The sequence below is a fragment of the Paenibacillus sp. Y5S-9 genome, from assembly GCF_036894235.1.
In the GTDB taxonomy this organism is placed as follows: Bacteria; Bacillota; Bacilli; order Paenibacillales; family Paenibacillaceae; genus Paenibacillus.
In genome coordinates, this window is record NZ_CP145887.1 from 3344944 (window position 1) to 3575629 (window position 230686).

Here is a 230686-nt window from a genome sequence, read left to right on the forward strand (position 1 = left end):
GTGCTTGGCATGAGCGACCGAATCGCGGTTGTGCATGAAGGACACATCAGTGGCGAGGTTGCAAGGGAAGTAGCCACACAAGAACACATTATGACATTGGCCACAGGGGGACAGTGATATGACAACAATGCAGGAAAACAAAACGGCTAAAAGCGGCTTCCGTTTCTCAAGTGTGATACAAAAATTAGGACCGCTGCTCGGCTTAATCATTCTTATTCTCATCGTATCGGTGTTGAATCCAAGTTTCTTGGAACCGCTTAATATCTTGAATTTATTGCGTCAAGTCTCGATTAATGCGCTGATTGCTTTCGGTATGACATTTGTTATCCTGACGGGTGGAATTGATCTGTCGGTCGGCTCAATCTTGGCTTTATCCAGTGCTTTTGTAGCAAACATGATGTTGTCCGGCCTGGACCCGATCTTGTCCATCATTATCGGTGTAGCACTCGGTGGTGTCATGGGTATGGTGAACGGACTGATGATTACCAAAGGCAGAATGGCTCCGTTTATCGCTACATTGGCAACGATGACGATATTTAGAGGACTGACGTTGGTGTACACGAATGGTAATCCAATTACAGGACTCGGGGATAATCTGTTGTTCCAACTGTTCGGCCGTGGTTACCTGCTGGGCATTCCGGTGCCTGCAATCACGATGCTGATTACCTTCATGATTCTATGGATTGTTTTGCATAAAACAGCTTTTGGCCGCAAAACGTACGCCATCGGCGGTAATGAGAAAGCTTCTATTATCTCAGGTATCAAAGTTAATCGCGTGAAGATTATGATCTACTCCCTGACAGGTATGCTCGCTGCTTTGGCAGGTGCAATTTTGACATCACGCTTGAATTCAGCGCAACCAACAGCAGGTACATCCTATGAGCTGGATGCAATCGCAGCGGTTGTACTGGGTGGTACAAGTCTTGCTGGAGGACGTGGACGCATCGTCGGTACACTGATCGGTGTTTTGATTATCGGCGTGTTGAATAATGGATTGAACTTGCTTGAAGTAAACTCATTTTACCAAATGGTTGTGAAAGGTATCGTCATTGCCATTGCCGTCCTGCTGGACCGCAAGAAAACAGCATAAGGAGAGAATATATATGAAAAAGTGGACTTTAACACTCGTAAGTATGCTGATGATCATCGTTCTGGCCGGGTGCTCTCTGGAGCCACCGGAATGGGCCAAACCTGACCCTTCCAAAAGTAACGGACAAAAGAAAATAGGTTTGTCGATATCTACCCTAAATAATCCATTCTTTGTATCACTGAAGGATGGAGTCATGGCTGAAGCCAAAAAACAGGGAGTACAGGTCATCGTGGTTGATGCGCAGAACGATTCGGCCAAACAAACCAATGATGTGGATGATCTTATTCAGCAAGGCGTTAGTGCACTGTTGATCAACCCCGCGGACTCTGCAGCGATTTCCACAGCGGTTCAATCCGCTAATAGTGTTGGCATTCCCGTGATCACGCTGGATCGCTCCGCAGATAAAGGCGAAGTGGCGGCACTAGTGGCATCTGATAACGTTAAAGGCGGACGCATGGCAGCTGAATATTTTGTGGAACAACTGGGTGAGGGCGCAAAAGTCATTGAACTTGAGGGTGTACCTGGCGCTTCCGCAACAAGAGAACGGGGTAAAGGTTTCCATGAAGTGGCTGACAAGCAACTTGATGTGGTTTCCAAACAATCTGCTGATTTCGATCGGTCCAAAGGATTAAATGTCATGGAGAATCTGCTTCAGGGTAATCCTGACGTGCAGGCGGTATTTGCCCATAATGATGAGATGGCACTTGGTGCGATTGAAGCGATTCAAAGCTCAGGTAAAGACATTCCGGTCATCGGATTCGATGGTAATGATGATGCAATCAAATCCATTAAGGATGGGAAATTGACGGCAACAGTCGCTCAGCAGCCTGTGCTGATTGGCCAACTGGCGCTGCAAGCAGCTCTGGATGTGCTCAGTGGCAAGCAGGTGGAGTCATCCATTCCCGCTGAATTGAAGCTGGTAACCAAGGAAAATGTGAATGAGTAAATCATCATAAAACATGTATCTTCGTTTTGGACATGAACATAGGACTAAACCAAGCCGCTAAATTAGCGGCTTTTTTTCATTTCAGAAGAAGCGTGCGGGCATCACATCAATCAGATTATTGACTTTTAAAAGCATATTAAAGGTGCCCCAATTGAATTAATGTCCACTTTGTCGTTTTGGACTGCTCAAAAGGAGCGTTTTTGGATATGTATATCCAATCCATGCGTTGCTATACTAGCATGACGTTCCACACATTCTTCACAATACATAAGGAGGAGCTAATCTCATTGATTTATTCCTGTTTGGAATAGAAAGAAGGTGGCTGACATGAAACACCTAGTAGAAGAAAATCTTCAAGCTGTAAGACAGCAAATGGCATTGGCCTGCCAGGCTTCAGGTCGCAACATAGAGGACATCCAATTGTTGCTCGCGACCAAAACGGTACCGCTAGAGAAATTACAAATAGCTATCCAAGCAGGTGAGCTCCTGTTTGGAGAAAACAAAGCTCAGGAACTCCGAGACAAATTCCCACTCATGGAACAAAGCAAGCAGGTGGAATGGCATTTTATCGGACATCTGCAAACAAATAAAGTAAAGGACGTTGTTAAATATGTTACGCTCATCCATTCCGTAGATCGTCTGAAACTGGGTCAAGCGTTACATAACCAGCTTCTCAAAGAGAATAAGACCTTAGACATTCTTGTGCAAATTAATACGTCCTACGAAGAAAGTAAATTTGGTGCTTCTCCAGAAACAGCCGTCGAGCTTGTAGAACAGTTGTCTCAATTCGAGACATTAAATGTGAAAGGTTTAATGACCATTGGAAAACTGAATGCAACGAACGAAGAAACAAGGCATTGTTTTCGTTTGTTAAACCGTATTCGCACTCAAATTAAAGAGAAAAACATCCCGCGTGTAGCAATGGATATTCTATCGATGGGTATGTCTGGTGACTTCCAAGTCGCCATTGAAGAAGGAGCTACAATGATACGCGTAGGGACAAGTGTATTTGGACCACGGTATTTACCAGACGAATATTACTGGAATGAAAACACACGCATCGATGATTAAGTGAGAGGTAGTGTTAAATATGAAGACAGCATCCCCTTCGTTACGTGGCCGTGATTTGATATCGCCGGTAATCGCCGCTTTGATATCCGTAATTGTTAATTACGGGGGTACGTTTATCCTTGTTTTTCAAGCTGCAAAAGTGGCTGGTTTAAGCCCGGAAATGACCGCTTCCTGGATATGGTCCATCTCGATTGGGGTAGGAGTAACGGGGATTTGGCTCAGTTATCGATATAAGGAGCCGATTATTACAGCCTGGTCTACACCGGGTGTGGCATTTCTCGTTTCAGCATTAGTGGTAACCCCTTATCCAGAAGCAATTGGCGCTTACATGATTTCAGCAGTTGGATTTATTATTTTAGGTTGGTCAGGCATGTTTGAACGTTTCGTTCGACTTATTCCCCCAGGCATCGCTTCCGGATTGTTAGCTGGTATTTTACTACAGTTTGGAATATCGGCCTTTGGAGGGGCGAAGGTAGATCCTTTGCTTGTGATTGTACTGTTTACAGGCTATATCGTGCTAAGAAGGTTTACTTCCCGTTACGCCATTGTTGGCATATTGGCGATCGGTTCGATTTATTTGATATGCATGGGAAAAACAGACTTCAGTACGATCCAATTGGCTGTAGCATCGCCTGTATTTGTTGTTCCAGCATTTTCGTTAAATGCTTTACTTGGCGTTGCGCTACCGCTGTTCATTATTACCTTGACAGGGCAGTATATGCCCGGAATGCTTGTTCTGCGTAATGATGGATTCAAGACAAGTGCCAATCCTATTTTGGCCGTAACAGGTTTGGGTTCGCTTCTTGCAGCCCCATTCGGATCACATGCTTTTAATGTGGCAGCTATTACAGCAGCGATTTGTACAGGAAAGGATGCACATGAGGATTCAACCAAACGTTATATTGCAGGTATTGCTTGTGGTGTTTTTTATATTTTTGTCGGCATTTTTGGCGTAACATTGGCTGCTCTATTTTTGATTCTTCCTGCTACCTTTATTGCAACATTAGCGGGATTGGCCTTACTAGGAACGATCGGTGGCAGTCTTGCCAATGCATTAACGGACCCTAAGGGACGTGAAACTGCATTGATTACGTTTTTGGCGACAGCAGCGAATGTGACTTTGCTTGGTGTGGGTGGTGCATTTTGGGGACTGTTTGCAGGAATGATGGCACATCTACTGATGAATAGTAAATTTCCCAAAAAACAGTTTGGAACGAATAAATAACCGTAATATTGAGAGGAAGATGTTCATGAAACATTTGGAGAAGCAAGATAAAGTAATAGGAATGGCTGTCCAGCAAGAGCTTGGAAGGCAGCGGGATACGATAGAACTGATTGCATCAGAGAATTTTGTAAGTCAAGCTGTGATGGAAGCAACAGGTTCGGTATTGACCAATAAATATGCGGAGGGGTATCCGGGCAGAAGATATTATGGCGGGTGTGAGCATGTCGATACAGTCGAAGAGATAGCGAACCGCCGCCTTAAAGAACTTTTTGGCGCTGAACATGCGAATGTGCAGCCTCACTCCGGTTCTCAGGCCAACATGGCAGTATATTTTGCCTCGGTTGAGATTGGGGACACAATACTTGGCATGAATCTATCCCAGGGTGGTCATCTAACACACGGAAGTACTGTTAATTTTTCAGGTAGGTTTTACAATTTTGTTCCATATGGTGTCGATGCACAGACGGGCCGTATTGACTTTGACGAAGTACGTAAACTTGCTTATAAGTATCGTCCACGCATGATTGTTGCAGGTGGAAGTGCATACCCGCGGACCATTGAGTTTGAATTATTTGCCCAGATTGCCGCCGAAGTGGGAGCTCTTTTCTTTGTAGATATGGCGCATATAGCAGGAATTGTTGCGGCAGGTTTACATCCTAACCCGGTACCACATGCCCATTTTGTTTCAACCACCACACACAAGACCTTACGAGGACCACGAGGTGGAGCCATTTTGTGCCGGGACTCCTGGGCACAGGCGATCGACAAAGCTGTATTCCCGGGAACCCAGGGTGGGCCATTCATGCACGTTATCGCGGGGAAAGCGGTGGCATTAGGTGAGGCATTGCAATCCGATTTCACAACATATATTGAAGGTGTTCTGAATAACGCCAACGTATTGGCAGAAACTTTAATGAATGAAGGGCTCACCCTTGTATCGGGAGGAACAGATAATCATATCGTGTTGGTTGACTTACGAACTATGGGGCTTACAGGCAAAGAAGCCGAAGCTTTACTGGATAAAGTAGGGATTACCGCGAATAAAAATGCAATCCCTCACGATGCGGCAAGTCCTTTGGTTACAAGCGGTATTCGTTTTGGGACGCCGGCTATGACGTCCAGAGGACTTGGAGCCAGGGAAATGAAAGAAATTGCTCAGCTGATAGGGCTTGCTTTTAAAAATCCAAAGAACTCGGATGTAAAAAATCAAATATTAGGTAGTGTGCGTGAAATCACTTCGCAATTTCCTCTATATAAAGACCTAAAATAGTTTAACAACAGACACAGATAGAGCCTGCAATTGTTACCACTGGATAACAATTGCAGGCTCTTATTTTGCTTGCTCATATTAAAACTTACTTTTTTGAACAGAAGAGATATACCGTAAATGAGATTTAAGACACGCCCTAGTAGGCTATACCTACACGAGACTGTACATACTCATCAGACATTAATTGCTGATAAGCAAACTCCGCAGTATCGATTACAGATATAGAAGTTCCGCCGTCAGGCAAATAGTCACGCTCAACCCGGTATTTACCGAGAGATTCTCCATCAAATAAGTAGGTAGGACACACGATGGTCCATTCTAACTTTGAAGCTTTGAGAATGTTGTACATCTCCAGATGTTCTTCAGCTGCCCGCGTGGACTTGCGTCTGGACTCGGGCGATTGAAAACGAAGCAAGCCAGGATCCGTTCGACTTTGCAATATTCCTGCTGTACCAATGGTAATGATTCTTTTGATACGCTCCTGAGCCATAGCCTTAACAATCAATCCCATGGATTGTGATAATGTAGTTGTTCCATCAGTACTTAAGGAACTAACAACGAGATCCACACCCTGTATGGCTTGATAAATATCTTCTTTGACTAAAGCATTCCCTTGATGCAGAACGAAATTGTCATCCCTGATTTGTACCTTTTCCGGGCTTCTAACCAGTGCAGTTGCATGATGATTGGAACGTAGGGCATTAGAGACGAAATGACTCCCAACCCGTCCGGTGGCTCCTAATACTAAAATTTTCATCACAAAAAACATCCTTTCGAATCCGATTGGAGAGCATGTTCTCCATCATAATACAATCTTTGCAAGCCGATGAATGCCTTCCTCAATCTGATCCTCATCCACTTTTGCAAAACCTAATATCCATCCTTTACGATGACTTTCCAGGCAATATTTGCTAAGTGGATACACGCGTACACTTTGATCAAGGGCAGCATTCGTCAGCGCTTCTTCGTCAAATGACGTTTCAGATTCTAGAAGCATATGTAATCCCGTTTCCACACCACTTAATGTAAATCGTGAGCCTAGCCCAGAAGCAACAATGGCTTTGGTCATGACTTCGTGTCTGCGTCGATATATGTTCCGAACTCTTCTCATATGGCGCATGAAATGACCACGTTCAATAAAATGAGTTAGCGTTAATTGTTCCATAATCGGCAGATGACGATAGGTTAATTCATGAACTTGAGTAAGGTGATCGATAGCTATTTTGGGGCCAATGATAGCGGATAGTCGAATGCCTGGTGCAACCATTTTGGAAAAACTCATCATATAAAGCGTATTCTGAGGTTGCTGACTGAATATAGTCGGAAGCGGATCTCCACGGTACCTAAATTCGCTATCGTAGTCATCCTCAACAATCCAATATCGATGATGAGCTGCCAAGTGCATCAATTGTTGCCTGCGTGGCTCCGACATAATAACACCAACGGCGCATTGATGAGAAGGTGTGACAAATACGAGTTTTGTCTGTGGGTGAATATGATCTACACATAATCCATATTCATCGACTGGAACGGGATCGACTTGCATCCGGCGGTATTTCATCGCCATCCAAGCGGCTGGGAAGCCGGGATCTTCTACCGAAACTCTGTCTCCCTCACTTAAGAGTGCCTGGGCAATTAAATCAATACTATGTTGTGCACCTGAGGTTAACAAGATTTGATCAACATCGATATGAATGCCTCGTTCAAGTGACAAATAACGCTGAATCTGTTCTCTTAACGCCAGTAACCCTCTGGCATCACCATAAGCCCAAAGATCCAGATTAGGTTCAGTGGAAGCTTGTAAAAAGGATTGCCTCCAGGCTTTTGTGAAACTTTCATCCAGATAAGGCTCGTGGGGATTAAAATCAATTTCTATTTTGCGATTGTCTCTATTGCCAAACCAACTATGCAGATGACCAATCGATTCGTTTAGTGTAGGCAGTTCGGGCGGAATAGGCCCTTGCATCGTGATGCCTTCTGTTGACCGAGGTGCATATGTCCAATCACTAACCCTTGTCCCAGCCCGACGGGAAGTTACCGTATACCCTCGGCTGAATAATTCTTCGTACACAATCTGTATGGTTGACCGTGAAACACCAATTAATTGAGCAAGTTCACGTGATGGAAGCAGCAATTCGCCTGGTTGCCATTTCCCGGTTGTGATATTATGAATCGCTTGATCCAAAAGTTGCTGCCAGATCGGGCGTTGGTCATTCCGATTAACTTTTAGCATTGCTTCAACTCCATTACTCATGCTGCATTATGGACTGCATTTATTTATGTACTTAGCCATGTTATTGGCACTCCATTGATTGATATACCATTATAGCAAAAGTTTAATTTGCAAACAAAACAAAGCTGGACTAAAGCGATTTTTACCGTGTGTCCAACCTATTTGGGTTGGTCCTGCTTGGTTCATACTCGATTCATATTCAAGCCACAGACAGTTCATCTTCTTCGGTTACACTACTGGAGTACTAACACAGAGATTCCTAATCCATAGACTAGACAGGAGAAGATGAGATTGACACGAAAGAAACGAACGTCTATCGCCGCCATAACTTTGGTGTTTGCAATGATGTCCCCAATGTCGGCCATGGCCACACCCGCTACCAGTAACGATAGTAACCCTACGTATGATCTAATTAAAAAGGCAGTAAGCGCGAAGGCAAAGGTACTTACTGAATCTTACGCTACGACAAGTGTGCAGTACGCACTGATGGATGAGGGCGAGATTGTGATCTCCGGTCAGGCAGGCAAAAATGATCTGAAAAACAACATCCCGCTTTCTTCAAATACCATGTATGGCATTGGTTCAACCAGCAAAATGATGCTCACAACCGCCGTAATGAAGCTCGTTGACGAGGACAAGATCGATCTTGATGAGCCTGTCGTGAAGTATATTCCAGACTTTAAAATGAAAGACAAGCGTTACCAACAGATTACACCACGCATGTTACTGAATCATTCATCCGGACTTCTCGGAACGTCAAGTAACAGTGCAATACTGTTTGGAGATAATGATACCTATGCACATGATACGTTACTGGAACAATTGGCGACGCAACATTTGAAGGCCGATCCTGGCGCATACTCGGTGTATAGTAATGACGGTTTTACATTAGCTGAAATTCTGGTTGAGCGGGTTAGCGGCATGAGCTTCACAACTTTCATGCACCGGTACATAACCGAACCTCTTGGTATGGAGAATACCAAAACACCACAGGATATTGTGGACTTTAGCCAGATGGCAGCAACATATTCCCCTTCGCATGAGGAGCAACTCCCATTAGAGACTACAAATATGATTGCCTCGGGAGGCATCTATTCCACCGCTGAAGATCTGGTTCAGTTCTCGAAAATCTTTACAAGTGAGGTTGAAGGTGTTCTTTCGGAGGAATCCGTAGAGGCCATGGAGCAAGAAGAATACAAGAGAGGCATGTGGCCAGAAGAAGGCGATTCTTCTATTGGTTACGGCCTGGGCTGGGACAGCGTGAACCTGTTTCCTTTTAATGATTACGGCATCCAAGCAGTAAGCAAAGGCGGCAATACAATAACCTATCATTCCTCATTGATTGTACTTCCGGAGTATAATATGGCTGCTGCGGTAACCTCTTCGGGTGGTCATAGCTCAACGGATCAATTGCTGGCAACTGAGCTGTTGCTTGGCGCGCTTGAGGAGAAGAATATCATTCCAGAGCGTAAGCCGGAGAAGTCTTATGATGCACCGGTGAAAACAACCATGTCGAAGGAACTTACACAGCACACTGGCATATACGCGGGTGGGGCAAACATGTTAATGAAGATGGACGTAAAAGATGATGGGCAATTAACGCTATCTAATCTGTCCTCTCCTAACAGTCCTGATCAGACCTATACGTACACCAATGATGGCTCATTTGTTAATGATGCGGCTACGGAAAAGCTGAAGTTCGTTCAGGAAGTCAACGGGAACACATACTTGTGGTCTCGCTCGTATCAGTCCGTTCCTGGGCTTGGGCAAGTTGCTTCCTCGGAATATAAAGCAGAAAAGCTTGAAACCAATGAATTGTCTGCAGAAGTAAAGGCCGCATGGCAGAAACGGGAAGGCAAAGCCTACGTGTTGGTCAATGAAAAATACACATCAACACTGTACAACGCAGCGATGCCGATGATTCCCATTCATACTTTTAATGAGCTGCCTGGTTATATCTACACCAATAAAATTGTTGGAGCTAACCAAGCCGTGAACCAATTGCAAATTCCTGGATTAGCGGGCCGTGACACGATGGAGTTTAATTTCTATGAGGAAAATGGCGTGGAATATGTTACAGCTGGAGGCAACGTTTATGCTGCTCAAGACATCATCAAACCGATCTATGCGGGAAAACAATCGAAGACTACGATTCAGGCGAATGGTCATGCCACATGGTACTCGATTCCAACATCAGCTGCAGGTAAAGAAATGACCGTCAAGATGTCTGCAAACAGCGCATTTGCTGTATACAACCAAGCGGGTGTAGGCATTAATCATACAGTGGTCAGTGGACAAAACGAAATTGTATTGCCTGAGAACGGAACCATTGTGTTCGCGGGTGAAGCTGGTTCGAAGTTCGAGATTGTATTGACAACCAGATCAAATTAATGGATGATAAAAAACTGTACAATAAAAAGTCGCGGAAATCGCGGCTTTTTTTGAGTTTTAAATTTTAAATAATACGTTTTAAAGTAAATGTACCTTTTTTCAGATTCACAATGTAATATTGGGTTTCGCAAAGCTTACCTAAAGGGTAAGTATTAAGAGGACTTTTACTGGTTGGAAAAAAATGATGGAGGAAAATGTTGCAAGTGGAAAGGCAAAGCATTGATTGTTAATATACAGTAAATAATAACAATCAAATGGGCAGAAGAACGACAAAAAGCATAACAGTAATACCGATTCCAAAGAAAATAATGATTATTCGGACAACACCGAGACGGGGAGGACACATGAAAACAACGAAGATCTCATTTTTTATACTTTCACTGATGCTGCTCCTGGTGAGCGGTCTATCAGGATGGGTAGGGAACGCTGCAGCAGCGTCCGATTCCGGTAAAACCTATGTTATCGGAACTGATGTCACATTTGCTCCATTCGAATATGAAGATGAGAATGGTGATTTTGTTGGTATCGACATGGATTTGCTGGATGCCATCGCCAAAGATCAAAATTTCAAGTATCAAATCAAATCCCTGGGATTTAACGCAGCTGTACAGGCACTTGAGGCGAATCAAGTCGATGGTGTGATCGCAGGGATGAGTATTACGGATGAGCGAAAAGCAAAATTTGATTTTTCTGATACTTATTTTGAATCAGGTGTCGTTATGGGTGTTAGTGCCAACAATGACACAATTAAGAGTTATGAAGACCTTCGTGGGCAGAAGGTAGCCGTGAAAACCGGAACAGAAGGGTTTAGTTTTGCAGAGTCCATTGCTTCAGAGTATGGATTTACGATCGTTCCGTTTGATGAGTCATACCAAATGTATGAGGATGTAAAAACTGGTAATTCCGTAGCCTGTTTTGAAGATTATCCTGTACTGGCCTATGGGGTTAATCAGAACAACGGTTTGAAAATTGTTACCGACAAAGAAGATGGCGCTCCTTATGGTTTTGCAGTAAGCAAGGGGAAAAACCAGGAGCTTTTGGAGATGTTTAATACAGGTCTCGCCAATATCAAAGCTAACGGTGAGTATAAACGCATTACCGAGACATATCTTGGTGAGAACGCTCCGACTGTTGCTAATCAAGGTCGCTGGGAGCTAATCCAGAAATCTCTTCCTGCACTTTTTAAAGGTCTGGGAAACACACTTTTATACACGATTGTGTCCCTGTTCTTTGCGTTTATCATCGGTCTGATTTTCGGATTTATGAAGGTGGGACAGAACAAATTCCTTCGTGGTGTTGCCACTGTATTTGTAGATATCTTCCGAGGCATTCCGCTGATTGTCCTGGCATTCTTTATTTATTTCGGGATTCCACAGGCGATGGGCTTCACGATGCCATTGTTCTTGGCAGCGATTCTGACACTTAGTCTGAATGCAGGAGCGTACGTAACCGAGATTATCCGAGGCGGGATTCAATCGATTGATCGTGGTCAGATGGAAGCTGCCCGTTCATTGGGTCTTCCTTATCGCAAAGCGATGATAAAGATTGTCATTCCGCAGGCAGTGCGGGTTATGATTCCGTCCTTCATTAACCAGATGGTTATCACGTTGAAGGATACGTCAATCTTGTCCGTTATCGGTCTCGTAGAGTTGACACAATCGGGTAAAATTGTTATTGCAAGAACGTTCTCCTCTTTTGACATTTGGTTAACGGTTGCGGTTATGTATCTGATTGTCATCATCACATTGACCAAAGTTGCTGATTATCTGGAGGTGAAGGTTCGTCGTGGCTAAAATAAAAGTTGAAGGTTTGAAGAAAAGTTTCGGCACGAATCAGGTTCTCAAGGGAATTGATGTGGCGGTCAACGAAGGAGAAGTCGTCTGTGTCATCGGGCCTTCCGGTTCGGGAAAAAGTACCTTCTTGCGCTGCATCAACCAATTAGATGCCATTACGGCAGGCCGGGTTATCGTGGATGATCAGGATCTGAATGATCCTAAAACCAACCTGAACAAAGCTCGTGAAAATATTGGCATGGTATTTCAACATTTTAACTTGTTCCCTCATTTTAGTGTACTTAAAAACATCATGTTTGCGCCCAGAGAACTCGGGATATTAAATTCACAGCAGGCGCGCGATACAGCACTCAAATTACTTGAACGTGTGGGTCTGTCTGATAAAGCAGATAGCTTCCCAACACAACTGTCAGGTGGACAAAAACAACGTGTAGCGATCGCTCGTGCGCTTGCCATGAATCCGGACGTTATGTTATTTGATGAACCAACTTCGGCGCTCGACCCTGAGATGGTAGGAGAAGTGCTTGGTGTTATGAAAGACCTCGCGAGCGAAGGCATGACGATGATGATCGTTACCCATGAGATGGGTTTTGCCCGTGAAGTAGCCGATCGTGTGATCTTCATGGACGGTGGTTATATCGTCGAGCAGGGCACTCCGGAAGAGATATTTGGAAATCCGAAGAATGAACGGACGATCAGCTTTTTGGAGAAGGTACTCTAGAACTGAATCAAGCATTAACCCATTAAAAGTCGCTATTTTAAGCGGCTTTTTTTGTTATATTTATGAGGTGATTTAATAGCGTTCCTTTCTTGAAAGACCAACCAAATAAGGGAAGAAAGCGAGGTCTGTACTCCATGGAAAATGTGTCACAAGAAGTTCAACTGGAATTCATTAAAGCCTTTCAATCTACCATCCGCAAATCGGAAAATGCTCTAGCAAATATGATCCAGAAAAGTTCAAATACTACCTTATTACAAAAACGCCTCAAAGCTCTGCATATCGGCGCAGCGTTATTGGAAAATGTCTGGAATCAAAAAGCTCATTCATACACCAAGGAAGATATAGCACAAGCCCGTCTTGTCTTGATTGGATTGTTTCCATCCCTTGAAAGCATGTATGCCAAGTCCAAGGAAGGTAGCCCGCAAAAGACTCTTCTGGAAAGAAGGATTAAAGCATTTCATCTGGCCGTTCAAGTCATGGATACATACTGATGAAATGAGAGAGAGGTCTGTCTAATGAACGACAGACCTCTCTTTTTCTTTTGCAAACTTAGGAAAACCGATAGAGACGCACGCCGTGCGCAGGTACAGTAGTAACTAAGGAGTTCTCTGTAAATTCAGCTGCTTCTCGGCTCCACAATTCGGTACCTTCGGTAATACCGGACAGTCCGACCTCATCAATGGACAGATTCACAGGTAGAGCATTCTCACCGATGTTAAACACGGCGACGTAAGAGGAACCATCCGTATGCTGGGCAGTCCACACAATAAGATCTTCTTTACGTAAGGCTTCTTTGGCTCCATAACTCTCGCGATGCATTCGCAGAACCTCTCGATTGGTTAGCAGGGAGAGTGTCCAATCATCATTATCTCGCAGTTCACCACCAAAAATGAGCGGGGAGCGGAAGATACTCCACAGTGACATCATCGTCAATTGCTCATCAGGCGTGAACCGAGTCCAACGATCTGCTCCACCACCGTCTACAGAACGGATACCGATATGACCCAAAGGCAACATATCACAGTCTGGCCAGCAACCTGCTTGGGGAACGCCCTGCCACGTCCGGCAGCGGTCGAACATATCCAATAACAGCGGCCAAAGGTCCCAGAAATCGTCGGTGACACGCCACATGTTGGCATGATCAGCCAAGAATTCTGAGTATTCCACCGGGGCAGGGCCAGGAGAGAGACTTAGTACCATGGGCCGACCGGAGCGCTCAATCGCTTTGGATATCATTTCGATCTCAGGCTGATGGGTGTCATAGAGCCTTGAAGCAGCAATATCGTCCACCTTCACCAAGTCAACGCCCCATTGTGCATACAGTTCAAAAAGCGAATCGTAGTAGGCTTGTGCGCCTTCTTTTGAGCTATCAACACCATACATATCTGTGTTCCACGGACAGATGGAGTTCGGATGAGCAATATCACGCGCGGTGGCGGTTGTACCCAGAATCGGAGTAGCCGCATGTGCAGCTTGACGTGGAATACCACGCATGATGTGAATGCCGAATTGCAGCCCAAGACTATGAACGTAGTCGGCTAATGGCTTGAATCCCTGTCCACCTGCAGCGGAGGGAAAGCGATTCTCGGCAGGCATAAGCCGCGAATATTGATCCATGATGAGTGGGACGAACGGACGATATTGCGAAGAATTGGCCAAAGGCTCGTACCATTGAATATCGACCGTAATATAACTCCAGCCGAAGTCTTTCAGATGTTCTGCCATGTACTCGGCGTTGCCACGAATTTCGTCTTCCGTAACGGCCGCGCCGTAACAATCCCAGCTGTTCCAGCCAAGCGGTGGAGTTGATGCTGCAAGCGTATGATTCATGGGAATGCTCCTTTATGGATTAATTATTGCTCTCGCTCAATTCATCATAATAAAGGATTTTATTAATATCTACAGTAATGTTGAGTGTTGAATAGCAAAATATTGCGCTTAGTCGAAGAACAATTTACGGTACACAAGGCTTTCTCCGCCACTGCGAAATTCACCTGGCGTAACCCCGGTTATGCTGCGAAAGGCTTTGATAAAATAACTTCCGCTGGAATACCCGACTTGCTCGGCGATGACTTCAATGCTAAGAGAAGTTCCGCGCAGCAGTTCCATTGCTTTCTCGGTACGTACACGGGTCAGATAAGCACCAGGCGTCAAGCCTGTACTTGCGGAAAAGCGACGTATAAAGTGATATTTGGAAAGGGAAACATGCTCCGCAAGGTGATCGATACTGATCATCTTGGAGTAGTTGTTTTCTATGTATTCAACGGCTATTTGAATGTTCTCAGACCAATTCTCCCTGTTGCCCATTGTTGTTTTCTGTAATCGAGTCAGTTCTGTCATGAACTGATATACGCTGGATGATGCGATCAGAGGATCAGTGATTCTGCCTGCCGCCGCATCAGTCACGATCATCCGCAACAGTCGGATGGGTGTGCAATCAGTGGGAAGATAGGGAACCTCTCCAGCTTCCCGAAGGAATTTTCGCCAATGGGGCAGAATAAGAGTGGGCCTGAACAGCAGGAACAGAAACTCCCAAGGTTCTTTTGATGCTGAATGGTAGTAATAGCGATGAGTTCCCGGAATTTCGGCCAAAAAAGCTTGTCCTGCGGTAACATGATAAATGCGATTATTCGACTCAAATACACCTTCACCCGAGAGTGTATATTGGAATAACAGGAGAGGCCCGTCCGAACGTTCGAGTCCATCCCAATGATAAGAAGGATCGGTTATTGAATCACATCCTGCCGCATACAGTACACACAATTGAAGTTCCTTGTCTTCGGCGAATCGAAACCCATAGGTTCCTCTAGGGATATTCATGTCAGCTCTCCTTGTTGCCCTGAATTTTTACTGCGCTCCGCGAATGAAAATATCTACTAGCTTCTGGCCTAGTGAAAAGTTGGAACCATATTTATGCAGGTTATCTTCCCGATTACCCATTAACATCAATGTCGAGAAGGTCTCTGCCAGGAAAAACGGATCGTCCGTCCGCAATCTGTTTTCATCCATTGCCCGTTGGAAATGAGAGGCTAACACTTCGTGAATCTGATGCTCCGCGTTGCGTATATCCTGAATTTGAGCTGGTTCAAGAAAAGGCTCAGCTTCTTTGAGCATGGTTTCAATCTCCGCATGTGGATTGCCCAGTCTGGCCTCTGCCAATCGCACAAGCCCCGACTCCAAATTCTCGGCTTGATCAAGCATATGCGAGGTTAACCGGCTCACATTCTGTAGCATTGTTGTAAAAGCAACCTTAAAAAGCTCTGGTTTGCTGGTGAAATGATAATAAATGGTTGGTTTTGATACGCTACATGTTTTGCCAATTTGCTGAAGCGTGACTGTTTCGTAGCCATACTCCATGAATAACTGTGAAGCAGTTTGAATAATGGTTTGCTGAATTGAGATATCGTCGTTGCCATGTTTGGGTCTTCCAGGCAATCGTTTGTGTGTTTTTTCTGTCATTGGACTTCCCTCCATGAATATTTTATGACAAATAACGATAGTAAGCAAAATCAGCTTGTAATTATACTTACCGGTAAGTATAATTATGGAGAGTTGAAAAGACATATCATTATCCTCAATAACAAGGTGGTTTTAAGGTTGAAAACAGCACAACGTACAAACAAATGGAAAAAGATAATCATGTGGACGATCCTGTCCATCGTTATCATCGTGGCCGGCGTTTTCGTATATCTCAATTCGGTTACGTATAGTCCTTCTGAACGAGCGGAAACGGCGATGACAAGTGATGCTCAGGTTAATGTCACCAAGATTAAGGACGGTTACCGATTTGAACCCGTGGGTAGAGAGATAACCAAACCGAATATTATTTTTTATCCAGGCGGACTGGTTGAACCTGAAAGTTATTCTCCACTTGCCAGAGAAATCGCAGAACAGGGTCACCGCGTATATATCGCAAACATGCCAATAAACTTGGCGATTTTCGGTCAAAACAAGGCTGATTCCTTTATCGAGGAACATCCTAACGAAGCGTTTGTTATTGGCGGACATTCATTGGGAGGGTCATTCGCATCACGGTATGCTGCGGAGCACAATGAGAAATTGGAAGGCGTCTTTTTCTTGGCTTCCTATGCAGATAAAGGGGGGAGCTTGAAGAATACGGACTTGTCTATCTTACAGATTACAGGCTCGGATGACGGAGTGCTTAACAGGGAAGATTGGGAGAACTCCAAAGCAAATCTTCCGGAAGACACGACATATGTGAGTATCGAGGGTGGAAATCACGGTCAATTTGGCTCATATGGCATGCAAAAAGGAGATAATCAGCCTGCTATTACGGAAGAAGAGCAGTTGGAAGAGGTTGTAGCAGCATTAGGGAACTGGATAGATAATTTAAAATAATGTATTAAATTTATGTGTTGAATGGTAATGATCCGTGGTACGATTAAAGTCGCTTTTTTAGCGGCTTTTTTTGTTGAAGGATACGAGTATGCCTCAATGGAGCAGGGTTAACTGCTTTTATTGATTGAATTTCATTTCAATGATGGGCCTACGGAATTGATTTAATTACCACAAGTCGTTAACATTAAAGGCATTGTCATCGAAGTAGCAGTAAAATGGAAGACAACAAGAGCAAGAACATCAAAAGGAGAAAAGATTATGTTTTTCAGAAAATTTGCTTACACGTTAGTGATCATCCTCGCTGCATTATTGTTCTCGGGTTGTACATCAGAGTCTGTACTTGATATTGGATCGCCTCAAGTTTCGGAGGATATGGGATTTGATGAGGTTGCCAATTATATCTCGGAGCATAATGAGCTCCCGCCAAATTACATTACCAAGAAAGAGGCCAGAGAACTGGGCTGGGAACCAAGTGAAGGAAATTTACATGAAGTCGCTCCAGGCAAAAGCATTGGCGGCGACGTGTTCGGAAACCGGGAAGGACTACTTCCCAAGAAAAAAGGCCGCATATGGTATGAAGCCGATATAAATTACTCAGGAGGACGGCGCGGAAGCGACCGAATTCTATACTCAAATGACGGTTTAATCTACCAGACGACAGATCATTACAAGTCATTTGAACAGTTAAAATAAACGGAGGAAATGATATGAGCATCATTCAGATTAACGGAAACGACTTTAACAGTAAGGAAGAGCTTCATCAAATTTTGCAGAACCAGCTTGAGTTAGACGAGAGCTATGGAGGCAATTTGGACGCACTATGGGATGTCTTGACTGGGGCTTTAAGCATGCCGCTTACTGTTCAATGGATTGGTTTTGAGAAAAGCAAAGAGATTCTTGGAGATTACGCTGACCAACTCATGGAATTGTTGCGGGATGTGGAAGGTGAGATCCAAGGATTTACGTTGGAATTATATTATTGAAATGCAGGTTTGGCTTTATGAGGCGATGGGCAACCATCGCTTTTTTGGTCTTCACATTTTTACTGAGACTTATGTCTAGATCATGCTATTTTCATGGCTTAATAATCAAGGTTGGGGTTATTAGACTTCCTTATACTTTAAACATGGAATAGGGTAGGCAGGATTGTAATCGTTTATTAACGGTTGAATATGTAAGCGTATACTATTTCAAAGTGAACCATCGTAAGGTCTAGATTGGTTATTACGACTAACACCATTTAGGGGGCAGAAAAATAATGAGAGCCATTTCAAAAATGCTAGGAGCATGTCTCGTAACAAGTGTTGTGCTAGTTTCCGCCGGTTGCGGAAACGCTGGAGAGAATTCCGAATCAAATACGAGTGACCCCAACAGCCCGATCACATTTACATTCTTCGGCGCAGATGCAAGTCCGAACTGGAACAAAATGCAGGATGCTGTAGGGAAGAAAATTACGGAAGAAACCGGTGTAAGCATTGATGCAGAATTCGATATTTCGAGCGGAGGTGGAAACGACCGCATTTCCCTGATGGCTGCCAGCGGCGATTATCCGGATTTGATCTTCCCAAAAGGTAACTTGACCAGACTCGTTGATGCCGGGGCAATGATTGATTTGACGGATCTGATCGAAGAACACGCCCCCAATTTGAAAAAGATCTACGGTGAGCACTTCAATCGGTTGAAATACAGCAATGACGATCCTTCAATCTATTGGATTCCAACGAATGGTGCAATCGATCAGGTCAGCTTCGATGCGACGAATGGTACTGCCATTCAACATCGTGTAGTCAAGGAACTCGGGTATCCTGAGATCAAAACCTTAAACGATTTCGAAAATGTGCTACGTGAATATTACGAGAAACATCCGACCACAGATGATGGCCAACCCACAATTCCGCTGACGCTTAGTGCAGATGGATGGCGGCGAATGATCACTGTTACTGATCCCGCTGTCATGTCTACTGGAGGACCTGGAGATGGTGAGTATTTCATCAATCCTGACACCTACGAAGCCGTTCTACATTACAAACGTCCTGAGGAGAAGGAATATTTCCGGTGGTTGAACAAGATGTACAATGAAGGTTTGCTGGACAAGGACAGTTTTGTTCAGAAGGATGACCAGTATAAGTCCAAAATCGCCAGTGGTCGCGTGTTATCCTTGCTTGATCCAAGCTGGGGATTCAGTGATGCGGAAAATGCGTTGAAAAGCGCAGGGAAAGACGATATGACCTACGGATTCTATCCGGTAACGTTAGATGACAGTTTTCAACGTAAAGATTTCCAGAATATCGGCTTTGATGGTTATGGTATTGGCATAACAGTCGATTGTGAAGATCCTGTCCGTGCCATCAAATTTTTGGATTGGATGTCTTCTGAAGAAGGGCAAGTATTGAGAAACTGGGGCGTTGAAGGCGAGCAATATAACGTGGAAGAGGGTGTTCGCACCATCCCGGCCGATGTACAGGAACGTAAAAACAAAGACAATAACACATTCACCAAAGAAACCGGAGTAGGCTTGTATTACATTTTCGGTGCTCACTACGGGGATGGTGTCAAAGATTCAACGGATAACTACTATACAACGAATTATCCTGAACAGATTCAGCAAAGTTATTCTGATGAGGAGAAAGAAGCGTTGAAAGGTTATGGCATAACTACATGGAAGGACTTATTCCCTTCCGAAGAAGAGTTTCCGGTGAAAGAATGGGGCGCGGCTTACAATATGCCGATACCTTCGGATAGCGGGGATTATAACGTTGTGTATCAGAAAACGCAGGATATTATTCAGAAACGGATCGCCGAAGCGATTACATCCTCTCCAAGTGCCTTTGAAGGCATATACGACAATATGATTACCGAACTTGATAATGCAGGTGCAGTAGGCATGGAACAGCAGTATACGGAGTGGATTAAAGATCGCGTTCGATTGTGGACAGGTAAAGAGATCAATTAACTTGCGGATATAATCACAGTAATGAATTGTTTGCAGATCCGAAGTATATCAAGAACTAAAAAACATCGAGCCATGCAGGATGGCTTGATGTTTTTTAGTTTAAATTGAATGAGCTTGTCATTATTGTGGCAAAGCTTCCATCGCATCACGTCTTTGTTTGATATATCTACCGGGGGAGATGCCGACCATTTTGGTGAAACTGCGAATAAAATTGGCATAGTCACTAAAGCCCGATTGAAAGCATGCATCCGTAATACTCATTCCTTCAGACAGGTGGAATTTGGCCCGTTCAATACGTCGACCCAAAATGTAGGAACGGATTGTCAATCCAGTATGCTTTTTGAACTGGCGGCTGATATAAGTACTATTCATGTAGAACACTTCGGCAAGTTTGCGAAGCGTAATGTCTTGATTTAGATGTGTTTCAATATAATCCATGGTTTCACGAACCAGTTCAGGCATAATGTCATTGGGAACAAAGGAATTGTTATGGAACCAGACGTTAATCATGACCAACAATTGGGCTACGGCTGCATTTATTTTGATATCGGTGCCATAAGCATCGGAAGCAAGCAATCCTTCCAGTTCGTTCGTACATTGCAGCATCTGCTTCATGTTATAGTCGTCTAAATGTACGATGTTGCCTGTTCCTTTGGGGCGATGATCAAAACATGACGATAGATTGGTTGATGGTGTGGAAAGCTGAAACAGATATGTTTTTTTGAGATTGATTGTAATTCGCTCATACTCAGATTCATCCAGAATAAAGGCTCGGTGCATCTCCTCGGGTGACATCACAAGCAAATCGCCAGGCTGTACATGGTAACATCGATTTTCTACATAAAAGTGAACGTTGCCACGAAGAAACAGGTAGATCTCGTATGCATTATGGCGATGATAGATCGTTTCCAGCTTATACGTCGTTACACTGTGTAGATATAAGAGCTCAGGCTGGATGGGATCATAAAAACACTCAGAGGATCCACTCATGAAGTACCTCCCGTCATTTCACGCAATAAATAGAGCGGTTAACGCAATGAAATTGTACTCAGCTTACCTTAAAATGTAATCATCCTATCATGATACCTTTTGTATTGCAAACGCTTTCTTGTAGAAGGCACAACTAAAACGATTTTAGGGGGATTCTTTCGATGAATCATCAATCAACACCACATGCTGGTGAGCAAAAGCAAGACCAAGCTGCCAATCTGGAGCGTATTGCAGGGGAGATTGGAAAACTTCGTCCCAACGGTAATCCTCTGGTGGCCCACAAATTTGGAGCCGACCCCTATGCTTTGGTATTTAACAATCGAGTTTACTTATATATGACTAGTGATAAGCTGGAATATGATCAGGACGGTCTTCCTCAGAAAAACAGTTACAGTTCAATCAACCGGATTACGGTCATTTCTTCGGATGATTTAATCAACTGGACCGATCACGGGGAGATCAGAGTTGCTGGACCTCAAGGCGCAGCAACATGGGCTTCGCAATCATGGGCGCCGGCAGCTGCTCATCGAAACGTGGATGGCAAGGACTGTTTCTTTCTTTATTTCGCTAACAATGCCAGTGGAATTGGTGTATTGTCTGCACCAACACCTGTAGGTCCATGGATAGATCCTATAGGAAAGGCACTTATTACAAGAGAAACTCCGGGAGTGGAGGAAGTAACCTGGTTATTCGATCCGGCTGTCATTGTTGATGATGATCATCAGGCCTACATATACTTCGGTGGTGGTATTCCGCAGGGGAAAGCAGAAAGACCTGATACGGCAAGAGTGATGCGATTGGGAGACGATATGATCAGCGTGGTTGGCATCGCGAAGGTTATTCAGGCGCCTTATATGTTTGAGAGTTCAGGGATACATAAATATAATAATAGTTACTACTATACGTATTGTTCCAATTTTGTCGAAGGTGATCGGCCAGAGGGCAGCCCACCACCCGGTGAAATTGCATATATGACCAGTGTTCAGCCAATGGGACCATGGACATATCAGGGAACGCTACTCCAGAATCCTGGACACTTTTTTGATATTGGCGGCAACAACCACCATGCTATATTTCAACTAGCGGATCAATGGTACATCGCCTATCATGCCCAGACATTATGCCAAGCCATGAATATTCCCGAAGGTTACCGTTCAACACATCTGAATCGAGTCGAGCATGATGAGGCTACTGGCAAGATCAAGAAGGTGCATGCAGATTATCAGGGCGTAGATCAAATCAAGTGCTTCGACCCCTATGGACGGGTAAGCGGTTCCACGATTGGATGGAGTAGCGGAGTATCAACAGAGCAATATCTTGACTCTGGTGAGTTGTCTGCATCGGATTCGAATACGATGTCCGCTAAGCTGCAAAATGACAGCTGGATAGCTATAGCCAAGGTCGACTTTGAAAGTGAAGGACCAGCAACCTTCTCAGCCACTATCGGGAATCAAGGAGCAGAAGGTACGTTGGAACTTCGACTTGATCGTGCAGACGGCCCGTTAATTGGAGAAATCCTTGTTCCGCCCGCGACCGGATCTCTTCAATGGGTGGAACTAACAACAAAAGTTACGGGTGCAAAAGGTGTACAAAACTTGTATATTAAGCTTAGAAATTCAACAGACAGCTCAAGCATCCTTCTAAGAGAATGGAAGTTTAACAGAAAAAATGAGGTGTAATTGAAGCATGTATCCGAATCCGATTATTTGGGCCGATTACCCGGATCTTGACGTTATTCGTGTAGAGGACACATATTATATGGTTAGTACAACCATGCATATGATGCCGGGATGTGTCATCCTGCGTTCATATGACCTGATCCATTGGGAAGTTGCCACATATGTATACGACACATTAGATGATACACCTGCCCAACGGCTGGTGGATGGTCAGCATATTTATAGCAAAGGCATGTGGGCTGCATCACTCCGCTATCATCAAGGGATGTTCTATGTGATCTTTGTTGCAAATGATACTCGTAAGACATACTTGTATACGTCCCCCACCATCTCGGGAGTTTGGAAGAAACAAGTAGTCGAAGGGTTTTACCATGACTGCTCCTTATTTTTCGACGATGATGAACGAGCCTATCTCGTGTACGGTAATACCGAGATTTATCTGACCGAATTAAGCTCTGATTTGTCCGGGCCCAAACATGGTGGAGTGCATCGTATGATCGTAAAAGACGAGCAGCCTCATCACCTTGGTTATGAAGGGGCACATTTCTACAAGATCAACGGGAAATATATTGTATTCCTGATTCATATAACGAAAGCTTCCGGACGGAGAACACAGGCGTTTTATATGGCCGACTCTCTGGAAGATGTCTTCACTGGTGGTGAAGTGTTCAATGACGATATGGATTATTTCAATTCAGGTGTTGCTCAGGGCGGTATCGTGGATACACCGGATGGAGACTGGTATGCAATGCTGTTTCAGGATCATGGGGCTGTTGGCCGGGTTCCTGTTTTGGTTCCGCTCCATTTTGATCAAGGTATACCGGTTTTTGCAAGCAAAGCGCCTAAGCAGATAGAGATCCCTAGCACGAGACCAGAGCACCGTTATAACCCGTTAGTAGGTAGCGACAGTTTCAATTATGAACCCGAAAAAGATGGAAGCGTCCGCCTCCGTGATTTTTGGCAATGGAATCATACACCTAACAATGAACTCTGGTCCGTCACAGAGAAATCGGGGGTGTATCGTGTTCGAACGGGACAGATCAGCCCAAATCTGACGTTTGCGGTAAACACACTAACCCAGCGTTCAATGGGGCCCGCTTGCGAAGCCATAGTTACGCTTGATGGCAGTCGTCTGAATGATGGGGATTATGCCGGATTGTGCTTTCTGATCGGTTCGTACGGTATGATCGCTCTTACGAAGCAGGATAGCAAGTTTTACTTGGTCATGCATGCCAGAGATAGTGAGGATTCCACCATATTTGGCAATCTGATCGACCAGAAGCCAGCCACTGAACATGAACGTATCCCGGTATCAGATCCAGTAGTTAAACTAAAAGCATTCGGAAATTTTGAGAACAATCTGGATGAGTGCTCTTTTGCTTATTTCGATGGGGTTAAATGGAGAGATATAGGGATTATCCACAAAATGATATATAAACTGGATCATTTTATGGGTTGCCGAACGGGGTTGTTTGTATATTCAACTGAAATGGTTGGAGGAACAGCTGACTTTTCGAATTTTGAATATCGCGTGATTAATCCTAATGAGAAACAATGAAAATACGTAAAAGCCGCCCAACGGCGGCTTTTCGTATTCAATGAGTACAAGTTGTTGTACAATGATATGGATTCAAAGTTGACAGAGAGAAGAGAGTTGTTCAAACCGAACTGGGGGCATGTCGTCATGTATAAGAGATGTCTGGACATAACAAGATGGACCTTCATTCTGTTCCTTGCTGTGTCCATACCAGCAGGTCATACCGAAGGTAATACCAAACAACATCATCCGCAGCAAGATGGGCAACAGATTCAACTTCCCGCTACGTTTGAGAGGTATTCTCCTCCCATAGCGGTCTCTTTTGTCAGGGAAACTGGAGATGACCTTGAGCGCATGATTAGTCAGTTACCTGGTGAGACGATGCTGGATAATCGCTGGACTCGTTTGTACGAGAAAGAGCTAGGTATACAAATTCACTATGACTGGATTGCTAATGGAGATGTATACAATCAGAAGCTGGGTGTATCCCTTGCCGCAGGACGTTTCCCAGATGTGGTAAAAGTAAACCCATATCAACTTAGACAACTGAGCAACGCTGGAATGATCGAAGATTTAACCCATGTGTACCAAGAACATGCTTCACCACTTACGAAGAGTATATTAGAGGCAGAGGGAAGAGGAGCATTTGATGCGGCAACCATTGACGGCAAACTCATGGCTATTCCCGAATCATCTTCCTCGATTGAGACTGCGCAGTACCTGTGGATTAGAACCGATTGGTTGAAGCATTTGGGGCTACGGCCGCCTGAAACGATGGAAGAACTTCTCCAGGTTTCGAAAGCGTTTACAGAAGAAGATCCCGACGGGAACGGAGAGCAGGATACGTACGGACTTGCGCTAACGAACCATCTTTGGGATCCAGTTATGGGAGCTGCAGGCTTGATGTCAGGCTACGGTGCCTACCCTAATATATGGGTTAAAGATGCAGAAGGAAACCTCAGTTATGGAGGCATACAGCCTGAAGTTCGGGAGGCACTGAAAGCACTGCAAACGTTGTATCGTGAAGGCCAACTTGATCCGGATTTTGGCTATAAAAGCGGAAGCAAGGCGTTTCGTCTGGTTCAGGATGGGAAAATAGGGATGCTCTACGGTGAACAGTGGACATCCTTTATGCTCCAGACCACCCGTGATACAGATGTAGATGCAGAGTGGCAGGCATATCCTATTGTTGCAAACTCGGACCGAAATCTGTTTGTACCGCTACGTTCCAACACAGGGCAATACTTTGCCGTAAAAAAGGGCTTTTCTAATCCGGAGGTCGTTGTAAAGCTTATGAATCTGCATCTCGACATCAACTGGGGGGATCAGGCGCAGTATGAAACATACTACAACGACGACTCCCGAGCTGTGTGGATGCTTTCACCGGTAACTCCTTTTCCCGGTAATAAAAATATAGATGCATACAAACAAATTCGTGATGCCAGAAGTACAGGAGATTTCTCGGCTCTGCAGAATGAAGCTCTCGCCATTCACAAACGCATTGTGGCCTATGAAACGGAAGATGTAGAGAGCGGCTGGGGCTGGAAACAAACCTATGGGCCTTCGGGTGCTTTTAGCATTGCAGATTCATACGAGAAGAACGGCCAACTTCTCTATGATCAATTCACGGGCGGAATTACGGACACGATGGTTGATCGACAAATTATTCTTCGAGATCTTCAGCTTGAAGCCTATATGAACATTATTCTAGGCAGGTCGATAGATGAGTTTGATCAATTCGTTGAGAACTGGCGCAAGCTGGGGGGAGATCAGATCACATCGGAGGTTAACGCGTGGTTTCGCACCAGCAAGCCAAAGGAGCGCTAATGTTCACTTTATTCTTACAAGGAACCCACTCAGCCCTTGGCATTGGAGGTGAATGCATTGATCAAGATCCCTGCTAAATCATGGTTTAACAGTATATTTGCGCGATTAATAATCACCTATCTGGTATTTGTGCTCCCTCTTATTCTTCTTGGCGTGTATCTGTATCATTGGAGTTATGACAATGCAAGCCAGGAAATATCGTTGTCAACGGAAAGACGGTTGAACCAATATGTGGTGGAATTGAACAGAGAGATAGAATGGATGGAATTACAGCAGTTTGATATCGTTGAGGATCGAAAACTCAATCGTCTGGCCATTCTCTGGGACATGATGGATCAGGTTGAGCGGCGTGATACATTAAATTACCTGACTGAACGACTCGCTTCATTCAAGAATAGCACTGCTTATATCAAAAACGTTCATGTACATATCCCTTCTGTTGGCAAGAGTATATCCGCGATCCAAGGCATCGATGATTTCGATAAAAGTTCATATCTATATTTCAGTTCGGGCATGCAAGGAAAAGGTACACGTTTCACGGTGAAAGAGGACGCCTTGAACTTAAGTGCCGTCAGGCTGACAGGCACGAGAGGAGAACCACCGCTGTTTGTCATTCAAGTGGAGCTGGATACATACCATTTTCAGAATGAACTCACACGGCTTAATTTGTACCCGGAGAGTTCAACCTTTCTGATTGAGGACAAAACGGGGCATGCCATCACAGATAAACATCAAGCTAGTGTTATTCTCGCGAATTACCGTGAGCACAGTGTAGAGGGTACACTTGATGGCTTTCGGATGAAGGTGGGGGACACCATGTACCATGTTAGTCAGTTACATATGGACTCCCTGGGCTTATCCGTAGCTACATATCTACCTGAGGCAATTGTTACCAAGCCACTTAGCAAGTTCTATCATTGGGCTTGGCTGTTTGCAATTACATCATTTGTTGCCATCACGGCGTATCTCTATTCAAGTTACAAGTTGATTCATATCCCGTTACTGTTGTTGGTGAAAAGATTCAAAAAAATGGAGGGAGGCATGCTTGATGTCCCCATTGCGCACAACCGAAAGGATGAATTTGGCTTCCTCTACACCCGTTTCAATCTAATGATTGAAAATCTTCAATCCCTGATCGATCGAGATTTCAAGAAAACACTGATGATGCAGCGGGCCGAGTTGAAACAGCTCCAATCGCAGATTAATCCTCATTTTCTGTACAATAGTTTCTTTATTCTGAATTCACTGGCAAGGACAGGAGAAACCGAACGTATTGAGCAATTCACGAACATGCTTGGAGAGTATTTCAGGTTCATTACCCGGAATGAAACCGATCATGTGAAGTTGAAAGTGGAAGTTGAGCATTCACGAATCTATACAGAGATTCAACAATTACGATTCTCCAGACGAATCAAAGTTGATTTTGGGTCACTACCTGTTGAGATGGAACATATTAAAGTTCCCAGACTCATTATTCAACCCATTATTGAGAACGCCTACGAACACAGCCTTGAAAAGAATACGGACTCCGGTCTTCTCATTATTGGGTTTAATATGGAAGGTTCATATGCCGAGATCACCGTAGAGGATAATGGGAATGAGTTGGAAGAGCAACACATTCAAACTCTTCAACAACGCTTGCATAAGGACGGAGGTACAGACGAAATGACCGCGTTAATAAATATTCATCGACGTCTGATCCTGACGTATGGAGAAGGAAGTGGCCTTTTTCTATCCAGAAGTAAACTGCAAGGGTTAAAAGTCACAATTCGAATCCAGTGGAAAGAGGGGGAAAACGAATGTATCGACTTTTGATTGTAGATGACGAGGAGATTATTACGGATAGTCTCTATGAAACGTTCGCCAGACATATACCCGACCAGCTTGATGTATGTAAGGCCTACTCTGCAACAGAAGCATTGTCCTGGATGCAACGTTCGAGAATTGACATTGTTCTAACGGACATCCGCATGCCGGGCATGAGTGGCTTGGAACTGACAGAGCGGATTCAAGCCAGTTGGCCGAATTGTCGCGTCATTTTTCTGACAGGACATAGCGATTTTGATTATGCCTATCAAGCTTTTCAGATGTCTAATGTGCGTTACTTGCTCAAAACGGAGGGCTATGACAAGGTGATGTCGGTTGTAGAAGATGTGATGGAAGAGATCCGGCGAAGTCACAGCATGGTTGAGTTGTTGGAACATTCTCATAAAGTCAAGTCGCAGCTTGCACTGATTCAGCAAAAAGAGTATTTACGGAAACTACTTCAAGATTGTACAGCGGTTCTAGATTCTACTACGGACGTGCAGGACGAATTATCCAAACGAGATATAAGATTACAGATCAACTCGCCTGTTTATCTCATACTGGGGCGGTTCAATAATCCGCCAGAAAAGGGTTCGGACCTCACACAAGTTCAGGAATCTGTTCGCATTATCGGCTCTTCTCTGATGAATGAGCGTACAGTGTGCGCAAGTGTAACGGACCATTATGGGGATACGATCTGGCTGCTTCAGCCGAAGCAGGAGGAAGAGATGACAAATGATAAACTTGTGCGATTTCTAGAAGGTACACTAGAACTGGTACAGGAAGCGTGCATGGTATCACTCGGCGTATCCATTGCTTTTTCATTAAGTAGTCGAAGCTGCAATTGGTCCGAGTTAACCAAACAATATGAACGTCTGAGATTACTCCAGTGGATGAAAATTGGGGATGGTGTATCCATGGTACTCACGGATCATCGTAATGATCTCTCATCTGATGTACCCAAAGAATCCATGCGGATCTCAAACCGGATCGAGATTATGTCAGGATATTTGGAAACGGGACGAATTCAGCCATTTTACGATATATTTGAGGAGCTTGCAGGCGAACTGCTGCAGCAGGATATTACGATGGAACGTGCCATGGAGACATACTACAATCTGGCCTTATTATTGCATTCAACGATCAATCGTTGGGGTCTTCAACAGAAGATCCCGGATCAACGAAGCTTGCTGCACTTAGGGGAGTATACGTGCATGAAGGATGCAGTACAATTTTTATATCGTGCTGCCGATGAATTAGTACGCTACAAAAGGTCAAATGAACAGGAACGCGCTAACGTTGTCATTCATTCCTTATGCAGTTACGTCAAGGAGAATCTGGAGAAAGATCTCTCTCTGGTGAGATTGGCAGAACTTCATCATTTTAATCCATCCTATCTGTCGCGATTCTTTAAGCAGGAAATGGGGATAAACGTGTCAGAGTTCATTGACGACTGCCGAATACGGAAAGCCAAAGAATTGCTTCAGAACACAAATCTTATGGTACGTGAGGTCGCACTTCAAGTGGGGTACGAGGCTGCACATTCGTTTACCCGACTTTTCAAGAAAATAACGGGAATGACTCCCCAAGAATACCGGGAATCCCTTTTGGTACGTTAATGGTGAATCCTTTGGAATTGACCAAACCCAAATAACCACAAAAAAAAGCAGGATGTATTCTTCAGCCTGCTTTTTTTTGTGGTTATTATCTACTTGATAAACAAAGCGATTCGGCGTTTCACCTTAGGCCGTGTTGATTTTTTGTCTTCTATATGCATTGGGACTCGATCCGGCATACGCTTTGAACTTTTTATAGAACCAATCAATATCCTTATAGCCTACCTCAATAGCAATCTCATATATTCGCAGATTTGTGGAAGACAACAACTGCTGGGCCTTTTCCATACGTTGCTGGAGCATATAATCATTGAAAGACATCTTCTCTTCCAGCTTGAACTTCTGTCCAAGGTACGCACAGTTAAAATGAAGCATGTCAGAGATCTTCTTCAGCGTGATTTCATCACTCAGATGATCCCGTACATAGGCCTTGACAATACGAATGACATGACTGGAGTGCATGGGTTTACCATTCATTTGAACGGGTGTTTTGAAGAACGACGACGTTTTGTGTGCCGGGTCGGTTTCAAGGTGGGATCTAAGTCCATGCAGACTGTTAAGTAAAGTAGAGGGACTAACAGGATACGGGAGATAATCATTTACCTGATACGTCAGGGCTTTGCGTACAAACCTGAAGTGATCTCTTCCACCCATCAGGAGGATGGGTATCTGACTTTTCTTTCGAATGTTGTTGCATAACCAGAGCCCCGCGGTATCAAACCTCTCTGTATGTACCATAACAAGGGAAAAGTCTCGTTCTGACAATGCGGTCAAAGCCTCGGCCGATGAGAACACACAATTTGCGATAGTATATTGAGCTTTGCTCCGTAGCAACATCTGTTGCAACTCTCCGCACAAACGACGGCTGAAATCCACAAGTAAAATATCATACATGAAGCAATACCTCACCTTCTGCTGAATTGTAATGCGCTAGATTAACTGAAATTTGACTTAATTTCATTATGGTAATAAAAGAAAGCGCATACAATGTGCATATTTTTGTAGACAGTGCATTTCTTTACCAATTAAAACCTATAATGCACTTTGCTCGTGCAAAATTACGCAAATCTATATTCAGCCCGGGTAAACATCTGTATTTCGGCAGGTTGTTTGCGCTTTCATTGTGACGATACACTGTGATAGCAAACGACAATCAGGGGGGAAGACGATGAGAAAAAACAAGTTCATGCTACTGAGCCTGGTATTTGCGGTCTTGTTGGTGATTGCTGCATGCAGTTCTGCACCTACCGCTCAACCCGAGCCGGAAAAGACAACACCACAGGAGGAACAAAAACCCGCGGAAACCGAGCCCAAGAATGAAAACTCCACGCCAGAAATGGACTTTGACATGGGTGGCAGAACCATCAAGGTTGTTGCTTGGTGGGACATGGAAATACAGGGGAACAACCCGGACAATATTCAACGCCTTGAGAATCTCGAAGCGCTGAAGAAAAAACACAACTTTAATATTGAATACGTTTCCATCGATTTCGGTGAATATCAGGAAAAAGTAGTTGCTTCCCTGATGGCCGGTGAACCGCTTGGCGATCTGGTGAGATTGGGCAAAAACTATGCCATTCCGGCATTGACCAAACAGGATCTGTTATGGCCGGTGGATGATTATATTAAAAACGACAAGGTATTCAACCAGAAAACAACCAAGGAATACATGCAGTATGAAGGCAAAGGTTACGGCTTTACTGAGGACCAGTCCTCGTTTATCAACGGAATTTTCTATAATCGCACACTCATGCAAGAGCTCGGCTTGAAGCCACTTCAGGAGTATGTGGATGCCGATGAATGGAACTGGGATACATTCATCAGTGTTGCCAAGCAAGCGAACAAGGATCGAAACAATGATGGCAAGCTGGATACTTGGGGACTCGCTCAAACGGGCTTGCTGGAACCGATTCTGTATTCCAACGAGGCTTCTCTGACCAAAGAGGATAAGCAGAACCTGGAAGATCCAAAAACGAAAGAAGCGTTGAACTTCCTGTCCAAACTGGCTACCGAGAAGGTCGGCAGAGCTTCTGAGGGCGGCGATTGGACAGAGCCATCCACGTTCTTCCGTCAAGGCAACACCTTGATGTATTCAGGTGCCATGTACGAAGTCGAAGGTATTATGACGGATATGCAGGACTACGATATTGGTTTTGTACCGTTTCCAAAAGGTCCAAGTGCAACAGCGTATCACTCCGGTGAGTCACGTTACCAAGCTATAACAATTCCAAAAGCGGTAGAGAATCCGGAACAACTGATGTACATCTGGGAGAAAATTAACGAGATCGATTCGATCTATGAGTATCCGGGACAATCCACACTGGAGACACATCTGACCGATGAAGCAGATATCAACAACGCCAGAGAAGTAGCGGAAGGTATGTTGGTTCTCGACCATAACACATTCCCGTCCTTGCCGTTCTGGGACTTTGATGGGGAACTCAAAGAAGGGGTGTCCGTATCTACGCTGATCGAGAAATACAAGGCTCCTTTCCAGGCTGCGATTGATGAGGTTTACAAATAAGTATCACGTTACACGGGCAGAACGCACCAGTGAAGGTGCGGTCTGTCCGGGTTAGTCAATCGTCCAGTTCTCTCAACGCTTACAGGAAAGGGGATACATTCAAACATGCGGTCACGTAAGAAAAAGGGACTAATCCTGGTGCTTGTCCTGGCCTTGGTGCTCTCCATATGGACACTATATCCATCGCGGGATCGTAATCCGGGAACGGTACATGCGCTTGAGGACTTTGAGGCGGTATCGGGAACCGAGGATTCATTCAGTTATGAGCATTATCTGACTACTCATGACAATACGGCCAAACCGGATGAAATTGTACGCATCGAAGGCGAATCTTATGTTCAGGCAGAGGATGGGGAATTTGAGGTTGTGCAAGGGTACGCCGGATTAGACGGAAGTGCCGTGATTACGCCGGAAACTGGAACCATTCGCTGGGATGTTCCCGTTCAAGTGAGCGGTTTGTACAACATTCGCATTCACTATTATCCCGTAGAAGGCAAAAGCTCCGGGATCGAACGTAGGTTTGAACTTAATGGTAAGGTCCCGTTCAGAGGGGCCGATATTCTTCTGTTTGACAGGGTATGGGGGAATCGCGAGGATAACGTCCGGCAGGACGATCGTGGCAACGAGCTTAGACCAAGACAAGTGGAACAGCCCGAATGGCAACTGACTTCCTTCAAGGACAGCGCAGGGTACTTCGAGGAACCGTTTCAGTTTTATTTTGAAAAAGGCAATCAACAGTTCTCGCTCACTTCATTAAGAGAAAGTATGGCGATCGATTATATCGAGCTTTACCAGGAAAATGAAGTCCCGTCCTATACAGAGCTGGAGAAGACCTATGCCTCACTCGGCTTGAAACAAGCGGCTCCTGTCATGCTGAAAGTACAGGGGGAGGAAGCTGTCAGCAAGTCATCCCCTACACTGGCACCAATCTCGGACCGATCAAGCCCTTCACTCGAGCCTTATAATGTATCGAAAATTCGGATGAACGCCATTGGGGGCATTAACTGGAAACTGCCGGGCGAATGGATTGAGTGGGAAATTGACGTGCCTGAAGACGGATTGTATCAAATCGCGCTTAAGGTGAAGCAGGATCAATTGCGTGGCATCTATGCCACCCGCAGCCTGACGATTAACGGCGAAGTTCCGTTTAAGGAAATGAAACGAATTCGATTTAACTACAGCCCGGCCTGGCAAACTCAGGTGTTGGGATCGGGAGAAGATCAGCCATATCAGTTTCATCTGGAAAAAGGGAAACACCGAATCCGAATGACGGTTACACTTGGCGACATCGCTCCGTTGCTGCGGACCGTGGAATCCAGTGTGCTGGAACTGAATGAGATGTATCGCAAAATATTAATGATCACCTCCAACAGTCCAGACCCACTGCGGGATTACCAGCTGGAACGGCGTATTCCGGAGATGACGGAGGTGTTTGAACGACAAGCTGACACCTTGCGCTCCGTTGCAGATTACCTGGAAAAGGCCACGGGTGAGCAAAGTGACAAAGTGGCCGTCCTGCACGCCATGGTATTGCAGCTTGAAGATATGGCGGCCAGACCAGAGACGGTTCCCAAACGGCTGGATACGTTCAAAATTAACGTAGGTGGTCTTGGCACATGGATTCTATCGGTACGTGAACAGCCGATTACATTGGATTACCTTGTCGTATCTCCGCCGGGTGAATCACTGCCAAAAGCGGAAGCGAGCACCGTCCAGCAGGTGAAGCACGAACTGGGCGCATATGTTGCCTCGTATACCGAAGATTACGACAGCATTGGCAACGTGGAACAAAAGAAGGATGCCATCACCGTATGGATCACGACCGGACGAGATCAGGCCCAAGTACTGAAAGGCATGATCGACGATTCGTTTACCCCGGATACGGATGTGTCCGTGCAGTTACGTCTCGTTCCGCCTAATATTTTGCTGCCCGCAACACTCTCTGGGGAAGGACCGGATGTAGCCATGCAGATGGGCGAAGACATTCCGGTGAACTATGCGATGAGGAATGCAACAGCGGATCTGAGTCAGTTTCCCGATTTCGAGGAAATTTCGGGCAGGTTCCGTGAAAGCGGATTGACACCTTACCGCTACAACGACGGGGTATATGCCCTTCCGGAGCAGCAGCATTTTCCAATGCTTTTTTACCGCAAAGATATTCTGAATGAACTGGGCCTCGAACCGCCGAAAACGTGGCAGGACGTATATAACGCCATCGCCGTGCTGCAGAAGCATAACATGGAGTTTTATCTGCCGATAGAGGATACGCTGAACAATGCCAACCTGGTTCCGAATTCAACCTTTGCGATGTTGTTATATCAGAATGACGGAACGTTTTACACCGAAGACCAGAAGAAAAGTGCACTGGATTCGGAGATTTCAATGGACGCGTTCAAACGCTGGACGCAATTTTATACCAATTACAAGTTTCCGCTCAAAGCCGACTTTCCGAACCGCTTCCGTACCGGGGAAATGCCGATCGGGATTGCTGATTACACCACGTATAACATGCTGACGGTTATGGCTCCGGAAATCCGCAATCTCTGGGACTTTACGATTGTTCCGGGTACACAGCTTCCGGATGGGTCCATACGGCATGAAGTGGCCAGCGCTACGAGTGCGGTGATGATGCTCGAAAATGCCGACAACAAGGAAGCGGCGTGGAAGTTCATGAAGTGGTGGACTGATGATCAGACCCAGATTGAATACGGGAGAGAAATGGAAGGTCTTATGGGAGCGGCTGCCCGTTACCCTACGGCCAATATCGAAGCCTTGAAGCAATTGCCTTGGCCTGTGAAGGATTATCAAAATCTCGAGAAACAATGGGAATGGGTACAGGGAATCCCGCAGCTTCCTGGAGGTTACTTCACGGGACGACATCTGGATAACGCCTTCCGCAAGGTGGTCAATGCTAATGAAAATCCACGTGAAGCCTTATCGGACTATGTGTTGTACATTGATGATGAAATTGAATTGAAACGCAAGGAATTTAATCTGAAATAGAGGAAAGGGAGGGTAACGGTTGCAAGCTAAAACTACCAAGACAGCCGCCGCTCCTGCCGTCCATACCCGCCAGGTCGGCTGGTGGTCCCTATTGAAGCGGGATCTGTATCTCAGCAGGCATTATTATGTATTGATGGCACCGTTTATGCTGATTTTTTTCATGTTTACGGTCATTCCGGTCGGCATTTCACTCGGGCTCAGCTTTTTTCACTTCAATATGCTGGAGCTGCCGCGATTTGTCGGCTGGCAGAACTATTCCCGGCTTTTTCTGAACGATGACGTATTTCTGATCGCGCTCAAAAACACGCTGCTTTTTGCCGTGATTACAGGCCCTGTCAGTTATATTGCCTGCTTTTTGTTTGCGTGGATCATTAATGAGCTGTCTCCTAAAATTCGGGCGGTCATGACGCTGGTTTTCTATGCCCCATCCATATCGGGCAACGTCTTTTTCATCTGGCTGATCATCTTCTCTGGTGACAGCTACGGGTATATGAACGGCTTCCTGATGCGCCTTGGCGTCGTACTGGAACCGATCCAATGGCTCGCAGATGAGAAGTATGTACTGGCAATCGTCATTATTGTACAGCTGTGGCTGAGCCTGGGAACCAGCTTCCTGGCCTTTATTGCAGGACTGCAAACCATTGATCGTTCTCTGGTTGAAGCAGGAACCGTAGACGGGATCAAAAACCGCTGGCAGGAGCTCTGGTACATCACCTTGCCTTCGATGAGACCGCAGCTGATGTTTGGTGCGGTAATGCAGATTACTGCTTCCTTCGCCGTAGCTGAGATCTCCATCGCACTGGCAGGTTTCCCGAGCGTAAACTATGCGGCACACACAGTTGTCACGCATCTGATGGATTTCGGAACCATTCGTTTCGAGATGGGGTATGCCTCGGCCATTGCAACGGTCCTGTTTGCCCTGATGCTGGGTACAAACGTTCTCACGCAAAAAATGCTTAGAAAGATAGGTGAATGACGATGACCAGCAAAGTACGTGCCGTGTTTGGCATGCCAAAAAGGCTTAATCGGTCATTTACCGTCAGCCTGATGTTATTTGCATTGCTGGGCGTGTTCGGCTCCTTTATGGTGCTTCCGCTCATCTATGCTGTCAACAATGCATTCAAGCCGCTGGATGAGCTGTTTATTTTCCCGCCGCGCTTCTGGGTGAACAATCCGACAACGGAGAATTTTGCCGATCTGATCAACCTCATGGGCAATTCTTGGGTGCCGTTATCCCGCTATATTGCCAACACATTGCTCATTACGATACTTGGCACAGCGGGGCATATCCTTCTTGCATCTGCAGCAGCTTATCCGCTGGCGAAATATCGTTTTCCGGGTTCCAAAGTGTTGTTCACCATTGTCATTCTGTCCCTGATGTTCTCGCCGCATGTTACGGCGATTCCGAACTACATGGTCATGTCCTGGCTCGGCTGGATTAACACTCATGCGTCCATTATTGTGCCATCACTTGCGTTCTCGCTGGGACTTTTCCTGATGAAACAGTTCATGGAGCAGATTCCTGATGCTTTGCTGGAGGCAGCCAAAATCGACGGGGCCAATGAATACCGGATATTCTGGAGCATCGTGATGCCTAATGTAAAACCGGCATGGCTCACACTCATGATCCTGCAGTTTCCAGCTTTATGGGGAACGGATGGCGGGAGCTTCATTTACAGTGAAAATCTCAAAACGCTGCATTATGCGCTCAGTCAGATTGTGCAGGGAGGGATTGCAAGAGCCGGTGTAGGTGCGGCTGTTGCCTTGCTGCTGATGATTGTACCGATCACCCTGTTTATCATCTCTCAGAGCAGTGTTATGCAGACGATGGCCACTTCGGGCATGAAAGAGTAGAAAGGAGGCAGCGAGGTGCGGAGAAGCACATGGAAAAAACGTAAATCGATCATCATGGGCATGATCTGCCTCCTGTTGTTCGTTCAAGAGGCGCCCTATGTGAGTGCAGACGGTAAAACGGATGCGTATCATTATTCATTCTGGGGTGACGCAGTTCCGGCACCGGCGGCATATGAGGCAACAACCATTATCACCGGCAAGAAGCTGAACACAACTCCGATGAAAGAGCCAAGTGACATGCATGTTACCGCCAATCAGCACGTCTTTGTGCTCGACTCGGGCAATGGCCGCATCATTGAGATGGATCGCAACTTCAAGCTGGTACGGACGATTGATTCATTTGAGCAGGAAGGCAAGGAAGATCATTTTAAGAATCCACAGGGATTGTACGTCACGGAAAAGGGCCATCTGCTGGTCGCTGATTCGGATAATCACCGGGTCGTGCATCTGGATGAACAGGGGAAGCTGGTCAAGATCGTGTCTGAACCAAAATCGGATCTGTTAAAAGCAGACTTCCAGTTTAAACCGATGCGGATTGTTATGGACAAAGGGGAGCGTATCTACGTCATGGCCGAAGGCGTATTTGATGGATTCATGGAGTTCAGCGCCGATGGTACGTTCTCTTCCTTCATTGGAGCGAACAGAGTTCAGGTGGACCCGGTGGAGTATCTATGGAAACGGTTTGCAACACGGGAGCAGCGCAGTCAGATGGTGATGTTCACTCCAACGGAATTTACCAATCTGGATATGGATGAAGAGGGCTTTATCTACGCCACTAGCGGGGATCGCGGCAAAGATCCGGTCAAGAAGCTGAATGCCCAGGGTACAGACATTTTGCGTAGAGAAGGCTATCAGACTCCGCAGGGTGATTTGCTGTATACCCAGGAAGCAGGGCCATCCCGTCTGATTGATGTGGATGTGGGTGACAGTGACATGTATTCCGTACTGGATTCCAGCAAGGGCCGAATCTTCACCTACAATGGAGACGGATATCTGCTCCATATATATGGCGGCATCGGGAACCGGCTGGGCCAGTTTAATACACCTGTTGCCCTGGAACGTGCGGGAGACCGGATGTTAGTTCTGGATAAAGCGCTGGGAGAAATCACCGTCTTTCAAACAACGGAATACGGACGTACACTCCACGAAGCGGTGCGCAGCTACTATAACGGTGATGAAGATCAATCTTCGGTGCTGTTTGCCCAAGCTGCTGAAATGAACGCTAACTTGGAATACGCGTATGCGGGAATTGGCAAAGCATTGCTTCGTCAGAAGGAATATGCCGAGTCTGCGAAATATTTCAAGCGCAGCATGGAGCCCAAAGGGTATTCCAAAGCTTTTCTTTTGTACCGCAAAGAGCTGATGCGTGAGCATTTTTCATGGATGATGTCCGGTATATTCCTGGCTGTCGCTGCGATTGTCACCGTCATCATCGTTCGCAGGCAGAAAAGGAGGACTACGAATGCAGGCATCAAGTAAGGAACTATACCAGTACCCGCTGCACCTGATATTTCATCCGTTTGACGGATACTGGGAATTGAAATATGAACGGAACCAGAGAAACTCACTGCTGATTGCTTTCATGATCCTGGTGCTTCTGGTCATCACCAAAATTTTGCATGCCCAGTACAGCGGTTTTCTAATTAACCTCAGTAATCCAAAGTACCTGAACAGTCTGCTCGAAATGGTATATGTCATTATACCGGTGCTGTTTTGGTGTGTGGCCAACTGGTCGTTAACCACATTGATGGACGGGGAAGGCAAGTTCTCCGAAATTTTCATGTCAACGTGTTTTGCACTGGTACCGTTGTTCCTCATTCATTTTCCATGGATCTGGCTAAGTCTTGTGATCTCTGCGCAGGAAACTGCCTTTTATTATTTCTCCAATGCACTTGCCGTTGCGTGGACGGTATATCTGTTATTTGTGGGAAATATGACGGTTCATCAGTACACACCAGCCAAAACGGTGCTCACGATGCTGCTGACACTTGTGGCGATGGCGTTTATGGCATTTCTGTGCCTGTTATTTTTCAGTCTTGTACAGCAGATTGTATCGTTTGTCGTAACCATCTACCAGGAATTAGTGCTTCGGGGCTAAGGGAGGAGGAAATTGTTATGAAATATGCCGTAGCCAAAAAAATAACAGGAATGCTGCTCGCGGGCAGTCTGCTTCTTGGCGGTTGTCAATTCTCGCCAACACCGCTTGCTCACGAGACAGTGACTGCCGCAGATTCGACGGACTTTCCCTCCCTGCCTCCCGGAGAGAAACTGAAATCATCGTTCAGCGATGTCCGCCTTCCCGGCATGGTAGGCATTGCGCAGAATGCTGCGCTGCAGTTGTTCATTAACGAAGAGACTGCCGAGATTGCAGTGATTCACACGCAGAGCGGCCAGATCTGGCGCAGCAATCCTGCAGATCGTGAGCAGGATGGGGTTGCGGCCGGGATAAACAAAGACCTTTTGTCATCACAAACAAAGCTCAGCTTCTTCAACAGCCTCGGACAGAGCAGCACCGTGAATTCCTTCACGGATAGTGTTGCACACAAGCAGATAAGCTACGAGGTGCTGCCAGGCGGCGTGCGGGTCCACTACCAGTTTGGAAGCACTGAGCGATCCATAGAAGACTTGCCGATGAAGATCAGTAAGGAGCGATTTGAACAAAAGCTGCTTGCACAGCTAGACAAGGCCGGGCAACGGGCCTTGAAGGTCGGCTATGCGGAAGACAAGGATGAAGGGGCTTACGTCCGGATTGATAAGGCGATGCAAGGATTGCAATTGTCCCGGGCCTTGAAAGCTTTTGACACAGCCGGTTACACATCGGAGGATCTGGCTCAGGATCATGCCGAGTTCGGCATTGAAGAGGAACGAAGTGGACCACGGCTGTTTATGCTTACGATGGAATATGAGCTGGATGGAGAGGATCTGCTTGTACGTGTTCCGTCCTCAGGCATTCATTTTCCGGAGGAATATCCGATCAACAGCATATCTGTAATGGATTATTTCGGGGCCGGGGGTTCAGAAGAAGAGGGCTCCATACTGGTGCCGGACGGTTCGGGAGCGCTGATCCATTTTAACAATGGCAAGCTGCAGTATCCTGCCTATCAACAAGATATATACGGACCGGATATGACCATGAAACTACGGGAAGCAAGTTCGAATGAAGCCAGAGCCAGGTTGCCGGTATTTGGACTGATTAAGAAAGAGGGAGCTTTCCTAGGCATTATTGAACAAGGGGATGCCGTTGCCGTTGTGAATGCCGATATCAGCGGCAAACTGAACAGTTACAACAACGTATATCCAAGCTTCTATGTGGTTAACAAGAGCGATGTGACACTTCAGGCAAGTGATATGGTTCGTACACTTCCGAAATTCCAGAAGAAACCGACCGCGTCCGACTTCGTCGTTCGATATGCTTTTGTTGGGGCGGATAAGGCCTCGTACTCAGGGCTTGCATCTCTCTATCGGGATTATCTGGTGCAAAACGGCGGACTTCCCGAGCTGAATGCCAGCAAGGAGCAGAGTAACGTTCCCTTTTATCTGCAACTGTTCGGTGGCATGACAACAAGGCAGCATATGCTGGGCATACCGTATGATTCAACGGAGGCTTTGACCACATTTGATGAAGCCAAAAATATTCTTTCCGCCTTGACGGAGAAGAAGGTATCCAATATTCAGGTGCGCTATGCGGGATGGCTTAACGGCGGACTTCATCATCGACTGCCGGATTCCATCCAAGTAGATGGCGCGGTAGGCGGGAAAAAGGGATTCCGGGATTTCAGCGCATACACACAAGAAGCGGGTATCGGTTTCTATCCCGATATCGCTCTGCTGAATGTGCAATCCAAAAAAGGGTTTAAACCGTCCAAAGAAGCTTCACGCACATTAACTCAGGAACCGGCGGTCTTATATCCGATGAACCAGGCCATCCAGCGGCGGGACCGGGATCGTTCACCATCCTATGTACTTTCGCCCAACATGCTGGAGGACGTGACGGCAGACATGTTAGATGAGCTGAGGTCCCTTCAAAAGGATGGACTGTCACTAAGCCTGAATGATCTGGCAGCTCAGTTAAACAGCGATATGAATCCGAAAAAGCTGGTGGACCGAACACAAGCGCTTGGCTCCGTAAAGAAGGTACTTGAACAGATCGGGCAGCAGGCTGGCTCGCTTGTTGCTGAAGGCGGGAACGCTTATGCCCTGCCGTATGTAACTGGTCTGACAGATGCGCCGATGACCAGCAGTCGTTTCAAGCTGGAGGATGAAGAGATTCCGTTCTATCAGCTCGTTGTACACGGCAGCATCGGTTATACGGGGACGCCATACAATCTCTCCACATATACCAATGCAAGGCAATATGTGCTGAAGCTGATTGAATATGGAGCCAGTCCTTACTTTGCATGGTTCAATGCGCCAAACCATGTTGTGAAAGAAACGGATTATGATGATCTCTACGCGGCAAATTATGAACAATGGATCGATCTGGCTGCCGAGATCTACAACGAGGTGAACCAGGTGAACCAACCGTTTGCCGGACGTTCCATGATGTCCCATGAATCCCTGGAGGAGGGCGTCTTCCGGACAACATATGAAGGTGGCGGGTTCGTAATCGTCAATTATAACGACTTCCCTGTAGAAGTTAACAACGATACAGTGGAAGCCCAAAGCTATGTGACTGGTGGTGAGCAGCTCTGAAGACGCTCCTGAAATGGAAATGGGGAAGTCGTACGTATGCTCAGCAGAAAGCCATGTGGGGCGTAATCTACGTGCTTCCCTGGCTCATTGGTTTTGTGTTGTTTTTCTTCATTCCGCTGTTAGCCTCTCTGCGATACAGCATGAGTACAATTCAGGCTAACGCGGAAGGCATAGCGATTCAGTTCAACGGTGTTGCCAATTACATTCAGGCGCTGACCGTCAATACAAGCTTTAACCGTGCGTTAATTGAGGCGATCACAGACGTGCTCATCAACGTACCGCTTATCGTTATATTCAGTCTGTTCCTTGCCGTCATCCTGAATCAGAAGTTCAGGGGCCGGGCTGTAGCGCGGTCGATCTTTTTCCTGCCCGTTATTCTGGCATCGGGAGTGATTATGACACTGGAGAGCACCAGCCTGATTGAAGCGGTTAATCAGAGCAGCACAGGTGGAAGCTCACTCGGGACATTTGAACTCGAAAATCTGATGGTTAACGCCGGAGTGAGCGATTGGATCGTTACGTATCTGAGCAGCGCCGTAGATAGGATCTATCAGATCGTCAGTCAATCCGGTGTACAGATTTTGATCTTTTTGGCAGGGATCCAGACGATTTCCCCTCAACTGTATGAGGCTTCGAAGATGGAAGGGGCAACGGGTTATGAAGCCTTTTGGAAAATTACGTTCCCGATGGTCAGCCCGCTTATTTTTGTCAATGCGATCTATACAATCATTGATTCGTTTGCCAATAACGCCATGACGGAACTGATCCGGGATACCGGCTTCGTCAAATTTGACTTTGGATTAAGTTCTGCCATGGCATGGGTCTACTTTCTGGCCATTGCCATCATTCTGGTTATCGTAAACATCATTTTCTCAAAGCGAGTCTTCTATCAAGATTAGAAAGGAGGGCGTCCCACGTGACAACATCACGATTATTATCGTTGGAGCATTGGAAAGGCTGGCTGTGGGCCATGATCCGATTCGTTCTGATTACCGGGCTTTCCTTCGTTATCCTGTTTCCCATATTTCAGAAGGTTTCCACATCCATCAAAGCTAAAGGTGATCTATATTCGGCAGTGGTGGTATGGATTCCACAGAACTTCTCCATCGACAATTTCAAAGAGGCGATACGCGTCATGGATTACTGGGCAACGCTTTTTAATACGTTTGCCCTGTCTGCAACAACTACACTGCTGACTACAGCATCCTGTGCACTTGCAGGATACGGATTCGCCAGACTGAAATTCAGGGGAAGCAACTGGCTGTTTGCTGGTGTAATTCTGACGATTCTTGTACCGCCAACGACTATTCTCATTCCGGTATACCTGAATCTGAAAAGCTTTGATCTGATGGGGCTTATGACGCTTATAGCCGGCAAACCTGTTAATTTGCTTAATACCTATTGGCCGTTTATTCTGACGGCAATTACGGCCAATTCACTTAAGGCCGGTTTGTACATCTTTATCTTCCGGCAATTCTTCAGGGGTATTCCGAAGGAAGTGGAGGAGGCGGCCTATGTGGACGGCGCGGGCATCGGACGAACATTTTCAAGAATCATGCTGCCCAATGCCATTCCGTCCATGGTAACAGTCATGCTGTTTTCCTTCGTATGGCAGTGGAACGACAGCTTCTATACGACGACTTATCTGACTTCAAGTAAAGTCATGTCGACCCAGTTATCGTCCCTTCCGTATAATCTGGCCCAGCAGGTTACCGACGGTGCAGCTTCCCAAGCCGATCCGTTCTATCTGAGCATGATCCAGGATACAGGAATTCTTCTTGCCATACTTCCTTTGATCGTCATCTATTTGTTTGTGCAACGATATTTCGTAGAGAGTGTAGAGCGTACGGGAATCGTCGGTTAAGTTAAGTTCTCCTGTACGTTTGGAGTGGGATCAGACTGGAAGAGGAAGGAGTAACTTCATGCAACATTCCATCTGTGAAAAGGGGGCATGTAACGATCTCATGAACGTCTGCTCACAGCAGAATCGCGATCCTTCCCTACGCAGGATCCCCCTGCTGGTATGGAACGGGCTGCGGGAGCGGGCGCCGACCTGAGCGATCTGTTTGATCAGAGATACTCTGACGGAGCATATTCGCATTATTGCAAGGCAATATATCAGATCAGGAGGAATTAAAGTGAAGAAGTTCATGACATCTTGTAAACTTGTACTCATTCTGGCTTTATTGATCACAATTGCTCCATGGGGAGGCAGCCGTGCCGAAGCATGGGTGGGCATGCCGATGGGCAAGCTGCACGTAAACGGCAAAAACCTGGTGAACAGCAACAACCAGCCTGTGCTACTGAACGGTTGGCATCAACCCTCAGGTGCCTACTGGACGTATCAGGACAGCAATTATTATCTCAATCTGCACGGCAATAACCGTCATGCAGCTACACTGGCTTATCTGAAAGACATTACCGATACTTTTGCGGACACCAGCGCGAAGTACGGAAGCAATCATGGCTGGAATATGAATCAGGTACGTCTGTTCATCGATCGTCAGGACATGGGAGATGTTGCTGCTGGTACATATAACTTTGCCGGTGTGCAGACCGTTACGCAAAATGTAATTATTCCGTACATTCAATATGCCAAAACAAAAGGTGTCTATGTTGTCTTGGGACTGGACTTCACATTGAAGGATGATCAGGCAACAACACCTGCCAACCTGCAAAAATTCAACGAAATCTGGGGTTATCTCGCTTCACGCCCGGAGATCAAAAGTGCAGACAACGTTCACTTCGAACTGATCAACGAACCAGTGAAATCCTATGCGAATGGACATTGGGGTGGATACAACGGGGAAAATGATTTTGTGGATCACTGGAATGACCTGCGTAATTTCCAAAATTCCATGATTTCAACAATTCGCAGCAAAGGTGCGGACAACGTTATCTGGGCGGCAGGTCTGGGATACAACCAATTTTACAGCTTGACGGCAAGCCATCCATTGACTGATCCGCTCAACAACTATGGGTATGCGGTTCACTGGTACCCTGGTTATGGCGCATATGACAACTTCTCCATCCTGCAAGACCAGTGGAATACCAACGTGAAGGCAGCCGCTGACAAATATCCGATTAACATTACCGAGGTAACCTGGTTCAAAAACAAACCTGGCGATTCGGCCTATTGGAACTTGTTTAATGGCAGCAATGAAGGTTTTGGTACCAATACCAAAACAATCTTCAACGCCGCAGGCAATGTAAGCATTGCAGCTCATATGAACGGATTCATTCTAAGTGAAGGACCACGAAGCTCCTTTGCCGACCCAACGGCTGGACTGAAATGGGATGGAGATGCTTCACGGAGTGCCATGGGACGATTCCTGTTTAACTGGTACCATGAACGTGCTCAGACTTACCCGGGCAGTGGAACAGGTGGACCAACAACAGGTCTTGTATCCGGTGCAACCTATAAAATTGTAGCCCGGCATTCCAACAAGGTTATTGATGTCCCTGGTGGTCTAAACGAAAACAATCTTCAGCTCCAGCAATGGAGTGATCTGGGCGGCAACCCTCAGAAGTGGGTTCTGACCTCGATCGGCAACGGTAACTATACACTGACAAGTGTGAACTCACCGGACAAAGTCATCGACATTCGCAACGGTACCAACACCAATGGGGAAGTGGTCCAGCTCATGAGCAATCTGAACACAACCGCTCAGCATTTTAAAGTGAATGACCTTGGAAACGGATACTGGAGTATCATCAACGTGAACAGCAATAAAGCGATTGAAGTGGCGAACGCTTCGACTTCGGATGGTGCCAAGTTGCAGCAGAACACCTACACAGGTGCAACAAACCAACAATGGAAATTTGTTGCCGTTAGCAATTAATAGCACAACGTTAAACAAAAACCTCCCCAAGTCATTCCATGTCTTGGGGAGGTTTTTTGCGTTTATTTTTGATACTTTGGGATGGAAGCCGTGCCAAGGTAAGATACAACTATTTTTATGCGCTAACCCGCAGACTGACAATTATTTTCAAGCAAGCATTGTACGCTACAGTATGTAAATGTACCATAAGGAAGAAGTTGTACCTTCACCAGGAAGAAATGCCCGGTGTATCATTGAACAGCTACCTTATCACAGAGAAATGTAAGCGCTTGATAAAAAAGGGAGGGTACATATGCAGCTCCTATGGTCCAAATTTTCACCCGTGTTCCGCCGATTCCTCATTTCGTATCTCATCATCCTGATGATTCCTCAAATTGCGGGATATGCCTCTTACCGAGCTTCCATTGAAGCAGCACGTTCCAGCTCCATCGAGAACAGCTTGAAGTCGCTGAGTCTTGGCAAGGAGATCATTGAGCGAAATCTTCTTCAAGTTGAAGCCTTTACCAGACAGCTTGCCGCCAATCCCGATTTGCAAAATTTAATTGCTGGCCCGAAGCCGCGTGATCTCTACAATGTCTACGGTATGAACCGTATGCAGCGGAGCCTCTCCATGTACAGCAGTACCAATGATTACTTGTCCCATTTCTTCATTCACATTCCCAACTACAATGCCATCATCACACCAAGAACTGTGTATTATCGTCCGGAGCATTATTATGCAGCCAATCAGCTGGATGGTATGTCGTATGAGCAATGGCATAACCAAATTCTCAAACAGCCTCACTTTAATGAAATCATACCGCTTCGAAACTATAAACGTGAAATACTCGGCACTGTGCTTGCAGACGTTCCCGCCATTACGTTTCTGCAATCTCTGCCTTTGAACAGCTTCAACAAACCGCAAGCGACGATTGGTGTCATGATTGATCAGGATCAGATGGCCAGCCTTACTCAAAATATTGTGGATCAATATGGCGGCTGGACTCTCGTCACCGATGCGGAAGGGCAGATCATTTTCTCCCTTGGTATTGAACAGGCCGAGGCCGAGCAAATGGCACAGAGTCGCCAGAGAGAAGATAACGCTGCGGAAACGGAGCTAAACGTGCAGAACGTACAGCCTGGAAGTGATGGTCGGCTGCTGATATCGATACAGTCCAGTCAAAATGGATGGAATTACATGGCAGGGATTCCAGAGAAAGCACTCATGACAAAAGCGGACCCAATCAAACAAGTCACGCTGGTCTTTACTTTGGCAACCATTGCCTTGGGACTGTTATTCGGGCTGGTTCTGGCCTATCGGAATAGTGCACCCGTATACAGATTGTTGGCCTCTTTTCGGGAACAAATCACCGATTCCTCAGGCAAACGGGGCAATGAATATGATTTTTTGGCAAGCCATATTAACAATCTCATTGCTAATAATGACTCACTTAAAAACGCCATGAATGAGCAGATTCCGTTATTGAGAGACGGTTTTATCAAACGTTTGTTAACCGGAGAAGTCTATACCTCACTTGAGTTGGAGGTTATATCATCCCAGGCGCACATTTCTCTTCATAGCAGCAAGGGCTTGGCAGGCTTAGTGAAGGTAAACGGATATGCCAATCTGGACAGTGAAGAAACTATCCATGAACTGGGTGTCGCGAGGCTGCTCATCAAACAGGTACTTACAGAGTGGAATGCGCAGCTGCTAATCACGGATTGGGGAACAGACCAGATCGCTTTTGCCTGTCCAGTGGATGTGAACCAACTGAATGAAGCTATAGGGAGATGTGAAAAAGAGCTGAACAGCTTGATGGAAGTAATCTACCGGGAGCATCGGATATCTACAACAATTGGCACAGGTGCAGCTTACGAGGTTTGGAATGATGCAGGACGTTCCTTTGACGAAGCCAAACAAGCTCTGGATTATGCCATTCATATGGGAACAGATCATCTGGTGAGATTTGAAGATACGATGAAGGAAAATGAAATGTTCTATTATCCGATTGAGTCTGAACAGCGCTTGCTGAACACGATCAAAGTCGGTGAGCCTGAAGAGGCGATACGTATTCTGGACCAATTATTTCTTCGTAATTTAGAGGAGCGGGAACTGTCCTACGAGATGACACAGCAGTTCATCATGGAGCTGAAGGGGACTTTTCTGAAGCTGGACGAACCCAAATTCAAGCTGGATGCCTCCCTGCTGGAGGATTATAAATCTCGGTTGACATCCATTCAGATGACAGAAACGATTAGTTCGCTGCGGGCAAAATTCAAACGGTTAACAGAAGACATCTGCGGTGATTTCCAGAGAAGAAGAGCAGGAGCACATGCGGATACAGTAAACGAAATGATTTGTTTTATCCAACATAATTATGGGGATGCAAACTTGACGATTTACCGGATTGCCGAGCACATGAGCAAGTCCGAGAAGTTTATATCCCAACTGTTCAAAGAACACACGGGAGAGAATCTTTCCGATTATGTAGAACGGGTACGCATTGATGCTGCCTCGAACTTGTTGCACTCCACTGGTCAGACCATTGACGAGATCGCGGAGGCCACCGGGTATAACAGTGCACATTCATTCCGTCGAGCTTTCAAGCGGGTACGCGGCATTTCTCCGAGTGTATTTCGGAAAATGGACGTTCATAGCGGTTAATGTAGGCTGTTTCTTGGGAACTATATTCGCTTTTTGTACTTTCTCAGCGTAACTGTACCTTTACGCATCCCCAGCGCAATCTTATGATTACTCAAAAAGTAAGCGCTACCAAATTGAGCTGGACTTCAGCACGATTGGGAGCCAAGAATGGGGGGATGATTCTGAGAACCACAATAACCAGTGAATCAAAGTCCGTAAAGAAACCAAGTAAAGCGTTTGCCTTGAAGCAAGCATTATCCAGAAGCTGGAGGCGACATTGGCAGCTATATCTGCTGATCCTGCCACCGATTGCTTACTTTATTATTTTCAAGTATGTACCCATGGTGAATGCGGTCCTGGCATTTAAAGATTACAACGTCATCAAGGGGATCTGGGGCAGTCCATGGGCCGGAACCAAGTATTTCGAATTGCTTTTTAAAAATCCGGCGTTTGTTATGCTGATCAAGAACACGCTCTACATTTCGTTTTACAGCCTGATCGTTGGTTTCCCGATTCCTATATTACTGGCGCTGGCGCTGAACGAAATTAAAAACATACGATTCAAAAAAACAGTACAAATGGTGACGTATGCTCCATATTTCATCTCTACCGTTGTTATGGTCTCCATCATTATGCTCTTTCTGTCTCCTAGGCTGGGTATTGTCAACACGATTGCAGGTGCCCTTGGTTTCGAAGCGGTGAATTTTCTCGGTGAGCCTGGACTGTTTCGATCCATCTACGTATTCTCCGATGTGTGGCAGGGAATGGGGTACTCCGCTGTGATATATCTAGCTGCTCTGGCAGGTGTTGATCCATCCCTGTATGAAGCCGCCAAAGTGGACGGAGCCAACCGAATACAGAAAATCATTAATGTTGATCTGCCCGGACTAATTCCGGCAGCCGTCATCATTCTGATCCTGAGTGTAGGGAATATCATGGCTGTTGGGTTCGAAAAAATATATTTGCTGCAAAATCCGCTCAACCTGTCTGCTTCGGAGATCATCTCCACGTATGTCTATAAAATAGGATTGCTGAACGCCAATTACAGCTTCGCTACTGCAGTTGGCCTGTTCAACTCGGTGATTAACCTGATTCTGCTATTAATCGTAAACGCGGTCGCCAAGCGACTGTCAAATACAAGCTTATGGTAACGGGAGCGAAAGGAGGAGAACCAACCCATGCCTAACACACAGACAAATGCAGGTCGTTCGCGGATCAAGAGCAGTAGTACGATTCGTGAATCCTGGGGAGACCGCGTATTTATAACGGTTGTTTACTTCATGCTGACTGTGGTGCTGATTGCCGTGCTGTATCCCTTGATCTATATTGTGAGTTCTTCGCTCAGTAGCCCAGCTGCCGTCTCCTCGGGAAAAGTCTGGTTGTGGCCCATTGACCTGACGTTTGACGGTTACAAGTCTGTATTGCGCAATGATCAAGTCCTTACCGGTTATGCCAATTCCCTTTTCTATACAGCCTGCGGCACCTTCATCAGCGTGGCACTGACCATTATGATTGCTTATCCATTATCCAAAAAATCGTTTGTTGGCCGCAGCTCGTTAATGATGTTTATTACCTTCACCATGTTGTTTTCAGGCGGTTTGATCCCTACTTATCTGGTGGTCAAAACCATGGGGCTGATTGATACCCGCTGGGCGTTGCTGATTCCCAATGCCGTCTGGGTATGGCAAGTCATCATTGCCCGTACCTTTTTTCAGAATTCGATACCGGAAGAGTTGTCCGAAGCAGCAGACATCGATGGCTGCAGTGACATCCGGTTTATCTTCAGTATTATCCTGCCACTCGCCAAACCGATTATCGCCGTGTTGTCACTTATGTACGCTGTCGGTCAGTGGAATGCATACTTTGACGCCCTCATCTACTTGAAATCACAGTCGCTCTATCCGCTACAGCTGATATTGCGCAGTATTCTTATTCTGAACAGCAGTACGGGGAACATGGATGCATCGGAAATGATCAAACAGCAGCAAATGGCTGAACTCATGAAGTACTCGTTAATTGTGATGGCCAGCTTACCAGTGCTAATCATTTATCCTTTTGTTCAACGGTATTTCGTGCAAGGTATGCTAATTGGCTCAGTCAAAGGATAAGTTCATTTTTTTCTACTATTCATGAGGGAGAGGATTGTATTGAGAAAAGCGGGATTCATCATTCTTGCCTGTATGCTGTTTACCTCGTTGGTACTTGCCGGATGCTCGAGTTCTAATAAAGGGAACGGGGAAGGCAGCGATCCATCAGGCAAGACGGCCATTAATGTGTTTGCCCACCAGGGTTCGGATACCAACCTGTCCACTAATAAATTCACGAAGAAAATGGAAGAAAAGTTTGATATTCAGTTCAACTGGACTACGGTTCCATTCGACGGTGCAGCGGAGAAAAGACAGATTTCACTGGCTTCCGGTGATTACCCGGACTTGTATCTGCTCATCCCTTGGGTAGATCGTTTCTCCCAGACAGACTTGTTGAAGTTTGGTCAGCAGGGGGTTATTTTGCCGCTGAATGATCTGATTGATGAGTATGCCCCCAATATTAAAAAAGTGCTTGAAAGCAATGACTATTATCGGGCCATGAACACCGCTCCAGACGGAAATATCTACGGTCTGACGGGGCTGAATGAATGTTTTCACTGTTCATACCCAAACAAGATGTGGGTCAACACCAAATGGATGGAACAACTGGGCCTGACCGAACCCACGACGACAGAAGAATTTAAGGAAATGCTTCGGGCATTTAAAACGAAAGACCCGAACGGGAACGGTAAAGCCGACGAAGTACCGCTAAGCGGTTCGACTGAAAATTTCGGTGTGCACATTATTCCGTACTTGATGAACGGTTTTATCTATGACGACGATCGGAATTATCTCATTGTCAATCAGGGGAAAGTGGAGACCGTAGTGAACAAACCGGAGTGGAAAGAAGGGCTTGCCTATATTAAATCCCTGTACGATGAAGGGTTAATTGATCCGGGAGCCTTTACTCAAAACGTGGGTGCTTTCAAAAAAATCGGTGATAACGCCGATGCACAGCTACTTGGTGCAGGAGCAGCGATGCATCCATCGTTATTTGTCACCACTGCCGAAGGTTCTCCTTACGGGAATGATTACAATCCCATCCCTCCATTGAAGGGACCCCATGCTGCTTATGCTACGTACAACTATCCGATTGATCCCGGAGCGTCCTTTGTACTGACAAACAAAGCCAGTGAGGAAACGCAGATCGCGGCCATAAAGCTGCTGGATTATATCTATACCCAGGAAGGCACCATGGCATCATATCTGGGAGAAGAGGGCGTAAGCTGGCGCAAACCACAAGAAGGAGAAGTGGCGCTCAATGATCAGATAGAGCCGTTATATAAAGCCATTCCGCTTCCTTCTGGAGAAGAACCTCGTAATGACAGTTGGGCTGCATTGAGTCAGTACAATCATTATCAGGCATATCGGGACTCCGAAGTACAGGGGACAGACATCTATGCCAATGATGGTGGTGAGCGACGTCTCTATGAGGCGACATTGTTAATGGAGGGCAAGGAACCGAAAGAGATTTTCCCTCATTGGGCATTGTGGGTAGATCCGTCTCAAGCTGATGAAGCCAGCATGATGCAGACCAATCTCAAGGATTACATCGATCAGAACGCCCTGCAATTTATTACAGGCGCCAAAAGTCTGGATAAGGATTGGGATGAATATGTGAAAGGCCTGGAGGGACTGAACATTACTCGATATCTGGAGATTATGCAGTCTTCCTATGATACTTCTTCTGTTTCCAAATAATTAAAGTATCTGAATCATATCCGGTTACACAATCAAACGTTTCCGCTTCGCAGTCAACATATGCGAGCCGGGAACGTTTTTTATTGATATAAATTAAATCGTAATATCATTGCATCCTTCTTAAAATTCTGTGATTGAACCTGTTTTCCCTGTCAGATATCATATGAACATCATTTCATTGTCTGGAGGGGAGACGTGCATGAAGAGGAAAATCTTTTATTATCGACAGTTGTTATCCTACATTCCTGTCTTTTTCATTGTAGTTACCTTTATGTTTTTCTTATACTACCAATTGCTGATCAGTCAGAGTCGTAAGGAAGCGACCATGGCGAATGCAAGCTTGCTTGTTCAGGCCATGAATCTGGTTGATTCTTCACTGAAAACGATGGAGCAAGAGCTGCTTTCCGAATTACTGCATAATAATGAGCTTTTTTTGTTCTGGAATGAGAGCGACACGGACAACGACTATCTGCACATTCAGATAGCCGAGTTCATGAGACAGTTCAAGCAGGATCATCCGCTGGTGGATTCTATCTATGTTGTTCGGACGCATCATCCGGTTGTCATTAGTGATGCAACCATCACAACGTTGGAGGATTTTTCAGATGCTCCATTTATCCACTCACAGTTAACAAAGTCGGGGAATCACTGGACGGAACTCAGGAAGTTTGAACCCTTTTCCATTGTAGGTTATCGCCAGGTTGTCAGTCTTGTGCTCAGAAGTCCCGTTCTCCTTAACGGGGAAGGGCTGCTAGTTGTTAACCTGTCCCCCGACAAAATGACCGAACTTGTCAACGGAATCTATGAACAGCAGATCAGCTATACCCGAATTCTGGATGGGGCAGGGCAGGATATTCTCGACTTGGCCGGGGCGGAGCATGACGATCTGTCTGTTGTTACGCAGAAAACCTCGGCATTAACCGGGTGGACGTATGTGAGCGGACCATTAAACGGTATTTTTGTAAACGCTACCAATGCGCTGTATAACGTCTGGTTTGTGATAGGCATCGTTATGATTATCGCCGGGGTTGCCTGGTTTTTTTACATTACGCGAAAAAGCTACAAGCCTATTGAACAGATCATCTCCAGGATCAACAGCTTTCCTCAGTTTAAGGACAGTCCTGTCTCGAAGGATCATCAGGGGCCCAAGGACGAGTTTGCATTCATTGAATCAGCACTGAATCTTTTTCTGGCACAGAATCACATTTACCAGCAGCAAAATCGTGAAGATGAACAATTGAAGAAAACATATCTGCTCCAGCAATTGCTGGATGGCCAATATCCTGAGAATCCAAGCCAATGGGACTCACAGCAAAACGGATTTCAATTGAATGATCTAAACCAAAAACAGGTCATCTGTGTCGTAGAAATGGATGATTATGCTCGTTTTGTACAGTATTACTTGCCTCGGGATCAATATTTACTGAAGTTCGCCATTCTGAGCGTCATTCAGGAAACGGCTGAACAACACGGTTATACGATATGGGCGGGATGGATTTCAGGTGATATTCTTGGAGCCATGCTGCAATTGGAGGATGAACAGGGAGTTGACCCACATCTGCTTCAGATGTTCGAGGATACACGGACGTGGATTGAGCAAAACATGAATCTCAGAATCAGTGTTGGTGTGGGAAGCATCGCCAATGCGTATACGCTTATTCCTGATTCTTATCGCCAAGCGCTGCAAGCGTTGAAATACAAGATGGTTTTGGGCGGCAACCAGGTCATTCTGTTTTCCCACGTAAATAAGGATAAAAAGGCAGGAGCATTTGACTATTTCCAACTGGTTCATGCCATGGCGCAATCCCTGCGTACAGCGAAGTCTGACTGGAGACAGGAATACGATACAATTATGCAGCAAATTGAGCAGGATATTCTGGACCGGGATAATATTGTAAGTCTGGTCGGATATATGATCTATTCCATAGAGCGGGAAATAAGCAGACTTCCCAAAGAATTTCAAGAACTGTGGGCAGACGAGGCCGAGCCATCCTTGCAGGATGCGTTGTCCTCTTCCGAGACGTTTCAGCAGCTTGAGGCAAATGTACGTTACCCGCTGACGAACCTGGCAGAGCAGATTCGCCATCGTCAGGAGAAACGGACGCATTCGGAACGGATTTTTGAAATTCGCAAATGTATTGAACGTGAGTATGGCAATCCTGAGCTGTCCCTTGATTATCTGGCGGAGCAGTTCCAACTCAGTCCCAAATCCATCAGCAAATTGTTTAAAGAGATGACGGGCAACAAGTTTGTCGATTATTTAATCGATGTGCGAATCAAGCGGGCACAACAATTACTGGAGCAAACGACGTTGTCCGTTAATGAGATTGCAGAGGATGTCGGATATGCCAATGTGATCTCATTTGGCAGGGCGTTCAAAAAACATGTAAACACTTCACCCGGTGAATACCGCAAATGGGCGGTTAAACCAAATTGAGATAAGCTGTTGCTGACCGGGGAAACCTTGCCAGAGCGTGCAGTAGGACATCGACGAATTATGTTTGTATGGAGAAAAAGATTGGTTCGCCTGCGCTGCCGCTCCTTTTCACTTAGCAGCTCTCTTGAGGAAATAGGTTGCATGCGTGAAAGATGTATATTGTTGGAGGATGAATTGTCTGTTTAAGATGGCACCATCACATGCAAAGGAGCGTGACAATGGACAGCAAATCATCCTTCACCGTTTCACCCCGGCAAGAGCCTGTGTTATCCGGAAAGTCATCGAACGGCATTGCCCGCAAAATGTCCAGACACTGGCAGTTTTATCTGTTAGTTTTACTGCCTATGTTGTACATTCTCATTTTCAAGTACGTTCCGATGTTTGGCGTGCTGATTGCTTTTAAGGATTATAATGTCGTGCAGGGAATATGGGGGAGTCCATGGGCAGGTCTCAAGTATTTTGAACAGCTGTTTCAGGCACCATTCTTCTGGCAGTATTTTCGAAATACGTTAGTAATTTCGTTATACGGTCTGCTCGTCAATTTCCCGTTACCCATCTTGCTTGCGCTGGCATTAAACGAGATCCGGAACGGCTTTTTCAAAAAAACAGTACAGATGGTCACTTACGCACCCTATTTCATTTCAACGGTAATCATTGTGTCCATTCTGATCGTCAATCTGTCGCCCAATGTAGGACTTGTCAGCAATCTGTTCAGAGTCTTCGGCATGGAGCCGATTGACTTCATGGGCAGTGCCAGCATGTTCAAGACAATCTATGTATTTTCGGATGCCTGGCAATTCATGGGGTACAACGCCATCATCTACATCGCAGCCTTGTCCGGTGTAAACCCCGAGTTGTACGAAGCCGCCAGGGTGGACGGGGCAACACGACTGCAACGGATGATAAACATTGATATTCCCAGCTTGGTCCCGGTGATGTCCATTCTCTTGATCTTGAGTGTGGGCTCAACTATGAGTGTAGGCTTCGAAAAAATATATCTGATGCAGAACCCGCTGAACCAAAATGCATCCGAAGTCATCTCAACTTATGTATACAAAGTCGGATTACTGAATTCCGATTTCAGCTTTTCCGCTGCCATCGGGCTGTTTAATTCCGTTGTAAACTTTGTACTGTTAGTGCTGGTGAACCTGATATCCAAAAAGGTCTCATCCAACAGTTTATGGTAGGGAGGAAAATGATGAAGAGCGTCGCCATACGAGAATCTGCTACAGACCGATTGTTCATGAGCATCATTTATCTGTTCTTAGCGTTCATTTTGATTATCATTTTGTTTCCCTTGCTTCATATTTTAAGCGCTTCCTTTAGCTCTCCGTCAGCAGTTTCTTCCGGAAAAGTGTGGCTTTGGCCAGTCGAATTCAGCTGGATTGGATATCAGGCCGCATTCCAAAATAAAGACATCTGGATCGGATTTGGTAATTCCCTGTTCTATACCATGGCGGGGACAGTGCTAAATGTGTCGTTTACGGTGATGATCGCATATCCATTGGCTAGAAGGTCGTTCTATGGGCGCAACATCATCATGCTTTTGCTTGTTGTGACGATGTTTTTTGACGGAGGACTGATCCCCAACTATCTGCTTGTGAAATCCCTTGGGCTGCTCGACACACGCTGGGCCATGATTCTTCCGGGGGCATTCGCTGTGTTTCAGGTCATTATCGCCCGGACATTTTTTCAATCCACCATCCCGGATGATCTGGCCGAGGCCGCACAGATTGACGGATGCAGCGATTTAGCTTTTATATGGCGGGTGGTATTGCCGTTATCGAAGCCGGTTCTTGCCGTACTGGCGCTTATGTATGCGGTTGGGCATTGGAATACGTATTTCAACGCACTGATTTATTTAAGTGATTATACAAAATTTCCATTACAAATCTTCCTTCGTAACCTGCTTATCTTGAATGCAGATAACTCGGATATGTACGTTAATATCAGCGCTCAGGCTGTTCAACAGGGATTAAAGGATTTGCTGCAATATTCACTTATTGTGATCGCGAGTGTACCCGTGCTTGTTATATATCCTTTTGTACAGAAACATTTTGTTAAAGGGGTCATGATTGGCTCTCTGAAGGGGTAGCGACTATCCAAATATGAGCTTGATTTATTACAAGGGGGAATTGTAGTTGAAAAGTTCAGGACGTCTATTATTGTGTTTGACGCTGGTTATGACCATGGTGCTCTCCGCATGCAGTGACAATAAAGACAAGGATTCTTCTGCAGAAGCGGTAACCAAGGACGGAGCGGTTCGCCTGAGTGTATTGGCACCACAAGGCGAAGCTATTGAAAAGCTGCAAATCAATCGATTCTCGAAATACATCGAGGAAAAGCTCAAGATCCAGTTTGCTTGGCAAACGACACCCGGCGGTGCATATAATGATAAAAAACAGCTTGTTCTAGCGAGCGGAGACTACCCGGCAGTCATTCTGGATGCGGGAATGAGCAAGGCTGATCAGATCAAGTACGGAAAGATGGGCGCCTTTATTCCGCTCAACGATCTTATCAAACAATATGCACCAAACATTCAAAAAGCAATCGACGAGGTTGAAGGTGTTAAAGAAGTGGCTACTGCGCCGGATGGCAACATTTACGCTATTCCCAAAATTAATGAATGTCTGCATTGTACCTACAATCAGAGAGTGTGGATCAATACCGTCTGGCTCGACCAACTAGGCCTGAGTATGCCCACAACAACGGACGAGTTCTATGAGGTATTGAAAGCATTCAAGGAAAAAGATCCAAACGGTAATGGAAAAGCTGATGAAGTGCCATATACAACAACTCCGGACGAGTGGGGCGGTGGTGTTGACGCTTTTCTGATGAATGCATTTATTTATAACGATGCCAGTAAATATCTAAGTGTGAAGGATGATGTGGTCATCTATTCGGCAGCACAGCCGGAGTGGAGGGAAGGTCTGGAATATCTTCGTCGCTTGTATCAGGAAGGACTTATTGATAAGGGGGCTTTTACACAAAATGCAGATGCTGTGAAGCAGCTTGCCAATAAGCCTGATGCTGCAGTGGGCGTTGTAGGTTATGCCATTGTTACCGGAGGGGTCAAATATCCTCGCAACAAGGATTATGCGGTACTGCCACCTCTGAAAGGACCCCATGGCGTACAGCTCTCCGGTTATTCTGCGGGAATCGGGCAGAGTGACTTCGTCATTACGAACAAAGCGACAGAGGAAGAAAAAATTGCGGCCATCCGACTGGCTGATTACCTGTACAGCGAAGAGGGCACCATCCTGACGACCTATGGTTTTGAAGGAGATGGCTGGAAAAAAGCAGAGAGCGGCCAGATGGATTACAATGGTCAGCCGGCCAAATATGATGTCTTGTTACCTGCTTCCAAGACGGACGGAAGTGTGCCCCTAGCCGATACATGGTGGCAGCTTGGCACAATGCAAATGCTCAATTCCATCCGTGAATCTTTTGTAGCTCCTGAAGATCCACTCGCAGAAGGCGATGGGCCAAGGGAGTATAGATTCTGGCTGGCAGCCAAAGAATACGAACCATTTGCGAATCTGGATGTGGTATATCCAAGCAATGTCAATTTCAAACCGGAAGATGCGTTGACCATTTCTCAAATCGAACGCACGCTGATGGATTACGTGGACTCCAATATGGCACAGTTTATTACAGGTAACAAGGATATAACAAAGGAATGGGACAGTTATATTGCGGGGTACAAGGGATTGCAACTTGAAAAGTATTTACAAGTATATCAAGATGCATACGATGAATGGAAGTTGTCAAAGTGACTTTGAAGTAACTCTTAATTGGGAGTATGAAAAGGAGATCTCAGGATCTTCCTTTTCGTGCTCCTGTTGAGTTTAATGGAGCAGAAGGAAGGAATATAAGGGCGTTAAGAATCAGCAATATAGGTTGCATTGTGTGCTTGATCGGTGTTACGCCTTCAGATGAAGGCGACGGAATTCCGCAGGTGTTTTGCCCTCAGACTCCATAAATTTTTTGTTAAAGTAGCTGTTCCCCGGGTACCCGCATTGCATGGCAACTTCTTTAATCGGCATGGAAGGATGGCTTAATAACAACTGTTTGCTGCTCTGTATCCGGCATTTGGTGATATAAGATACGGGAGTCATTTTGGTAGCTTTTTTGAACAAACTGCAGAAATAATGAGGAGTCAATCCGAGCTTATCCGACCAGATGGCAAGCTCAAACGGAAGATGGGCTTTTTTTTGCATTTCGGGCAGCAACGCCGTAATCTTCTCGAAATTGTTGAGATTCCGGTAAGCAGATAGGGGGATGGCATGACTTATGAATTCGATAAGTACGCTGTAATTCAGTGCAGAGATTCGAGATGGACGCAAAAAATTAAATTGCTCAATCTCATCAAGCAAATGTTCAAACGAGGACTCGATTAGAGAAGCATGGTTTTGTGTCCAGACAGAGGATTGATAATGTCCGTTCTCCAGTAAAAAAGCAGAGAGTGCATTTCCGTAGAACTGAATCCAGTAAATATTCCACGGATCTTCATCGGACTGATAATAACGCATAGGGTCGTTTGGAATATGAAGAAACACATTGCCTTTACTTAACTCGTATTTCTTATGATGTAACTCGACATATCCGCTGCCTTCGGCAATGTAATGCAAGCTGAAATCCTGGACACCTTCCATTCTGTTGATGTGATGCTGATCAGGTTTGGTGTAATTTCCAACCGAATGTGGAAAACAAAAAAAGTGGAATTCCGATAAATCGGGTAAATAAAATGAACGCATGAACAGCCCCTTCCTGCCTAACCTGTAACCCCATTTTCTATCGCTGAATATGGCTTCACCATCGTTCATAGTCTGTTCGTCACAGGTTCTTGCCATGAAATTACATACGTAGAGTTGTATGGGCTTAATCATACCATGTTTAAGGGGGATCGTTTCTTATGTTATGTTTGAACCTGTCCTGCAGGCCAAACGTTCGCAGGACAGATGCAACGGCTCGTGCATATCTGTTTAGTACATGCGATATCTTCCACTTAGGGCCAGCATGCTGAAAAAATACAGGCAATTGTCGTAATAACGTCGTTCTCCCTGACGCAGAGGTGTGTTCCAGAACTTGCGAACGAACGAGTCAGCATGTGGACCGTCCGCAGCCAGTGAAGCCATGGCATTGGTAGCCAGTAAACCTACAGGATGCAGTGAAGGTTCGTCAAAAGGTTCACCCTCAATGGTATAACGACGATAATCGGAAACTTCGATATCACTGAAGAAGGACTGAATCCGATTGGATTGATCGATCTGCCATTGATCCTTGCGGAACCATTCCCAGTCCAGCGCTATATTGGCAGCAACACGGTAGGCATCACTGTAAAAATGTCTGAAATCACCATGCGGCTGTATTGGAGCCGGAGAGCCGTCATAGTTCGCATATTCAGGTGAAAGTCCGGTTACGGGATGGCAGGCTGTATGCAGATAAGCCCGACTAGCAGACGCCGCTTCTTCCCAAAAAGACTGATCTTCTTCATCCGCATATTTCGCGAATAGTTCATAAAAATGAGGCAGATGGTAGGACGGATCGCTAAACGGTGTTTCTGGAATGAATTTGATCAGTTTCGTTTCCGGGTCCCACATCGGGTCACCTTCGCCGTCTTCGCCCTGATGTATACACGCACGAAGGATCTTGCGGGCTTGTGCCTTGTAATCATAAGGTTCAGCGCCATCGCCCCAGCGGTTGGAAGCAAAAAAAAGCGCCATGGCAAAAAACTCCTCACCATCAGGTGCAGGACCTTGCGAGAGTCGAGTTCCGTCAGGCTTGCAATGCCAGGCAAAATAATCTTTATAACGTCCCGCTTTATGCTGCATAAACGTGTGGGAGAAATTCCAGAGTCGATCAAATTCTTCCTTTTTGTCCATCTGAACAGTCATCATCATGCCATAGGACATGCCCTCGGATCGAACATCGAGATTACCGGTGTCCAGCAAATATCCCTTGTCCTCACCCATGGGGTAATATATTCGAGTATTTTCATCGCCATAAAATAGCTCGTTCCATGTTTCTTCCAATCTATTCGTGATCTCATTCTCATCGTAGCCTAGCTTCAGAAACAGATTTGTATATGTACCGGTATCCCACGCGCCTTGACCCGTGATATTCATGTGTATCCTCCTTCATCCATGCGGTTTTTCAAAATTATAACATGGAAATAGTATACAAATTAAAGCGTTTACATGAAAAATTATAGGTGTTCTGATCTGCATGTCACTGTACTCAACTTAAAATGATATATTGGTTAAAATCCTATACTTTGTCAGGTTGTTGTAAAATTATGTAAGGGATACACTTTGGGAGAAGGATCACATCCGATCTAATAATAATACAAGCTGTGATCCTTTAAATGTTGTTTGAGGATGGTCAGAATCTAACCGGAAGGATGTGATGATGATTTATGCTCCAGGATTCAGGAGATGCAGGTGAAAACACGGAATTCACTGCACCGCGCGATCCAGTTGGAGTGACAGCGTCAGCAGTCAAGCCCGCAATTGATTTTGAATCACATGGATATCGCGACATGATTGGCCGATCTCTTCTGAACAAAGGAAATAATGTCAGATTAAAACGAGCCATTGAGAAGGCAAAAAACGGCGAACCTGTTGTTATCGCTTATATTGGAGGCTCCATTACCCATGGTGCTGGTGCAGTACCTATTCATCTCCAAAGTTACGCTTATCGGTCGTATGAGTCGTTCAAGTTTATGTTTGCGCTTTCAAAAGATAGTCCGATTCATCTGATTAAAGCAGGTGTGGGTGGAACTCCTTCAGAACTGGGGATTGTACGTTATGATCGTGATGTGCTGAGGGGAGGTGCCGTTCAGCCGGATGTTGTCATAATCGAATTCGCAGTCAATGACGCAGATGATGAAACCCAAGGTAAATGTTATGAGAGTCTGGTACTCAAAGCACTTACTGCCGATAACAAGCCAGCGGTCATCTTGTTATTCAGTGTATTCGAAAATGACTGGAATCTACAGGATCGTCTCGCTCCGGTAGGCTGGCATTATGATCTGCCAATGGTAAGTGTGAAAGATGCTGTCGTAGATCAGTTCAACAAGACAAAAGGTGAAGGCAACGTTATTTCCAAAAAGCAATTTTTCCATGATATATATCATCCAACTAACATAGGGCATCGAATTATGGCCGATTGTTTGGAATATTTGTTCTACGTGACGAATCGTTCTGAGTGGGATGAGAAAGATCATGATATTGAAAAAGCTCCGCTAATTGGAAATGAATTTGTTAATGTGAAGCTGTTGGATCGGAAAAACGGCAATAATATTGCCCGAATCGATGTAGGCTCTTTTTGTAAAACAGACACGGATCTGCAGATGGCTGAGATGGATGCTCATGACTATGGTACACCTCAGTTCCCCAACAACTGGATGCGTACAGGAGAGGGAGAAGAGGATCAGAGCAGCTTTCGGATAAGTTTGCAGTGCAAACGCCTCATTCTGATCTTCAAGGATTCTGGTAACGACAAATTCGGAACTGCACATATCAAGGTAGATGGGGTATTCGTCCAAAAGGTCGATCCGCGTCAAGTGAACTGGACCCATTGCCATGCCACACTTCTGGTTAACGAAGAGCATGTGGGGGAGCACTCCATCGAGATCGAAATGGCGGAAGGTCACGAACATAAATGCTTCACCATTCTGGGTTTTGGCTATGTGGATTAACTGAAGACTGATAGTCACTCATATGTTCGGAGGAAAAGAGAATGGAATTGATCTCACCAGCAGTAACGGGATATGACCAGTATCGGGAGCATATACCACGTGGAGTCATGGAGACGGTAGAGTATCCTTCCACCACGGTTGGCAATTCCCGTAAAGCGATGGTGTACACCCCACCAGAATTTTCTTCGACAACGATGTATCCTGTACTTTTTCTTTTACATGGTATTGGTGGAGACGAAACCGAATGGCATACTCACGGTTCTCCGCAAATTATTCTCGATAATCTGTACAACGATAACTTGCTTGAGCCGATGGTTATTGTTTTCCCCAACGGTCGCGCAATGTCGAATGACCGAGCCGAAGGAGACCTGTTTGAACCCGAGAAAATCAAAGCATTTAAACGGTTTGAATCCGATCTGCTCAACGATTTGATACCTTACATGGAGTCGAACTACCCTTTGCATAAAAGCCGGGATAAAAGGGCGATTGCTGGTTTATCCATGGGTGGAGGTCAATCCTTAAATATCGGATTAAGTAATCTAGACCATTTTGCATGGATCGGTGCTTTCTCCGCAGCTCCAAACACCAGAAGTCCGGAGTTACTTGTGCCCGATCTTTCGAAAGCGCCTTCATTACTCTCGCTGTTGTGGATCTCTTGCGGTGTACAGGACAATCTTATAGAGATTAGTCTTGGGGTTCACCGATATTTGGCTCAACACGGAGTACCCCATATCTGGCATGAGGAAAGTGGAGGACATGATTGGCCCGTATGGAAGAACGATCTGTATCTGTTTTCGCAACGTCTTTTCAAGTGAATTTGCTGAAAAACATTCATATCGGATTATAGCATCAACCAAATCTATTAAAATATCAGGAGGTATCATCCATGTTCAAATTTGGCAAAAAATTAATGACCGTTGTTCTCGCAGCTTCCATGAGTTTTGGTGTCTTTGCAGCAACATCCAGCGCTGCAACAGATTATTGGCAAAATTGGACAGATGGTGGAGGAACGGTCAACGCTGTTAACGGATCAGGAGGGAACTATAGTGTAAACTGGCAGAATGTAGGTAACTTCGTTGTCGGTAAAGGGTGGACATATGGCACGCCTAATCGAGTGGTCAATTACAATGCCGGCGTATTCTCTCCTTCAGGTAACGGCTATCTCACTTTCTATGGTTGGACCAGAAACGCTCTAATTGAATATTACGTGGTGGATAGCTGGGGAACGTATCGTCCGACCGGAACGTATAAGGGCTCGATGACTAGTGATGGCGGCACATATGACATCTATACAACGATGAGATACAATGCACCTTCCATTGATGGTACTCAGACTTTCCCTCAGTATTGGAGTGTTAGACAGTCCAAGAAACCAATCGGAGTCAATTCTACCATCACGTTCAGTAATCATGTGAATGCATGGGCGAGCAAAGGGATGTACTTAGGCAACAGCTGGTCTTACCAGGTGATGGCAACAGAAGGTTATCAAAGCAGCGGAAGCGCAAACGTGACAGTTTGGTAAAAATGATGTAATGCAGTTCAACGTCTGCACCTGCATTTGAGTTCAATTTTCCGGAAGCGTTGAGGAACGTTATTCACCAGATCTAACGGACCTCGACGTTGCCGGATTTAAGCTTAGCAAAGGAGAATAATTGAATGAGGAAGCTGGTATGGTTAACTTTAATCGCTATAGTTGTTAGTCTAAGTGCTTGTTCAGCAAGTAATACCAAATTAAACGATGACCTGGTATTTGTCGAAGGGGGAGCCTTCAAGAGCAGTAAGCCGAGTCAGATTGATAGGAATGAAACGCTGGATTCCTTCTATATTGGCAAATACGAAGTAACTCAAAAAGAATGGATGGAGGTTATGGGGGAAAACCCTTCTGGCTTCAAGGGAGATGACCTGCCTGTTGAAATGGTCAGCTGGTATGACGCAGTGGAATACTGTAATCAAAAAAGTATAAAAGAAAACCTGAAACCTTATTACAATATAGACAAGGACAACCAGGACACGAATAATCAGAATGAAAACGACAATATAAAATGGAATGTAACGATCAACGAGGATGCCAACGGTTACCGTTTACCCACAGAGGCAGAATGGGAATACGCTGCAAGCGGAGGGCAAAAGAGCTTAAATTACACATACAGTGGAAGTAATAATCCTGATGAAGTTGCTTGGTACTGGATAAATGCCGGCGACAACATTCTGACGGGTGACTGGAGCTGGCCCGCTATTGAGAGCAATCGTAATCAAACCAAAAAAATCGGAACTCAGAAGCCAAATGAGTTAGGTATCTATGATATGTCTGGGAATGTGAGAGAATGGTGCTGGGACTGGTACAGTGATTCGGAGAGTCCAAATCAAACTTGGCGAGTTGTAAAAGGCGGAGGCTGGATCGGCGGTGTTAATAACAATGAAATATCATTTCGAGGCAAATTTGATGCGAATGGTTTTGGTCCCGATCAAGGATTCCGTATTGTACGTGGAGAATGAAAAATCTTTTTCCTGACAGTAGATTACTTCTGAGCTAAACCTATACTTTGTCGGGTGAAAACCTATAGTTTATCAGGTTGTTGTACCAAAATGTAAGCGTTACACTTGAATTGTTATCCGGCGCTTCGCTACAATCGGAGCGTTCTAATCGTACGGTCTGATGAAACCATTTCCTATGTTATTGATTATTGATGATGAGACTGGTGGAAAATTTGTTCTCCAAGTTGTGCGAGCAGACAACAATCCTGCTGTTGTTCTGCTGTTTAGCGTTTTCACAGCAACTGGAATCTACCCATAGATATAGATAAAATACATGCAGCTGATCAAGGATAAAAGAGAGGTGAGCTAATGTACAAGGTCATTGTCGCGGATGATGAGCCATTTATGCTAGAAGGATGGAGAACGATGATTGACTGGCGAGCTTGTGGATATGAACTCTGCGGAACTGCAACGGATGGGGAGGAAGCACTTGCTTTATTTAACTCGGTTGAACCGGATCTTGTCGTCACGGATATTCAAATGCCTGTTATGGATGGTCTTGGTTTGATTCACACCTTGCGAGAAGATCTCGCCTACACCTCTAAAATTGTTATCGTTACAGGATACTCGGATTTTAATTATGCAAAGCAAGCCATACGGTATCAGGTCGATCAGTATGTGCTTAAACCTCTTGTTCCCGAGGAGATTCATCAAATCCTTATGGAAATGATTGAACCTCTGGACAAACGCAGAAATGAGCAAAAACAGCAAAATGGAGTCATGGTTACAGATGAAACCTATGAAAATCATCTTCATGAATATCGAATAAGCGAAGAATATGATTTAGAGCAAATGATGAACATCTCCAAAGAGATCTTGGCGTTTATTGAGGCAGAAAATACGTATTCTATCGATATTGCAGTGAGTGCACTGCTAGAGAAAAGTGAAAAAGCAGAGGTTTCGTTGGAATGGATACATCATGTCATTCGATATATCCATGGGGAGTTGCTACGAAAATATGGAAAAAGAGAGGATTGCAGAGAAATACTATGTGCAAAAGAATGGCATGAGGCTGTAAGTTGGTCTTCCGGCACATTGCAAGATCTGTGTGTTCGACTGTCCGAGCAACTTTCCCAGTCTGAATTGAAGCAAAAGACGGGTACAGGAGGGCTTGTTGCAGAAGCAGTGAATGAATTGAAGCAACACTATCGAAGTAAAATTAAATTACAAGATGTGGCTAATCGTATTCATGTTAATTCTGCCTACCTGGGTCAACAGTTCAAGCGGGAGATGGGGGTCAGTTTCAGTGACTATGTGCACCAGCTTCGTGTTGAGGAGGCCCGTAAACTCCTGCGACGTACCAATATGAAGATCACTGACATTGCATTCAGGCTAGGATATCATGATGCTGAATATTTCACCCAAAAGTTCAGAGCGCATACAGGGGAGCTTCCGTCAGTCTATAAAAACAAAAACCAAGGGTGATTATATGCGTCATAAATTCTGGATGTTCAGTAAGGTTAATGATATTCCTCTCCGATCCAAATTTCTGCTTATTTATGTACTTAGTATTCTCCTTCCTGTAATAACGATTAATATCTTCTTTTATGAACGAACCTCTGCGGATATCAAGATTAGAGAACAGGAAAATCTGCGTAAATCCATCGACAGGGCTGCGGGGGAACTGCTAGGCATGATTGATGAGAGCGTTGCCCTGAGCCGAATTATTGCAGCAGATGATTCGCTCTATGAGGCACTGGATCGGACCTATCACTCCCCCGTGGATTATTACAACGTCTACCATGCATTCCTGCGAGATAAATTAACACGGTACATGTCAGCGAATATTCTGGAGGTGCGTATCTATACGGATAACGATACCATTCAGACGGGCAGTCATTATATCGTGATGAAAGACAAGAATGTACTCCCTGGATTGAAACAGCTGAAATCCACCAGTGGAGGCATTCTTGTCGTTGATTATATTGAGCCATCCGGATTTAACGCGGGAAGACGGATCAGTGTGATTGGCAAAATGGATACCTATACTTCCTATGCCAATTACAACAAGTATTCCAAGATTGATCTGGAACTTAGCCGGGTGTACAGCATTTTAAATCGTGAATCAGACAGTCTTCAGCTGCGTCTGGTGGACAGCAACAATCGAACTGTCGTTTCAAGTGGGGAGTTCAGCGAAACCGACTTATCCCCCCTTGATAATGAATCAATGCTCAAGGAATCTGGAGATTCTGCTTACACGCTCGAAAAATCGTTGGGGAATCTAGCCTACCTAAAGGGCTGGAAATTGATTGGAGTTGCCGATACGCGTCACCTTGACCACCTTTTGCAAGAAGCCTTTAAATCAATTCTGGGGTTGCTCGCATTAAGTATCGTGGTCCCCTCTGTATTGATCTACATTATTTTGCGTTCCTACCACTATCGGATTCGCAAGTTATCCAGACATATGGAGAAGGTTCGCAATGAACGATTCGATCTGATTGAAATTCACGAAGGCCGCGACGAAATTGGCGGGCTTATTCGTACATTTAACATCATGATTGGCAAAATTCATACGCTGATTAATGACGTATATAAACTGGAAATCCGTCAAAAAGATTTGGAGCTGGATCAAGTAAGGACTGAATTGTCCATGCTTCAGAGTCAGATGAATCCCCATTTTTTATTTAACACATTAAATGCCTTGCTGGTCGTTAGTACAAAGAATGGATATACGGAAGTAATTGAGATTATTAAAAGTCTGTCCAAGCTGATGAGACAGTTGCTCAGTCATTCTGACAATCTGATTCCTTTGCAAGAAGAGCTGGAATTTACGAATCTTTATCTCCAGATTGAAAAGTTTCGCTTTGGAGAGCTGTTTGATTACACCTTCGAGGTTGATCCTGATGCAGCTTCGTTGCTCATTCCCCGCATGAGTATTCAACCGCTCGTCGAAAATGCATGCAAACACGGCTTGCAGGCGCGAAAAAATGGAAGAGAGATCAAGATAACGGCGAGACGAAATGCTTCTGAACTGGTTATTCAGGTGATCGATAATGGAATCGGTATGGATGCAGGGAGACTAACCGAACTCCTGCGAGATATTCGTTCTGAAAGACCCAGGAACGGCGAGCATGTAGGACTCCGTAATGTCTACCGCAGGTTGGAACTCTTTTATGAAGGAAATGCGATATTTGATCTAAGCAGTGTACCCGGAAAGGAAACCATTGCAGGGTACCGTATACCGATCTCCAAGCTGGAACAGAGGAAATAGGAGGTAAACTCTCATGTATAAAGTACTGTTAGTCGATGATGAACCGTATGCCATTGAAGGGTTACAGCTTCTGATCAATTGGGAAAAGTATGGTTTCGAAATCAGAGGCGTGTGCGCCAACGGTGAGGAAGCCATTCGGATGATGGAACAAGATCGACCTGATCTCGTGGTGACAGACATTCGTATGCCTGTCATGAATGGGCTGGAACTTGTAGAAGAAGCACGACGATTGAAACATGAGTCTGTGCTGTTTGTCATCACGAGTGGATACAGTGACTTTAATTATGCCAGACAAGCTATTCGATTAGGTGTCTCCAACTATCTAACCAAACCCGTTGACAGTACAGAAGCAGAGGATATGTTGGTCCGTCTCCGTGTGCAATTGCAGGAGCGTGAGAACCAGGAGCGCATTCGGGAACAGGCAAACGAGCAAAGGATCAAAGCATTTTTGTCCGTACTGATTAAGGATAAGCAGAATATATCGGAGCAGGAGATGTCAGAAATCCTTCCTCATTTAAACAAGTCCCATTGGGCATACCTGAGGATAGCTTTTCAGGGAGATATTCAGGAAGCCTGTTCAGTAGCCGAGCAAACGGGTGATGTAACAACTTGTTGTTATGTGATAGACAAAACAAGAGACTCATTGGGGCTTATATGGGGGGAGCATTTGAATGATAGAAATGAGAAGTCTGAAGCAATTAAAGGCTTTGCCCAACGTTTGATGAGCAACATGCAAAATAACGGCTGCGAAGATATTCATATCGCGGTTGGTTTAACGGTCAAAAAACTGGAGCATTTATCTGAATCTTTCCGCTCCGCTCAGGAAGTTGGGCGTTATTTGTTTTTTAATCAAGAGCGTCTTTTGATTGCCGAAGAAATTCAGCTGGAGAATTGGCAGTTTGATCCGGAAACACTGTCAGAGGTGGACCATATTAGCGAATTGCTTGAAAACGGTTCTGTAGAGGAACTCTCGAGTTCCATTCGTGGTGCCTTTGAAATGTTTATACAGATGAAGGCTGCCCCAGAGATTGTACATATTTTCTCTACTCACATTATATTCCGCGGACTGTCCCTGTGTAGAGAATTAGGAGGAGAACCTAATGCTCTAATGAACGAATTGGCAAGCGGAATTCTGGAGAAGGGCCATCGAAATATAGAAAAGGTTGCTAACAATCTGGAACATTTCTGTTTGCAATGCAAGGCAGAACTGGCTATTTTCCGGGAGAGGCAACTTGGAGGCATTCAGGCGACGGTTGCTGAATATGTGCAGATGCATTACAGAGAGACATTTACGATTCAGGAGCTTGCAGAACGATTCTACGTAAATCCAGTCCATTTAGGACAGTCCTTTTTACGAAAGTACGGCAAGGGTGTCATCGAGGTAGTACATGATCTGCGAATGGAAGAAGCGAAGCGTCTCCTCCAGCAGACGAATCAAACATCAAGTGCGATTGCAGAGCAGGTAGGGTACCGCAGTTACCAGCATTTTCTCAGACACTTTGAAAAACGAACAGCCATGAAACCTTTAGAATACAGGCAAAAGTATGCGAATTGATCCATGAAAAAGAAGACCCCCTCCTGAATAAGACCTACAATTACAGGGGGGTAGACCTTAAATGTATATATTTTGTAACCGCATACATTTCTTCATACTAAAAACAGTAAGACATACCACTTCCAAGGAGGGCAAGTACATGGGGGGACTTAAGAAAAAGAAGCTTTGGGGTTCCGTATCACTCGTTCTGGCTTTGAGTTTGGCACTTGCAGGATGCAGCGGTGACAATGAGAAAACGACTACAAAGGATGGGAAAGAGGTACTGAATATCACGGCCTTTATCGGAACGCCAAATCAGGCGCCAGCTAAAGATAACCGAATCTACAAGAAGATCCAGGATGAACTCGGCGTTAATCTTGAGATGGAGTTTCTTGTGGGTGATCTTCAACAGAAGCTCGGCGTTATGATTGCCGGTGGCGATTTCCCTGACTTGATCACAGCAGATACCAAATTGGTATCAGCCGGTGCGGTTATACCGCTCGAAGATCTCATTGAAGAGCATGCGCCTAATCTGAAGAAACATTTCGGTAAAGACTGGAACCGGATGAAAGACTCCAGTGATGGACATATTTACTGGTTGCCTAACTATGGTGTGTATACAGGGGAGTTCATTAGTAACTATTATTCTGGTCCTGCATTCTGGATTCAAAAGTCCATACTGAAGGATGCCGGGTACCCGACTCCTAAAACGTTGGATGATTTCACAAAGTTGATCCGTGATTATGCAGCCAAGAATCCAACGATTGATGGTCAACCGACGATTGGTTTCACTACATTGGCTTCAGACTGGCGGACGTTCCCTTTGCTTAACCCACCTGAACATCTTACGGGTCACCCCAATGACGGGGGCGTAGTCGTAGATGATAGTGGAGTCGCAACCGTTTTTGCCGACAAAGATATCTCCAAACGGTATTATAAAGAACTAAACAATCTGTATAATGAGGGATTGCTGGATAAAGAAGCCTTTGTTCAGAACTATGATCAATATTTGGCCAAAATTTCTTCGGGACGTGTGCTTAGTATGTTCGACCAGCACTGGAATTTCCAAGCCGGCGAAGACCCACTCGTAGCACAGGGGAAAATTGGCCAGACATACGTAGGCTTCCCGCTTGTCTATGATACAAGTATCACAGATCATTATCTGGATCGTCCGGTCATTAACTTAAACAATGGTTTTGGTATCAGTAAAGATGCCGAAGACCCTGTCGCACTCATCAAATTCCTCGATAAGCTTATGGACGAGAAGTACCAAAAGCTCTTGTCATGGGGTGAAGAGGGTGTAGACTATCAAGTGAATGAAGAGGGAAGATTCTATCGTACACCAGAGCAACGGACAGAGCAGGATGACCCGGCATGGAGATTGGTTAACAAAGCTGAAGGTTTCTACGCTGCTGCACCGAAGCTCGAAGGAACATTTGAAGATGGCAATGCAATTGGAGCGATCAACCAACCTGAGGAATTCTATGACAACCTCAAACCGGAAGATAAAGAACTCTTGGATGCATATGGCTTCAAAACGTGGAGTGATTTCTTCTCTCCTGCACCAGAGAATCCAGTGTACTATCCAGCATGGCAGGTCGATCTGAAAGAAGGCTCTGATGCTGCGGTAGCGAACAAACAAATGACAGACACTTCATTGAAATTCTTGCCTAAAGCAATCATGTCCAAACCGGATGAGTTCGATAACATTTGGACTGAATATGTAGACGCTTACAAGAAAATCGATGTCAAATCCTATGAAGATCGAATTAATGACCAACTGAAATGGAGAATCGAGAACTGGTCTGTTAAATAAAAAAATGCGGCAATGATTCTCTCGGAAGGTACCAACCAAAGGATTACTCAGGCGAGTGCCTTCCGAGGACATCATGCTTAAAGTCGCTGCAAGCCAATAGGAGGAGTGAAAGATGGCGAACACGCCTGGAGCCATACCAGAGCAAACTACCCGTACAGTCGTTACCAAAGCACCACTGTTAAAACGATTGCGCGGACAAAGACAACTCATGTTCATGTCATTGCCCATCGTTGCGTACATTCTCGTATTCTCGTATTATCCCATTTGGGGCTGGGTTATGGCCTTTCAGAATTACAGTCCTGCGAAGAGTTTCACCCAGCAGGAATGGGTCGGGCTCAAACACTTTAAGTTTTTGCTAACAGACGATGCATTTCTTAACGTGCTTCGTAATACCATTGCGATGAGCGTCATCAATATGGTGCTCGGATTTGCGACAGCCATTATATTTGCCATTTTACTTAATGAGATCAAACATAAGTTATATAAACGAACCATTCAAACAATATCGTATTTACCTCACTTTCTCTCATGGATTATTGTGACAGGTATCGTAGCAAGTTCACTATCTGTAGATGGTGGGATTGTGAATGTGGTACTCATGAAGCTGAATATCATTCAAGAACCTATCATGTGGCTTAGCGTTCCGGAATACTTCTGGGGCATTGTAGGCGCATCCCATGTATGGAAAGAAGTTGGCTGGAATGCCATTATTTATTTGGCAGCCATCACGTCTATCGATCCTTCCCTCTATGAAGCGGCAGAGATTGATGGTGCGAACCGATATAAAAAAATGCTGTATGTGACCTTACCCGGAATCAAATCCATTGTTATCATTTTGCTGATCATGAATATGGGCTGGATTTTGGAAGCTGGATTCGAGGTTCAGTATTTGTTAGGTAATGGTGTGGTTGTCGACTGGTCACAGACGATAGATATATTTGTCCTGAAATACGGACTACAGATCGGGAATTATTCTTTGGCTACTGCGGCAGGTATCTTCAAAACAGTAGTTAGTATCACGCTGATCTTTGCGGCGAATTCAATTTCCAAACGGCTCGGGGAAGACCGATTAATATAAGGGGGACTAGAGATGGGAATCAATAAATCTCGGCTTGAACCGATTGTCTTCCATACGTTAAATGGTATACTGATGATCGCAATCGCGATTGTTACCCTGTATCCGTTTGTGAATACACTCGCCGTATCATTCAATGCCGGTAATGACACCATCCGGGGTGGGATTTATCTGTGGCCTCGGGTATGGACAGATCAAAACTACAGAGCAGTATTTGCAGGAGGGACCATCTTCAGCGCCTTTGGTATATCTGTGGCGAGAACGGTTTTGGGGACAGTTTTGAGTCTATTCTTAACCTCCATGCTGGCTTACACACTAAGCCGAAAAGATTATATATTACGAAAGCCCATTACCATTACAGTTGTTCTTACGATGTATTTTAGTGCAGGTCTTATTCCAACTTACTTCCTAATGAAAGATTTGCATTTGTTAAACAACTTCCTGGTGTACATTATTCCTGGGCTGATCAGTGCCTTTAATATGATTGTTATTCGAACCTATATCCAGACACTACCCGAGGGATTGATCGAATCTGCCAAAATTGATGGTGCTGGAGATTTCAGAACATTCATTTCCATTATTCTTCCACTGTGCCAACCGGTTCTGGCTACTGTTGCACTGTTCATTGCAGTCGGTCAATGGAATTCTTGGTTTGATACGTTTCTGTATGCATCTTCCAAACAAAACCTGAGCACGCTGCAATATGAGTTGATGAAACTATTATCATCTTCTATGAATTCCAACAGCAGTGCAGCCGTTGCCAATGGTGCAGATCTTGGCGCTGCGCGTAACATGGTCACCCCTGTATCTATTCGGGCAGCGATTACGATTGTTGCCGCATTACCCATCTTAGTTGTATATCCATTTTTGCAGAAGTATTTCGTTCATGGCTTGCAGCTTGGAGGGGTAAAAGAGTAAACTTAATGCAGTTCCAGATAACCGATCAAAAACGGTCACTAGGTGACCGTTTTTTTATGTTTTTTTAAACGGCGGGCCGTAGTATGTCAATTGCACACGAATCTAACTTATTCAATAATGTTGTTGACAATTAAATTAAAGTTACTATAATTTATATTTACTTGATTCACCAGTCAGTATCTTTTCAGGGTGCCACTGCGCGCGAAAGCCCTATATCAAGAACTGTCCACAGCGCCTGACCATCCCGAGCTCTTACCATTTTATCAAGGAGACTGAAGAGAAAATGAAAGTATTAATTGTGGAAGACTCCATTTTCGTACAGAAATTACTTACAAAGCTGATTGTTGATCATATTCCAGAATGCGAGATTCAGATTGCTAACAATGGAGAGCAAGGATACAACCTATTCAAGGAATTTCAACCTGATTTTATAACCACCGACCTGCTGATGCCTGGTTTGAACGGACAAGAAATGCTTCGAATGATTCGAGAAACGGATAGCAAAGTCAAAATTATTATCTTATCTGCAGATATTCAGAAGACAACTAGGGATGAAGTTGAAATGCTGGGCATTTCTGGCTTCCTGAACAAACCGTTAACCGCAGAGAAGGCAACTACCATGATTCAACTGATTCAGGCGGCCTATCATGCTGAATGATTTACAGAAGGATTTGCTGACTGAACTTGTGAACGTTTACGTGGGACAAGCGGCTAACATGTTGTCAGAGATTGTAGACAAGCGTATCGTTTTGAATATTCCGGAAGTGGAACTAATCTCCATATCCGATGTTGATCCTGGAGATCGAAGATACAACATTTTCTTCAGTGAAGGTCACCTGTTTAGGTCATCCTTACAGTTTGGATACGAATTTCAGGGAAAAGCATTTCTGATGTTTCCTGTTGAGCAGGCTAAAGTATTGGCAAACATTTGTCTTGGAGAACTGGGTGAGAGCGTTATACCGAACGATCCGAACCTGATGGACACGGATTTGGACGTTTTGAAGGAAGTTAGCAATGTTCTGCTTAACGCCATTATTGGAGAATTCGGTAATTTCCTGGAGATGAAACTGGAATACGTCCTGCCTGATATTGAACTGATCTATGTCACCAATTCCGATCAACAAATATTGCTTCAGAATGAAGTTTATGTCCTGGTTTTACATACCTCATTTTTACTTGCCGATACGGATGTGACAGGTATCATTGTCATAGCATTAAGTATGAACTCCATATCGAGTCTGCTGGCCAAAATGGACGCTTTGTTGGAGGCGGACAATGGATAATCTCATTTCGCAAGCTTTGAACAAAGCCCATATGGGAATAATGATCGTGGACAGACATTTGAAAATTGTTGTGTGGAATGCCTGGTTGGAACGTTTTACTGGCAAAAATGCAGAAGAGGTAATAGGCTTGAATCTGCTTGAGGTCTGCCCGCGGTTTAAGTCGAACATGTATCTAAATATTTTGCAAAATGCGCTGTATCATGGACAGAGCAGATTTTGCTCAAGCGCTTTACATAAGGCATTCATTCTTCCTAATGACGGAGAGGATGGGCAACTATACAGACAAAATATGCATGTTGAACCACTCTATCATGAAGATCGCAGTTATGCCCTTATTCAGATTACTGACATGACAAACACAAACACCCGGGTATATAAACTTAAAAATCTGATTAAAGAATTGGAGACGGAGTACGCCAAAATCAAAATCTCCGAGAAAATCAGCAAACATTTGTCTTTGCATGATCCACTTACAGGTCTGCCTAATCGTCTTGCTTATAATGACCGTCTTGCCTGGGCTATCAGTCATGCTCAAAGAAACCATAATAAACTTGCCATTATGTTTGTGGATGCTGATGGGTTTAAACAAGTGAATGATACATATGGACACCATGTTGGCGATCAAGTGTTGCTGGAGATGGCAAAGCGATTAAGCGAAACGATTCCAAGTACGGACACAGTAGCACGGCTTGGCGGGGACGAATTCATCATTTTAAGCCACCTGAAAGATGATCACGATGCTGAAATTATCGCTAAAAGATTGGAAGCTGCATTCAGTACCCATTTCAAAATTGCCGGAAACTATATCAACCTTTCGATGAGTATTGGTATCAGCCTATTTCCCAAGCATGGACAGGAGCCTTCCGAACTTCTGAGACATGCGGATGGAGCCATGTACAAGATTAAAAAGAATGGCAAGAATGGTTACGGAATATATGAACCTGAAAATGCTTAAGAAAACTAAAAATGCCTTTTAATAAAGTTGCTACAATAGCAACTTTATTTGTGTACATAATTAACATAAGAAAAAATACGTTTTCTCCTATCAATAATATTTTTTTACATATGAAGATGAGAGAGTAGTTATTATGTAATGTAGTAATCAAATAGCCAGTGATACTTATAAAGGAGTGCGCAGATTGAACGAGATAGATGGTGCGATAGTCGCACTTTTGCTTTTCAGTTTCTATATTCTATTACTGTACGGAATGCCGATTATCATAATCATAGTGGGGTATTTCATATTTAAAGGTTACAAGAAGCGCAGGGGTGTGAAGACGAACGATAAGTCGGTTGCTCCTGATGGCCAGCAAGCTAGTATTAAACCATAGAGTTAATGTTGACACGACAACATTAAAGGGGACCAGAGTATGGCCCGATTGAGAGCCGCTTTATTAGCGGCTTTTTTGGTTTTTATTAAATAAGTAGAAGCCTGAAAGAGGCGATAGTCAGAACATAATGTGGAAGCCTAGTTTAAGTTGCTTAGCCGTATTCTTTGCCAAAGTCCTCCATCTTTTCAAGGATCGGTAGTAACTTCATTCCCTTGTCGGTTAACGAATACTCAACTCGCGGAGGAACTTCCGGATATACATCGCGTTGAATAACACCATCATTCTCTAACTCTTTAAGCTGCTTTGTAAGGGAGCCTTGAGACAGATCTCCAAGGAATTTTTTGATATCCGTATATCGACGTGTTTCGTCTTTTAGGTACCATAAGATAAAATATTTCCAACGCCCAGAAAGGACATTCTGAGTAAAAGCTATGGCGTACATGTCACTTTTTCCATCTATAAACTCTTGTTCAAATCCTTCATTGCAAACTCTCATTCATATCACTCCTGATCCAAAAGTACAAAAAGATGTACTATGTTCATTTAAATTGCCCTCTTTGCTAATAAAACAAATACATCTATGATGGTGTCAACACCAAAACAATTTTAGTTTACCTAAAGTATGAAAGAATAATTAATGTTATCTCGATTGAATAGTTAGCAAGCTAAATAAATATATCATAGAAATGAGTGACTGATAAGGGCTGGAAACAAACCGATATTCGATCATACTGTAAATTTTAACAAGGGAGATGTTTAACAATGAATAAAAAAATTCGTACAGGTATCATAGGAGCCTCAATTAATAACGGATGGGCGAGTGGCACACATATTCCAGCTATTGAGCACCTGGATGAGTTCGAGCTTACCGCAGTGGGAACAAGTAATATGCCAAGTGCAAAGAAGAGCGCAGAAGCTTTCTATGCAGATCACGGCTTTGATAATATGGAGGAGTTGGCTCAGCATCCTGATGTGGATATGGTCGTTGTCAGTATTAATGTCAAGGAACATTATAACGCCGTTAAAGCCGTCGTGCCTGCTGGCAAACCAATCTATTGTGAATGGCCACTGGGGTCGAATACAGAGGAAGCGCTTGAAATGCAGGAATGGATAGCATCCGCACAACTGCCAAATGCGATTGGATTACAGGCTAGACAAGCCCCGGCCGTTCAATATGTAAAAGATCTATTGGCAGAAGGTTATGTGGGTAAAGTGTTATCTGCCAACCTGAAGATCTCCATTGATGGCATGGGTGGCGTTGGTGACAAGTCGAGTGCGTACTTGTATGACCGGAAAGTTGGAGGGAACTTGCTGACCATTGTAGGGGGCCATAATCTGGATGCATTTACCTACATGCTTGGGGACTTTACAGAATTGTCTGCCACCACAGCTCAACAGTTTCCAGAAGTAGAATTGGTAGATATTCAGAAAGTCATCAAGAAAACAACGGATGATCAGATCATGATTACAGGAAAATTGACTAATGGGGCAGCAGCCAGTGTTCATATTCAAGGTGGAGTCAAACATCAGACAGGACTCACACTTGAAATTTTCGGAGACAACGGCACGATTGTGCTGAGCGCCCCTGCATCCATTCAATTCGGATCACATCAATTACGCGGTGCAGGATCTACGGACAACGAGCTTCGTGAACTAACCATTCCCGATGCCTATTACTCGGCTCCACATTCTCTATATAACGACTCCGGAATTGTTCTGAACATGGCTCAGGCTTATCGTAAGTTTGCGAAAGATATTCAAGAAGGCACTACCTTAGCACCTACTTTCGCGGATGCGGTGAAACTTCATCAGTTACTGGATGCCGTCGAGAAATCAGCCCAGACCGGTGAACGTCAATATCTATAACCCACGGAATAAAATTGATCATAAATATATTTAGCAAGCTAAATTTATTCACACTATAGAAAGGTCACACATATCTGTGCCTGTCCAGAACGAAGGAGAAAATCGTTATGAAAAAAAGAAGTGAAATGCAACTGGCTTTACAGATGGTGTCGGGTTATGGAGCCGAATTTAGCGCATGGAGAATGCCTGGCACGGATCCTGCAGCTTACACCAATATGGATAGTTATGTAGAACGGGCTAAATTAGCTGAACAAGGAAAATTTCAAATGATTTTCATCGCTGACACTCCAGGATTATCCAACAATTTAGGCCCACAGACGCCTATGTCCCCTATGGACCCCATGTTGGCACTGATGGCAGTAGCAAGAGAGACACAACACATCGGGCTTGTTGCTACCCTCTCTACAACATTTAATTATCCTTACAACATTGCACGCCAGTTCAAAGCACTGGATGTTATCAGTCATGGACGTGTGGGATGGAATGCGGTTACCACATCCGACCCCCTAGCGGCGGCTAATTTCGGTGCCCGGGTTGAAAATCGCCAAGAACGCTATGACAAGGCACATCAAAGCATACAAATTGTTCAGGCCTTGTGGGGGAGTTGGGAACCAGACGCTTGGACGTTAGATGTAGAAGGAGGGGAATTTGCTGATATGGACAAAATCCAGCCTATAAACCTTCAGGGTCAATATTATGCATCTCGTGGTCCTTTGCCCATTCCGCCCTCTGAGCAAGGGCAGCCAGTTATTTTCCAGGCAGGAGGAGGAGGTGAAGGATTAGAATTAGCTGGGAAATATGCTTCGGGAGTGTATGCCAATCCTTATGATATTACGTCTGCCCGTGAACAAAGACAAGCCATAAGGCAAAGTGCTGCACGTTTCGGTCGAAACCCCGATGATATCAAAATGTTTGCAGGTTTTATGTTTTCTCTGGCTTCAACGGAGGAAGAAGCTTTGGATCGTCGGAAACAGCTTATGAGCTTTAATCCCCAGGAAATCCCCAGCAGGGTAAGTTACCTCGGCTCCATGGTTGGTTTACCCTTATCGGTAAACTCCGTAGATATAGATCAACCTTTAGCGGCAGACTTATTGAAAAATGCATATGCCAACCCCATGGACCCACGTTCTCCGAGAGCCTTAAAGTTATTAAAAGAAGGACTCTCTGTAAGGGATGTTCTCGCTCACGGGGTCATCAATTATCATCCGGTCGTTGCGGGCACCCCGACACAGGTTGCTGACTTCTTGGAAGAATGGTTTTTGGCTGAAGCATGTGACGGATTCTCAGTCGTGCCCGATGTATCTTTTGATGGGGTTGCAGATTTTGTGAATCAGGTAGTACCTATCTTGCAGGAACGCGGTTTGTTCCATAAGGAATATGAAGGAAAAACACTACGCGAGAATATGGGCGTTCCTTACGAATACGGATTGCAGGAACATGGAATCAACGAATAAAGGAGAGCTTTTTAATGAATAACACACTCGAATTGCTTCATAACCATACATCGTTTCGTTCTTACACATCTCAACCCCTAACTGAGGAACAAATAGATGCAATATTTCAGGCAGCAAATCAAACTTCATCGTTCAGTCTTCTGCAGGCGGTATCCATTATTCGCATCACAGATCCAGTTCTTCGAAAAAAAGTCAGACATCTCTGTGTCGATCAACCCTATATTGAAGAAGCGGCAGAATTCTGGGTCTTCTGTGCAGATTTCAACCGAAATCATGAAATCGCTCCGGATGTGGATATTGAATATATTGAATTTCTGTTGATTGGTTCATTCGATGCCGGCCTGATGGCACAAAATGCGTTAACCGCGGCTGAATCGATGGGACTTGGCGGAGTGTTCATTGGTGGGGTCAGAGCCAATATAAGCGAACTATCTGACGTATTGAATTTACCTAAATATGTTATCCCTCTGGTGGGATTATGTATCGGTAATCCAGCTGGAGATAAGCCGGAACTGAAACCTCGGCTCCCTCAATCCATGGTATTGCTTGATAATCAATACCAACCAATGGATCAAGAGAAATTAGCAATCTATGATGAGACCATGCTGAAGTATTATGAAAATCGTCCGACGAGAGCTCCTTTCACCGTAAAAAAAGTAAAAGGATGGAGTGACCATATCCAGGATCACCTTGAGAGAAGTATTCAACCGCAAATGATGGCCTACTTGAACAAGCAAGGTTTTGCCAAAAAATAAGCTTTACGATAAATCCAATCTTTGTTGTGGAACTTGGTTAGGAAAGGCCCTTATAACGATACTAAGGCGAATTGACACCTATATAATGACATGATACATTTAGTCTGCTAAATATAATTCGGATGTTAGGGAGGGATCGTTCATGACAGATACAGTAGATTGTGATATTCGACAGTCTTTAGATCGAATTTCCTCCCAAATGCGTCGAAATTATAGTGAATCTCTTCGGGAACTTAATCTCTATGTAGGACAAGATAATTTGTTGTATCGGCTGTGGTTGGGTGATGGGGTAACACAGATGCAACTAAGTGAACATATGAAATGCGAACCACCAACGGTTACAAACATGGTCAAATCACTGGAACAGAACGGATTTATATATCGCAAACGTGATGTACAGGATGCAAGGATCATGCGTATCTTTCTAACCGATAAGGGCAAAGAATTAGAAAAACCGGTTGAGTATAAATGGAGAGAGCAGCAAGAGAAACTACTTCAATCCATTTCTTCGGAAGATCGGCTGATATTGAGACAATTCATGCAACAAATGGAGCGAAATATTTTATAACTTATGCCAAGCTTCACGTAAGCTAAATGAAATAAACGAAGCAGAGCCGCTATTATAGCGGCTTTTTTTATTGCCAATAGATATGCTTGCTTGCCCAGAACAAGAATTTGTTCTGTCAGTTTCGGAATTTACGATTACACCTCTAATGCTGGGATAAGATTGTGATAATTCAAGTTAATTTTGTTCATTTAGATGCTTAAGAGATTACAGTACACTGAAATAACATACAAACGGAACACACTAAACATGAAAAATGTGAGGAATTATAATTCGTTGGAGGTTTTAACGTGAAGACCAAAAATATCTGGTTTAATCAACCTGCTGGAACATGGGAAGAGGCATTGCCTATCGGAAATGGAACTCTTGGAGGCATGATTTTTGGGAAAACACAGATCGAGAGAATCCAGCTTAATGAAGATAGTCTGTGGTATGGTGGACCGATGCAGCGGAATAATCCTCAAGCACTTGAATCTTTATCTCAGATCAGAAGCCTGATTTTTGACGGTAAGATTAGGGAAGCAGAAGAACTCGCAACAGATACGCTGGTGGGTGTTCCTGACGGACAAAGGCATTATGAGCCATTAGGAGACTTCTATATCGCTATGGATCACAGTGAACATGAACCAAATGAATATCAAAGACATCTGGATCTGGAACATGGCAAGGTAAACGTGAATTATACCGCAGATCAATCCATGTACAGCCGTGATTATTTTGCTAGCTACCCGGATCAAGTGCTCGTTGTTCATCTCAAATCTAGCGTGCCTGGAAAGTTATCTTTCTCCACTATTTTTGGCAGGGGAACCGTTCTGAAATCAACATCCTATTCAGATATTCTTAAGCATCCTGTTGGTTTCCAATCCTATCTGGACCGGATTGAGAGGCGTGGAACGAATAACTTGATCATCCGGGGAAGAAGTGGGGGAGAAGAAGGAATCCGATTTTGTTGTGCGATTCGCCTAATATCTGAAGGAGGGCAGGTTCATTATTCAAGCGGTCAGCTTTCTCTGAAGGATGGTAATTCAGCGACTATTCTAATCACGGCTTGCACGGATTTCCGAGTACCCAAGGAACAACTCGAAGTGGAGTGCCTCCGCAGAATTGAGGCCGCTTCAACAAAACCATATAGCGAACTGCTCGCCAATCATGTCTCGGACTATCAATCCTTATTCGAAAAGATGGATTTACATCTCGAAGATGAAAATAAAGATGTGATATGTTCCGAACTTCCAATCGATCAGCGCCTTGAACGGCTTAGAGCTGGTAAGCATGATCCGGAACTGATGAGTCTATACTTTCAATTTGGTCGTTATCTGCTTATCTCAAGCAGTCGTCCAGGTTCTTTACCGGCAAACCTTCAAGGGATCTGGAATAAAGATATGCTTCCTGTATGGGATAGCAAATATACGATTAATATTAATACACAGATGAACTACTGGCCTGCAGAAAGCTGCAATCTGTCTGAATGTCACGTTCCAGTGTTTGATTTTATAGATCGACTGCAAGTCCGGGGAAAGGAAACCGCTAGAACCATGTACGGATGCAAGGGGTTTGTTGCTCATCACAATTCGGATATCTGGGCAGACGCTGCTCCGCAGGATGTATGCATGACATCGACGTTTTGGACTATGGGAGGAGCATGGCTTTCATTACATCTGTGGGACCACTACGAATACAATAAGGACTTTCAGTTTCTCAAAAAAGTTTACTCCACGATGAAAGATGCGGCTATGTTTATTTTGGATTATCTAATAGAGGATCCTTCCGGCAATTGGGTGATATGTCCTTCGTCTTCACCGGAAAATCGTTATATATTAGATAATGGAGAGTCGGGGGCTTTATGTTTTGGTGCTTCAATGGACAATCAGATCATTAGAGAACTCTTCACGCGTTGCATTGAAAGTACCCGGATCTTGCAAGAAGATCAGGAATTCGGAGAAGTACTGCGTAGTGCTTTAACCAAAATACCGGAGACCTCCATTGGCAAACATGGCCAGATCCAAGAGTGGAGTAACGATTATGATGAATTGGAACCTGGACACAGACATATTTCCCATTTATTCGCTTTGCATCCTGGAACACAAATTACGTTGCAATCAACGCCTGACCTTGCCAAGGCAGCTCGTGTAACACTCGACAGAAGACTGGAACACGGTGGCGGACACACAGGATGGAGCAGGGCGTGGATTATCAACATGTGGGCACGATTAGAGGAGTCGGAACTTGCACACGATAACATCGTGGAACTTCTACGTTCCTCCACGTTACCCAATCTGTTTTGTGACCATCCTCCATTTCAAATTGATGGGAACTTTGGAGGAACTGCCGGGATAGCAGAGATGCTTCTCCAGAGTCATAACGAAGTAATCAGATTGTTACCTGCTTTGCCGGCAGCGTGGCCAAAAGGATATATTCGTGGTATTCGGGCTCGTGGCGGATTTGAAATAGATCTGGAATGGGAAAATGGTCGTCTGTTCAATACCAGAATTCGCTCTATTGCAGAATCAAGAGTAACCGTATCCTATCAGGACCAAAAGATAGAATTAACCTTTCCTGGCCCAAATGCTATGGTTGAATTGAAAGGATACGACTGGAATAATTAATAAGAAGTTACCGATTACCTGAGCGAATACCGGCTGATAAAATTGCCGGGCGAATTCGCTCTTTTTTTTTTGCTCAATGAAATGTTTAAAGAAGACTTCCATATTTAACAAATTTGCCAGGTGAAGTGCCGACCTGTTTGGTGAAGCTGCGAATAAAATTGGCATAATCTCCAAAACCGGATTGATAACAGGCCTCTGTAATACTTAAACCTTCGATTAAATAAGATTTCGACAGCTCTATACGGCGACTAAGAATGTATGCTCGAATCGTGAGTCCTGTATGCTTTTTGAATTGTCGACTAATATAGCTGCTATTCGTGAACATAGCCTCTGACAATTGTTCGAGCGTCAGTTGCCTCGTCAGATTACATTCAATGTAATCCATCGTGTTTCGAACTAGTTCAGGCATAATATCCGTTGCAACAAAATCCGTATTTTGAAAAGTTAGATTCGTTAGAAGGAGTAACTGTGTAATCAAAATATTCCCTAGAATATCCGCTCCATAGTCACTTGATGAGAGACACTGTTCAAGTTCGCCAGCTAATTGCAGCACTCGTTGAAGTTTGTCCTCTTCAAGATGTACGATATTTCCCTTACCCTTGGGACGGTAGTCAAAACATGCGGATAAGTTGGTCGTTGATGTAGACAAGCGGTTCAGATATGACTTTTTCAGATTTATGGTAATTCTCTCATATTCGTTTTTGTCCAAGGCAAAGGAACGGTGCATCTCCTCCGGGCTAAGAACGAGCAGATCGCCACGTTGCAAATGGTAACACCGGTTCTCAATATAGAAGTTAACATTGCCACGAAGAAATAAGTAGAGTTCATATGCATTATGTCGATGATAAAACGTTCCCATATTATACGTGGTGGTGCGATGAAGATACAACAGCTCATTCTGGATTGGATCAAACAGGTATTCTGAAGTCTCATTCATATCAGATATATGACCTCCTTGTCGTTTCGCGCAATAAATATAGCCGTTTGTGCAATGAAATTGCAGACGTGAACCTATAAAATGTAACCATCCTAGCATGATGGATACATAATTGCAAGCGTTTACACTCAAGTGTGTACAACGCGATTGGAGGAAAAAATGGATCTGATTTTCACGGCACGAAGTAGAGGGCAGGACAACGTAGAGTACACGGCATTGGACAAGCATGCTCTCAAAGCTGACGTAAAAGTAATAAGTGGAAACGGTAGTGCAGAAGCTCCATGGCAAGCCGACATTCAGATTTACAACGAGGGCCAGAATGCCTGGACAGGGGTTATTCATGTGGAAATGCCGTTGGATAAACAGAATCCGAGGTTTTTTTTGCCTGCATTTATGTATGGTCGCAACCGGGGCGAAGCACCCCAGAATGTCCCAAATGAGTTCCCCAGACTAAGGGAGGGCAGTCCCTCTCGCCCTTCATCACCCTGGTGGATGGTCCGAAGCGATCGTCTGTCTCATCCAGCTGCACTTATCTATGATGAAGGTCGGATTGTTGGTCTAAGCGCAAGTCCCTACTGGATCAAAACAGGAAACCAGAAGCAGCAATGGTATCCAGGAATGGAAGGAACGTTCGTGCAATATGGGGGATTCACATGTTCTATTGAGAAGGGTACGGTCGGATATACGCTGGGATATGAGAATGCTCCGTTGTTATTTATCAAATCCAGACTTGTCCATGAGCGAGCTGTCCTTGGAGAAAACTGTTTTGAACTTGCGGCAGGTGAATCGGTTGGGCTCACACTTGAACTATATAACTACGAGTCTGAATCAGAACTGGGTATCAATCCTGCACTGGAAACAATCTATAGGAGGTATCACGAAAAACCAAGAGAAGGAAGTGACATTCAGACAACGGTAACGGATTTGTCCAATGCCATCTATGAATATGCCTGGCTTCCGGAGGATCGTCATTACTCCACATTTGTATATGAAGATGCTGCTGAAACTGGTGGCTACCGATACAACAAAATTATCTCAATCAGTTGGACAAATGGTATGACCATAGCTGCACCAATGCTTATGGCCGCACTGCGCCTGAATAATGAGCCCATGCGACAGCAGGCGTTATCCTGTATTACCAATATTATCGAGAATGCCATGAATCCCGAATCCGGACTTCCATACGATGCCTATCAGGATGGGATATGGAGTGTTAAAGGCTGGTGGTTCGACGGCATGCGTACCCCAGGACATTCCTCTTATCTTGTAGCTCAAGCGATGTTCTACATTCTGAAAAGCTACGATTATGAGAAGCGTATTCGAAATGTGAGACACGATGATTGGCTGGATTACGTCAAGCAAGTGCTTGATCGTCTGGAGTGCACAAAGAATACGGATGGAGAATATCCCACCATTTTGTCAGAGCGGACAGGAGCAGGTCTTGAATATGATGCCTTTAGTGGGGTCTGGTGTCTTGCTGCCAAGGCATATTACTGTTGGTTAACCCATAATGAATCTTCTCTGGAAGAGCTCAGACGAAGTGAAGCCCACTATTACAACACCTATGTTCAACACATGGAATGTTACGGCGCTCCGTTGGATGCGGATAAAGCTGTTGATTCGGAAGGTATTCTGGCTTACATCAAAGCTGTTCGGTTTCTACACGCGTTGACCGGTGACGAGCTGTTTCTAGATCACATGAGAGATGCAATCAGCTATGAATTCAGCTTCAAATTTTGTTACAACTCACCTGTTAAGATTCCGCCACTCAGTACATTAGGCTGGTCCAGTTCCGGGGGAAGTGTTACTTCAGTAGCAAATCCGCATATTCACCCCATGTCCAGCAATCTAGTAGATGAGTTGTTGTATTATGTCGGACAACGGGAAGACAATTATGTTCTCCAACGTATGATGGATACCATCGGATGGGGTTGTCAGACCTATAATCGTTATGATCAAGAATTCGGCTATGGCAAAAAAGGATGGATGTCTGAACGCTTCTGTCATTCGGAAGGACTGGTCACTGAAAAATATGCGGATGGTACGCCAGCCAGCACCTGGTTTTGCCTGATGCCATGGGCTAGTGGATCGATTATTGAAGGCCTCGTTGGCGACTATTGGGATTATGCACGACATGAATGAATTTATTTTGCAATAACTACAACAGTCACCATATTAGATGCCGTCGATAGGGAGACATGCTACCGGCGGTTTATTTTCGTTGGAGGAAAGGGGACACACGGATGTTAAAAGTATTATTGGTAGATGACGAGATGTATGTACGAAAGGGGCTGTATGAACTCATAAATTGGATAGATCTTAATATGGAGATTATCGGAGAGGCAGAGAACGGTGCAGAGGCATTAAATCTGATTGAATGTCTGCTACCAGATGTGATTATTACAGATATCCGCATGCCAATTCTGGATGGACTGGAACTGATACGTGCCGTAGAAAAAATGCCACATCTGGAACCTGTGTTCATTATCATCAGTGGTTATCATGACTTCAAATATGCTCAGCAGGCAATCCGGTACGGCGTTCATGACTATATCCTAAAGCCTATTGATGATGAAGAACTGACGGCGACGTTGAAGAAGTCGGCTAATCTGATTTGCAATAAAAGAAAACATATTCTTTTGGCTGAGGGACAGGCCAGTACCATCATGCTGGAGGATGTGATCAAAGGCCATGTACAGAAGGAAGATGAACATCGATATTTCGAGATGCTCGGGATCAATCGTAGCTGCAGTCTGCTCATGACTTTGATCGAACTTCAGACCGGATTAGATGAAATCAAAATCACCATTGAACAGCTACGAGAAGCAGTACATTCTCTGGAGAGTAATTTATGCAAAATGTTCATCAGTGAGCAACACCGCGGCACGCTTGCTTTATTACTGTTGTGGCCTGATCATCATCAAGGGGGCTCGGCGTTACAGGATAAACTGCATAATATTCATATAACACTGAGCAAAAGGTTTAACCTGGATATCGGTCTTTATGCAGGAACACTCGTCAAAGAAATTGGTGATGTCCCACAATCCCTTATGGCGGCTGAAGAAGCAGCCAAGCATAAATATGCTGAAACTGGTGGTGTCGTACGTTATACGGAGATCAAAGGCAAACCGCTGTTTGTTTTCAATGTGTACCAAGACGAGGTGGATCAATTAATCTTGAGCCTGGAAGAGGGGAATAGGTCAGCTTACCACAAGATTGTAGAAGAGAAATTCAAACTGTTTCATATGAATCGATTTTCTCCTCAAGCTGTATCGGGTTCTCTTTTGCGTTGTATAACGGGTATTCTCGCTGTGGTCCACGAAATGGGTGGGAATGATGAAGGGTTGCAGCAGCTAAAGGAGTTGGCACAACAAAGTCATGAAGGTTGGAATTTACGACTATTGAAGAATGCTTTTCTCATCGCGCTGGAGGAAGCCGAGGAATATGTCTCTCATTTGCGGATGGAGCAATCCAAAGGGGATATCAGCAAGATCAAACGATATATTGATGCAAATTATACCGAGAACATCAATCTCAAAAGCATTGCTGCGCTCTTCTACATGAATCCCGTTTATCTAGGGCGATTATTCCGCAAAAGCTACAATCAATACTTCAATGACTATCTGCTGAACCTGCGGATTCATGAGGCGAAGAAGTTACTGCGCCAGACGGATCTGAGAATGTACGAGGTTGCTGCACGCGTAGGATTTCAGAATGCGGATTATTTTGTAACCCAGTTTGAGAAACTTGTTAAGTTATCTCCTACAGAGTATCGCAATCTCCTTATGGGAAATGAGCAGCGAGGTGCCCAATGCCAAGATGGAACCTGAACTACATGAAGCTTCGAGATAAACTATTGCTGATGTATGTCCTGTCCGTGTTTATTCCCATCGTTGTTACCAATGTGGTGTTCTACAATGTCACATCCGCCAATATTCGCAGTCAGAAAACTCGTGATGCCGGCATGGCCTTGAACAATCTGAAGAACGACCTGCGGGTAACCATTGATCAGGGCGTCGGCCTCTCTTATTCGTTATATACTGACCCTGTATTCAATGACACCATCTCCCGTTCATTTCAAAGTCATTTTGAGTACATTGACGCTTATAATTCCTATCTAAAAGGGCAATTCTCTGGTCAATTGAATCAGGGAATTCGCTGGTATCAAGTGTATACCGATAATTCTACCATTCTATCTTCCGGTTATATTGATCGTTTAACTGACGTGGTCCGAAGCTCTAACTGGTACGTTCAATTTCAGGCATACACCGCCCCTTATCCAGCACTGATCTCATCGGATCAGATGTTAAGTCTGGTTCAACGGCTCGACAATCTGGACACAGGGGGGAGAGAGCAGTTACTTAAAATTGACCTGAATATGGATATGATCAAGCAGTATTTTCACAACAGCGGATTTGATGGAAAAGTGTATCTTCTTGATCCGGGGGGACACATCCAATTTTCAAATGATCCTACAGCAGAAGCTCAGATAGGGAAACGTTACAGCGAGATCCAGTTTCCGAACAAAATGATTCCCTTTGAACTTACGTATACAGGCATTAACTATCTGGAAGGGTGGTCCCTGCAAGGAGTGATGGATGAAGAAATTGTGTTGAAGGAGGTGCGAAAGTCCCGTTCCTTCGTAGTATGGCTGGCTTGCATTAATTTTGTCCTGCCTTCTATTATCATCGCGGCTATGTCCAGATCCATCCATGTCAGGCTGGTGCGTATTCTGAAACATATGAAAAAAGTAAAAACACAGAATTTCCAGACGATTCCGCCTGAAGATGCAAGAGATGAAATAGGTCAACTCACGATGGAATTTAATCGAATGACCGAGACGATCCATAATCTGATTCATGAGGTATATCTCGCCGACATCCAAAAGAAAGACCTGGAGTTAAAGCAGCAGCAAGCACAACTTCATGCGCTCCATAGTCAGATCAACCCACATTTTTTGTTTAATACGCTGGAGTCGGTACGTATGCGGAGCCTCATCAAAGGTGAGAAAGAGACTGCCAAAATCGTGCATAACATGGCCAAGATGTTTCGCAAGTCGATTAGTTGGAATCAGAATGATGTGACAGTGAAGGAAGAATTGGAACTCATCGAGAGTTTTTTGCAAATTCAGAAATACCGCTTTGGAGAAAAACTCCAATACAATATTGAGGCAGATCCTGCGGTACTGATGTACCGAATCCCCAAGATGGTTATCCTTCCCTTTGTTGAGAATGCAAGTATTCATGGAATTGAGTCATCTCCGGGTGTAGGCATCATTCAACTCTTCGTTTCAATGGAAAATGACCTGCTCCATATCAGACTAACGGATAACGGTATAGGGATGTCACAAGCAAAATTGGAAGAGTTGTTAAGTTACCTGGATCAAAACGCCGATATGGGAGAGCATGTTGGCATGAAAAATGCGTATAGTCGCTTAAAACTTTGTTATAAGAATCAGTTTTCATTCGACATCCAGACATGGGAAGGAGAAGGAACGCGTATCCAAATTAAGCTTCCACTTGATCCATCAGCCATGCCAGATGACTAATTACGAGGGATATACTTTTCAAAGTAGGAGGTACACTTTCATGGGTAACTTTGAAAGCGCTATCTTGATATATTGAGAAGGCTTAAAGACACAAACAATACTTTAAGGGGGCATTTGCTACATGTTTAGAAAAAAAAACATGATAACAGGTCTGGCCATTTTATTGGCTGTAACCCTGGCAGGTTGTAATAAAGCCAGCCCGGAAGCCTCTTATCCTGACAGTAATGACAACACCCCGGTCACCTTTAAATATTTTACGTTTGGCGGTGGCAAGAAGGACATTCTGGCAAGCAGCACGACCATTGGCAAGAAGCTACAGGAACAAACAGGTGTTGACTGGAAGATGGAATATCTGGTCGGCGACGGTGCAACCAAGGCAGGTGTAATGATTGCGAGTGGGGATTACCCCGACATCATCGACTCCAGTGGTGAAATGGCCAAATTGATGGATGCAGGATCTTTTATCCCGCTGGATGAACTGATCGATCAATACGGGCCTAACATCAAGCGGGTATACGGGCCTTATATGGACAAATTCAGACAGGAGGATGGAAAGATATATTTCTTGCCATACACTGCCAACATCGGTTATGTGTCAGAGCCTAACTTCCAGACCGGCTTTTATATTCAGCGTGCTGTGTTAAAAGAGTTCAACTATCCCAAGATCAAAACGCTGGACGAATATTTTGACTTGATTGAGCAATACAAGCAAAAGCATCCGCAGATCGATGGAAAAGAAACCATCGGCTTCGCCACACTTGCAGGTGAATCGGGCAGCTTCTTCACCCTGCTAAATCCGGCCATGCATCTGGCAGGTTATCCAAACGATGGTAGTGTGATGGTGGATATGCAGAGCCATGAAGCCAAACTGGTAGCCGGATCTGATTATCAGAAACAATGGATTCAGAAGCTGAGCGAGGTTAACGCACAGGGGATGTTTGATCCCGAATCCTTCACAATGAATCAGGATCAGTATCTCGCCAAGTTGACGTCCGGTCGGGTGCTGGGATATTTCAGTTACTCCTGGCAGGTTGGAGACGCAACGAACAATCTCAAGAAGGCTGGTATTGACGATAAACGATACGTATCTCTACCGATCGTATTTGATGACAGTGTCAAAGACCAGTATGTGGACCCGCCAGGTTTTGTGAATAACTACGGTGTGGGAATTACCGTAAATGCCAAAGATCCCGTGCGAATTATTAAATATTTTGATAATTTACTCAAGGAAGAAAACCAGATTCTGGTTCAATGGGGTGTTGAGGACGAGACGTATAGTGTGAATGATGAGGGCCGCTTTTACTTTAAAAATGAAGACCAACGCAAGGCACATGAAGATCCGGAATTAAGTCGTAAGTTCGGCTTTGACTATTTTAATTACAGCTGGCCTCGTTACGGCAATAACTCCGTGCTGGAGGATGGCAACGCCTATGGACCGGGCAACCAACCAGAAGTGGCTACCTTTAGTTACACGGACGGTGACAAGCTGTTGTTAGAGAAATACGGTGTGGAGACATTCACAGAACTATTCAGCACACCGGATGAGCGTCCTTGGTCTCCTGCTTGGTCTATTGCACTGGAGCAGGGCTCACCGGAACAGATTTTCATCACCAAAGCAGAAGATCTCCAGAAGAAATATTTACCCAAAATGATTATGGATTCGCCTTCCACTTTCGAGAACACATGGAATGAATATATGAGTCAATTGAATCAACTCGACAAGAAAACATACGAAGCTACGATAACACAGGCAGTTAAGGATCGTGTAGCTGGCAAATGGTGAGTGTAATCCATAAGAGAAAACACGGAACGGGGGAATATTCACATGTTAAAACCAAAATTTAGAACAGCGGGTTTAGCTGTATTACTAACAGCTTTGCTGGCTGGGTGCAGTCAGAACAGTTCGTCATCAGCGCCTTCAACCACAGGTGATGATGAGAACAGTCCAGTCACGTTCTCGTATTACATGTTCTCTCCAGGCAAGAAGGATGTTCTGGCAAGCGAAACGACCATCGGTAAAGCGTTGCAAGAGCAGACGGGTGTGGACTGGAAGATGGAATATCTGGTAGGCGATAGTGCTACAAAAGCCGGTGTCATGATTGCCAGTGGAGACTATCCTGATGTCATTAGCTCCAGTGGTGAGATGTCCAAGTTACTGGATGCCGGTGCGTACATTCCGCTGGATGATCTGATTGAGGAATACGGCCCTAATATCAAAAGGGTATACGGACCATACTTCGATAAAATGAAAAATGCCGAAGACGGAAAAATCTATGCACTGCCTTATACGGCTAATCAGGGTGAGTATTCAGGTAGTCCAAATGTGGGCGGAGGAGCTTTCTGGATTCAACGATCTGTGCTCAAAGAGTTTGATTATCCCAAGATCACTACACTGGATGAATATTTTGATCTAATTCAGGATTATAAGGAAAAACATCCAACTGTCGACGGTGCAGAGACGATCGGATTTGTGTCACTTGCGGGTGTGGCCAATAACTTCTTCACTTTGCAAAATCCAGCGATGCATCTCGCCGGTTATCCGAACGATGGCAGTGTCATGGTGGACATGACAACCCATGAAGCAAAAGTCGTCGCGGGAACAGATGCTCAGAAAAAATGGATTCAGAAGTTAAATGAAATCAATGCTCAAGGCATGCTTGATCCGGAATCCTTTACGATGAACAAAGACCAGTATTTGGCCAAGCTGACTTCGGGTCGTGTGCTAGGATACTTCAATTACGGCTGGCAAATTGGAGATGCGTCGAAAAATCTGCTCTCGGCAGGCATTGATGAGAAGCGCTACGCTCCACTTCCGATTGTGTTTGATGAAGGAATCAAGGATCAGTATGTGGATCCTCCCGGCTTTGTCAACAACTATGCAACAGGTATCTCGGTGAATGCCAAAGACCCTGTTCGTATCATCAAATATTTTGATAATTTGCTGAAGGAAGAGAATCAGGTTCTGGTGCAATGGGGAATCAAGGACGAAACGTACAGTGTGGATGAAAAGGGCCGATTCTATTATGCAAATGAAGATCAACGCAAGGCTCATGATGATCTGGAGCTCAGCCGTAAATTCGGGTTCACCTACTTTGGGACAGACTGGCCGAAATATGGCGGTGAATCTACACTAACCGATGGTAACGCTTATAGCCCTGGCAACCAGCCGGAAGTGGCCGCTGCATCTTACACCGAGGGAGATAAGAAATTTCTTGAAGCCTACGGTATCCAAACCTTTAGTGAATTATTTAACAAACCGGAAGAGCGGCCTTGGTTCCCGGCTTGGTCCATCGCATTGGAGCAAGGATCACCTGAACAGATCTTCACTACCAAATCGGATGATCTGCAACGTAAATACTTACCGGAAATGATCTTGGGAGCACCAGCGAATTTTGATAAGCTGTGGGATGCCTACATGGCTGAATTGAACAAATTGGACAAAGCTGGTTATGAAGCGACCATTACCAAAGTTGTGAAGGATCGTGTTGCAGGAAAATGGTAATACGGACACTTTAAAACAAACTGTTACATGCGCAGGAGAAAATGACAGAGCATAAACTCCGGCTTCTCCTCGCATGAATAACAGCATAGGAAAGGAGCAGGTTCACCGTGGAGAAACCTAATGTATCCCTTAACTCGATGCCTCCAGCCTCGAGTCCGAAGGGAACCAGAGCACACTCGTTCTTCAAGCGACTTGTGCAGCAACGAACACTTGCCTGGATGTGTATACCTTTTGTCATCTGGGCGTTTATCTTCAAGTACCTGCCGTTATGGGGATGGACCATGGCTTTTCAGAATTTCAAACCGGCGAGGTCCTTCTCGGATCAGCAGTGGGTAGGCTGGCAACATTTTAGTACGTTATTTGAAGATAATACCTTCTACCGGGTGCTGCGAAATACGCTTGTTATGAGTTCCATTAAACTGGTATTGGGATTTGTGACAGCAATTACACTGGCCCTTTTATTAAATGAGCTGAAAAATGTCATATTTAAACGCTTTGTGCAAACTGTCAGTTATCTGCCTCACTTTATTTCCTGGGTTGTTGCTTCCAGCATTGTATTAACAGTCCTGTCACCAGACGGAATCATTAATCTGCTGCTGATGAAGCTTCACCTGATTGACAGCCCGGTGTTATGGATGGGGAAAGGTGAATACTTCTGGGGGATTCTGGGAGCGACCGAGGTGTGGAAGGATGTCGGTTGGAACACCATTATCTATCTGGCAGCAATTACGGCGATTGATCCGGCGCAATATGAGGCTGCCGAGATTGATGGAGCCAGTCGCTTCAAACGGATGTTATATATCACCCTGCCTGGCTTGAAACCAGTTATTGTGATCTTGTTGATCATGAACATGGGAAGTATTCTGGAATCCGGATTCGAACCACAATATCTGCTGGGTAACGGGATGAATATGGACTATTCAGAGAATCTGGACATCTTTGTACTGAAATATGGATTAGGGATGGGGAACTTTTCCTTAGGTACAGCAGCAGGCATATTCAAAACTGTGGTCAGCTTCATCTTCCTTTTCTCCGCGAACTATATAGCGAAAAAAATGGGAGAGAGCAGACTATTCTAAAAGGAGGCCCATGCCATGCGTAAAGGAAACACATCCCGCTTGCGGAATAGCAGCACCGGGGATCGAGCGTTTGATACCATTAACATTATCTTCATGGTATGTCTGATGATTGTGACAATCTATCCCTTTGTTAATATGATTGCCGTATCCTTTAATAATGCAAATGATGCCATTCGGGGTGGAATATATCTATGGCCTCGTGTATGGACACTGGACAACTACAAATACATTTTTGGCGAATCCGATATTTATCACGCAACTCTGATCTCGGCGCTGCGTACGATCATTGGAACCGTGGTGTCCGTCTTCTGTACAGCCATGCTTGCGTATACGGTTAGTCGTCAGGAATTTGTGCTTCGCAAGTTTGTTACGATGTTTTTTGTATTCACGATGTACTTCAGCGGGGGGTTGATCCCCGGTTATCTGCTCATTCGAGACCTTGGATTGATCGGTTCCTTCTGGGTATATATCATTCCGGGTGTAATTGGAGTCTTCAATATGATTGTCATCCGTTCTTTTATTGAAGGTCTTCCTGAAGGCATTCTGGAGTCAGCCCGTATTGACGGGGCAGGGGAGTTCACGACATTTATCCGCGTTGTCCTGCCGCTAACGATTCCCGCAATGGCAACCGTATCACTCTTTGTAGCTGTGGGACAATGGAACTCCTGGTTCGATGTATTCCTGTACAATTCTTCAAATAAAGAATTAAGCACGTTGCAATACGAATTGATGAAGATTCTGCAAACTTCAACGACCTCAGCGACTTCATCAGCAAGTGATGCTTATCAATCTGCCGAAAGTAATGCAACAGCGGTCACACCAACCTCGATTCGAGCGACCATGACCATTATTGCAAGTGTTCCTATTCTGATGGTGTATCCGTTCTTACAGAAATACTTTGTTCAGGGCATGACGATTGGTGGCGTGAAGGGATAGTCATGACTTGCATACAACTTCATTGAATTAATGAAAACGCAACAAACTATACCGTAGTAGCGTCTATTCATCCATAGAATACAACAGGAGTGAAACAAATGCATGTAAAATGGATGACGATGATTGGTGCCGTTGTCGGCTCTATGCTTATAGGGGTGGGAACGGCAGCTGCGGAAGAAACGTTTGTTGATCTCAAACATTCAAAGTGGGCAGAAGATGGCATCACGTATATGGCGAAACGGGGAACAGTAGCCGGATATGGCAATGGCATTTTCAAGCCTAAGGCACTTGTGACAAGGGCACAAGCCGTCACTTTTATGGTGCGCGAGCTTTATCCAGATCAGCTTCAAAGAGCAGTGGAAGGCACAACTTATTCAGATGTTCCTACTACACACCCTTTCCATCGAGAAATCATGATAGCTGCTAAAAATGGACTTGCAAGTGGTTTCCCTAACGGAACCTTCCGTCCAGACGCACCGCTTAGCCGAGCAGAGACTGCGGCCTTCCTTACACGGGCATATGCACTCGCGGAAGGTAAGAACCCCGCAAAATGGACAGATACGGACATGCATTGGGCAGCAGCCCCCATTCTTATTATGAGTTCAAACGGCTTGGTCGGCGGTTATTCAGATGCCACCTTCCGTCCGAATCAAGCTGTCACGCGCGCTGAATATGCCGTATTTATGGCGAGAGTAATTCGCTTCGAACGTGAAGCGGCCATTCGGACACAAAATTGGGACAAGCTGATATCCTATATGACGGTAAGTGAGCAAGTTGGTCAGATGCTTATGCCCGACATTAGGCAATGGAATAATAAAGCGACAACGACCGTCAATGAGGGGCTGAAGCGCACTATCCATGATCAGGACTTGGGCGGACTCATTCTATTTGACAAAAATATTGCAGACGTGACGCAGCTTACAACGTTCACACATGATATACAAAGAGAAGCAGGTGACATTCCTCTATTTCTTAGCATCGACCAAGAAGGAGGCGTTATTAAGCGAATACCAGGCGGTACGAACCTGCCAGGTCAAATGGCGCTTGGCGCAACTGGAGATGTAACACTAGCCGAAGCAGCTGGTCAGCTGACAGGGGAAGAGCTGAAGGCACTGGGACTGCAGATTAATTTTGGGCCAGTGCTGGACATCAACAGCAATCCTGATAACCCCATCATTGGTATACGGTCGTTTGGCTCGGATGCGGATTTGGTGACACGGCTTGGTCTGGCAACGATAAAAGGGCTACAGCAATCAGGGGTCATGGCGGCAGTGAAGCATTTTCCGGGACATGGAGATACAACGGTAGATTCCCATCTTGGTATGCCTGTGCTTGCCCATAACCGAGAACGGCTTGATGCGGTAGAATTAAAACCGTTTCAGGCTGCAATCAAAAATGGTGTAGAGATTATTATGACCGCACATATTGCTTTTCCTGCTATAGACAACGAACATGTCACTTCGCTCAAAGACGGTGAAAGTGTACCGATTCCTGCCACCTTATCGAAAAAGGTACTGACAGGGCTTCTTCGCGGAGAGCTGGGATATGAAGGACTCATCGTGTCGGATGCCTTTACCATGAATACAATTGCGGAGCATTTTGGGGAGAATCAATCGGTGGAACGCGCCGTTTCCGCAGGGGTTGATATCATCCTAATGCCAAAAGATTCAGCAGCGGCCCATCAAACACTGGTGAACGCAGTGAACAATGGAACGATCAAGGATGAAACCATACATGCATCCGTGAAACGAATCTTGGAGATGAAAGCGAAATATGGTTTGTTTGAACACAGCCAAACTCTTACGCAAAAGCTAACTCAGCTTAACGGTATTATTGGATCAAAGGAGCATCGAGCGGTGGAGCAGAACATCGCAGAGCGGGCGGTCACCGTACTCAGCAGCCACGAAGGTGTGCTTCCTGATCCAATTCAGCAAGGCGACCGGGTTGTAATTGTCGCAGCCGAGCAGGAACAGGCGAAACAGCTTCAGAAGCAACTGTTGCAAGCCGCTAATAACCTGTCATTAAAGACTGAAATATCGATTATTGGACAAGGCAAAATGAATGAAACACTTCAAGCGATTGGCAAGGCGAATTATGTCATTCTTGCTTCTTACCAATTCCGCAACGTGGCCAGCCAGTTCGGTTGGAGTGATTATCAAACCTTGATTAATGCGATGAACAAGAGTAATCAGCGATACACGCTATTGTCACTGGGTAACCCATACGAGATGATCTATTTGCAGAACGTGCGCTCAGGGATTGCTGTATATGGGAAGCAGGAACCAAATACGTCTGCCGGGATCAAAGTATTGCTTGGTCAACTGAAAGCTGTAGGACAGTTGCCCGTACTAACGGATTAACGCTTAATTAATGAAGCGAAAAAACGGATTCCAGCATACGGAATCCGTTTTTTATTTCAAACTTTTGTTTCACCGATCCATCTACCATACCATCAATCAGGTATTTCCTCGCTACAAACAAAATGAAGCAGCATCTTCACAAATTGCTCCGTCATCCGCATATCCAATGAATTATCCTGAGCAGCACGAATAGTTACCATGCGTTGGAGCATGCCCATCATCGTTGTGAAGATAAACTGAGCCAGATCCAACGGAGGGGATGGATTCTTAATACTCCCGTCAACAACGCCTTGGGATAAAGCGCCCATCAGGAAATGTTTTTCTTTCCCGTTCTGGTTGAACTTATCATACTCTTCTCTTAATTCAGGACTAAAATCATACATCTCATAGTTGATATCAAATAATTGAATAAACCGGATGTAGTCTGGATGATTCTCGGCATAAACAACCCATGCATTCAACATAACCGTGAGTTGTTCTCGTCCATTCAAGTCCTTCGTTGATGCACGGCTAATCTCATCCGTTAAGTGTTCGATCAGTTGCATCTGAATGGCTAGAAGAAGCTCATCCATAGACTGAAAATGTTTATAAAAGGTCACTCTACTAAGTTCAGCTTTTGTACATACATCCTTAATCTTCACCTGGAGCAATCCATATTTTAAAAAAAGCTCTTTACCTGCTGCAATCAAATCATCACGATGTTTATTTCCTAATTGTTGGTGCCAGTTTTCATTCACTTGTATACAATTGTCCTTTCTTCGAACGAAATGCGTTCAAGGTCAGTCCGAGAGAAGCGAGTAGCATAATTGCACCAAAAATATACGGGAAGTTTATGTTTTTGTCAAACAATAGCCCTGCGATCAGCGGGCCAATCACTGTTCCGAGACTGGAAAATGTAGTATTCAGACCGGATGCATAACCTTGCCGATCTCCTGCATTTTTGGATATTAACGTGCTGACCGAAGGACGCAAAAATGAATTGAATGCAAAGAATAACGCAGACGCGAACAACAGAAACACAAGGTTGACCTTAATTAACATTAACAATAAAGCTATGGGTGTGATCATTAAAGATAGACGGATCAACTTAACTTCACCGATTCTCTGTACAAACCAATCCAAAAGCCAGATCTGCACAATGATACCGATAATCGCGCCCAAGGTAATAATGATGGAGATCGTAGCAGCGTCGAATCCGTATTTTTGCTCTGCAAAAAGAGCAAATACCGTCTCATAACTCATGAGACCAAAGGTCATGACAAGCAACACAATCAAGTATTTGAAATAGGGGACTTTAAATGAACTCCAGATTTTCTTGCCCAGGTGATCTCCTTTTTGAAGACGGATGGAGACCGTTCTTTTCTCGGGGGGAAGTGTCTCAGGCAATAGCAGCGTCATCAGGGCCGCAATCAGTCCCAGCCCCGCTGCGAAGAAATAGGGCATGCGAATGCCCATCTCGGCGATGAGACCGCCCAGACCAGGTCCCAGAACCATCCCCAAGTTCATAGCTGCGCCGAAATAGCCCATGCCTTTTGCACGTGTCTCTGGCGTTGTAATATCGGCGACATATGCGAGGTTGGCAGGAACCATTAAACCAAGACTGATTCCACCGATAAATCGTGCGACATAGAGGAACGGCAATGACGTCGACAACGCAAATATGATATCTGAAATGACAGACAGAAACATACCTGCGATGATCAACTTTTTGCGTCCAAATCGATCAGACAGTTGTCCCCCGAGAGGTGAAAAGAAGAATTGAGCGGCACCAAAGGCTGCAACTAAAAATCCTGCTACTGTGCCTCCCGCATGAAAAAGCTTCAAATACTCCGGCAATATGGGGATGAGCATCCCTTGCCCCAATAAAGCGATAAACAGATTTAACATCAGAATGAACAGTGGAAAGCGAACTGATTTTGGTAATGTACTCATGTACGTCATTAACCCCTTCATTTACATCTTGTTAACCTTTACATTGTGTAAACTATTTTAAATGATTTAAAGGAAATATGTAAATCTTTTTTTTAGTGAGTAGAGTTATAATTGAATCCATATGGAGGTGGGAACACGTGGAATTAGAGGAATTGTTTACGGTACATGTGAACATTGAGAAATCTTTTGATTTGCAGAATAGCGAAGATGATTCGGTTGTCATGATTACTTTTACAGGCAGCGTAACCGGAAAGTACTTTGAAGGAATCGTGCTGGGTGGAGGAGTGGATACGCAGATTATCGGGAAGAATGGTGGTCCGCATACTCTATCGGCAAGATACATGCTCCAAGGGACAGACAACACAGGTCATTCCTGCAAAATTTATATCGAAAATAACGGAAATATCGACAAAACGCTGAAAACTGCTTTATTTCGTACTTCCCCCAAAATGATTACGGATAGCAAGGCTTTATCTTTTTTGAACAGTGAAACGTTTGTTGGAGAAGGTCATCCGACGGAGTCAGGGATAGATATAAAAATATATAGGGCGCTATGATAGTGCGAGACATGTGATAACTATTTTGTTCATGTGTCTCGGAGCAAGATAGCCTGTTATGCAGATCAAGAGTCGCTAAGGAGCGGCTCTTTTTCGTCGTTATATGATTATACGTCAATACTTATATGTACTCTTTTACAATGAATTAACATAGGATGGATACGGCGCAGACACTTCTCACCTATAGTATGATGAGCGAAAATAAACCCATATCAGGCGGAATAAGGAGAAAACCATTCATTATGATGATCAAAAAAATCGGGATTTCAGTAGCATCACTCGCCATCTTAACGTCTGTAAGTGTGTTTGACGTATATGGTGCAGGCTCCAAACGCATGATCGAAGTTTCTGAACAATCGGCTAATGTGGTTGTGAACGGACAAAGGGTGGAAGGCGAATCGTTTCTCTACAATGGAGTCACTTATGTACCTGCAAGAGCGATTGGGGAAGCCTTGGGGCAAGAGGTAGACTGGGATAACAATACCCAATCGGTGTTTGTTGGACAAAAAATGAATGATCAGCAGGGATACCGCGGTACCAAAACGCCATATCCTTTTAAGGAAACAAGTTATACAAAAGCTCCTATTGGATATGAACCCATATTTATTAACTACATAGGGAGACATGGTTCCAGACATCTATCCAGTTCCAAGTACGACAAGACGTTATTTGAATTGCTCGACATCGCTGAAAAGGACGGGCAGATCACTAATCTGGGCAAAGAGCTGAAGAAGGAAATTGGCAATCTGATGAAGGTTGAAAAAGATCATTATGGATTGTTATCCACTACGGGTGGAGAAGAACTGAAAGGAATAGGGGCCAGGGTTGGGCAGAATTTCAAAGAACTATTTACATCGGATAAAAAAGTGATTGCACAAGCGACTTTCAAAGATCGAACGCCGCAGAGCAGAGATCAGTTTATTGACGGGTTAAAGGAAAGCTTGGGAGATAACAAAGTAGACATTCAGGTTTCAGCCTTTGAAGAAGGGAAAGACCCCTATCTACGGCCCTACGACTTGGCTACAAAGTATAATGAGTACGTAGAAGATGGAGACTGGGTTAAGTTATACGAGGATTATGTCACACAGAGCACTGGAACGCGTTATGCAAAAGAGGTCCTTCTGCAATTTTTCTCTGAAGACTTCTATCAACGGCTGAACACTGGAGAGTTTGAACTGAAGGATGAGAAGGGAAAAGTGAAGCTCAGCAACCCAACCGAGGCTGCTTCTAATCTATACGAACTGTACATCATTTCTTCGAATATTAAAGGAGAAGGTGATTTCGAATTCGGGCGGTATTTCACGGCTAATCAGTTGAAATGGTACGAGAGCGTTGATAATATCAATGACTTTTATGAAAAAGGTCCATCTTTAACGTCAACGGATCTGCCGCAAAATATCATTGCACCTCTGGTCAAAGAGTTGATCGTGTCTACCGACCAGTCCATTCAGCAGAAAGACACGGCTGGTGTATTTCGTTTTGCTCATGCAGAAACCATTATTCCACTATCTTCATTCCTGGATATTGCCGGAGCTAATGTGAGTATCGACAAACCGCAAGATGTAACCAAAAATTGGAATGGCTCGGTCATCTCACCGATGGGAGCAAACATCCAATGGATTTTGTATTCCAATGGTAAGGATGTTCTCGTAAAAATGCTTAGAAATGAAGAAGAGATTGCCTTCCCGATTGAAACAAAGACCTATCCGTACTATAAATGGGAAGATGTAAAAGCATATTACCAAAACAAACTGCAGAAGGTAGGCGTAAGCTTGGATAGCAGTTTGGAAGACAATATCGAGCTTTTACAGAAGAAATTCTAATTGGTGGTACGATATGCAACTTATATGAAAATAAAGACAAAGATGAAGAAAGCAACTCCTTTTCATGGAGCTGCTTTCTTTTTTTGCATTTTGAATGAAATGGACAAATAAAAAAATTCAAAACAAAATGTGACCAAATGCCGTCCGTAAGAGTGTTAGAGGTATAAAGGAGGGCATAACAACCATGCAGCGATCAGTGCCCCAGCTGGGCGATCATGTGATGAAAGTCTACGAGACATACGCGGATACGCTGTTCCGGATTGCCATGGTGCACCTCGGCAGACGGGAAGACGCGGAGGAAGCCACTCAGGATACCTTCATCAAACTAATAGAAAAAGCCCCTACATTCAACGATGCAGAGCATCAAAAAGCATGGTTGATTCGGGTCATCACCAATCATTGCAAATCCTTATTAGGCAGAGGCTGGCGCAAACGGGAGGTCAAGCTGGAGGGTGTCGACGCCCTTACAACGGACAACCCGGAAGATCACGCGCTGATCGAACTCGTGCTGTCACTGCCCCTCAAGTATAGATCGGTGGTTCATCTGTATTATTACGAAGATTATGCAATCCGAGAAATCAGCGAGATTCTGGAGATTAGCGAGTCAGCGGTGAAGATGAGATTAAAGCGAGGAAGAGAGCTGTTAAAACTGGAGCTGGAAGGAGAGGAACTGTAATGAACGAAGAACAATTCAAACAAAACTACAAGAAAGCGGTGGATCACATGAAAACAAATGAACAAATGAAAAAACGGGTAGAGCAATCCTTAAACACGCAACATCAGGGACCAAAACGTCAACGTAAACCACTATACATTGCTGCAAGTGTTGTTATCGCTGCCAGCGTTGGATTGGCTGCGCCAAGTGTATGGCAACAATTCAATGGACCAGCCGCACCAACACCACAGGTGGCAGCGGTGACTCCAGGCGCGTCGTTTGACCCGGTCCTGATTCCGAAGATGGAGTTGCCGAGTTCACAGGGCAAAGGCGCGATGGCCGATATGATGCAATTGGTTGTTTATGGAGGAAGCGTATATACACAGTCCCCAACATTGCTTGAAGGCGCCAATGCGCTCAGCCTGCGGGGAGATAAACTGGGTACCACCACTGGCGGCATTGATGAGCTGAGCGGCCAGGATAAATATACGGAGCTTGCTTCCAACATTGGCGAAGCGGACATCTATGCGGTCAATGGCTACGACAAGGACTTCCGTATCATGTCTTACACCGAGATCGATGGTCAGGTGTATGCTCAACTATTCGACAAAAATAACGGGATCACCATCAGTAGCGGAGCAGACTTGATCGGCAAGCTTCATCTCGAAGGCAACGTCGCCTCGGCGCAATGGGAGACGTTTAACAGCTGGAATAATGGATTGCAGCAGCTTCAACCGTTAGCAGCGGATGAATCACTGGAAAGCTTTATTTCATCGCTAAATGCTGCCAAACCAATCGCAACGAGCCCGGAGTTGGAAGAGAACCTCTACGGCAAGGAAGATCGCAAGATCATCTATCTCACGCTGGAAGACAAAACGCAGGTCCCACTGGTTCTGTTTGGTGAAGGTCTGGTTCGTTATGGTAATGTTCCGGCATTCCTGGAAGTGGAGAAAGGCGCGTTCCAATCATTCTGGAATAGCTTGGGCGAGTAAGGTGAAGACAGCAATCTGGCTGCACCAAAAAGAGCGAACAGGGCACGCAAGTGCTTTGTTCGCTTTTTGATTATCGGTCGGATTAGATTAAATAGAATTTTTGTAATACACCAAGTGATCGGTCCATTCATTATTTTCGTGTATAAACCCTTTACGTAGACATTCAAATTCCATACCAACACTCTCTGCCAGTTTCATGGAAGGGGTGTTATCCACATTAATATGAGCTTCTATGCGGTGAAATTTCAAATGTTCGAATGCAATATGAAGTGCTTCATTCACTGCTTCTTTCCCATAACCTTTTCGCCAATACTGATTATGGATCGTGTATCCGAAGCTTCCCCATTGAAAATGATCTCTCGCCAAGGTAGCAATATCAATCATACCCAGATATGTACCATCATGCTTTCTAAACACACCAAATACATAAACCGCATCTGTACGCGCTAACTCCTGGTGTCGATCTACCAGATCATGAAACCAATCCAGTGTACATTCACTCATATCCATTTTCCCTTTATCATGGCGGTGTTGGGAGGGCAAGCGGTTTTCAAACTCATTCAACCAATTTTCATAGTCGTCTTTCTGTAATGGTCGGATGACTAGCCGTTCTGTCTCTGAAATATAATCAAATTTCTCCGCTTTTAATTTCAAAATGACATCTCCTCTGGATTGAATTTATGCTCATGGCATAGCACTGAAGTAGTCCATAACCACGCTGCGAAACTCTAAAGCGGCTTTGGAAATATATCTGTTTTTGTGCGAAAGTAGAGCGATTTCCCGAACGAGTTGATGTTTCTCTACCTGAAGATATCTAATGCGCTCATGCGGGTTTCTGGCTGTGCTAGGTATAAAAGCGAGACCGATCTCCGCTTCAACAAGGGCTGTTAATCTTGCAGGCTCATCACCTTCATATACATACTTCGGTAGGAAACCAGCGGATTGACATACGGAATCTACCATATCACGAACCCCATACCCTTGCTTCACCCCAACAAACCGCTCGTCCTTAAGCTCGGTTAATTGAATGCTGCTTCGGTCTGCATATCGATGACCCATAGGAACAGCGACTACAATCGGATCGTCATATAGTATCTGACATTCGATATCGTCACCTTCAATCGGAGGGGAAGAGAGACAAAAGTCCACCTCGCCCCGATGTAGAAGTCTGGACATGTTTTCTAACGAAACCATTTGCACATGGAACTGAATGTCCGGTTTATTTTTTCGGAATTCCCGGAGTATACCTGGCAATGTGCTTGCCGTAGTCACTGCCAATTGCAGTGTACCCTGATCCGGGTTGGAGAGGTCAGCGATTTCCCGCTTTCCTTGTTCCAATTCAAATAAAGCTTTTTCAGTTCGCTGAAGAAATGTTCTTCCAAAGTCGTTTAGTCGCAGCTTTCTCCCGATTCGATCAAATAAAGGGACTCCCAGGTCGTCCTCTAATCGTTGTATCGTTTTGCTCAGGGAGGATTGCGTGACATGCAGCTTTCCCGCAGCTTCCGTTACATGTTCGCATCGGGCCACCGTCAGGAAATATTTTAGTTGAAGAAGCTCCATTTGCACCATCCCTTTCATTCCTTCTAGTTCATCAAATCATAACATATAATGCGTTGGAATAAATGAATACGTTCAAGTAAGATAACAGCAGAAGAGAGAGAGGTGCACCAATGAACGTTCGAAATAAAGGATTGATGTTAGCTGTTGGACTTGGAATTATGTTGAATCCGTTGAATTCTTCCATGATTTCTGTGGCAATCTCCAGGCTACAACAAGTGTATCAACTTAATTTTACAGCCGTTTCGTGGATTATTTTATCATTTTACATTGCCAGTGCTGTCGCTCAACCCGTCATGGGCAAGTGTAGTGATTTGTTTGGCCGCAGGAAGATTTTCCTTATGGGTCTTGTTATTGTTTTTGTATCGTCCATGCTAGCTCCGTGGTCTCCCAGTTTTTCGTGGCTCATCGTATTCCGGATCGTTCAATCGATTGGCACAAGCATGATGGTGGCCGTCGGAATGGCGATTGTCAGAATTAACGTGACTGAAAAACAAGCCTCCGCCTTGTCCACCTTGGCTATATTCCTTTCTGGAGCGGCTGCAATTGGGCCTTTTATTGGTGGAGTATTGATTCATTGGTGGGACTGGCACAGCATATTCTTCGTTAATATTCCGTTTGTCATGGCAAGCTTTTGGTTCGCCTGGAAAACAATTCCCAAGGACGGGCAATCTCCGTCTATCTCTGGTCACATGTCCATTCGGCAATGGCTTGCGTTAATTGACGCACCAGGTATCCTGATGTTTACGGTAGCTTTGGTGACTCTGCTCATCGGACTACTTTCAGTAAATTCCACAGGAGATATTTCAACATGGCATCTGCTGACAGGGGGGATCGGGTTAATCGCACTCGTCATGTTCATCCGACATGAATTAAAAGCAGCCACGCCTTTCATCCCTCTGCGAACGTTTGCCTCATATCCCGAAATGACTTGGGTGAATGTGCAATACATGCTGGTGAACATCCTGTTTTACGCACTTTTTTTTGGAGTTCCTACGTATTTGAAGCAGGTACGTCATCTCAATGAAGTTCATACAGGAATGAGTATGCTAGCTTTGGGGTTATGTTCAGTCATTATTGCTCCAATCGCAGGACGCTGGATTGACAGATCAGGATCACGGCCAGCTCTGATCGTATCCGCTTCTTTAATGACATTTGGCTCTATATTGATCGTTGTTATGAATGAAACTTCTCCAATCTTCATAATCATTGTTGCCTTAGCTTTATTTGGAATAAGTAACGGCCTAAACGCGGTCGGCATGCAAGCTGCCCTGTTTAAAAGCACACCCAAAGAAATGATTGGAGTCGCATCGGGTATTTTTAATACATCACGCTATCTGGGGACCATCTTATCGTCGTTATTAATTGGGATTGTCATGGGAGATACATTTAATGTAACAGGATTTCAGATGCTTGGAATCATCCTTACGGTATTAGCTGCATCACTGATCATCATGAGCGTAAGTCGCGAGGCAGGTGCGGTGAGTCCAGAGCAAGTAAGCAAGTAAAAAAGCGAATCTGCCGTGCAATAACACGTTTACACCCAATGAATCAATAGCTCCATTGGGTGTATTTTTTGTTTTTCACCAAGTTGTCAGAAAGAGTTGATCCTTTCTTGAACGTTTAGGGTAGAAGACGTGTCTTTGATTGAATTAGGTAAAAATAAAGATATAATAATTTTGATTAATAGGCTTGGTTAGTACTTAAAGTGCATCAATGTCAGATTTTAATAGGCATCCAATGCTTGTTATTATCGGGGGCCTACAGGAGTAAACGCATTATAGGTGTGGCAAGATATCGTCATACCTAACTTTGTGAAATTTTTCGCAACTTTGCATTGAGCTTGGCCAAATCTGATATTGAATGTTTCTAAATTGAACAGAGTTTGAAGGGAGGCAACACAAAGAATGGCTATTGATACGGTGTTATGGAGCAGGCTGGTGACTGGTTTGACGCTGGGATTCCACGTGATTTTTGCAACGCTGGGTGTAGGTGTACCTTTGATGATTGCTATTGCAGAGTTCATCGGTATTCGGAAGAAGGATCACCATTACATACTTATGGCAAAGAGGTGGTCTAGAGGGTTTGTCATTTCTGTGGCGGTAGGTGTGGTGACAGGTACAGCGATATCGCTGCAGTTGGCCTTGGTATGGCCGAATTTTATGAAACTTGCCGGGAATGTCATTGCACTGCCACTATTTATGGAAGTATTCGCATTCTTTTTTGAAGCGATATTCCTGGGCATTTATCTGTACACATGGGATCGGTTCAAAAATCCGTATATCCACTGGTTGCTGACTATTCCGATTGTCGCCGGGGCAGGCATGTCTGCTGTTTTTATTACAACAGTGAACGGATTCATGAACCAGCCTGAAGGTTTTGTCATGGAAGCAGGTCAATTCATGGCAGTGAACCCCGTACAAGCGATGTTGAATACGGCGACGTTCTCCAAAGTGTTCCATGTATTAAGCTCGGCTTATCTGACAGGAGCTGCCCTGTTAGCAGGAATAGCAGCCTTTGCGATGCTGAGAAAAGGAGTGTCGGCCTACCACAAAAAAGGCTTGAATCTCATGATGGCCGTTGTTCTTGTATTCAGTTTATTAAATTCTTTAGCTGGAGATGTATCTGCCAAGTTTTTGGCTGAGCATCAACCGGAGAAGCTCGCAGCTGCCGAGTGGCATTTCGAAACGGAAAGCGGCGCGGATTTGATTTTTTTGGGATGGCTGAATGCAGAACATGAAATTATAGGCGCTCTTCATTTGCCGAAACTGCTCAGTTTCCTTGCCTTTGGAGACTTTAACGCCGAGGTTACCGGGCTAAACGAATTTCCACCAGATGAGCAGCCACCACTGCTTGTGCATTACTTGTTTGATCTAATGGCTGGAATTGGTTTCGCTCTGCTTGCTATATCAAGTCTGTACTTCCTGTTTGTATTCTGGAAGAAACGTAATCAGTTTAACAAGTGGATGCTTCGGATGGTTGCACTCAGTGCACCGCTTGCTTTTCTGGCCGTTGAGATGGGCTGGTTCTATGCCGAAGTGGGACGGCAGCCATGGATCATCCGAGGTTATATGCGAGTGGAAGAGGCCGCCACTTCTTCACCGAGTGTAAGAATTTTATTTTTCGTCTTCTTGCTTCTCTACATCCTGCTAGGCGTTATGTGTGTCGTCGTACTGAGACGGTTGTTCAATAACAATCCTGCTGAACTCGAGATGGAGAAATGGTTGAAGGAGAAGCATGATCAATCAGCCAAGAAAGGGGATCAGGCCTGATGAGTTATGAATTAATTGGTATTTCAGTACTCTGGCTGTTCTTGTACGGCTATCTTATTGTAGCTTCCATTGATTTTGGAGCAGGTTTCTTCGCCTTTTACGCACGCTTGACGAAGCAGGATCATCTGATTAATCGTCTGATCTCCCGTTATCTATCACCGGTCTGGGAGATCACCAATGTATTTTTTGTCTTTTTCTATATTGGTATCGTCGGATTTTTCCCGGACACGGCCTATTATTATGGCTCCGCGCTGCTTGTTCCAGGAAGTATTGCCGTCATTCTACTTGCCATTCGTGGGTCGTTCTATGCTTTCGAGAATTATGGTTCCAAAAATAACGTCGTATATCTGTTTTTATACGGAGCTACCGGGTTGCTTATTCCAGCGTCATTGTCAGTGGCACTGACCCTGTCTGAAGGTGGCTTTATTTTGAAGCAGGGGGATACCGTTTCCCTGGATTACTGGGCACTATTTACGAATCCATTATCGTGGAGCATCGTTGGACTGGCGATCGTGTCCGTATTGTTCATTAGTGGGTCATTTCTCACATTTTACGCTTCTCGGGCAGAGGATCATTCGGCATTGAAGCTAATGCGAAACTATGCTCTGTTCTGGAGCACACCGACCATTATTCTCGCGCTGACTGCATTTATATATTTAGGTCAACACAATGAGCGTCATTTTCAAAATATGATGGATTTATGGTGGCTACTGGCGCTATCCGTTGCATTTTTCATGATTGCCATGTGGCTGTTATATAACGGACGGCGTTACGGATTAGCTTTTATATGCATCATGCTGCAATTTCTCACAGCCTTTTTCGCTTACGGGATTGGGCAATATCCTTACATTCTTGATCCATACATCACCATTCAGAGCAGCGCCACACCACCTGCAATGGGCTTTGCACTAGTCGTTGTGTTTATCGGAGGGCTGTGCCTGTTAATTCCTTCTCTGATTCTGGTCTTCAAACTGTTCCTGTTTGATGCGGATTATGTGAAAGGGAAAAAATAAAGGAGGAGCGTTCAATGAAGAGGAGAGCCAAATCCAATCTGATCTCGCAGCAAATGTCTTTACAACGAAAAAACAGGCTTCTCCTTGCGATCATATCGCTGGCGCTTGGTGTAGCTATAATAAGTCAGGCCACCTTGGTGGCTGAAGCAGTCCAGCGAATCTTTGTAGAGAAAGCTTCCTTTTCATCCGTGGTTCTGTTACTGGGCCTATTGCTGGCTGTCATGGCTGTACGTGCACTATTGTCGTATGGAAACGGGAAAGTGGGCTTGCATATGGCAGCACGCGCCAAGACGAATATGCGAGCATCTGTATTGCAGAAGCTGACCCGCGCTTCCATGCCTTCAACCCTGAGTGGACAGACGGGAGGAAAGGTCAGTGTTGCTTTGGATGCTGTGGATGAAGCCGACAGTTATTTCAGTCAGTACATGCCGCGTATGATGGAAGCCGCGATGATCCCGATTCTGATTCTGGTTGTTACATTTACGCAGCACGCCAACACAGGCTGGATTATGCTGTTTACGGCACCGTTTATCCCGCTGTTCATGATCTTGGTTGGGCTCCAAACGAAAAACAAATCAGAAGAAAAATACGCGCAACTGGCTGAGTTTTCCGGTACATTTCTGGATTCGCTTCAAGGACTGGTTACGTTGAAAATATTCGGACGGGCTAAACGTCAGCAACAGGAGATTGAACGCAGCAGTCTGGGATATCGTGATGCCACCATGGGCATTTTGAAAATTGCATTTACAAATACGTTTATGCTGGAATCGATTGTGATGTTAAGCATTGGTATTGTTGCGCTTGAACTGGCTATCCAATTACTCGTTTTCAAATCGATGACCTTTCATACGGCCTTTCTTGTGTTGCTACTCGTCCCTGAGTTTTACAGTCTGTTGAAGAATACAGGAACGGCTTTTCACAGCGGGCGAACCAGTATGGGGGCCATTCGTAAGGTGGAACAAATGCTTGAGGAAACAAGTATCAAGAGCACACAAACGAAGCCTGAAGAAGGACCGGATCAAAGCGAATTAACCGATGTCGATGCAATTGCAAAGACGGAAGAGCTTCGTACAACTCGCGCCGAGTTGATAACAATGCCACCAACCATTGAACTGAACGATGTCCGATTCCAGTACAAATCTGATTCCTTTGGACTTGAGACAGGACAGATCTCGATTGGACCGGGAGAACAGATCGCTATTGTAGGCAAAAGTGGCTCAGGTAAAACCACGCTGCTTCATCTCATTGCTGGTTTGCTGAAACCAGATTCTGGAGCGGTTCTGGTTAACGGAAGCCAGCTTTTGCAACATGATGAGGCTGCATGGTTTGAACGTGTTAGCTACATTACACAGCATCCGTATATTTTTGCAGGTACATTTGCCGAAAATATCGCCATTGGCGCGGGTCGGAACGTCTCCAGAGCTGAAATTGAGCAGGCTGCAGAGGAAGCAGGGCTTGCTAGCGTTGTTGCACAATTGGAGCAGGGATTAGATACGTTTGTTGGTGAAGGTGGCCGGGGATTATCTGGTGGGGAAAAGCAAAGACTTGCTTTGGCACGTGCTTTTCTGAAGCGACCTGCGGTTATTTTGTTCGACGAACCCACAGTAGGGCTGGATCTGCACACCGAGCGGGTATTGCAACAATCCATTGCGGCATTAGCCAAAACGGCAACGATGATTACGGTGGCACACCGTTTATATACAATTCAACATGCGGACAACATTTTGTTTATGGACAATGGGGTATTGGTGGATTCAGGACATCATAAAGCGCTACTGGCGCGCCTACCTCAATATGCGGAGATGGTTGATGTACAACGGAAAGGAGGGTTAGCATGAATGAGCTGACGATTCTGTCAAAAGCGATGATTCAGGAGCGCAAGGATATCTTGCTTTCGCTATTGGGCGGATTTATCGCCGGGATAGCAGGTGTAGCTCTCTTTTCCGCGAGTGGTTACATGATATCGCAAACGGTATTTGCGCCACCGCTGTACACCTTAATTGTACTCACCTCCATGGTCAAACTGCTTGGTTTCCTTCGAGCGGCGAGCCGCTACGGAGAACGCTTGTATTCGCACAGAGCAACATTCTCCATGCTGAGCCGTTTGCGGACATCCTTTTTTGCCAAACTGATCCCGGTAACGCCAGGTATATTGAACAAAAACCGAAGCGGGGATCTGCTTGCGCGGATCGTGGGTGATGTGGAAAGCTTGCAAAATTACTTTTTGCGGGTCGCGTATCCACCCATCATGGTCGTTATGGTGTTTTTGGCTACCATGCTGTTCACTTCGGCCTTTTCGATCTGGATTGCATGTTTGTTAGTACTAGGTATGCTGATTACGGCATTTGTTGTACCAGGTATTGTCTTGTTAGGTCAGCGAAAAATACACGGACGTGTCCGCCAGCAACGTGCCTTGCTGTCCACGGAAGTAACCGAAGTATTGTATGGTTTCAGGGATTTGAAAGTATACGGCCAATTGGAACAGCGCGAAGAGCAGCTTCAGCAGGCTTCCGCTGCATTGGCAACGGAACAGAGGCAAGCCGCTTCGCACTTGCTGCGCGGGCAATCCATGCACGTTTTTGTGACGTATCTTGTTACATGGGGAGTGCTAGCACTCAGCGCTTTCTTAATTGTGAATGGAGCGTTTGCGGGTGTATTCCTCGCCATGCTGATCCTGGCTACGCAGACCGTGTTCGAAGAAGCTGCGGCAATGGCTATATTACCTCTATATAAGCAGGACAGTGAACACGCCGCTCAGCGACTGGCGGAAACGGTGCCAACCTCCGATGTACAACCTGTACAGCCAAGCGGTGAAGTTTCAGCCGATCAGGCGGTTTCGATTGAACTATCCGGTGTTAACTTCCAATATGAAGGGGAATGGAGACCGGCGCTGAGGGAGCTATCTCTGCAACTTGCAGCAGGCTCCAAAACAGCGATTGTCGGGCCGAGCGGCTCAGGTAAGTCAACGATTATTGATCTGTTACTCAAGCTGCGTATACCAACGTCTGGCGATATACGGATAAACGATGTTCCGGTGCAGGAACTGAATGAGGAGAGTATTTGGCAAAGGGCAAATGTTGTGTTGCAGCAAAGTCATTTCTTCCGGGGAACCATCCGGGACAACCTGTTGCTGAATGGAGAAGAACATTCGGATGAACAACTGTCGGCTGTGCTGGATCAAGTACAACTGCCCAATAAGTTGTTGAGTGATTTGGTGTATGAAAAAGGGGAGAACCTGTCGGATGGTGAGAAGCAGCGGTTGGCTCTCGCACGGGCCATGCTGCGCAAAGGACGGTTATGGCTTCTGGACGAACCCACGTCTTCGCTGGATTACGTCACAGAGAAACATGTGCTCCAGCATCTTCTTGCACAAGCATCCGAAGATACATTTCTCCTGATCTGCCATCGGCTGACCGGATTGGAAGAGATGGATCGGATTGTGGTCATGGACCAAGGCAAGATTGTGGAATCGGGTTCTTATTCAGAGCTAATGGAGCAAAAAGGCTATTTTTATGAAATGAAACAAATTGAACGACAAATGATTGGAGACGCCGGGGCGTAAAAATGTAAGATCAGTCCTGATCGTAGTGTCAGTAGTACTTTTAAAACAGGCTAAAGAACGGTCACTGATGTTATCTGTTATTATCAGTGAACCGTTCTTTAGTCTTTTTGTCTATCCATTGAGAATAACAGTTAAGTCGCAATGTAAGTTTATTTTTACATAACAGCAGATGATTCAGACGCCTTGTTTTTCTTCGCAAGTGGTTTTTTCCTCAATGTTCGATCATATAGATACGGCTTACCGTGATATTCCCATGCATTTTTTTGTTTTTGCTTTTTATGTATATCAACTTTAATCTCCAGGTTGGCAACATTACTTTGGAATTCAGAAGCAATTCGTTTGCACCATTTCAGTCCACTTTCCTCTGATGCACTAAAATGAACACGTAACAGATATCCATTCACCGTTAATTCAAACTTGTATAAATTCATGATATGTATCCTTTCCAGGTGGGAGTTGTATACTGCACTAAATACGATAATCTAATTATAACAGGAACATACGTTCTGTAAAAGTGGAATTTATGATATTTACCATGCAATAAGGTTCGCTAGACATCTTTGCAAGAGTTCGTTTAATGGTAAAATATCTAAAAATGGTTCATGTTGGGGGATACGCATGTATAAACTGATGATCGTAGATGATGAATTGCTCATGCGGGTTGGAATTCGTTCCATGCTGAATTGGGAAGAGTACAATTTCTATGTTGTTGGTGAAGCGGGAAATGGGAAAGAGGCATTAAGCCTTGCGCTTGAAGTGATGCCTGATCTAATTATTACAGATATCAAGATGCCGATTATGGATGGGCTACAGCTTATACAAGAGGCCTCCTGCGTACTGAAAACCTGTAAGTATGTCATCCTGAGTAATTTTGACGAATTTCATTATGTGAAAGAGGCGCTAAAACTTGGCGCTTCAGATTACTTGATTAAAAGTGAAATCACCGAATCCTCCCTTATTGATCTCCTGAGCACTGTTGGACAGAAACTGCAAAGTGAACATGTTCACCCAACCAACACACCCTCTATAACACAGGACTATTACAAGAGCCTAAGATATCTAAAGGATAGTTTCTTTCAAGATATTGTAAGCGGATTCATTAGTGAGGAGGATATCGTCACCAAAGCGGAAGAACTGCATTTTCGTATACGTTCGGACCAGTTGGTTGTCATGAAGTTCATCGTGAACTATTACGAGGATGCAAAGCGGAAATATGTTGAGAAGGGGGAAAAGCTGCTCCGATTTTCGATTCTTAATATTATGGAAGAGATCATTCCATCGAAGTGGGAGAAAGAGATTTTTGTTGAAAGTTCCTCTGAATATTGGGTGATCGTTAATGTACTTCCTGAGAGCCAATCTGTACACGCCGACTTGAATAAACTATGTAATAAATTGCTGTCTTCGATCAAGGATTTTATGAATCTGTCGCTCACGGCTGGGGTAAGTAGAATGACTTCCGGTTTCCTTCACATCAGGAAGGCCTGCCAAGAGGCAGAAACGGCTCTAGAACAGGGGTTCTTCACAGGAAGCAACCAGGTGCTGTATTACGATGATATGGTTCAATCCCCAGATCGACATGAAGTTAAGGGGGCTTTAAGCCCGCAACAAGAACGAGATTTGTTGAAGTTGTGGGTAAGCAAAGACAACCAAAAGGCGGAAGAGTTCCTTGAAGGAATCCGATCCAATCTGGAACAGCTACGAGCGGATGAGAATAGCATTCGCAAGCAATATATCATGGTAATGGAAACGATACATTCCCATCTATCCCGAGCTACGGAAAGAGGTGCACCTTCTTTAACAGAGAAATCACCCTATGAAATCGTTCTAAAGGGGGAGTATTGGGAGGATATCCACCAAGATATGCTTGCTCATATTGCGTATTACTTCCAAACCGATTCCCAAACCAAACAGGAAAGCACCTACACCGATCTCGCCACTGAATTGATCGACAAGTATTATGCGGAAGATATCTCACTGCAAAGTATCGCTAGCCAAATCAGTGTGAATCCGTCGTATCTCAGCCGTGTGTTCAAACAGGAACGAGGAGAGAACTTTATTACGTACTTGACCCGAGTTCGAATTGAACATGCGAAGGCGTATCTGTTGAGCAGAGGAATGAGAGTGTATGAAATCGCAGAAAAGGTGGGCTACCATAATTACACGTACTTCAGTAAGATTTTCAAAAAATCGGTAGGGGTCACTCCGGAGGAATATCGAGAATTACAGCAGGGATGAATGTAATCGGTGAATAGAGGTGCAGCATATGAAGCATGTTCGGCCCTTCCGAATCAAGTACAAAATTATGGTGATCTGTATGACGGTCATTATCCTTCCGGTATTGGTGATGACAATCAATTCGTATTACTCCTCAGAGCGGTTGTTGGCACAGAACTATACAACGTTGCTAAACGATCTGGCCAAACAAACGAATATTCGCATTGACGAGTTCCTCAAGGAGATTGAGAAAATTTCGCTGCTAGCCAGCAATGGGCTTAGTGACAATCTGTCTGCGACTCATGAAGGGAGTTTTCCGATCCAGGATTTCCTGCGAGAGGGTGATGAACAACATGAGATTGCCGCATACAATATTCTGATGAATTATATCATGATGAAAGATCGCGTATTCTCCATTTACCTCTACAATATGAACGGGGGTCAAGACCTTTTTGTCAGTCCACATCAACCCATTGATCCAAACTTCAAAGTAGCAAACGAATTGTGGTTTAAAAAGTTCATGCATGATAAGGATCGAACCATTACACTCACTACACGAATTGACGAGCAATTGGAGAATAAAATACTGGCAGTGTCACACGCTCGTAAAATTCATGATGTGACTAGTGGAAAACTGCTTGGCGTGATCGTTGTCAGCATTGATATCAAATTCATTGAAATCGTCAATCGAAACTTGCAGGAAGGGCTGCGCTCCAGATTCATGATCGTTGATGAGGATGACAAAATCGTATACAACGTGAACGAACGATTAATCGGGACACTGTTCCGGGACAACGTTCGTCCACCTGAATCACTAAATGTCGTGGTGACCAGTCCCCTTAGTCAGCAAAAATGGACAACGTACTTATATATGCCTTTGGATGAGCTGACTGCTGATGGCAAAATATTGGGCCGTAATCTGGTGACGCTTGCCATCGTCATTGTACTTTTTGCTGCCGTAATATCCATCTTTTTATCTCATGTGATCACAACTCCCATTAAAAAACTGCTACGGAATATCGCTCTAGTCGAGAAAGGTCAGTTTGAACAAGTTGAACCTATTGGCTCCAGAGATGAGATTGGACATTTATCCATTCGATTCAACAGAATGTCACACGAATTGAAGCGAATGGTCGAGCGGATGCAGCAGGAAGAAATAGAGAAAGCCAAGGCCGAGATGCGTGCGCTCCATGACCAGATCAAGCCTCATTTTCTGTATAACACCCTTGGGTCGGTGAAATGGATTGCCTCGATGCAGCAGGCTGATAAAATCGTGGAAATGACCGATGCACTAATCTCGATGCTCCGCTATGCAACAAAATCCGATGGAACCCTCGTAACCATTCGTGAGGAACTCGATAATATAACGAATTACGTAACGATCCAGAATGTCAGGTACTATGATTGTATTCAGATGAGGTATGAGATTGAGGATAGACTGCTGGATTATCGCATGCCCAAAATGATTCTACAGCCCATTGTGGAGAATGCGATATTTCATGGACTCGCTGAACTCGAAGAAGACGGAATCATTACCATTCGGATTCAATCACAGCTGAATAAAGTTGTAATCCAAGTCTGCGATAATGGCGTCGGTATGGATCATCATACGATGCAGAATTTAATGGAAGAGAAGTCCGGTGCAGGTACGGGAACGAATGGGATTGGATTGCATAATGTGCAGCGGCGGATTCAACTTCATTTTGGGAAACCCTATGGAATACAGGTGGAGAGTAAAATAGGTGAAGGTACCATTTTCTCCATTCTGCTGCCTGCCATCATAGAAGCCAAATAGTCATACATGCTTTCATTTACGTATCTCATAATGCGATACAGCGATCATAAAAATAAGTTTAGATATAAACAAAGGGCTCGCAGTATGGACTGCAAGCCCTTTTGTTCACCCTTTGACGCTACCTAGCACCAAACCTTTGGTGAAATATTTCTGTAAAAACGGATACACGAGTAAAATCGGAATGGCACCCAGGAACATCTGAGCGGCGCGCCCCGTTCTGGCGTTCATCATGGACAACAGCTGCGTATAATCTGACCCAGATTTCAGCATGATTTGCTCAAAACTTTGCAGGAGGGTCTGGAGGTAACTTTGTAATGGATAATTGTCTGGATTGTTCATATAGATAATGCCATCGAACCACGAATTCCAGTGGGCAACGATACTGAACAAACCAACCGTAGCGAGAGCGGGCTTGAGAAGTGGGAGTAGAATACGAAGCAATACCTGTACAGGCCCAGCACCATCGATAATGGCTGATTCTTCAATCTCCTCGGGCAGCCCCCGAATGAAATTCATGAGGATAATCATACTGAATACGGGGAGGGCCCCAGGCAGGATCAGAGACCATATGGAATCGATCAGTCCCATTTTGACGACCACGAGATAGGTTGGAATTAGACCTCCGCTGAATAACATGGTTATTATGAAAAATCCCATATAGATATTACGCCCCATCAATTTTTGTTTTGATTTGGAGAGGGGATAAGCCGTGAGTACGATCAGAACCAGATTCACCACCGTTCCGATAACGGTTCGTTGAATGGCTACCCAGAGAGAGGAGAAAAATGATCCTCCAGTTAATGCAAATTCATAGGCTTTTGTCGTAAATTCCACAGGCCAGAACGTAACACTCCCCGCAGATACAGCCGCGCTGCTGCTGAATGAAACAGCCAGGAGGTTGATAAACGGCAGGATACATAGGAGAGAGATTAGAAGCAATATGGTGTAGTTTATGATAAGAAATACACGCCTGCTCATACTTTTATCATAGATCATAATGTGAGTTCCTCCTTTTTAGAAGATACGATAACCAGCCACTCTGTAAGCCAAGATATACGATACGGCAACCAGAACACTGGAAATGATCGATTTGAATAACCCGACAGCGGTACCAATTGAATACTGTGCCTGCTGAATTCCCAGACGGTAGACATAGGTATCAATAATATCACCGGTCTGATAGACAACAGGGGAGTAGAGATTATAGATCTGGTCAAAGCCAGCATTGAGTACGTTTCCAAGTGAAAGTACGGTCATTAAAACAATGGTTGGCATGAGGAGAGGCAATGTAATGTAGATGGTCTGCTTCCAGCGTTTGGCTCCGTCGATCACCGCGGCTTCGTAAAGTCCGGGATCAATACTGGTCAGGGCTGCCAAATAAACAACCGTGCCAAACCCAAAGCCTTTCCATATGTCACTTACAATCATCGTCCAAGGAAAAATAGAGGGTGTGCCAAGAAAGGAGATCGGTGCAATACCAAATACACTTAGAAATGTATTGATGATGCCGTCGGAGCTAAGGATATCCAGCATGATGCCGGCCATAATGACCCAAGAGAGGAAGTTCGGAATGTAGACAAGGGTTTGAAATGTACGTTTGATTCCACTGTGCAGTACCTCGTTAAGCAGTAATGCAAAAATTACGGGCACGATTATACCACCGATAATCTTGAAGACAGACATGTACAGTGTATTCCAGATCGTTCTTACGAAGTTCGGCTGATTAAATATGTGGTTAAAATTATCCCATCCTACCCATGGCGAGTTGAAGCCGAGGCCCGGATTGTACTTCTGAAACGCAATAATAAGTCCATAGAAAGGGATGTAACAAAAGATGAAGACCAAGACCAGGCTTGGAATCAACATGAGATGGTAAGGACTCTGCTGCTTCCATTTTCTCAACATTCATATTCCTCCGTTCCTTGTGCGCCAAATGTAATCGCTATCAAATAAAGGGGAGAGATGACCCTCATCCCCTCTATGTGACAAACGAGTTTATTTCTTCCCATAGGCTTCATTAACTGCCTGAGTTGCGTTATCGCCCCCGGCTGCACGCCAATTCTGGACAATAACATCGAAATAATCGATACTTTCACTACCCATAATGATCTTGGTGAAACCTTCGGTCAGGATATCATCCAAGGTTGTGCCGTAGCTTGAAAGTATTTCTGGCGTAACACCCCATAAGGCCGTCTTTGTATAGTTCTCGCTGTCCAGTACTTTCTTGGCAAGACCATACGCATTCTTTGGAGCCCCTTGTTGCAAATAATCACCAACTGCTCCTGGGGTTGCATTCTCCATGAATTCCACACTGTTGTTATATTTTTGCCACATACCCGACGTCGTGAGCCCACTGGTATCCTTGGATTGAAGGGCAGCGGAGACCGCCTCAAATTGCTCGTAATCGGAATTCGGATTAAGTACACGGAACGCTCCAACAACATGGGCAATATCGTTGTCCAGCAAGGCGGATAACGTTTCTGTGGATTCCTTACCATTGCCTTCATCCACAATATAAGCATAGTCGTTCAAAATTTTGATCACTTCTTCAGGGCTCTTAAATCCCTTTTTCATAACGATATAATTGTTGTTGGCGAAGAAAATGGATTGTTTGGCTTCTTTCCCATCAACGGTAGGGATGATATAAGGGTAGAAGATGGCGTCCTTACCCAGATTAGATACCGTATCGACACCCGGATTATAACCCCACCACTGGTAATAAGGCTGCATGCCCACTTTGCCGGCTACAATGTCCGCGTTCATCGCATTAAAGTCTTTGATTGCAAATTCCGGATCAATGATGCCTCGCTTGTACCATTCTGACCACTCAGCCAGCGCATTTTTCATCTCAGGCTGCACGGAGCCGTACACGAGTTTTCCATTGCTATCCTCCATCCACATATCCGGATGCGCATTCCATGCAATGGCGAGCAAGTTGAGGTAATCCAACGATTGGTCTACCGCTATACCATAACCACCGTGCTTTTCCATGAATTTTAGTGCGATATTTTTGATGTCTTCCACAGATTTCGGATCTTGGACTCCCAATTCTTCTTTCCAGTCGTTCCGGATCCAGATGAAGTCTGGTTGTTCAATTAATCCCCAGTGCATCTGTGGTATCCCGTACAGCTTACCGTCCTTCTTTCCAGACTCGTAACTGTCCGCATCTGCTTCCATGTAACCTTTGAGGCGATCTGAAGCGTGTTGATCAAATACCTCGGTAAGGTCCATGACCATATCTGCTTCGACTAACTGTCTCAGTTGTGATGGATTAACTCTGAATACGTCAGGAAGATCGTTCGATGCGATAGCCAAATTGAGTTTTGTATCGTACTCATCGCTAACCCAGTCTGTTTTGACGTTGATATTAAACTTCTCTTTGTATCGCTTAATCCATACATTGTTGGTGATATCGTCGCCCTTTGGATATTTTGCAGAAGAGTATTCTGATGTTACGGTATGAATGGTTGTCGTTCCAGCCTCGTTGGAATCCGTGTCCGTTGTTGAACCTTTATCAGCACCGCTTCCATTGCTACAGGCTGCGAGTAATAAGGTTGACATGCACACAGACAAGACTAAGGCTTTCGTTTTCTTGTTCATTTCTTTTCCCCCTTATCAGTCATATTTCAATAACGCTTACTTGAAAATATTCTAAACGAGAAAGGGGGGAACGGGATATAAAGGTTATTGACGAGAACCGGTATCTTTTTTTACTTTTGAGTCGTAGCGGAGAAAAGATAAATGAGCTTTGTGCACTTTTTTTACTTTGTACTCCTTCTTTTTTTACTCATGTCTCCAAAAATTGCTTTAGATGACGATCGATAACGATTGAATCCTCTTCGTTTGCTCCGATCCCAAAGCAGTGCCCCCACTTGGACTCTATAGGTTGATACAGCGCGTTTGGCATATGCTTAGCATCATACGCACTATCTTCTGGCGTGAAAAACAAGTCACTTGATCCTGGCATAACGAGTGCTGGAGAAGTGATCTTGCTTAACGCTTGTTCGAAGTTGCCGTCATCTACGGGATTATCGCTAATGTCTCCATAGATTCCTGTACGCAACATGGTAATCAAGTCGTTAGCATCGAAGGGAAGAAATACCTGATCCCAGTAATCTTCTACATAAGATTTCAAGGAGTCGTAACCCTCAGATTGATACAATTTCTCCAAATAATACGTCTGAGAGAACCCCCATGGAGCATAAGCTCTTCCCATCGCTGCGAGACCGGCAACCGGAGGGCGTTCATATCTACCATTTTCATAATTTGAATCTGCCTGTAACGCCGCGATCATTGCTTCGAATACCAACTGTGTATGGGGTCTGCTCTTTGCCGTTCCGCCAAAGGGGGCAATACGCTCGACCATCTCAGGATAACTAGTTCCCCATTGATAAACCTGCATGGCTCCTAGAGACCAGCCCACAACAAGTTTGATTTTGGAGATACCGAATTTTTGAGTGATGAGTTGATGTTGGGCATGCACATTGTCGTACATGGAGATGATAGGGAAGTTGTTCTTATCATATGGGGCAGGGGTATTACTTGGAGAAGACGATAACCCGTTACCTAACATATTGGGCACAACGATAAAATAACGACTGGGGTCCAGTGCTTTGTCCGTTCCAATTAACCATTCATTATCTGTGTGAATTCCAGCAAACCATGTTGGGACAACAATAACATTGTCCTTTGCCGCGTTTAAGTTTCCATAGGTCTTGTAAGCGATGAAGGCTTGAGGGAGCTGCTGTCCCGATTGAAGTAATGTATCTCCAAGGTTATATGTTTCATAATCGTTCATAGATTGATTCTCCTTATAAAATAGTAATAACTTGATTTCACTCTACAATACGTCTATTATCAATTCAACGAAACGTTATCGAACATATCATTCATTTATTTTGAACTTAGGAAGTGCCTGACTCATGGAAATACGCCAGCTAAAAACCTTTTGGACACTTGCATCGACCTGCAGCTTTAGTCAAACCGCTGAATTATTGAGCTATGTACCGTCTACCATAACTATGCAAATCAAATCGCTGGAAGAAGAGCTTGGGGTGAAATTGCTGGATCGATTAGGCAAAAAGGTTGTGTTAACGGATGCTGGCCAACAGTTTCTGCCTTACGCCACTAAGATATTAAACGATGTAGAGGAAGCGAAGTGCATATCCAGTCAGCACGGAGAATTGGCGGGAACGGTTGTGATCGGAGCAGACGAAGTGCTGTGTGCATATCTTCTTCCAGCCTTGTTCAAACGCTTCCGAGCGGACTATCCTGGTGTGCGGTTATTGTTCCGCCCCCTGTCTGGGCAAGAGCTTAAATCGAGTCTGAGAGAAGGGCATGCCGATGTCGTTTTTGTATTGGATGAGCCTATGAATTCCAAAGACCTTCAGTCAGAGTTTTTAAAGGATGAGACCTTTCAAATGGTGGTTTCTCCCGATCATATGTTAGCATCGCGTTCCGCGTTAGTTCTTGATGACTTCCACAAACAGCATTTTTTGCTGACCGAAAAGAACTGTTCGTATCGCACTTATTTTGACCAATCCATAACGAAGAAAGGTGCAGATGCTCTGACAGAGCTGGAGTTTCATAGTGTAGAAGCCATTAAACAATGTGTTGTGGCTGGTCTAGGGATCGCTTTATTACCTGAAATGGCTTTGAAGAAAGAGTTGAGCGATGGGGAAGTGGTTGCTCTGCCGTGGGATTTATCAGATGTATCCTTTTCAGCGCAAATGCTCTGGCATCGGGAAAAATGGATCTCTCCGTCTATGGCTGCTTTCATGGAGGTCGCCAAGAGTGAGTTGATTTGATTGTTCAGAATTTGTTTAGATGTATGTGTTAAAATATTCTTCATGGAGATCGTGAGGTTAAATGGAATCAACCTTCAACAACATGATACAGATATATATGGGGGATTAGCAATGGAGAGAAAGATTAGAAATTCTGCAAAAGCATTGATCATTAAAGACGGGAGAATGCTTGCAATGAAGCAGGATGATAATGATGAAGTCATCTACATTCTGCCTGGTGGGAGCCAGAATGCAGGCGAAACGCTGACGGATGCTGTGAAGCGTGAAGTTGCGGAAGAAATCGGAATCGATGTAGAACCGTTATCACTGGAATTTGTCATTGAAGGGGTATACGGTGAAGCTCTTCATCGTGTAGATTTTGTTTTTTTATGCGAGTACATAGGTTTGGTGGACCAAGATAGTTCTATTCTGCCAAGTGACGAAAACCAAGTGGAATATGAATGGCTCGAAATTAAAAATATAAACGAACTACCTTTATTTCCTTCAAAATTACGAAAGCAGATCATTAGATTGGTTGAGGGAGAAAAAACGGTTATGTATTTAGGAAATGAGGAAGATGACGACCTGAATAGTTAGATGTACACACGTCGTAAACAAGCGGCCGTCTTGTATTTATAAAGGAAAGGCTATTTCAAAGGACATGATGGTCCAGTGTAATAGCCTTTTTTGTTGTTGAACAAAGTGTACAGAGCGATTAGAAATGAACATCTAGGCTAAGGGGTTACATTAGGCCAGGTGTTATATTTCTTGTTCCTTCACACCTGCTGTCATATTTTTCTGGCCCCACATTACCATGGATTCAATTAAGGGAACTAATTCCTTACCCGATGCTGTGAGCGAATACTCCACTCTCGGTGGCACCTCGTTATATTGCTCCCGATGCACGATGCCGGAATGAATCAAATCCTTCAAACAATTAGTTAACATCGTTCCGGTAATGCCAGGCAGTCTTCTTTTTAATTCATTGTAACGTATACAGTCATTTTCACTGAGGATTGCCAGGATCGGAAGATTCCACTTGCCTCCAATGACCTGAAATGCATAAGTCGCTGGACATAACTGATCGAAATTAAACTCGTATTTCACTTGATACCCTCCAATAGTATACTTTTTGATACTAAGTCAGAAAAAGAATCGTACTTGTTCAGAAGATTGTAGACATTATAATCAAACTAACACAAGAAAATCAATTCATAAGACAATATAAAGGCGGGATACACGTGAGTAACGAATCTATGATGTGTGATCTGGAAACAGGCGTATGTGGTGTGAGCGAAGAAGAGGCGATGCAAGAAATCAATCTGAATCACGTTGAGAAAAGGATAACTCTTTATTACGCAACAGATCCGATCTGCTCTCACTGCTGGGCGCTTGAGCCTGTGCTTCATCGGTTTATTGAGGAATACGGTCATTATTTTACGCTGCAAATTAAAATGGGTGGGCTACTGGCTAACTGGAATGGTTTCTCGGATGGCGCTAACGGGATTCAGAAACCTTCAGATGTTGCAGAGCATTGGAAGGAAGTGGGTGAACATTCACGTATGCCCATCGACGGTTCCTTATGGCACGATAATCCAATACTTTCTTCCTATCCGCCATCTCGCGTATTTAAGGTCATTCAGAGTACACACCCTGGTAAAGAGCAGGACTTCTTAAGACGTGTGCGTGAAGCCGTGTTTGTATTTAATCGAAATATTGGAGAAGATGATGTGCTGACGGATATCGTCAATCAACTGGGCTTGAATGGAAAAGAAGTGGTTGAGGCGGCTGCAGAGCAATCTGCACAAGAGTTATTAGAGGAAGACTTTGAGAGTGTCGCTAGTTTGGGCGTTAGAGGTTTCCCATCAATTATCATTGTGAATGAAGAGAACCAGGGTATGAAAATTGTCGGAGCCCGTTCTCTTGAAACATATGTGCAAGCACTTCAGCAGGTGCTTGGTGGTGATCTTAAACCCAAACAGATAACCTCGTTGGAACAGAAACTCAATGAGGGACACCTTCTTTTTTCTAAAGAAATGGAGATCTTGTACAATATCGAAAAGACTGATATTGAATCATATGTGAAATCTGAATTGGCAGAGCACACATATCGTATGGGTCATATCTTGAATGAGATGTATATCGAGCATATCTGAGACAGGAAAAACAAGAAATCGAATTAGCACATTTTTACCGAAGGATTATTATCAATATTGATATGAGCCTCGATCCGGTGGGATTTTAAATATCCGCAGGCAACACGGATGTGTTATTCGCACAGGCAAGTCGTCCACCCATTGCGTAGACTGAAGTAGATCAAGTCAAGTGGAGGTGAATTCCATGGCTAAAACCAATGAAATACACGTCCGGGTGAAACGGCTCAAGGATCGCCCAGTCTGCGTGACTCTTCATAATGGCGAGACGTACGTCGGGTACATCTCTGGCGTTAACAGCGAAGGCGTAGTGCTTACCGGGGGCGGAAAGCTTACTCAGGCCGCAATCACAGCACCTTCATCTGAAGGCAGTGCTCGCAAAACCAAACCTAAAGCAGGGGCTACAAGAAAAACAGCATCCGCTCGAAACCGTAAACGGGTGAACAGCACACGTAAGTCGCAAGTACGATCCCGGTCGATGTCTCGCTCAACGTCTAGGCAAGCCCAGGTATCATCTTTCATGCCTATGCTAGGCTCATTGTTAGGTGGCTTTGGCGGTGCAGGCTCGATTGGAGGTATGTTAGGCGGTGGTATGCGGTTGTTTGGCATGATCCAGCGGTTTACACCTGTGGTCAAAATGGGGTATGGCATGATTAAGCAGATTCAGCCATTTATGGGGGCAGTTCAAGGGCTGATGACTCCAGCAAGCCAAGCTGCGGCAGAAGCCGAAGGTGAAGAGGAAGCACAACAAGGATAATACTTGAAATGAAAATCGTGAAATAGAACACAACCTTCGTTGCATTTGGGAAGGAAGCATTGCTAGTATGTTGGGTGATTTGATCTTTTTCTGATCTGATCTGTTCCTTATCTTCTTCTCTGTTCTGTTTCAGCTTCTTCGCTAGATGCTTCACTGCAAGCTGCTCTCCGTACGGCAAACGGAGGGTGGCTTATTTCTTATGCTGTATAAGAAGTTTGAACCAGCTCAATATAGCATGCTTGCTCAGCGCTAACGAACCTCAGAAACCTTATTCGGGTCAATATCAAGCCATTAAAATTCTAACGAATATGACAAACCCTATTCGCTGCATAATGTAAGATATAGTGTTGAAAAGGGGCTGATTCTGCAACATAACTTCTCCTGTGTTCGTTAGAATTAAAATCCGCCCGAATCGGGTTAAATAAGACTCCCTGTATTCGTTAAATTCGTTCGTTACGAGGAATAAAAAATGAGGTTTCAAATACGCGTCTAACATCTAACTTTGGAACTGTGTAGTTCGGCGGACTACCCTCATACAGCAAAAAGCACCGCGCGCTGGAAGCTGCACGCGGTGCGAAAAACAATGCTGATGTTGCAGAGTAGGAGAAAATTCTATCCCGCTCTTATTATTTATTATGCCTGTTTGGTTTTGAGGCGAATGACGTTCCACGACGCTTTGTTCAGTACAGCTTGCACTTTACCTTGATCCACGGTTGTGTGCCCGCCGTTGTGCGGAAGGACATTGCGTGGGTTTTCTTTCGTATTGGTTGCTTTCAGATCGTTATTCTCTAGTACGATATGTTCCACAAATGTGGTTTCTCCGAAGGAACGCAGGTCTACGTTAAGTTCCAACTGCTCATCCAGATGTCTGTTCACCGCAAAGATTGTGATCGTGCCGTTCTCTTCATCATGCACACTGATCGCTTCGAGATAAGGCACATCTGTAAAGTCTTTGGAATCATATTTAGGTGAAGTTGTGATGGATCGCAACACCGTACCACGACCGAAGTTGGATGCATGCATGAACGGGAAATACGTCGTCTGGAACCAGATCGCTCCGTTATTTTCTGTCATGATTGGTGCAATGGTGTTAATCAACTGAGCAAGACAAGCCATTTTTACACGATCGGCGTGCTTGAGTATGGTAATCAGGTAACAGCCCACGGCTAGTGCATCTTCATGTGTGTATACATCTTCAAATTCAGGAGGAGCAATCTGCCACCGTTCTTCCATACGGCTTGTGCCAATGGATTTCCAGACATTCCATTCATCCAGAGACAGCATCAATTTTTTCTTGCTGCGTTTTTTGGCTTGTACAAAATCACAGATCGAAGCCACACTATCAATAAATTGATCCAGATCCAGCGATGTCGCCAGGAAGTCATACGTGTTGTCTTTGTTATTGTTGTAATACTGATGCAGGGACAAGTAGTCCACATTTTCATAGGTGAGATCCAGCACGGTTGCTTCCCAATCTGCAAATGTACTCATGTCACGGCTGGAACTGCCGCAGGCCACAAGCTCGATCTCAGGGTCTACCCATTTCATCGCTTTAGCGGTCTCATTAGCAATACGGCCATATTCATATGCAGTCATTGCACCAATCTGCCAAGGGCCGTCCATTTCGTTGCCTAGACACCACGTTTTGAATTTATGCGGGTCCTTGTAACCGTGAGAGATACGCAGATCACTCCAGTATGTGCCAGATGGGTGGTTGCAGTATTCGATCAGGTTTCTGGCCGCATCAATGCCGCGAGTACCCAGATTTACAGCCATCATCACTTCGGTACCAACCAGTTTGGCCCAATCTGCAAATTCGTTTGTTCCTACCGCGTTTGTTTCAATCGTCCACCATGCCAGTTCAAGTCTGCGTTTACGCTCGGCTACCGGACCAACGCCGTCCTCCCAGTTGTAACCGGATACGAAATTGCCGCCCGGATAACGAACGATGGGTACGTTCAGAGCTTTGATCGCTTCAATGGCATCCTGACGGAAACCTTGAGCATCCGCAGTAGGATGACCTGGATCATAAATACCGCCATATACGGCGCGTCCCAGATGTTCTATAAATGAACCATAGACACGTGGATCAACTTCAGCAATCTGAAAATCTTTATCAATAAGCATTTTAGATGTAAGCAATGAGAAAACCTCCATAGAATTAATTTTTAGGTGTGTAAGAAAATTTATTTCGTGCTGAGTTCGCACAAAAGCAAAATCAACTCATTGATTTGTTATCTAATGTGTATCATAATGCTATTATATTGAGCAAGTTTATTTCGAAGGGTTCGCTAAAAAACGAATCCTAAATCAATAATATATTGAATTCTATAGAGATAGGGAAGTGAAGTTCATGATGCTTGGCACGGATGCCACATCCTTGATCATATATGAGGCGCTCGCCAGCGAGGCCCGTTTAAATATCGTTCGTTTATTATTGCAAAACAGGGAAATGCATATCAATGCACTTGCCAAAGAACTCTATCTGAGCAAAGCCATCGTTAGTACACATGTGAGCAAATTGCAGAAAGCGGGCATCGTAGGCAGCCGCATGAAGCGTGAGAACGGTGGAACGTATAAATACTGCTTTATTCTGCAAGAATTTATGACTATCAATCTTTCTCCTGAACCAGTAGATGCTCCTTACCATGAAGTCTCTATTCCGGTTGGTCAGTATACGGATTACGAAGCTTGGCCCACCTGTGGCATTGCAACAACAACGCAAATGATTGGACAATATGACACACCAGCCTGCTTCATGGACCCGGATCGGGTGAACGCGGGAATCCTTTGGATGACACGAGGTTTTCTGGAATATAAGATTCCCAATTATCTCAATACAGAACAGCATCTCCAGGAAATTGAAATTTCACTCGAACTAAGTTCGGAAGCACCTCAAGTCAATGAAAACTGGCCTTCCGACATTCGCTTTTCACTTAATGGCAATCACTTGGGAACATGGACAAGCCCCGGGGACTTTGGGGATCGGAAAGGCAAGCATACTCCGCTATGGTGGAAATTGGACGTCAACCAGTATGGTGTACTGAAGGTGTTACGCATTAACGGAGAAGGGACGTTTATGGATAGCCAGCGCATCTCGGATGTGCGTATCCATGATCTGGAACTGGATTCTTCCACTTACTGGACGTTTGGATTAAGGCCGGAAGAAGGGGTCCCGGGGCGGGGTGGACTTACGTTGTTTGGCAAAGGGTTCGGTAACTACGATCAGGACATTTTGATTCGGTACTATTACGAGGCTGCAGCGTTGAAAAAGGAATAGAATAATCTGGAAAATAAGGTTAAGATATAACCATCTGAATAAAAAGGAGCGTTTTCAAATGTCTAACAAGGTGATTGTGCTTTAGGTTCACAGAAGGATATTTGCGTTACAGGGATTCCTTTTGTGGACATTGCAATGCGGGAAACTGTCCCGACAATGTTTACTGGAGGAGATCGTAATTAACTTTAACGAAGCTGTTAACATTAGCAATACGCATGTACTGGCGCTGGTACCCGAGCTGTTTCATCTGGAGGGTTACAATATTCAGCTTATTCCGCCTCATGAGGGTGGACGGAATGTTGTTTACACTTGCGAGCGAGAGGGGCGTGAATCGCTAATTCTACGGGTGTCTTTTTTGCCTGACAGAAAGCGGGAAGATTACATTGCCGAACTGGAGTATGTGCGGTATCTGTTTGAGCACGGTGCAAGTGTCTCGAATGTGGTCAACTCGAAAAAGGGCCATCTGGTAGAAGAGATCACTTATGATGAGCATACATTCTTTGTCTGTATGTTTGTGAAGGCCAAGGGAAAGTTGCTGGTAGAGAACCATTATCAGTATCGTGAAGGGGTTCCGCTTACCGAATACTATTATAATAGCGGCAAAATTCTGGGCAAAATACATCAACTATCGAAAGGGTTCACTCCCGTCCATCGCCGGCATCATTTGATTGACAATTACAGCGGTGAATATATCGATAACTTGGTACCTAAGTCATTCCCTTTGCTTAAAGAGAAGATGGTTGAGCTCCTGAATACCTTACAAGGTTTGGATACAAACCAGGAAACATTCGGCATGATCCATTTTGATTATAACGATGGAAATTACTCGATCGATTTTGATACCGGACAGATCACCGTGTATGATTTTGATAATTCATGCTTTGGTTGGTATATGTATGATCTGGCCGATCTATGGACACACGGAGTCGGCTGGGTTCAATTTGAGCCGGATGCGGATAAACGCAGACAGTTCATGGATGACTATTTTCAAAATGCCCTCGCTGGATATACTTCCGAGACCAAGATCGAAGATTCGATGTTGGAGAAGCTGCCTTTATTTATTCAAGTTACTCTCTTGGAGAATATTCTAGGTCAATTTGAGGAAATGCAGCGTGCTGGCGAAGAACCGGAAACTGACGAAGCACTGTTGTATCTCATTAAATGTCTGGAAGAGGATATACCATATAAGGGATTTTTCCATGACATTTATTCGAGTGAAGCTCCGTTTGAGTATGAGGGACGCTGAAGGGACCTGTACGTAAACTAAACCCTGAATAACCAAGGATTCATCAAGTTATTAGGCAGCCGGATCGACCGGTTGCCTCTTTGTTTGTCTGCAGCATGTTATTCAAATTTGGAAGGAGGTACGTTGTAAAATTTTTTGAATGCTTTGGAGAACGTGAAGGGGTCGGGATAACCCAGAAATCCGGCAATTTGCTGGATCGTATATTTTTTCTCATACAGATAGTCTCTGGCCCTGTTCATTTTGATCTGATTGATATACTGCCCAGGTGTTATACCGAGAATTTTTTTGAACAAAGAAATAAAATATTTCTCAGAGACGCCGGCAATATCTGCAAGTTCGTTAACTCGGATGGCACGATGCAGATTCGCATCCACGTATGGGAAGACATTTTGCAGAACCTCCAGACTTCCTTCAATTTTCCTCGGTTTTCGGTCTTTCAGAAACTCACCGTGATACAGCCCTTGCCCATGTAATTCCAAAATTTTGGCGATGACGAGAAGGAGAGAGGCTTTCAAGTAAAGTGGACTGGCGGAAGCGCCGCTACTCTGCTTGAATCTTTGATAGGACGAGGTGAACAGCGTTGATTCCTCTTGAATCAGATTGCCAGGTACGATGCCCGGGAGTTGAAACTCGCCGAGAATTCGCTTTTGCTCAGCGATGCTGAAATCAAAGTGCATGTATACGAATCGGCACAACTCTCCGGTAGTGGAAGCAGTGTAGGGCATATCCGGATAAAAAAACACCACGTCACCCGGGTTCGCCATATGCTCGATTCCATCGATGGTAATCTGCACGGAGCCTGCTGTAATGAACCACAGATCATAATCGGAATGAGACTTGCGCTCCGTCCAATTGCTGTCGTGCGTTTGTTCCAAATAAGAGCTCATGCGAAGTGTGATATACTCCGAAAGTTCGTCGATTATACTCATATTTATAGTTCCTGCATGCATCTAACCAAACTCATTCCTCTCTACTTTATGACATCCTTTATTTTTCAATATCATATCAAAGGAATTATCTCTTGTTAACTACCGTACGATATGACATGTATTGAAAACTATCACACATTCCGATTCCAGCCCACTCACCTATAATGAACTTATATCGTTACGAGGAGGGGTTATTGATGAATGCTACAAGTACACAGCATCCAAAGGTAGTTGTTATTGGGGCGGGCAGCCTGTTTTTTGGTCGGCAGTCCATCTGGCAGATGGTACACTCCCCATATTTGAATCAGGGAACGTTGGCTTTGGTGGATACGGACGAGGAACGGCTCTCTAAAATGGTAACACTAGCGGAAATGGTCGCCAAAGAGAACAACGTATCCCTAAAGATTGAGGGTTCAGTGGACCGAAGACAGGTGCTTCCCGGAGCCGACTTCGTTGTGCTCAGCTTTGCGGAAAAATCGGTGAAATATCGGGGCATCGACTGCCAGGTTTCTCTAAAGTATGGGATTCGCATGTGTTCTGGCGATACGATTGGCCCGGGCGGAATCTTTCGCGCGATGCGGGAACTGCCGGTTATTATGGAATGCGCCAAAGACATTGAGGAGTTGTGTCCGGATGCTTGGGTGATCAATTATATTAACCCGTCTACCGTTCATGGCATCGCATTACATCGATATGCTCCGAAGCTTAAATCGTTTGCGCTGTGTGATAGTCATCATATGCCGCATAAGAAAGCCTATTACGCCGTAAGAGCGGGTATCATTGGAGACAATAGCCAGTTCACTGAGGAGATCAACCAGCGATTCGATTTTCGAATCGCTGGTGTCAATCATTTCACTTGGCTGCTCAAAGCCGAGTATGAAGGAAAAAATGTGATGCCCACAATTGCAGAAGCCATGCGCAAGCTGGCAGGTGATGAGAATAACGGTGGTGATCGCGGTGCAAAAGCTCTTTTTAACGATGCAATTACCTATGAACTGTATGATATTTTTGGAATCATTCCCACTTGCACAGCGCATACGAAGGAATACGTTCGGTATTGGCAGGGTCTTGGCAAAACTGCGGACGCCATTCCGCCATTATCGATCTGGGAGACAGAGGACAGATATGAGCGTCATGACGAAATGTGGCGTCAGGTGGATGACTTTCTTGCAGGGAACATCCCGATTGCCGATTATATGAGCACCTTCGGACCGGATCATGCGACTGACATCATTGAGAATATGGTGGGGAACTTGGGCAAAAAATTCTTCATCAATACGCTCAATCAAGGTGCGGTAACCAATATGAATACCGATTCGTTCCTGGAGCTACTGTGCGATGTAGATATGGATGGGGTGAAGCCACTCCATGTAGGCGAGATGCCACGTGGAATTAGAGGTATGCAAGAACTTGTACTGGATACGCATGAGCTCACAGTTGAGGCTGTTCTGGAACAGAGTTACGAGAAGCTGAGAAGGGCGATGCTCACCGACCCGCTCGTGAGTTCCATCAGTGACGCGGACAAGATCATCCATGAATTGTTGGAACTGGAGCGTAAGATGATTCCGGATGTTTGGTATAAGGACAGACTGCAGTATAGCTAAGAACGATAACGACAAAAGACCATGTCGGTTCCTTCCAAGGAACAAACCTGGTCTTTGTTTTTATCGTTTGTCATGTATAAAGAAATCCTATTCCACTTTAAACAAGCCAGCATGGTCTTCATAATACGAAGTAATAAAATTACGAAATTCTCTTACAGCAGGAGATAACCATTTTTGTTTCACCCAGGATAGGCTAATGGGATATATAGCTGAATCATCTGCAATTTTTACATAACGTAACCCTAGTTTTCTACATACGGAGATCGGAATTAATGCAACACCCTGATTAAGCCTGATAATTTCAAGCAGGGTATGAGAATCGACCTCAAATGCATGATTGGGGAGGAAGCCTGCTTTTTCACAGAGCATGGTGGTAAATTGGCTGTACTCCTTATTATCGGCAAGGGAAATAAAGGGCTCATTTGCAACAACACTTAATGAAATGCTTGTCTCTCCGCCGTATGCATGATCCGTGGGCACAACAAGAACAATGTCCTCCTCAACAAGCACAACACTCTCAATCTCCTCATCCTGAATCGGATGCCCCGTAATGCCCAGATGCATGTCGCCTTTCTTCAATCCTGTAATAATTTCACTGCGTGTCCCAATACCCTGATGAAGCTTGGTTTCGGGGGTACCGTTGATATAGTCACTAATGAGACCTGTGAGGAATCGGGTATTCGTAATCGAGATCCTGATTATATTGGAAATCTGATGTTCCTCCGCTTTAATCTCCATCTCTGCATTTTCAATTTCAATAAAAATCCTGTTCACATGCTTCAATAAAATCTCACCTGAGGAATTCAATTGAATGTTTCGTCCTCTTCTGTGGAATAAGGGGGTGCCCAGTTCATCCTCAAGTCTTTTAATCGTTAAGCTTAGGGAAGGTTGAGCAATATTCAATTGCGCAGCTGCCTTGGAGATATGTTCGGTATAGGCAACGGTCTGAAAGTATTTAAGCTGAAGCAATTCCATTTATCTGCACTCCTTATTTATTTTGATAAATATATATAGTACTTATTATGTATTATATTAAATTTAAATATTGATGTAGAATTTTTTTATGAGATACAGATCAAATTTTTAAAATACCAAAAAATGACTATATAAGTTGAACTACTCATTTACACAATAACGAAGAGGACAGAAAAAACCTGAAAAAGCAAAGCGATCGCCTAAAAGCTTTCTGAAAGAAAGCTACATCGGAAGCATAAGCTATCAACGGATTTTCACCTTTAGAAAAGGGAATCGAAAAATCTGGGGATAACAGCGATTGGAAGGTTGTTCTGTCATCGTAGTGTCAGTGTGAATGATCTTGAGTTCAACTTATATAGAAACAAAACATAAGGTAGGTGTCTTTGATGAAAATCGATGTGAATAACATAGCTAAAAATCTGAATACACCCCTAACGGCTCCGGCATACCCAATGCCACCGTACAAATTCGTGAATCGTGAATACTTGAATATTATTTACCGAACCGATGAAAAAGCGTTGCGGGCAGCCGTACCAGAACCTCTGGAAATTACGGAACCTTTGGTTAAATTCGAAGTGATGTGGATGCCGGATGTTTCTGGGCTGGGTGCTTATACAGAAGCTGGACAAGTTATCCCTGTGCAATTCAATGGGGAGGCAGGCGATTATGTGCATTCAATGTACGTAGACAATTTCCCCGCAATTGCGAGTGGTCGAGAGCTCACCGCCTATCCGAAAAAGCTGGGTGCGCCCAAGTTGTATACCGATTCAGATACACTTGTCGGCACACTTGATTATGGGACGCTGCGTGTAGCCACGGCAACGATGGGCTATAAGCACGGGGAGATGGATAAAGAGTTGGCCAAACGTGAAATATGCCGACCTAATTTTATGATTAAGATTGCTACCGACTATACCGGGAATTTAAGAATATGTGATCTGATCCGCACTCAAATTACGGATATCGAAGTGAAGGAGGCCTGGACAGGACCTGCCCGGCTTCAACTGTTCGAACATGCGTTGGCACCTCTTGCAGATCTGCCTGTGTTGGAAGTGGTGTCCGCTTCTCATATCCTTACCAACCTAACCTTAAACGCTGCACAACCTGTATATAACTACCTGAAAGAGAAATAAGGAGGAAAAATAAAATGAGAATTGCAATTGTAGGAGCAGGATCTTTGGGAACCATCGTAGGCGCATACCTTGCGGATGGTGGAATGGACGTTGAGTTAATTGATGCATATCAGGAACATGTAGATGCTTTAAATCAGACGGGTGCTAAAGTGACGGGTACCACAGAGTTTCAGGCAAAAGTAAAAGCCATTACTCCTGATCAGAAATCAGGACAATATGACCTCGTGTTACTTTTAACCAAACAACTCTACAACGATTCCACTCTTCAAGAATTACTTCCATTCTTGAAAGAAGACAGTATGGTATGTTCCTTGCAGAACGGGATTCCAGAAGAAAAAGTCGCGTCCATCGTGGGTGAAAAACGTGTCATTGCTGGCTCCGTTGAATTTGGCGCTACATTCATTGAACCAGGTGTATCAAGTCTTACAACTGAGTACACTCAATTTAAGCAGTATGCTTTTCAGATTGGCGAATTAAATGGTGAAATCACCGAACGAATTAAACACGTGAAATCGGTGTTGGACCTTGTGGGTGGAACTCATATTTCCGATAACCTGGTTGGAACCAAATGGTCCAAATTGCTGATCAACAATGCATTTAGTGGTTTGTCCGCTGCATTGAATGGGGAATACGGAGACATTATCGATCACGAAGCCGGCATTGTAAGTGCAGCTCATATTGCGGACGAGACGATTAAAGTTGCTCGCGCCAATGGGGTCACCTTGGTTAAAATGAATGGATTCGACATCGCTTCACTCGAACTGAACAGCGAAGAAGATATCCCTGAACGGGTGAAAACATTACGTTACGTGATGGAGCCCTCCAGACTGCTCAAAGCAAGCATGCTTCAAGATCTGGAGAAGAACCGCAAAACGGAGATTGATTATATTAACGGGGTTGTTTCAAGCAGAGCAGAGGGTACCGGAATTGCGACTCCTTATAATGATTTAGTAGTAAAACTGGTCAAATCTGCTGAAGAAACTCAAACCGTTCCTGATTTTGACACGAACATAAAAGCTTTTGAAGAGCTATTAAGTGCACAATAATAAATTTAATTATTTCAACTGAAAGTCGCTAATATAGCGGCTTTTTTGTTGTATCAGTAAATCTAGTCAGGCTTGATTTAAAAACGGGATAGAGTGTTTTGCATGACTTTGTTTCCTAAGATTATACAAAAAGGGGAATTAAATTTGATATAATATAAACTTGCTGGTTATTTTTCTATTAGAAGGAGATAGGTATGAGGAAATCTTGGGGGGAATTCGTCTTTTATTTGGCGGTGTTTGTCTTTGTTTTGTTTATGTCCTGGAATGATTACTCACTATTTTTGACATTAGGGGTTGTGCTTATAGCCGCTCTTATCATGTTTATGCTGCGCTTTTATTATCCTTTGTCGTTGGAAAAACGTATAGACCGTGTGGAGATTTTCTTACGCAAACAGCAAAATACACCTGGCATTTACATTAATTATGTTCTTGCGAACAGACTCGATGATGAGGCAGAACTTGTGATGGAGCAGATTATGCAGAAATATAAGCGGAAGTCGACGCAGGCCTCGTTTAATGCCGCTTATGGTCTTCATCTCAAAAATATGTTTGCCATTCGGCAAGCTGTACCTCATATCGGCTTATCGGACTACCGTACATATTACGAAACTATTCTACTCTTGGAAGAGGGGAAAAGTGAAGATGCGCGTGAAAGACTTCAATGCATTAAAAAACAGTGGATGAGATCAACATTGCTCGCGGGTATTGAACTCAAAGCAAACAACCGTGATACCGCCATCCAGCACGCTCATGAAGCACTTAACTCTTCCAGAGGTGTTAATCGTTATGTCTTGTATAAGGAATACGAAAGAGTATTACCAGAAGTTGTTGAACACATATCGTAAGATGGTGAAAATGTTTTGAAAAAATAAACCGTGCTTCACGGTTTATTTTTTTCATTTGCTAGCAGAGGTGTGAGTCCATCCTTAGCAAAAATCGAAGGTAGAACTGTCAGTAACCTCTCACGGGTAAGGGGATCATCGTAGTTCCAGCCAGCTTCTACTATATGTACTTTACTGGGTGCCAACATGCCAACCAAACTTTGTAGCGGAGAAGGTATATTTACATTCATCTCCTCCTGAGGTATCATCACGAAGTTTCGGTCTCCAGCGTATTGTGTGATTTTATTGTAATCAATTTGTATCCAAGGTCTGCCATTAATGATCAGTTGATTTACGGATTCGGTGGGCCGAAAGCCAAGTGATTCATACACGGTAGCGGCAAATCCCGTCTGTCCCATAACATATATGTTCTTACCCAGCACCAGATAGACAGTTGCTCGTTCTCCTGCAATATAATCATCCGCCAATTGTCGCCGTATCCTCCTGACACTTTCCTCATAGCGGTCGATCCACTGTTCAGCCGTTCTGCTTCGACCGAAAAGATCCGCAATATAACGAAGACGCTCAAAAGTGCTGGTTGATTCGCGATAAACGATGGTAGGTGCAATGGCATCCAGTCGGGGTAACTGCTGCTCACTATAGTTGCCTAACAGTATAAGATCAGGCTTCAGTAGGGAGACTTGTTCCGATGCGCCTTGCAGTCCAATATCCGGGATCTGAAGCAGTTTGTTCCGATATATAACTTGTGATTTCATTGTAGTTATACCCGCACCGACTGGACGGATACCTATAGCAAGCAACTCTCCAAGGGTATTGGTACCTGTCGCCACGATTCGTGTAGCCGTATCAGGGAGGGAAATCTGCCTGCCGAGGGAATCGGTGATCGTTCTTTGCCTGGTACGTCTTAGTATATTGGCGAATTCCCGTGGAGGGTGTCCTGTGAGCTGATGAAAGCGCCGACTGAAATAATACTCATCCTTAAAACCGACTTGTCGGGATATTTCACGCAAGGTCTCGGTAGAACTGGATAGTAGCCTTTTAGCATGCTGGACCCTAAGCTCTGTCAGGTAATCTGTCGGCTTCTTGCCAGTCATCACCTTAAACAATTTGCTATATTGCCATCGTACCATGCCGGCCATTTCGGCCAAAAGCTCTACGGTCAGATCTTCGTTGTAGTGCTGCTCCATATAGCTGAGTGTACGCTGTACCGCTTGATCATTTTGCACTGGCGGAGCAGCGCTTTCTAACTGAGCCATCAGGCTAAGTATCAGTTGCAGCCGGGTCTGAGTAACCGCTGATTTTGAATGATGCGTAGGCGTAAATTTCGTCTCCTGCAACCGATTTTGCTTGTTGGTTTGCAAAGGCGACGGAGAGATCCAGTCCTCTCCTGCCAACGCCAATTTTATAGTAGAAAGAGATAGCCTGTAAGGAAAGCCTAGAATAAGAGGAGGGCAAGCCGGGAGCAGATTCGACTTATCCACCTGAAAAGCAAGAAAGGTATACCGAGCTACAAGTGCTTGCTCTTTTATCGTTTTGAGAATGTAGGATTGCTGAGTAGGGAGCAGAATACAACTGCCTTGGCTCAGATCTTTCGAAATATTGTTTGTTAACAGCTGAATTCCATGATCCAGAGCAATAAGCAATGTATATTCATTGGCAGCCTTGCTCTTGGTTGATGGATTATGATGATTGGTTTCCTGTAGTGGTGTGAGCTGAAGCAGATCATGCTGCTGCAGTTGGATGTATAGGGAAGCCATTTGCATTCGGGAGCACTCCAATCTAGTGATAACAATTCTCAATTACTAGTTTACCACATTTTACACGTTAGAGAATGTTTCGTTGCAGACCTTATTACACGCAGTAAAAGTTTACAAACTCCAAAAATCCTCCATAGCCCAAAGGGGGTGGAGGATTTCGAAGTTATCATCTATGCGTTATTGTTGATTCATCCATTTCGGTAATTCATCAAGCAATTGCTCTAGTGCCAGCAGGTTGTCGGTATTCCATTCGGCTGAAGCTGTATAGACGTGTCCTTGCTGAACGGCAGGCAACGTTTTCCACAAGGTGCTCTGTAACAAGCGTTCAGATTCAGCTCGACTTTCGTCATTATCCAGCGTAAGGACAAAGAGATGATCTCCTGCATAGTCCGGCATTAGTTCTTCCGAAAGTTCGACGAATGTTAGGTCCTTGTCGATAATGTTTTGCTGAATTGCTGGCGGAATTGCAAATCCGTGCTCTTGATACAAGACTACACCCAAGGAACGATTACCCATCACATAGAGCTGTTTACCTAACTGCAAGAAGATGGTTGCTGTCTCGCCCTCAGCCACATTCAGCTTGTCCCACATCGCTTCCGCTTTTGTATCAAATCTGCTGATCCATTGCTCTGCCTCATCCTGTTTGCCAAAAATGTTGCCAAGCTCGCGGACGCGTTCTGTAAATGGTAAGGCCGAGTTGAACGGAATGGTAGGCGCAATCTTCGAAAAAGCGGCGTTCCGGTCAGCATCTTGGTGATAACCATTCAAAATCAAGTCAGGCTGCAAAGCCGTTATTGCCTCCAAATCACCAGGGTTCCCGACATCCTCAATACCTTCTAATCGGTCTACAATATAGCTTTCCGAAGCATGAATCAGATTGGCTCCAACGACGGGGATATCCATTGCAAGGAGATCTCCAAGTGTTGAACCAAGATAGATCACTCGTTGTGGTTTGGTTGGTATTTCAATCACTTCGTCTGTTTGGGTTGTATAGCTTTTTGTCGTTTGTTCGTTGGTCTTCACAGCTTCTTGTGAAGGTGCGCTTTCCGAACGGCTGCATGCTGCAAGGACGGATAAAAGAAGGAAGCTTGCTCCCCATATGAATAGGTGTTTCTTAATTGTACTGTTCATCATTGTTTCCCCCTGAGTTCTCTTTTTCTCATTGATAACCATTATCAATTACAACGTAATTATAGGTGCCTTTTCAGCGGCTTACAATGAAATAAACGCAGTGAATTTATTTGTACAAATGTCAATGCGTGCATCTATTTGTTCGTTGCATTATTTTCAATCCGCAGCTGCGCTGTCATTAGAGTAGTCGTGATCAAAAACAGCTTGCTATAAAAGGAATTAATAACCCTTGGATAATAATGACATTGACAACTTCAGGTTTTTCCAAAATAATAGTATGTAATTGAATACTGGTACCTTTAATTCAGTCCAGAGAGGCTGGCAAGGGCAGCGGATTTCATAATCACGCGAGAATCAAGGGCATATTCCGTAATGGAATGCTCTGTGTCTTCGCGCGGGTTATGATGCAAAAAGAGGCTACTTGTCAGTGTATAACTTGACGAGTAGCCTCTTTTTTCTGCTTTTTTTGGTATCAGATACACTTTATGTTGGGGGTATTCTGATGAGCAAACAAGATCAAGAGTTTTCATGGCAAGCTGTGCCGAAAGCGCAAAGAAACCACTTTTGGAAGACGTTATCCGTCATGCTTGGTTTCACATTTTTCTCAGCAAGCATGTTGGCAGGAGGGACACTAGGCGTCAGCTTGACGTTCATGGAGTTCATTGGCATCGTGCTTGCAGGCAATCTGGTGCTCGGTATCTATACAGGGGCACTGGCACATATCGCTGCCAAAACGGGGCTGTCCACACATTTGCTCGCTAAATATGCATTCGGTGCAAAAGGGTCGTATCTGCCTTCGTTCCTGCTAGGTTTTACACAGGTCGGATGGTTCGGAGTCGGCGTAGCCATGTTTGCGATTCCAGTCGCCAAAGCTATGGATTGGAACGTATACCTGTTGATCATCGTGTTTGGACTTGCCATGACGGCATCAGCCATCTTTGGTATGAAGTCACTCGTCATTCTTGGTTATATCGCAGTTCCTGCAATTGCTATTCTCGGTGGTTACTCCATGTTTGAAGGTGCAGGTTCGCTGGGAGGTCTGCAAGGGTTGCTTGAATATACACCAACACAGTCACTTACCGCGGCGGCCGCATTGACGATCTGTATTGGATCATTCATCAGTGGCGGAACACTGACACCCGATTTTGCCCGGTTTTCCCGGACATCCAAACAAGCGGTTACCGCAACAGTCATTGCTTTCTTCCTGGGTAACTCACTCATGTTTCTGTTCGGTGCAGTTGGTGCCATGGCCTATAACCTGGCCGATATCTCGGAGGTCATGTTCCTGCAAGGGTTGATCATCCCGGCAATCATCGTTCTGGGCCTGAATATCTGGACAACCAACGATAATGCACTGTACGCTTCGGGTCTTGGTTTTGCCAACATCACCAAAATTTCGAAGAAATTCTTCGTCATCGTAAACGGCATCGTCGGTACCGTATTCGCCATGTGGATGTACAACAACTTCGTCAGTTTCCTGAACGTACTGGGTGCGGCGGTGCCATCCATCGGGGCTATTATTATCGCAGATTACTTCATTGTAAAACGTAGAAACTATAAGCCATTTGCCGACATGTCTTTCAAAAACGTAAACTGGGTAGCGATGGTCGCATGGGCCATCGGCGTGGCATTCGCCCAACTGGCTCCTGGCGTAACACCATTGAACGCACTGCTTGGTACAGCAGTGGCCTATATCGTCTTGATGCTGATTGTTCCTGCGAAAGAATCCAAAGAAATGGGGAAAATAAATGATTATACAGAACGCAAAATTGCGGGGTAAAGAAGGACTATGGAATATTGTTGTGAAAAACGGGAAGTTTGAACGAATCACACAATCGCTGGAAGTGACCGACAATGAGGAAGTCCTGGATGTCAACGGATCGCTTGTGCTGCCACCGTTCATTGAGCCGCATATTCATCTCGATACAACGCTAACCGCAGGCGAGCCGGAATGGAATCTAAGCGGAACGCTGTTCGAGGGCATCCAACGCTGGTCAGAGCGCAAGGCTTTCTTGACACATGAAGATGTCAAAACACGTTCCAAAACGGCACTGAAGTGGCAATTGGCACAGGGTATCCAACATGTACGGACTCATGTGGACGTTACTGATCCAAGCTTGATCGCCGTTAAAGCAATGCTTGAAGTGAAAGAAGAAATGGCTCCATATATGGACATCCAGCTTGTTGCTTTTCCACAGGAAGGCATTCACTCTTATCCAAACGGGGCAGAATTGCTGGAAGAGTCGCTGAAAATGGGCGTTGACGTGGTCGGCGGCATTCCACACTTCGAATTCACACGGGAATACGGCGTTGATTCAATGAAAGTTGCGTTTGATCTGGCCGAAAAATACGATCGTCTCATCGATATCCATTGCGATGAAATCGATGACGAGCAATCCCGTTTCGTAGAAGTTGTTGCCAAGGAAGCTTACGAACGTGGACTGGGTTCACGAACAACGGCAAGCCACACGACAGCAATGGGGTCATACAATGACGCTTATACGTACAAGTTGTTCCGTTTGCTGAAGATGGCCGATTTGAACTTTGTCTCCAATCCGCTGGTCAACATTCACCTGCAAGGACGCTTCGATACGTATCCAAAAAGAAGAGGACTGACGCGTGTCAAAGAGTTGCAGGAAGCAGGTCTGAATGTATGCTTCGGTCACGATGACATCTTCGATCCATGGTATCCGCTCGGCACAGGCAACATGCTGCAAGTGCTGCATATGGGTATTCATGCATCGCAGTTGCTTGGTTATGACCAGATCGTGAATTCGATCGACCTTATTACCAAAAACAGCGCAAGAACGTTACACATCGAGGATGTATACGGTATTGAAGAAGGCAAACCTGCCAACTTCATCGTACTTGAAGCAGAGAACGAATATGAGGCTGTTCGCAAACAAGCCGGCGTACTTTATTCCTTCAGAGGCGGCCGTAAAATCGCGGAATCGAAGCCGCGAGACACATCCATCATTTTTGAAGGCGGAACAGAAAAGGTTACTTTTAATAAATAATGTAGAAAATATACTCCCATTAAAAGTCGCTATTTTAGCGGCTTTTTTGCTTTTTTTTACTGTCTACATACAATAAGAACCAAACATTCAGCTTGCCTTAAGGGCTCCACTAGTAGCTTGCTTCCCGCCTTTTTTACGAACAAAGCTAAGAATCAGTAGTAGCAGTGGTAACAAACCAAATAAAAAAATGGACATATTGCCGAGAAAATCACCCAAAGCTAACGTTTCCTCCAGGTTTTTAGGCAAGTAAGCTATCAAATATAGCACTGGTAACATCGCAAATTGTATTCTGGTAATTTTTTTGAGACGAAACAAATCTCGAATACCAATGGATGCAAAATAGTGTTTAAAAGCATAGGTTGCAAAGATCTGCATCAGCCAAAACACAATGAACAGCGATTCATAACGCTCAAAAAGAAACCCCTCAATTTCAAAACTTCGAACCATATCGAATGTTGGCCACATCCGCGTCTCAACACCCGACAAAGATAAATTTCCCACAACTGTGACAATCGTGACCATGTATATAATTGTGCAAATAAGTATGCTGAAAATGGCAGTTTTATTACTCGCCTTCACATCTTTCATGTAAGCTGTGACGATGAGCAAAACTTCATATCCGGAGTAGGAGAGACATGATGGCTTGAGTCCCCTAAATACAGGCATAATCCCCTCACCCAGAATGGGTCTGAGATTAGTGATATCAAACATTTTAGTACTCAAAAGGAAAACAAGCCCGAGCAACACCAGCGTAACGGGCAGAACGATTGAAAAGACACGAATGATGACCTTAAGACCACCTGTTAGCATGTAAATACCAATCCACAAACTGACCATAATGGTAACCCAACTAGGGGTACGCTCAAGAATGTACATACTTGTAATTTCAGCCATGACTCTGACTTCGAATGAACATAGAACAACAAAATATACGATAATTAAAAGTCCAATTAGATAAGAAATCCATTTTCCTGTGATTTCAGGAATAAATTCGAACACCGTTTTACCGGGAAATCTACGACATAAAGTGACAAGAAGCAGGCTGACTATGGTTACGATCAAACCAGCCAGGATGACGGAGATCCATACATCGGGTGTTTCTACCGCCTTGCTAATCGTACGAGGAAGCGTTAGTATTCCTGCACCAAGAATGGAGTTAATAACCACAATAATAACTTCAGAGGTACTGATTGTTGATGCGGATTTCGTCACAGGCTTCACTCCAAACCGGAGAATTTGTTTGTAGTGTTACCCAAGGAAGTTATTTTATGTAATCATTCATTTCGATGAGTTAAGATTATTACTCTTTAAAAACATATTCTAGTTCTGAACGAGTCAATGGAGTATGTCTCTCCAATTGTAACAGCTAGAACTTATATGAATTATATTATATGTAATTTTTTACATAAGTTTTACATTCAAGTAATGGACCCTTGATCTCCTCTTGTTATGCTAGTTCTGTTTGGAATTACATAAGCCAATCTATCAAACAGACAAGGGAGAGAATTATGATCAGTCACTTCTACAAAAAGATGTTACCTATCCTGTTATCGCTTTCTTTGATATTCGGATGGTTCGCGGGTATTGGGGGAGTCAATTCAGCTCAAGCCGCTTCGTTATCTGAGCCTGACATTCTGTTAGAACGCAACGCCAATTGGAGATACTTCGATCAGGGTCAGAATCTGGAATCGCAATGGCGTACTTCATATGATGATTCATCATGGGAAATCGGCCCAGCCCCGTTTGGCTACAAGGACAACGGTAACGGTGTAAGCACTTCTTTTTTCGGGCCTCTCAAAACGGAAGTGAGTTATGGTGACGACAAAAAGTTAAAACACCGGACGACCTATTTAAGAACACACCTAACCATTAATAAGGATGAAATTAATGGTTATGGACAAATTCTCGGCACGTTCGGAATTGATGATGGGGCAGTTATCTATGTAAACGGTGTGGAAATACGTCGCTTTGGTATGCCTGAGAGCGAGATTCAGTATTCAACCAAAGCAACTTCAAGTCAAGATTTGCCTGTAATGTATGAGGACATTGATCTGACTGAGCCGTTGAAAACCTATCTGCACGATGGCAACAACGAAATTGCGGTTGAAGTTCATCAACAAAGCGACAGCAGCTCAGATTTGTATTTTGACATGGAGCTTAAAGCATTGGCGGAAGCGCCATCACTGGATATCAGTAAAGTAACCGTTACCTTCTATGGTGATGCTACCACGAGTAAAGGCTTCACTTGGTATACACCTCTTGCATCCACACAAAGCACTGTTCAAGTGTTGCCGAACCAGGGATCCGCTTCTGACTTCAGTCAAGCGCAAAGCTTCAACGGACGCTCATCCGTGGCTTCCAACTCTCCGGGAGAGATGGTGCATAAGGCGGAAGCAACAGATCTTATTCCAGATACCTCCTATTATTTTCGCGTTGGCGACCAAGATCTGGGCATATGGAGTGAGGTTGGCACATTCAAAACAGCTCCCACGAACGGAGCCTTTACGTTTATTGACCTGACGGATACCCAAGCTAAGGAAGAGGATGAGGCTATTCTATCTGGCTCTACACTTTCTAAAGCGTTAACCCAGGTTCCAGATGCTGCGTTTGTTGTTCATAATGGTGATGTTGTAGAAAATGGAACGTCAGAGCAGGAATGGAACTGGTTGCTTGGTCACTCCCAATCCAGTCTGATGAATACGACTATTGCACCATCCGCGGGCAATCATGAGAACAAGAATTATGCGTTCTACGAGCACTTTAACCTGAAGCAGCCAGACAATGCTGGAACAATAACAGGTACTTACTATTCTTATGATTACAGCAAAGCTCATTTTATCGTACTGAACTCCAACGAAAATTCCTCGGAGTACGCCAACTTCTCCAACGAGCAAGTGGCATGGATGAAGCAGGATGTGGAAGAGGCAAAAGCTGCCGGAGCAGAGTGGATCATCGTGAACATCCATAAAGGGCCGTATACGACATCCAACCACGCCACAGACAGCGACATTATTGGTGCAAACGGTGTACGTAATAAAATTGCTCCGTTGATGAATGAACTGGGTATCGATTTGGTTCTTCAAGGACATGACCATATCTATGCTCGGACAAAGCCAATAAAAAGTGATGGCACAGCTGAAGATGTGTCCAAAATTACGGAGACTCTGAACGGACAGAGTATCGAATACGCAGTAAAACCAGATGGAACAATCTATATGATTCCAGCTACTGCAGGGGCAAAAGTATATTTTAAGAACCAAAAGCCAGAATTAGGTGAAGCGTATTTCAGCTTGTTCGAGCGTGCTGAAGAGAATCATGCAAGGCAGTATGGTGATACTACAAGCGCAGCCAGAGGCCAGGTTCAGAATTTTGTTTCATTCACAATCGATGGTGACAAACTTACTGCTGTAACGTATGAGGTTGACCAACATACCAATAACGGAGAGCCGTTCATTGTAGATCAATTCGGAATTCTCAAAGAAACGAATACGGTTCCTGTTCCAGAACAGATAAACAAAATAACGGTAACGTTCCATGGAGATCCGACCAAGAGCAAAGGGTTCACATGGTATACGTCAGATAAACTAGTACAAAGCGACCTTCAAGTCGTGGAGAAAACATCAGCAGCACCTGACTTCGCACAAGCCAAATTATTTGAAGGACGTTCTGCTCAGCCTGCCAATGCTCCAACCGAGCGGATGCACAAAGCAGAAGCGACAGATCTGAAAGCAAATACGACCTATTTCTTCCGTGTAGGCGATGCTACCAAGCAAGTATGGAGTGCAACAGGTACGTTCCGTACAGCACCAGTAAAAGGCAAATTCACTTTCATTGATCTGGCGGATACGCAAGCGAAAGAAGAAGATGAGGCTATTCTGTCTTCCGAGACGTTGGCCAAAGCGCTGACTACAGTACCGGATGCACAGTTCGTTGTGCATAACGGTGATATTGTTGATAAAGGTGTCAAAGAAGAACAATGGAACTGGCTGCTCGGACATTCACAGGAAAGCCTGTTGAATACAACCATTGTCCCATCCTCCGGGAATCATGAGGACGAAAACTATGCTTTTATTGATCATTTTAATGTACAGCCTCCGGTCAATTCGGCAACAGAAACAGGAGCTTATTATTCTTATGACTATAGCAATGCACATTTTGTTGTATTGAATTCCAATGAGGATTCAACGGAGTATGACAATTTTTCGTTAGAGCAAGTCAAGTGGCTGAAGGATGATGTTCAGGCCGCCAAGAAAAAGGGAGCAGAATGGGTCATCGTCAACATTCATAAAGGCCCTTTCACAACATCGAACCATGCAACAGACTCTGACATTATGGGAGTGAATGGAGTACGCTCCAAGATTGCTCCGATCATGGCGGAACTTGACATTGATTTTGTTCTTCAGGGGCATGACCATATCTATGCACGCACCAAACCGATTGACCAGAAGGGGAGCGCACGTCAACCAGAAATAGTCACGGAAATGCAAAATGGACAGAAGATGGAGTACTCTGTGAATCCCGATGGCACAATCTATCTGATTCCGGCAACAGCAGGTCCAAAAGTATATTACAAAAATCAAAGCACGAGTCTGGGAGAGGCCTACTACAGTCTTTTTGAGCGTGCAGAAGAAAATCATGCGGCACAATATGGCCCGGACCCAAGTGATAACCGCCGTCCCAAACGTAGTCAGGTCCAAAATTTTGTGGGAATTACGATAGATGGTAGCAAACTGACGGCGATTACGTATGAAATTGATCAGAATGTGAATGGGGCCACTCCGTTCATCATTGATCAGTTTGGTATTGTGAAGAAAACAGAGACTACGATTCCAGATCCGGGTACATCCAATCCGGGACCATCAAATCCCGGCTCAGGTAACGGGTCCAGCAGCGGGAATAACTCCTCAGGAAACGCTGGAGATACAGTAACCGAGAACCGTCCTGACAACAGTACTGGCAACGGAAGCAATCCCGGCAATGAGACAGGGGCAGGATCAAACAACAATAATAATAATAGTGAAAACACACCACCAATGAAAGATACGGCTGGGCACTGGGCGAAATCTGCCATTGATCGAGCGCTTGCAGCTGGATTCGTGAATGGTTATGGCGATGATACATTCCGTCCGAATCAGAAAGTCACACGTGCCGAATTCATCACAATGCTAGGTCGTGCATTAAATCTGAATAACGTAAGCAACAATGTTCAATATACGGATGAAAACAAAATTCCTGCTTGGTCCAAACCGTACATTGCAGCAGCTGCATCCCTGGGCATTGTCAATGGTTACGCCAATGGTTCTTTCGGGCCAGATAAAACACTAAACCGATCAGAGATGGTCACCATGATCGTACGTGCAGGAGGAATCCCTACTGATTCTAATGCAAAACTAAACTTTAAAGATGCCAAGGATGTTCCGGCATGGGCAGTTTCATATGTAGCTTCTGCTGTAGAGGCCGGACTGGTAGGCGGTGTAGGCGGCAATCGTTTTGCACCGATGCAGACAGCTACTCGGGCGGAGGCGATTACACTTATACTCGGGCTTTTGGATAAGGTAGAATAACTTAGAGGAAATAATACAAAAGAAACCGCAGAGAGAAAGATTTCCTGTGGTTTCTTTTGTATGCAATATAACTTGGTTTTCTCATTGAAACTGTACAATGTAACATCAAATTTTCCTTTAATCAATGGTATACTGATCCCATTGTCTTTAGTTATGCTTGCTTGATAATGTATAGTTAATTAATGATAGAGGATTTATTTAATAATATTTTTCAAAGGATGTAGGTTATGCCAAAGAACGATAATATGTTAGCCATTCTATGGATGCTGAATTCAGGCACCAAAGTAACTGCAAAACAAATGTCCGAAAAGTTAGAAATCAATATAAGAACCGTATATCGATGTATTGATGCATTATGTGCCAGTGGAGTACCGATCATTTCTGATACAGGTCACAACGGCGGGTATAGCTTGCTGAATCAGCATATCAAAGCACCTCTGTTATTTGATATTGAAGAAAAAAAGGCACTCCTCCAAGCTGCTGTGTTTGCAAAAGAAGCTGGATACCCTTTGAGTGAGGCATTGGACAATGCAACATCCAAATTGAAAATGTATACAAATCAGGAGCAGGAAAACAAACTTCGTCGTCATTTAGCCGGGTTTAACGTTATCAATCGCATGGGAGACCCATCCGTTCAGCCGATTTTGGCGGAATTGGAGCAAGCAGTGGCTAATAATTGCTCTGTTGAAATTGATTATCGCAGAAGCCGTGATGAACAACCCAAAAAAAGAGTAATAGACCCGTATGGAATGGTTTACTGGAATAATAAATGGTATACCATTGCGTTTTGCCACTTGAGAAATGAATTCCGCAGCTTTCGGGCAGATCGTATTCTGCGAATCAAGCTTACTCCGATTCGCTTTAAGCGTTCGGAATCTTTTTCAGCTCGTGAATTTTTTCTGCAAAATTTGTTACCTGATGTAGGGAGCAAAGAGGGGTTAATTTCCTTGGTTATCGAAGGCCGATCAGAGGCATTGGATGACTTGGGGCTGCATTGGTTTATGGGACATTATCTGGAAGAGCGGACTCCCAATCAAGCCATTTTTTTATTTGATGAAAAATCAATTGATACATACGTCCCCTATTTTCTCCTATCCTATGGGAAATCCATTCAAGTCATCGAACCACAGCGTGTGAAGGACAGACTTGTTGCTGTTGTATCCGAGTTAATGGAATATTATCAACTTTAACAACTTCACTGACAGTAGATGTCAGTGAAGTTGTTTTATAATGATGACAATCTCGGATTACTGAGAAGGAAGGCGGAGTATACATATGAGTGAACAGACAAAACACAAGGCAGTATCCGGAAAATATACAAAGAAGGGCACACCTAACGGCGTTACATCGATTACTCCATTTATAACAGTGAAGGACCCTTCTAAAGCAATCCATTTCTATAAAGTTGTTTTCAATGCAAGGGTGAAGGATATCACTGAGCATCCGGATGGAAAGGGTAACACAATGATCGTTCATGCCGAATTGGATTTTGGAAATGGTTTTTTACAGCTGGGGGCAGCGAACCCGGCATATCAATTGGCTTTGCCCCCAGATCAAGATCATGCATGTTATTCTTTAGGGATTTATGTCATTAATGTGGATGAAACCATTGCAACCGCTGTATCCAGAGGGGCGAAAGTAAGAGAAGAGATTATTAACTTTGCGTCTGGTGATCGATTCGGAAGTATACTAGACCCTTTTGGCGTACGGTGGTCTATTCTGACTCGGATTGAAGATCTATCGGAAGAAGAAAGTAGTCGAAGGGTTGCGGAGTGGGCCAAAAGCGATTTCTCCATGAACAGCTAATTTAGAGCGCATCCTAAACATGGGTGCGCTCTTTTTGTACTGTCCGTATCCTATTCAGCTGTATGGGTCGTAGTATCTTCATTGAGCTTCTTATAATCCATTCCCCATGTTTCCATCACACTAATGATGGGTCTCAGCGTATTACCTAAATCACTCAAGCTGTATTCTACTCTGGGCGGTACCTCCGCATAGACGGTACGAATGACGATACCGTCTCCTTCCATGGAACGCAAATTTTCGGTTAATACCTTTTGGCTGATCTCCGGAATACTTTTGCGAAGCTCACCGAACCGTTGGGTTCCTTTCAGAAGATCTCTCATGATAAGCAATTTCCACTTGTTACCTATTAAACCAACTGTTGTTGCTACAGGGCATTCGGGCAACTCTTTTTTGGTAAACATTTAAGCTAATCCTCCAATAGTTACTTTTTGGTTCCTATCTAATAAAAAGGTGCCTACTTTCAAAACGATTATAATGCTTATATTATAAAGCTGTCGAGGGAAAAGCAACTTAAATGAAAGGAGGGGACATATTTGCAAGAAAGCTTGTGGATGCAATTGGTAAACTATTTCTCGGATCATGGGCGTGCTTTCTTCGCTCTGGGACGAGAGCATATACAGGTCAGTTTACTGGCATTGCTTTGTTCTGCATGGATCGGAATAACGCTGGGATATCTGACCATCACATACAAACGTTCGGAAAAGTGGATTGTATCGCTCATTCAGATTTTGCGGATTGTACCTAGCCTGGCTGTGTTACTTCTATTAATTCCGTTGATGGGCACTGGCACGAAGCCAGCGTTGATTGCGTTAATCTTATTGGGGGTACCTCCTATACTGATGAATACCATTACGGGGTTGAATCATATTCCTCTATCCGTTCTTGAATCTGCTCAAGGGGCGGGCATGTCGAATCGTCAAATGATGTGGAAGATCAAGTTCCCTCTTGCTGCACCACTCATTGTGACAGGCATCAAAACAGCTGCCATTGAAATTATCGCCAGTGCCACCTTGGCGGCCAAGATCGGAGCTGGGGGATTCGGTGAGATCATTTTTACCGGTCTGGGACTCAATCGAATCGATTTGCTTCTAATTGGCGGGGGAGCTGTGGCGATTTTAGCCATCGTCATCGGAGTCTTGCTTGATATATCCGAACGAATTTTATTTCGATATCAATTTTTGCAAAGGTAGGAAAACGACATGAAAAATAAAAAGAAAAAAATCTATATCATAACTTCACTTATCATCGCATTATCACTCGTATTAAGTGCATGTGGTGAGCAAAAAAATCAGGCTTCGGAAAATAAAGAAACATCGATTCGAATCGGCACCAAAGATTTCACTGAAAATCTGATTGTGGGGGAACTTTACGCTTTGGCGTTGGAGGATGCTGGTTACCAAGTAGAGCGTGTACCTAACATTGCGGGTTCTGTGATCCATTCTTCCATTGTAAATCAAGAAATCGATATGTACCCCGAATACACAGGCACCGGTTTGTTAGCCATCCTGAAGCTGGACTTGTTGACAGATCCGGATGAAGTATATGCCACAGTGAAGGAAGAATATAAAAAACAATTTAACTTAACCTGGCTCGACTATTCCAAAGCTAATGATGGAGCAGGGCTCGTCATTCGTGCAGAAGCCTCGGAAAAATTGGGGATCAAGACGATTACTGATTTGCAAAAGCATGCAACCGAGCTTCGATTTGCCTCCCAAGGCGAAGTGGATCAGCGTGCAGATGGTATTCCGGCATTGGAAAAAGTATATGGCAAACTAAACTGGAAGTCCTCCAAAGTGTATGACAATAGTCTGAAATATGAAGTGCTTAAAAATAACGAGGCAGATGTTGCACCTGCATATACGACGGAAGGACAACTCGTAAATAAAGATCAGTACATCCTATTGGAAGATGACAAACAAGTATGGCCCCCTTACAACTTGGCTCCTGTCATCCGTGATGAAGTGCTGTCTGCACATCCAGATATCGCGGAAGTTCTCAACAAGATCAGTTCGGCACTGGACACAGACACGATCACAGCACTTAATGCCAAAGTGGATGTTGATCAAGAAGAATATGAAGACGTTGCAAAAGCCTTTTATGAATCCATCCAATAAACGTAATGGTAATATGGGGCCACCAGCCATCAAATTTCATCATGTGTGCAAAACCTATTCAAACTCCAATGAATACGCAGTGAATCATGTGAATTTGTCTATTGATGAAGGGGAGTTTATTACGATACTAGGCTCCTCTGGATCTGGAAAAACAACACTTTTGAAAATGGTAAACCGCTTGTATGAACCTTCTCAGGGAAACATTCAGCTGTTTGGAGAAGATATTGCGGTTATAGATCCCGTGATGTTAAGAAGAAAGATTGGTTACGTCATCCAGCAGGTTGGATTGTTCCCGCATATGACTATCGCGAAAAATATCGCTACCGTACCTCGTCTTTTGAAATGGGATAAAGAGAAAACTGAGCAGAGGGTCTCCGAACTACTGCATCTGGTGGGACTGGACCCTCGGACGTATGAACATCGCTATCCTTCCCAATTATCTGGAGGACAACAACAGCGAATTGGACTCGCCCGGGCTTTGGCGACCAATCCTGCGATCATGCTTCTGGACGAGCCTTTTGGAGCTTTGGACGCGATTACCCGTCTCCATTTACAGGATGAATTATTGAAAATTCATGGAGGGTCGAATAAAACATTCCTGTTCGTCACACATGACATTAATGAAGCGTTCAAGTTGGGGACCCGGGTCATTATCATGAATCAAGGAAAAGTGTGCCAGTTTGATACGCCAAAAGAAATCGTTAATCATCCTGCCGATGAATTCGTAGCGTCGCTTATTCAATCTTCAAGGGAGCAAGAGCGTTTCTGGGAGGACTTAAAATGATCGACTATGCCATCAAACATCCAGATAAGTGGGGAAAAGCCCTGTTAGAGCATATGGAGATCCTGGTCATTACCATGGTGATCTCCATTATTATTGCCGTGATTCTTACCATCGTAGTACTGACTTCGGACTGGGTGTCACGCGTTTTCATTTATGTTTTTTCCATTCTGTATTCCATCCCCAGCTTGGCTTTGTTCACCATTATGATTCCTGTGACGGGGTTGGGTACAACGACGGCAATTATCGTGCTGATTCTATATAATCAATACATTCTTCTGCGCCATTTTATCGCCGGTTTGAATCATGTGGACGAACCTATCATTGAGGCAGCCACCGGGCTGGGCATGAGTCGTTTGCAAATATTGATTCAGATTCGGGCACCCTTGGCAATTCAAACCCTTTTTACAGGACTGCGTCTTGCCTCCGTATCTACGATTGGTATGGCGACTATTGCTGCATTTATCAACGCAGGCGGGTTAGGGACGATCTTATATGATGGTTTACGCACCATGAATATCGATAAAATTCTATGGGGAAGCATCCTGTCCGCAGGACTTGCTCTAGCGACAAATACATTATTCATTCAGTTGGAAAAACGAATCTATATCGGAGCGGGGAGATAAATTGTGATGAAGGCAGTTGTACTGGAAGGTGCCTGTGCACCTGAAGAACTAAACGTACGGGAGGTACCTATTCCCGAAGTTAAACCAGGCTGGGTGTTAATCAAAATCAGAGCATTTGGTATTAACCGCTCAGAAATGTATACAAGGCAGGGGCACTCACCCTCCGTACAATTTCCGCGGATCATTGGTATTGAGTGCGTGGGGGAGATCGAGGACGCATCGGATAGCACATTCCAAAAAGGACAGCATGTTGCTTCTCTGATGGGAGGGTTGGGGCGAGAATTTGATGGAAGCTATGCGGAGTATGCTTTGATTCCTTCAGAGCAGGTGTATCTCATTCCTGAAGGAATGGAGTGGACTACGCTCGCTGCCATTCCGGAAATGTATTACACGGCATATGCATCGTTATTTGAAAGTCTTCAATTAACTACGGGAGAAGTACTTCTCATTCGTGGCGGGACCAGTTCCGTTGGCCTGGCTGCCCTCCAGCTTGCCAAAAGCGTAGGAGCCACCGTCATATCGACCACTCGTGACAGCGGAAAGCTGGCTTATCTTCAACAGGCGGGTGCGGACTTCGCAATACTGGATGATGAACATTTTACAAATAAAGTAGTTGAAATTGCTCCAAATGGCGTAGACAAGGTGCTGGAATTGATCGGAACGCTTACCTTGAAGGAGTCTTTGCAATTGGTTTCGGAGAGAGGCATCTTATGCATGTCAGGCATCTTGGGCAATGAATGGACCCTTAATTCGTTTGAACCATTAATTGATATACCGACAGGTGTTTTGTTTACGGCTTTTACAAGTGAAGTTATTAAAGAAACGGTGTTAGTCAATCTGTTTAACCACATCAAGGATCATGCGCTTGTCCCGCCCATTGCTAAAGTGTTCAAGCTCGAAGAAATAGCAGCGGCTCATCTGTTCATGGAGAGTAATACAGCGAATGGTAAAATCGTAATCACGAATGAATGAGGAGGAGAAAGTTATGAGCAATCGGATCATCGATTACAATCTTGAGACGATTCCAGAAGGAGCACAACCTCACTCGGTTACTGCTACCCCAGTTCAGATGGGCGGTCGTCAGACATTACGAGTTACGTTAACGGATGAGGTATCCCATGGTGTACCAAACATTGATTTCATCGACATGCCGACATTCTTGAAAATTCCTGTAGAATTTAAAAATGGTACTTTATCGGTGGATATCTTTAGCAAGTTAAGAGATGATGCTCCGGCTTATGCACGCGGATTTGCAGGACTGGCATATCGCATAAGTGACCATACGGATGCCTTTGAAGCCGTTTATATTCGTCCCCTTAATGGCTTAAAGACAAAGCCGGAGGCGCCACGCGACAAACGTGCTCTCCAGTATTTTGCATATCCAGATTGGAAATTCGACCGTCTGAGACAAGAATACCCGGATGGTCGTTTCGAAGCGGGAGCAGACATTGGTCCTGCAGAGTGGGTTAATCTTACATTAGTCATGGATAATTCAAATCTGAAAGCATATATTGGTGGGACCGAGTGTATTTCTATAGATCAGACTAAAGCGACAGTGATCACTGGATATATTGGTCTATTCGTAGATATCGGGACTGAGGCTTTCTTTTCTAATCTTCGCATTACGATCTCCAATTGATCAACGTCATGGTGTGCTACTAAAAACAAAACTGTTTGAACTCATCGGATTTTGATCTGTGAGCTTGATAAAAAAGTTGCGAAGCTTTGCTGCTTTGGATATGATTATCTAATGTTCAATCAAAAAAATACTTATGTAATCAATTAGTGATAAAAGATAGTGAGGTAGAAAAAATGATCGCAAGAACAGAAGAAGATTTTAATGGCTTGAAGGAAATTGGCAAAATTGTGGCTTCAATTAGAGATGAATTGGTTCAAAGAACCATCCCAGGCATAACCACTAAAGAGCTTGATGATTTGGCAGGAGAGCTTTTTGAGAAAGCTGGCGCAGTTTCTGCTCCAAAAAGTGAATATAATTTCCCGGGATTTACTTGTATTAGTGTTAATGAAGAAGTGGCACATGGTATTCCGGGAGATCGGGTTATTCAAGAAGGGGACATCGTCAATATTGATGTGTCTGGCTCCAAGAACAGTTATTTTGCAGATACGGGAATCTCGTTTGTCGTAGGCGAAGGTGCAGAAGTGTTAACGAAAATATGCGACGTTGTTAAACTGGCATTTGAAGCAGGTCTTAAAAAAGCAAAACCAGGCTCCAAAAAAAGTGGAATCGGAAAAGCCGTATTCCAAACTGCCAGACAGCATGAATTAACGGTTATTAAAAACCTTACAGGACATGGTGTTGGACGTGGAATACATGAAGCACCTGACCACATCTATAATTATAATGATCCATCGGATGATGAATTGTTAAAAGAAGGCATGGTTATCGCATTCGAGCCATTTATCTCCACTTCAGAAGAAGAAGTAGAACAAACGGGAGACGGCTGGACCTTTGTTACTAAAAACAGCTATGTAGCTCAAATAGAACATACCATTATTCTTACCAAGAATGGTCCGATTATTGTCACTCTTTAAGGTGTTCAAACTGAAAGTCGCTAAATTTAGCGACTTTTTTTGTCTTTGTTTTATTGGTACGTTATAACAGATCGTATTATAAACCCTTGCTTATTAATTTATGTTGAAATTATGGAAGGATTTAACGTATATTTAGATCTGATCTTTATGTTATAGACAGAGGTGATTGATTGAGCACATCAAAAAAGCGCGTTCAAGTCATTGATGGACTGCGCGGATTCAGTCTGGCCGGCATTGTGCTGGCGAATATGCTGGCTTTTCAATATGGAATGTATGGCCAGAGTAAACCCGAACTGTTCGGGATCGGCGGAGCTGATCAGGCTTTCCTCTCGTTCCTGCTGATCACTGTAGTGGGCAGTTTTATGCCGATTTTTGCATTTATGTTTGGCTTCGGAATGGTTAAGCTCTCGGAAAGCCTAAAATCACGAGATTTACGACCAAAGTGTCATCTGGCACGCCGTTTTCTACTACTGTTTGGAATCGGATTACTGCACATCATCTATCTGTGGGAAGGGGATATCCTGACATTTTATGGTGTACTCGGTTTCTTCTTGCTCATGTTTCTTAATCGGAAGCCCAAAACGCTGCTCATTTGGGCGGTACTGCTACTCATCGGAGCGGGCATACTTGGTATCCCGGCATCTAATCCGATGAACCCGCTGGCTACTGAGTCCATTCATATGGAGAACTACATCATTCAAAGTCAGGATGTCTACGGCAACGGTACATACGCGGAAATCAGAAATTTCAGTAATAACGGCGATCCATTCGGCGGGGATTTGGAGCTGTCATTTGCCTTGTTGATCCTGCTGTTAGCCCCACTCATGACAGTACCGATGTTCCTGCTCGGTATGCACGCTGCCAGAATCGGCACGTTTAGCGATCCCCAAACGATGCGGAGTAAGTATCTTCGCCGGGCATTGTTATTGATTCCAGTAGGTTTGATACTCAAAGCATACGGCGTATTGGCTCCACAATTGGGTGCGGAAGGTTGGCTTGGTATCGGAATCGGGGGGACGCTTGGAGGAACATTGCTTGCACTGGGATACATATACGCATTTGCACTGTTGTATGCGGGAAACCGCCGTTCCAGCCTGTTGGGCAGGTTTGAGGCAGTTGGCCGTCTCTCGTTGACGAATTATCTGATGCAGAGCGTAATCTGTACGACAATTTTCTATGGATATGGCCTGGGACTGTTTGGAAGTGCTGGCGTGTTTATCGGAGCAATTATTGCGCTTGCTGTCTACGGCATTCAATTGTGGCTCAGTCCGCTATATCTTAAGAAATTTAGCAATGGTCCTCTCGAGTATATCCTACGGATTTGGACTTATCTGTCCTGGAAAGGGCAGCCAAGAAAGAAGAAAAGATCGAATTTAACTACGAATGAAAACGCGCCTGGTGTCCAGTAAGCATAAAGTGTTATCGTGAAACGCAAAAAGAAGCTCGTTCTACCAAAAGAAAGGGCTTCTTAATGCCGTAACGATCATCTTCCTAAACTTAAAGCAAGACGAATTATACACTTAACGTTGACGTTGGACTGAAGAATAAGATATACCCTTAGTGTTTCCTGTTATAATTAGTAATTATTTATAGATTCAACATATCAACCCTAATACATAAGCTAACTATTATAGTGCGGACAGTGGTAAGGTAATGCAAAATGAAAGTTGGAGCATATACATTCAACTGTTTCCACTCAAGCTTGAAAGGATCATTATTGTGCTAAAAATAATTAATTTTCTTCTTTTCTTGCTGATCATTTGGGTAGTCATCTTTTATCCTTTTCGTTTAGCTTGGTTTGAAGGTTTGAAACAGATTCCTGCAGATCTTCATGGTGTTTATTTACTTTTCTTGTTCTTTGGGTATCTGATCTGTTCATCTGCTATGGGACTTATGGTTGGCAAGATGTTTTTTAAAGGAAAAGAGCAATAACAGATTTGCATTCAGGAAAATATTTTTCATAGAATAATCTGCCTTGATCCATGTATTCTTTTCGCGACCTCGTAATAAAATCGGAAGAAATCTTCCAAAACAGGAGGCGACATATGAATACCATTCTAAAAGTTATAGAAAAGCTAAAGTTGAATGTCTTAAATATCGAAGATGTTCCAGAGTCGTTTAGTTCTGATGTATACAAACTTACTCTCGTCAGTGGAGAAAACGTGTTTGTGAAAATCCCCTTTAATAAGGATAAACTATTCCGTGAATTTCAGATGCTTGAACAATTAAAGGGTGTAATACCGGTTCCTAAGGTATTGGACATATGGTACGGGGATGAAGGTGCTGCTGGAGCTTTGCTCCTTTCAGCAATTCAGGGTATGCCTTGTACAGGAGAGATTGATGAGAAACTTTCTTTTCAGATTGGCGTGTATCATGCTATGCTCCATGAGGTTAATACTCCTGGGTATGGTTACCATGTAACAGATGGTTTTAAGTTACTTGACCAAAATAATTGGAGATTACATATCAAAAGTAATTTTGAAAAGTGGAAAGAGCCATGTAAAGAAATTCTCGACTCTGAATTGTATGAGAGATGTATTCATCACTTTGATGGAGTTTTCTCTGCTTTACCGCATCCTGACGGACCATGCATTGTTCACATGGATTTTAGACCAGGTAATATATTGGTGAATGGTAACGAGGTTGCTGGCATTATTGATTTCGAGAGTGCTCGTAGTGGTTCCTCGGAAATAGATTTCACAAAAGTTAATCGATATATTTGGAAAGCCAATCCAAGAACAAAGATACCGTTCATTAAAGGTTATCAATCGATTCGACCTATGTTGGCTCTGGAAAGAGTGCTGCCATTTTACGATTTTTACGATGCTTTCAGCGCAGTTGTTTGGTGTAAAAAAAGAGGCATTGAAAAAAATCATACGTTCCTTCAAGAGAATATTCTTATTTTAAGGAATTCGGTGGAGTGTTGAGTATAGTTGTTTATATAGGATAGGGCGTCAGCCCATATTCTACTATAGAATTGTATGCGCTCTCATAACAGGGTAATAGAAGGGAGATTTGACTTAGTATGAATGAACAAAGTGCTAAAAATAAGGTAGCTTGGGAACATCGGGCATATGAGTTTTGGAACAAACGAGATGGTTCACCTAAGGAAAAAGGATTGCTAACCTATGTGGTTCAAACGGAAGAAAAGCAGTCCCAATAGCTCTGTTAGGCGCAGATGTAACCGTATTTGATATATCTGAAGAAAACAAAAAATATGCTCTAGAACTGGCAGATTCCGCTAATGTCTCTATACAATATGTTGTTACTGACATTTATGATATAGATTTAGAAAAGTATAGTGGTCATTTTGACATGTTATATTTGGAAGGCGGAATTTTACACTATTTCAATGACATTGAAAAATTCATGTCTCTACTGTTCTCATTACTTAAAGATGATGGTGTAATGATTTTGAGTGACTTTCATCCTTTAAGAAGATGTTTCGTATCCTCTAATTCTCAAATCGAATACCCAATCCAACAAAACTACTTTGACGAAGAATTACATAGTGGGGATGTAGCATATAAACATTATTTCGATGAGGATGAACAACAAGACTTTCCAGATGTTTCGATTAGGCTGTATACCCTTAGCGAAATAATAAATTCCGTTATTACATCTGGCTTTAATATAAAGAAATTTGATGAGCATCGTGGTTGGGAAAATGAGAACATTCCATGGGAATTTACAATTGTCGCTAATAAATAAACTGAATGTTCTATCCCTAAAAAGAACCATTCCTTTGACTGTCGGAGTGGATTCTTTTTTTATCATAGGGAATAAGGGAATCAGTACAAAGTTAAAAAACAAAAATGGTTCGTTTAGACACCTTAGCCCGGAAGACACGCACGTAAAAAGTTCTATTATTTTCTACCTGAATACTGTAATGAATGGATACTTTTTTAGGTGAAATCCAACTTATATGTCGATATACTTCGCAACATGGATTGCGCAAGCGTACGAATAAGATACGCTGGGAAAACCAGTCCCATAGTTGTACTTCCAGATGATTCGCTCATGTCTAGTTTGTTCTTGATTACTCCAGTGATGACCCGGTGAACCATATCATATATAAGGGCAAGTTTTTGGCTGACTTTTTCGTGCAGAAATTGCAAGGTATTCATTATTTGTTTCCCATAAAATGACCTTGAAGGGAGGGAATACGATGGATTGGTTAGACAGGATGAATAGTGCCATGGAGTATATCGAAACAAATCTAGAAAACACTATTTCATTTGATAAAATAGCACAGAGAGCCTGTTGCTCTACCTATCATTTTCAAAGAATGTTTCCATTTATTACTGGCGTATCGTTATCGGAGTACATTCGACGTCGACGGTTGACGTTGGCAGCATTCGAACTGCAGACAACAGACTCAAAGGTTATTGATGTAGCCATGAAATATGGATATGATTCGCCGGAGGCGTTTGCACGGGCCTTTAAAAATCTTCATGGCATTATGCCTACATCTGCACGCGATACAGGCGTTTCTCTGAAAGCCTATCCTCGAATGTCCTTTCATATTTCAATAAAAGGGGATGTCGAAATGAATTACCGTATTGAGCAAAGAGATTCTTTTGAGATGTTTGGAGTATATGGAATTATAAATGCAGACCAGAAAACAGCGTTCTCTGAAGTTCCTCAATTCCGTATAAAATGTGATGAAGATGGCAGCGTTGATCTTATGAACGACTTACTGGGACGTTTTGGTGACACCATGTTACATGCTGCCCTTTATGATCACACGAAAGAATCTTTCAAATACATGATCTGTTATCATGTACCTAAGGGGCTTGAAATTCCGGAGAGATTCACAAAACTTGCTGTTCCAGCATCAATGTGGGCAGTTTTCCCGGAGCCGCAGAGTGATATGCAAAAATTATGGCAACGAATCTATTCTGAGTGGTTTCCGACATCTGAATACGAACAGGTTGAGGGCCCTACATTTGAAATGTATTATGGAATGGCACGGCATGGGAATGTTTCAGGAGAAATCTGGATACCTGTGAAGAAAAAATAACCCTCTTATGCGAGCGAAATGCAGGCGTTAACGAAGATGAAAACTGAACAAATTTAGATTAATAAAGGGTCATCCCGACAAAGGATGCCCCTTTAACTTGCTATTACTGACAGCGCGGAGAACCTTAACGCAAGTAGAGGGATACGGGATATTGTTCGATTATTTTATCTTGAGGAGGTTGTTTAGTATGGATATTAAAATACGAGAAATTATATCAGATGACTATGCTGAAGTTGTTTATTTATGGAATGATGTACTTGAAATTCGTAATGTTAATGATGCAAACTTCCGAGTGACTATGGAAGAGATGAATAAGGTAGGGAATTACAAATCATTTGTCGCATTGATAGAAAATAATGTGGTCGGTTTTGTAACTATTGTACAGTCATTATCTGTAGGAGTTCCAATTGGTTATCTACATATTCAGGCGCTTGCTGTTAAAAGGGAGTTGCAAAATAGCGGGATAGGTACAAAACTACTAAGACAGACTGAAAATTATGCTAAAGAACGGGGAATATCAAGTATTATTTTATGCAGCGGTATGAAGCGAACCAACGCCCATGCTTTTTATGAGCATAACGGCTATGACAGAGATTCATATTGCTTTGATAAGATGATCGACTTAACCCATTAATTGCACTACAAAGACCCAACTCACTCTTTAGACTGAAGAGTGGAAGTTGGGCTTTTTCGGTACTGCATTGGACATATCATTTGTGTAACATATACAACCGAAGTCATTGATGGATCATATTTCTGCGGTACTGATAGGGCGTAACTCCGTATTCCACTTTGAACAACTGAATAAAATATTGATTTTTTCGGTAACCAACCATTTGCGCTATATCGGCTACACGAAGTGCCGAATCTTGAAGCAGTTGAGAAGCCTTCTCCAATCTTTTCCTGGAAATGTAGTTTGACACATTTTCGCCTGTCTCCTGTTTAAACAGTTTGGAAAAGTAGACGGGATGGAGATGTGCAACTTTCCCCAGTTCATCCAGGCTAAGGCCATGTGACAGATGCTCTTCGATATACGTTTGCACTTTGTCAACGATGGTTTGAATGGACATCTGTTTGTTGTTTCTGATCCGACTGACCCGATCCATGAGAGTTGAGGATAGTTCATCAGGATACCGTAACTGGTTGAATATCCAATCCACGGTTTCAGAGTCATCCCGAACCGTGTCCGCCAGATATACATATAGAATGGTCTCCATGAGAAATATTATTTTTTGCTTTCGGAGACGGATTTGATCATATTTTTTAATGATATTTCCCGCCGACTCCCAATCACCGCATGACGGAGAATGGTTGAATATGCCATTGAAGTCTTCTAAGTGTACGTCCTCATTAAGAAAGAACCTGTAGAACATCTGCCGGGTCACGTTTCGGTCGGTCAATGAAAAGGGAGGAGACGCGACTGATTGCTCCAGTTTGATGGTCAGTTCTGCAGCAGCCTCTTCCGGAACAAGACCGAACAGTCGCGTTCCCGCATTCCAAACGAGACGATTCAATTTATCTCCGACAGCATGTTTTATAGCATCCTCATGTTCCTGTGTAAAACCCTCTAGCTTGAAGCAGCACATACGACGACGCCCTAAAAATTCAGTATAAACATCATATTGCTTCCTTAATGTCTCGTTATGACCAAGAAGTGATAGCAGAAACGCCAATCCATCGAAGTTCTCCCATGCGATCGATTGAACGGGCCGTGTCTTTGTAATATTGTTGATGGCTTTGGACATGGCTTTCTCCACATCATCTTTGTCGACAGGTTTGAGCAGGTAATCGAGCGCACCTAAACGAATTCCTTGTTGCGCATATTCGAACTCGGAGTAGCCGGAAAGGATGATCACTTTGGTTGGCAAGTTATGTTGGTGGATATGTTGAAGCAGATCAATACCAGAGACCTCAGGCATTCGGATGTCAGTGATCAGAATATCGATGTGGTTTTGAGTCAACATATCTCGGGCATCAATCGAATTGGTCATCGTCTCGATCTGATCAATGCCAAAGGTGTTCCAATCGAGTAAGTGCTTCATATATTCAACGACATAATGTCCGTCATCCACAATTAATAAACGCATTAGTTATCTCCTTTCACCACGGGAATGCTGATGAGCAGCAGGACGGACAAGCCGCCCCAATCATTAGTACCAAAATGTAACCCGCTACGTTCGCCGTACGTATTTTTCAGACGTCGATTTACATTCCAGAGCCCTACGCCTTTAATTCCTTCAGGCGGGGTATCACTCTCAAGCCGAGCCTCCAGGCTGCGGATATCATCCAGCGAAAGACCTTTTCCGTCATCGGAGACCTTGATCGTTATCGCAGTCTCTGTCTGTTTGACATCAATTGTTACCCGATGCGCACCTTGTTGTCCTTCAATTCCATGTTGAATCGCATTTTCCACCACTGGCTGGATGATCAACGGCATAAGGGGAAGCGAGGCCAGTTCTGGTGGCAGATCAATGCTGTACTCCATTTTTTTGCTGAGAGCCATAATGATCAGGAAATGTTCCGCAAACTGAAGCTCGCTTTCCAGCGTAACTTCATGCCGGTCCAACTTGGTTAAATAACGATAATATTCAGCTAGATGTTTGCTCATGCGCATGACAGAATCAGGTGAAAACTGAGCCACCGACATGATGAAAAACAAACTGTTGTACAAAAAATGAGGATTAATCTGAGCTTGAAGTTGTTGAAGTTCCGCACTTCGTCTTAGTTCCGTTTCAGTCTTCAAGGATACAAACAGATCCTGGATCTCGGTAACCATATGATTAAAACTTCTAAACAAGCTGTAAAACTCTCTATCCGTATTTTCGGTAATACGTGTATTGTGATTGCCTTGTTCGACCTGTGAAAACTTCCTCTCCAACAAACGAATATTACGGTAATAGTTCCGGTAAAACGTAAAGATTACAACCAAACCAAGCGTGAAAACGGCTAAAATGCTGGCAAAAAATACTTTACGGTTACGGTCAATCGGTTGCAGAAAATCATTTGTCTGTGTATATGTAATCAGGTAGGCGTCGATTGATTCAATATATCGGGAAAGAACATAGTAATCGTCCGAATTGGTATGATAATCATATTTCAAAGTGATCTCTGGCTGGGGCGTAAGCATTTCAGTAACCGCTTTCAACAGATCATTATCGACTTTTTTCTCACTCCATATTTGTTGGGGGTTAAAGAGAAAAAAAGCGTTTGAGCTGTCGTTGTTCACAGCCTTTTTCAGCAGATTTTTCAAATAATCGGTATTCAGCTTTACACCAACGACGTACTGAGTCGGTTCATTTTGTCCGGATTTTTGGATGTAAGGGTAGAGGGCAAAGTAATACAAGCTATTGCCGACAATTTGCCATCCCCGCTCATGAACATCCTTGAACGGAAGTCTCGCTTCCGGTGTATTGTTCGTGGACAGAAACGTTTCTTCAGACTTCCAGTAAATGCCGATCGATTCAATCGATCGACTGGATAGGAGCGTTTGCCGCAAGCGATCAACGATATCGTTTTTCTTCATTTGGGAATCGTAATTGCTCAGCTCAATAACATGTCTCTGATAAAACCGAACATCACTGTCAGCTGCATACTGAACCCCGTACATATTTGCCTCGTACATAATTCCGTCAAGAATGCCTTTCACATAATCAAGCTGGTTTTTGGAAGCTCCAATCAGATTTTCTTCAAGTGTCTTGGAGCTCAATCGGTTCATTACGAAAAACAAACTCAACGTCAGCAGCAGAAAAAAAACAAAGAAATAGATGAATCGTTTCATATACATTTTTCTGATCATATGTGTTTCCTTTCATATCGCCAAACGTAGAAGTTCAAACTCCAGATCGGATTAACTTTAATATAAGCCAAACCTTCGAAAAGCGGAAGGGTAGCATTGGTGATAAATGAAAGCGGTTTTAAAATGCTTCAGGGCGGGGTTATGATCTTGAAATTTTGGCATTTTGGAATGAAAGCGCTTTTGTTAAGCTTATCTTCAAGGATCTCTTTCGAAAATCCATCATAGAGGAGGTATGCAACATTAACGAGATTGTGCCCGCCAGATCCGCGAAACAAACAAAAACAAAGCTTTCCCAGCGGACTTCATTCAAAAAGGAAATCAAGAAAAGCTGGCCTTTGTACGTTCTGTGTATTCCCGCATTTGTGTTTGTGTGCATCTTTTCTTATGGCCCGATGGTAGGTTTGCTTATGGCATTTCAGGACTACAAACCATGGTTGGGCATCACAGGTTCCCGGTGGATCGGGTTAGATAATTTCGAACGAATTTTCCAGTACAAAGAAGCCACACAAGCGATCGTTAATACGTTAATTATCGCCGTTTCCAAAATTATCGTTGGTATTATCGTTCCGATTGTCATGGCTATTCTACTGAGCGAGATCCGAAATATGGGCATTAAGAAAAGTGTACAGACACTGGTGTATCTACCGCATTTCTTGTCCTGGGTTACTGTGGCAGGGTTGATGATCGACATTCTGGGATTAGACGGAGGAATCAATCACATCTTAACCCGGATTTTCGGGAACGATCCCATTTACTTCTTGGGTGATCCTGATCTGTTTCGGTTCACGGTTGTGATCAGCGATGTGTGGAAGAGCTTTGGTTTTGGCATGATTGTCTACTTAGCGACCATTGCAGGGATTAATCCATCTTATTACGAAGCGGCCGAGATCGATGGGGCCACACGCCGGCAGCAAATTCGATACGTTACCTTGCCTAGCATGTTGCCCATGATTATCGTCATTTCTACGCTGAGTCTGGGCAATATTCTGGACGCGGGCTTTGATCAAGTCTTCAATCTGTACAATCCGCTTGTCTACAGTACAGGAGATATCATTGACACCTATGTCTACCGTTCATCCTTGTTAAACGGGCAATACGGCTTCGGAACCGCTGTAGGACTGTTCAAATCGGGGATTAGCTTGATCTTGATCGTTGTCTCTTATAGGCTGGCCTATAAGTATGCCAATTACAAAATATTCTAACTAGGAGGGAGAGGGATCATGTACCATAAGACGACAGGTTATAGAGTATTCTCCTATTTTAATTACGCGTTCATGATACTGGCTGGTCTGGCGTGTTTTCTTCCACTGCTTCATCTGTTGGCACAATCGCTCAGCAGCAAAGCGGCTATTAGCGGTAATATGGTTTCATTTTGGCCAGTCGGGTTCAATGTGGACGCCTATGTAAAAACGTTCAACAATTCTAATTTCAACGGTGCCATGCTGACATCCATCACTCGAACCGTACTGGGTACAACCATCAGCATGTTTATCCTTACCTGTGCAGGATATGCCTTGTCCAAGGAATTCCGGGGACGCAACGTGCTCATGTGGTTTTTTATCTTCACCATGCTCTTCTCGGGGGGATTGATACCTTCTTACATATTGATCACAGCCCTTGGATTAAAGGACACCATATGGGCGCTTGTGCTTCCAGGCGCTTTTGGTGCTTATAATTTGATTCTTCTCGTTAATTTTTTCAAAACGATTCCAAAAGCCTTGGAAGAAGCAGCTTTCATTGACGGAGCGTCCTTTTTCGTAATTCTCAGCAAAATATATTTACCATTATCTCTGCCTGGCATCGCGACCGTATCCCTGTTCATTATGGTGGGGCACTGGAACTCCTGGTTTGATGGGATATTGTACATGTCGGATGCAAGTAAGTATCCGCTGGCTTCGTTCTTACAGACCGTTGTCGTGCAGAGCAATATGCAAAATATGGCGATGAGCCAGTCTGAAGTCGCTGCAATGTCGGAACAAAGTATCAAAGCAGCTCAAATTTTCGTCAGCACACTACCGATCATTTTGGTCTATCCTTTTTTACAACGATATTTCGTGAAGGGAATTGTACTAGGTGCCGTCAAAGAATAGTTAGGATGACGAAAAATTGGATCGCTATATAAATTCAACTAAAATTTACACGATAACAGCGATCAGAAGGTTGTTCTGTCATCGGAGTGCCAGTGTAAATATGCAATTAGTTGAACTTATATAGAAAACAAATTGAGTATAAGTGAAGGGGGCATGTTTCTATGAAGAAAAGAACTGATTTATGGAAAATGGTAAGTATGGTTATGCTGTCGGCTATTCTTGTGGCTGGCTGTAGCAAAGGGGAGAGTGCTTCCGAGACCGCGCCGGCATCGGTGCTCAAAGATGGAAAATATGATCCACCGTTTACGATCACCATCGCCAAACAACAGGATGAAAATGCTGGAAAGTACATCAACGGTGAGACGTTAAATGACAATGTATTGACCCGCTGGGGCGAACAAAACCTGGGTATCAAAATCCAAACCACCCTGCTGGGAGGTGATGCTTCACAATACAATACCAAACTGCGGCTGGCGTTGACGGGTTCCGAGAAGCTGCCAGACGTTCTGCCCGTCTATGACACCATGCTGGTCAATGATCTGATTGAGTCGGGGCAAGTCAAGGAGATTACAGAAGACATCTCAACCTACATGCCTGACCGGATAAAAGAAATATACAAACAATACCCGACCACCTTCAATCCAGTGGTTAGGGAGGGCAAGGTCTACGGGATGGCGATCGCGCCGAATCTGACGGAAGGCGAAGTCATGTTAATTCGCCAAGATTGGTTGGACAGATTAAATTTAAAAGCGCCAACAACGATTGAAGAGTTTGAGCAAGTCATCGCGGCGTTCACTAATGAGGATCCAGATGGGAACGGCAAGAAAGACACATACGGCTTTACTTTTTCAGGTAAAGATTCCTACAACACGGGATGGGTCAGCGATCCGGTCATGATATTCAGTGCATTTACGGGCAAACATCTTCCAAGGCAATGGCATAACGACAATGGCAAACTCACCTATGGATCTGTGGCTCCTGGCAACAAAGAGGCACTTGCCAAGTTACGCGAGTGGTATGCCAAAGGGTACTTGAACAAAGAATTGGCCACCCAAGGGGCCTGGGATGCGCTGTCTGATTTTACGGAGGGGAAAGCTGGTATCATCATTGGTCGTCCTTGGCTTTACGACAGCGTGAAGGACGTAGAGAAAAATGTGGAGGGTGCAAAAATTAGTGCTTATCCGACCATTCAAGGCGTGAGCGGTGATAAGACCTATCAGTCCGCCCAATTAAACGATGGCGTGTTCATGTTTAACAAGGACTTTCAGAACATGGAAGCCTTCTTCCTATACTACGATAAAATGTACGACGCGGCGTTCAGCACGGGTGATTTTAAATACGGCTACGCGCAGGGATACGATTACGATATCGTTAACGATGAAGTCACTTTTGATCCAACGAAATTTAATACGCCATTAGAGGCTGTGCAAGGCGTTGGCAAAATGGCATTTACCAAAAATACACCGAGTGTTGATGGCCCCGGTCAATCCTACTACGATCTGGCGAATGGAGTTAAAGCCGACACGGGTGTCCTCATTCAGAGCGCCTCGAAGGATCAAACGACGCAGGACGGATATCGGATTTCTTATGAAAACAGGGATGTTTTACTGCCAAATGAGTTTAACGGTCCACCAACGCCAACGATGCAAAATGTGTGGGAACAGTTGACCACCATGGAACAAGAGACGTTCACCAAAATCATATATGGCAATGAGCCGCTTGAAGCATTTGATACCTTTGTGAAACAGTGGCATGAAAAAGGCGGAGACACCGTGATCGAAGAAGTTAACGAATGGTACAACCAAGCCAGCGAGACGGATGTAATGACACTGATGAATTTGAAATAAAGTCAAGTTTCACCTGGATCAGCCTTCCGGCAACAGGAAGGTTGGTCTTCTAAAAAAGGAGATGATGAGACATGATCAAAGGTAAATCGTGGATGGCTATCGTCATTGCATTGATGTTGTTAACAGTGCATTTAACGTCCTCAGCTCAAACCGTTCATGCTGCTGGTGAAGAGACTCATATTGCTGCAACACTGTTTGTGCTGAAGAATGAATCCGAAGTATCCAATGCCAAAATCCATTGGGCACCTGTCCAGGGAGCGACTGCATACGAGTTGTATAGATCCGAGAACGATGAACCCTATCAGTTATTACAGACCTTAAACGGTATAACGACGGATGATTATGACCTCAACATAGGTAACACGTACAAGTATCAAGTGAAGGCATATGGCGGAACTTCCTTGTTAACCTCCGCTGTCTCGCCAGAATATACCCCTTACAGCCTTCCAGAAGACCTCACAACTTTTGATAACACAACGCAATCAACGCTTATGCTCCCGAATGAACTTAAAGTGGGGGATACCTATTACAGATTTAATTTCGTGCAAAAGTCATCAGGTGGTTTTGGAGAAATGATTCAACAGACATCAACGGATGACATCACCTACGGTAACGACAAAGTGGTCCTTTCTTACACGGATCATCCCGATCTGGCGAATTCTAAATTTGAGGGGATTAATATCCTCTACCATGCGCCTACGAACAAATTTGTTTTTTGGGCTCACTATGAGAACAGTACAGACTACACACTTGCCAGGGTATCTGTGGCTTCGGCCACACCTGGAGAAGAGTTTACATTTCACAAAAGCTTTCGACCTGAAGGAAACGAATCCAGAGATATCTCGATTTTCAAAGATGATGATGATTCGGCGTATCTGATCTCTACCGCCAATAATAATTCGGACACCATCTTATATAAGTTAACCTCCGATTGGTTGGATGTGGATCATCAAGTTTCTGTTATTTATCAGAATCAACACAGGGAACTGCCCAAGATGATCAAAAAGGATGACATTTATTACTTGTTCTCTTCCCAAGCGGCAGGTTGGTATCCGAGTATACCTTTGTATTCATCTGCAACAAACATAGACGGAGATTGGTCTGAATTACGGACGATTGGCAACACGTCAACCTTCTCGGCGCAGTCGGGTTCCGTCATGCGGGTGAAGCCAGATACGGGTAACAACGTGGTTATGGTTGCGTATCGCTGGATGTTCGGCTGGGCAGGCACGCAAAATGGAACAACGGAGGAACGACTGCTGCCCGTTTGGTTCTCTGATGGTTACGCATTTTATGATTATTTTGATCAAGTGCTGTACAACACGAGCGATGATATCGTTGTTCCTGTTCAGAATGGAAAACTGCTGTCACAAGGTAAACCTGCAACAGCGCAAACAGCTACCGGAACGAACCCGGCAAGTTATGCTAATGATGGTAACTATCAAACCGAATGGGTCGGCACAGGCAGCTCCTGGCCACATTGGTGGAAGGTCGACCTTGGCTCTGTTCAACAATTGAATAATGTGCAAATCTCCTGGTGGATGCAAAAAGGCTCCGAAGGATTTTACAAATATAAAATTGAGACCAGTACGGACAATGTGAACTGGACCGTGGCATTGGATCGAACCAATAATACATCTTACGGTTTCACATCAGATACGCTATCGAGCACTACTGCCAGGTATGTACGAATTAATATGCAAAATGCGGCACTTCATAACAACCCTAACAATTGGTACACACCAAGGCTATGGGAGGTGAAGATATTTGGAACAAGCGCAGAATAATCAATTAACCAATGGCGGCATCTGGAATGATTCAAGCGGTCAGCCCATCCATGCCCATGGTGGACATATGTTATTCCATGACGACTATTATTACTGGTATGGCGAAGATCGGAGAGACGATATATATGTGAGTTGTTACCGTTCCAAAGATCTATTCAACTGGGAGTTTCGAAACCATATCTTAACGACCTCTACGCCAGCTGCACCCATTCGAGTAAGGACGAATCTGGCATTAGTGAACGATAAAGGTGGAAAGGTGAATCTTGAACGGCCTAAAGTACTTTTCAACACGGTGACAAAGAAGTTCGTCCTCTGGGTTCACTATGAGAATGGTAATAATTACAACGATGCCGCATGCGCCATTGCCACATCGGATTCTCCGGATAGCCATTTCGTGTATCATGGCAGCTTTAATCCGTACGGGTATATGTCGCGTGACTGCACGCTCTTTCAGGACGATGACGGGACAGCATATTTTATTTCGGCTGCCAGAGACAATGCGGACCTGCACATCTATCGTCTGCAGAAGGATTATCTTAATGTAGAAAGTCTTGTCGGAAAGCTGTGGCAAGGGGAATATCGGGAGGTGCCAGCTGTCTTCAAACGGAATGGCAAGTATTATATGCTGACCTCATTTTGCACAGGCTGGGACCCCAATCAAGGGAAATACGCGATGGCGGATACGATGGATGGACCATGGGGGATGCTAAGCGATTTTGGCGATGAAACGACTTACCGAACGCAGCCAGCGTTTGTGCTGAAACGAACAGCGGAGGAGTACCTATACTTTGCAGATCGCTGGAACGGATCGGATTATTTTCAATCCAGCTATGTGGTCCTGCCCATTGAATTCAATGAAGACATTCCGATTTTGAATGATTATTCCACGTTATCTTTGGAAGAGGATACACTTCTGATTCATTTTGAACGATAATTCGAACGATAAAACGACTGATGAGAAAAGACTTTGATCCTACTGCGAATGCAGGTTCAAAGTCTTTTTGGATGAATTTTATAATTTCAAGTCTAACGAATAGCAATCGCGAAGTACGGATAAATGGTGGAGCTCATGTCCAGCCATAACAAATGCAATCGATCGAGCTGAAGCAGGATTATCACTGACGATCCCTTTACAGAGCCATGCTTCCGGGGTGAGGCGACGGAGCATAAGAATGGTTGAGCGACGTGTGACGGTATACTCTTCGCTCAAATCGGCCAGGGTATATGCATTGAAAGGGTGGGTCTGCATAAGCACGTCCTGATCGTAACCGGGATGATTCGCTTGGTCACCTCGGGCGATGCGAAGCAATCGGCTGCTCATGATGCGTTCGTTATCCAAAAGGTGGCCGATGACCTCTTTCACGCTCCATTTGTCTTCGGCGTACCGATAATTTGCTTGCTCCTCTGTCAATGAAGAGAGCAAAGTTGGTACGATGTTGGCTTGCAGCTCTAAGCGTTCGATGATGTTTCCTTCAGGAACAAGCTGGATGTACCCTTCATAATAAGCTGCATATTCATCTGTAGTTGGTCTTTCAACCATGGTAATGCCTCCTTTGGGATTCAAAACTCTGGAATATATTGTATCATATATCCTACAGCATGAAATTAGCCCCTCCACTTTATGAGCGGAAGGGCCGTTTCATGTGATTTGAACAGTTTATATCGTTCGGTTGTAACACTTTCTAATTCGTTCGTCGTATCCCCTTATTTTGAACAAATTTCTCCAAAACCGCAAAATCCTCCGTCACTTTTTTGAACGGCAACGTGTTCAGCACCTGTTCCCGGTAATTCTTTTTAGCCGCTGCGCTAAGACGGGAGTCAAGTATGCTGAGTATGCCAAGGTCCGTTTCACTACGGATCAAGCGTCCCGTTCCTTGCCGTAACCGAAGAAGCATGTCCGGTACAAACACCTCCATGAACGGATTCTCTGTTACAGATGCCTTATATTCATAAACAGGATCCGATGGAACAGGGAAGGGCAGACGGAAAATAATGACCTGTGACAGGTCAGAACCCTCGATATTCACACCTTCCCAGAATACACCGGTACCCAGCAGTACACCTTTGCTTTTCCTAAATTCGGCGATGACACTGTCATGGGATGATCCCTCTTTTTGAACATGGACTGCCCATGTGTATTCATTAGCCCTTGAGATCAACTTTTTGTGAATGTACTTCATGTCCTCTTTTGCTGAAAAAAGGATGATTGTTCTTCCCTGAGTTAGATTACAGAGTTGAATCACTTCGTTGTACGCTGCTTCAAGATAGTTTTCGCGTTGATCGTGGTGGTAATAGGGAACTTTGTTCGAAATATACATCATGGCATGGTTGGTGTAATCAAAAGGGGAGGGTTGGCGCTCTAGGAAATCTCCCTTATAACCGAGGGAGTGCGTCATATAAGAATATTGTTCCTCCAGCGTATCCCCGCCTTGGCACAGCGTTGCTGATGTTAGGATTACAGGTACCTTGCCATTAAATAAAGCGTATTTCAGAAATTGGCTTATATCTTTGGGACAGATGCTGATTGTGGCTACTCTAAGGGGACTGCTTGCCCATCTGAGATAGTTGTCCTCAATTTCAGATAAGACACTAATGAGGGTAATAAGCCCATTGATGGCTTCAAAAGCGTCATCGATTTCCCGCTCGTGACGGGAGGTCAAAATGGAAAGGCGCAGACTGAGATCTTTTAAATCGTTTAAGACTTGGTTTAACGGTATTCCTTTGATTTCCGACACTTTGATTCGGTCGTTATCCTGCTTGGCATGGTGGAGCAAATCCGCGTTTACCTGTTTGAAGATGCGCTCAGCGCAGTTTTTGATGAACTTGGATTGTGAGAAGAGACTTTTATCCCCGGACTGTTTCGTTAGAAGCTGCACCGTGGTATCCAGAATGCAGCAAATTCCCCGATAAGTGAACTCAAGTGTTCTGGCATCCCGAACTTTTGTTTCTAGATTATGCGCTTCATCAATGACGATCAGAGCAGGCTGTTCCGAGATGATACTCTTGGTTCCTTCTTTTTTCTTCATCAAATCTCGTATGAGCAAGTCCTGGTTCACGATAATAAAATCAATCTCGTGAGCTTTTGCATTTAATTTCGCTCTCATGTCGTAAAACAAACATGCAGTTTTATGATGACAACGTTCAAATTTGCAATCATTCACGGAAACGTGGGACCATTCAGCATCACTAACCCCAGCTTTAATATCGGCTCTTTCATCAATTTCATAATCTAATATGCGCTGCGCAAGGGTAGACACGGAGGAGTTAGCATCATCAAGACTGATCAATTCCGCTGCTCTACTTCGGCAGGCATACTGACCCATGCCTTTTCCCACGACGGAGCGAACCGTTGAGAATCCCAACCGACTACCAATGATCCTTAAATCTTTATGTATCTGTTCCGAGAGCTGAATGGAGGAGGTAGCTATAATGACTGGTTTCTGAGACATTTGATTCGTGAGCAGGCTTGGGATCAGGTACGCAAAAGACTTACCAATTCCGACACCAGCTTCAATCATGGCATTATGTCCATGGATATAAGCATCGGCGATATCGAGAGACATTTCTTGCTGTCCGATCCGCTCTCTAAGGCCGATTCGGGGGAACCGGTCATATATTCGGAAGATGGCGTTAATCAAAGAACGTTCGATTTCCTTGTCCGGTTCCTGCTTATTAATTTTGTAAAGTTCATTTAACCAATTCATAATGATCGCCCCTCTTCCGAATGATGATCTTCTTGTACTCACTTTGGAGACGATTTACCCTACAATGCAGTTGTAACGGCATTTTTTAATCTGGATACGCCTTCCTGTAATTGTTCATCTGACAAATGTGCAAAAGACAAATAGATACCATACTTCGTACCAACAGACGTTGAACTGCTGACTTCTGAGTATACCACACCTTGTGACCTAGCCGATTCCCGAAAGGCTTCATAAGTGGTCACATTACCTCGCCACCAACCAAACACGTGTAGACCCGCTTCATTCTCCACCCAATCAAACCATGTAGAGAGGTTTTTGTTCAAAAGTTTGAGTAACAGATGGAATTTGCGACTGTATAATCGATTCATTCTGCGCAGATGACGCTCATATTGACCGCTTGTCATGAATGCAGCTAATGCCCGTTGTTCGATCAGGTTGACGGGTCTTGGCTCATATAATGCCTGTGCCTTTCTAAAGGTGTCAGCCAAGGTAGGGGGAAGAACCACATAACCAAGTCGTACTTCTAAAGGCAAGGTTTTGGTAAAGCTACCCAGGTAGATTACACGTCCTGCTTTATCGAGTGTTTTCAGTGGTTCAACATGCATTCCTCGATATCGGAATTCACTATCATAATCATCCTCAACAATCATGGCATCATTTCGCTGTGCCCAGTCCAGCAAGGTTTGTCTGCGTTCCAGGCTGAGCATTTCACCAGTAGGAAATTGTCGTGACGGCGTGACAAACAACATACGTGCTTCCCAGTCTTGAGGCACAACGCCCTGACCATCGAGATTAGCTTCAATCAACTTTGCACCCGCAGCCAATATGGCTTTAGAAATTCCGACATAACAAGGACTTTCTGTCACGACATAATCCCCAGGATCTGCAAGTAATTGAGTGAGTAGAGCTATAGCTTGCATAGAGCCTGCAGTTACTGCAATATGATCCGGATCGACTTGAATGCCCCGCATCCTCCGAAGATAGGCAGCAATGGCTTCTCTCAATTTTGGATCCCCGGTTGAACTAACCATGGCAGATGTTGTTTTCAGGTGATGCTCACGCTGCCTTATCTCTGCATACAATCGATTATTCCATTCATCGTAAGGAAACTTGGAGAAATCAGGTTGATATTTGCTAAAGTCGATCACTTCATCGCTATTCATTCTGGAATCATGTGTATGAGCATTGGCTGGTGCATTTCTCTGAATCGTCTGCTGTTCAAACTGCTGAATACGATTTCCCCAGGCGGATAAGTGATGGGTACAAGCTTTCACGGTGGCCGCATTATTGTTCAAATCCAACTGATAAGCAACAAAGGTTCCTCTTCCATGCTCTGAATGAATGTAACCTTGAGCAGTCAACGTATCATAGACCTGATTCACAGTTCCTCTGGAGATGTGATACGTCGCAGCTAACTCTCGAGTAGAGGGTAACTTCTCGCCATGTATAAGATTACCTTCATGAATTGCATCACGAATGGCATGATATAGAGCTTTCATCTTCGTATATTTTCGGTTCAGATATGAACTGTAAGCTACATGAAATTGCATAGGACCTCCAGAGTTATTATTGAAGTGGTACAATAAAAACCAAAAATATTGGATCTTTTTATATGACCATTCTCATTCTATACTAAATCATAGATTAGAGCGATGCCTTTATTGAAAACCACCCAAAAGTTAATTAGGAGGACTACAATCATGCAAACAGGTACAGATCGTGTAAAAAGAGGAATGGCTGAGATGCAAAAAGGTGGCGTCATCATGGACGTTATGAATGCAGAGCAAGCTAAAATTGCTGAGGCGGCAGGGGCAACAGCTGTTATGGCTCTTGAACGGGTACCTTCTGATATTCGCGCAGCCGGCGGTGTAGCTCGTATGGCAGATCCAACCATCGTTGAAGAGGTTATGAAGGTTGTTTCTATTCCAGTTATGGCTAAAGCACGTATCGGTCATTACATAGAAGCCAAAGTGCTTGAATCCCTAGGTGTGGACTATCTCGATGAAAGTGAAGTTCTTACTCCTGCAGACGAAGTGTTCCATATTGATAAACATGAATTCACTGTACCATTTGTATGTGGAGCCAAAGATTTGGGAGAAGCTCTTCGCCGTATTGGTGAGGGTGCATCCATGATTCGTACAAAAGGTGAGCCTGGAACGGGCAACATTGTTGAGGCAGTTCGTCATATGCGTCTAATTAACAGCCAGCTCCGCAAAGTGCAAAACATGTCCAAGGACGAGCTGTACGCTGAAGCGAAAAATCTGGGTGTAGCTTATGAGTTGCTGCGCGAAGTTCATGAAAACGGCAAACTTCCTGTCGTTAACTTTGCAGCAGGCGGTGTAGCTACTCCGGCAGACGCAGCATTAATGATGCACCTTGGAGCAGACGGTGTGTTTGTAGGATCGGGTATCTTCAAATCCGATAGCCCTGAGAAATTCGCTCGTGCAATCGTTGAAGCTACAACACATTACACGGATTACAAACTGATTGCCGAAGTATCCAAAAACTTGGGCGCCCCGATGAAAGGGATCGAAATTTCTAAATTGGCTCCAGAAGAGCGCATGTCCAACCGCGGTTGGTAAGATAGTAGTGCATCTAGTTGAATAGGTAGTTTGAATATTTATATAGAAAAGCCGATCAATTGAACCTTAATTGATCGGCTTTTTGTTATTACTGTTTAGTTTGTTGATATCTTCAAAATGCTGTGCCTATAATAATCGGTATGAAGGAAGGTGCAGACAATTCGCTATCTATATGAGTTTATTCAACATCAGGACGATCTGCCTATGAAACTCTTCGTGAACTCGGTAAAACATATTGATTTCCATTGGCACAAGGAAGTGGAGGTTGTATATGTTCTCCACGGTTCAATCATCATGTATCTGGACCAGCAGCAATATACACTGCATGAAGATGATGTGATTGTGGTTAACAGTATGTCCGTCCACAAGATCGAACGAACCAATCAGGACAATGTGTTATTAACATTGCAGTTCGGTCCCGAGTTGATGAACAATAATGCGTTTATCTCCTGTAACTCTGCTATGAACGTGGAACAAAACGCTCCTCACCTGCAAAGTATTAAACAATATCTTGCGCAAATGGTGTGGGAGATCAACAAAAAAACGCCGGGTTATCAAAATTTCACAATGGGCAGATTACAGTTGTTATGCGGATGCCTGCAGAGGTATTTTTCCAGTGGAACGAATTCCGCATTGGAAGATGGTAGCAGGGATTATGATTATAAAAGACTGAACAGGGTCCTCACATATATTGATTTACACTACAATGAGAAGATTACACTGCAGGATATGGCGCATTCTGAACATTTAAGTTTGCATTATTTCTCTCACTTCTTCACCGATAAAATCGGGATACCTTTCCAAAAGTACTTGACGCTCATTCGCTTGGAGAAGGCTCAGGCTCAGCTGGCAGCAAACGATAAAAACATTTCGGAGATCGCGCTGGATTGCGGATTTGCCAATGTAAAGCTGTTTAACAAATACTTCAAGGAAAAGTACGGCTGTACGCCAGGTTCCTATCGGGAAGCTTCTCGTACACCGGAACTCCATCAGTTGAATGTGAACCGCAAACCCAAAACGTATGAGGAGTCTTCAAGCGGAGATTATTACGAGATGGAAACGTTGAATGCGATTGGTTCACTGTATCGATATCTGGATGTTAAGGTTGATGCCGGTCAGGACACGCTCTCTGTACCGTCTGCACATCTGTCAGACCAAACTTGTATTGAAATTCGTGCGGATCAGACGTCATCTGTCTACGAAAAGCACTGGAATATGACCATGACGGCAGGGAGAGCCATTGAAGGTTTGCGTGAAGATTGGCGGAAGCAGCTCTCGGCGCTGAAAGGAAAAGTACCTTTTCAATATATTCGATTTCACGGCATCTTCAATGACGAGATGATGGTGTACAGCGAGAACGAGCAGGGCACTCCCCTCTATAATTGGTCTTATGTGGACAAGTTGTATGATTTCCTGCTGGATCAGGGCGTTCGGCCATTTGTGGAATTAAGTTTTATGCCGAGCCAGCTGGCGAGATCCAAAGAAACGCTGTTTTGGTGGAGGGGGAATATTAGCCCGCCATCCGACCCTGCCAAGTGGCAGGCGCTTGTTGGTGAATTCGTTCGCCATTGTTTGAATCGTTATGGGGCGGAAGAAGTGAGGCAGTGGTATTTCGAAGTATGGAACGAGCCTGACCTGGCGGGTGTTTGTTGGGCAGGAAGCAAGGAAGAATACTTTACGTTTTACGAATCGACCGTTCATGCCATCAAATCGATTTTGCCGGAACTGAAGGTGGGGGGGCCAGCTATGGGTTACGGATCTCTCTGGAACGATACCTGGGCTGAGGAATTTTTGTCCTATTGCCGCAAGCGGGAAGTGGCTCTCGACTTTTATTCGTTCCACATCTATTCGGAGTATCCAAAGCTAAAAGTTGAAGACGATCGTTTAACGCAAATCATGCCGCCTGCTTTTTATAAAGAGAGTATTGCACTTATGCGGCAAAAAATGAATGCGTCATCGTACGGTCATGTTGAACTTCATGTCACCGAGTGGAACTTTTCGCTGTATGACCGTAACTTGCTGCACGATACCATGTTCATGGCTCCGTTTGTCATTTACCACACCATGAACACACTCGGTGACGTGAAAGCGATGGCTTTCTGGTCCTTTACCGATGTATTCGAAGAAAGTATCGTTCCCGCTTCTCCTTTCTACGGAGGTTTTGGCCTGATTAACCGCGATGGGCTGAAGAAACCCAGCTATTATGCATTTGAGCTTATGCAAAAGCTTGGGGATGAGCTGATGGTCAAGGGAGACGGTTATGTCGGAACCCGAAAAAGGGATGGAAGCATGCAATTTTTGTTCTATCACTATGTGCATGTAGACCAGCTGTTTGCAAGTGGGGATTGGTCGGAATTATCCAGCTCAACCCGCTATGACGTATTTGAGGAAAAAGGCAGCAAAGCTTATGAACTTACCCTGAGCAATCTCGAGGGACCTTATAAATGCACCAGTTATCAACTGGATCGGGAGCATGGATCGGTATTTGATGAGTGGGCCCGCATGGGATCGCCCTATTCCTTGACGGAAGAAGAAATCCTCTTTTTAAACGGGAGGAGTGGACCCGTGATGGGGACAGAGATGATTAGAGATGAAAGTTGGCACAGAGAAATTTTGCTTCCACCGCATGGGGTAATGCTGCTCATTTTGGATAGACAATATTAAAAAAAAGTGCTTTTAAGACATCCTTTCAGTAATGAAGGGATGTTTTTTGTTGTTTATTTCTTGTTCAGGCTGGCAAGCTAGAACTATAGCGATAGATTGGGCAAAAAACGAACCATGATGCGGCAAGTTCCAACAAGAAAGCGTTAACACAAATCGATATACTATGGTTGTGGCAGCTTAGAGGAAGATAGGGGGAGTTTTGGATGAAGCGTTTCATGAAATGGATGACAGATTCGTTTGCGCCAAGATTGGAGGCGTTTACGAACAATATTTGGGTTTCTTCGATTCAAGAAGCCATCATGGTCGCCATTCCGATGATTTTCATCGGTTCGATTATTACATTGATTTCGATTTTACAGGATTTCATTCCGGGAATGCCGGACCTGACACCTATCACGACATTCAGTTTCGGTTTGCTGGGGTTGTTTATTGCTTTTTTGACGCCTTATGTCGTGATGGAAAAAAGAGAACGACACAAAATCAAGTTGCTTGCGGGAATGACGGGGATATCTCTGTTCGTTATGCTGCTTAACCCGACAGTAAACGAAGACGGTACCATTCAGTTCATCCTTGAACGATTTGGACCCTCGGGGATGATTACAGCACTGTTGGTAGGTGTATTTGTCGCTCTTGTAATGATTATGTGCAACAGATTTTCGTTCTTCAAAAAGGGGTCTTCACTTCCCGAATTCATTATGGACTGGTTCGATTTTCTCGTCCCGATCGCCCTGGTATTAACAACAGGATGGTTGCTTGTATATCAGCTTCATTTTGATATTTTTGGACTGATCGTGAACGTATTTGAGCCGATCAATGCCGTAGGGCAAAGTTTAACCGGATTTTTATTGTTCAATTTCATTGGTGTTGTACTGTATTCTTTCGGCGTAAGCCCGTGGGTCATGACACCGATCTGGTACGCAATCTGGATACCTGCAATCGAAGAAAATGCAGCTCTTGTCGCAGCGGGACAAGATCCGGTCAATATCAACACATTTGAAACCTTTTTCTCCGGCTGGCTGGGTATTGGCGGTATGGGTGCGACCTTGCCGTTAGTGGTTTGGTTCCTGATGGCACGTTCGAAAAAGCTGAAATCTGTCGGCAAGGCGACGATTATCCCGTCCTTGTTCAACATTAATGAACCTGTCGTGTACGGAGCACCGATTGCCTTTAATCCGTTACTCATGGTACCGATGTGGATTAACTCACTTATCACACCGGTGATTGTGTACTTGGCTCTCGACTGGGGATGGGTACGGATCCCGAGCCAGATCTTCCAGCTATGGTACACGCCAATCGGCCTGTCCACCTATATTATGTCCGGACTCAATGGGCTTATCTTGCTGGCGGTCGTCCTGGTAATTGTATTTATTGTCTGGTTTCCGTTTTTCAAACTGTATGATGCACAGGAACTGAAGAAAGAACAAGAACAAAATTGATATCAGAAGGGTGAGTACTATGGATAAATCAATCAATGAATTGTTGTCGGCATTAACACTGGCGGAGAAAGCTTCGCTCTGCGCAGGATTGAATATGTGGATGACAAAAGGAATCGAGCGGTTAAACATTCCGCCAGTTCATATGTACGATGGGACAAACGGCATCCGTAAAACAAACAGCGATGAAGAAATGGGGATTACATCGGAAAATGTACCCGCAACTTGTTACCCTACGGGTTCAGCCATCGGTTCTTCGTGGAATACGGATTTATTGTATGAAGTCGGTGTGGCACTGGGACGTGAATCCAAAACCATGGACGTTGAGCTGCTGCTTGGACCTGGAGTCAATATGAAAAGAACGCCGCTTGGCGGAAGAAACTTCGAATACTATTCGGAAGACCCATACTTGACGGGGGAACTTGGAGCGGCGTTTATAAACGGGATCCAAAGCGAAGGCGTGGGCGCTTCTGTCAAACACTTTGCGGGTAACAACCAGGAGTTCGAGAAGATGGTAACCAGTTCGGAAATTGATGAGCGAACGCTTCGCGAGATTTACCTGAGCGCTTTTGAACGAATTATTAAGAAATCCGACCCTTGGACGGTTATGTGTTCCTATAACTTATTGAATGGAACATATACAAGTGAGAATGAACATTTGCTGCATGATATTTTGAGAGAAGAGTGGGGTTATGAAGGTGTTGTTCTATCCGACTGGACAGCTGTCAATGATCGCATTCGCGGTCTGAAGGCTGGGCTTGATCTGGAGATGCCGGGTCCTGCCAATTACAATGCCAAAGCGATCATTGAAGCGGTTCAGAACGGAAGCCTTGCCGAAGAACAGTTGGATCGAAGTGTGGGCCGGATTTTGAAACTGGTTGAGCGGGTAACGGGCAAGAAAGACAAGGATTCTTCTCCAGATTCGGACTATCATGCACTCGCACGTAAAGCGGCGGCCGAGAGTATTGTGCTTCTGAAAAATGAGAACGCGATTCTCCCGCTAGGGCAGGAGTCCATTTCGTCGATTGCCGTGATCGGACGGTTTGCCAAAAAACCGAGAATACAGGGAGCGGGCAGTGCAAAAGTAACGCCTACAAAAATCGATATTCCATGGGACGAGATAAAAAATCTGGCTGGTGATGCCATGACCATGACTTTTGCAGAAGGGTACCCGGAGGATGACTCCATCAATGATGAGCTAATCAAGGAAAGCGTATCATTAGCCATGAATTCCGATGTTGCTGTACTGTTTGTTGGCCAACCGGAATATGCGGAATCGGAGATGCATGATTTGCAAGGCATTGATCTTCCCGAGCATCAAGTGAAATTGATTCTCGCGGTAGCCGCGGTTCAACCCAAGTGTATTGTCGTAACGAGCAGCGGTTCCGCACTGGCGATGCGTCCATGGGTACAGCATGTACCTGGTGTGATTCATTCTTGGTTGTCGGGTCAAGGCATGGGTAAAGTGATTGCAGATGTATTATTCGGACAGACAAATCCTTCGGGCAAACTCTCTGAGACATTCCCTGTCAAACTGTCGGACAACCCTTCACACATGCGAATTCGCGGGGAGAACGGCAAGCTGTATTATCGCGAAGGTCTGTTCGTGGGTTATCGATATTATGACCGGAAAGAACTGGCACCACAATTCCCGTTTGGACACGGATTGTCTTACACATCGTTCTCCTATACGGATCTGGAAGTGGCTCAGACCCATAACGGTGTTACTGTGTCCTTCCAATTGAAAAATACCGGAAAGCGCAAGGGAAAAGAAGTTGTTCAATTGTATGTTCACGATGAAGAGTGCACATGGACCCGTCCAGAGAAAGAATTGAAAGCTTTTGCTAAAGTTGAACTGGAGCCGGGTGAAAAACGCAAGATTACTTTTGAACTGGAAGAGAGAGATTTCTCATATTACAACACCAAGTATAACCGTTGGGTGGCTGAGACCGGATTTTTCCAAATTTCACTTGGTAGCTCGTCCAAAGATCTCCGAATTACGGAACGTCTGCATTGTGACTTTGGTAAGGAAGAAATCACGTTCCACAAATTCAGTCTGCTCAGTGAGTGGATGAGTGATCCTGTGGCGAAAAAGGAATTGGAGCATTGCCTGAATGAAATGAACGAGCATGTTACGGACAAGGTATATCTTAACGAGGAGTTTGTGGGATTCTGGGCAGATTTCCCGATGATCAAAGTATTCCAAATGTTCGGTCAGCAATGGATGAACGAACGTTCACCTGAAGAAGTTATTCATGAACTTATCGCCAAAGTTAATCAGGCACGTAATGAATAGATAAATAAAAGAGAAACCAAGTTCAATTCCGTACAGGGGAGATGAACTTGGTTTTTTTGTGAGCCCAAAATAAGAGGCACCATATGAGGATCTCTTTTAATTCATCAGACGAATGATATTGATTATTGTTCTCATTTACACACTTCGACATTTACTGTATACTGACAATAGTTATTTTACATATTGGTCTAAACGACAAGAGAGAATTCAAAAGGGAGAGATTATTTACATGTTGGTATCCGTTAAAAAAGGGATGTTTCTTTGTTTGATTACTGCAATGATTCTGGTGCTCGCAGCGTGTTCAAGCAACAATGGTGGAAGCGAAGATGCAAATGGAAGCTCACAGCAAGCTACGGAGAGCAACGCCACGAATGATGCAACAAATGGGGAACAAACCGATGCAGACGCTTCTGCACCTGCTGAAACAACTTACCCGGTAACCGTTTCAAATTATACAACAGAGAACGGCACATGGGTGAAGAAGGATCAAACGTTTGACAAGGCACCCGAACGAGTAGTTGCCAATACCCAAGGTGCAGCCGAGCTGATGATTCGCCTTGGTTTGACAGACAAACTTGTAGGTGTGGCTGCGTTGTTTGGTAGTGTACCTGAAGATATTGCTGATGAGTTTAAAAAAATTCCTGTGCTTGCTGAAGGCTATGTAGGTAAGGAAGTGACGATAGGCGCTACGCCTGATCTGGTTGTAGGGCGTGGTGGATTGTTTGAGGATGCGGATTGGGGTGTTGGTACAGTAAGCAGCTTGAATGATATGGGGATTAAAACGTATGTACAAAGCACCAGTGTTCCTGATGCATCGTTAGATAGTCTGTATCAGGATATTACTGAATTAGGTGAGATATTCAACGTACAAGCCAATGCAGCGGCATATATTGAGACGCTTAAAGCACGCGAGAATGCCTTGTCCGCCCGAGCTAGCTCTGAAACGATCAATTATGCATCATTTTCGGATAATGGTGATGGAACTATTGGAATCTACAACGGAAATGGTGATACGTTTATTGAAAGTGCAATGTCATTAATCAATATGCATAATATGCTGATTAATGAAACGGGCACACTCAGTCTGGAGAAGTTAATCGAGATTAATCCGGATGCGATGATTATTTCGAGGTATGCAGGTGGCATTGATCCTGAGCAGACGATTGAAAAGCTGCTTGCCAACAAACAGGTACAAAACATTAACGCAGTTAAAAACAAAAAAATCTACATTATTGATTTCAACAACTTCTGGGGTTACGGGGATTCCATCTTCACAGGTGTAGAAGGACTCGCGGATGATCTCGGGTTGTAAATCAGTACCATTAAAAGTCGCTATTTTAGCGGCTTTTTTTTGTTATCAGGAACCCAATTCCTGTCTCAAGCTGATCCCGGTCGGCCCGCCGAATGATAATGAGTTTCTGAACAATCTATCTTAATACGATTTGACTTGTGAATGTATTATCAGTATAGTGTGAATCAGTTCACACTTCATATTAAGGAGTAATCTATGCCCAAAAATACTTTCTTTCGTTTAGACGAAGCAAGGCGCGAGGAAATATCGAATAGCGCTATGCATCTTTTTGTTAATAACCTTTACGAGGATATAACTATGAAGATGGTTTTGGATAGTTTGTCCATGCACCCCGGAACATTTTATCGATATTTTGAAGACAAAGATGACCTTTATTGTCAATTAATACGTAATGTGACCCAGAAAAGAGCTGCATATTTTAGTAACAGTAATGAAGATTCCCTTTACAGCTATTTCCTTACTGGCTTATTTGGTAACGTTAATGGCATGGTGACCGAGCCGCTGAATGAGTTGGAAATCAAACTGACTAAAACATTTTCATATATTCCTGAGGACATTTTGCTTAAAGTATATGTGAATGTGTTAAAGGGCGAGTCATTCCCCATGATCAAGGACATTTTACGCCGAATGAGGGTTGATGGATATCTCCGACCGGATGTTGACGACGACCTGATTTCTTTTATGTTTGAGTCAATGCAGCTTAATTTAATCTTGTTTTTTAGAGAATTCGATATTAAGGACTCTAAGCTGCAACATAAGATCAGCAAATACTTTGCTGAATTTATGGGCCATGGACTGCTTGAAGATCATAAATATTCTGAAATGGTTAACGATCTCAAGGGGGAAAGAAAATGAAAACCTATAATGCATTTCCAGAACCAATTGGCGGCTATACTGTTGGTCGAACCCAGATAGATTTTGAGTACACGGCATCAGATTACTCCAAAAGAGAACTGACCGCTTTTGTGTATTATCCGTCCGACAGTAGCGAAGGTAAGACTACATCAACGTACATGTTTCCTGAAGTCTACGAGATGTTTAATGAGCAGCCACTTGTCACTGCGTTGAAGGATGTTTTCTCTATAGATATCAAGACCCAGTGTTACGACGACCTTGCTCTCTCCGGGAAGCAAAAGCGCTATCCGGTGTTATTCTATGTTTGCGGTGGAGGCGGTTCTCCAGAATGGGGTACAGTGCTCTGTACAGACTTGGCAAGTATGGGGTATGTTGTGGTAAGCATCGGCCATCAGAATAGCACGATGTATAAACGTAAAGATGGGCGCCTGTTTAATGTATCCAAGGATTTTTCGGATGTCATTACAGCGTTTGGTGAAGATCCGGAGATGCTGGCGTTGGCTGGTAAGATGGAGATGCGTCCTGACGATGAAACTGCCATTGAGATGTGCCGTAACGTGCTTGCACTACCGATACTTTCCAAGATAACAGAGTATAGTGAATCACAGGCAGAAGATGTAAGGTATGTAGCCGATTATCTTTACAAACTGGACTCTGGAGAGCTGAATTCCATCTTTAAGGGCAGATTGCTGCTTGACATCGGCATGGGTATAGTCGGACATTCTTATGGAGGGCCTACGACGGCGATGGTTTGCCGGGATGACGACCGGTTCGCCTGCGGGATTGGCTTGGATAGCGGTGCGTTTGGTCTTCTTGACAGCGATCTTAAGAAACCCTTCTTGTTACTGTTTTGTGAACCTAACTATAATATGAATGCAATTATTGGCGTTAACAATAGCATGGAAACCTATTATTTCTCAGTTGATCGTGTTGCACATTTGGATTACTGTGACATCTTGTTTACCAGTGTTAATGAGGAACACAGAGGCGAACGGGATGCTATGGAGATGCGAAATATTGTTACAGACTATGCGAAGAATTTTTTTGATCATTACTTACTGCAGAAGGCAGCAAGTGTGGAAAGCCTGGCATACGATGGTGTGGAATTGATCAAGAAGACCAGCAACAAGTGACATAACCGAGAGATTGCTGATTAATAGCTAGCCGTACAGACGCAGAGCCGATAACCCCTATTACGCGGTTATCGGCTCTCTGACTCTGATATTGCAAATTGACATCCTGGTTCCAATAACTGACGCTTATTCGGCCTTAGTCCCGCCAGTGTTTACTTCGCTTCCAGGTTCCATCAACATGATATGACATTCCTTTTCGGCGGAAGGCTTGATCTCAACTCCCTTGGGAACAATGTACATCTCACCTTTAGCAATCTTCACTTGCCCATCACGAAAATCAATTATCATTTCCCCTTCGAGCACAAAAAATAACTTGTCAGTCTCCTCATGAACATGCCACTCAAAATCTCCAGCAATCTTAACGATCTTAAATTGATAGTCATTCATTTCACCAATGAGTTTGGGAGACCAAAGATCGTTTAATTTCGCAAATTCCTCATTCAATTGAATAGCTTGATAGTGCATCGTCATTCCTCCTGTGTATTAATCCTATATGTTCAGTATACTGATCTAAGCTTTTGTATAACATGGATGCCTATTGAAATCAGGATGGATTATTGATGAACTTCAGACGATACTCCGTAGGAGAAATACCACATTGTTTCTTGAACACTCTGCTAAAATAAAAGGGGTCAGTAATGCCAACGGTCTCAGCAATCTGTTGTACAGACGCATCACTTGCCAATAACATTTGCTGTGCCATGTTTATACGATATTTCAAAACATATTCTGCCGGACCCATACCCGCATGTCTTCTAAACACGTAGGAAAGTCGATTTCGATTAACGTTATTTTGTTCTGCAAGCGATGCGACAGTCAGACTTTGATCATAGTATTCTTGGATATAGGTAGAGACCCGTTCGAATAAAACATCTGATTCACCACTATTTTGCCTATGATCAACACATATTAAAGTCTCATTCAGTACATCGCGAAACAGCATCTCGGTCTGAAACTTTGAAATACCTCCACGCTGATTATACACATGCCAAAGACGCGTGATTAATTCGATCAGACGTGGGGACTGACCCGTTGATAATTCAAAATGCTGATGGGAAAAGCTTGTCTCTTCGAGGTCCGAACTACATATCCGGTATAAAACGAGGATGTATTCCCAGTCCGTTCTATGAAACACGGTTTGATCCAGTTTCATTTTCGCGCCCCCATGTACAACTTTTCCTGGTGAAAAGATATAGGGCGTACCATCAAATTGAAATTGTATTTTTCCTGTAAGAGGAAATACAAATCCAGGAAAAGAATCGGTATAGTCAGCCGGGGGAACCCCTGGATTTCTAGCATATCGATATACTCCTTCTACTTGAAAAGGAATGTGTGCAAAATGCGCTGCTAACTGATTAACGTCTACTTTCACATTACGTACCTCATTTCAAAAGTGTTTGCCGGTCATTCTAAGATAAATCGTTGTGCACCTTACTCCAACATTATTGATAACGATTATCACTGTCAACATATATAATGATAAAGAAAGCTCTTTTTTTACATATGGGCAATAGAATCCATCTTGTGTTAACATGTGCACTAACTAATCCAATTGCTTGCTTGAGAAGGGGAACCCATGTCAATTCGAATAAAAATGCTGCTGTCTTTCACGGGCATGCTCGTTATAAGTCTACTGTTCATCCTGCTTACGGCAAGTCTGTATACGATTGCGGCCACAGGGGATCTACAGAGTTTCCGTGATATATACAAGGTACATTATCAGATCAACCCGCTGACTGAACAGGGAGAATCGATCTTTCAAGAGATGAAGTTCCTGGCCAAAAATGACCCGGACGACCTGCAGAACAAGGTTTTGCTGCGTGAATATGATATGAAGCTTCGAGCTGAGAAGTCAGGGCTCTACGTCAGACGGGAGAATAGCCAGATCTTCGAATCGCTGACCTTCAACCAGCCAGAACTGAAGCAAGCACTGCCTGCCTATGATCTTAACAATTACCAGATTCGGAGCACCTTCAATATTGGTGAGCGATTTTACGCGTATGCAAAATTTGATTTTCAGTATTCAGACGGGGAACGAGGGAGTATCTTTGTCATTCGCGAGAGAAGCCCCTTTGCGGAACTTACTCGCAAACTGCTACCTGTGATGTCATTCCTGCTTATTGGCGTCCTCATCATTGCAAATCTACTCTTGTTCCGCTGGATCACTCGCAGTTTCATTAAGCCGCTGAATCAACTACGAAGCTCAGCCGAACATATTAAGGATGGCAATCTATCCTTTAAGCTTCAGCTAAACTCCAATGACGAGGTTGGTCAACTCAGCGAAGCGTTTGAGAGCATGCGGAATCAATTACAGCTCTCCTATGCATTACGAGAGCAGGACGAAGTGAATCGCAAAGAGCTCATCTCCAACATTTCGCATGATCTCCGTACGCCGATTACCAATATCAAAGGGTATATTGAGGGTATTCGTGACGGAGTGGCTAATACTCCCGAGAAAATGGAGAGTTACGTTAATATCATTCACTCCAAAGCAGTTAGCATGGATAAGCTGGTGGATGAACTGTTTTTGTATTCCAAGCTCGACTTGAACCAAGAACCTTTCCTGTTCAAGACAGTTGATCTCGCTGATTTCCTTGAAGATAGCATCGAAGAGCTGAGATATGATCTGGAGGATAAAGGTGTTGCCCTGGATTGGATTAACCAGGTGTCTGGTCCCGCCATGGCTGCTGTGGATCCAGAGAAGTTAAAACGTACCGTTGTTAATGTGGTGGATAATGCACTCAAATACATGGAGAATGAACACAAACGGTTCGAGATTACACTTCAAGCTGATGAGAAATGGATTACAATGGCCTTTAAAGATAATGGCAGGGGAATACCCGAAGAGGCACTGCCTTATATATTTGAACGCTTTTATCGTGCAGAACAATCCCGCAATTCCTCAACGGGCGGAAGTGGACTTGGACTGGCAATAGCCCGCCAAATCATTGATGGACATGGGGGCTTCATCTGGGCAGAAAGCCAGCCTAATGATGGCACGAGCATATATATCAAGCTGAAACGGCTGAATGAAGAGAGGGACTAATGAGTAATGGCAAACATTTTGATCATTGAAGATGAAACAACGATCGCGGAACTGGAACGGGATTATTTTGAGCTCAACGGATTTTCTGTGGATCTCTGCCATACTGGAGATGAAGGCCTGAAACAGGCACTGGAGGGGGACTATAATCTGATCATTGTTGATCTGATGCTTCCGGGACTCGACGGCTTCGAATGTTGCAGGCGCATTCGCGAGGTAAAAGAGGTGCCCATCCTTGTTGTTTCCGCGAAAAAGGAAGAAATCGATAAGATCAGGACATTTAATCTGGGAGTTGATGACTTTATTACAAAACCGTTCAGCCCAAGTGAATTAGTTGCGCGAGCAAAGGCTCATTTGACCCGATACGAGAGACTACTTGGTAAAATCAAACCAGCTGAGCAGGATGAAATCCACATTCGCGGGCTTCACATTGATAAAGGATCACGCCGCGTTTTTGTTAATGGAGAAGAGGTGGCGATTACAACCAAGGAATTCGAGTTACTTGTATTTCTTGCGAGTCATCCCAATCGTGTATTCAGCAAATCTGATCTGTTCGAGCGGATCTGGGGCATGGATTCCACCGGAGACATTGCAACGGTAACCGTCCATATTCGCAAACTGCGTGGGAAGCTGGAGACAGACCCCAAAAATCCAGAGTATATCGAAACCGTCTGGGGCGCGGGCTATCGGTTTACTGCATAAGTTTCGTGAAAATTTAGAGCCAGTTTATATTTTGTTAATAACTTTGTCCTTGGGAGTTTCTTTTTGTCCTCTATTCTATAGATACAGGCAACTACAACCTATAGAGGAGGAATTCAACTATGAATTCTACAACCCGCAAAATCGCTACTTTTTTAACCATAACTGCATTAGGTACAGCAGTATTCCCGCTAACTGCGAATCAAGTACATGCAGCTACATACGTTACTAACATTGCGGCAACAACCACACAGCTTACCCAACAACAGATTGAAGCTGCTATCAAGGATCTGAATAGCTTGGGAATCATGAACGGTTATGCAGATCAATCTATGGGTGAACATCGAGCCATTACGCGTTCGGAGTTAGCTTCATTGGTTTTCAAAACGTTTAATTTGGAGAGCAAGGCGGGAGAAATCGTAGAACTATCAGATGTGAATCCGAATGCATGGTATGCGCCATATGCGTCAAAGCTTGTTGAACTTGGCATCATGCAGGCTAACGATGGACAATTCAATCCGCAAAGTCAAGTGTCGGATGCTGAACTCGAACAGGTCGTATCCAAAGCGATGCAACGTGATGTTAAGTCCGTTCACCATTGGATGAGCGAGTTCTACTCCGAGAACGGTACAGCAACGCGTGGCGAAACAGCGGTGTTGTTGCAAACTGCACACCAAGCTATTCCTTCGGAGCAAGCTCAAATTAAGAGCGTTAGATCTCTGAATGCCATTACGTTAATTGTAACTTTTGACAAACCGCTGACAGCGGCGAATGAAGCTTTTGCCAAGGCACAAACGGATTTTGCGTTTAGTGCTGGGCTGACGTTAACCAATATGCCCCGTTTGAAAACAGGGTCAATTGCGACTTACATCGTTCCAACGTCCGTACAAGATGCTGGTGAAGTGTACAACCTGACTTACAAAGGCCAAGACGCTGGTTCCTTTGAAGGTAGTGCCACGAAAATAAACATGACAACGGCTAGTCAAGTAACGAATGATACATTCGAGATTGAAGCACTGCAAGTGAATGGTGTAGTGGATTACGGTTACATCATTTCGGCTTACAGCGGTGGTCGAGGAGCTAATGCATTTGTGCTGAATGATCAAGAGCAAGCAGGAGGCAAAACATATCAAATCATTTCTTCCATGCAGGCAAGACAAGTTGTAATTACGCCAGAAGGTGGCGAGCCTATCGTTGCCAGATATGTCCCGTTCACGCAATCCACAGACGGTAAACAAGAACCGAAGTTCCGTTTGCCTGAAGGACAAACGCTGAAATCAGGAGTCACATATACGGTTTCTTCGGATTGGGCCAACATCGAAAATGCTTCATTTACGGCGAAATCGTTTGATGCACTAGTGGTTGCAAGTGCTCAAGCAGTGAGCGAAACCTCCATTGAAGTTACACTTGACCAGGATCCTGGGGATGAACTGTTCTCTGGTCGAAGTGTAACGTTAACTTCACCTAGCGGGAATGTTCTGACGGCCACTTATAAATATTCAAGTCGAAAAGGTGCGACGGGCGTATTCGACATAACGAATGATGGGAAGTTGATTCCAGGTACTACGTATACAATAAATCCAGTTGGCGATTGGAGTGTCGCTTCTTCGGTCACCTTGACACTGGAGTAAGGGAGGCAGTATGAGTAAATCGCTGATTATCGTTGTCCTGATAAGCAGTATGTTGATCGTTCAAGGCTGCGTGCCTGAAGTGAGAAATGAATCCAATGTGGAGGAAAAGGCCGTGACTTCAGCAGATGAACAGCTGTTCAAGGCAGTAGAGGACAGCGATACTGAACGCATCGAACAAATGATTCAAGCGGGCGCCAATATCAATGCTCAAGATCAGAATGGACGAACCTCTACAATGATTGCAACTTACAATAATGATCTAACATCGGCTAAAGTGTTAATTGAAGCGGGGGCAGATGTGAATATACAGGACGATATGCAAAATACCCCGTTTCTGTATGCTGGAGCTGAAGGATACTTGGATATTTTGAAGCTGACAATTGAGGCGGGAGCGGACCCAGCGATAACGAATCGATATGGAGGGACAGCACTTATTCCAGCTTCGGAGCATGGATATGTGGATGTAGTGCAAGAATTACTGACTCAAACTTCGGTGGATGTGGACCATGTGAATCAATTGGGATGGACAGCACTACTCGAAGCGATCATTCTTAACGATGGCAATGCTCAGCAGCAGGAGACGATACAATTACTCATTGACCACGGAGCAGACGTAAACATATCGGATCGTGATGGGGTGTCACCGCTCAGTCATGCGCAGAATAAAGGCTTCAAGGAAATTGAAGACATTTTGGTACAAGCTGGTGCGAAATAGACCCTTTTAGGGTGAGTAAATTAACAAACATGTTGAGATATATGTAAAAATGGTTTTCATGGAGCGCCTGATTCCTTCTATGCTGAAGGGCAGGCGCTTCATTCAATCAATCTTACGTGTATGAAAGTAGCATAGTTTTTACGTGTCATAATGAGATACGGAAACGAGAATCTTAAAAAATGAATATCTCTGCTTTAAAGTTTGCTATAGTGTACTACTCTGCTTCCAGATAAAATGGAAATACCAACCATGTAAGCGCTATCTATTATTATACTGCTTGTACATGTTGGAATTATTCATGGAGGTGTATGATGAAGAGAAAGTCTTGGTATACGTTGGTGGTGACTGGTGTCGTCTCTTTGTTTTTTTCAGTAAGCGCTTTCGCGGGTTATGTGTTCTGGGAACCTCTAACCTATTTTAACGCAAGTACGTGGCAAAAAGCAGATGGGTATTCCAACGGGAACATGTTTAACTGTACGTGGAGGGCTAACAATGTTAATTTTACAAGTGACGGCAAGCTTAAGCTTGGTTTGACCAGCTCTGCACAGAACAAATTTGATTGCGGAGAGTACCGTTCCACGAATACGTATGGGTACGGCTTGTATGAAGTCAGTATGAAACCTGCCAAGAACACAGGTGTAGTTTCCTCATTTTTCACATACACAGGGCCCGCACATGGCACCCAATGGGATGAGATTGATATCGAATTTTTAGGAAAAGACACAACCAAAGTGCAGTTTAATTATTACACCAATGGAGTTGGTAATCATGAGAAGATTATCAATCTAGGTTTTGATGCATCCCAAGGTTTCCATACGTACGCATTTGACTGGCAGCCGGGACATATCAAGTGGTATGTTGATGGTGTATTGAAGCATACGGCAACCAGCAATATTCCTAAAACACCCGGAAAAATTATGATGAACCTGTGGAATGGAACAGGAGTAGATAGCTGGCTCGGTCCTTATAACGGCGCCAATCCGCTCTATGCGGAATATGATTGGGTCAAATATACGAGTAATTAAGCAGACTGAAGCAGCCGTTAGCGGCTGCTTTTTTTCTATATTCAGGCGTTGTATTTATTCAATATATGTATTCAATATCCAATATCCTAAATTAATGCAATAAATGTTGCAATATTAGTATGGGCATAAATATCAAACATTCATTATGATTAACCTGTAAGCAACATTACATAGACTGGGGGAACGAAGTTGGACACAAGTAAAAAGAGACGAGTAGGCAGTTTGGTCATGATCGGTGTATTGGCCCTATCTGCAGCCCTGAGTGGGTGTAGTAACGGGAGCGACAAGAAAACAGAATCGAGTACACCAGCGACAACGTTGGAGCTCAAAAATGGGAAGTATGATCCACCAATATCCATTACGTATTTACGACCATGGGGTCCAGACGTGAAGTTTAAGTCAGGCGAGGATCAGGATAACAACGTCCATACAAAATGGGCCAAGGAGAAACTCGGAATTGAGTTGAAAAACCAGTGGATATCTCCTTCTACCAATAATGCATTTGAGACAAAACTGCGTCTATCGCTTGCTTCCAATGCGGACATGCCGGACATTATTTCGTATCGCGGCGAATTTAATCTGGTACGTGAATTGATTGAGTCCGGAAAATTTGTCGATGCGGGCGAGTTGTTTGACAAATATGCCAGCGACACATGGAAAGCAGCCGTAAACGAAGATCCTTCCGTATGGTATCCATACATGCAAGATGGCAAAAAGATCGGTATTCCGATTCTGGACTATTCATATAATGGTGATCCTGTTATGTGGATCCGTGAAGACTGGATGAAGAAATTCAATCTGGAAGCACCTAAAACGATAGATGATCTTGAAGTTATTATGGAAACGTTTACGAATCAAGATCCGGATGGCAATGGGAAGCAGGACACTTACGGACTCACCATTGGCTTCAAGAACTGGCTGAACACATGGATGTCTGAAGCTGGGTGGGTATTTGGCGCTTATGGTACAATGCCAAACCAATGGAATCTGACGGCAGACGGAAAACTTGAATACGGTTCCGTTACACCTGGTGCGAAACAGGCTTTGGCCAAATTACAAAGCTGGATGAGCAAAGGGTATATCCCGGAAGAAGCCGGCGTGTATGACGAGACAAAAGCAGCTGAAGAATTTACTGCCGGAAAAGCAGGTATTGTGGTTGGTCCTCACTGGATGCCATCATGGCCGTTGGAGGATGTGAAGAAAAACAATCCTGAGGCTGAATACAAGGCGTATCCCATTCCTTCCGGTCCAAATGGTCAAGCAGGAAGACATGGTACGTCAAACGGAAACGGCGTAGTTCTGATTAACAAAGACATGAAAAATCCGGAAGCCTTTTTCACCTATCAGAACTATCTTTTTGATCACTATGCGAATCCTAAAGAGGGCGATGAGTTTGAGCATGGATTTGCGGAAGGATACGATTGGGTTATGGTAGATGGGAAACCATCAACCGATGCAGCTCTTACGGGTGGTTATGCTCCCGAGAAGTACACGTTGACTTTTGATGGCGCGAGAATTCCGAATCTGAGTATGACAACACTCGCGAAGCTGGCAAGTGGTGAAGAAGCAACTACACCGTTTGAGAAGAAAATCAAATCAGGTGTACCAGTACCTATGCTTGATGCAGCCAAGATTGTATTGGATCAAAAGGACATCGTTTTCAATCAAATGTTTACCGGTGCACCTTCCATGACGATGCAAATGAACAATGATATTTTGACAAAGATGGAGAAGGATACCTTCTCTCAAATTGTATATGGCAAAACCTCTGTTGATGCATTCGACTCATTTGTTGAGAAGTGGAAGTCTTCAGGTGGAGATCAGATTACAAAAGAAGTTAACGAGTGGTATGATTCCGTGAAAAGCGGAAAATAGGATGACGCAGGGCTGGCTGAATTGATTCATCGCGGCCACATAAGCACCAAAAAGGCATTGCAGGAGAAGATCTCCGGCAATGCCTTTTTGTATTTGATATGGAGAAGAGGAAACCGGAGAAGATTACCAGAACGTCAAGACTGGCCTGAGTACTCTCTTAAACCGGCAGATTTTCCCGATATTCTTGCGGAGTAAGATCATAAAATTTCTTGAAGACTCGAATGAAATATGCGGTATTGTTGTAACCGACAAGTTCTGCAATCTCAAATACTTTGGCGGTTGATGTTCGCAAATGATAGGCTGCTTTCTCCATTCTTAATCGGTACACATAGGCAGTAAGTGCTTCACCGGTCTCCGCCTTGTATACCTTGGACAAGTACACTGGATGCAGATGCACATGGTCGGCAATTGCAGGCAGTGATACATCTCCAGCCAGATGAAGGTCGACGAAACTTTTGACGCTGCGTACAATGGTGCTGTGATTGTCTCTGAGCTCTTGTTCGGCATCATCTCTTATGTAATGAAGTGTGCGTATGGACCAGTCCTGTAATTGCTGTGCAGTGGAGTAACTGGGAGCTTGAAAGTAACGATAGAACTCTGCTGGAATCAAAGAAGAGATTTGTTTGCCATTTTTATGAATGATGTACGCAAACGCACCCGCAATAGCAAAATACACCTCAAAGGTTGACTCCGCAATATCATGATGTTCATTGGAATGCAGCAGTTCCTCAAAAATGTGCTCGATTTTCTGTTCGACATCCTCAAAGCGACCAGCTTCGAGCAGGCTAATCAACGTTGGTGGCTGATACAGCGACCTGATCGTATGTAGAGGATTGGCATCTGTTTCATCGGAAGCGGTGACAAACAAACCTTGCACCTGACCCATCCGTTTACGCATGGACATGACCGTTCGCTCATAGAGTTCTCCAATTTCATGGGGAAACTTGCCCCAACTGGAGACGGAAATGGAGATTGCACCTTTCAGGTATAACTGAACATTGGTTTGAATCTGGGCAGCATACTGCTCAAGCAATGTCTGAGGCGTCTCACTCCTGCTGTAACTCATCGTTGTGGAATGTTTCATGCTTACCAGAACAACAATGTAATCATGCACGTCTCGTGTGTGCCAGATATGAAAATGATTATGCATCACTTCACTTATGATATTACATATCGCATATTCCATTAAAGCCAGGTCGCCGTGTGCCATATCGGATAGATGTTTCTCCATACGAATAATCAGCATGCCGAGATCTTCTCCTACGGAGTAGGGAAGCTCCAGCAGATCAAGCTTGTCTGCCAGCGTCTTCTGATCATAGACTTTTCCAGTCAGCAACTCATGCAGCATCGTGGATTGAAGCAATGGCAGATGATCCTGAAAGGCGTGTAAGGCTCTTTGATGAGATGCTGCTGTTTCCCACTTTTCTTTAATTCGATGAACAAGACGTTGCACGGATTCGATGAGATCTTCATCACTAACAGGTTTCAGCAAGTAATCAAAGCTTTCCTGTGCAATGGCCTGTTTCGCATATTCAAAGTCGGCGTGACCTGATAAAAGAATTGTCTGCACATGCGGCCACTTTTCATGAATCGCTGTAATTAGTGCAATGCCTGACATTTCGGGCATACGTATATCCGTAATTACAATGTCAATATCGTGGTTGTCCATAATTTCCAGCGCTACTGCACCGGATAAGGCTTCATGAACTGTACCGATCCCGCAGCTTTCCCACGGAATGGTCTCTGCCAGCGTTTCCACGACGGAACGTTCATCGTCAACTAGTAATATTTGCAGCATGGGTCGTTCACCTACTTGTCTGTATTGTCGTGCCATGTGATGTTAACTTTAATTCCACCCATTGAAGACTGTTCATAAGATAGTCCAGATCCTTCACCGTACAGGAAAGACAAACGCTGATGGACATTCCATGTACCACATCCCATATTCTCATCCAGCGGTTTAAGAAGATTATCCCTCAGATGATCAAGCTGTTTCTCAGACATGCCAAGCCCGCTGTCCTCCACGATAATCGTGTATACATCACCCTCGCAGTCCGCATAGATTTTAATTTCACCATCTACCGATTTGGGCTCCAGACCATGAATAATAGCGTTCTCAATAATAGGCTGGAGGGTTAGTCTGGGAACTGTTTTATCTAAAATATCATGGGGCACGTCGATTGTAAAATGCATTCGTTCCAGACGAAGTGACTGGATTTCCAAATAATTTTTGACCATCGTCAGTTCTTCACGAAGCGTGGCTTGATCCTTTTCGGACCTGGTTATGTATCGGTAATACTCTCCCAGATTCAGTGCCATGGCTACCACGGCCTTTTCATTTTTCATTCGGGCCATGTTCTTGATATAGAACAGGCAGTTATATAGAAAATGCGGATTAATCTGCGATTGTAACTGTTTGAGTGTGGCTTCCCGACTTCGTAATTTCTCCTCATATACATTCTCAATTAGTTCTTGAATTCGTTGAGCCATGATGTTGAAACGTGCAAATAACAGGCTGAACTCATTGCGTGCAGAATGATGAAGCCGAACGGAAAAATCCCCTGTGGATAAGCGATTTGTCCCTTTTACCAGCTGTAGAAGCGGAAGCTGTACACTTCGGTAGAGTGTATATAAAACAACAACACTCATTACGATCAGAACGGCAATTGAAGCGTAAAACAGATTTCGGCTGCTCGTAATCGGTTTCAAAATCTGTTGCATTGGCACATAGTCAACATAATACCAGCCCAGGCTCTTGGATTGAATATAGGAGACGTAATATTCCGTTTTGTTTAACGTTGTGCTAAATCCACCGCTGGCCTGCAGTTTTGCTTCTTTCAGGGAAGGCAGGATCGCGTTCAAGGTTTCCTTTCCAGAACTATTGCTGATTAACCCATAATCGGGATGGAACATGAACGGGTCACCTTTATTATTTAACTTGTTTTGATTAAGAAGTGCAGTTAAGTGATGAACTGGAAAACTGATTTTGGTAATCAATCTGGCTTTGTCAGGTCTCGCCATCGCTGTCGTTGGATCGGTAGTGTACCAGATAAATTGATTGTCGGCATAGGTCCAGGATTGGGAGAGAGGCTCCTTAAACTCATCATTCCTGTACGGAATGTAAGCATAATAATCCGTTGATATCACTTTTTCCATCCTTGGGAAGTATAGTGTGATGGTCGAATGCCATTTGCTTGCTGCGTTGTACAGATTCATCTTTTCCAGAATGGCGCTTCCAACTTTCACACGTTCATAGGGAATGTCCTTGTAGTCGGGGCGTTGATACTCCTGAATACTCGAATCTTGCCCAATAGACATCCCATACAATGACAATTGGTAAATGTTGGATTCTACTGAATCAGCAAATGTTGAGAGATGATTCATCGTATTGTTCTGAATCTCGTGTTCGATAACACGCACGCTTTCCCGGTTCGAGTATGTATAGAGAAACAGCACCAGAATAAGCAGCATCACAAACAACAATGTAATTTTGGTAAAGACATTCATACGTGTAAACAAAGTCCAACCTCCTAAATCTCATTAAAATAGTGATATCGTTGTTGCAATATTAGGATATAGATCGCAAATTTCCATTGCTATAATTTTAATATACAAGTTCACGATGACTTGTAAAATACAAAATTTAGAACATGGGGGATGCAGGAGTGAAGGAACATACGTTAGAAACGCCGCATAAACGGCGCTCCACCAGGGTTAAACAGCGCTGGAATATGCAACGGAATTGGACCTTGCATATGATGCTCGTTCCAGCCGTATTGCTGGCACTGGTGTTTCAGTACATACCGATGGGCGGCATTGTAATTGCTTTTCAGGATTTTAAGCCATACTTGGGATTTTCTGAATCCAAATGGGTGGGTTGGGACAATTTTCGATATTTGTTCTTATATCCGGACGTAGGTCAGGTGATCTGGAATACGCTGGTCATTGCATTTTTCAAAATCATTGCAGGTCTGTTCGCTCCATTCCTGTTTGCCATTTTGCTCAATGAAGTGCGCTTAACGGCATTCAAGAGAGTAAGTCAAACGCTTGTGTATCTACCGCATTTCCTATCATGGGTTATTCTCGGTGGTATTCTGCTCGATATCCTGTCTCCTCAGGGCGGCATGGTCAACCAGCTTGTCGTAGCCTTTGGAGGAGAACCGATCTTCTTCCTGGGAGACGGTACATGGTTCCGAATAACGCTGATCCTCAGTGATGTGTGGAAAGAATTTGGTTTTGGTACGATCGTATTTCTGGCTTCTCTCTCAGGAATTAATCCTGCACTCTACGAGGCTGCCGAGGTGGATGGGGCCAACCGATTTAAACAGACGTTGCACATTACGATTCCGGCATTAATGCCGATTACAATTGTATTGATGACACTCTCTATCGGCAACATCTTGAACGCCGGTTTTGATCAGGTATTCAACTTGTACAATCCGCTTGTGTATGACAAAGGCGACATCATTGACACCTTTGTATATCGACTCGGCATTCTGAACGGGAAGATGAGTTTTGCCACAGCAGTAGGGTTGTTCAAATCAGTGGTAGCTACCATTTTGATTGTTATATCGTACAGAATGGCTTACAAACTGGCTAATTATCGAGTTTTCTAGAGAGGAGAAAAGGGCTTGTATTATAAAACTAGAGGATACCGCATATTCAGCATCGCTAATTATACTTTTCTTGGGATATTATCGATACTCTGCATTTTACCAATTATTCATATATTGGCTGTTTCGTTCAGCAGTATGGCGCCAGCATCATCAAACCTGGTTACCTTCTGGCCCATGGGGTTCACAACCGACGCTTATGTAAAAACATTCGGAAATTCAAACTTCATCAACTCCTTGATCGTGTCACTTAAGAGAACTGTAATTGCGACGATCATCGGTATGGTCATCATGCTCATAACCGCGTTTCCGTTGTCCAAGGAAGACATCAGTTTTAAAGGTCGCTCTTTGTATACATGGTTCTTTGTTTTCACCATATTGTTCAGTGGCGGTTTGATTCCAAGTTACATTCTGATCCAGAAGCTTGGCTTGATGAATACCATCTGGGCACTTATTCTGCCTGGCGCACTGTCCGTGTGGAACGTTATTCTCATGATGAACTTCTTCCGCGGTCTACCCAAAGAGCTTGAAGAAGCCGCCTATTTGGATGGAGCAGGTCATATCAAAACATTGATCCTGGTTTACGTACCACTATCGCTTCCAGCGATCGCAACCTTGTCCTTATTTACGATGGTGTATCAGTGGAACTCCTGGTTCGACGGCATGATCTATATGTCTGATATTAAAAATTATCCACTTGCTTCTCTGTTACAGACCATTATCGTTCAGCAAGATCTCAGCAAAATCAACGTCGATCCTTCCATGTTGGAGAATATCTCGCAGCGAACCGTACGCGCAGCACAGATCTTTATCGGCGCGCTTCCGATCCTGATGGTATACCCGTTTTTACAACGTTTCTTCGTTAAGGGGATCGTTATTGGAGCAGTCAAGGAATAGGCTATGCAATGCAAGGATAACTGAGCTGAGGGAGGAAGAAGGATGAGAAAAGGACTGGCATGTATGGTGGCATGGAGTTTAATGGCTTCTCTCGTTTATCCAGCAACTGCTGGAGCAGAAAGTGTACAGGGTCAAGCGGAGGTAGGAAATGTGCAGGCGAAAAGCCTGCACTTCTCTGTTCCCTATACAGACCTGACCGGGCATTGGTCACAATCCGCAGTTACACATATGCAGGACTTGAATCTATTGAAAGGTTATACGGACGGCACATTTAAGCCCAATCAGGTCATTAGCCGAGCTGAATTCGTTATGATTCTGGATCGGGCGTTTGGTTTCACCGGTAATACGGAAACGGCTTCTTTTGCTGATCTGTCTTCAGACGATTGGTACCAGGATGTGATGGTTCGGGCCCATGGTTCGGGCATTATTGAAGGCACAGACCGTGAACATCTGTCACCGCAACAACCGATTAGCCGGCAAGATGCAGCGGTTATGGTGGATCGAGCTTTTCAACTTTCTACGACTGCGAACGAAGATAGTGAACCATTGAACTTTCAGGATGCTGATGATATTTCCAGTTATTCCAAGAAAGCGCTTACCTATCTAGTGAACGAGAACATCATCAAAGGCTTCCAAGGTAAATTAAATCCCAAAGCCCCGATTACACGAGCAGAGACGGCAGAGTTACTGTCAGCGATGATTGCAGATGTGAAAAACGCTCCTGGTGTATACGAGTCCCGGGTGGATGGCAACTTCATTGTTAACTCGACAGATGTCACGCTGAAAAATACTGTTATCAACGGAAATCTGCTGCTGGCAGAAGGCATTGGCGAGGGGACTGTTGTTCTTCAGGGCGTAACGGTTACAGGAAGTGTCATCATTAAAGGCGGAGGAAGTCATTCCATCAACATTAGCAACTCCAAGCTGAATCGAGTAGTCGTTGACAAACGTGGGGAACCCGTCAGAGTTGCCATTACGGAAGAAAGCAACATTCAGGAGATGCATGTAAAGCAGAGATCCATTCTGGAGATCTCCTCCAATAGTCTGATTGATACCATGAATATTCTCGCAGGTGCGAACCAGACCCGAGTGGATAGCAAAGGTACGATCCAACAATTAAGTGTTGATGCAAATGATGTTGTTATTAATGGAGAGAAAGCAAAACAAGGTCTGCGTACATCCATGACAGGGGAAGTTCAGCAACCTGCATCGTCACAGCCTGGGGGTTCAACAAGTGCGGCAAACACGCCAACGCAATCTACTCCAGGAGGGCAGACACCATCGAACCCATCGACACCAAGCAATCCTGCGGGTGAAAAACCGGTTCCTGCTACAACGATTCCGCATGATCAATGGGAACTGGTCTGGAATGATGAGTTCAATGGGCCTTCGATTGATTCTTCCAAATGGACCGTGCAGGATACAGGACTCGTTTATAACAATGAAATGCAATATTACAGCCCGGATAACACTCGCATTACGAAAGATCAGAATCGAAGCGTGTTGCAGATTGAAGCAAAAAAAGGTCCAAAAAATGGTAAGGATTACAGCTCTGGCAAACTGATCTCCATGGGAAAGGGCGACTGGACCTACGGTAAAGTAGTTGTACGTGCGAAGCTTCCTATTGAAAAAGGCATGTGGCCTGCCATATGGATGATGCCAACAGATGAAGCACATTATGGAGGCTGGCCTGCCTCTGGAGAAATCGATATTATGGAGCTAATTGGTGGCAAAGAGAGTAATAACAAGGTATATAGCACATTGCATTATGACAGTGTGAAGCCTGACGGTTCCCATGGACATGATCAGGGAAGCCTTACTCTTCCGAAGGGAGAAACTTTTGCTGACGATTATCATGATTTTCAGGTGGAATGGTTGCCGGGTATGATTCGTTTCTATGTGGATGGAAAGCTGCATCATGAAGTGACTAACTGGCAAACGAAGGCCGCGGGCCAACCCGAGTATTATACGTTCCCTGCACCCTTTGATCGTCCATTCTATCTGATTCTGAATCTGGCAGTTGGAGGAGACTGGCCGGGGGCACCTGAAAGCAACTTCACTTCCGAAAAGATGAATGTTGATTTTGTGCGAGTATATTCTTACAAAAATCTAGACACGTGGCCTGATGTAACAACAAATCCCATCGAGCCTATGCAACAGCGTGACCCACAAACCGATGGCAATCAAATATACAATGATCGTTTTGCGGAAGGGTCTGAAGACAATGGAGTACCTCTTCAGTGGAAATTCATCACAAACGCTGATGGAGCTGGCAGTGTCAACGTTGTAACAGATGAGCAGAAAGGGAAAGCAGCAGAAGTTACCATTGATGCATCGGGTACTGAAAACTACTCGGTTCAACTCACTCAGATGCCGATGTACATCAAGAAAAACAAAAAGTACAAGATACAATTTGATGCGAAGGCATCTGCTAACCGTAAAATCATGTCCAAAGTGAACCAATTTGAAAAAAGCTGGACGAATTATTCCGGTGATAACACCTTTGCACTCACGACGGATTGGCAATCCTATGACTATACCTTCAATATGCGGGATGGATCGGATAACAATGCCAGATTTGAATTCAATCTGGGGCTGGATGATACAAGCGTTTGGTTTGCCAATGTCAGGCTGATCGAGGTGGGTGAGGCTGATCCGCTAACGGTTGAACGCAACGCGTTACCTGATGGCAACTTCATTTACAATGGAACGTTTGATCAAGGTAAAGAACGTCTGGGATTCTGGTCAAGCAGCATTCAAGAAGGTGCAAAGGCTCAGATCAGCGTAAACAACTTTTTGAAATTCCCAATTATGGAACGCCAACTCGTTGTTGATGTTACTCAAACGAATGGTGAGCCACAGCAGGTGTCTGTGAACCAGCCGGAGTTGAAGCTTGAAGCGAATACAACGTACGGCTTCTCCTTAGAAGCCAAGGCAGATACTCCGCGAAGTATGGATATTGATCTGGTCAGCAGCAATGGACATTCCGTGCAGATTCATCAGGGGAAAAACCTTTCCTTGGGCCAAGAAATGAAGACATATACTGGAGAGATTGTTATTGGAGATGGGACCTCCATAGCCCAGTCCGAGCTACAACTGTTATTCGGCAGTTCAGAAGGTAAGGTATATGTAGACAATGTTCGACTGACAAAACGCGGAAAACCTCTTTCGGTGAATGGCTACGCACATGTCCCTGCAACCGAAGCCTGGGAGATGCAGGGCTTACAACTGGAGGACTCCGCAGAAGGTGGAAAACATGTCAGTTACATGGATCAGGGAGATCTGCTGCAATATAAAATCGATGTAGCCCAAGAGGGAGAATATGTTCTGTCTGCCCGAATGGCTAGTGGGAAAAGTGATTCTGAGGTACGGTTCAGCATTCAGGATGAACAAGGTACAATCGTTGCTCAATCCGAACTGAATCTCGGAGACACGGGGGGATGGCAAACATACAAAACCGTATATTTCCCAGGGGTCAACTTGTCACCAGGCAAATCCTATTATGTGAATTTTGAAGGAGCAGATTATAATACACGCTGGGTGGATATTTCACAAAATAAAGTTCAGAACGGTGAGCTAACAGCTGATCTGAATCATTGGGAGCTGATTCCTGATCATCTGACAGCTTCACATGACGAGGGCGAAGGATTAACGATCAACTTGCCAGGTACAAGTGAACATTGGTGGGATGCTTTGTTGCAACAAGGTCAGATCAAACTTGATGCAAATAAATCATACCGACTTACCTTCGAGGCATCTGCTTCAAGTCCTAAATCCATGCAAGCGGTTCTTTCTCAGAATGCAGGGGATTTTGTGAAGTATTTTGAAGAAGAAGTGGAATTAACCGCAGATCAAAAGTCGTATAGTTATACCTTCACCATGGGAGATACCTTAGATTCGGCAGCTAAGCTTGCATTTGGATTAGGATATCCACTATCTACAGGTGAACACGCGATTAACATCCATAACATTCAGTTATATGAAGTTAATCCGAATGCAGATCAAGGAGGGCAACCAGCTCATGTTAATCTTATTTCCAATGGAGACTTCTCCAAAGGTAAGGAAGGCTGGTTTACCCATGCGGACGGTAATGCAGCGGACCTTGAGATGCAAGTTAGCAATCAACAGCTTCATGCCAAGATTGGTAATGCAGGACAGAATGCATGGGATCGTCAAGTCATCAATGAAGGATTTGGCATACAGCAAGGTTTTAAATACAAATTGACGTTTAAAGCCAAAGCGGAGAAGTCCAGAAAAGTGGGATTGGGAATTGGATGGGTTGACGCAGCTGCCAACTATGAATGGCATGGATTCTTTGGGGCACGAGTTGATTTGACTCCAGAAGAACAGGAGTTCACGTTTACATTTGATGCAACAGAAGCCAGTTATGCGAATACTCGAATTTCATTTGATCTGGGTAACATTGATGGTGTGCAAGATGGCAACACAACCGTCTCATTATCCGAGGTCAGCTTGATTAATCTGGGTCCTGCCAATTAGCTTCTAGTCTCCATATTTTGTCTTATATGCTTGCCTAATTCTCTTATTACCTATGCATGCAGAATAAAGTTGTTCAGGAATGACATCATAAAGAAGTAGTATACATCTCAGTTTCCAGAGGAGGATATCTTGTATGGCTGACCAGAAGAAACGAAAAGAAGCTGCCTGGAAGTCACGAAAGCAAGAACAGCATCCCCATGGCAAAATCAAATCGCTTAAAGAATTATCCAGCGAATATGAAGAGAAACCTACTACGAATTAAGCAAGAGGCTGTCAGTGAACATTGCTGACAGTCTTTCTTCATATATTGCAGATGTTGAGCAATACGTACATACTCTATCCTAAAAACGAATGAACGTAAGATATAATGTCAGTATAGTTCGTGAATAACTGTGAACAAATCGTTAATTCATTGACATTGCATGTAATTTTAATTAGAATACGAAATGGACTTCAGGTTGAAAACAGATATGAGTATCTTTATGTTTAGTTTAGAGCTTAGCTGTTGAATCTTTAAATCCTAACGACGAATATAGGAGCGATAATATTACAATCCTATATGAAGATTAGGATTTTTTGTTTTTAGCTTTGGAGTATAATTTGAAAGTTGGAGGCTGGCTTTACCATGGACAAATGGTTCAAACTTAAAGAACGAGGCACAACCATCCCCACAGAAATTATTGCAGGGGTTACAACATTTTTCACAATGGTATACATAGTTATCGTAAACCCAGGAATACTCAGCAGCACAGGCATGGATTTTAACGGGGTATTCATAGCAACGGTACTGGCTAGTATTGTGGGAACTCTGATTATGGGAATATGGTCCAATTATCCAATCGTCATCGCGCCGGGTATGGGCCTGAATGCATTCTTTGCCTATAGTGTAGTTGCCGGATATGGCGTGTCTTGGCAGGTTGCACTGGGAGCTGTATTTATAGCAGGGATTTTGTTTATTATTTTATCGCTTACTTCATTCCGTTACATGTTGCTTGATGCAATTCCCGCAAGTTTAAAACATGCAATAACCGCAGGGATCGGATTGTTTATTACAACGGTAGGTCTGCAAAATGCCGGCATTATTGCCGATTCAGAATCGAATTTGATTACGATCGGGAACTTGGCTGAGCCGATGGCTTATCTGACCATTATCGGATTGATTATTACCGTTGTGCTGATGGCTTATAATGTGAAAGGTTACTTGTTCATCGGAATGGTGGTAACAGCGATACTTGCCTGGATCATGGGACTATTCCAAATGCCGGAATCGATTGTATCCATGCCGCAAGGTCTCACGTCAACGGCTTTACAACTGGATCTGGAAGGTGTATTCTCGAATGGTTTGTACACGATCATATTTACGTTCCTGCTGATCACACTTTTTGATACGACGGGCACGATGCTCGGTGTTGCTGAACAAGCAGGATTGCTTAAGGATGGTAAATTTCCACGCTCGCGTGGCGCATTATTGGCAGATGCCGTAGGAACAACCTCAGGTGCTTTGCTCGGAACAAGCCCAACATCAGCTTATATCGAATCTAGCACAGGGGTAGCCGCCGGAGGAAGAACGGGACTGACAGCTGTAACGGTAAGTGTGCTGCTTGCGCTGACATTATTCTTCACACCGATCGTAAGTGTAATATCAAGCATTCCGGCGATCACTTCTCCAGCACTGATCATTGTTGGATACTTTATGATTAACGTTATCAGCAAAATCAAATGGGATGATCTCGAAGAAGCATTTCCTGCTTTCCTGATTATCATCCTTACTCCATTGACGCATAGTATTGCGACAGGCATCGGCGTAGGTTTCATCTTTTATCCGGTACTTAAGCTGCTTCGCGGAAAAGGTAAAGATGTTCATCCAATCTTCTACATTTTCGCGGTATTGTTCTTCATTCAGCTTGTGTTCCTGGACCACTAAAACTGGTCTAATCAAAAAGAGAACTGCTTTAACAAGCAGTTCTTTTTTTTGTAGTTCATACTCCGTTCATATTCCCGTCACGAAGGGGACATCTTCCATGGTTACACTATACCTATGTCGCAAGAGCGGCTCTACAGATATAAAGGACAGGAGAAGATGGAAATGGCAGAAGCAGTGGATGTAACAACAACGGGGACTAAGGGCCGTAAAAAACGGTACTTATGGTTGAAAATAATAGGTGGTATTGTCGGCGCGCTGGTGCTGTTCATGGGCATCACGTTTGTCGTTCATACGATAAGTAATGGGGCAGAGAAAAAGAAAATTGAATCGTACGGCCAATATGTCAATGTTGATGGGAAAAATATGAATGTATCCATTCAAGGTAGTGGCGAACAAACCATCGTGCTACTTCCCGGACAAGGAACACCGTCACCAGTACTTGATTTCAAATTGTTAATCGATGAATTAACTTCTGATTATAAAGTTGTGGCGATCGAGCCTTTCGGTTATGGATTAAGCGACCAAACCGAGACGGAGAGAACAACGGAGAATATCGTCAGCGAAATTCATGAAGCTGTACAGCAGCTCGGTATAGATCGTTATATTCTGATGGGGCATTCCATCACGGGACTGTACGCGGCGACTTATGTGAACACGTATCCGGATGAAGTCTCTGCTTTTGTCGGGATCGATAGCAGTGTTCCGAATCAACCTGGCATGGATGTCAAATTACCTTTGAACCTAATGAAATTCCTTCAAAAATCAGGCTTAATGAGAGTACTCAATAAAGTGAGTGGTGATTCATATGCATCACTTGCCTATGATGAACATACCAAAGAACAGATGAAGTTGATTTCGAATCAAGTCTCGACAAATCCGACATTAGTAAATGAGCTTAAACATCTGGGTTCCAATTTCAAAAATGGAGAAAAACTCACGTATCCTCGTGATCTGCCGATGCTGCTCTTCGTTCAATCCAATAACGAGCAAAATCCTCAGTGGATTCCATTACATGAGGAGCAAGTGAAACAATCCGCACAGGGAAAAATGATCCCGATGGAAGGTTCACATTACCTGCATCATACGAAATACAAAGAAATCGCCGAGGAATTCAAATCTTACATGAAACAAATTCAATAGCATGATTGATTAATAAACTGCGGTGCCAAAATTGGTGCCGTGGTTTTTTTGCTATCAGGAGAGGCTAAAATAAAGACTTGACCTTAGGTCAGACCTAAGGTTTATGCTAGTAATACGAAAAACAGCAAAGGTGGTGAATTGGTTGAGTGATGAAATTACGATTAGTGAGCTGGCAAAGCTGATGAAAGTCTCTGTACATCAAATTCGATACTTCGAAGAAAAAGGGGTGTTGAACCCTGCTTATATAGCAGAAAACCAATACAGGATGTATGGGGTAGATGAAATTTACCGTCTATCTCATATACTGTTGCTTCGCAAAATGGGACTGTCTGTTCAAATGATCAAGGAATGTTTGAGTAATCTGACATCAGATCAAATTACAGCATTATTTCGCCAAGCGTTGGCAGACACGGAAGCAGCTATCACTCAGCTTCAGTATACAAAGCACCTTATCAGCAAGTTGTTGCATGAGAAAAAGCATATCCCACTTGAGGATCAAGTGACTTATTATATTGTTACTCGTGAGGAGATTCACTTATCCCTGTGGTTTCATATGGAAGCGCAAGGGTACTTGCAAGCAAGGCAACTGACCCAACATAAAGAAAACATTCCCAATTTATTTGAAGTCGACATCCATTATGCGTACGATGAGACGGACACCGTAGGAATTTATACACAAAAGGTGGGAGCGAACGATTTGGTTTTGCCTAGAGGAAAATACCTTTCTCGTCATGTATATGTACAAATTGAAGCTGAACTCAAAGAACATATCAACGAATTTTATGCTTATGCAGAACACCAGGGCTATCTGTATCACGGTCCACTTATTATGGTAGAGAAATCTTATTTATCTTTATTCACACCAGAAAAGCTTCATTATGAGCTATTGTTACAAATGATTGAGTAGGGGAGGCACACAGTGACAACTTCCATTCAGATTGAACCCGTTTGTCCCCTGTTTCATCAAGCTGTTGCTGAACTCATGGCTTATGGTTTTGGACACAAATTTCAAAAGATCACTTCATTGTCCACTTATGATCTGGCTTACGTATTCGAACAGTTGCTCAATCATCCGCCCATGGAACAAAGCACTCTTCGAGTCATAGCTCGTGAAAATGAGGAGATTGTTGGCACCATGTGCTTGAAATGGAAGGAAGCAGATAACAGAGCAGTAATAACAAGCGTTCGTGCCAATTCTCATTGGTGGGGCCAGTGCAATAGGATTGGTAACTGGAATCTTCTTCAGTTAATCACTGGTCTACATCTGCTGAAGCACACTCCTAAATTAGGCGAATGTTATGTGGAAGATCTGGTTGTACATCCACAACACCAAGGCAAGGGAATTGGTACACAGTTACTTCAATGGGCACAGAAATATATGTTGCAATCCAAATCAATGTCATTTCTTAGCTTGCATGTGGCAAGTCAGAATCATCAAGCGATACAGTTATATGAACGCTATCAATTTCGCAAACAGTATAGTACGAATAGCTTTCTTACCGGCCTGCTCTTAGGCGAAAAGCAATGGCATTACATGATTTACAAAGGAGATACTTATGTTTAAATGGAGAAAACGATACATCTCATTTATTGTGGCAATTTTATTGATGGTGGGTGCAGGACTGTACATAGTCGATCAAAATCATTTTGACATGGTGGAACAATCCATTGAAATTCAATCTCCACAGGGCAAGTTAACAGGTACACTGACTGTACCCAAACACCATTCAGGCAAGCTAGGTTTAGTACTGTTTATTCACGGTGACGGTCCAATAGACTCTACTCATGGTGAGGGATACAAACCGTTGTGGGAGAGACTGGCATCAATCGGGTATGCATCCTTGTCGCTAGATAAACGGGGAATCGGGGATTCAGAGGGAAACTGGCTAGATCAAAGCATGGATGATCGTGTTGTGGAGGCACAGCAAGCTATTGCATGGGCGAAAGAACAATCCATCATTGATGATTCCAAAATAGGCGTATGGGGTGCCAGCCAAGCAGGCTGGGTAATTCCTAAACTTGCCGGGAAAGAACATCTTGCCTTCAGTATCTTGGTATCACCCGCGATAAACTGGTTGGAACAGGGAGAATACAACACACGCAGCCAAATGGCGAAGGATGGTCATTCCACCGAGGAGATTCAAAATCAGGTCGATTATGAAAACCAGATTAAAGAGATTTTAAAGAAACAAGGCACATATGAAGAGTACACCAAGATTGCTCGAGAGGATGATCTGATTTCCAAAGAACGCTGGAACTTCATAAAGAAAAATTTTGCTTCAGATGCCACGGCGGATTTGCATCATTTCAAAACCCCTGTACTACTTCTGCTTGGAGAAGATGATGTGAATGTGGACATTGTTGATACAGAGCAAGCATACCGTAAAGGAATTCAGCCATCTTCCTTGCTTCATGTGAAAATCTTCTCTAATACAGAACATTCGATGTTACCAACCTCTATTGCAGGCTCGGAATGGAAACAATCACTACGATTTCTGTTTGCTCCGAGAAGCATTACAGTGGAAGGGTATATGGATGAAATAGAACATATTTTGACCAAGCTCTCCTTATAACAGTTACAGTTATAGTTTCCTAGTATCGTTAGGTCATTTGGAAATGAAAGAGCAGGGTCAGGGAGCGGGAGCGCCCTTATCCTGCCTTCTTGCGTGTTATATGTTATCTACTGTGCTAAATGTTCCAGATCCGGCTGCAATTTGGTCCGCAAAACATATAACATGATGGCCCCAACTAGGAACGCCACGGCATCCGCAATAACGAGCGACCAGATCACTCCATGAAAGCCGTTCATTTGATTAGCAATATATAATACAGGAATTAGTGTAATTCCTTGAATAATGGACATAACAAACGCGGCGGTTCCTTGGGCTGTTGCTTGGAAGATCCCCATAAACAAAGAAGTCATTCCTGTAATGAACAAGGATAAAAAGGTTACATGAAGAATGTAGCTACCCATTTCAATTAATTGCGGGTCAGTCGTAAATAAACCAATCAAGTGGTCGGAAATCAGATAGACGACAACCCCAAACAGGATGGCTAACCCCAAAATAGATTTGATCGTGAATCCAATCGTTTGTTTCATGCGTAATTTGTTCGCTGTGAATGAGAAGGCAATCAACGGCACAACTCCCTCGCACAAACCCATCAGAATAAACTCAGGAAATTGCAATAAACGTGATGAGATTCCATACCCAGCAACGGCCTGATCCCCATATTCGACAAGAAAAAGGTTAAGAATAAGTGACATTGCACCCAAGAAAACACTCATAACAAAGACGGGAACACCGATTTTGAACACATTACTCAGGATGTCCTTCGTCACCTTGAACCATTTCAGGGAGACGGTTAAGAATTGACTCTTATAACTCATATGGAATGCGTAAAATGCACTCGCAACCAAGTTGGAGATGACGGTAGCAGATGCAACGCCAATCACGCCCCAATGGAAGACAAAAATGAATAGTGCATCGAGGATAATATTTATAACAACACTGAGAATCATACCGGTCATAGAAGTCATTGCTGAACCTTCTGAGCGCACGATATTCTCCAGGGTGAAGAATAAGATGACGAAGGGTGAACCCATAAGCATAATCGTGACATACTCTTTCGTAAATCCGAAGGACTCTGGCGTTGCCCCCAGCCCATGAACGATTGGTTCAATCAGCGGGAGCCCAACGGCCATCACAATAATTCCGAGAACTAAACTACTGTAAAAGGCAAATGAAGATACATGCTTCAGATCATCGACTTTTTTCTCTCCCAGCAAACGAGAGATGAATGTACCGCTGCCTATACCAATTAAATTACCAAGGGCCATGATGACCGCGAATAAAGGTAAAGTTAATGCGAGTGCGGTTAACATTGCCGTATTACCCAGTGTGCCAAGGAAATAGGCATTCAAGATGGAGTAAATAACACTCATTGACGTGCCTAGCATCATCGGGACAGCAAAGTGAGCTACGGCTTTGGCGATTGGTGCTTTTTCAAAGTAATGGAGGTTTTCTGCATCCATGTGGATCACTACTTTCTTCGTTAATATTGATTTAATCTAACACCGTTAGATTGAACCTTACAGTGTTAGATGTTATCATGAACTTATGAACCTGTAAAGCATAAACTTACACTGTTAGATAAAAGGGCGGATACCGATGAAAAAACAACAGCCTCAGATTTCGGAAGATAAGATTTTGGAAACTTCGTGGGAGCTTTTGGCGGAAGAGGGCATCGAGAAATTCAGTATGAGACGATTGGCAGACAAACTGGGGATTCAAGCTCCATCTCTATACTGGTACTTCAAGAGCAAGCAGACACTCTACCAGCGTCTGGCCAACCAGATATCGAAAATTATTCTGGACGAGTTTCACACTGAAGGGGACTGGAAGGAGCAGATGGAGGGGCTTGCGGTGACGGTACGGAGTGTGCTCAGTAGATACCCGTGCTCCACACAGCTCATGATGATGACGTTGCCCCATGAACCGGACATGATCCGCTTCACCAACCGCATGTTGCTCTGCATAGAATCAACACCACTAGAGCAAGAGCAGAAATTACAGGCCGTTCTTACACTGGTCAACTATGTATTCTATTTCGTTCTGGACGATTATCAGCATCAGCGCAATATCTCTGCTGTTCTTAAGGACCAGGAAGCACTTCGGGGTGAAGAGATGATCCACCTTCTGGATTCTATGAGTGAGAAGGAAGCTGGACTTTTCAGCAGGATGTATAAGAATGGTCTGTTTGAGGTGATGGGAACCGACGGAGCTTTCGAGTTTGGCTTGAAGCTTATTTTGCTCGGGATCGAACAAGTGATAAAGGAACATGAGAAGTAGAAAAGTAGAACGCCACGATCTGAGTAGATTAAACTCAACCATGTAGGAGAAATATTAGTTCTATATAGAACTAATGTTTTAAAACAAGAAACCCACCGAGTATAAAACTCCAGTGGGTTTCTTCTTATCATCCAATCGAAGTACCATTTGGTAGCTCGAAATCAGGTTTCAACAAAACAACATCTCCCTGTTCGGGCAGCCCGCCAAGCACCAACACTTCTGAATTGAATCCGGCTATACGACGGGGAGGGAAATTAACTACACCTATAATCTGCCTTCCGATAATAGATTCGGATGAATACCTTTTCGTGATTTGTGCACTGGATGTTTTTAATCCAATTTCTGGTCCAAAATCAATTTCAAGTTTGATAGCAGGGATTTTAGCTTTTGCAAAAAAATCAGCTTTGGTGACCGTGCCGACACGCAGATCTAATTTTAAGAAATCATCAATAGTTGCCATTTTAAATTCACTCCTTTCATTATTATCCTAGTTTCCTGAATCGATTTAAGCGCAGGAACTTGGGCAGTTGAATATGGTAAGATTTCAGCGCAAAGTACATCAGCATGCCTGACAACGTAATTAATCCACCTACGAATTGAAAAGCAGAGATGGTTTCTCCCAACAGTAGATAAGCCAGCATTATAGCCAGAACGGGTTCACCGATAATGCCTACAGAAACCGTCGTTTCCCCAATGGTTTTAAGAAGCAGATTGAAAATATACTGGCCAAAAATGGTGGGGATGATCGCAAGTAGTAGGAAGTACAGCCAATCGGATGATTCGTAATGGGTCAAGGAAAAGTTATTCAATAAACTGTAGACCAGCAGGACACTTCCGCCAATAATAAAGACAACAACACTGTATATATTCGCGTCGATTTTCCGACTCACTTTCTGTCCGTCCAACCAGCATATATGTCGACACCAGTATGGTTCCTACCAGGGACAGACCATCTCCAATCAGAGCCTCTCTTGATACGCCTATATCACCCCAGGCGATAATTACCGAACCGAACAGGGCGGTAATCAAACATAGAATGGTACGTATACTCGCTCTTTCCTTAAACATAAAGTATGACCCGATCATCACAAACAAAGGTTGCAGCGCCAGAATGACCATGGAACTAGCCACGGAGGTATACACCAGCGATTCCATCCAAAATAAAAAATATAAACCAAGAAGCAGGCCAGCCAGAAAAACTGTGCTCCAATCCCTTGAATTCATTTTTAAGAATCGAATCGTTTTCCAGGGGATAAAAGGAAGCATAATAATGGCTGATATATACAGCCTGTACATACCGGCTATAGCGGTGGGAGTATCCGAAGATTTGATCATGATTGAAGAGACGGATACCGACAAAATGGCGATAAAAAGCAATACATACGGATGAAAAAGCAGCGATGATTTATTTTCTTTCACATATAAGCCTCCAAAGTTCTTATCCGGTCGTCTGTGCACAGGCTATTGTGATAAGTTAAAGATTTGATATAATAATATCATTATTTTTGTGAATTTCGTGCAGTTAAATCACTATATAATATAGATATATCGTCAAAGAAAGGAACGTCATAGAATGGTGAAGCAACTTTATGAGGATATTTTGTATTCCGATCTTTCGTTTCCCTATATCATGTACACACATACACGTCATACAAGCATCCCCGAAGGCAGAGGATTCAACGATTTGCATTGGCACGAAGATCTACAGATCACTTTAGTCACAAAAGGCAAACTGGTTATGCAAATTAACGGAATTGATCATACATTGGAAACGGGTCAGGCGATCCTGATCAACAAGAGAATTCTTCATATCACAACAGAGCTGACACATGATGGTGAATATGTTAGTTTCAATTTTCCCGAAAAGCTATTAGCCTTTCATGTAGACAGTGCAATGGAAAAAAATTATGTACTTCCTTATACGAATTCTTCTTTGGTGTCGCTCGTGATTAGAAGAGAGTTGGAGTGGGAAAAGCAGATATTGGATATGCTCTGGGAAATGAGAGAGTCGTTTAATACACAGAAAAACTGGGGATGGGAATACGAAATCTCAATTAAAACGGTACAACTATGGTTTGTATTGATATCCAACATTTTGATCCCTTCCGAGGAAACCCCAAGAAGCGAGAAGCGTCCGCAGGAAAGACTTCAGTTAATGCTCAGTTTTATCCATCAAAATTATGCTCATCCGGTTACGCTTCGTGAGATTGCTGATGTCGCGCATTTGAGCATTTCAGAGTGCACCAGATGTTTTAAGAAAACGGCTCATATGACGCCATACGAGTATCTAATCAAATACCGGATTAAGAAGAGTAAAGATCTCTTAGTATCGACGAATGATACAATAACCGAGATCGCTCAGAAAGTGGGCTTTAATCACGTTAATCACTTTATCCAGTCTTTTAAAAAACACGAAGAAAGAACACCAAAAGAGTTTCGGTGCTCTCCATACCCTGTATAAATGCTAAACAAATTTAGCCTGAATTTCTTTTAAAAACAAATCCGCAGCAGTCGAAAAGACCTGATGTTTTTTCCAAACGATATTTAACCCAGATTCAAGTCTTGGCTCTAGCGGTCTAAAACAAAGGTTGCTTTCACTAGACGTATTCACTATTTTATCAAGTATTAATGCATAACCAATGCCTTCTTCAACCATAATGGCAGCATTATATGCAAGATTGTATGTAGTAACGACGTTTAATTTGTCAAAATCTTCACCAAACCAGTCTGCAAACTCATTTTTTGAAAACGTCTGCTTCATTGACTGTCGTGAACAGATCAGTGGAACATGTAATAAGTCTGTAGATCGAATCGTATCTTTGGAGGCGAGTGGACTTTCTTTTCTCATAACCACTCCCCAAACATCTTTGTCGGAGAAATTGATATAGTTATATTTGGAAACATCCGCTGGCTGGATTAGAATACCGAAGTCAAGGAGTCCCTTGTCAAGCCGCTCAGTTACATCATCTTCGTTACCGCTGAATAGGTGATAGCGTATATTGGGATATTTATTCTGCACTTCTTTTGCCACTCTTGCAATCTGTTTCATGGCTTCCGTTTCTCCACCGCCTATATAAATATCTCCACTTATGGTTTCTTCCATGGATTGAAATTCTGCCTCTAATTTATCAACCATACCCACAATTTCTTCAGCCCTATTTCTTAAAAGCATACCTTCATCTGTGAGAATAATACTGTAACTACTGCGAATAAATAATTTCTTTCCCAACTCTTGTTCAAGGTCTTTCAATTGTCTGGACAAGGTGGGCTGCGTAACATGCAAGAAATCAGCAGCACGTGTAATGCTTCCTTCTCTGGCGACCGTAAGAAAATAACGCAATACTCTAATCTCCATCGTAACTCCTCCTTTATCCTTTATATTCTACAATAAACCTTACAGAAATGCCTTTCAAGCATAACTTGTTATAAGATATGAGTATTTGCTATGTGGTGTATAAACGCTAAACTAAAAAGCAAGGCAACTGGAGAAGAAATTGAAAGGAATGAACGATATGGATAAGACAAAAGTATGGTTTATCACTGGCGCTGGTCGAGGTATGGACACAACTATTGCTAAGGCTGCTTTCAATGCTGGACACAAGGTGGTTGCTACCGGCCGGAATCCTGATGCGGTGGTTCGTGCGATCGGTGAGTCCGAGAATGTAATGGTTGTCCCATTAGATGTTTGCGAGCCTGCTGATGCACATGCCGCAGTTAAGGCGGCAATTGACGAGGCACAACCGCCGCAACGCTTCATTGCAGGAGCCGACGCGATAGACATTGCAGAACAGAAAATTGCCAACCTTCAGACAGAGATCAATGCTTACCGGGATCTCTCTAAATCCATGGCATATGACAACTAAACGAAATCACCTGCTTGTATTCATTCTGACCTTTGGTGTATTCAGTATTTTAAATACGGAGATGGGCGTAATCGGAATTTTGCCTTTGATTGCAGAACATTACGAGGTCAGTATCTCAACCGCTGGTTTGATCGTGAGTCTTTTTGCGCTTGCGGTTGCTATATCTGGCCCCATTTTGCCCTTATTATTTTCGGGCATGAACCGCAAGCATGTCATGTTGTTTGTACTTGGCATTTTTATTGTGGGCAGCCTGGTTTCCGCTATCACATCAAACTTTACGGTATTGGTCATTGCACGTGTCGTTCCGGCTTTTTTCCATCCGGTCTATTGCTCATTGGCATTTACGGTCGCAGCGGCGTCAGTCCCCAAGGAAGTAGCGCCGAAGGCAGTGGCTAAAGTATTTGTAGGCGTGTCGGCAGGCATGGTACTTGGAGTACCCCTCTCGAGTTTGATTGCCACCAGCACATCGTTGTTCTATGCGATGTTGTTCTTTGCCGCCGTAACGATCGTCGCATTTGTAGCAACACTTCTTTTTGTGCCCTCAATGCCAGTTACGAAAAGAATCTCTATGGGTACTCATCTGTATGTATTGAGAAGATCCGTGATGTGGCTATCCATTGCTGGCGTGATTTTCATGAATGGAGCTGTATTTGGGGTCTATAGTTACCTTGCCGAGTTTCTGAAAACCGTGACAAGATATGACTGGAGCAACGTCAGTGTGTTGTTATTTGTATATGGCTTGGCCAATATGGTTGGGAACATGATAGCAGGGAAACTGCTCGCTAAATTCCCTTTAAGAACGATCAAGATGTATCCCATTACATTAATAACGGTATACATCTTGTTGTTCACCTTCGGACAATTCAGTGTGCCAACAGCCTTCCTTATTTTCATTTGGGGGATCATAGGAGGCATAGGGGGCAATATCACTCAATATTGGGTGGTATCGGCAGCACCAGAGGCACCCGAACTGTCGAATGGGATCTTTCTAACTTCTTCCAACCTGGGAACAACACTTGGTGCTAGTGTATGTGGACTAATCGTAACTGGAATAAGTACACAATATATTGTAGTTGGAGGAATCGTGTTCCTTATCTTTAGTATCGTAACGAATTACTTCAGAATCTCCATGACTGGCCGATTGGAGAGTTCCAAAGTTGAAGGATAAGAGGCGGACGTAGTGATAGGCGTTATACATTAGCGTTTCGGCATTTTGCTCTCATCCATATACAACAGGTTCCAGCGGTGACCGTCCAGGTCGGCAAATCCCGCGCCGTACATCCGGCCGTCTATTTCACCTGGCTTGCCAAAGATGGTTCCTCCAGCTAACTCGACTTTTTCAATAAAAGCATCAACTTCTTCTCTGCTGTCAGCACCAATGGAAAATATCACTTCTGCGCTATGGGAAGTATCTGCGGTTTTGGCACCTGTAAATTTCTCAAACGTTGCATCCGGAAACAGTAGAATCGTTGTTGAGCCTATGACAAGCTGGGCTCTCTCGTTGCCAACATTCTCCCCATGGAATCCAATCTCATTGAAAAAGGTAGTGGATTTCACAACATCTTTCACCGGCAGGTTCATCCAGATTTTTTGTGACATGGTAGTAGCCTCCTAGAGTATATTTTTGACACTCTTACTATACTCTACCTCAATTCAAAATTACATAATCGGGTACATACGATTATGTAAGAGTTAGAAATAACTAATATAATGAAGGATGATTTAGAGAAATCCTAATCGTTCTAATCAGTTCAAAACCCAAAATAAAAAGAGCAATCTCCAATGAGGTTGCTCTTTTGGTCATGGCTTATTTTGCCTAACGGTGTATACGCAGTTTCTTCCTCCGGCTAGAATGTATTCTCCCCGTTCAATATGAACATTATCGCCTAGAACTGTTTTGAATAAATGTAACTCATTCTTGCATAACCCGGTACATACCGCGGCCGCTTCACAGATGGGGCAATGCTTCTCAATGAGTAGGAGACTGCCATCATCCTGCTCCTTAACCTCGGCCATATAACCCTCATTGGTGCGAATCTCGGCCAATTTCTCCAATCTCTCTCTAACTCCTGATGCATCGCCAAGATGCTGAAGATATTGTTCTTGCATATTTTTATTTCGAACATCCAGCAGCTTGTCCAGCCCTTCAGTACCAAAAGCTTCTTTCATCGAATTGATGAGGCTGACGGATAAATCCGAATATCCACTTGGGAAAAAACGATTAGCCGCGGGAGTTAATATCCATAACTTGGTGGGACGACCCATGGGACGGGCCTCTTCCACAGTGGTAACCAATCCTTCTCCTTTTAGCGCATTCAGATGTTGACGAATAGCCATTCCGGATAACGAAAACTGAGAGGAGAGAGTGACAACATCCATTCCTCCGCGCTCTTTTAACAAATTAATAATTGCTCTCCGGGTACTGGTCGAGACATCCTTTTTAGTTTGATTTCCGCTCATGGTGCACCTCCTTTTGAAGCAACTGAATCTACATGACTAACTACATTTTAAACAAAAATGTTGACAAAGTCAAAGTCGAACTGTAGCTTAGACATTATAAACAAAAATGTTTACTAAGTATCCGGATACGATGTATACATACCAATTTTCTTGGAGGTCACATTTCATGTCGTCTAATCATCAAAGTATTTTCAGCCCGCGTTATTTTGCATTGTCCATAGGAATTATTTTGTCAGTGATGGCCGTTGGATTTGAAGGTCTATCCGTCACCACCATTGCTCCTTCAATTGCTGGAGACTTGAACGGCCTTAGCCTGTTCGGATGGATATTCAGTACGTATCTGCTTGCGCAGATTATCGGGACGCTGGTCGTCGGTCGGATCATTGATAAAAGAGGACCTGCAGCACCGTTCACTTTTGCACTTCTGTTGTTTATCGTAGGGCTGATCGCTGCCGCAACCGCAGGCGATATGTATACCATGATAGGATCACGGGCTCTGCAGGGTTTGGGTGCCGGAGCTATGATGACTTGTGTGTATACGGCTATATCCTTAAGTTACCCGGATGAGTTACGTGCCAAAATTCTTGGAGCCTTTGGTACTGCCTATGTTCTTCCGTCCATGCTTGGTCCATATGTAGCCGGTCTTATCGCAGATCAGTGGTCCTGGCGCTTTGTTTTCTGGGGGATCTTACCCGTGCTGGTGGTTTCAGCGTTGCTCAGTTTACCTGCCTTCAGGAAATTAAAAGTGCAGAAGACGGGAGGGGAGAGCGGATCTTCATCCACTTGGATGGCGTTACTCTTAACGTTAGGTACAGGGATTTTCCTGGTTGGTCTAAGTATGTTACCGAGCATTATGGGATTTGTTTTAGTCGTGATTGGCCTGGTATTGATGTTATTTCCGCTCCGTAAATTGCTTCCGAAGGGAACACTTACGTTGCGAAGAGGTATGCCAGCAATTCTGGCAACACGTGGGTTGTTCTTTGCTGCCTATACCAGCACACAGAATTTCCTGGTATTGGCACTAATCGACGTGAAAGGAATCACACCTTCTCAGGCCGGATTAATTGTCGCGAGTGCTGCATTAAGTTGGTGTATCATTGCGTATCTGCAAGGACGGTGGGATGCGGCAGATCAGGGCCGTGGACGTCATATGAGAATTTTTCTTGGGGTATTGCTGCTTGCGATAGGGATTGCCATCGTATTTTGGGTACCTGTTGTGACCGTTACCATCGCAGTTCTTGGTCAGATCATTGCAGGAGTCGGTATTGGATTGGCACATCCGATTAGCGGTGTTGTTGCATTTTCCCAAACGGGGGAGGAAGGCGTGGGCCAAACCTCAGCAAACCTGCAATTTGCAGATTCTTTTACACCGGGGGTAGTGATCGGCATTGGTGGTTCCATCCTTGTCGTGTGTCAGGCTGGCGGGATGTCACTTCAATCCGGCTTAATTGTAGCCATGGGTTTCCATCTCTTGTTGATCGTCATGAGTATCATTGCCAGCACTCGGATCTCACCACGCGGATGAATAAGAAAGTGGGTGTACAGACCATTGCTCACTGAAGATCCGAATAAACTATTTACGGCTTATCGTATCATCGGAACGAAATGGACGATCCATATTTTATGTGCTCTGTCTCAAGGCCCGAAGAGATTCGGTGAAATATTCGAAAGTATTCCTTCCATTTCCGAAATGATCCTCTCCAGACGTTTAAAGGCTCTTCAACATGATCATTTGGTCAAAAGAACAATACTGACACGCCCTACACAAATTATTTATGAACTTACGCCAAAAGGAGCTGCTCTTGCTGCATTCATACCCTGTCTAATGGACTGGGATACCAAATTTCAAAATGATACCACCGGGAGGAATAAAGATGATCATTGAGGTCAGTGATACAGCATCGGACAGAATCGTCGAGATCTTATCAAGTGCGGATATCCAAAATGCCTTCCTTAGAGTAGGCGTTGATGAAGGGGGATGCAGTGGTTTATCTTATACCCTTATCGTGGATGAACAGCAGGCAGAAGAAGACATTGTGTTAAATAAAAAGCAATTTAAGATATTGGTTCACGCAAACAGTATTCCATATATTGATGGTCTTGAGATTGATTATGAAGAGAGCGGAATGTTAGGCGGATTCACCATGAATAATCCAAATGCCAAAGTTTCGTGTGGATGCGGGGCCAGTTTCAGAATGGCCAATTATCGTGGCGAAGTGAAAAAATGTGATTAATGAAGGAAGGAGTGCAGAGCAATGATCTCATTTGTAATATCTGAACAAGCAATCGATTCATTTAAGAATGAATGGGAATTGGAAGAGGGCCAATATGTAAGGATTTATGCAAAATATGTCGGAGGAGGCTCCGATGCTTTTACAATTGGCATAAATGCGAGTGCTACACCGGTCGATCCCGCATTGATTCAATTCATTGGAGAATTTCATTTCTTTGTTGAAAAAACAGATGCCTGGATCCTGGAGGATGAACTTCTCCAAATTGACTGTAATGAAGATGGCATATTTTCAAGCAAAATCTCCTATTGAACATGAAATCATAATCTAGAGCACGATTCTACTTTTTAAACATTAAACTTTACAAAGTAAAACACATAAGGTATATTCATGGAGTCAAAAGGTTTATTTTACCATAATATCCATCAATTTATGGAGGTGTAGAAGACAAACAACAATCAGATTGGGATTTTTGATGCTCAGTACAGGGCGCCTACAATTGGGATTATGCTGGTTCTGGCAACCGTAGCTTTTGAAGGACTGGCTATCACAACGATTGCCGCGAAAATGGCACAAAGTTTAGAGGGCATTCATTTATACGGTTGGATCTTCAGCGCATTTTTGTTATCTCAGCTTATTGGAACTTTGGTTATGGGTCAGCAGATTGACAAGCGCGGCGTTTTTACATCCATGCTGATATCTTTTAGTGTTTTTGTGTTAGGTACTGTGGTATCCGCTGTCTCTTTCGATATGCACATGCTTATTGCCGGAAGAGCCCTTCAAGGTTTTGGAGCGGGGGCCTTGATCACATGCGTTTATACCTGTGTGACGTTACATTATCCAGATACACTTCGTACTCAAATCCTGGCCGCATTCTCCATGGCATTTGTCCTGCCTACCTTAATCGGACCTTATGCAGCAGGCCTTATTGCTTCCTACATCTCGTGGCGATATGTTTTCTGGATCGTTTTACCCTTGATTGGAATAGCGCTCAGTCTCACATTCCGTTCTTTCCGTAAATTGCAGCTTCAGCAAGATCTGACAGGTCCAGCGCGAGCAACCGACTCAAAGATTATGTATGCGATTCTGCTTGCCGTTGGAACGGGGCTATTACTCACAGGACTTGGTATGATAACCGATTGGAAAGGTATATTACTCACTTTGGGTGGGTTAGTCGTCATGATCACACCAATGCGTAAATTGCTGCCTGTGGGCACTTTTTCGATAAAAAAAGGATTGCCTGCTACTTTGGTATCAAGAGGGCTATATGTTGCTTGTTATTTTACAACGGAAAGTTTTGTGATCTTGGCACTAACCGAAGTGAAGGGGTTATCCGCTGATCTTGCTGGCCTCATTGTAGCAGCAGGTTCTCTCAGCTGGTCCGCCGCAGCGTGGTTACAAGCCAAGCTTGATGCACGAGATCAAGGTCGTGCCCGGAAGGGCAGAGTCATGACGGGCATTGGGATTATGATCGCTGGAACTGTACTTGTGATCCTGGCTCTTATTTTGTCGGACGGCGGGATTGTACTCATCCTTCTCTCACAAATGATTACAGGGTTTGGTGTTGGATTGGCCAACCCTACAACGGCAGCCATTGCTTTACAACATGCCTTGCCCAGGAAAGAGGGAGAAATGTCCGCTAATCTGCAATTTGTGGATTCCTTCTATATGGGCGTAAGCATTGGCGTTGGTGGCGCTCTGATTGCCTTGTCTGAAACTTTACAATGGGGCATATCGACAGGTGTTTTGATCGTGTTAACACTGCAATTATTATGGGTCTTGTTAAGTTTCTTGGCATCACTACGAATTACCAAACTCGTTCATCAAGACCATCATCCAATCAACCAAGTGAAGGATAACATCTCCATGTAACGGATGACGACCGCGTCGTTAATACATCATGAAGAACGGGGGGACTAATTGCATTGGGAGGTGGGTAAGATGGCACGTATATTAGTGGTCATTACTCCAGCTGAAGGACATGTGAATCCATCGTTAGGATTAGTTACTCAGTTGATAGACAATGGTGAGGAAGTCATCTATGTGTGCACGGAGGAGTACCGTTCCCGAATTGAACAGACTGGTGCCCAGATCATTACCTATCCGTTTCCACAAGATGCTTTCTCTCATGATCCGGTGTTGAAACCCCAGGAATACAAACATTCTTATCAGTTCATTTATATGATGGTAAGCGGTATTATTCGGAGGATCATCCCCAATGTGCTGCAGGTGATCGAGGATCAGAAGTTCGATTATATGATCTTTGATTCCCTGATGGGATGGGGAGGGACTATTCTTGCAGAAAAGCTGGGAATTCCTGCGGTGTGCTCGATTGCGTCCTTTGCTTTTGTGGAGCCTCTGGGGTCTAACTCGGGCCTGAATGAGAGGGAGACAAAGAAGCTTTATGAGGCTACGATGAAAATAACAATGGAGTTAGCTGAAGAGTTTCAAGTGAGAATTCCAGCCATGGAAGAGATTCCGGCACATGCAGGTCAGTTAAAGCTCGTGTACACCAGCCGATATTTTCAGCCTCAGGTAGAAAAGCTGGATGATCGTTTTATTTTCACGGGTCCTTCGATCATAACACGTCAAGATGCTCCGACCTTCTCGTTTGAGTTGCTTCGTGAACGGTACCCGCAAACCGTGTACATTGCTATGGGTACGATTTTAAATAAAAACTTGGATTTCTATCAGCTTTGCTTTGAAGCATTAGGGGATCTACCCGTGAATGTAGTTTTATCTTCAGGAAAATACACGGATATGGAGCCGCTGGCTGAGCAAATACCTCCTAATTTTATCGTCAAGCCATACATTGCCCAGTTGGAGATGCTGCAGCATACTGATGTTTTTATTACACATGCTGGAATGAACAGCACAAGTGAGGCGTTATATTACAACGTTCCGATGGTGATGATTCCATTAACATCGGATCAGCCTCTTGTCGCCAATCGGGTACAGGAGCTCGGCGCGGGTATTACTTTAAATAAACATAACCTCAGTGCAGCTAATTTGAGAGAGGCATTAACAGAAGTACTACACAATTCACTTTATAAACGGCAGGCTTACCTCATTGGTGAATCTTTAAGGCAGGCTGGCGGTTACAAGCGAGCTGCCGAAATGATTATGAGTCATATGGGTTCAGGCCGAGGAAGTTACAGCATTTAATAGTGTTCCATTCAAAGTCGCTTAATAAGCGGCTTTTTTTGGTTTTAATAGTCTTAAGACTTGACCTACAGTTAACTCTATGTCTTATACTCCGATTAGGCTTGCAAATTATATAAGGAATTGGAGATTTTATTGATCATGGCGAAGAGCACGAATTGGAATGTTTTTGGACTCGCAATACTACTAGGTTTATTTTCTACATTAGGTCCATTTACGATTGATATGTATTTACCGGCATTTCCGGAGATTGCACAAAATATGAATACAACGGCATCCCTTGTACAATTTAGTCTTACTGCTTGTTTATTAGGACTCGGTGTAGGACAACTTGTTATGGGTCCTTTGAGTGATGCTTACGGTAGACGTAGACCATTGTTGATCTGTATGGTTGCCTACATCATTTGCTCCTTGGCATGTGCCTTTGCTCCGAATATCGGACTATTGATTTTGTTTCGTTTCACGCAAGGATTTGCGGCATCCGCTGGAATTGTCATTTCCCGTGCGATAGCTAGAGATTTATACAGTGGACATGAACTCACTAAATTTTTCTCTTTGCTGTTGCTTGTAGGGAATTTGGGGCCTTTGGCAGCACCGATCGCGGGAAGTGGAATTCTTTCCTTCACAACATGGGTTGGTGTATTTATCTCTCTTTCATTTCTGGGGATTTTCTTATTAATCATGACAAAGTGGAGCTTAAAAGAAACACACCCCGTCGAAAGACGTATGGTTCCTGACTTCAAACAGCAATTGGGTAATTACAGAATGCTTCTGCGTGACCGCAAATTTGTTGGTTACATGCTGGCACAGGGAATCATGACGGCAGGGGTCTTTGCTTATGTGGCGGGAACACCATTTATTTACCAAAATATATATGGAGTCACACCCACGGTATTTGCTATATTGTTTGCTTCGAACGGCATCAGCTTGATCATCGGATCTCAAATCGTGGGTCGATTGGCCAAACGTATACCTGAGCAGACACTTCTATTATCGGGACTATGGCTTGCTTTAATAGCAAGTGTTGCTGCCTTGTTGGTGACTCTGGTTCACGGTCCGCTTTTCGCTTTGGTCATTCCGTTGTTCTTCTTTGTTTGCTCGATCGGCATTACGTCTACAGCGGCATTCCCGCTTGCCATGGAGAGTCAAGCTAAGATGGCGGGAAGTGCAGCAGCACTGCTCGGAGTTGTTCCTTTTCTTCTCGGTGCACTGGTTGCTCCTCTGGTCGGGATCGCAGGTGAGGACACTGCCGTCCCGTTAGGACTCACTTTATTAATGACCAGTATTATTGCGATTGTAACTTATTTTTTACTCGTTAAAAAAATCTCGCAGCATACACCTAATCATGCCCAGTCTAATGCTGACTTTTAGTATAGAAGGAACAGCTCGCCAAGCATCAGCGTGAGACATGAATGAATATGAATATGATTCCATTACAAGTCGCTGCGATAGCGGCTTTTTTTGGTTTAAGGGCAGAATAAACTTATTCTCTCTTGTACGGCATTCAGGACTTCTTCCGGAATTTCCTTAACCTTGATATCTTCACCTAGAAAAAGCAACCAATTGGTCATTTCGGTTAATTCGTCTGAGTTATGAACATTCACAAATGCCTTTAGGAGGGCTGTCGTTTGGTACGGATTCGTATAGGCAATTGAAAATTTTAAAGGATGGTACTTTTTATATTGAGCAATCGCTTTTGGGCCAAGTTCCAGGACAAGGTTGATGACCTCTTCCTGTGTATTTCGTTTTAGTTTTTCTACAATCTTTTTTGTACTCACTCCTTTTTTCGTCGGGTATGCTTCGACATGGATGAGGTTGTCCACTGATACAATTCGTCTTTTTTCTTCCTCCAAGTCAAAACCTTCAATGATCCAATGGCCTTTTTGATGATGAAGGTGCAAGAGAACGATGGGATAGGACTTTGTTTTCTTCTCTTCTTGGAAAGTAACTAACAAATAACGTTCTATAAGAAGAATCTGGATGAGTTTTTCCAAGGTAGGGTGGGGCAGGTCTGACAGATCTAACAAGTCTGGATTATAGGGATTGGTCCCTTCAAAAAGCAATATTTGATTCAAATGCACAAGGTCATCTTGCTGATTTTCTGAGATAAGGCCCAATAATTTTTCAGCCAAAGATTGACGACTCTTCAGATAAGGAAGTTGTTGATTTCTTGTCGCCATAAAGGCAATGAATAACGCTTTGATTTCATTATCGGTGAACCGGACAGTAGGCAGGAGGGAGTTGTTCATGACAAAATACCCCCCGTCGCGCCCAACTTCAGCGACAAGTGGCATTCCCATAGCTTCAATTTCTCTGATATCTCGAATGGCTGTTGAACGGGAAATGTTAAATTCTCGCATGATTTCGGAAATGGTAAAGTGGGCACGGTTATTGATATACCGCGTGATGACATTAATGCGTTCAACTTTTTTCATTGGGTCTCCTAAACAGTATCATATTCTGACATGATTTAAGGTTATTATAAACCCATCAAGTGAAAACACAAATCAATTGAAAATTGAAAGAGGACGGTGTAAACCATGAGTAATTATCATTTTGAAGAAAAAGACAGCTTTATCGTGTTAGGGATTGGAATAGAGCTTAAAAGCGACTACAAAGACTATGCTGGTATCAGCAAGGAGAAGGCGGATTTTTGGTCCACAGTAAAAGAGAATGGAAGCCTGGACACATTAAAGTCTCTGGCTACTAATGACTATATTTTTGCTGTAAACGAAGCCGTGAATAACAAAATGATGCATTATGCTGGTGTCATGACAGAAGAGTCTCTGCCAGAAGCAACAAGAGTAATCCAATTTCCTAAGGGAGCATACCTGGTTGTGAAGGGCGAAGCAGAGACGGCTGATGCGCTCAGTAATATGCTTACTGGCATTGCCTTTGGTCAAGCTCTCCCCGTAGAAAAGGATTATGCTTATGTTGGCGGTCCGAATACAACGGTTGAAATGGGAGAGAAAAACGGTTTGGTATATGGTGAAATGTGGATTCCTGTTGTTAGGAATTAGTACGAAGGGGAGATCTGAAGACTTTTGAGTTGAATATGAAGGACAAAGCTCTCTTCCAAATGGAAGAGAGCTTTCCCAATTGCACGACAGCACGCTATTAATTTAAAACGCCACTACCGATTACTTTTACCTTTATTTCCGGGTGAAAACGAACTTGGGCATACTGTTGATTCCAGTCTAAGCTTTTCCACAAGTCCGGGTGATGGGCGATTAAGTGTCTGCCAATACCGAAGGAATCACACCCGCTCTGCTGAAGTGTCTTGATAATTAGTTCTGCGTCCTGAGTCATGTCATCGGATAACTCGCGGTTCAGACGTTCAATCGTTCCCTTTTCCTGAAGATGATTCATTGCATACTCAACAATCGTTACTGGAAGTTCGATATGGAGATTCACATCAATTTGGCTATCATGTGCAACCTTTACCGCGAGTTTACGTTTGATTTTTTTGGTATTCGCTTCGTAAGTGATATAGTTCCGTGGATTATTGGAAGGACCAGGATGAATCTTTTTGACAAATCGCGCTGTTTTATTCCATTTACCACTCATAATAACGTATAGAGGGGCCTGTTCGATATTAAGACTCCCACTGAACCTTTGCCCGTGAAACAGGGCGATTCCTCGCGCATCAATTTCCTCTCCATTCTTAAATAGATAAGGCAACGTAAAGTCCTGTCCCGGATCCAGCATGGGTGGGAGAAGGGTTTCCAGCGTCATTTCAGGAAAAATGCATAATTCCTCCAAACTCTTAATTTTTTTCGTTATAAACTCACCAATCAATATGCTGCCCACTCTTTTTTGATGTAACAAATCGCCGGCCTCTCCATCCACAATCGCAATTTTTACATGTGAGGTCGGGTAATCAGGTTCCCGATATAAGACATCCAAGTAGGGGTAGATATCATTTTGTGCGAGTTTGTTGCCATATAAGATCATCCCATATTTGAAAAACCGGATATCACCCGTCACTTTAGCGCGAATTCTATCCGTGCTTTGTCGGACGGATCTCCCGGTACCTGAGTGGACTTCATTACCGTTGCTCCCTTGTTGACTCTCAGAATCATCGACAATTTCAAGCGTCTGTTTAATTTCACCCTCTGATGTGATGTCGAACGACGAAGCATTAGCCAGTCTTGCATCTTTTAAACTATCCTGATCCCAGCATCCCGTCATCACCATAAGCAGGATCAGCAGGACAAGGATTTTTCCTCGTTTACTCATATCATCTTCTCTTTTCGTTTCATTATATAAGATAGAACCAACAGTAGCAGAGGCAGGATCATGAGGAAAAAGTAAGCCGATCTGTTGGCTATCGTACTAATCAACTCGAGTTTTTCCCGCTGTTGTGGCAGATAGGCAATTACACAAGAAGCAAGAACGACATAGGGCACAGCTTTTTTATGGTGTTTTTGTTTGAAGAGATAACTTATACCATAAGATGCCGTATAGTAGTAACCGCAGATCGCCCCAAAAATAGAAATTAACCAGATAGGGAGGAACAGGAAATCGGCCCGATCCATTGTCCCGAGTGGGATTGAACGGAGCAAATAAATGACAGGTTCAGGCATTAAGTCAAGTTGCTGCGGACTAAAAGCCGTTGAACAAATAAACACGGTAAATGCATACAACATCACTACTACAGCACTTGCCAGAGCAACAGACTTGAGTTTGCCACCGCTGTTACCTTCAACCATGGGAAAAACAACGAGAAAAAACTCAAATCCGAACATAGCCATTAATGTTTCGGTTGATCCACTAATGATTTTGGGCCATCCTGCTTCGGTTAAAGGCAAAAGATATAACAGATTGATTTCCTTGAGTCCATAACTGATCAATACCATCATGGGCAAGATCAAAAAGGAGATGAGTACAAGGACCCTGGCAATGATCCGTAATTTTTGCCTAACCAAATAGATACTGCTGAACAAAAAGAGGGCTAATATAGCCCACCGCGGCGTATCCTGCAGCATCCAACGGTTGATTACACCATAGGCGTTGACCAACACAGAAGTGCCCATTAATAGGAAATATCCAACGTAGGCAATGATCAGCAACTTTCCCATCCATTTACCCGTAATCAGCGTGACAATGTCATAAATGGACGAGTTCGGGAATCTTCGCATCAAAAGCCAGCACAACAATATGACAAGTTGAATCAGGAAACCTCCAAGGAAAACAGAGATCCACCCACCGCCTTTTGACAAAAGATGTATCCGATAAGGGAGAGACAATATATCTACACCGATTTCAAATTTCATGATGAGCAAGAACAATTGTCCCCGAGTGATCGTTGTTTCCTTATTCACGTTTTTTCCAACTCCTAGAGAACTTCTGCTGATTCAGCCGCTGAGGGCGGGCATCATGAGGACGCCCGCGAAGCGCCCAAATGGGAAATCGAATCCATACATCCTTCATGTCAGCTAAGCGGAAAGGGGCCACTGGAGCAAAATAAGGCGATCCGAAGTTTTCCATCTTACATAGGTGAATGGTTAGAATCACCAGACCAAATGCGATGCCGATATATCCAAAAAGCGCTGCTCCGATCATCATTGGAAAGCGGAGAATACGGACTGCCGAACTCATCTCATGGGAAGGCACCAAAAACGAGGAGATAGCAGTTAGGGATACCACAATAATCATTGTATAGGATACAAGCCCCGCACGAACGATAGCATCTCCGATAACCAAACCGCCAACGATGCCGATGGTCTGGCCCACTCGGCTGGGAAGTCGAACCCCGGCTTCTCTTAATACTTCAAAGAT

At 44.1% G+C, this 230686-nt stretch carries 191 protein-coding genes (2 of these 191 running past the window's edge); 142 read left to right on the plus strand and 49 right to left on the minus strand.

Annotated elements, in window-relative coordinates; all coding sequences use genetic code 11:
* The 6 genes from V6669_RS14900 to glyA all read left to right on the plus strand — a co-directional run.
* On the plus strand, positions 1-117 hold the 3' portion of the coding sequence (locus V6669_RS14900; RefSeq protein WP_338594690.1) for a sugar ABC transporter ATP-binding protein. It extends 1365 nt beyond the left edge of the window; 117 of the gene's 1482 nt are visible here — the last part of the coding sequence; its start codon lies beyond the left edge, outside the window; the stop codon is at positions 115-117.
* Between the two features lies 1 nt (position 118).
* Positions 119-1090, plus strand: coding sequence for a ribose ABC transporter permease (gene rbsC, locus V6669_RS14905; protein WP_036670913.1), 972 nt, complete (start codon positions 119-121; stop codon positions 1088-1090).
* A 13-nt stretch (positions 1091-1103) separates the two neighbouring features.
* Entirely contained in the window at positions 1104-2036 is a 933-nt protein-coding gene (gene rbsB, locus V6669_RS14910; RefSeq protein WP_338594694.1) for a ribose ABC transporter substrate-binding protein RbsB, read from the plus strand.
* Between the two features lie 327 nt (positions 2037-2363).
* Complete coding sequence (locus tag V6669_RS14915) at positions 2364-3107, plus strand: YggS family pyridoxal phosphate-dependent enzyme (RefSeq protein WP_338594695.1); 744 nt, start codon at positions 2364-2366, stop codon at positions 3105-3107.
* Between the two features lie 19 nt (positions 3108-3126).
* Positions 3127-4332, plus strand: coding sequence for a benzoate/H(+) symporter BenE family transporter (locus V6669_RS14920; RefSeq protein WP_338594697.1), 1206 nt, complete (start codon positions 3127-3129; stop codon positions 4330-4332).
* A 25-nt stretch (positions 4333-4357) separates the two neighbouring features.
* The gene (glyA, locus tag V6669_RS14925) at positions 4358-5602 is read left to right on the plus strand and encodes a serine hydroxymethyltransferase (RefSeq protein WP_338594698.1); all 1245 of its coding nucleotides are present in this window, start codon (positions 4358-4360) and stop codon (positions 5600-5602) included.
* A gap of 136 nt (positions 5603-5738) precedes the next feature.
* Here glyA and V6669_RS14930 read toward each other — a convergent pair whose 3' ends face one another.
* Positions 5739-6359: an SDR family oxidoreductase gene (locus V6669_RS14930; protein ID WP_338594700.1), complete on the minus strand. Its 621-nt coding sequence runs from the start codon at positions 6357-6359 to the stop codon at positions 5739-5741.
* A 45-nt stretch (positions 6360-6404) separates the two neighbouring features.
* On the minus strand, positions 6405-7835 hold the full coding sequence (locus V6669_RS14935; RefSeq protein WP_338594701.1) for a PLP-dependent aminotransferase family protein: 1431 nt from the start codon (positions 7833-7835) through the stop codon (positions 6405-6407).
* Positions 7836-8120: 285 nt separating this feature from the next.
* Here V6669_RS14935 and V6669_RS14940 point away from each other — a divergent pair, with 285 nt between their 5' ends.
* The 4 genes from V6669_RS14940 to V6669_RS14955 all read left to right on the plus strand — a co-directional run bounded on the left by V6669_RS14940 (position 8121) and on the right by V6669_RS14955 (position 13231).
* A complete protein-coding gene (locus tag V6669_RS14940) occupies positions 8121-10226 on the plus strand; it encodes a serine hydrolase domain-containing protein (RefSeq protein ID WP_338594702.1) in 2106 nt (701 codons plus the stop codon).
* Positions 10227-10570: 344 nt separating this feature from the next.
* Complete coding sequence (locus tag V6669_RS14945; protein ID WP_074095049.1) at positions 10571-12019, plus strand: amino acid ABC transporter substrate-binding protein/permease; 1449 nt, start codon at positions 10571-10573, stop codon at positions 12017-12019.
* Positions 12012-12740, plus strand: coding sequence for an amino acid ABC transporter ATP-binding protein (locus V6669_RS14950; protein ID WP_338594704.1), 729 nt, complete (start codon positions 12012-12014; stop codon positions 12738-12740). The genes V6669_RS14945 and V6669_RS14950 overlap by 8 nt, the downstream gene beginning before the upstream one ends.
* A 134-nt stretch (positions 12741-12874) precedes the next feature.
* Entirely contained in the window at positions 12875-13231 is a 357-nt protein-coding gene (locus V6669_RS14955) for a hypothetical protein (RefSeq protein ID WP_338594705.1), read from the plus strand.
* 58 nt (positions 13232-13289) lie between these two features.
* On the opposite strand, the gene V6669_RS14960 is transcribed toward V6669_RS14955, so the two are convergent.
* The 3 genes from V6669_RS14960 to V6669_RS14970 form a co-directional block, all read right to left on the minus strand.
* The gene (locus tag V6669_RS14960) at positions 13290-14570 is read right to left on the minus strand and encodes a glycoside hydrolase family 27 protein (protein ID WP_338594706.1); all 1281 of its coding nucleotides are present in this window, start codon (positions 14568-14570) and stop codon (positions 13290-13292) included.
* Positions 14571-14678: 108 nt separating this feature from the next.
* Positions 14679-15560: an AraC family transcriptional regulator gene (locus V6669_RS14965; RefSeq protein WP_338594707.1), complete on the minus strand. Its 882-nt coding sequence runs from the start codon at positions 15558-15560 to the stop codon at positions 14679-14681.
* A gap of 27 nt (positions 15561-15587) precedes the next feature.
* Positions 15588-16199, minus strand: a complete 612-nt coding sequence (locus tag V6669_RS14970; RefSeq protein ID WP_338594708.1) for a TetR/AcrR family transcriptional regulator — start codon at positions 16197-16199, stop codon at positions 15588-15590.
* 138 nt (positions 16200-16337) lie between these two features.
* Between V6669_RS14970 and V6669_RS14975 the strand changes: the two genes are divergently transcribed.
* From V6669_RS14975 to V6669_RS14990, 4 genes are all read left to right on the plus strand, one after another.
* Positions 16338-17099: an alpha/beta hydrolase gene (locus tag V6669_RS14975; protein ID WP_338594709.1), complete on the plus strand. Its 762-nt coding sequence runs from the start codon at positions 16338-16340 to the stop codon at positions 17097-17099.
* Positions 17100-17357: 258 nt separating this feature from the next.
* Complete coding sequence (locus tag V6669_RS14980; protein WP_338594711.1) at positions 17358-17792, plus strand: ribonuclease domain-containing protein; 435 nt, start codon at positions 17358-17360, stop codon at positions 17790-17792.
* 14 nt (positions 17793-17806) lie between these two features.
* Complete coding sequence (locus V6669_RS14985; RefSeq protein ID WP_338594712.1) at positions 17807-18082, plus strand: barstar family protein; 276 nt, start codon at positions 17807-17809, stop codon at positions 18080-18082.
* A gap of 275 nt (positions 18083-18357) precedes the next feature.
* Positions 18358-20052, plus strand: a complete 1695-nt coding sequence (locus tag V6669_RS14990) for an ABC transporter substrate-binding protein (RefSeq protein WP_036670933.1) — start codon at positions 18358-18360, stop codon at positions 20050-20052.
* 120 nt (positions 20053-20172) lie between these two features.
* On the opposite strand, the gene V6669_RS14995 is transcribed toward V6669_RS14990, so the two are convergent.
* A complete protein-coding gene (locus tag V6669_RS14995; protein WP_036670934.1) occupies positions 20173-21042 on the minus strand; it encodes an AraC family transcriptional regulator in 870 nt (289 codons plus the stop codon).
* A 161-nt stretch (positions 21043-21203) separates the two neighbouring features.
* On the opposite strand from V6669_RS14995, the gene V6669_RS15000 reads away from it, so the two are divergent.
* From V6669_RS15000 to V6669_RS15020, 5 genes are all read left to right on the plus strand, one after another.
* Positions 21204-22721 carry a glycoside hydrolase family 43 protein gene (locus V6669_RS15000; RefSeq protein WP_338594715.1) on the plus strand — a complete coding sequence of 506 codons (1518 nt, stop codon included), beginning with the start codon at positions 21204-21206 and terminating at the stop codon, positions 22719-22721.
* Positions 22722-22728: 7 nt separating this feature from the next.
* Positions 22729-24279 carry a family 43 glycosylhydrolase gene (locus V6669_RS15005; protein WP_338594717.1) on the plus strand — a complete coding sequence of 517 codons (1551 nt, stop codon included), beginning with the start codon at positions 22729-22731 and terminating at the stop codon, positions 24277-24279.
* A gap of 126 nt (positions 24280-24405) precedes the next feature.
* Positions 24406-26085, plus strand: coding sequence for an extracellular solute-binding protein (locus V6669_RS15010; protein ID WP_338594718.1), 1680 nt, complete (start codon positions 24406-24408; stop codon positions 26083-26085).
* A gap of 48 nt (positions 26086-26133) precedes the next feature.
* Positions 26134-27900, plus strand: a complete 1767-nt coding sequence (locus tag V6669_RS15015) for a histidine kinase (RefSeq protein WP_338594954.1) — start codon at positions 26134-26136, stop codon at positions 27898-27900.
* Positions 27885-29510 (plus strand): response regulator, encoded by a 1626-nt coding sequence (locus V6669_RS15020; RefSeq protein WP_338594720.1) that lies wholly within the window; start codon positions 27885-27887, stop codon positions 29508-29510. The genes V6669_RS15015 and V6669_RS15020 overlap by 16 nt, the downstream gene beginning before the upstream one ends.
* 123 nt (positions 29511-29633) lie before the next feature.
* Here the strand turns inward: V6669_RS15020 and V6669_RS15025 are convergent, their stop codons facing one another.
* A complete protein-coding gene (locus V6669_RS15025; RefSeq protein WP_062834412.1) occupies positions 29634-30401 on the minus strand; it encodes a helix-turn-helix domain-containing protein in 768 nt (255 codons plus the stop codon).
* 274 nt (positions 30402-30675) lie between these two features.
* Here V6669_RS15025 and V6669_RS15030 point away from each other — a divergent pair, with 274 nt between their 5' ends.
* From V6669_RS15030 to V6669_RS15115, 18 genes are all read left to right on the plus strand, one after another.
* On the plus strand, positions 30676-32031 hold the full coding sequence (locus V6669_RS15030; RefSeq protein ID WP_036670945.1) for an extracellular solute-binding protein: 1356 nt from the start codon (positions 30676-30678) through the stop codon (positions 32029-32031).
* A 105-nt stretch (positions 32032-32136) separates the two neighbouring features.
* Positions 32137-35034 carry an extracellular solute-binding protein gene (locus V6669_RS15035; protein WP_338594722.1) on the plus strand — a complete coding sequence of 966 codons (2898 nt, stop codon included), beginning with the start codon at positions 32137-32139 and terminating at the stop codon, positions 35032-35034.
* Positions 35035-35053: 19 nt separating this feature from the next.
* Positions 35054-36010, plus strand: a complete 957-nt coding sequence (locus V6669_RS15040) for a sugar ABC transporter permease (RefSeq protein WP_338594723.1) — start codon at positions 35054-35056, stop codon at positions 36008-36010.
* Between the two features lie 2 nt (positions 36011-36012).
* Positions 36013-36888, plus strand: a complete 876-nt coding sequence (locus tag V6669_RS15045) for a carbohydrate ABC transporter permease (protein ID WP_026081082.1) — start codon at positions 36013-36015, stop codon at positions 36886-36888.
* Between the two features lie 15 nt (positions 36889-36903).
* Positions 36904-38367 carry an NHL repeat-containing protein gene (locus V6669_RS15050; protein ID WP_076331157.1) on the plus strand — a complete coding sequence of 488 codons (1464 nt, stop codon included), beginning with the start codon at positions 36904-36906 and terminating at the stop codon, positions 38365-38367.
* Entirely contained in the window at positions 38351-38986 is a 636-nt protein-coding gene (locus V6669_RS15055) for a YIP1 family protein (protein ID WP_076331158.1), read from the plus strand. Before V6669_RS15050 ends, V6669_RS15055 begins: the two co-directional genes overlap by 17 nt.
* 17 nt (positions 38987-39003) lie before the next feature.
* On the plus strand, positions 39004-41580 hold the full coding sequence (locus V6669_RS15060; RefSeq protein WP_338594725.1) for a DUF5696 domain-containing protein: 2577 nt from the start codon (positions 39004-39006) through the stop codon (positions 41578-41580).
* A 53-nt stretch (positions 41581-41633) separates the two neighbouring features.
* Positions 41634-42479: a sugar ABC transporter permease gene (locus V6669_RS15065; protein WP_082219083.1), complete on the plus strand. Its 846-nt coding sequence runs from the start codon at positions 41634-41636 to the stop codon at positions 42477-42479.
* Positions 42480-42496: 17 nt separating this feature from the next.
* Positions 42497-43444: a carbohydrate ABC transporter permease gene (locus V6669_RS15070; RefSeq protein WP_105598719.1), complete on the plus strand. Its 948-nt coding sequence runs from the start codon at positions 42497-42499 to the stop codon at positions 43442-43444.
* A gap of 274 nt (positions 43445-43718) precedes the next feature.
* Positions 43719-45422 (plus strand): RICIN domain-containing protein, encoded by a 1704-nt coding sequence (locus tag V6669_RS15075; protein ID WP_133384773.1) that lies wholly within the window; start codon positions 43719-43721, stop codon positions 45420-45422.
* 292 nt (positions 45423-45714) lie between these two features.
* Positions 45715-48066: a helix-turn-helix domain-containing protein gene (locus V6669_RS15080; protein WP_338594729.1), complete on the plus strand. Its 2352-nt coding sequence runs from the start codon at positions 45715-45717 to the stop codon at positions 48064-48066.
* Positions 48067-48341: 275 nt separating this feature from the next.
* The gene (locus V6669_RS15085) at positions 48342-49196 is read left to right on the plus strand and encodes an ABC transporter permease subunit (RefSeq protein WP_338594956.1); all 855 of its coding nucleotides are present in this window, start codon (positions 48342-48344) and stop codon (positions 49194-49196) included.
* Between the two features lie 27 nt (positions 49197-49223).
* On the plus strand, positions 49224-50153 hold the full coding sequence (locus tag V6669_RS15090) for a carbohydrate ABC transporter permease (RefSeq protein ID WP_338594730.1): 930 nt from the start codon (positions 49224-49226) through the stop codon (positions 50151-50153).
* 39 nt (positions 50154-50192) lie between these two features.
* Complete coding sequence (locus V6669_RS15095; protein ID WP_338594731.1) at positions 50193-51833, plus strand: ABC transporter substrate-binding protein; 1641 nt, start codon at positions 50193-50195, stop codon at positions 51831-51833.
* A gap of 199 nt (positions 51834-52032) precedes the next feature.
* Positions 52033-54270, plus strand: coding sequence for a helix-turn-helix domain-containing protein (locus V6669_RS15100; protein WP_338594732.1), 2238 nt, complete (start codon positions 52033-52035; stop codon positions 54268-54270).
* Positions 54271-54488: 218 nt separating this feature from the next.
* Positions 54489-55457, plus strand: a complete 969-nt coding sequence (locus tag V6669_RS15105; protein ID WP_338594734.1) for an ABC transporter permease subunit — start codon at positions 54489-54491, stop codon at positions 55455-55457.
* Between the two features lie 8 nt (positions 55458-55465).
* Positions 55466-56365 (plus strand): carbohydrate ABC transporter permease, encoded by a 900-nt coding sequence (locus tag V6669_RS15110; RefSeq protein ID WP_338594735.1) that lies wholly within the window; start codon positions 55466-55468, stop codon positions 56363-56365.
* Between the two features lie 46 nt (positions 56366-56411).
* Entirely contained in the window at positions 56412-58046 is a 1635-nt protein-coding gene (locus V6669_RS15115; RefSeq protein WP_338594737.1) for an ABC transporter substrate-binding protein, read from the plus strand.
* Positions 58047-58193: 147 nt separating this feature from the next.
* On the opposite strand, the gene V6669_RS15120 is transcribed toward V6669_RS15115, so the two are convergent.
* On the minus strand, positions 58194-59027 hold the full coding sequence (locus V6669_RS15120; RefSeq protein WP_315935414.1) for a helix-turn-helix transcriptional regulator: 834 nt from the start codon (positions 59025-59027) through the stop codon (positions 58194-58196).
* A 228-nt stretch (positions 59028-59255) separates the two neighbouring features.
* Positions 59256-60398, minus strand: a complete 1143-nt coding sequence (locus tag V6669_RS15125; RefSeq protein ID WP_338594740.1) for a glycosyl hydrolase family 8 — start codon at positions 60396-60398, stop codon at positions 59256-59258.
* A 290-nt stretch (positions 60399-60688) separates the two neighbouring features.
* Between V6669_RS15125 and V6669_RS15130 the strand changes: the two genes are divergently transcribed.
* The 13 genes from V6669_RS15130 (at position 60689) to V6669_RS15190 (ending at position 75299) form a co-directional block, all read left to right on the plus strand.
* Entirely contained in the window at positions 60689-61972 is a 1284-nt protein-coding gene (locus V6669_RS15130; RefSeq protein WP_338594741.1) for an SGNH/GDSL hydrolase family protein, read from the plus strand.
* A gap of 41 nt (positions 61973-62013) precedes the next feature.
* The gene (locus V6669_RS15135; protein WP_338594743.1) at positions 62014-62787 is read left to right on the plus strand and encodes an alpha/beta hydrolase-fold protein; all 774 of its coding nucleotides are present in this window, start codon (positions 62014-62016) and stop codon (positions 62785-62787) included.
* A 71-nt stretch (positions 62788-62858) separates the two neighbouring features.
* A complete protein-coding gene (locus tag V6669_RS15140) occupies positions 62859-63494 on the plus strand; it encodes a glycoside hydrolase family 11 protein (protein WP_338594745.1) in 636 nt (211 codons plus the stop codon).
* Positions 63495-63628: 134 nt separating this feature from the next.
* Positions 63629-64468, plus strand: a complete 840-nt coding sequence (locus V6669_RS15145; protein ID WP_338594746.1) for an SUMF1/EgtB/PvdO family nonheme iron enzyme — start codon at positions 63629-63631, stop codon at positions 64466-64468.
* A gap of 348 nt (positions 64469-64816) precedes the next feature.
* Positions 64817-65932, plus strand: a complete 1116-nt coding sequence (locus V6669_RS15150; RefSeq protein WP_338594748.1) for a helix-turn-helix domain-containing protein — start codon at positions 64817-64819, stop codon at positions 65930-65932.
* A 4-nt stretch (positions 65933-65936) separates the two neighbouring features.
* On the plus strand, positions 65937-67718 hold the full coding sequence (locus V6669_RS15155) for a sensor histidine kinase (RefSeq protein WP_338594749.1): 1782 nt from the start codon (positions 65937-65939) through the stop codon (positions 67716-67718).
* 13 nt (positions 67719-67731) lie between these two features.
* Positions 67732-69273 (plus strand): response regulator, encoded by a 1542-nt coding sequence (locus V6669_RS15160; protein ID WP_338594751.1) that lies wholly within the window; start codon positions 67732-67734, stop codon positions 69271-69273.
* Between the two features lie 139 nt (positions 69274-69412).
* Positions 69413-71068, plus strand: a complete 1656-nt coding sequence (locus V6669_RS15165) for an extracellular solute-binding protein (protein ID WP_074095082.1) — start codon at positions 69413-69415, stop codon at positions 71066-71068.
* Between the two features lie 112 nt (positions 71069-71180).
* On the plus strand, positions 71181-72146 hold the full coding sequence (locus V6669_RS15170; RefSeq protein WP_084174602.1) for an ABC transporter permease subunit: 966 nt from the start codon (positions 71181-71183) through the stop codon (positions 72144-72146).
* A 12-nt stretch (positions 72147-72158) separates the two neighbouring features.
* Entirely contained in the window at positions 72159-73061 is a 903-nt protein-coding gene (locus V6669_RS15175; RefSeq protein ID WP_017688457.1) for a carbohydrate ABC transporter permease, read from the plus strand.
* Between the two features lie 283 nt (positions 73062-73344).
* A complete protein-coding gene (locus V6669_RS15180; RefSeq protein ID WP_338594755.1) occupies positions 73345-73719 on the plus strand; it encodes a response regulator in 375 nt (124 codons plus the stop codon).
* Complete coding sequence (locus tag V6669_RS15185; RefSeq protein ID WP_074095083.1) at positions 73709-74344, plus strand: chemotaxis protein CheC; 636 nt, start codon at positions 73709-73711, stop codon at positions 74342-74344. Before V6669_RS15180 ends, V6669_RS15185 begins: the two co-directional genes overlap by 11 nt.
* The gene (locus V6669_RS15190) at positions 74337-75299 is read left to right on the plus strand and encodes a sensor domain-containing diguanylate cyclase (RefSeq protein ID WP_338594756.1); all 963 of its coding nucleotides are present in this window, start codon (positions 74337-74339) and stop codon (positions 75297-75299) included. Before V6669_RS15185 ends, V6669_RS15190 begins: the two co-directional genes overlap by 8 nt.
* Before the next feature lie 527 nt (positions 75300-75826).
* Here V6669_RS15190 and V6669_RS15195 read toward each other — a convergent pair.
* Complete coding sequence (locus tag V6669_RS15195; protein WP_074095086.1) at positions 75827-76171, minus strand: helix-turn-helix domain-containing protein; 345 nt, start codon at positions 76169-76171, stop codon at positions 75827-75829.
* A 266-nt stretch (positions 76172-76437) separates the two neighbouring features.
* Between V6669_RS15195 and V6669_RS15200 the strand changes: the two genes are divergently transcribed.
* The 5 genes from V6669_RS15200 (at position 76438) to V6669_RS15220 (ending at position 82921) form a co-directional block, all read left to right on the plus strand.
* Positions 76438-77541 carry a Gfo/Idh/MocA family oxidoreductase gene (locus V6669_RS15200; RefSeq protein WP_338594758.1) on the plus strand — a complete coding sequence of 368 codons (1104 nt, stop codon included), beginning with the start codon at positions 76438-76440 and terminating at the stop codon, positions 77539-77541.
* A gap of 107 nt (positions 77542-77648) precedes the next feature.
* Positions 77649-78995 carry an NtaA/DmoA family FMN-dependent monooxygenase gene (locus V6669_RS15205; protein ID WP_338594759.1) on the plus strand — a complete coding sequence of 449 codons (1347 nt, stop codon included), beginning with the start codon at positions 77649-77651 and terminating at the stop codon, positions 78993-78995.
* 14 nt (positions 78996-79009) lie between these two features.
* On the plus strand, positions 79010-79750 hold the full coding sequence (gene nfsA / locus V6669_RS15210) for an oxygen-insensitive NADPH nitroreductase (protein WP_074095089.1): 741 nt from the start codon (positions 79010-79012) through the stop codon (positions 79748-79750).
* A 142-nt stretch (positions 79751-79892) separates the two neighbouring features.
* Entirely contained in the window at positions 79893-80318 is a 426-nt protein-coding gene (locus V6669_RS15215; protein WP_338594762.1) for a MarR family transcriptional regulator, read from the plus strand.
* A 287-nt stretch (positions 80319-80605) separates the two neighbouring features.
* Complete coding sequence (locus V6669_RS15220; protein WP_338594765.1) at positions 80606-82921, plus strand: glycoside hydrolase family 95 protein; 2316 nt, start codon at positions 80606-80608, stop codon at positions 82919-82921.
* Positions 82922-83006: 85 nt separating this feature from the next.
* Here V6669_RS15220 and V6669_RS15225 read toward each other — a convergent pair whose 3' ends face one another.
* On the minus strand, positions 83007-83858 hold the full coding sequence (locus V6669_RS15225) for an AraC family transcriptional regulator (protein ID WP_338594767.1): 852 nt from the start codon (positions 83856-83858) through the stop codon (positions 83007-83009).
* Positions 83859-84017: 159 nt separating this feature from the next.
* On the opposite strand from V6669_RS15225, the gene V6669_RS15230 reads away from it, so the two are divergent.
* From V6669_RS15230 to V6669_RS15265, 8 genes are all read left to right on the plus strand, one after another.
* The gene (locus tag V6669_RS15230) at positions 84018-86000 is read left to right on the plus strand and encodes a hypothetical protein (RefSeq protein WP_338594768.1); all 1983 of its coding nucleotides are present in this window, start codon (positions 84018-84020) and stop codon (positions 85998-86000) included.
* Positions 86001-86101: 101 nt separating this feature from the next.
* Positions 86102-87688, plus strand: coding sequence for a response regulator (locus tag V6669_RS15235; protein ID WP_338594769.1), 1587 nt, complete (start codon positions 86102-86104; stop codon positions 87686-87688).
* Positions 87670-89406 carry a sensor histidine kinase gene (locus V6669_RS15240; RefSeq protein WP_338594770.1) on the plus strand — a complete coding sequence of 579 codons (1737 nt, stop codon included), beginning with the start codon at positions 87670-87672 and terminating at the stop codon, positions 89404-89406. The genes V6669_RS15235 and V6669_RS15240 overlap by 19 nt, the downstream gene beginning before the upstream one ends.
* Positions 89407-89527: 121 nt before the next feature.
* The gene (locus tag V6669_RS15245) at positions 89528-91189 is read left to right on the plus strand and encodes an ABC transporter substrate-binding protein (RefSeq protein ID WP_338594771.1); all 1662 of its coding nucleotides are present in this window, start codon (positions 89528-89530) and stop codon (positions 91187-91189) included.
* Between the two features lie 42 nt (positions 91190-91231).
* Complete coding sequence (locus tag V6669_RS15250) at positions 91232-92908, plus strand: ABC transporter substrate-binding protein (RefSeq protein WP_338594772.1); 1677 nt, start codon at positions 91232-91234, stop codon at positions 92906-92908.
* 137 nt (positions 92909-93045) lie between these two features.
* Positions 93046-93987 carry an ABC transporter permease subunit gene (locus V6669_RS15255; RefSeq protein WP_047844314.1) on the plus strand — a complete coding sequence of 314 codons (942 nt, stop codon included), beginning with the start codon at positions 93046-93048 and terminating at the stop codon, positions 93985-93987.
* A 15-nt stretch (positions 93988-94002) separates the two neighbouring features.
* Positions 94003-94923, plus strand: coding sequence for a carbohydrate ABC transporter permease (locus V6669_RS15260; RefSeq protein WP_338594773.1), 921 nt, complete (start codon positions 94003-94005; stop codon positions 94921-94923).
* A 98-nt stretch (positions 94924-95021) separates the two neighbouring features.
* Positions 95022-97283 carry a glycoside hydrolase family 3 N-terminal domain-containing protein gene (locus V6669_RS15265; protein ID WP_338594774.1) on the plus strand — a complete coding sequence of 754 codons (2262 nt, stop codon included), beginning with the start codon at positions 95022-95024 and terminating at the stop codon, positions 97281-97283.
* 92 nt (positions 97284-97375) lie between these two features.
* Here the strand turns inward: V6669_RS15265 and V6669_RS15270 are convergent, their stop codons facing one another.
* Positions 97376-98020, minus strand: coding sequence for a TetR/AcrR family transcriptional regulator (locus V6669_RS15270; RefSeq protein WP_338594776.1), 645 nt, complete (start codon positions 98018-98020; stop codon positions 97376-97378).
* Positions 98013-99215, minus strand: coding sequence for an MFS transporter (locus tag V6669_RS15275; protein WP_338594778.1), 1203 nt, complete (start codon positions 99213-99215; stop codon positions 98013-98015). Before V6669_RS15275 ends, V6669_RS15270 begins: the two co-directional genes overlap by 8 nt.
* Before the next feature lie 137 nt (positions 99216-99352).
* Between V6669_RS15275 and V6669_RS15280 the strand changes: the two genes are divergently transcribed.
* From V6669_RS15280 to V6669_RS15295, 4 genes are all read left to right on the plus strand, one after another.
* Positions 99353-99772, plus strand: a complete 420-nt coding sequence (locus V6669_RS15280) for a DUF3237 domain-containing protein (protein ID WP_338594779.1) — start codon at positions 99353-99355, stop codon at positions 99770-99772.
* A gap of 242 nt (positions 99773-100014) precedes the next feature.
* Positions 100015-101595: a histidine-type phosphatase gene (locus tag V6669_RS15285; RefSeq protein WP_338594780.1), complete on the plus strand. Its 1581-nt coding sequence runs from the start codon at positions 100015-100017 to the stop codon at positions 101593-101595.
* A 184-nt stretch (positions 101596-101779) separates the two neighbouring features.
* Entirely contained in the window at positions 101780-102271 is a 492-nt protein-coding gene (locus tag V6669_RS15290; protein ID WP_253435717.1) for a sigma-70 family RNA polymerase sigma factor, read from the plus strand.
* Positions 102271-103242, plus strand: coding sequence for a hypothetical protein (locus V6669_RS15295; protein WP_338594783.1), 972 nt, complete (start codon positions 102271-102273; stop codon positions 103240-103242). The genes V6669_RS15290 and V6669_RS15295 overlap by 1 nt, the downstream gene beginning before the upstream one ends.
* A gap of 87 nt (positions 103243-103329) precedes the next feature.
* On the opposite strand, the gene V6669_RS15300 is transcribed toward V6669_RS15295, so the two are convergent.
* Entirely contained in the window at positions 103330-103896 is a 567-nt protein-coding gene (locus V6669_RS15300; RefSeq protein WP_338594784.1) for a GNAT family N-acetyltransferase, read from the minus strand.
* Positions 103897-103926: 30 nt separating this feature from the next.
* Positions 103927-104802, minus strand: coding sequence for a LysR family transcriptional regulator (locus V6669_RS15305; RefSeq protein ID WP_338594958.1), 876 nt, complete (start codon positions 104800-104802; stop codon positions 103927-103929).
* A 110-nt stretch (positions 104803-104912) separates the two neighbouring features.
* On the opposite strand from V6669_RS15305, the gene V6669_RS15310 reads away from it, so the two are divergent.
* The 5 genes from V6669_RS15310 to cydC all read left to right on the plus strand — a co-directional run bounded on the left by V6669_RS15310 (position 104913) and on the right by cydC (position 112646).
* The gene (locus V6669_RS15310; protein WP_338594785.1) at positions 104913-106307 is read left to right on the plus strand and encodes an MFS transporter; all 1395 of its coding nucleotides are present in this window, start codon (positions 104913-104915) and stop codon (positions 106305-106307) included.
* A gap of 399 nt (positions 106308-106706) precedes the next feature.
* A complete protein-coding gene (locus V6669_RS15315; protein ID WP_338594786.1) occupies positions 106707-108071 on the plus strand; it encodes a cytochrome ubiquinol oxidase subunit I in 1365 nt (454 codons plus the stop codon).
* On the plus strand, positions 108071-109084 hold the full coding sequence (locus V6669_RS15320) for a cytochrome d ubiquinol oxidase subunit II (RefSeq protein WP_338594788.1): 1014 nt from the start codon (positions 108071-108073) through the stop codon (positions 109082-109084). The genes V6669_RS15315 and V6669_RS15320 overlap by 1 nt, the downstream gene beginning before the upstream one ends.
* A 14-nt stretch (positions 109085-109098) precedes the next feature.
* Positions 109099-110922, plus strand: a complete 1824-nt coding sequence (gene cydD / locus V6669_RS15325) for a thiol reductant ABC exporter subunit CydD (protein WP_338594789.1) — start codon at positions 109099-109101, stop codon at positions 110920-110922.
* On the plus strand, positions 110919-112646 hold the full coding sequence (gene cydC / locus V6669_RS15330; protein WP_338594791.1) for a thiol reductant ABC exporter subunit CydC: 1728 nt from the start codon (positions 110919-110921) through the stop codon (positions 112644-112646). Before cydD ends, cydC begins: the two co-directional genes overlap by 4 nt.
* A 155-nt stretch (positions 112647-112801) precedes the next feature.
* Here the strand turns inward: cydC and V6669_RS15335 are convergent, their stop codons facing one another.
* Positions 112802-113077, minus strand: coding sequence for a hypothetical protein (locus V6669_RS15335; RefSeq protein ID WP_338594793.1), 276 nt, complete (start codon positions 113075-113077; stop codon positions 112802-112804).
* A gap of 187 nt (positions 113078-113264) precedes the next feature.
* Here V6669_RS15335 and V6669_RS15340 point away from each other — a divergent pair, with 187 nt between their 5' ends.
* Together V6669_RS15340 and V6669_RS15345 are read left to right on the plus strand one after the other, a co-directional pair.
* Positions 113265-114881: a helix-turn-helix domain-containing protein gene (locus tag V6669_RS15340; protein ID WP_338594794.1), complete on the plus strand. Its 1617-nt coding sequence runs from the start codon at positions 113265-113267 to the stop codon at positions 114879-114881.
* 28 nt (positions 114882-114909) lie between these two features.
* Positions 114910-116655 (plus strand): sensor histidine kinase, encoded by a 1746-nt coding sequence (locus tag V6669_RS15345; RefSeq protein ID WP_338594796.1) that lies wholly within the window; start codon positions 114910-114912, stop codon positions 116653-116655.
* A gap of 105 nt (positions 116656-116760) precedes the next feature.
* Here the strand turns inward: V6669_RS15345 and V6669_RS15350 are convergent, their stop codons facing one another.
* The 4 genes from V6669_RS15350 to V6669_RS15365 all read right to left on the minus strand — a co-directional run bounded on the left by V6669_RS15350 (position 116761) and on the right by V6669_RS15365 (position 121453).
* Positions 116761-117651 (minus strand): carbohydrate ABC transporter permease, encoded by an 891-nt coding sequence (locus tag V6669_RS15350; protein ID WP_100526293.1) that lies wholly within the window; start codon positions 117649-117651, stop codon positions 116761-116763.
* An 18-nt stretch (positions 117652-117669) separates the two neighbouring features.
* On the minus strand, positions 117670-118560 hold the full coding sequence (locus V6669_RS15355) for an ABC transporter permease subunit (protein WP_338586735.1): 891 nt from the start codon (positions 118558-118560) through the stop codon (positions 117670-117672).
* A gap of 90 nt (positions 118561-118650) precedes the next feature.
* Positions 118651-120255, minus strand: a complete 1605-nt coding sequence (locus V6669_RS15360; RefSeq protein WP_338586736.1) for a hypothetical protein — start codon at positions 120253-120255, stop codon at positions 118651-118653.
* A 187-nt stretch (positions 120256-120442) separates the two neighbouring features.
* Complete coding sequence (locus tag V6669_RS15365) at positions 120443-121453, minus strand: alpha/beta fold hydrolase (protein WP_338586737.1); 1011 nt, start codon at positions 121451-121453, stop codon at positions 120443-120445.
* Between the two features lie 124 nt (positions 121454-121577).
* On the opposite strand from V6669_RS15365, the gene V6669_RS15370 reads away from it, so the two are divergent.
* Together V6669_RS15370 and V6669_RS15375 are read left to right on the plus strand one after the other, a co-directional pair.
* Positions 121578-122462 (plus strand): LysR family transcriptional regulator, encoded by an 885-nt coding sequence (locus tag V6669_RS15370; protein WP_338586738.1) that lies wholly within the window; start codon positions 121578-121580, stop codon positions 122460-122462.
* 111 nt (positions 122463-122573) lie between these two features.
* Positions 122574-123038: an NUDIX domain-containing protein gene (locus tag V6669_RS15375; protein WP_338586739.1), complete on the plus strand. Its 465-nt coding sequence runs from the start codon at positions 122574-122576 to the stop codon at positions 123036-123038.
* A 162-nt stretch (positions 123039-123200) separates the two neighbouring features.
* Here the strand turns inward: V6669_RS15375 and V6669_RS15380 are convergent, their stop codons facing one another.
* Positions 123201-123548 (minus strand): helix-turn-helix domain-containing protein, encoded by a 348-nt coding sequence (locus tag V6669_RS15380; RefSeq protein WP_338586740.1) that lies wholly within the window; start codon positions 123546-123548, stop codon positions 123201-123203.
* Positions 123549-123682: 134 nt separating this feature from the next.
* Between V6669_RS15380 and V6669_RS15385 the strand changes: the two genes are divergently transcribed.
* Positions 123683-124597, plus strand: coding sequence for a DsbA family protein (locus V6669_RS15385; protein ID WP_338586741.1), 915 nt, complete (start codon positions 123683-123685; stop codon positions 124595-124597).
* A 184-nt stretch (positions 124598-124781) separates the two neighbouring features.
* A complete protein-coding gene (locus V6669_RS15390; RefSeq protein WP_338586742.1) occupies positions 124782-125351 on the plus strand; it encodes a hypothetical protein in 570 nt (189 codons plus the stop codon).
* Positions 125352-125984: 633 nt separating this feature from the next.
* Here the strand turns inward: V6669_RS15390 and V6669_RS15395 are convergent.
* Entirely contained in the window at positions 125985-127478 is a 1494-nt protein-coding gene (locus V6669_RS15395; protein ID WP_338594959.1) for an alpha-N-arabinofuranosidase, read from the minus strand.
* A gap of 226 nt (positions 127479-127704) precedes the next feature.
* Here V6669_RS15395 and V6669_RS15400 point away from each other — a divergent pair, with 226 nt between their 5' ends.
* Positions 127705-128631: an ArsR family transcriptional regulator gene (locus V6669_RS15400; RefSeq protein ID WP_338586743.1), complete on the plus strand. Its 927-nt coding sequence runs from the start codon at positions 127705-127707 to the stop codon at positions 128629-128631.
* A 121-nt stretch (positions 128632-128752) separates the two neighbouring features.
* Entirely contained in the window at positions 128753-129877 is a 1125-nt protein-coding gene (locus tag V6669_RS15405) for a phosphotransferase (protein ID WP_338586744.1), read from the plus strand.
* 98 nt (positions 129878-129975) lie between these two features.
* Here the strand turns inward: V6669_RS15405 and V6669_RS15410 are convergent, their stop codons facing one another.
* Positions 129976-130806, minus strand: a complete 831-nt coding sequence (locus V6669_RS15410; protein WP_338586745.1) for an AraC family transcriptional regulator — start codon at positions 130804-130806, stop codon at positions 129976-129978.
* Positions 130807-131003: 197 nt separating this feature from the next.
* Between V6669_RS15410 and V6669_RS15415 the strand changes: the two genes are divergently transcribed.
* Positions 131004-132410, plus strand: coding sequence for a glycoside hydrolase family 4 (locus V6669_RS15415; RefSeq protein WP_338586746.1), 1407 nt, complete (start codon positions 131004-131006; stop codon positions 132408-132410).
* An 87-nt stretch (positions 132411-132497) separates the two neighbouring features.
* Here the strand turns inward: V6669_RS15415 and V6669_RS15420 are convergent, their stop codons facing one another.
* Positions 132498-133385, minus strand: a complete 888-nt coding sequence (locus V6669_RS15420) for a LysR family transcriptional regulator (RefSeq protein WP_338586747.1) — start codon at positions 133383-133385, stop codon at positions 132498-132500.
* A 386-nt stretch (positions 133386-133771) separates the two neighbouring features.
* Here V6669_RS15420 and V6669_RS15425 point away from each other — a divergent pair, with 386 nt between their 5' ends.
* The 3 genes from V6669_RS15425 (at position 133772) to V6669_RS15435 (ending at position 136409) form a co-directional block, all read left to right on the plus strand.
* Positions 133772-134518 carry an acetoacetate decarboxylase gene (locus tag V6669_RS15425; protein ID WP_338586748.1) on the plus strand — a complete coding sequence of 249 codons (747 nt, stop codon included), beginning with the start codon at positions 133772-133774 and terminating at the stop codon, positions 134516-134518.
* Between the two features lie 14 nt (positions 134519-134532).
* Entirely contained in the window at positions 134533-135564 is a 1032-nt protein-coding gene (locus V6669_RS15430) for a ketopantoate reductase family protein (RefSeq protein ID WP_338586749.1), read from the plus strand.
* A gap of 194 nt (positions 135565-135758) precedes the next feature.
* A complete protein-coding gene (locus V6669_RS15435) occupies positions 135759-136409 on the plus strand; it encodes a hypothetical protein (protein WP_338586750.1) in 651 nt (216 codons plus the stop codon).
* 35 nt (positions 136410-136444) lie between these two features.
* Here the strand turns inward: V6669_RS15435 and V6669_RS15440 are convergent, their stop codons facing one another.
* Positions 136445-138169, minus strand: coding sequence for an AraC family transcriptional regulator (locus V6669_RS15440; protein WP_338586751.1), 1725 nt, complete (start codon positions 138167-138169; stop codon positions 136445-136447).
* Between the two features lie 171 nt (positions 138170-138340).
* A complete protein-coding gene (locus V6669_RS15445; RefSeq protein WP_338586752.1) occupies positions 138341-139297 on the minus strand; it encodes an ABC transporter substrate-binding protein in 957 nt (318 codons plus the stop codon).
* A 499-nt stretch (positions 139298-139796) separates the two neighbouring features.
* On the opposite strand from V6669_RS15445, the gene codB reads away from it, so the two are divergent.
* Both codB and V6669_RS15455 read left to right on the plus strand, forming a co-directional pair.
* Complete coding sequence (gene codB, locus V6669_RS15450; RefSeq protein ID WP_338586753.1) at positions 139797-141074, plus strand: cytosine permease; 1278 nt, start codon at positions 139797-139799, stop codon at positions 141072-141074.
* Entirely contained in the window at positions 141043-142311 is a 1269-nt protein-coding gene (locus V6669_RS15455; RefSeq protein WP_338586754.1) for a cytosine deaminase, read from the plus strand. The genes codB and V6669_RS15455 overlap by 32 nt, the downstream gene beginning before the upstream one ends.
* Before the next feature lie 87 nt (positions 142312-142398).
* Here the strand turns inward: V6669_RS15455 and V6669_RS15460 are convergent, their stop codons facing one another.
* On the minus strand, positions 142399-143523 hold the full coding sequence (locus V6669_RS15460; RefSeq protein ID WP_338586755.1) for a GerAB/ArcD/ProY family transporter: 1125 nt from the start codon (positions 143521-143523) through the stop codon (positions 142399-142401).
* A gap of 296 nt (positions 143524-143819) precedes the next feature.
* On the opposite strand from V6669_RS15460, the gene V6669_RS15465 reads away from it, so the two are divergent.
* The 3 genes from V6669_RS15465 to V6669_RS15475 all read left to right on the plus strand — a co-directional run bounded on the left by V6669_RS15465 (position 143820) and on the right by V6669_RS15475 (position 149681).
* Positions 143820-147875, plus strand: a complete 4056-nt coding sequence (locus V6669_RS15465) for an S-layer homology domain-containing protein (protein WP_338586756.1) — start codon at positions 143820-143822, stop codon at positions 147873-147875.
* 227 nt (positions 147876-148102) lie between these two features.
* Entirely contained in the window at positions 148103-149065 is a 963-nt protein-coding gene (locus tag V6669_RS15470; protein ID WP_338586757.1) for a WYL domain-containing protein, read from the plus strand.
* Positions 149066-149150: 85 nt separating this feature from the next.
* Complete coding sequence (locus tag V6669_RS15475; RefSeq protein ID WP_338586758.1) at positions 149151-149681, plus strand: VOC family protein; 531 nt, start codon at positions 149151-149153, stop codon at positions 149679-149681.
* A gap of 50 nt (positions 149682-149731) precedes the next feature.
* Here the strand turns inward: V6669_RS15475 and V6669_RS15480 are convergent, their stop codons facing one another.
* Positions 149732-150082 (minus strand): helix-turn-helix domain-containing protein, encoded by a 351-nt coding sequence (locus tag V6669_RS15480; protein ID WP_338586759.1) that lies wholly within the window; start codon positions 150080-150082, stop codon positions 149732-149734.
* 132 nt (positions 150083-150214) lie between these two features.
* Between V6669_RS15480 and V6669_RS15485 the strand changes: the two genes are divergently transcribed.
* The 12 genes from V6669_RS15485 (at position 150215) to V6669_RS15540 (ending at position 159466) form a co-directional block, all read left to right on the plus strand.
* Positions 150215-150871, plus strand: coding sequence for an ABC transporter permease (locus V6669_RS15485; protein WP_338586760.1), 657 nt, complete (start codon positions 150215-150217; stop codon positions 150869-150871).
* Positions 150872-150880: 9 nt separating this feature from the next.
* Entirely contained in the window at positions 150881-151795 is a 915-nt protein-coding gene (locus tag V6669_RS15490) for a glycine betaine ABC transporter substrate-binding protein (RefSeq protein WP_338586761.1), read from the plus strand.
* The gene (locus tag V6669_RS15495; RefSeq protein ID WP_338586762.1) at positions 151764-152579 is read left to right on the plus strand and encodes an ABC transporter ATP-binding protein; all 816 of its coding nucleotides are present in this window, start codon (positions 151764-151766) and stop codon (positions 152577-152579) included. Before V6669_RS15490 ends, V6669_RS15495 begins: the two co-directional genes overlap by 32 nt.
* Positions 152576-153202: an ABC transporter permease gene (locus V6669_RS15500; protein ID WP_338586763.1), complete on the plus strand. Its 627-nt coding sequence runs from the start codon at positions 152576-152578 to the stop codon at positions 153200-153202. Before V6669_RS15495 ends, V6669_RS15500 begins: the two co-directional genes overlap by 4 nt.
* A gap of 6 nt (positions 153203-153208) precedes the next feature.
* Positions 153209-154174 (plus strand): zinc-binding alcohol dehydrogenase family protein, encoded by a 966-nt coding sequence (locus tag V6669_RS15505; RefSeq protein WP_338586764.1) that lies wholly within the window; start codon positions 153209-153211, stop codon positions 154172-154174.
* A gap of 13 nt (positions 154175-154187) precedes the next feature.
* A complete protein-coding gene (locus tag V6669_RS15510) occupies positions 154188-154841 on the plus strand; it encodes a hypothetical protein (protein WP_338586765.1) in 654 nt (217 codons plus the stop codon).
* A gap of 173 nt (positions 154842-155014) precedes the next feature.
* Positions 155015-155755: a type I methionyl aminopeptidase gene (gene map, locus V6669_RS15515; RefSeq protein ID WP_124114771.1), complete on the plus strand. Its 741-nt coding sequence runs from the start codon at positions 155015-155017 to the stop codon at positions 155753-155755.
* A gap of 170 nt (positions 155756-155925) precedes the next feature.
* On the plus strand, positions 155926-157164 hold the full coding sequence (locus tag V6669_RS15520; protein ID WP_338586766.1) for a DUF418 domain-containing protein: 1239 nt from the start codon (positions 155926-155928) through the stop codon (positions 157162-157164).
* Positions 157165-157408: 244 nt separating this feature from the next.
* Positions 157409-157687, plus strand: coding sequence for a hypothetical protein (locus V6669_RS15525; RefSeq protein ID WP_338586767.1), 279 nt, complete (start codon positions 157409-157411; stop codon positions 157685-157687).
* 113 nt (positions 157688-157800) lie between these two features.
* Positions 157801-158682, plus strand: a complete 882-nt coding sequence (locus tag V6669_RS15530; RefSeq protein ID WP_338586769.1) for an aminoglycoside phosphotransferase family protein — start codon at positions 157801-157803, stop codon at positions 158680-158682.
* Positions 158683-158780: 98 nt separating this feature from the next.
* On the plus strand, positions 158781-158918 hold the full coding sequence (locus tag V6669_RS15535; RefSeq protein ID WP_338586771.1) for a hypothetical protein: 138 nt from the start codon (positions 158781-158783) through the stop codon (positions 158916-158918).
* 2 nt (positions 158919-158920) lie between these two features.
* On the plus strand, positions 158921-159466 hold the full coding sequence (locus V6669_RS15540) for a class I SAM-dependent methyltransferase (RefSeq protein WP_338594961.1): 546 nt from the start codon (positions 158921-158923) through the stop codon (positions 159464-159466).
* A 194-nt stretch (positions 159467-159660) separates the two neighbouring features.
* Here V6669_RS15540 and V6669_RS15545 read toward each other — a convergent pair whose 3' ends face one another.
* Positions 159661-159882, minus strand: coding sequence for a hypothetical protein (locus V6669_RS15545; protein WP_338586772.1), 222 nt, complete (start codon positions 159880-159882; stop codon positions 159661-159663).
* A 41-nt stretch (positions 159883-159923) separates the two neighbouring features.
* Between V6669_RS15545 and V6669_RS15550 the strand changes: the two genes are divergently transcribed.
* Positions 159924-160778, plus strand: coding sequence for an AraC family transcriptional regulator (locus tag V6669_RS15550; protein ID WP_338586773.1), 855 nt, complete (start codon positions 159924-159926; stop codon positions 160776-160778).
* Between the two features lie 187 nt (positions 160779-160965).
* A complete protein-coding gene (locus tag V6669_RS15555; RefSeq protein WP_338586775.1) occupies positions 160966-161412 on the plus strand; it encodes a GNAT family N-acetyltransferase in 447 nt (148 codons plus the stop codon).
* A gap of 103 nt (positions 161413-161515) precedes the next feature.
* On the opposite strand, the gene V6669_RS15560 is transcribed toward V6669_RS15555, so the two are convergent.
* Together V6669_RS15560 and V6669_RS15565 are read right to left on the minus strand one after the other, a co-directional pair.
* A complete protein-coding gene (locus V6669_RS15560; RefSeq protein WP_338586776.1) occupies positions 161516-162865 on the minus strand; it encodes a response regulator in 1350 nt (449 codons plus the stop codon).
* A complete protein-coding gene (locus tag V6669_RS15565) occupies positions 162865-164574 on the minus strand; it encodes a histidine kinase (protein ID WP_338586777.1) in 1710 nt (569 codons plus the stop codon). The genes V6669_RS15560 and V6669_RS15565 overlap by 1 nt, the downstream gene beginning before the upstream one ends.
* 317 nt (positions 164575-164891) lie before the next feature.
* On the opposite strand from V6669_RS15565, the gene V6669_RS15570 reads away from it, so the two are divergent.
* The 5 genes from V6669_RS15570 (at position 164892) to V6669_RS15590 (ending at position 171232) form a co-directional block, all read left to right on the plus strand.
* A complete protein-coding gene (locus V6669_RS15570) occupies positions 164892-165776 on the plus strand; it encodes an ABC transporter permease subunit (protein WP_036616097.1) in 885 nt (294 codons plus the stop codon).
* 18 nt (positions 165777-165794) lie between these two features.
* On the plus strand, positions 165795-166664 hold the full coding sequence (locus V6669_RS15575) for a carbohydrate ABC transporter permease (protein WP_017688372.1): 870 nt from the start codon (positions 165795-165797) through the stop codon (positions 166662-166664).
* A gap of 161 nt (positions 166665-166825) precedes the next feature.
* The gene (locus V6669_RS15580) at positions 166826-168511 is read left to right on the plus strand and encodes a hypothetical protein (protein ID WP_338586780.1); all 1686 of its coding nucleotides are present in this window, start codon (positions 166826-166828) and stop codon (positions 168509-168511) included.
* Positions 168512-168582: 71 nt separating this feature from the next.
* Complete coding sequence (locus V6669_RS15585) at positions 168583-170298, plus strand: discoidin domain-containing protein (protein ID WP_338586781.1); 1716 nt, start codon at positions 168583-168585, stop codon at positions 170296-170298.
* Entirely contained in the window at positions 170279-171232 is a 954-nt protein-coding gene (locus tag V6669_RS15590; protein ID WP_338586782.1) for a family 43 glycosylhydrolase, read from the plus strand. The genes V6669_RS15585 and V6669_RS15590 overlap by 20 nt, the downstream gene beginning before the upstream one ends.
* 78 nt (positions 171233-171310) lie before the next feature.
* Here V6669_RS15590 and V6669_RS15595 read toward each other — a convergent pair whose 3' ends face one another.
* The 3 genes from V6669_RS15595 to V6669_RS15605 form a co-directional block, all read right to left on the minus strand.
* The gene (locus V6669_RS15595) at positions 171311-171838 is read right to left on the minus strand and encodes a DinB family protein (RefSeq protein ID WP_338586783.1); all 528 of its coding nucleotides are present in this window, start codon (positions 171836-171838) and stop codon (positions 171311-171313) included.
* Between the two features lie 142 nt (positions 171839-171980).
* On the minus strand, positions 171981-174002 hold the full coding sequence (locus tag V6669_RS15600) for an ATP-dependent DNA helicase (RefSeq protein ID WP_338586784.1): 2022 nt from the start codon (positions 174000-174002) through the stop codon (positions 171981-171983).
* A gap of 59 nt (positions 174003-174061) precedes the next feature.
* On the minus strand, positions 174062-175552 hold the full coding sequence (locus V6669_RS15605; RefSeq protein ID WP_338586786.1) for a PLP-dependent aminotransferase family protein: 1491 nt from the start codon (positions 175550-175552) through the stop codon (positions 174062-174064).
* Positions 175553-175699: 147 nt separating this feature from the next.
* Here V6669_RS15605 and pdxS point away from each other — a divergent pair, with 147 nt between their 5' ends.
* From pdxS to V6669_RS15640, 7 genes are all read left to right on the plus strand, one after another.
* Complete coding sequence (gene pdxS, locus V6669_RS15610; RefSeq protein ID WP_200869424.1) at positions 175700-176584, plus strand: pyridoxal 5'-phosphate synthase lyase subunit PdxS; 885 nt, start codon at positions 175700-175702, stop codon at positions 176582-176584.
* A 204-nt stretch (positions 176585-176788) separates the two neighbouring features.
* The gene (locus V6669_RS15615) at positions 176789-179248 is read left to right on the plus strand and encodes a helix-turn-helix domain-containing protein (protein WP_338586788.1); all 2460 of its coding nucleotides are present in this window, start codon (positions 176789-176791) and stop codon (positions 179246-179248) included.
* 203 nt (positions 179249-179451) lie between these two features.
* Positions 179452-180684, plus strand: a complete 1233-nt coding sequence (locus V6669_RS15620; RefSeq protein ID WP_338586790.1) for a PTS transporter subunit EIIC — start codon at positions 179452-179454, stop codon at positions 180682-180684.
* 19 nt (positions 180685-180703) lie between these two features.
* Positions 180704-182977 (plus strand): glycoside hydrolase family 3 C-terminal domain-containing protein, encoded by a 2274-nt coding sequence (locus tag V6669_RS15625; protein WP_338586791.1) that lies wholly within the window; start codon positions 180704-180706, stop codon positions 182975-182977.
* Positions 182978-183206: 229 nt separating this feature from the next.
* Positions 183207-184289 carry an ABC transporter substrate-binding protein gene (locus V6669_RS15630; protein WP_338586793.1) on the plus strand — a complete coding sequence of 361 codons (1083 nt, stop codon included), beginning with the start codon at positions 183207-183209 and terminating at the stop codon, positions 184287-184289.
* 195 nt (positions 184290-184484) lie between these two features.
* Positions 184485-185144, plus strand: a complete 660-nt coding sequence (locus V6669_RS15635; protein ID WP_338586795.1) for a TetR/AcrR family transcriptional regulator — start codon at positions 184485-184487, stop codon at positions 185142-185144.
* Positions 185141-186277, plus strand: coding sequence for a choline esterase (locus V6669_RS15640; RefSeq protein ID WP_338586796.1), 1137 nt, complete (start codon positions 185141-185143; stop codon positions 186275-186277). The genes V6669_RS15635 and V6669_RS15640 overlap by 4 nt, the downstream gene beginning before the upstream one ends.
* A 126-nt stretch (positions 186278-186403) precedes the next feature.
* Here V6669_RS15640 and V6669_RS15645 read toward each other — a convergent pair whose 3' ends face one another.
* Together V6669_RS15645 and V6669_RS15650 are read right to left on the minus strand one after the other, a co-directional pair.
* On the minus strand, positions 186404-186742 hold the full coding sequence (locus V6669_RS15645) for a cupin domain-containing protein (protein WP_338586797.1): 339 nt from the start codon (positions 186740-186742) through the stop codon (positions 186404-186406).
* A gap of 79 nt (positions 186743-186821) precedes the next feature.
* Positions 186822-187649 (minus strand): AraC family transcriptional regulator, encoded by an 828-nt coding sequence (locus tag V6669_RS15650; protein WP_289389149.1) that lies wholly within the window; start codon positions 187647-187649, stop codon positions 186822-186824.
* A 204-nt stretch (positions 187650-187853) separates the two neighbouring features.
* On the opposite strand from V6669_RS15650, the gene V6669_RS15655 reads away from it, so the two are divergent.
* From V6669_RS15655 to V6669_RS15680, 6 genes are all read left to right on the plus strand, one after another.
* Positions 187854-189323: a HAMP domain-containing sensor histidine kinase gene (locus tag V6669_RS15655; RefSeq protein ID WP_091030238.1), complete on the plus strand. Its 1470-nt coding sequence runs from the start codon at positions 187854-187856 to the stop codon at positions 189321-189323.
* A 6-nt stretch (positions 189324-189329) separates the two neighbouring features.
* Entirely contained in the window at positions 189330-190022 is a 693-nt protein-coding gene (locus tag V6669_RS15660; RefSeq protein WP_338586801.1) for a response regulator transcription factor, read from the plus strand.
* Between the two features lie 119 nt (positions 190023-190141).
* Positions 190142-191650: an S-layer homology domain-containing protein gene (locus V6669_RS15665; RefSeq protein ID WP_338586803.1), complete on the plus strand. Its 1509-nt coding sequence runs from the start codon at positions 190142-190144 to the stop codon at positions 191648-191650.
* Positions 191651-191660: 10 nt separating this feature from the next.
* Positions 191661-192365, plus strand: coding sequence for an ankyrin repeat domain-containing protein (locus tag V6669_RS15670; RefSeq protein ID WP_338586805.1), 705 nt, complete (start codon positions 191661-191663; stop codon positions 192363-192365).
* A 311-nt stretch (positions 192366-192676) separates the two neighbouring features.
* A complete protein-coding gene (locus V6669_RS15675; protein WP_338594963.1) occupies positions 192677-193390 on the plus strand; it encodes a glycoside hydrolase family 16 protein in 714 nt (237 codons plus the stop codon).
* A gap of 189 nt (positions 193391-193579) precedes the next feature.
* Entirely contained in the window at positions 193580-195265 is a 1686-nt protein-coding gene (locus tag V6669_RS15680; protein WP_338586806.1) for an extracellular solute-binding protein, read from the plus strand.
* Positions 195266-195422: 157 nt separating this feature from the next.
* On the opposite strand, the gene V6669_RS15685 is transcribed toward V6669_RS15680, so the two are convergent.
* Both V6669_RS15685 and V6669_RS15690 read right to left on the minus strand, forming a co-directional pair.
* Positions 195423-197063 carry a response regulator gene (locus V6669_RS15685; protein ID WP_338586807.1) on the minus strand — a complete coding sequence of 547 codons (1641 nt, stop codon included), beginning with the start codon at positions 197061-197063 and terminating at the stop codon, positions 195423-195425.
* An 11-nt stretch (positions 197064-197074) separates the two neighbouring features.
* Positions 197075-198784, minus strand: a complete 1710-nt coding sequence (locus tag V6669_RS15690; protein ID WP_338586809.1) for a histidine kinase — start codon at positions 198782-198784, stop codon at positions 197075-197077.
* Between the two features lie 212 nt (positions 198785-198996).
* Between V6669_RS15690 and V6669_RS15695 the strand changes: the two genes are divergently transcribed.
* The 9 genes from V6669_RS15695 to V6669_RS15735 all read left to right on the plus strand — a co-directional run bounded on the left by V6669_RS15695 (position 198997) and on the right by V6669_RS15735 (position 210912).
* Positions 198997-199881 (plus strand): ABC transporter permease subunit, encoded by an 885-nt coding sequence (locus tag V6669_RS15695; protein WP_223199991.1) that lies wholly within the window; start codon positions 198997-198999, stop codon positions 199879-199881.
* Positions 199882-199896: 15 nt separating this feature from the next.
* Entirely contained in the window at positions 199897-200775 is an 879-nt protein-coding gene (locus tag V6669_RS15700; RefSeq protein WP_338586810.1) for a carbohydrate ABC transporter permease, read from the plus strand.
* Positions 200776-200817: 42 nt separating this feature from the next.
* Positions 200818-205275: a carbohydrate binding domain-containing protein gene (locus V6669_RS15705; RefSeq protein WP_338586811.1), complete on the plus strand. Its 4458-nt coding sequence runs from the start codon at positions 200818-200820 to the stop codon at positions 205273-205275.
* A 133-nt stretch (positions 205276-205408) separates the two neighbouring features.
* On the plus strand, positions 205409-205537 hold the full coding sequence (locus tag V6669_RS15710; RefSeq protein ID WP_219845137.1) for a DUF6254 family protein: 129 nt from the start codon (positions 205409-205411) through the stop codon (positions 205535-205537).
* A gap of 363 nt (positions 205538-205900) precedes the next feature.
* On the plus strand, positions 205901-207199 hold the full coding sequence (locus tag V6669_RS15715) for an NCS2 family permease (RefSeq protein ID WP_338586812.1): 1299 nt from the start codon (positions 205901-205903) through the stop codon (positions 207197-207199).
* A gap of 162 nt (positions 207200-207361) precedes the next feature.
* Positions 207362-208339 carry an alpha/beta hydrolase gene (locus V6669_RS15720; RefSeq protein WP_338586813.1) on the plus strand — a complete coding sequence of 326 codons (978 nt, stop codon included), beginning with the start codon at positions 207362-207364 and terminating at the stop codon, positions 208337-208339.
* A gap of 142 nt (positions 208340-208481) precedes the next feature.
* Positions 208482-209246, plus strand: a complete 765-nt coding sequence (locus V6669_RS15725) for a MerR family transcriptional regulator (RefSeq protein ID WP_338586814.1) — start codon at positions 208482-208484, stop codon at positions 209244-209246.
* Between the two features lie 12 nt (positions 209247-209258).
* Positions 209259-209903: a GNAT family N-acetyltransferase gene (locus V6669_RS15730; RefSeq protein ID WP_338586815.1), complete on the plus strand. Its 645-nt coding sequence runs from the start codon at positions 209259-209261 to the stop codon at positions 209901-209903.
* Complete coding sequence (locus V6669_RS15735) at positions 209896-210912, plus strand: alpha/beta hydrolase (RefSeq protein ID WP_338586816.1); 1017 nt, start codon at positions 209896-209898, stop codon at positions 210910-210912. Before V6669_RS15730 ends, V6669_RS15735 begins: the two co-directional genes overlap by 8 nt.
* A gap of 107 nt (positions 210913-211019) precedes the next feature.
* Here the strand turns inward: V6669_RS15735 and V6669_RS15740 are convergent, their stop codons facing one another.
* On the minus strand, positions 211020-212372 hold the full coding sequence (locus V6669_RS15740; protein ID WP_338586817.1) for an MATE family efflux transporter: 1353 nt from the start codon (positions 212370-212372) through the stop codon (positions 211020-211022).
* A gap of 136 nt (positions 212373-212508) precedes the next feature.
* On the opposite strand from V6669_RS15740, the gene V6669_RS15745 reads away from it, so the two are divergent.
* Complete coding sequence (locus tag V6669_RS15745; protein ID WP_338586819.1) at positions 212509-213189, plus strand: TetR/AcrR family transcriptional regulator C-terminal domain-containing protein; 681 nt, start codon at positions 212509-212511, stop codon at positions 213187-213189.
* A 127-nt stretch (positions 213190-213316) separates the two neighbouring features.
* On the opposite strand, the gene csaA is transcribed toward V6669_RS15745, so the two are convergent.
* Genes csaA through V6669_RS15760 form a run of 3 tightly spaced genes read right to left on the minus strand, consistent with a single transcriptional unit; the run spans position 213317 to position 214521 of the window.
* On the minus strand, positions 213317-213649 hold the full coding sequence (csaA, locus tag V6669_RS15750) for a chaperone CsaA (RefSeq protein ID WP_338586820.1): 333 nt from the start codon (positions 213647-213649) through the stop codon (positions 213317-213319).
* A 22-nt stretch (positions 213650-213671) separates the two neighbouring features.
* Positions 213672-214079 (minus strand): DMT family transporter, encoded by a 408-nt coding sequence (locus V6669_RS15755; protein ID WP_338586821.1) that lies wholly within the window; start codon positions 214077-214079, stop codon positions 213672-213674.
* A complete protein-coding gene (locus V6669_RS15760) occupies positions 213991-214521 on the minus strand; it encodes a DMT family transporter (protein WP_338594964.1) in 531 nt (176 codons plus the stop codon). Before V6669_RS15760 ends, V6669_RS15755 begins: the two co-directional genes overlap by 89 nt.
* Before the next feature lie 241 nt (positions 214522-214762).
* On the opposite strand from V6669_RS15760, the gene V6669_RS15765 reads away from it, so the two are divergent.
* Positions 214763-215650, plus strand: coding sequence for an AraC family transcriptional regulator (locus V6669_RS15765; RefSeq protein WP_338586822.1), 888 nt, complete (start codon positions 214763-214765; stop codon positions 215648-215650).
* A gap of 3 nt (positions 215651-215653) precedes the next feature.
* Here the strand turns inward: V6669_RS15765 and V6669_RS15770 are convergent, their stop codons facing one another.
* Positions 215654-216544, minus strand: a complete 891-nt coding sequence (locus V6669_RS15770) for a LysR family transcriptional regulator (protein WP_338586823.1) — start codon at positions 216542-216544, stop codon at positions 215654-215656.
* Between the two features lie 157 nt (positions 216545-216701).
* On the opposite strand from V6669_RS15770, the gene V6669_RS15775 reads away from it, so the two are divergent.
* Together V6669_RS15775 and V6669_RS15780 are read left to right on the plus strand one after the other, a co-directional pair.
* Positions 216702-217052: an SDR family NAD(P)-dependent oxidoreductase gene (locus tag V6669_RS15775; RefSeq protein WP_338586824.1), complete on the plus strand. Its 351-nt coding sequence runs from the start codon at positions 216702-216704 to the stop codon at positions 217050-217052.
* Positions 217042-218220: an MFS transporter gene (locus V6669_RS15780; RefSeq protein ID WP_338586825.1), complete on the plus strand. Its 1179-nt coding sequence runs from the start codon at positions 217042-217044 to the stop codon at positions 218218-218220. Before V6669_RS15775 ends, V6669_RS15780 begins: the two co-directional genes overlap by 11 nt.
* A 29-nt stretch (positions 218221-218249) precedes the next feature.
* Here V6669_RS15780 and V6669_RS15785 read toward each other — a convergent pair whose 3' ends face one another.
* Together V6669_RS15785 and V6669_RS15790 are read right to left on the minus strand one after the other, a co-directional pair.
* Positions 218250-218651, minus strand: a complete 402-nt coding sequence (locus V6669_RS15785) for a VOC family protein (RefSeq protein WP_338586826.1) — start codon at positions 218649-218651, stop codon at positions 218250-218252.
* Positions 218652-218852: 201 nt separating this feature from the next.
* Positions 218853-219512: a metalloregulator ArsR/SmtB family transcription factor gene (locus V6669_RS15790; RefSeq protein WP_338586828.1), complete on the minus strand. Its 660-nt coding sequence runs from the start codon at positions 219510-219512 to the stop codon at positions 218853-218855.
* A gap of 166 nt (positions 219513-219678) precedes the next feature.
* Between V6669_RS15790 and V6669_RS15795 the strand changes: the two genes are divergently transcribed.
* The 7 genes from V6669_RS15795 to V6669_RS15825 all read left to right on the plus strand — a co-directional run bounded on the left by V6669_RS15795 (position 219679) and on the right by V6669_RS15825 (position 226276).
* The gene (locus V6669_RS15795) at positions 219679-221037 is read left to right on the plus strand and encodes an MFS transporter (RefSeq protein WP_338586829.1); all 1359 of its coding nucleotides are present in this window, start codon (positions 219679-219681) and stop codon (positions 221035-221037) included.
* Positions 221038-221061: 24 nt separating this feature from the next.
* Positions 221062-221397: a helix-turn-helix domain-containing protein gene (locus tag V6669_RS15800; RefSeq protein WP_338586830.1), complete on the plus strand. Its 336-nt coding sequence runs from the start codon at positions 221062-221064 to the stop codon at positions 221395-221397.
* Complete coding sequence (locus V6669_RS15805; protein ID WP_338586831.1) at positions 221387-221746, plus strand: iron-sulfur cluster assembly accessory protein; 360 nt, start codon at positions 221387-221389, stop codon at positions 221744-221746. Before V6669_RS15800 ends, V6669_RS15805 begins: the two co-directional genes overlap by 11 nt.
* A gap of 21 nt (positions 221747-221767) precedes the next feature.
* Entirely contained in the window at positions 221768-222055 is a 288-nt protein-coding gene (locus tag V6669_RS15810; protein ID WP_338586832.1) for a Fe-S cluster assembly protein HesB, read from the plus strand.
* Between the two features lie 195 nt (positions 222056-222250).
* The gene (locus tag V6669_RS15815; RefSeq protein ID WP_338586833.1) at positions 222251-223615 is read left to right on the plus strand and encodes an MFS transporter; all 1365 of its coding nucleotides are present in this window, start codon (positions 222251-222253) and stop codon (positions 223613-223615) included.
* A 69-nt stretch (positions 223616-223684) separates the two neighbouring features.
* Positions 223685-224908 (plus strand): macrolide family glycosyltransferase, encoded by a 1224-nt coding sequence (locus V6669_RS15820; RefSeq protein WP_338586834.1) that lies wholly within the window; start codon positions 223685-223687, stop codon positions 224906-224908.
* A gap of 138 nt (positions 224909-225046) precedes the next feature.
* Positions 225047-226276: a multidrug effflux MFS transporter gene (locus V6669_RS15825; protein ID WP_338586836.1), complete on the plus strand. Its 1230-nt coding sequence runs from the start codon at positions 225047-225049 to the stop codon at positions 226274-226276.
* Positions 226277-226371: 95 nt separating this feature from the next.
* Here V6669_RS15825 and V6669_RS15830 read toward each other — a convergent pair whose 3' ends face one another.
* On the minus strand, positions 226372-227340 hold the full coding sequence (locus V6669_RS15830) for an HTH domain-containing protein (protein WP_338586837.1): 969 nt from the start codon (positions 227338-227340) through the stop codon (positions 226372-226374).
* A gap of 105 nt (positions 227341-227445) precedes the next feature.
* On the opposite strand from V6669_RS15830, the gene V6669_RS15835 reads away from it, so the two are divergent.
* Positions 227446-227925, plus strand: a complete 480-nt coding sequence (locus V6669_RS15835; protein ID WP_338586838.1) for a GyrI-like domain-containing protein — start codon at positions 227446-227448, stop codon at positions 227923-227925.
* A 97-nt stretch (positions 227926-228022) separates the two neighbouring features.
* On the opposite strand, the gene V6669_RS15840 is transcribed toward V6669_RS15835, so the two are convergent.
* The 3 genes in view from V6669_RS15840 to V6669_RS15850 are tightly spaced (each overlapping or abutting the next) and all read right to left on the minus strand, a layout consistent with a single transcriptional unit that may run on beyond the window.
* Positions 228023-229144, minus strand: coding sequence for a Ger(x)C family spore germination protein (locus tag V6669_RS15840; protein ID WP_338586839.1), 1122 nt, complete (start codon positions 229142-229144; stop codon positions 228023-228025).
* Positions 229141-230229: an endospore germination permease gene (locus tag V6669_RS15845; RefSeq protein ID WP_338586840.1), complete on the minus strand. Its 1089-nt coding sequence runs from the start codon at positions 230227-230229 to the stop codon at positions 229141-229143. Before V6669_RS15845 ends, V6669_RS15840 begins: the two co-directional genes overlap by 4 nt.
* Positions 230222-230686 carry the end of a spore germination protein gene (locus tag V6669_RS15850; RefSeq protein ID WP_338586841.1) on the minus strand. Its footprint extends 999 nt past the window's final position, so the window shows 465 of its 1464 coding nt (coding positions 1000-1464); the start codon falls outside the window, past its right edge; it ends in the stop codon at positions 230222-230224. The genes V6669_RS15845 and V6669_RS15850 overlap by 8 nt, the downstream gene beginning before the upstream one ends.

Excerpts from the sequence above, each read along its gene's own strand:
- V6669_RS15025 (WP_062834412.1), bottom strand. The coding sequence starts at position 30,401 with ATGTATGATATTTTACTTGTGGATTTCAGCCGTCGTTTGTGCGGAGAG.
- V6669_RS15640 (WP_338586796.1), top strand. The coding sequence starts at position 185,141 with ATGAAAACCTATAATGCATTTCCAGAACCAATTGGCGGCTATACTGTT.
- V6669_RS15105 (WP_338594734.1), top strand. The coding sequence starts at position 54,489 with ATGGACAGCAAATCATCCTTCACCGTTTCACCCCGGCAAGAGCCTGTG.
- V6669_RS15350 (WP_100526293.1), bottom strand. The coding sequence starts at position 117,651 with ATGATCTATGATAAAAGTATGAGCAGGCGTGTATTTCTTATCATAAAC.
- nfsA (WP_074095089.1), top strand. The coding sequence starts at position 79,010 with ATGAATAACACACTCGAATTGCTTCATAACCATACATCGTTTCGTTCT.
- codB (WP_338586753.1), top strand. The coding sequence starts at position 139,797 with ATGAGCAAACAAGATCAAGAGTTTTCATGGCAAGCTGTGCCGAAAGCG.
- V6669_RS15000 (WP_338594715.1), top strand. The coding sequence starts at position 21,204 with ATGAATCATCAATCAACACCACATGCTGGTGAGCAAAAGCAAGACCAA.
- V6669_RS15620 (WP_338586790.1), top strand. The coding sequence starts at position 179,452 with ATGAAGCGTTTCATGAAATGGATGACAGATTCGTTTGCGCCAAGATTG.
- V6669_RS15470 (WP_338586757.1), top strand. The coding sequence starts at position 148,103 with ATGCCAAAGAACGATAATATGTTAGCCATTCTATGGATGCTGAATTCA.
- V6669_RS15020 (WP_338594720.1), top strand. The coding sequence starts at position 27,885 with ATGTATCGACTTTTGATTGTAGATGACGAGGAGATTATTACGGATAGT.
- V6669_RS15550 (WP_338586773.1), top strand. The coding sequence starts at position 159,924 with ATGGATTGGTTAGACAGGATGAATAGTGCCATGGAGTATATCGAAACA.
- V6669_RS15010 (WP_338594718.1), top strand. The coding sequence starts at position 24,406 with ATGTATAAGAGATGTCTGGACATAACAAGATGGACCTTCATTCTGTTC.
- V6669_RS15795 (WP_338586829.1), top strand. The coding sequence starts at position 219,679 with ATGTCGTCTAATCATCAAAGTATTTTCAGCCCGCGTTATTTTGCATTG.
- V6669_RS15780 (WP_338586825.1), top strand. The coding sequence starts at position 217,042 with ATGACAACTAAACGAAATCACCTGCTTGTATTCATTCTGACCTTTGGT.
- V6669_RS15055 (WP_076331158.1), top strand. The coding sequence starts at position 38,351 with ATGCAGGCATCAAGTAAGGAACTATACCAGTACCCGCTGCACCTGATA.
- V6669_RS15705 (WP_338586811.1), top strand. The coding sequence starts at position 200,818 with ATGAGAAAAGGACTGGCATGTATGGTGGCATGGAGTTTAATGGCTTCT.
- V6669_RS15635 (WP_338586795.1), top strand. The coding sequence starts at position 184,485 with ATGCCCAAAAATACTTTCTTTCGTTTAGACGAAGCAAGGCGCGAGGAA.
- V6669_RS15045 (WP_026081082.1), top strand. The coding sequence starts at position 36,013 with ATGACCAGCAAAGTACGTGCCGTGTTTGGCATGCCAAAAAGGCTTAAT.
- V6669_RS15400 (WP_338586743.1), top strand. The coding sequence starts at position 127,705 with ATGATGCTTGGCACGGATGCCACATCCTTGATCATATATGAGGCGCTC.
- V6669_RS15835 (WP_338586838.1), top strand. The coding sequence starts at position 227,446 with ATGAGTAATTATCATTTTGAAGAAAAAGACAGCTTTATCGTGTTAGGG.
- cydC (WP_338594791.1), top strand. The coding sequence starts at position 110,919 with ATGAATGAGCTGACGATTCTGTCAAAAGCGATGATTCAGGAGCGCAAG.
- V6669_RS15145 (WP_338594746.1), top strand. The coding sequence starts at position 63,629 with ATGAGGAAGCTGGTATGGTTAACTTTAATCGCTATAGTTGTTAGTCTA.
- glyA (WP_338594698.1), top strand. The coding sequence starts at position 4,358 with ATGAAACATTTGGAGAAGCAAGATAAAGTAATAGGAATGGCTGTCCAG.
- V6669_RS15140 (WP_338594745.1), top strand. The coding sequence starts at position 62,859 with ATGTTCAAATTTGGCAAAAAATTAATGACCGTTGTTCTCGCAGCTTCC.
- V6669_RS15720 (WP_338586813.1), top strand. The coding sequence starts at position 207,362 with ATGGCAGAAGCAGTGGATGTAACAACAACGGGGACTAAGGGCCGTAAA.
- V6669_RS15225 (WP_338594767.1), bottom strand. The coding sequence starts at position 83,858 with ATGAATGAGACTTCAGAATACCTGTTTGATCCAATCCAGAATGAGCTG.
- V6669_RS15505 (WP_338586764.1), top strand. The coding sequence starts at position 153,209 with ATGAAGGCAGTTGTACTGGAAGGTGCCTGTGCACCTGAAGAACTAAAC.
- V6669_RS15440 (WP_338586751.1), bottom strand. The coding sequence starts at position 138,169 with ATGCAAATGGCTTCCCTATACATCCAACTGCAGCAGCATGATCTGCTT.
- V6669_RS15660 (WP_338586801.1), top strand. The coding sequence starts at position 189,330 with ATGGCAAACATTTTGATCATTGAAGATGAAACAACGATCGCGGAACTG.
- V6669_RS14945 (WP_074095049.1), top strand. The coding sequence starts at position 10,571 with ATGAAAACAACGAAGATCTCATTTTTTATACTTTCACTGATGCTGCTC.
- map (WP_124114771.1), top strand. The coding sequence starts at position 155,015 with ATGATCGCAAGAACAGAAGAAGATTTTAATGGCTTGAAGGAAATTGGC.
- cydD (WP_338594789.1), top strand. The coding sequence starts at position 109,099 with ATGAAGAGGAGAGCCAAATCCAATCTGATCTCGCAGCAAATGTCTTTA.
- rbsB (WP_338594694.1), top strand. The coding sequence starts at position 1,104 with ATGAAAAAGTGGACTTTAACACTCGTAAGTATGCTGATGATCATCGTT.
- V6669_RS15525 (WP_338586767.1), top strand. The coding sequence starts at position 157,409 with ATGCAAAATGAAAGTTGGAGCATATACATTCAACTGTTTCCACTCAAG.
- V6669_RS15195 (WP_074095086.1), bottom strand. The coding sequence starts at position 76,171 with ATGAGAGTTTGCAATGAAGGATTTGAACAAGAGTTTATAGATGGAAAA.
- V6669_RS15065 (WP_082219083.1), top strand. The coding sequence starts at position 41,634 with ATGTGGGGCGTAATCTACGTGCTTCCCTGGCTCATTGGTTTTGTGTTG.
- V6669_RS15415 (WP_338586746.1), top strand. The coding sequence starts at position 131,004 with ATGAATGCTACAAGTACACAGCATCCAAAGGTAGTTGTTATTGGGGCG.
- V6669_RS14920 (WP_338594697.1), top strand. The coding sequence starts at position 3,127 with ATGAAGACAGCATCCCCTTCGTTACGTGGCCGTGATTTGATATCGCCG.
- V6669_RS14985 (WP_338594712.1), top strand. The coding sequence starts at position 17,807 with ATGAGCATCATTCAGATTAACGGAAACGACTTTAACAGTAAGGAAGAG.
- V6669_RS15295 (WP_338594783.1), top strand. The coding sequence starts at position 102,271 with ATGAACGAAGAACAATTCAAACAAAACTACAAGAAAGCGGTGGATCAC.
- V6669_RS15390 (WP_338586742.1), top strand. The coding sequence starts at position 124,782 with ATGGCTAAAACCAATGAAATACACGTCCGGGTGAAACGGCTCAAGGAT.
- V6669_RS15120 (WP_315935414.1), bottom strand. The coding sequence starts at position 59,027 with ATGCGTTCATTTTATTTACCCGATTTATCGGAATTCCACTTTTTTTGT.
- V6669_RS15465 (WP_338586756.1), top strand. The coding sequence starts at position 143,820 with ATGATCAGTCACTTCTACAAAAAGATGTTACCTATCCTGTTATCGCTT.
- V6669_RS15420 (WP_338586747.1), bottom strand. The coding sequence starts at position 133,385 with ATGGAATTGCTTCAGCTTAAATACTTTCAGACCGTTGCCTATACCGAA.
- V6669_RS15205 (WP_338594759.1), top strand. The coding sequence starts at position 77,649 with ATGAAAAAAAGAAGTGAAATGCAACTGGCTTTACAGATGGTGTCGGGT.
- V6669_RS15695 (WP_223199991.1), top strand. The coding sequence starts at position 198,997 with ATGCAACGGAATTGGACCTTGCATATGATGCTCGTTCCAGCCGTATTG.
- V6669_RS15840 (WP_338586839.1), bottom strand. The coding sequence starts at position 229,144 with ATGAGTAAACGAGGAAAAATCCTTGTCCTGCTGATCCTGCTTATGGTG.
- V6669_RS15265 (WP_338594774.1), top strand. The coding sequence starts at position 95,022 with ATGCATGTAAAATGGATGACGATGATTGGTGCCGTTGTCGGCTCTATG.
- V6669_RS15535 (WP_338586771.1), top strand. The coding sequence starts at position 158,781 with ATGAATGAACAAAGTGCTAAAAATAAGGTAGCTTGGGAACATCGGGCA.
- V6669_RS14960 (WP_338594706.1), bottom strand. The coding sequence starts at position 14,570 with ATGAATCATACGCTTGCAGCATCAACTCCACCGCTTGGCTGGAACAGC.
- csaA (WP_338586820.1), bottom strand. The coding sequence starts at position 213,649 with ATGGCAACTATTGATGATTTCTTAAAATTAGATCTGCGTGTCGGCACG.
- V6669_RS15245 (WP_338594771.1), top strand. The coding sequence starts at position 89,528 with ATGTTTAGAAAAAAAAACATGATAACAGGTCTGGCCATTTTATTGGCT.
- V6669_RS15395 (WP_338594959.1), bottom strand. The coding sequence starts at position 127,478 with ATGCTTATTGATAAAGATTTTCAGATTGCTGAAGTTGATCCACGTGTC.
- V6669_RS15625 (WP_338586791.1), top strand. The coding sequence starts at position 180,704 with ATGGATAAATCAATCAATGAATTGTTGTCGGCATTAACACTGGCGGAG.
- V6669_RS15770 (WP_338586823.1), bottom strand. The coding sequence starts at position 216,544 with ATGGAGATTAGAGTATTGCGTTATTTTCTTACGGTCGCCAGAGAAGGA.
- V6669_RS15530 (WP_338586769.1), top strand. The coding sequence starts at position 157,801 with ATGAATACCATTCTAAAAGTTATAGAAAAGCTAAAGTTGAATGTCTTA.
- V6669_RS15565 (WP_338586777.1), bottom strand. The coding sequence starts at position 164,574 with ATGATCAGAAAAATGTATATGAAACGATTCATCTATTTCTTTGTTTTT.
- V6669_RS15320 (WP_338594788.1), top strand. The coding sequence starts at position 108,071 with ATGAGTTATGAATTAATTGGTATTTCAGTACTCTGGCTGTTCTTGTAC.
- V6669_RS15560 (WP_338586776.1), bottom strand. The coding sequence starts at position 162,865 with ATGCGTTTATTAATTGTGGATGACGGACATTATGTCGTTGAATATATG.
- V6669_RS15600 (WP_338586784.1), bottom strand. The coding sequence starts at position 174,002 with ATGAATTGGTTAAATGAACTTTACAAAATTAATAAGCAGGAACCGGAC.
- V6669_RS15480 (WP_338586759.1), bottom strand. The coding sequence starts at position 150,082 with ATGTTTACCAAAAAAGAGTTGCCCGAATGCCCTGTAGCAACAACAGTT.
- V6669_RS14915 (WP_338594695.1), top strand. The coding sequence starts at position 2,364 with ATGAAACACCTAGTAGAAGAAAATCTTCAAGCTGTAAGACAGCAAATG.
- V6669_RS14995 (WP_036670934.1), bottom strand. The coding sequence starts at position 21,042 with ATGAGTGGATCCTCTGAGTGTTTTTATGATCCCATCCAGCCTGAGCTC.
- V6669_RS15370 (WP_338586738.1), top strand. The coding sequence starts at position 121,578 with ATGGAAATACGCCAGCTAAAAACCTTTTGGACACTTGCATCGACCTGC.
- V6669_RS15735 (WP_338586816.1), top strand. The coding sequence starts at position 209,896 with ATGTTTAAATGGAGAAAACGATACATCTCATTTATTGTGGCAATTTTA.
- V6669_RS15545 (WP_338586772.1), bottom strand. The coding sequence starts at position 159,882 with ATGAATACCTTGCAATTTCTGCACGAAAAAGTCAGCCAAAAACTTGCC.
- V6669_RS15255 (WP_047844314.1), top strand. The coding sequence starts at position 93,046 with ATGCCTCCAGCCTCGAGTCCGAAGGGAACCAGAGCACACTCGTTCTTC.
- V6669_RS15615 (WP_338586788.1), top strand. The coding sequence starts at position 176,789 with ATGAAACTCTTCGTGAACTCGGTAAAACATATTGATTTCCATTGGCAC.
- V6669_RS15715 (WP_338586812.1), top strand. The coding sequence starts at position 205,901 with ATGGACAAATGGTTCAAACTTAAAGAACGAGGCACAACCATCCCCACA.
- V6669_RS15555 (WP_338586775.1), top strand. The coding sequence starts at position 160,966 with ATGGATATTAAAATACGAGAAATTATATCAGATGACTATGCTGAAGTT.
- V6669_RS15260 (WP_338594773.1), top strand. The coding sequence starts at position 94,003 with ATGCGTAAAGGAAACACATCCCGCTTGCGGAATAGCAGCACCGGGGAT.
- V6669_RS15595 (WP_338586783.1), bottom strand. The coding sequence starts at position 171,838 with ATGGTTGAAAGACCAACTACAGATGAATATGCAGCTTATTATGAAGGG.
- V6669_RS15455 (WP_338586754.1), top strand. The coding sequence starts at position 141,043 with ATGATTATACAGAACGCAAAATTGCGGGGTAAAGAAGGACTATGGAAT.
- V6669_RS15180 (WP_338594755.1), top strand. The coding sequence starts at position 73,345 with ATGAAAGTATTAATTGTGGAAGACTCCATTTTCGTACAGAAATTACTT.
- V6669_RS15585 (WP_338586781.1), top strand. The coding sequence starts at position 168,583 with ATGATCAAAGGTAAATCGTGGATGGCTATCGTCATTGCATTGATGTTG.
- V6669_RS15315 (WP_338594786.1), top strand. The coding sequence starts at position 106,707 with ATGGCTATTGATACGGTGTTATGGAGCAGGCTGGTGACTGGTTTGACG.
- V6669_RS15235 (WP_338594769.1), top strand. The coding sequence starts at position 86,102 with ATGTTAAAAGTATTATTGGTAGATGACGAGATGTATGTACGAAAGGGG.
- V6669_RS15830 (WP_338586837.1), bottom strand. The coding sequence starts at position 227,340 with ATGAAAAAAGTTGAACGCATTAATGTCATCACGCGGTATATCAATAAC.
- V6669_RS15430 (WP_338586749.1), top strand. The coding sequence starts at position 134,533 with ATGAGAATTGCAATTGTAGGAGCAGGATCTTTGGGAACCATCGTAGGC.
- V6669_RS15630 (WP_338586793.1), top strand. The coding sequence starts at position 183,207 with ATGTTGGTATCCGTTAAAAAAGGGATGTTTCTTTGTTTGATTACTGCA.
- V6669_RS15275 (WP_338594778.1), bottom strand. The coding sequence starts at position 99,215 with ATGAGTACATTACCAAAATCAGTTCGCTTTCCACTGTTCATTCTGATG.
- V6669_RS15745 (WP_338586819.1), top strand. The coding sequence starts at position 212,509 with ATGAAAAAACAACAGCCTCAGATTTCGGAAGATAAGATTTTGGAAACT.
- V6669_RS15655 (WP_091030238.1), top strand. The coding sequence starts at position 187,854 with ATGTCAATTCGAATAAAAATGCTGCTGTCTTTCACGGGCATGCTCGTT.
- V6669_RS15185 (WP_074095083.1), top strand. The coding sequence starts at position 73,709 with ATGCTGAATGATTTACAGAAGGATTTGCTGACTGAACTTGTGAACGTT.
- V6669_RS15110 (WP_338594735.1), top strand. The coding sequence starts at position 55,466 with ATGATGAAGAGCGTCGCCATACGAGAATCTGCTACAGACCGATTGTTC.
- V6669_RS15675 (WP_338594963.1), top strand. The coding sequence starts at position 192,677 with ATGAAGAGAAAGTCTTGGTATACGTTGGTGGTGACTGGTGTCGTCTCT.
- V6669_RS14980 (WP_338594711.1), top strand. The coding sequence starts at position 17,358 with ATGTTTTTCAGAAAATTTGCTTACACGTTAGTGATCATCCTCGCTGCA.
- V6669_RS15580 (WP_338586780.1), top strand. The coding sequence starts at position 166,826 with ATGAAGAAAAGAACTGATTTATGGAAAATGGTAAGTATGGTTATGCTG.
- V6669_RS15200 (WP_338594758.1), top strand. The coding sequence starts at position 76,438 with ATGAATAAAAAAATTCGTACAGGTATCATAGGAGCCTCAATTAATAAC.
- V6669_RS14970 (WP_338594708.1), bottom strand. The coding sequence starts at position 16,199 with ATGACAGAAAAAACACACAAACGATTGCCTGGAAGACCCAAACATGGC.
- V6669_RS15815 (WP_338586833.1), top strand. The coding sequence starts at position 222,251 with ATGCTGGTTCTGGCAACCGTAGCTTTTGAAGGACTGGCTATCACAACG.
- V6669_RS15305 (WP_338594958.1), bottom strand. The coding sequence starts at position 104,802 with ATGGAGCTTCTTCAACTAAAATATTTCCTGACGGTGGCCCGATGCGAA.
- V6669_RS14930 (WP_338594700.1), bottom strand. The coding sequence starts at position 6,359 with ATGAAAATTTTAGTATTAGGAGCCACCGGACGGGTTGGGAGTCATTTC.
- V6669_RS15150 (WP_338594748.1), top strand. The coding sequence starts at position 64,817 with ATGTACAAGGTCATTGTCGCGGATGATGAGCCATTTATGCTAGAAGGA.
- V6669_RS15080 (WP_338594729.1), top strand. The coding sequence starts at position 45,715 with ATGCAGCTCCTATGGTCCAAATTTTCACCCGTGTTCCGCCGATTCCTC.
- V6669_RS14940 (WP_338594702.1), top strand. The coding sequence starts at position 8,121 with ATGAGATTGACACGAAAGAAACGAACGTCTATCGCCGCCATAACTTTG.
- V6669_RS15170 (WP_084174602.1), top strand. The coding sequence starts at position 71,181 with ATGGCGAACACGCCTGGAGCCATACCAGAGCAAACTACCCGTACAGTC.
- V6669_RS15500 (WP_338586763.1), top strand. The coding sequence starts at position 152,576 with ATGATCGACTATGCCATCAAACATCCAGATAAGTGGGGAAAAGCCCTG.
- V6669_RS15035 (WP_338594722.1), top strand. The coding sequence starts at position 32,137 with ATGCGGTCACGTAAGAAAAAGGGACTAATCCTGGTGCTTGTCCTGGCC.
- V6669_RS15230 (WP_338594768.1), top strand. The coding sequence starts at position 84,018 with ATGGATCTGATTTTCACGGCACGAAGTAGAGGGCAGGACAACGTAGAG.
- V6669_RS15135 (WP_338594743.1), top strand. The coding sequence starts at position 62,014 with ATGGAATTGATCTCACCAGCAGTAACGGGATATGACCAGTATCGGGAG.
- V6669_RS15250 (WP_338594772.1), top strand. The coding sequence starts at position 91,232 with ATGTTAAAACCAAAATTTAGAACAGCGGGTTTAGCTGTATTACTAACA.
- V6669_RS15160 (WP_338594751.1), top strand. The coding sequence starts at position 67,732 with ATGTATAAAGTACTGTTAGTCGATGATGAACCGTATGCCATTGAAGGG.
- V6669_RS15805 (WP_338586831.1), top strand. The coding sequence starts at position 221,387 with ATGATCATTGAGGTCAGTGATACAGCATCGGACAGAATCGTCGAGATC.
- V6669_RS15765 (WP_338586822.1), top strand. The coding sequence starts at position 214,763 with ATGGTGAAGCAACTTTATGAGGATATTTTGTATTCCGATCTTTCGTTT.
- V6669_RS15605 (WP_338586786.1), bottom strand. The coding sequence starts at position 175,552 with ATGCAATTTCATGTAGCTTACAGTTCATATCTGAACCGAAAATATACG.
- V6669_RS15785 (WP_338586826.1), bottom strand. The coding sequence starts at position 218,651 with ATGTCACAAAAAATCTGGATGAACCTGCCGGTGAAAGATGTTGTGAAA.
- V6669_RS15125 (WP_338594740.1), bottom strand. The coding sequence starts at position 60,398 with ATGAATATCACGGGTCAAGGCGCGTGGGATACCGGTACATATACAAAT.
- V6669_RS14955 (WP_338594705.1), top strand. The coding sequence starts at position 12,875 with ATGGAAAATGTGTCACAAGAAGTTCAACTGGAATTCATTAAAGCCTTT.
- V6669_RS15215 (WP_338594762.1), top strand. The coding sequence starts at position 79,893 with ATGACAGATACAGTAGATTGTGATATTCGACAGTCTTTAGATCGAATT.
- V6669_RS15825 (WP_338586836.1), top strand. The coding sequence starts at position 225,047 with ATGGCGAAGAGCACGAATTGGAATGTTTTTGGACTCGCAATACTACTA.
- V6669_RS15425 (WP_338586748.1), top strand. The coding sequence starts at position 133,772 with ATGAAAATCGATGTGAATAACATAGCTAAAAATCTGAATACACCCCTA.
- V6669_RS15360 (WP_338586736.1), bottom strand. The coding sequence starts at position 120,255 with ATGAACAAGAAAACGAAAGCCTTAGTCTTGTCTGTGTGCATGTCAACC.
- V6669_RS15575 (WP_017688372.1), top strand. The coding sequence starts at position 165,795 with ATGTACCATAAGACGACAGGTTATAGAGTATTCTCCTATTTTAATTAC.
- V6669_RS15155 (WP_338594749.1), top strand. The coding sequence starts at position 65,937 with ATGCGTCATAAATTCTGGATGTTCAGTAAGGTTAATGATATTCCTCTC.
- V6669_RS15165 (WP_074095082.1), top strand. The coding sequence starts at position 69,413 with ATGGGGGGACTTAAGAAAAAGAAGCTTTGGGGTTCCGTATCACTCGTT.
- rbsC (WP_036670913.1), top strand. The coding sequence starts at position 119 with ATGACAACAATGCAGGAAAACAAAACGGCTAAAAGCGGCTTCCGTTTC.
- V6669_RS15740 (WP_338586817.1), bottom strand. The coding sequence starts at position 212,372 with ATGGATGCAGAAAACCTCCATTACTTTGAAAAAGCACCAATCGCCAAA.
- V6669_RS15775 (WP_338586824.1), top strand. The coding sequence starts at position 216,702 with ATGGATAAGACAAAAGTATGGTTTATCACTGGCGCTGGTCGAGGTATG.
- V6669_RS15100 (WP_338594732.1), top strand. The coding sequence starts at position 52,033 with ATGAAGAGGAAAATCTTTTATTATCGACAGTTGTTATCCTACATTCCT.
- V6669_RS15175 (WP_017688457.1), top strand. The coding sequence starts at position 72,159 with ATGGGAATCAATAAATCTCGGCTTGAACCGATTGTCTTCCATACGTTA.
- V6669_RS15645 (WP_338586797.1), bottom strand. The coding sequence starts at position 186,742 with ATGCACTATCAAGCTATTCAATTGAATGAGGAATTTGCGAAATTAAAC.
- V6669_RS15445 (WP_338586752.1), bottom strand. The coding sequence starts at position 139,297 with ATGATGAACAGTACAATTAAGAAACACCTATTCATATGGGGAGCAAGC.
- V6669_RS15355 (WP_338586735.1), bottom strand. The coding sequence starts at position 118,560 with ATGTTGAGAAAATGGAAGCAGCAGAGTCCTTACCATCTCATGTTGATT.
- V6669_RS15090 (WP_338594730.1), top strand. The coding sequence starts at position 49,224 with ATGCCTAACACACAGACAAATGCAGGTCGTTCGCGGATCAAGAGCAGT.
- V6669_RS14990 (WP_036670933.1), top strand. The coding sequence starts at position 18,358 with ATGAGAGCCATTTCAAAAATGCTAGGAGCATGTCTCGTAACAAGTGTT.
- V6669_RS15665 (WP_338586803.1), top strand. The coding sequence starts at position 190,142 with ATGAATTCTACAACCCGCAAAATCGCTACTTTTTTAACCATAACTGCA.
- V6669_RS15310 (WP_338594785.1), top strand. The coding sequence starts at position 104,913 with ATGAACGTTCGAAATAAAGGATTGATGTTAGCTGTTGGACTTGGAATT.
- V6669_RS15435 (WP_338586750.1), top strand. The coding sequence starts at position 135,759 with ATGAGGAAATCTTGGGGGGAATTCGTCTTTTATTTGGCGGTGTTTGTC.
- V6669_RS15340 (WP_338594794.1), top strand. The coding sequence starts at position 113,265 with ATGTATAAACTGATGATCGTAGATGATGAATTGCTCATGCGGGTTGGA.
- V6669_RS14965 (WP_338594707.1), bottom strand. The coding sequence starts at position 15,560 with ATGAATATCCCTAGAGGAACCTATGGGTTTCGATTCGCCGAAGACAAG.
- V6669_RS15820 (WP_338586834.1), top strand. The coding sequence starts at position 223,685 with ATGGCACGTATATTAGTGGTCATTACTCCAGCTGAAGGACATGTGAAT.
- V6669_RS15685 (WP_338586807.1), bottom strand. The coding sequence starts at position 197,063 with ATGCTGCAAATATTACTAGTTGACGATGAACGTTCCGTCGTGGAAACG.
- V6669_RS15710 (WP_219845137.1), top strand. The coding sequence starts at position 205,409 with ATGGCTGACCAGAAGAAACGAAAAGAAGCTGCCTGGAAGTCACGAAAG.
- V6669_RS15375 (WP_338586739.1), top strand. The coding sequence starts at position 122,574 with ATGGAGAGAAAGATTAGAAATTCTGCAAAAGCATTGATCATTAAAGAC.
- V6669_RS15335 (WP_338594793.1), bottom strand. The coding sequence starts at position 113,077 with ATGAATTTATACAAGTTTGAATTAACGGTGAATGGATATCTGTTACGT.
- V6669_RS15240 (WP_338594770.1), top strand. The coding sequence starts at position 87,670 with ATGCCAAGATGGAACCTGAACTACATGAAGCTTCGAGATAAACTATTG.
- V6669_RS15810 (WP_338586832.1), top strand. The coding sequence starts at position 221,768 with ATGATCTCATTTGTAATATCTGAACAAGCAATCGATTCATTTAAGAAT.
- V6669_RS15410 (WP_338586745.1), bottom strand. The coding sequence starts at position 130,806 with ATGAGTATAATCGACGAACTTTCGGAGTATATCACACTTCGCATGAGC.
- V6669_RS15190 (WP_338594756.1), top strand. The coding sequence starts at position 74,337 with ATGGATAATCTCATTTCGCAAGCTTTGAACAAAGCCCATATGGGAATA.
- V6669_RS15290 (WP_253435717.1), top strand. The coding sequence starts at position 101,780 with ATGCAGCGATCAGTGCCCCAGCTGGGCGATCATGTGATGAAAGTCTAC.
- V6669_RS15670 (WP_338586805.1), top strand. The coding sequence starts at position 191,661 with ATGAGTAAATCGCTGATTATCGTTGTCCTGATAAGCAGTATGTTGATC.
- V6669_RS15345 (WP_338594796.1), top strand. The coding sequence starts at position 114,910 with ATGAAGCATGTTCGGCCCTTCCGAATCAAGTACAAAATTATGGTGATC.
- V6669_RS15365 (WP_338586737.1), bottom strand. The coding sequence starts at position 121,453 with ATGAACGATTATGAAACATATAACCTTGGAGATACATTACTTCAATCG.
- V6669_RS15285 (WP_338594780.1), top strand. The coding sequence starts at position 100,015 with ATGATGATCAAAAAAATCGGGATTTCAGTAGCATCACTCGCCATCTTA.
- V6669_RS14935 (WP_338594701.1), bottom strand. The coding sequence starts at position 7,835 with ATGCTAAAAGTTAATCGGAATGACCAACGCCCGATCTGGCAGCAACTT.
- V6669_RS15130 (WP_338594741.1), top strand. The coding sequence starts at position 60,689 with ATGCTCCAGGATTCAGGAGATGCAGGTGAAAACACGGAATTCACTGCA.
- V6669_RS15490 (WP_338586761.1), top strand. The coding sequence starts at position 150,881 with ATGAAAAATAAAAAGAAAAAAATCTATATCATAACTTCACTTATCATC.
- V6669_RS15475 (WP_338586758.1), top strand. The coding sequence starts at position 149,151 with ATGAGTGAACAGACAAAACACAAGGCAGTATCCGGAAAATATACAAAG.
- V6669_RS15005 (WP_338594717.1), top strand. The coding sequence starts at position 22,729 with ATGTATCCGAATCCGATTATTTGGGCCGATTACCCGGATCTTGACGTT.
- V6669_RS15790 (WP_338586828.1), bottom strand. The coding sequence starts at position 219,512 with ATGAGCGGAAATCAAACTAAAAAGGATGTCTCGACCAGTACCCGGAGA.
- V6669_RS15030 (WP_036670945.1), top strand. The coding sequence starts at position 30,676 with ATGAGAAAAAACAAGTTCATGCTACTGAGCCTGGTATTTGCGGTCTTG.
- V6669_RS15060 (WP_338594725.1), top strand. The coding sequence starts at position 39,004 with ATGAAATATGCCGTAGCCAAAAAAATAACAGGAATGCTGCTCGCGGGC.
- V6669_RS15510 (WP_338586765.1), top strand. The coding sequence starts at position 154,188 with ATGAGCAATCGGATCATCGATTACAATCTTGAGACGATTCCAGAAGGA.